The organism is Sphingomonas prati (assembly GCF_014643515.1).
Taxonomy (GTDB): domain Bacteria; phylum Pseudomonadota; class Alphaproteobacteria; order Sphingomonadales; family Sphingomonadaceae; genus Sphingomonas_R; species Sphingomonas_R prati.
The window spans coordinates 1,525,430-1,715,109 of sequence record NZ_BMJP01000001.1 but is presented as its reverse complement, the minus strand read 5'-3'; the positions used below and the strand labels follow the sequence as shown (position 1 = coordinate 1,715,109).

The 189,680-nt window shown below is 67.9% G+C and carries 172 protein-coding genes, 3 tRNA genes, 3 pseudogenes and 1 riboswitch; of the genes and pseudogenes, 97 read left to right on the top strand and 81 right to left on the bottom strand.

From position 1 onward, the window contains the following. From IEX50_RS07875 to IEX50_RS07860, 4 genes are all read right to left on the bottom strand, one after another. Window positions 1–674: glycosyltransferase (locus IEX50_RS07875; RefSeq protein WP_188699436.1), on the bottom strand; the 674-nt coding region annotated here is incomplete at its 3' end. A 137-nt stretch (window positions 675–811) separates the two neighbouring features. Beyond that, window positions 812–1,270: a nucleoside deaminase gene (locus tag IEX50_RS07870; RefSeq protein WP_157174884.1), complete on the bottom strand. Its 459-nt coding sequence runs from the start codon at window positions 1,268–1,270 to the stop codon at window positions 812–814. A gap of 50 nt (window positions 1,271–1,320) precedes the next feature. Continuing rightward, window positions 1,321–1,506 carry a YqaE/Pmp3 family membrane protein gene (locus tag IEX50_RS07865; protein WP_157174885.1) on the bottom strand — a complete coding sequence of 62 codons (186 nt, stop codon included), beginning with the start codon at window positions 1,504–1,506 and terminating at the stop codon, window positions 1,321–1,323. Between the two features lie 28 nt (window positions 1,507–1,534). Next, window positions 1,535–1,837, bottom strand: a complete 303-nt coding sequence (locus tag IEX50_RS07860; protein WP_157174886.1) for a hypothetical protein — start codon at window positions 1,835–1,837, stop codon at window positions 1,535–1,537. A gap of 176 nt (window positions 1,838–2,013) precedes the next feature. On the opposite strand from IEX50_RS07860, the gene rpmB reads away from it, so the two are divergent. After that, the gene (gene rpmB / locus IEX50_RS07855) at window positions 2,014–2,295 is read left to right on the top strand and encodes a 50S ribosomal protein L28 (protein ID WP_157174887.1); all 282 of its coding nucleotides are present in this window, start codon (window positions 2,014–2,016) and stop codon (window positions 2,293–2,295) included. 177 nt (window positions 2,296–2,472) lie between these two features. Here the strand turns inward: rpmB and IEX50_RS07850 are convergent, their stop codons facing one another. Next, the gene (locus tag IEX50_RS07850; protein ID WP_157174888.1) at window positions 2,473–3,441 is read right to left on the bottom strand and encodes an esterase-like activity of phytase family protein; all 969 of its coding nucleotides are present in this window, start codon (window positions 3,439–3,441) and stop codon (window positions 2,473–2,475) included. A gap of 121 nt (window positions 3,442–3,562) precedes the next feature. On the opposite strand from IEX50_RS07850, the gene IEX50_RS07845 reads away from it, so the two are divergent. Continuing rightward, complete coding sequence (locus IEX50_RS07845) at window positions 3,563–4,069, top strand: hypothetical protein (RefSeq protein WP_157174889.1); 507 nt, start codon at window positions 3,563–3,565, stop codon at window positions 4,067–4,069. Between the two features lie 244 nt (window positions 4,070–4,313). Here IEX50_RS07845 and cobT (IEX50_RS07840) read toward each other — a convergent pair whose 3' ends face one another. The 3 genes from cobT (IEX50_RS07840) to IEX50_RS07830 form a co-directional block, all read right to left on the bottom strand. Next, window positions 4,314–6,137, bottom strand: a complete 1,824-nt coding sequence (gene cobT, locus IEX50_RS07840; protein WP_157174890.1) for a cobaltochelatase subunit CobT — start codon at window positions 6,135–6,137, stop codon at window positions 4,314–4,316. 8 nt (window positions 6,138–6,145) lie between these two features. Further along, complete coding sequence (gene cobS, locus IEX50_RS07835; protein ID WP_157174891.1) at window positions 6,146–7,150, bottom strand: cobaltochelatase subunit CobS; 1,005 nt, start codon at window positions 7,148–7,150, stop codon at window positions 6,146–6,148. 120 nt (window positions 7,151–7,270) lie between these two features. Next, window positions 7,271–7,873 carry a J domain-containing protein gene (locus tag IEX50_RS07830; RefSeq protein WP_157174892.1) on the bottom strand — a complete coding sequence of 201 codons (603 nt, stop codon included), beginning with the start codon at window positions 7,871–7,873 and terminating at the stop codon, window positions 7,271–7,273. A 39-nt stretch (window positions 7,874–7,912) separates the two neighbouring features. Here IEX50_RS07830 and IEX50_RS07825 point away from each other — a divergent pair, with 39 nt between their 5' ends. The 3 genes from IEX50_RS07825 to IEX50_RS07815 are packed head-to-tail and all read left to right on the top strand — an operon-like array spanning window position 7,913 to window position 10,339. Then, window positions 7,913–8,200 carry a BolA family protein gene (locus IEX50_RS07825; RefSeq protein ID WP_157174893.1) on the top strand — a complete coding sequence of 96 codons (288 nt, stop codon included), beginning with the start codon at window positions 7,913–7,915 and terminating at the stop codon, window positions 8,198–8,200. A gap of 1 nt (window position 8,201) precedes the next feature. Further along, window positions 8,202–8,924 (top strand): glutathione S-transferase, encoded by a 723-nt coding sequence (locus tag IEX50_RS07820; RefSeq protein WP_157174894.1) that lies wholly within the window; start codon window positions 8,202–8,204, stop codon window positions 8,922–8,924. Between the two features lie 56 nt (window positions 8,925–8,980). Then, window positions 8,981–10,339 (top strand): lipopolysaccharide biosynthesis protein, encoded by a 1,359-nt coding sequence (locus IEX50_RS07815; protein ID WP_157174895.1) that lies wholly within the window; start codon window positions 8,981–8,983, stop codon window positions 10,337–10,339. 55 nt (window positions 10,340–10,394) lie between these two features. Here the strand turns inward: IEX50_RS07815 and IEX50_RS07810 are convergent, their stop codons facing one another. From IEX50_RS07810 to IEX50_RS07800, 3 genes are read right to left on the bottom strand one after another with little or no spacing between them, the layout of a single operon-like run. Further along, window positions 10,395–10,709: a hypothetical protein gene (locus IEX50_RS07810; RefSeq protein WP_157174896.1), complete on the bottom strand. Its 315-nt coding sequence runs from the start codon at window positions 10,707–10,709 to the stop codon at window positions 10,395–10,397. A 3-nt stretch (window positions 10,710–10,712) separates the two neighbouring features. Further along, window positions 10,713–10,928 (bottom strand): hypothetical protein, encoded by a 216-nt coding sequence (locus IEX50_RS07805; RefSeq protein WP_157174897.1) that lies wholly within the window; start codon window positions 10,926–10,928, stop codon window positions 10,713–10,715. 55 nt (window positions 10,929–10,983) lie between these two features. Beyond that, the gene (locus IEX50_RS07800) at window positions 10,984–11,169 is read right to left on the bottom strand and encodes a hypothetical protein (protein WP_157174898.1); all 186 of its coding nucleotides are present in this window, start codon (window positions 11,167–11,169) and stop codon (window positions 10,984–10,986) included. A gap of 201 nt (window positions 11,170–11,370) precedes the next feature. Here IEX50_RS07800 and IEX50_RS07795 point away from each other — a divergent pair, with 201 nt between their 5' ends. From IEX50_RS07795 to IEX50_RS07785, 3 genes are all read left to right on the top strand, one after another. Continuing rightward, on the top strand, window positions 11,371–11,706 hold the full coding sequence (locus IEX50_RS07795; RefSeq protein WP_157174899.1) for a polyhydroxyalkanoic acid system family protein: 336 nt from the start codon (window positions 11,371–11,373) through the stop codon (window positions 11,704–11,706). 169 nt (window positions 11,707–11,875) lie between these two features. Beyond that, window positions 11,876–12,595 carry a winged helix-turn-helix domain-containing protein gene (locus tag IEX50_RS07790; RefSeq protein WP_373285288.1) on the top strand — a complete coding sequence of 240 codons (720 nt, stop codon included), beginning with the start codon at window positions 11,876–11,878 and terminating at the stop codon, window positions 12,593–12,595. Window positions 12,596–12,606: 11 nt separating this feature from the next. After that, window positions 12,607–13,956 (top strand): sensor histidine kinase, encoded by a 1,350-nt coding sequence (locus IEX50_RS07785; protein ID WP_229673742.1) that lies wholly within the window; start codon window positions 12,607–12,609, stop codon window positions 13,954–13,956. Between the two features lie 23 nt (window positions 13,957–13,979). On the opposite strand, the gene IEX50_RS07780 is transcribed toward IEX50_RS07785, so the two are convergent. Further along, window positions 13,980–17,342 (bottom strand): trifunctional glycoside hydrolase family 18/polysaccharide deacetylase/glycosyltransferase family 2 protein, encoded by a 3,363-nt coding sequence (locus tag IEX50_RS07780; RefSeq protein ID WP_157174900.1) that lies wholly within the window; start codon window positions 17,340–17,342, stop codon window positions 13,980–13,982. A 185-nt stretch (window positions 17,343–17,527) separates the two neighbouring features. Between IEX50_RS07780 and IEX50_RS07775 the strand changes: the two genes are divergently transcribed. Continuing rightward, window positions 17,528–18,493, top strand: a complete 966-nt coding sequence (locus tag IEX50_RS07775; RefSeq protein ID WP_229673740.1) for a cation diffusion facilitator family transporter — start codon at window positions 17,528–17,530, stop codon at window positions 18,491–18,493. 121 nt (window positions 18,494–18,614) lie between these two features. Here IEX50_RS07775 and IEX50_RS07770 read toward each other — a convergent pair whose 3' ends face one another. The 4 genes from IEX50_RS07770 to IEX50_RS07755 all read right to left on the bottom strand — a co-directional run bounded on the left by IEX50_RS07770 (window position 18,615) and on the right by IEX50_RS07755 (window position 24,889). Beyond that, window positions 18,615–19,481 carry an SDR family oxidoreductase gene (locus IEX50_RS07770; RefSeq protein WP_157174901.1) on the bottom strand — a complete coding sequence of 289 codons (867 nt, stop codon included), beginning with the start codon at window positions 19,479–19,481 and terminating at the stop codon, window positions 18,615–18,617. 19 nt (window positions 19,482–19,500) lie between these two features. After that, window positions 19,501–21,300, bottom strand: a complete 1,800-nt coding sequence (locus IEX50_RS07765) for a glycoside hydrolase family 15 protein (protein ID WP_157174902.1) — start codon at window positions 21,298–21,300, stop codon at window positions 19,501–19,503. After that, window positions 21,297–22,292, bottom strand: coding sequence for an alpha/beta fold hydrolase (locus IEX50_RS07760; protein WP_157174903.1), 996 nt, complete (start codon window positions 22,290–22,292; stop codon window positions 21,297–21,299). Before IEX50_RS07760 ends, IEX50_RS07765 begins: the two co-directional genes overlap by 4 nt. Window positions 22,293–22,480: 188 nt before the next feature. Next, on the bottom strand, window positions 22,481–24,889 hold the full coding sequence (locus IEX50_RS07755; RefSeq protein WP_157174904.1) for a ligase-associated DNA damage response DEXH box helicase: 2,409 nt from the start codon (window positions 24,887–24,889) through the stop codon (window positions 22,481–22,483). Window positions 24,890–25,052: 163 nt separating this feature from the next. Between IEX50_RS07755 and IEX50_RS07750 the strand changes: the two genes are divergently transcribed. Then, window positions 25,053–28,085, top strand: a complete 3,033-nt coding sequence (locus IEX50_RS07750) for a hypothetical protein (RefSeq protein WP_157174905.1) — start codon at window positions 25,053–25,055, stop codon at window positions 28,083–28,085. A gap of 201 nt (window positions 28,086–28,286) precedes the next feature. On the opposite strand, the gene IEX50_RS07745 is transcribed toward IEX50_RS07750, so the two are convergent. Next, complete coding sequence (locus tag IEX50_RS07745; protein WP_157174906.1) at window positions 28,287–28,508, bottom strand: hypothetical protein; 222 nt, start codon at window positions 28,506–28,508, stop codon at window positions 28,287–28,289. A gap of 111 nt (window positions 28,509–28,619) precedes the next feature. Here IEX50_RS07745 and IEX50_RS07740 point away from each other — a divergent pair, with 111 nt between their 5' ends. Continuing rightward, window positions 28,620–29,618 carry a ligase-associated DNA damage response exonuclease gene (locus tag IEX50_RS07740; RefSeq protein WP_157174907.1) on the top strand — a complete coding sequence of 333 codons (999 nt, stop codon included), beginning with the start codon at window positions 28,620–28,622 and terminating at the stop codon, window positions 29,616–29,618. A gap of 319 nt (window positions 29,619–29,937) precedes the next feature. On the opposite strand, the gene glnA is transcribed toward IEX50_RS07740, so the two are convergent. Together glnA and IEX50_RS07730 are read right to left on the bottom strand one after the other, a co-directional pair. Continuing rightward, window positions 29,938–31,350, bottom strand: a complete 1,413-nt coding sequence (gene glnA / locus IEX50_RS07735) for a type I glutamate--ammonia ligase (RefSeq protein ID WP_076072181.1) — start codon at window positions 31,348–31,350, stop codon at window positions 29,938–29,940. Window positions 31,351–31,483: 133 nt separating this feature from the next. Next, entirely contained in the window at window positions 31,484–31,822 is a 339-nt protein-coding gene (locus IEX50_RS07730) for a P-II family nitrogen regulator (protein WP_157174908.1), read from the bottom strand. A 182-nt stretch (window positions 31,823–32,004) separates the two neighbouring features. Between IEX50_RS07730 and IEX50_RS07725 the strand changes: the two genes are divergently transcribed. The 12 genes and pseudogenes from IEX50_RS07725 (at window position 32,005) to IEX50_RS07670 (ending at window position 46,699) form a co-directional block, all read left to right on the top strand. After that, on the top strand, window positions 32,005–32,709 hold the full coding sequence (locus IEX50_RS07725) for an endonuclease V (RefSeq protein WP_157174909.1): 705 nt from the start codon (window positions 32,005–32,007) through the stop codon (window positions 32,707–32,709). A 60-nt stretch (window positions 32,710–32,769) separates the two neighbouring features. Continuing rightward, a complete protein-coding gene (gene dxs, locus IEX50_RS07720) occupies window positions 32,770–34,707 on the top strand; it encodes a 1-deoxy-D-xylulose-5-phosphate synthase (protein WP_157174910.1) in 1,938 nt (645 codons plus the stop codon). Window positions 34,708–35,327: 620 nt separating this feature from the next. Next, complete coding sequence (locus IEX50_RS17665; RefSeq protein ID WP_157174911.1) at window positions 35,328–36,260, top strand: hypothetical protein; 933 nt, start codon at window positions 35,328–35,330, stop codon at window positions 36,258–36,260. Then, window positions 36,257–36,802: a TIGR02594 family protein gene (locus IEX50_RS07710; protein WP_157174912.1), complete on the top strand. Its 546-nt coding sequence runs from the start codon at window positions 36,257–36,259 to the stop codon at window positions 36,800–36,802. The genes IEX50_RS17665 and IEX50_RS07710 overlap by 4 nt, the downstream gene beginning before the upstream one ends. Window positions 36,803–37,002: 200 nt before the next feature. Next, window positions 37,003–37,767, top strand: coding sequence for a TlyA family RNA methyltransferase (locus IEX50_RS07705; protein ID WP_157174913.1), 765 nt, complete (start codon window positions 37,003–37,005; stop codon window positions 37,765–37,767). A 49-nt stretch (window positions 37,768–37,816) separates the two neighbouring features. Further along, window positions 37,817–39,025 carry an efflux RND transporter periplasmic adaptor subunit gene (locus tag IEX50_RS07700; RefSeq protein WP_157174914.1) on the top strand — a complete coding sequence of 403 codons (1,209 nt, stop codon included), beginning with the start codon at window positions 37,817–37,819 and terminating at the stop codon, window positions 39,023–39,025. Window positions 39,026–39,029: 4 nt separating this feature from the next. After that, complete coding sequence (locus tag IEX50_RS07695; protein ID WP_157174915.1) at window positions 39,030–42,149, top strand: efflux RND transporter permease subunit; 3,120 nt, start codon at window positions 39,030–39,032, stop codon at window positions 42,147–42,149. Window positions 42,150–42,177: 28 nt separating this feature from the next. Continuing rightward, on the top strand, window positions 42,178–42,732 hold the full coding sequence (locus IEX50_RS07690) for a TspO/MBR family protein (RefSeq protein WP_157174916.1): 555 nt from the start codon (window positions 42,178–42,180) through the stop codon (window positions 42,730–42,732). Window positions 42,733–42,753: 21 nt separating this feature from the next. Further along, a pseudogene (locus tag IEX50_RS17435) lies at window positions 42,754–43,011 on the top strand (accessory factor UbiK family protein); the annotation flags it as partial. A gap of 211 nt (window positions 43,012–43,222) precedes the next feature. Then, entirely contained in the window at window positions 43,223–43,732 is a 510-nt protein-coding gene (locus IEX50_RS07680) for a type III secretion system chaperone family protein (protein ID WP_157174918.1), read from the top strand. Next, a complete protein-coding gene (locus IEX50_RS07675; protein WP_268237765.1) occupies window positions 43,729–44,529 on the top strand; it encodes a pyrroline-5-carboxylate reductase family protein in 801 nt (266 codons plus the stop codon). The genes IEX50_RS07680 and IEX50_RS07675 overlap by 4 nt, the downstream gene beginning before the upstream one ends. 421 nt (window positions 44,530–44,950) lie before the next feature. Then, window positions 44,951–46,699 carry a M14 family metallopeptidase gene (locus tag IEX50_RS07670; protein ID WP_157174919.1) on the top strand — a complete coding sequence of 583 codons (1,749 nt, stop codon included), beginning with the start codon at window positions 44,951–44,953 and terminating at the stop codon, window positions 46,697–46,699. Between the two features lie 146 nt (window positions 46,700–46,845). On the opposite strand, the gene IEX50_RS07665 is transcribed toward IEX50_RS07670, so the two are convergent. The 5 genes from IEX50_RS07665 to pyrE are packed head-to-tail and all read right to left on the bottom strand — an operon-like array spanning window position 46,846 to window position 50,515. Beyond that, a complete protein-coding gene (locus tag IEX50_RS07665; protein ID WP_157174920.1) occupies window positions 46,846–47,898 on the bottom strand; it encodes an AI-2E family transporter in 1,053 nt (350 codons plus the stop codon). Then, entirely contained in the window at window positions 47,895–48,755 is an 861-nt protein-coding gene (gene lepB / locus IEX50_RS07660) for a signal peptidase I (protein ID WP_157175802.1), read from the bottom strand. The genes IEX50_RS07665 and lepB overlap by 4 nt, the downstream gene beginning before the upstream one ends. A 17-nt stretch (window positions 48,756–48,772) precedes the next feature. Further along, window positions 48,773–49,192, bottom strand: a complete 420-nt coding sequence (gene acpS / locus IEX50_RS07655; RefSeq protein ID WP_157174921.1) for a holo-ACP synthase — start codon at window positions 49,190–49,192, stop codon at window positions 48,773–48,775. A gap of 10 nt (window positions 49,193–49,202) precedes the next feature. Next, on the bottom strand, window positions 49,203–49,937 hold the full coding sequence (locus IEX50_RS07650; protein WP_157174922.1) for a pyridoxine 5'-phosphate synthase: 735 nt from the start codon (window positions 49,935–49,937) through the stop codon (window positions 49,203–49,205). Next, entirely contained in the window at window positions 49,934–50,515 is a 582-nt protein-coding gene (gene pyrE / locus IEX50_RS07645; RefSeq protein ID WP_157174923.1) for an orotate phosphoribosyltransferase, read from the bottom strand. The genes IEX50_RS07650 and pyrE overlap by 4 nt, the downstream gene beginning before the upstream one ends. A 200-nt stretch (window positions 50,516–50,715) precedes the next feature. On the opposite strand from pyrE, the gene coxB reads away from it, so the two are divergent. The 11 genes from coxB (at window position 50,716) to IEX50_RS07595 (ending at window position 61,057) form a co-directional block, all read left to right on the top strand. Continuing rightward, window positions 50,716–51,972 (top strand): cytochrome c oxidase subunit II, encoded by a 1,257-nt coding sequence (gene coxB, locus IEX50_RS07640; protein WP_229673738.1) that lies wholly within the window; start codon window positions 50,716–50,718, stop codon window positions 51,970–51,972. Next, a complete protein-coding gene (ctaD, locus tag IEX50_RS07635) occupies window positions 51,969–53,615 on the top strand; it encodes a cytochrome c oxidase subunit I (protein ID WP_157174924.1) in 1,647 nt (548 codons plus the stop codon). The genes coxB and ctaD overlap by 4 nt, the downstream gene beginning before the upstream one ends. Window positions 53,616–53,673: 58 nt before the next feature. Then, window positions 53,674–54,621: a heme o synthase gene (locus tag IEX50_RS07630; RefSeq protein WP_184075044.1), complete on the top strand. Its 948-nt coding sequence runs from the start codon at window positions 53,674–53,676 to the stop codon at window positions 54,619–54,621. Then, window positions 54,618–54,752 carry a cytochrome c oxidase system small membrane protein gene (locus tag IEX50_RS17660; protein WP_260160389.1) on the top strand — a complete coding sequence of 45 codons (135 nt, stop codon included), beginning with the start codon at window positions 54,618–54,620 and terminating at the stop codon, window positions 54,750–54,752. The genes IEX50_RS07630 and IEX50_RS17660 overlap by 4 nt, the downstream gene beginning before the upstream one ends. Window positions 54,753–54,769: 17 nt before the next feature. Next, window positions 54,770–55,318, top strand: coding sequence for a cytochrome c oxidase assembly protein (locus IEX50_RS07625; protein WP_157175805.1), 549 nt, complete (start codon window positions 54,770–54,772; stop codon window positions 55,316–55,318). A gap of 32 nt (window positions 55,319–55,350) precedes the next feature. Further along, entirely contained in the window at window positions 55,351–56,172 is an 822-nt protein-coding gene (locus IEX50_RS07620; protein ID WP_157174925.1) for a cytochrome c oxidase subunit 3, read from the top strand. An 87-nt stretch (window positions 56,173–56,259) separates the two neighbouring features. Further along, window positions 56,260–56,655 carry a DUF983 domain-containing protein gene (locus tag IEX50_RS07615; protein WP_157174926.1) on the top strand — a complete coding sequence of 132 codons (396 nt, stop codon included), beginning with the start codon at window positions 56,260–56,262 and terminating at the stop codon, window positions 56,653–56,655. Then, complete coding sequence (locus tag IEX50_RS07610; RefSeq protein WP_229673736.1) at window positions 56,652–57,254, top strand: SURF1 family protein; 603 nt, start codon at window positions 56,652–56,654, stop codon at window positions 57,252–57,254. The genes IEX50_RS07615 and IEX50_RS07610 overlap by 4 nt, the downstream gene beginning before the upstream one ends. Before the next feature lie 295 nt (window positions 57,255–57,549). Then, window positions 57,550–58,950, top strand: a complete 1,401-nt coding sequence (thrC, locus tag IEX50_RS07605; protein ID WP_157174927.1) for a threonine synthase — start codon at window positions 57,550–57,552, stop codon at window positions 58,948–58,950. Continuing rightward, window positions 58,947–60,191, top strand: a complete 1,245-nt coding sequence (locus IEX50_RS07600; RefSeq protein WP_157174928.1) for a M16 family metallopeptidase — start codon at window positions 58,947–58,949, stop codon at window positions 60,189–60,191. Before thrC ends, IEX50_RS07600 begins: the two co-directional genes overlap by 4 nt. After that, entirely contained in the window at window positions 60,188–61,057 is an 870-nt protein-coding gene (locus IEX50_RS07595; protein WP_157174929.1) for a class I SAM-dependent methyltransferase, read from the top strand. The genes IEX50_RS07600 and IEX50_RS07595 overlap by 4 nt, the downstream gene beginning before the upstream one ends. A 157-nt stretch (window positions 61,058–61,214) precedes the next feature. Here IEX50_RS07595 and IEX50_RS07590 read toward each other — a convergent pair whose 3' ends face one another. From IEX50_RS07590 to IEX50_RS07580, 3 genes and pseudogenes are all read right to left on the bottom strand, one after another. After that, window positions 61,215–61,871, bottom strand: coding sequence for a heme exporter protein CcmB (locus IEX50_RS07590; protein WP_506344879.1), 657 nt, complete (start codon window positions 61,869–61,871; stop codon window positions 61,215–61,217). A gap of 150 nt (window positions 61,872–62,021) precedes the next feature. Next, window positions 62,022–62,591 (bottom strand): annotated as a pseudogene (ccmA, locus tag IEX50_RS07585) (heme ABC exporter ATP-binding protein CcmA); the annotation flags it as partial. Further along, complete coding sequence (locus IEX50_RS07580; protein ID WP_157174930.1) at window positions 62,588–62,992, bottom strand: metallopeptidase family protein; 405 nt, start codon at window positions 62,990–62,992, stop codon at window positions 62,588–62,590. The gene IEX50_RS07580 and the pseudogene ccmA, both read right to left, overlap by 4 nt. 54 nt (window positions 62,993–63,046) lie before the next feature. Between IEX50_RS07580 and IEX50_RS07575 the strand changes: the two genes are divergently transcribed. Genes IEX50_RS07575 through IEX50_RS07565 form a run of 3 tightly spaced genes read left to right on the top strand, consistent with a single transcriptional unit; the run spans window position 63,047 to window position 65,661 of the window. Then, a complete protein-coding gene (locus IEX50_RS07575) occupies window positions 63,047–63,337 on the top strand; it encodes a 4a-hydroxytetrahydrobiopterin dehydratase (RefSeq protein WP_157174931.1) in 291 nt (96 codons plus the stop codon). An 18-nt stretch (window positions 63,338–63,355) separates the two neighbouring features. Continuing rightward, window positions 63,356–64,123, top strand: a complete 768-nt coding sequence (locus IEX50_RS07570) for an ATP-binding cassette domain-containing protein (protein WP_157174932.1) — start codon at window positions 63,356–63,358, stop codon at window positions 64,121–64,123. Further along, window positions 64,120–65,661 (top strand): ABC transporter permease/substrate-binding protein, encoded by a 1,542-nt coding sequence (locus IEX50_RS07565; protein WP_157174933.1) that lies wholly within the window; start codon window positions 64,120–64,122, stop codon window positions 65,659–65,661. Before IEX50_RS07570 ends, IEX50_RS07565 begins: the two co-directional genes overlap by 4 nt. Here IEX50_RS07565 and IEX50_RS07560 read toward each other — a convergent pair. From IEX50_RS07560 to IEX50_RS07535, 6 genes are all read right to left on the bottom strand, one after another. Further along, window positions 65,619–65,810, bottom strand: a complete 192-nt coding sequence (locus tag IEX50_RS07560; protein ID WP_157174934.1) for a PspC domain-containing protein — start codon at window positions 65,808–65,810, stop codon at window positions 65,619–65,621. The two genes, IEX50_RS07565 and IEX50_RS07560, sit on opposite strands and share 43 nt — an antisense overlap. 148 nt (window positions 65,811–65,958) lie before the next feature. Next, window positions 65,959–66,096 carry a hypothetical protein gene (locus IEX50_RS07555; protein ID WP_157174935.1) on the bottom strand — a complete coding sequence of 46 codons (138 nt, stop codon included), beginning with the start codon at window positions 66,094–66,096 and terminating at the stop codon, window positions 65,959–65,961. A 282-nt stretch (window positions 66,097–66,378) separates the two neighbouring features. After that, a complete protein-coding gene (locus tag IEX50_RS07550) occupies window positions 66,379–67,176 on the bottom strand; it encodes an SDR family NAD(P)-dependent oxidoreductase (RefSeq protein WP_157174936.1) in 798 nt (265 codons plus the stop codon). Beyond that, the gene (locus IEX50_RS07545; protein WP_157174937.1) at window positions 67,173–67,949 is read right to left on the bottom strand and encodes an SDR family NAD(P)-dependent oxidoreductase; all 777 of its coding nucleotides are present in this window, start codon (window positions 67,947–67,949) and stop codon (window positions 67,173–67,175) included. The genes IEX50_RS07550 and IEX50_RS07545 overlap by 4 nt, the downstream gene beginning before the upstream one ends. Before the next feature lie 32 nt (window positions 67,950–67,981). Next, window positions 67,982–68,998: a phosphotransferase family protein gene (locus IEX50_RS07540; RefSeq protein WP_157174938.1), complete on the bottom strand. Its 1,017-nt coding sequence runs from the start codon at window positions 68,996–68,998 to the stop codon at window positions 67,982–67,984. Between the two features lie 60 nt (window positions 68,999–69,058). Continuing rightward, window positions 69,059–70,303 (bottom strand): acyl-CoA dehydrogenase family protein, encoded by a 1,245-nt coding sequence (locus IEX50_RS07535; protein WP_157174939.1) that lies wholly within the window; start codon window positions 70,301–70,303, stop codon window positions 69,059–69,061. A 218-nt stretch (window positions 70,304–70,521) separates the two neighbouring features. Here IEX50_RS07535 and IEX50_RS07530 point away from each other — a divergent pair, with 218 nt between their 5' ends. Together IEX50_RS07530 and IEX50_RS07525 are read left to right on the top strand one after the other, a co-directional pair. Continuing rightward, on the top strand, window positions 70,522–71,352 hold the full coding sequence (locus IEX50_RS07530; RefSeq protein WP_157174940.1) for a cytochrome b/b6 domain-containing protein: 831 nt from the start codon (window positions 70,522–70,524) through the stop codon (window positions 71,350–71,352). Further along, window positions 71,349–72,107 (top strand): molybdopterin-dependent oxidoreductase, encoded by a 759-nt coding sequence (locus tag IEX50_RS07525; protein WP_157174941.1) that lies wholly within the window; start codon window positions 71,349–71,351, stop codon window positions 72,105–72,107. The genes IEX50_RS07530 and IEX50_RS07525 overlap by 4 nt, the downstream gene beginning before the upstream one ends. Before the next feature lie 262 nt (window positions 72,108–72,369). On the opposite strand, the gene IEX50_RS07520 is transcribed toward IEX50_RS07525, so the two are convergent. The 3 genes from IEX50_RS07520 to IEX50_RS07510 form a co-directional block, all read right to left on the bottom strand. Next, window positions 72,370–73,194 (bottom strand): NTP transferase domain-containing protein, encoded by an 825-nt coding sequence (locus IEX50_RS07520; RefSeq protein WP_229673732.1) that lies wholly within the window; start codon window positions 73,192–73,194, stop codon window positions 72,370–72,372. Next, window positions 73,194–74,285, bottom strand: coding sequence for a D-alanine--D-alanine ligase family protein (locus IEX50_RS07515; protein WP_157174942.1), 1,092 nt, complete (start codon window positions 74,283–74,285; stop codon window positions 73,194–73,196). Before IEX50_RS07515 ends, IEX50_RS07520 begins: the two co-directional genes overlap by 1 nt. A 66-nt stretch (window positions 74,286–74,351) precedes the next feature. After that, window positions 74,352–75,542 (bottom strand): sugar-transfer associated ATP-grasp domain-containing protein, encoded by a 1,191-nt coding sequence (locus IEX50_RS07510; protein WP_229673731.1) that lies wholly within the window; start codon window positions 75,540–75,542, stop codon window positions 74,352–74,354. 56 nt (window positions 75,543–75,598) lie between these two features. Between IEX50_RS07510 and IEX50_RS07505 the strand changes: the two genes are divergently transcribed. Next, the gene (locus IEX50_RS07505; protein ID WP_157174943.1) at window positions 75,599–76,726 is read left to right on the top strand and encodes a glycosyltransferase; all 1,128 of its coding nucleotides are present in this window, start codon (window positions 75,599–75,601) and stop codon (window positions 76,724–76,726) included. A 290-nt stretch (window positions 76,727–77,016) separates the two neighbouring features. Here the strand turns inward: IEX50_RS07505 and IEX50_RS07500 are convergent, their stop codons facing one another. Then, on the bottom strand, window positions 77,017–78,201 hold the full coding sequence (locus tag IEX50_RS07500; RefSeq protein WP_157174944.1) for an acetyl-CoA C-acyltransferase: 1,185 nt from the start codon (window positions 78,199–78,201) through the stop codon (window positions 77,017–77,019). Window positions 78,202–78,283: 82 nt separating this feature from the next. After that, entirely contained in the window at window positions 78,284–80,017 is a 1,734-nt protein-coding gene (locus IEX50_RS07495; protein WP_157174945.1) for a gamma-glutamyltransferase family protein, read from the bottom strand. A 106-nt stretch (window positions 80,018–80,123) separates the two neighbouring features. Between IEX50_RS07495 and IEX50_RS07490 the strand changes: the two genes are divergently transcribed. Beyond that, the gene (locus IEX50_RS07490; RefSeq protein ID WP_157174946.1) at window positions 80,124–80,330 is read left to right on the top strand and encodes a hypothetical protein; all 207 of its coding nucleotides are present in this window, start codon (window positions 80,124–80,126) and stop codon (window positions 80,328–80,330) included. 179 nt (window positions 80,331–80,509) lie between these two features. Then, window positions 80,510–81,193, top strand: coding sequence for a guanylate kinase (gene gmk / locus IEX50_RS07485; protein ID WP_157174947.1), 684 nt, complete (start codon window positions 80,510–80,512; stop codon window positions 81,191–81,193). A 60-nt stretch (window positions 81,194–81,253) separates the two neighbouring features. On the opposite strand, the gene IEX50_RS07480 is transcribed toward gmk, so the two are convergent. From IEX50_RS07480 to IEX50_RS07435, 10 genes are all read right to left on the bottom strand, one after another. Then, entirely contained in the window at window positions 81,254–81,460 is a 207-nt protein-coding gene (locus tag IEX50_RS07480; RefSeq protein WP_157174948.1) for a hypothetical protein, read from the bottom strand. 267 nt (window positions 81,461–81,727) lie between these two features. Next, on the bottom strand, window positions 81,728–82,117 hold the full coding sequence (locus tag IEX50_RS07475) for a hypothetical protein (protein ID WP_188699434.1): 390 nt from the start codon (window positions 82,115–82,117) through the stop codon (window positions 81,728–81,730). Between the two features lie 185 nt (window positions 82,118–82,302). Further along, window positions 82,303–83,007, bottom strand: a complete 705-nt coding sequence (locus tag IEX50_RS07470; protein WP_157174950.1) for an ATP12 family chaperone protein — start codon at window positions 83,005–83,007, stop codon at window positions 82,303–82,305. A gap of 10 nt (window positions 83,008–83,017) precedes the next feature. Beyond that, window positions 83,018–83,251 carry a hypothetical protein gene (locus tag IEX50_RS07465; RefSeq protein WP_157174951.1) on the bottom strand — a complete coding sequence of 78 codons (234 nt, stop codon included), beginning with the start codon at window positions 83,249–83,251 and terminating at the stop codon, window positions 83,018–83,020. Next, window positions 83,248–83,919, bottom strand: a complete 672-nt coding sequence (locus IEX50_RS07460; protein WP_157174952.1) for an HAD-IA family hydrolase — start codon at window positions 83,917–83,919, stop codon at window positions 83,248–83,250. The genes IEX50_RS07465 and IEX50_RS07460 overlap by 4 nt, the downstream gene beginning before the upstream one ends. Further along, window positions 83,916–84,530 carry an FMN-binding negative transcriptional regulator gene (locus IEX50_RS07455; protein WP_157174953.1) on the bottom strand — a complete coding sequence of 205 codons (615 nt, stop codon included), beginning with the start codon at window positions 84,528–84,530 and terminating at the stop codon, window positions 83,916–83,918. The genes IEX50_RS07460 and IEX50_RS07455 overlap by 4 nt, the downstream gene beginning before the upstream one ends. Then, window positions 84,530–85,666, bottom strand: coding sequence for an RluA family pseudouridine synthase (locus tag IEX50_RS07450; protein ID WP_157174954.1), 1,137 nt, complete (start codon window positions 85,664–85,666; stop codon window positions 84,530–84,532). Before IEX50_RS07450 ends, IEX50_RS07455 begins: the two co-directional genes overlap by 1 nt. Further along, window positions 85,663–86,037, bottom strand: coding sequence for a fluoride efflux transporter CrcB (gene crcB, locus IEX50_RS07445; protein ID WP_157174955.1), 375 nt, complete (start codon window positions 86,035–86,037; stop codon window positions 85,663–85,665). The genes IEX50_RS07450 and crcB overlap by 4 nt, the downstream gene beginning before the upstream one ends. A 55-nt stretch (window positions 86,038–86,092) precedes the next feature. Further along, complete coding sequence (locus tag IEX50_RS07440; protein WP_373285287.1) at window positions 86,093–86,524, bottom strand: MAPEG family protein; 432 nt, start codon at window positions 86,522–86,524, stop codon at window positions 86,093–86,095. Window positions 86,525–86,552: 28 nt separating this feature from the next. Further along, window positions 86,553–87,059: a hypothetical protein gene (locus IEX50_RS07435; RefSeq protein WP_157174956.1), complete on the bottom strand. Its 507-nt coding sequence runs from the start codon at window positions 87,057–87,059 to the stop codon at window positions 86,553–86,555. A gap of 83 nt (window positions 87,060–87,142) precedes the next feature. Here IEX50_RS07435 and IEX50_RS07430 point away from each other — a divergent pair, with 83 nt between their 5' ends. From IEX50_RS07430 to IEX50_RS07415, 4 genes are all read left to right on the top strand, one after another. Then, complete coding sequence (locus IEX50_RS07430; RefSeq protein WP_308419286.1) at window positions 87,143–87,388, top strand: hypothetical protein; 246 nt, start codon at window positions 87,143–87,145, stop codon at window positions 87,386–87,388. Beyond that, entirely contained in the window at window positions 87,349–88,311 is a 963-nt protein-coding gene (gene rarD / locus IEX50_RS07425; protein WP_308419288.1) for an EamA family transporter RarD, read from the top strand. The genes IEX50_RS07430 and rarD overlap by 40 nt, the downstream gene beginning before the upstream one ends. Before the next feature lie 91 nt (window positions 88,312–88,402). Then, window positions 88,403–88,479, top strand: a tRNA-Pro gene (locus IEX50_RS07420). Window positions 88,480–88,818: 339 nt separating this feature from the next. Then, window positions 88,819–90,588 (top strand): GGDEF domain-containing protein, encoded by a 1,770-nt coding sequence (locus IEX50_RS07415; RefSeq protein ID WP_188699432.1) that lies wholly within the window; start codon window positions 88,819–88,821, stop codon window positions 90,586–90,588. A 92-nt stretch (window positions 90,589–90,680) separates the two neighbouring features. On the opposite strand, the gene IEX50_RS07410 is transcribed toward IEX50_RS07415, so the two are convergent. Both IEX50_RS07410 and cobU read right to left on the bottom strand, forming a co-directional pair. Continuing rightward, window positions 90,681–92,750, bottom strand: a complete 2,070-nt coding sequence (locus IEX50_RS07410) for an ATP-binding protein (protein WP_229673729.1) — start codon at window positions 92,748–92,750, stop codon at window positions 90,681–90,683. Between the two features lie 83 nt (window positions 92,751–92,833). Further along, the gene (cobU, locus tag IEX50_RS07405; protein WP_157174958.1) at window positions 92,834–93,349 is read right to left on the bottom strand and encodes a bifunctional adenosylcobinamide kinase/adenosylcobinamide-phosphate guanylyltransferase; all 516 of its coding nucleotides are present in this window, start codon (window positions 93,347–93,349) and stop codon (window positions 92,834–92,836) included. A 45-nt stretch (window positions 93,350–93,394) separates the two neighbouring features. Continuing rightward, a riboswitch (cobalamin riboswitch) is annotated at window positions 93,395–93,599 on the top strand. Window positions 93,600–93,732: 133 nt separating this feature from the next. On the opposite strand from cobU, the gene IEX50_RS07400 reads away from it, so the two are divergent. Genes IEX50_RS07400 through IEX50_RS07350 form a run of 11 tightly spaced genes read left to right on the top strand, consistent with a single transcriptional unit; the run spans window position 93,733 to window position 104,501 of the window. Further along, window positions 93,733–95,673, top strand: a complete 1,941-nt coding sequence (locus IEX50_RS07400; RefSeq protein ID WP_157174959.1) for a TonB-dependent receptor plug domain-containing protein — start codon at window positions 93,733–93,735, stop codon at window positions 95,671–95,673. Window positions 95,674–95,675: 2 nt separating this feature from the next. Continuing rightward, entirely contained in the window at window positions 95,676–96,659 is a 984-nt protein-coding gene (locus tag IEX50_RS07395; RefSeq protein WP_157174960.1) for an aminotransferase class I/II-fold pyridoxal phosphate-dependent enzyme, read from the top strand. Then, window positions 96,656–97,267 carry a cob(I)yrinic acid a,c-diamide adenosyltransferase gene (gene cobO / locus IEX50_RS07390; RefSeq protein ID WP_157174961.1) on the top strand — a complete coding sequence of 204 codons (612 nt, stop codon included), beginning with the start codon at window positions 96,656–96,658 and terminating at the stop codon, window positions 97,265–97,267. The genes IEX50_RS07395 and cobO overlap by 4 nt, the downstream gene beginning before the upstream one ends. Continuing rightward, entirely contained in the window at window positions 97,264–98,085 is an 822-nt protein-coding gene (locus IEX50_RS07385) for an ABC transporter substrate-binding protein (RefSeq protein WP_221237490.1), read from the top strand. The genes cobO and IEX50_RS07385 overlap by 4 nt, the downstream gene beginning before the upstream one ends. Beyond that, a complete protein-coding gene (locus tag IEX50_RS07380; protein WP_157174962.1) occupies window positions 98,082–99,044 on the top strand; it encodes a FecCD family ABC transporter permease in 963 nt (320 codons plus the stop codon). The genes IEX50_RS07385 and IEX50_RS07380 overlap by 4 nt, the downstream gene beginning before the upstream one ends. Next, window positions 99,041–99,811, top strand: coding sequence for an ABC transporter ATP-binding protein (locus tag IEX50_RS07375; protein WP_157174963.1), 771 nt, complete (start codon window positions 99,041–99,043; stop codon window positions 99,809–99,811). The genes IEX50_RS07380 and IEX50_RS07375 overlap by 4 nt, the downstream gene beginning before the upstream one ends. Next, on the top strand, window positions 99,808–100,716 hold the full coding sequence (gene cbiB, locus IEX50_RS07370; protein ID WP_229673727.1) for an adenosylcobinamide-phosphate synthase CbiB: 909 nt from the start codon (window positions 99,808–99,810) through the stop codon (window positions 100,714–100,716). Before IEX50_RS07375 ends, cbiB begins: the two co-directional genes overlap by 4 nt. Beyond that, on the top strand, window positions 100,704–102,164 hold the full coding sequence (locus tag IEX50_RS07365; protein ID WP_157174964.1) for a cobyric acid synthase: 1,461 nt from the start codon (window positions 100,704–100,706) through the stop codon (window positions 102,162–102,164). Before cbiB ends, IEX50_RS07365 begins: the two co-directional genes overlap by 13 nt. Further along, window positions 102,161–103,174 (top strand): nicotinate-nucleotide--dimethylbenzimidazole phosphoribosyltransferase, encoded by a 1,014-nt coding sequence (gene cobT / locus IEX50_RS07360; RefSeq protein ID WP_157174965.1) that lies wholly within the window; start codon window positions 102,161–102,163, stop codon window positions 103,172–103,174. The genes IEX50_RS07365 and cobT (IEX50_RS07360) overlap by 4 nt, the downstream gene beginning before the upstream one ends. After that, window positions 103,174–103,956 carry an adenosylcobinamide-GDP ribazoletransferase gene (locus tag IEX50_RS07355; RefSeq protein ID WP_157174966.1) on the top strand — a complete coding sequence of 261 codons (783 nt, stop codon included), beginning with the start codon at window positions 103,174–103,176 and terminating at the stop codon, window positions 103,954–103,956. Before cobT (IEX50_RS07360) ends, IEX50_RS07355 begins: the two co-directional genes overlap by 1 nt. Then, window positions 103,953–104,501: a histidine phosphatase family protein gene (locus IEX50_RS07350; RefSeq protein WP_157174967.1), complete on the top strand. Its 549-nt coding sequence runs from the start codon at window positions 103,953–103,955 to the stop codon at window positions 104,499–104,501. Before IEX50_RS07355 ends, IEX50_RS07350 begins: the two co-directional genes overlap by 4 nt. A 365-nt stretch (window positions 104,502–104,866) precedes the next feature. On the opposite strand, the gene IEX50_RS07345 is transcribed toward IEX50_RS07350, so the two are convergent. Further along, complete coding sequence (locus IEX50_RS07345; RefSeq protein WP_229673725.1) at window positions 104,867–107,455, bottom strand: PAS domain-containing protein; 2,589 nt, start codon at window positions 107,453–107,455, stop codon at window positions 104,867–104,869. A 196-nt stretch (window positions 107,456–107,651) separates the two neighbouring features. On the opposite strand from IEX50_RS07345, the gene IEX50_RS07340 reads away from it, so the two are divergent. Further along, the gene (locus tag IEX50_RS07340) at window positions 107,652–108,653 is read left to right on the top strand and encodes a sensor histidine kinase (protein ID WP_157174968.1); all 1,002 of its coding nucleotides are present in this window, start codon (window positions 107,652–107,654) and stop codon (window positions 108,651–108,653) included. A 26-nt stretch (window positions 108,654–108,679) separates the two neighbouring features. On the opposite strand, the gene IEX50_RS07335 is transcribed toward IEX50_RS07340, so the two are convergent. The 3 genes from IEX50_RS07335 to IEX50_RS07325 all read right to left on the bottom strand — a co-directional run bounded on the left by IEX50_RS07335 (window position 108,680) and on the right by IEX50_RS07325 (window position 110,881). After that, on the bottom strand, window positions 108,680–109,117 hold the full coding sequence (locus tag IEX50_RS07335) for a hypothetical protein (RefSeq protein ID WP_157174969.1): 438 nt from the start codon (window positions 109,115–109,117) through the stop codon (window positions 108,680–108,682). Window positions 109,118–109,205: 88 nt separating this feature from the next. Continuing rightward, window positions 109,206–110,378 carry a zinc-dependent alcohol dehydrogenase gene (locus IEX50_RS07330; protein WP_157174970.1) on the bottom strand — a complete coding sequence of 391 codons (1,173 nt, stop codon included), beginning with the start codon at window positions 110,376–110,378 and terminating at the stop codon, window positions 109,206–109,208. 215 nt (window positions 110,379–110,593) lie between these two features. Continuing rightward, window positions 110,594–110,881, bottom strand: coding sequence for a hypothetical protein (locus tag IEX50_RS07325; protein ID WP_188699430.1), 288 nt, complete (start codon window positions 110,879–110,881; stop codon window positions 110,594–110,596). Here IEX50_RS07325 and IEX50_RS07320 point away from each other — a divergent pair. Further along, window positions 110,871–111,536 (top strand): HAD family hydrolase, encoded by a 666-nt coding sequence (locus tag IEX50_RS07320; RefSeq protein WP_157174971.1) that lies wholly within the window; start codon window positions 110,871–110,873, stop codon window positions 111,534–111,536. The two genes, IEX50_RS07325 and IEX50_RS07320, sit on opposite strands and share 11 nt — an antisense overlap. A gap of 34 nt (window positions 111,537–111,570) precedes the next feature. Then, window positions 111,571–112,191, top strand: coding sequence for a 5'-methylthioadenosine/S-adenosylhomocysteine nucleosidase (locus tag IEX50_RS07315; RefSeq protein WP_157174972.1), 621 nt, complete (start codon window positions 111,571–111,573; stop codon window positions 112,189–112,191). Between the two features lie 71 nt (window positions 112,192–112,262). On the opposite strand, the gene IEX50_RS07310 is transcribed toward IEX50_RS07315, so the two are convergent. Next, on the bottom strand, window positions 112,263–113,882 hold the full coding sequence (locus tag IEX50_RS07310) for an NAD(P)/FAD-dependent oxidoreductase (protein ID WP_157174973.1): 1,620 nt from the start codon (window positions 113,880–113,882) through the stop codon (window positions 112,263–112,265). A 106-nt stretch (window positions 113,883–113,988) separates the two neighbouring features. Between IEX50_RS07310 and IEX50_RS07305 the strand changes: the two genes are divergently transcribed. Further along, window positions 113,989–114,177: a hypothetical protein gene (locus IEX50_RS07305; RefSeq protein WP_157174974.1), complete on the top strand. Its 189-nt coding sequence runs from the start codon at window positions 113,989–113,991 to the stop codon at window positions 114,175–114,177. 35 nt (window positions 114,178–114,212) lie between these two features. Here the strand turns inward: IEX50_RS07305 and IEX50_RS07300 are convergent, their stop codons facing one another. Further along, the gene (locus tag IEX50_RS07300) at window positions 114,213–115,622 is read right to left on the bottom strand and encodes a DUF6880 family protein (protein WP_157174975.1); all 1,410 of its coding nucleotides are present in this window, start codon (window positions 115,620–115,622) and stop codon (window positions 114,213–114,215) included. A 294-nt stretch (window positions 115,623–115,916) separates the two neighbouring features. Here IEX50_RS07300 and IEX50_RS07295 point away from each other — a divergent pair, with 294 nt between their 5' ends. From IEX50_RS07295 to IEX50_RS07265, 7 genes are all read left to right on the top strand, one after another. Beyond that, entirely contained in the window at window positions 115,917–116,588 is a 672-nt protein-coding gene (locus IEX50_RS07295; protein WP_229673723.1) for an extensin-like domain-containing protein, read from the top strand. Window positions 116,589–116,639: 51 nt separating this feature from the next. Next, window positions 116,640–117,503, top strand: a complete 864-nt coding sequence (locus IEX50_RS07290; RefSeq protein WP_157174976.1) for an LOG family protein — start codon at window positions 116,640–116,642, stop codon at window positions 117,501–117,503. A 186-nt stretch (window positions 117,504–117,689) separates the two neighbouring features. Beyond that, entirely contained in the window at window positions 117,690–118,472 is a 783-nt protein-coding gene (locus tag IEX50_RS07285) for an ImuA family protein (RefSeq protein WP_157174977.1), read from the top strand. A 284-nt stretch (window positions 118,473–118,756) separates the two neighbouring features. Continuing rightward, window positions 118,757–118,877 (top strand) — tRNA-Asn (locus tag IEX50_RS07280). 151 nt (window positions 118,878–119,028) lie between these two features. Continuing rightward, a complete protein-coding gene (locus IEX50_RS07275) occupies window positions 119,029–120,696 on the top strand; it encodes a Y-family DNA polymerase (RefSeq protein ID WP_157174978.1) in 1,668 nt (555 codons plus the stop codon). 318 nt (window positions 120,697–121,014) lie between these two features. After that, window positions 121,015–124,743, top strand: a complete 3,729-nt coding sequence (locus IEX50_RS07270; protein WP_229673721.1) for an error-prone DNA polymerase — start codon at window positions 121,015–121,017, stop codon at window positions 124,741–124,743. A 227-nt stretch (window positions 124,744–124,970) separates the two neighbouring features. Next, window positions 124,971–125,645, top strand: coding sequence for an esterase/lipase family protein (locus IEX50_RS07265; protein ID WP_229673718.1), 675 nt, complete (start codon window positions 124,971–124,973; stop codon window positions 125,643–125,645). Window positions 125,646–125,806: 161 nt separating this feature from the next. On the opposite strand, the gene IEX50_RS07260 is transcribed toward IEX50_RS07265, so the two are convergent. Both IEX50_RS07260 and IEX50_RS07255 read right to left on the bottom strand, forming a co-directional pair. Beyond that, window positions 125,807–126,208: an acyl-CoA thioesterase gene (locus tag IEX50_RS07260; protein WP_373285286.1), complete on the bottom strand. Its 402-nt coding sequence runs from the start codon at window positions 126,206–126,208 to the stop codon at window positions 125,807–125,809. After that, entirely contained in the window at window positions 126,205–126,693 is a 489-nt protein-coding gene (locus IEX50_RS07255) for a MarR family winged helix-turn-helix transcriptional regulator (protein WP_157174980.1), read from the bottom strand. The genes IEX50_RS07260 and IEX50_RS07255 overlap by 4 nt, the downstream gene beginning before the upstream one ends. A 90-nt stretch (window positions 126,694–126,783) precedes the next feature. Between IEX50_RS07255 and IEX50_RS07250 the strand changes: the two genes are divergently transcribed. The 5 genes from IEX50_RS07250 (at window position 126,784) to IEX50_RS07230 (ending at window position 131,056) form a co-directional block, all read left to right on the top strand. Further along, window positions 126,784–127,875 (top strand): branched-chain amino acid aminotransferase, encoded by a 1,092-nt coding sequence (locus IEX50_RS07250; protein ID WP_157174981.1) that lies wholly within the window; start codon window positions 126,784–126,786, stop codon window positions 127,873–127,875. 52 nt (window positions 127,876–127,927) lie between these two features. Continuing rightward, window positions 127,928–128,002 (top strand) — tRNA-Gln (locus IEX50_RS07245). 316 nt (window positions 128,003–128,318) lie between these two features. Next, a complete protein-coding gene (locus IEX50_RS07240; RefSeq protein ID WP_157174982.1) occupies window positions 128,319–129,092 on the top strand; it encodes a sugar phosphate isomerase/epimerase family protein in 774 nt (257 codons plus the stop codon). A 66-nt stretch (window positions 129,093–129,158) separates the two neighbouring features. Then, entirely contained in the window at window positions 129,159–130,115 is a 957-nt protein-coding gene (locus tag IEX50_RS07235; RefSeq protein ID WP_157174983.1) for a sugar phosphate isomerase/epimerase family protein, read from the top strand. Between the two features lie 17 nt (window positions 130,116–130,132). After that, the gene (locus tag IEX50_RS07230; protein WP_157174984.1) at window positions 130,133–131,056 is read left to right on the top strand and encodes a sugar phosphate isomerase/epimerase family protein; all 924 of its coding nucleotides are present in this window, start codon (window positions 130,133–130,135) and stop codon (window positions 131,054–131,056) included. A gap of 30 nt (window positions 131,057–131,086) precedes the next feature. Here the strand turns inward: IEX50_RS07230 and IEX50_RS07225 are convergent, their stop codons facing one another. Further along, window positions 131,087–131,893: an MBL fold metallo-hydrolase gene (locus IEX50_RS07225; protein WP_157174985.1), complete on the bottom strand. Its 807-nt coding sequence runs from the start codon at window positions 131,891–131,893 to the stop codon at window positions 131,087–131,089. Beyond that, window positions 131,890–133,308: an MFS transporter gene (locus tag IEX50_RS07220; RefSeq protein ID WP_229673716.1), complete on the bottom strand. Its 1,419-nt coding sequence runs from the start codon at window positions 133,306–133,308 to the stop codon at window positions 131,890–131,892. The genes IEX50_RS07225 and IEX50_RS07220 overlap by 4 nt, the downstream gene beginning before the upstream one ends. 109 nt (window positions 133,309–133,417) lie before the next feature. On the opposite strand from IEX50_RS07220, the gene IEX50_RS07215 reads away from it, so the two are divergent. The 3 genes from IEX50_RS07215 to IEX50_RS07205 are packed head-to-tail and all read left to right on the top strand — an operon-like array spanning window position 133,418 to window position 136,074. After that, window positions 133,418–134,650 carry an MFS transporter gene (locus tag IEX50_RS07215; protein WP_157174986.1) on the top strand — a complete coding sequence of 411 codons (1,233 nt, stop codon included), beginning with the start codon at window positions 133,418–133,420 and terminating at the stop codon, window positions 134,648–134,650. A gap of 22 nt (window positions 134,651–134,672) precedes the next feature. Beyond that, entirely contained in the window at window positions 134,673–135,683 is a 1,011-nt protein-coding gene (locus IEX50_RS07210; RefSeq protein ID WP_157175821.1) for a sugar phosphate isomerase/epimerase family protein, read from the top strand. 13 nt (window positions 135,684–135,696) lie between these two features. After that, window positions 135,697–136,074: a C-glycoside deglycosidase beta subunit domain-containing protein gene (locus IEX50_RS07205; RefSeq protein ID WP_157174987.1), complete on the top strand. Its 378-nt coding sequence runs from the start codon at window positions 135,697–135,699 to the stop codon at window positions 136,072–136,074. A 113-nt stretch (window positions 136,075–136,187) separates the two neighbouring features. On the opposite strand, the gene IEX50_RS07200 is transcribed toward IEX50_RS07205, so the two are convergent. From IEX50_RS07200 to IEX50_RS07175, 7 genes are all read right to left on the bottom strand, one after another. Continuing rightward, window positions 136,188–137,510: an MFS transporter gene (locus IEX50_RS07200; RefSeq protein ID WP_157174988.1), complete on the bottom strand. Its 1,323-nt coding sequence runs from the start codon at window positions 137,508–137,510 to the stop codon at window positions 136,188–136,190. A gap of 5 nt (window positions 137,511–137,515) precedes the next feature. Then, window positions 137,516–137,644, bottom strand: a complete 129-nt coding sequence (locus IEX50_RS17655; RefSeq protein ID WP_260160387.1) for a hypothetical protein — start codon at window positions 137,642–137,644, stop codon at window positions 137,516–137,518. Between the two features lie 68 nt (window positions 137,645–137,712). Further along, on the bottom strand, window positions 137,713–139,410 hold the full coding sequence (locus tag IEX50_RS07195) for a GMC oxidoreductase (protein ID WP_157174989.1): 1,698 nt from the start codon (window positions 139,408–139,410) through the stop codon (window positions 137,713–137,715). Further along, window positions 139,410–140,039, bottom strand: coding sequence for a gluconate 2-dehydrogenase subunit 3 family protein (locus IEX50_RS07190; protein WP_157174990.1), 630 nt, complete (start codon window positions 140,037–140,039; stop codon window positions 139,410–139,412). Before IEX50_RS07190 ends, IEX50_RS07195 begins: the two co-directional genes overlap by 1 nt. 106 nt (window positions 140,040–140,145) lie before the next feature. Then, window positions 140,146–141,204 carry a sugar phosphate isomerase/epimerase family protein gene (locus IEX50_RS07185; protein WP_157174991.1) on the bottom strand — a complete coding sequence of 353 codons (1,059 nt, stop codon included), beginning with the start codon at window positions 141,202–141,204 and terminating at the stop codon, window positions 140,146–140,148. 10 nt (window positions 141,205–141,214) lie between these two features. Beyond that, window positions 141,215–142,330 carry a Gfo/Idh/MocA family protein gene (locus IEX50_RS07180; protein WP_157174992.1) on the bottom strand — a complete coding sequence of 372 codons (1,116 nt, stop codon included), beginning with the start codon at window positions 142,328–142,330 and terminating at the stop codon, window positions 141,215–141,217. A gap of 82 nt (window positions 142,331–142,412) precedes the next feature. Further along, the gene (locus IEX50_RS07175; protein WP_157174993.1) at window positions 142,413–143,081 is read right to left on the bottom strand and encodes a TetR/AcrR family transcriptional regulator; all 669 of its coding nucleotides are present in this window, start codon (window positions 143,079–143,081) and stop codon (window positions 142,413–142,415) included. A gap of 127 nt (window positions 143,082–143,208) precedes the next feature. Here IEX50_RS07175 and IEX50_RS07170 point away from each other — a divergent pair, with 127 nt between their 5' ends. From IEX50_RS07170 to IEX50_RS07120, 11 genes and pseudogenes are all read left to right on the top strand, one after another. Next, on the top strand, window positions 143,209–144,312 hold the full coding sequence (locus IEX50_RS07170) for an LLM class flavin-dependent oxidoreductase (protein ID WP_157174994.1): 1,104 nt from the start codon (window positions 143,209–143,211) through the stop codon (window positions 144,310–144,312). 4 nt (window positions 144,313–144,316) lie between these two features. Then, window positions 144,317–144,883 (top strand): NADPH-dependent FMN reductase, encoded by a 567-nt coding sequence (locus tag IEX50_RS07165; protein ID WP_157174995.1) that lies wholly within the window; start codon window positions 144,317–144,319, stop codon window positions 144,881–144,883. Continuing rightward, on the top strand, window positions 144,880–147,240 hold the full coding sequence (locus IEX50_RS07160; RefSeq protein WP_157174996.1) for a glycoside hydrolase family 3 protein: 2,361 nt from the start codon (window positions 144,880–144,882) through the stop codon (window positions 147,238–147,240). Before IEX50_RS07165 ends, IEX50_RS07160 begins: the two co-directional genes overlap by 4 nt. Further along, complete coding sequence (locus IEX50_RS07155; protein WP_157174997.1) at window positions 147,237–147,686, top strand: nuclear transport factor 2 family protein; 450 nt, start codon at window positions 147,237–147,239, stop codon at window positions 147,684–147,686. Before IEX50_RS07160 ends, IEX50_RS07155 begins: the two co-directional genes overlap by 4 nt. A gap of 122 nt (window positions 147,687–147,808) precedes the next feature. After that, window positions 147,809–150,145 (top strand): TonB-dependent receptor, encoded by a 2,337-nt coding sequence (locus IEX50_RS07150; RefSeq protein WP_157174998.1) that lies wholly within the window; start codon window positions 147,809–147,811, stop codon window positions 150,143–150,145. Window positions 150,146–150,213: 68 nt separating this feature from the next. Continuing rightward, a complete protein-coding gene (locus IEX50_RS07145) occupies window positions 150,214–151,116 on the top strand; it encodes a VOC family protein (protein ID WP_157174999.1) in 903 nt (300 codons plus the stop codon). 4 nt (window positions 151,117–151,120) lie between these two features. Further along, window positions 151,121–152,308 (top strand): alpha/beta hydrolase family protein, encoded by a 1,188-nt coding sequence (locus IEX50_RS07140; RefSeq protein ID WP_157175000.1) that lies wholly within the window; start codon window positions 151,121–151,123, stop codon window positions 152,306–152,308. Continuing rightward, window positions 152,305–153,090 carry a cyclase family protein gene (locus IEX50_RS07135; RefSeq protein WP_157175001.1) on the top strand — a complete coding sequence of 262 codons (786 nt, stop codon included), beginning with the start codon at window positions 152,305–152,307 and terminating at the stop codon, window positions 153,088–153,090. The genes IEX50_RS07140 and IEX50_RS07135 overlap by 4 nt, the downstream gene beginning before the upstream one ends. Further along, the gene (locus IEX50_RS07130) at window positions 153,087–154,040 is read left to right on the top strand and encodes a fumarylacetoacetate hydrolase family protein (RefSeq protein WP_157175002.1); all 954 of its coding nucleotides are present in this window, start codon (window positions 153,087–153,089) and stop codon (window positions 154,038–154,040) included. Before IEX50_RS07135 ends, IEX50_RS07130 begins: the two co-directional genes overlap by 4 nt. A 58-nt stretch (window positions 154,041–154,098) precedes the next feature. Next, window positions 154,099–154,431: pseudogene (locus IEX50_RS07125) on the top strand (FAD-dependent monooxygenase); the annotation flags it as partial. Between the two features lie 338 nt (window positions 154,432–154,769). Beyond that, window positions 154,770–157,742, top strand: a complete 2,973-nt coding sequence (locus IEX50_RS07120; RefSeq protein ID WP_157175003.1) for a TonB-dependent receptor domain-containing protein — start codon at window positions 154,770–154,772, stop codon at window positions 157,740–157,742. A 209-nt stretch (window positions 157,743–157,951) separates the two neighbouring features. Here the strand turns inward: IEX50_RS07120 and IEX50_RS07115 are convergent, their stop codons facing one another. Continuing rightward, window positions 157,952–160,861: a TonB-dependent receptor domain-containing protein gene (locus IEX50_RS07115; protein ID WP_157175004.1), complete on the bottom strand. Its 2,910-nt coding sequence runs from the start codon at window positions 160,859–160,861 to the stop codon at window positions 157,952–157,954. 326 nt (window positions 160,862–161,187) lie between these two features. Between IEX50_RS07115 and IEX50_RS07110 the strand changes: the two genes are divergently transcribed. Next, entirely contained in the window at window positions 161,188–162,471 is a 1,284-nt protein-coding gene (locus tag IEX50_RS07110) for a DEAD/DEAH box helicase (RefSeq protein WP_157175005.1), read from the top strand. Window positions 162,472–162,559: 88 nt separating this feature from the next. Here IEX50_RS07110 and IEX50_RS07105 read toward each other — a convergent pair whose 3' ends face one another. Then, window positions 162,560–164,320, bottom strand: coding sequence for a calcium-binding protein (locus tag IEX50_RS07105; protein WP_184075043.1), 1,761 nt, complete (start codon window positions 164,318–164,320; stop codon window positions 162,560–162,562). 566 nt (window positions 164,321–164,886) lie between these two features. Here IEX50_RS07105 and IEX50_RS07100 point away from each other — a divergent pair. Beyond that, window positions 164,887–165,804, top strand: coding sequence for an EthD domain-containing protein (locus tag IEX50_RS07100; protein ID WP_157175007.1), 918 nt, complete (start codon window positions 164,887–164,889; stop codon window positions 165,802–165,804). A gap of 70 nt (window positions 165,805–165,874) precedes the next feature. On the opposite strand, the gene glf is transcribed toward IEX50_RS07100, so the two are convergent. Further along, window positions 165,875–168,100: a UDP-galactopyranose mutase gene (gene glf / locus IEX50_RS07095; protein WP_157175008.1), complete on the bottom strand. Its 2,226-nt coding sequence runs from the start codon at window positions 168,098–168,100 to the stop codon at window positions 165,875–165,877. 267 nt (window positions 168,101–168,367) lie between these two features. Between glf and IEX50_RS07090 the strand changes: the two genes are divergently transcribed. Next, window positions 168,368–170,539, top strand: a complete 2,172-nt coding sequence (locus IEX50_RS07090; RefSeq protein ID WP_157175009.1) for a family 1 glycosylhydrolase — start codon at window positions 168,368–168,370, stop codon at window positions 170,537–170,539. A 14-nt stretch (window positions 170,540–170,553) separates the two neighbouring features. Here the strand turns inward: IEX50_RS07090 and IEX50_RS07085 are convergent, their stop codons facing one another. Further along, window positions 170,554–170,757 carry a hypothetical protein gene (locus tag IEX50_RS07085; protein WP_157175010.1) on the bottom strand — a complete coding sequence of 68 codons (204 nt, stop codon included), beginning with the start codon at window positions 170,755–170,757 and terminating at the stop codon, window positions 170,554–170,556. Between the two features lie 89 nt (window positions 170,758–170,846). Then, entirely contained in the window at window positions 170,847–171,119 is a 273-nt protein-coding gene (locus tag IEX50_RS07080; RefSeq protein ID WP_157175011.1) for a cupredoxin domain-containing protein, read from the bottom strand. 198 nt (window positions 171,120–171,317) lie between these two features. Between IEX50_RS07080 and IEX50_RS07075 the strand changes: the two genes are divergently transcribed. Then, window positions 171,318–172,016, top strand: coding sequence for a Crp/Fnr family transcriptional regulator (locus IEX50_RS07075; protein ID WP_221237509.1), 699 nt, complete (start codon window positions 171,318–171,320; stop codon window positions 172,014–172,016). A gap of 22 nt (window positions 172,017–172,038) precedes the next feature. Here IEX50_RS07075 and IEX50_RS07070 read toward each other — a convergent pair whose 3' ends face one another. Further along, window positions 172,039–172,677 carry a Crp/Fnr family transcriptional regulator gene (locus IEX50_RS07070; RefSeq protein ID WP_229673712.1) on the bottom strand — a complete coding sequence of 213 codons (639 nt, stop codon included), beginning with the start codon at window positions 172,675–172,677 and terminating at the stop codon, window positions 172,039–172,041. Between the two features lie 439 nt (window positions 172,678–173,116). Continuing rightward, window positions 173,117–173,830 carry an ATP-binding protein gene (locus tag IEX50_RS07065; RefSeq protein ID WP_157175013.1) on the bottom strand — a complete coding sequence of 238 codons (714 nt, stop codon included), beginning with the start codon at window positions 173,828–173,830 and terminating at the stop codon, window positions 173,117–173,119. 245 nt (window positions 173,831–174,075) lie between these two features. Here IEX50_RS07065 and IEX50_RS07060 point away from each other — a divergent pair, with 245 nt between their 5' ends. The 5 genes from IEX50_RS07060 to IEX50_RS07040 all read left to right on the top strand — a co-directional run bounded on the left by IEX50_RS07060 (window position 174,076) and on the right by IEX50_RS07040 (window position 180,555). Beyond that, window positions 174,076–174,930 (top strand): manganese catalase family protein, encoded by an 855-nt coding sequence (locus IEX50_RS07060; protein ID WP_157175014.1) that lies wholly within the window; start codon window positions 174,076–174,078, stop codon window positions 174,928–174,930. A gap of 201 nt (window positions 174,931–175,131) precedes the next feature. After that, a complete protein-coding gene (locus IEX50_RS07055; protein ID WP_157175015.1) occupies window positions 175,132–175,485 on the top strand; it encodes a phosphonate transporter in 354 nt (117 codons plus the stop codon). A 9-nt stretch (window positions 175,486–175,494) separates the two neighbouring features. Further along, window positions 175,495–176,787, top strand: coding sequence for a sensor domain-containing diguanylate cyclase (locus tag IEX50_RS07050; RefSeq protein ID WP_157175016.1), 1,293 nt, complete (start codon window positions 175,495–175,497; stop codon window positions 176,785–176,787). A gap of 142 nt (window positions 176,788–176,929) precedes the next feature. Beyond that, a complete protein-coding gene (locus IEX50_RS07045; RefSeq protein ID WP_373285284.1) occupies window positions 176,930–179,305 on the top strand; it encodes a TonB-dependent receptor plug domain-containing protein in 2,376 nt (791 codons plus the stop codon). Between the two features lie 32 nt (window positions 179,306–179,337). Next, a complete protein-coding gene (locus IEX50_RS07040; protein ID WP_157175823.1) occupies window positions 179,338–180,555 on the top strand; it encodes an aminotransferase class V-fold PLP-dependent enzyme in 1,218 nt (405 codons plus the stop codon). A gap of 1 nt (window position 180,556) precedes the next feature. Here IEX50_RS07040 and IEX50_RS07035 read toward each other — a convergent pair whose 3' ends face one another. Then, a complete protein-coding gene (locus tag IEX50_RS07035; RefSeq protein WP_157175017.1) occupies window positions 180,557–181,165 on the bottom strand; it encodes a DUF922 domain-containing protein in 609 nt (202 codons plus the stop codon). An 80-nt stretch (window positions 181,166–181,245) separates the two neighbouring features. After that, window positions 181,246–181,869, bottom strand: a complete 624-nt coding sequence (locus tag IEX50_RS07030; protein ID WP_157175018.1) for an acetyltransferase — start codon at window positions 181,867–181,869, stop codon at window positions 181,246–181,248. A 90-nt stretch (window positions 181,870–181,959) separates the two neighbouring features. On the opposite strand from IEX50_RS07030, the gene IEX50_RS07025 reads away from it, so the two are divergent. Then, complete coding sequence (locus IEX50_RS07025) at window positions 181,960–183,387, top strand: amino acid permease (protein ID WP_373285283.1); 1,428 nt, start codon at window positions 181,960–181,962, stop codon at window positions 183,385–183,387. Window position 183,388: 1 nt separating this feature from the next. On the opposite strand, the gene IEX50_RS07020 is transcribed toward IEX50_RS07025, so the two are convergent. From IEX50_RS07020 to mmsB, 5 genes are all read right to left on the bottom strand, one after another. Next, window positions 183,389–184,891 carry a S10 family peptidase gene (locus tag IEX50_RS07020; protein WP_157175019.1) on the bottom strand — a complete coding sequence of 501 codons (1,503 nt, stop codon included), beginning with the start codon at window positions 184,889–184,891 and terminating at the stop codon, window positions 183,389–183,391. After that, window positions 184,888–186,951, bottom strand: a complete 2,064-nt coding sequence (locus IEX50_RS07015) for an alpha/beta hydrolase family protein (RefSeq protein WP_157175826.1) — start codon at window positions 186,949–186,951, stop codon at window positions 184,888–184,890. Before IEX50_RS07015 ends, IEX50_RS07020 begins: the two co-directional genes overlap by 4 nt. Window positions 186,952–187,124: 173 nt before the next feature. Continuing rightward, window positions 187,125–187,790, bottom strand: coding sequence for an HPP family protein (locus IEX50_RS07010; protein ID WP_229673711.1), 666 nt, complete (start codon window positions 187,788–187,790; stop codon window positions 187,125–187,127). 465 nt (window positions 187,791–188,255) lie between these two features. Then, window positions 188,256–188,675: a hypothetical protein gene (locus tag IEX50_RS07005; protein WP_157175021.1), complete on the bottom strand. Its 420-nt coding sequence runs from the start codon at window positions 188,673–188,675 to the stop codon at window positions 188,256–188,258. Window positions 188,676–188,731: 56 nt separating this feature from the next. Continuing rightward, the gene (gene mmsB / locus IEX50_RS07000) at window positions 188,732–189,622 is read right to left on the bottom strand and encodes a 3-hydroxyisobutyrate dehydrogenase (RefSeq protein WP_157175022.1); all 891 of its coding nucleotides are present in this window, start codon (window positions 189,620–189,622) and stop codon (window positions 188,732–188,734) included. Window positions 189,623–189,680 lie beyond the last annotated feature (58 nt).

The window sequence follows — 189,680 nt, the reverse complement described above, 5'->3', positions numbered from 1 at the left end:
TCCTGCTGGCAATCAGTCGGCCGGTCGGTTTCCATTGTTATATGGTTGTGCTTGACGCCGCACACCGCTGTGCTGCTGCGCAAACCACATGAAAGCGGGATAATTATCGAGTCAGGATAATATGTATTATACGGTGCTCCACATAATTCGTAGTCCTCCGCATCGTGGAGAATCGCCGCCTTGTAGCGGAAGCCCTCCGCGGCCTCATCGGCGCGCAGCGCGTCCCAGTTGCGGTTGAGCGCCTCCGCCTTGGTCACCGGGCCTGGGCGGTCGCCCGGGACGATGCGGATCCGGCGGCGGGCGTCGGCGGTGGTGCGGACGGCCTCGATCGCGGCATGCGTCGCGGGGTCGTTGGGGTAGGTCGCGACGTAGATCCGGTAGTCCGCATCGCCCCAGCGGGAGAGCGCGGTGGACAGGGTGGAGCCGATGACCGCGGCTTCGTCCCACGCGCCGATCAGGATCGCGAAACGCCCCGGTGCGACAGGCGCGGCAAGCGTCTCCATCGTGACGCGGTCGTGCCGCGTGTAGATCGTCGCCGCCCGCCAGCCAGCTCGATCAATCCAGATCGTGTCGAAGAACAGTTGTTCGAGCCCGAAGGCGAGGAAGCCGAACTGCGCGAAGACGCCCAGTTCATGCCGCGCGCCCGACATCAGCCAGAATGCCGAACCGTCCATCGTTCCCCCCGGAATTACGACGAATGATCCGGAAGGGTGGGAGTTTAGACAAGGGGTAGCCGAACAACCTGCCGGTTTGCACGGCGGGCGTGGCCGATTTGCTGCGCTTTAGATTAGTACGCAGGCAATCGGCGGCTTCATCGCCGCAGCGAGAAGAAATCCCGAAGTTGCACCGCCGCTTCCGCCTCCCCTATACCGTCATGGACTTGGGGGCGGTGGTGACAGGTCGGTTGTGCGAACAGACGAGGCCCGTGCAGGACCGCACCGCCCTTTGGATCGGGGGCGGCGAAATAGAGCCGCGCGATCCGGGCAAGCGCGATGGCACCGGCGCACATGGCGCAGGGTTCAAGCGTGACCCACAGATCGCAATGGTCAAGGCGGCTGGTGCCAAGCGTGGACGCGGCGGCGCGGATTGCCAGGATTTCGGCGTGGGCCGTCGGATCATTGCAGGACCGCATGGCGTTTGCGGAGGTGGCGACCACCTCGGTCGTGCCGGTTCGAACAATGACTGCGCCGACTGGGACTTCGCCTGCGGTTGCGCATGCGGCCGCGAGATCGAGTGCCAAACGCATTGGAGAAGGGAGCGGGAAGGCCATCCAGTGCCGCCTACCGCGATTCGGCGGCAAGCAGCCAGTCGGATGATGAATCAGTGCGCCAGTGCTGTCGAACCGTTGCGATCGGTCAGCACGATATACAGCGCGAAGATGACACCCGGCACGAAGGCCGCGATCGTCAGGACCACTCCGATCCAGAAATCGCGGCCGAGCCCCCGTGACAGGAAAATGCCGAGCGGGGGGAGCAGGATGGCGGCGATGATCCGCGCAATGGTCATGATCCTGCTCCCTCTTCGACTTTAAGGCTTAGTTGGCCTTCTTGACGCTCAGCGTCGGCACTTCGACGGTTTCAGACTCGGTCTTCACCTTCGGCACTTCGACCGTCGTGTTCTTCGTGCCGACATCAATCGACCCGACGTCCGCATCGACGCTGGGCAGGGCCCCGCCATTCACTTCGACCTTGGGCAGCGCGCCGCCCTTGGAGCTGAAGTCGAGGAAACCGGTGGCGACGGCGGCGATCACGGCCAGGACGGCGACGACCAGGATGATGATGATCGTGCGGCCTGCGCCACCGCTGCGGCGCGGTTCGTTCCGGTAATTGTCGCTCATGGTGTTTCCTCCTGTTATATAAATACGGGCTGGAAACGACGCTTGCCTGAATCGGTTGCATGAACGAAACGACATCCGTGCGGAGGCGCGGGCAGGCCATATTGGTTGACGCGCGCCGGTATCCCGGTTATCCGCCGCCACTTTCCGGGCAACCCCGAACACCGTAGGATCAAACCATGTCGCGCATCTGCGAACTGACCGGCAAGGGCCGTCAGGTCGGGCACAATGTGTCCCACGCCAACAACAAGACCAAGCGTACGTTCCTGCCGAACCTGCAGAACGTGACGTTGCTGTCGGATGCACTGGGCGAGAGCGTCAAGCTGCGCGTCTCCACGCACGGCCTCCGCTCCGTCGAGCATGTCGGCGGGCTGGACAACTGGCTGCTGAAGACCGGCGAGGACAAGCTGTCGCTGCGTGCGCGCCGTCTGAAGCGTCAGATCGCCAAGAAGGCGGCCTGATTCGGCTGGCGACCCGCTTCGGCGGGTCGTGGTTTTGCATGAACGACCCCGGAGGCGCGGATTGCGTCTCCGGGGTCGTTCGTATGTGTGGCGTGGTTCGGCGAATCGAACGCTGCTGGGCTGAAGCGTGACCGCATCGCGTTGCGTGGCCTGTCCTAAACCGCCCGCTAAATGGTCCTAGTCCAGCAGGGCGAACTTGAGCAGCAGCGTCTGTTGCAGGGCACCGAAATTGTCGTCCGATGCGATCCAGACGATCGTGCGGCCGCGTTCGCGCGTGACGGCGAGCGCTTCCATATTGTCGATCGCCAGCGGTTGCCGCAGGACGGCTATCGGGCGCGACGTGATCGTGACGCCGGGGCGGATCGCCCGCGGATCGAAAATCGCCAGCATCGCGCCAAACCCGTCGCGCGGCGATAGTCTGCGGTGCAGGACGAGGAGCCGGCCATCGGGCAGGCGACGCAGGTCGGTGGGCCAGTAGCCGGGGGCGGGGGCACGGTAGCCGAACCGGATGACGCGGCTGCGCGGGTTGGTGGGGTCGCCGGAGAACAGCAGCGCCTGTTTCGTGCGGTCCGTGCCGGGGACGACCGCGTTCTCGGACAGGATGACGAAGCGGCCATCGGGGAGCCGCTCCATGCTTTCCGGGCCAGTGACGCCGGGCCAGTCGTCCATCGCCGCGGGAGCGAGCCCGGCCTCGATCCGGGTCAGGCGCGGGGCGAACCGGCGGATGCCGTTGCGGACCTCATACCCCACCCAGACACGCCCGCTGACCGGGTCGACCGCCATCGATTCGGTGTCGCTGAGCGCCTTGCGCGCGCCGGCCCCGGGGATCGGGCGAATCGCGCTGCGGCCGACGATGCCGGCGGGACCGATGCGGAAGCGGAACGCGGTGCCGGCATCGCTGAGCGCCAGGAAGCGCCCGCTGTCGTCGGCGACCATCGTCGACAGGCCACCGAACGCCATGTTGGGCGAACGCAGCACCCAACCCTGCACGAACAGCAGTCCGCCGACGCGTAATGGGCCGGGGCGATCGCGGTTGAGCGGGATCGGCCGGGCGCGGATCGGCCCTGCCGGATCATAGACCGCGCGGTCTTCCGAAGTGTGGGCCAGCAGCGCCAGGAACAGGATCGAAATGGGGCCGTAGCGCATTGGTGCCTTCTGGCGGCTCGGCGCGGGTTTGCAAGCTGAACGCGGGGTAACGATGCCGTTCAGCCATGATGCACGGCGGGTGAGTCATAAAGGCGTCATACTAATTCGAGGAGTCGCAGAGATGTTCGGAAAGATGTTCACCTTGAGCGCCGCGGCCGTCGCGACGCTGGCGGTCGCCCCATCGGCGGCAAGTGCGCAATATTATGCGCCGGGATATTACGCGCCGGCGCCGGTGCAATATTATGATGGCGGGCGTGGCTATGGCCGGCGTGACTTCGACCGCCGCGGCTATCGGGACGGTTACGGTCGGCGTGGCGGGTATCGCGGTGGTTACGGCGGCGGGCGCGGTTACTACGATCAGCGCGGCTATGGTTATGCGCCGCGGTTCGCCGGGCGCGGTTATGCGGGCGGTTATGGCCGCGGCTACGGCCGGGGCTATCGCGGATATCGTTGCGACCGCGGGACCGGCGGGACGATCGTCGGCGCGATTGCGGGCGGCCTGCTGGGCAACGTGATCGGCCAGAACAGCGGCGGCGGCTATTATGGTCGCGGCGACGGGACGACCGGTGCGATCATCGGTGGTGGCCTGGGTGCGCTGGCAGGGCGGTCGATCGATCGGAACTGCTGAGGCTGGCTCGATTGAACGAGGAGGGGTTGGGGCCGCGAGGTTCCGGCCCCTTTCTTTGTCTGCCTCCGGTCCCGTCTGGTTCGGGTTTGCGGAGACCGTTGCGTGGAGTTCTCGACAGGCTCGAACCAAACGGGGTTGAGGGTTTGGGTTCGACTGGTTGTTGGGTTGCTCGTCGAGCGCTGCCTTCTCGGCTTCGCTGGAACGCCCCTCGACTTCGCTCGGGATGAGCGGGTCGAGGGGGGCTTCAGGCGTCGAAGAGGCCCGCGAGCTGTTCGACGAGAGTGCCGCCGAGTTGTTCGGCGTCCATGATGGTGACGGCTTTCTGGTAGTAGCGCGTGACGTCGTGGCCGATGCCGATCGCGACGAGTTCGACGGGCGACTTGGTCTCGATCCAGCCGATGACCTGGCGGAGATGCTTTTCTAGGTAGCTGCCGGAATTGACCGAGAGCGTCGAGTCGTCGACCGGGGCGCCGTCGGAGATTACCATGAGGATGCGGCGATCCTCGTTGCGCGCAGCCAGACGCGCGTGCGCCCACATCAGCGCCTCGCCGTCGATATTCTCCTTCAGCAGGCCTTCGCGCATCATGAGACCGAGCGACTTGCGTGCCCGTCGCCAGGGTTCGTCGGCGCGCTTGTAGACGATGTGGCGCAGGTCGTTGAGGCGGCCGGGCAAAGCGGGACGACCGTCGGCGAGCCATTTCTCGCGGCTCTGCCCGCCCTTCCACGCGCGGGTGGTGAAGCCGAGGATCTCGGTCTTCACGCCGCAGCGTTCGAGCGTGCGTGCCATGATGTCCGCGCTAATTGCCGCGATCGAGATTGGTCGACCGCGCATCGATCCGCTGTTGTCGATCAGCAGCGTGACGACGGTGTCGCGAAAATCGGTCTCGCGCTCGTTCTTGTAGCTGAGCGAGAGGCCGGGGTTGATGACGACGCGCGCGAGCCGGGCGGCATCGAGCAGCCCTTCCTCCTGGTCGAAATCCCAGCTGCGGTTCTGCTGCGCCATCAACCGGCGCTGGAGACGGTTGGCGAGCTTGGTGACGGCGCCCTGGAGATGGACGAGCTGCTGGTCGAGATAGGCGCGCAGGCGGGTCAGTTCCTCCTCGTCGCACAGATCGTCGGCGGCGATCACCTCGTCATAGGCGTGGGTGTAAGCGAGATAGTCGAACTGGCCCGACATGTCCGCGAAGGGGCGGTTGGGGCGGACGGGCATCATGCCCTCGCCTTCCTCGCCCATGTCGCCGTCCATGTCGGCGTCGCTCGATTCGTCGGTCTGCTCGCTTTCGCCTTCCTCGTCGCCGGACTCGGAGGCTTCGGCGCGGGCGTCGACCTGCGAATCGCTGCCGCCCTGATCGTCGCCCTGGTCCTGCTCGTCGCCGGCTTCGGCCTGGTCCTCGCCCTCGTCCTCGCCGCCCTCGTCCGGGTCGACGTCGGGCTGCGTCTGGCCCTCGACCAGGTCGAGATCTTCGAGCAGGCGGGTGGCCATGCGCGCGAACGCGTTCTGGTCGTCGAGGATCAGTTCGAGCGCGTCGAGATCGGCGCCCGCCTTAAGCTCGATCCATTCGCGAACGAGGTTGAGGCCAGGAAGCGTGGCGGGTGGCGGCGCGACGCCGGTCAGCCGTTCGCGGACGATGAGTTGCACCGCAGTGGCGAGCGGAACCTCGTCGCGGGCCTTGGCACGGACGATGGGGTCGGAGCGCATCCGCATTTCGAACGCGGTGTCGAGATTATAGGCGACGCCGGCCATGGCACGCGTGCCGATCGCTTCGACCCGCGCCTGTTCGGCGGCGTCAAAGACCGAGCGGGCGATCGCCTCCGCCGGGGCCTGCGACCCGTGAAGCGCGGTGTCGTGGTGGCGCAGGCGGAGGGCGGCGGCGTCGGCGAACCCGCGTGCCTCGGACACCGCCTGCGCCGGCAGGGTGCGCGCGGGCATGGGCACGCGCGCCTGCTTGCCGAGCAGACCGGGGTTGTCGCCGGTGTAGTTGACCTCCGCCAGCGGGTCATGGCTGAGCGCGCGCGCGGTTCCGCCGAGGACCTGGCGGAAGAGATCGAGCGGTGTCTGTTCGGCCATCTAGACGGTCACGCCTTTCCGACCACGCTTTCGGGCAGGTCCTTGCCGAATACGCGCTGATAATATTCCGCGACCAGCGGACGCTCCGCCTCATCGCACTTGTTGAGGAACGACAGCCGGAACGCGAAGCCGACATCGCCGAAGATCAGCGCGTTCTGCGCCCAGCTGATAACGGTGCGTGGGCTCATGACGGTCGAGATGTCGCCGGCGATGAAGCCCTGGCGCGTCATGTCGGCGACCTTGACCATCTGGGTCACGACCTTCTTACCGTCGGGCTTGTCATATTCGCCGGACTTGGCGAGCACGATCTGCGCCTCGACCGCGGCGGGCAGGTAGTTGAGCGTCACGACGATGTTCCAGCGGTCCATCTGACCCTGGTTGATCTGCTGCGTGCCGTGATACAGCCCGGTAGTGTCGCCGAGGCCGACCGTATTGGACGTGGCGAACAGCCGGAACCACGGGTTCGGGCGGATGACGCGGTTCTGGTCGAGCAGTGTCAGCTTGCCCTCCGTTTCCAGCACGCGCTGGATCACGAACATCACGTCCGGACGGCCGGCGTCATATTCGTCGAACACGATGGCGGTCGGCGTCTGGAGCGCCCAGGGGAGCAGGCCTTCCTTGAATTCGGTGACCTGCTTGCCGTCCTTCAGCACGATCGCATCGCGACCGACGAGGTCGATGCGGCTGATGTGCGCATCGAGGTTGATCCGGATGCAGGGCCAGTTGAGGCGCGCCGCGACCTGTTCGACGTGGGTCGACTTGCCGGTACCGTGATAGCCCTGGACCATGACACGGCGGTTGTGCGCGAAGCCGGCGCAGATCGCGAGCGTGGTGTCCGGATCGAACACATAGGCCGGGTCGAGATCGGGCACGCGTTCGTCGGCGACGGAGAAGGCCGGGACCTCCATGTCGCTGTCGACGCCGAACGCCTCGCGAATCTTCACCATCTTGTCCGGTGCGTCCATGATCGTGTCGGCGCGCGTATCCGGCTGTACGTTCGAAATCTCGGTCATCTTGGGCGGTCCTGGTCGGGCGCGACAGCGGCGCCGGGTCGAGGTGAGGGGTAGAGGGATGGTTCGTGTTGGGCAACGCCCTGAACGTGCCAAAATGTCCGACCCCGGCGAGATAAGCGGTCAGGCGAAGGCGGGGGCGCCCTTCAGGTGGGTGTAGGCGGTGATGACCGCCTGGAGCGCGCGTTCGTGGCTGCGGTCCCCGCCGTTGCGGTCGGGGTGGTACAGCCGGACGAGTTCGGCGTAGCGCGCACGGAGCGTACGGCGGTCGCTGTCGACGTCCAGTTCGAGCGCCTTGAGCGCGCGGCGGTCGGCATCGCTCAAGGGGCGGCCGTCGGCGCGGGCCCGTGGCATGCGGGCGGCGAACTTCGCGCCGATCGCATCGAGCGGATCGACGAAGTCGGCCCATTTCGGCGTGCCGGCCGGCGTCGCGGAGAAGGCGCGGGTTTCGCGTTCCCAGCCGGCGAGTGGGCGCTGCGCCGCCTCGATCTGGTCCGTCGTCATGCCGGCAAAGAAATTATAGCCGCCGTTGAACGCGCGGATATGATCGAGGCAGTACCAGCGCCAGTCGCCGGGACCGTCGAAACCGGGGCGCTTGCCGTCGATGTTGGGCGCGCGGAACTCGCCGTCGCCGAAGCAGCCGTCTGCATCGCACAGCCGGCCGTTGTTCTCGACGCGCCCGTGAAACCGGGGGCTGCGTTTCGGGGCCGGGCCGTCGCTCGCCAATGTCTGCCAACTCCTGCGAAAGGAAGCTATATAGGTGGCATGATGCAGCACACCACCGGGCCGGTAGCGGCCGAAATGACGGAACGGCTGACGGCCGCGCTGAACCCCACCCACCTCGCGGTGATCGACGACAGCGAGGCGCACCGCGGCCACGGCGGCCACGATGCGCGCGGCGAAAGCCATTTCACGGTCGATATCGTCGCGGCCGCGTTCGACGGGCTGAACCGCGTGGCGCGGCAGCGGCTGGTCAATCGCGCGCTGGCGGACTTGCTGCGCGAACGGGTCCATGCGCTGGTGATCAAGGCGCGTGCGCCGGGGGAGCTGTGACATGAGCGTGTACGAGCTGTGGTATTGGCCGGGGATACCGGGACGCGGCGAGTTCGTGCGGCTGGCACTGGAAGCGGGCCGCATCCCGTACCGCGACGTCGTGATGGCTGCGCCGGATGCGGACAGCGGCATGTCGGCGATGCTCGACGATATGGAGCGGGAAGATCCCGCGCCGCCGTTCGCGCCGCCCTATCTGGTGGCGGACGGCATGCGTATCGCGCAGGTCGCCAACATCCTGGCGTTTCTGGGCGATCGGCACGGGCTGGCACCGGCCGATCCGGCCGGGCGATACTGGGCGGCGCAGCTGCAGCTGACGATCGCGGACATGGTGGCGGAGGCGCACGACGTGCACCATCCGGTGTCGGTGGCGTTGCGGTACGAGGACCAGATGCCCGAGGCGGCGCGGCGGGCCGAGGCGTTCCGCGCGGAGCGGATGCCGAAATTCCTCGATTATTTCGAGCGGGTGCTGGCGGTGCGTGGCGACTGGCTGGGCGGGGCGACGTGGAGCTATGCCGACCTGTCGCTGTTCCAGCTGGCCGAGGGGCTGGCGTTCGCGTTTCCGCAGCGGTTCGCCGCGGTGATCGCGGATCGACCGCATGTCGCCGCGTTGCGGGCGCGGGTGGCGGCACTGCCGGAGTTGCAGGCGTATCTGGCGAGCCCGCGGCGGCAGGCGTTTTCGGACGGGATCTTCCGCCATTATCCGGAACTCGACGGGGTGGACTGAACCCGCGTTGATCCGCGCGATTTGCCGCGCGGGGCCGATCGGCTAGGGAGCGGGGAATGACGCCCGACGCCGCGACCGACGCCCCCCGCCCCGAAGGGCCCATTCGCCGCGCGATGCGCAATGCCGCCTGGTTGCTGGGCGGCAAGGGCGTGGGCGGGTTGTTCAGCCTCGTTTATCTGGCGCTGGTCGCGCGGACGCTGGGGGTAGCCGGGTTCGGGCTGTTCGCGATGATCCTGGCGTACGGTCAGGCGCTGGCCAATGTCGTCGGGTTCCAGTCGTGGCAGACGGTGATCCGCTATGGCGCGCATCACCGGGCGGATGCGCGGCCCGAGCTGTTCGGGCAGGTGCTGCTGTTCTCGACGTTGCTGGACTTAGGCGCCGCGTTGGCGGGCGGGGCGATCGCGGTGGCGGGGGCGCTGATCATCGGGCCGGCGATCGGCTGGTCGCACGAGACGCAGGTGCTGGCCGCGTGGTTCGGGCTGTCGCTGATCTTCACGCAGCGCGGCGCGCCGACGGGGGTGCTGCGGCTGTTCGACCGGTTCGATCTGGCGGCCTATGCCGAACTGACGCTGCCGACGACGCGGCTGATCGGGACGCTGGCGGCGTGGGTGCTGGACGGCGGGCTGGCCGGGTATCTGCTCGCCTGGGCGCTGGCCGACCTGATCACGACCGCGTCGATGTGGTGGCAGGCGTGGCGCGAACTGGTCAAGCGCGACATGGTCGGCGGGCGCGGCCGATGGGGGCTGCGCGGGCTGACGACGGGCAATCCGGGGATCTGGCGCTTTTCGATCACGACGAACCTGACCGCGTCGATCGGACTGGTGTGGCAGCAGGTGCCGGTGCTGGCGGTCGGCTGGATCGCCGGGCCGGCCGGGGCGGGCGGGTATCGGATGGCGACGCAGCTCGGCACCGCGCTGACCAAGCCGGTCACGTCGCTGGCGCGGTCGATCTATCCGGAGTTCGCGCGGATGTCTGTGGGGGGCAGCCCGCGCGCGCTGGTGCCGGTGCTGGCGCGGACGGCGTGGATCAGCGCGGCGCTTGGGCTGGCGTCGGTGGTGCTGATCGCGGCGGCGGGACGGCATATCCTGCTGTTCGTCGGCGGGCCGGACTATGTGTTCGCATATCCCGTGCTGGTGGTGCTGACGCTGGCGTCGGCGCTCAACCTAGTGGGGTTCGGGCTGGAGCCGGCGCTGGTCGCGATCGGGCGGCCGGGGGCGGCGTTGGTCGCGCGCGGGTTGGCAACGGTCGTTTATATCGCGCTGTTGGCAGGGATGTTGCGGTGGATGGGGCCGATCGGGGCGGCCTGGGCGACATTCATCGCGACGGGGTTGTCTACGGTGCTGCTGGGGGTGGCATTCTGGCGAGCGGGGGATGAGCGCGCGGAGGCGGTCTTACCTACGGCGTTGCGGAATTGAAGCGGTCAGCCCCACCCCAACCCCTCCCCTGAAGGGGAGGGGCTTAGAAACAGAATTAGGCGCGTTCGACCTTGGTGGCGCCGGCGTCGCTAAAGGCTTGCTGGACGGCTTCGGCTTCGTCCGCGTTCATGTCGACGGTGACGGTCAGTGCGCCGGAGAGGGCGGGGGCGGCGTTCGTTTCGACGTCGGGGTGGCCGCTTTCGACGTCGGCACCGGCGGCTTCGACGCCTGCGCTGTTCGCGTCAGACACTGGAGCGACCATTATCGCGGCGCGGTCGAGGCCATATTCCTGGACGAGATGTTCGACCGCGATGTCGGCGGCGCGGCGGGTGTCGAACGTGCCGACGATGGTGCTGGGGGAGTTGGACATGGATCAGGCCTTTTCGGACGGGGAGGAGCGGTCGTTGTGCGGGGACACGAGCGCGGCATCATCTTCGGCCGCTGCCTTGCCGCCGCCGTCGGAATAAGCGCCACCGTTCGATTCGCCGGCGGGGCCGCGGCCGCGTTGCGCGGGGGCGGTGCCGTCGGGGCGGAGTTTCGGGCTGTCTTGCCCATCGGCCTGCATCGGCTGCGTACCGTCGTCGCCCATCGTCATTCTCCCGTCCGTCAGGGCAGAAAACCCCGACGGAGGCGGGATCGTTCCGTCACTTGCGACGGGCGTCCTGGAATTCCTGGCGCAGCTGGCGGCGGATCTGGCTGCCGGCCATGTGGGCGTCGACCTGATCATAGTTTTCGGATTTCAGCTTGCGCACGACATCGTCGATGTTCGTGCAGCCGCCACTGCGCGCGAGTTCGAACGCGCGTTCGAGCAGGTTGGGCGTGGTCGCCATCGGCATATTCCTGTGCTGAGCCGGCGGGGGCGGCCGCCGACCGATCGGCGACGTCGCGACCCCCCGTCGCTGTTCCCCGATGCCTTACACGGCCGTAACGGATTTACCAATAACACCACATCGTTGCGACGGCACGGGTCGCGGATCGTCCGACGCCGTCCCCGGCTGGCGCGAGCGCGTCGGCGTGCCTAAATGTGGCGCATGGCAAATCCAACGATCATCGACCTTCCCCACAGCCTTGGCCGCGACGAGGCGCGCCGCCGCATCCGATCGCGGATCGGCGAGCTGCCGGGGCACATCCCGGGCGGCGTTGCGACGGTGAAATCGTCGTGGGAGGGTGAGGATCGCATGACGATGCAGGTCGCCGCGATGGGGCAGGAAGTGACCGCGACGCTGGACGTGCAGGACACGCTGGTGCGGGTCAGCCTGATCCTGCCGGGGATGCTGTCGTTCTTCACCGGTGCGATCGCGGCGGGCGTGAAGGCCAAGGGGTCGGACCTGCTGCTGGGCGACGACAGCAAGACCAACCGGACCTGACGCGCGGCCCCGGCCGCTCCATTACCGATCGGTCATGTCGCGGACACGGTCCGCGGCGACCGGGTCCGATAGGGAGGGAGAGCCGCGATCCGCGGTGTCCCTCCCCTTCCAAGGAAACCGGTGACATGTCGCGTCCGCGCACCGTTCGCTTTCCCCACGGCGTTGTCCTATGATCCAGTCCGTTACGATGCGGGGGGATGGCGTGGGGCACAGGATCCTGGTGGTGGAGGACGACGCCACCACCGCTGCGTACATCGCCAAGGGGCTGGTCGAGGAAGGGTTCGTCGTCGATCGCGCGGATAACGGGCGCGACGGTCTGTTCCACGCCACCGACGGGGATTATGCCGCGATCGTGCTCGACCGGATGTTGCCCGGGCTGGACGGCCTAGCGGTGCTGGGCGCCATGCGGGCGAGCGGGATCGCGACGCCGGTGCTGGTCCTGTCGGCGCGCGCCGCGGTCGAGGACCGGGTCGGCGGGCTGGTCGCCGGCGCCGACGACTACCTGACCAAGCCGTTCGCCTTTGCCGAGCTGCTCGCGCGGATCCGGGTGCTGATCCGTCGCGGGGCGGTGGTGCCGACGGTGGAGACGAAGCTGTCCTGCGCGAACCTGGAAATGGACCTGCTGGCGCGCAAGGTGCGGCGCGACGACCAGGTGATCGAGCTGCAGCCGCGCGAGTTCCGGCTGCTGGAATATCTGCTGCGTCACAAGGAAGAGGTGGTGACGCGCACGATGTTGCTGGAAGGCGTGTGGGATTATCATTTTGACCCCGGTACCAACGTGATCGACGTGCATGTCAGCCGGCTTCGCAAGAAGATCGACGAGGGGCATGTGCCGATCCTGCTGCACACGGTGCGCGGCGCGGGTTACCGGCTGGGCGTTTTGGGCTGAGACGGGTTCGCGTGCGGCGCTGGCTCCGGTCGTCGACCTTCGGGTTCGTGGTGCTGGTGTTCCTGCTGCAGCTGGCGTCGGCCGCGGCGATCCTGTTGACCGTGCGGCAGATGACGGCGGGCGAGGCGCTGCGTGTCGCGCGGGTGCATGCGATGCATCTGGCGGCGACGTTGCCGGACCCGCATGACCCCGTGGCGCTGGCCGAAAGCATCACCGCGCGGCTGCGCGCCGATCCCGGGACCGACATGGTCATCCTGCTGACCGACCGGGCCGGGCGGGTGCGCGCGGGCAACCTGGCGGCGGCGCCGGCGGGGCTGCCCAACAACGGGCGTGCGCATGTGCTGGACCTGGAGCGGATCGGCGGGCGGCGCGGGCCGGAGCGGGTGGTGGTCGGCGCGCGCGAGATGCCGGACGGCGGGCGGCTGATCGTCGGCGAGGTGATCGAGGACGACTTCGCCCCGGCCGTGATCGTCGAGGATGCGATGCTGGGCGCGGCGTTGCTGGCGCTGCCGCTGGCCCTGCTGGGCGCGGTGGTGGCGGCGCGCGTAGTGAACGCCCGCGTCGCGCGGATCGCGGGGACGGTGCAGGCGGTGGCGGCGGGCGACCTGACGCAGCGCGTGCCGCTGGCCGGCGCGAACGACGCGTTCGAGACGCTGGCGCGCGGCGTCAATGCGATGCTGCAACGGATCGAGACATTAGTGGGCGAGCTGCGGCTTGTGACGGACGGGCTGGCGCACGACCTGCGATCGCCGTTGACGCGGTTGCGCGCGACGCTGGACCGCGCGACGGCATCGACCGACGATCCGGTCGCATCGGCCGCGCTTGATACGGTCGCGGTGGAGGCGGACGGGCTGCTGCGCATGCTGACGACCGCGCTGGAGATCAGCCGCGCGGAGGCGGGGATCGGCCGCGCGGCGCGGAGCGACACTGATGTCGCCGCGCTGATCGAGGATCTGGCCGAGCTGTACGGGCCGCTGGCGGAGGAACAGGCGCAGAGCCTGGAATGGCGCGCGACGCCGGGGCTGCACCACCGGCTGCACCGCGAACTGGTGGGGCAGGCGCTGGCCAATCTGATCGACAATGCGCTGAAATATGGCCGGGCGGGGGGCGTGGTGACGTTGTCCGCGGTCGCCGCGGCGGAGGGCGGGCTGGAGCTGGCGGTGGCGGATGCCGGGGCGGGGATCGCGCCGGAGGACCGCGCCGCCGCCCTGCGCCGGTTCGGGCGGCTGGACCCGGCGCGGCAGCAGGAGGGGGCGGGGCTGGGCCTGTCGCTGGTCGCGGCGGTCGCCGGGCTGCACGAGGGGACGATGGACCTGGAGGACAACCGGCCGGGGCTGCGCGTGGTGCTGCACCTGCCCTGAGGGCTGGCTCGGGTGGCGGTGGATCAGGTTGCGGGTTGCAGGACGCGGCCGCTGCGTTCCATGCGGCCCCAGCCGACCCAGGGGCCGGTGAGCGCAGCGGCCACCGCGCGCAGCACGACAATATACATCAGCTGCCGGTAGATCAGGCGTTGCCCCACGAGGAGGCCTGCGGGGTAGCGGCTGCGGTTGCCGTCCAGCCGGTAGGCGATCCAGCCGCAGACGACGTCGACGGTCGTGAACGCGACCCAGAACGCCGCCATGCGCAGCACGTCGCTCTGCGTCTGGGCCCAGCCATGCTGGTGGACGTGGAGCATGGTGCCGAGGATGCTGATGACCAGCGCGAGATCGATGATCGGTGACACGACCGAGAAGGCGATCTGGAACAGCCAGGCCTGCGGCAGGCCGATCGTGGCGAGGCCGCGGGGTTTTCCGGTGCGCAGGATCGCGCGGTGTTTCCACAGGCATTGCAGCGTGCCGAACGCCCAGCGGAAGCGCTGGCGGGAGAGCGCCGCGAAGCTTTCGGGTGCCTCCGTCCAGGCGACCGCCTCCGGATCGCAGGCGACGCGCCAGCCGGCACGCTGGACCGCGATGGTCAGGTCCTGGTCCTCTGCCAGCGTATCGACCGGGTAGCCGCCGACCGCGTCGAGCGCGGCGCGCGACCAGGCACCGACCGCGCCGGGCACGACCGTGATCGCATCGAACCCGGCCAGCGCGCGGCGTTCCAGGCTCTGCGCGGTCGTATATTCGATCGCCTGCCAGCGCGTGACCAGGTTGACGCGGTTGCCGACCTGCGCGTTGCCGGCGACCGCGCCGAGCGTCGGATCGACGAACCAGCGTGCCAGCCGTGCGATGGTCAGCGGTTCGAACTGCGTATCGGCGTCGAGCGCGACGACCACGTCGCCGCGCGCCAGGCGGAGTGCGGTGTTGAGCGCCGCCGCCTTGCCGCCGTTGGCGAGCGTCAACAGCCGGACGCGTGGTTCGTCGGCGAACGCGCCGGCGACGACCTGGCTGGTGCCGTCGGTCGATCCGTCGTCGATCACGATCACCTCCAGCGCGACGTCGCGGCTGGCGAGGACGCGGCGGACCGATGCCTCGATCACGCGCGCCTCGTTAAAGGCAGGGATCAGGACGGAGACGAAGCGCGCCGGATCGATCGCGGGCGGCACAATGCCGCGTTCGCGCCGGCGCGCGATGATGGCCAGCACCGCCAGCGTGATCGCGCGGCCGAGGCCCAGCACGATCGCGACGAAGAACAGCCAGCGGATCGCGTAGGCAAGGCCACCGACCAGCAGGAACACCGCGACGTCGACCCGCACCCAGGCCAGATCGCGCCCGGCGACGGTCGGCATGACCTGGCTTGCGCTGAGCCCGGCCAGTTCGGACACGGGTACGAAGCGGTAGCCGCGTGCGCGCAGGGTATCGATGATGCGGGGCAGCGCCGCCACGGTCTGCGCCCGGTCGCCGCCGCCGTCATGGAGCAGGATGACCTGCGCGGACTGTTCCGCGCTGTCGTTGCCGACCTGCGTCACGACCTGGTTGACGATCGCGTCCGCGCCGGGGCGTTGCCAGTCGTTCGGGTCGACGTGCAGCCCGACGTTCAGATAGCCGTCCTGTTGCGCGGCCAGCACGGGATCGAGTTCGTCACGCGTCGTGGGTTCGGCGTCGCCGAAATAGGGCGCGCGGAACAGTCGCGTGGCGTGACCGGTATACGCCTCGATCAGCCGCTGCGTCGCGTTGAGTTCGAGCCGCGTGCCGCGCGCCGATTCGAGCGCGAGGTTGGGGTGGGTGTAGCTGTGGTTGCCGATCTCGCTGCCCGCCGCGATGATATCGTTGAGCAGCGCCGGGTGGGTGACCGCGTTTTCGCCGATGACGAAGAAGGCGCCGGGCACGTGGCGCGCCTCCAGGATCTTCAGGATGGCGGGGGTCCAGGTCGGGTCCGGGCCATCGTCGAACGTCAGCGCGACCAGGCCGGGGCGGTGGCCGGTGCGTTCGACGGTGTAGGGCGTCGGCAGGCGGTGATAGACCTCGTTCCGGATCAGGCCCTGGCCGTCGACGGTCATGGTGCGCCGGCCGGGGGTGGGGACATGATCGATGCGCAGCAGCTCGCCGGTGCCCTCGACATCGACGCTGGTGGAGGCGTGGATGCGGGTCAGATCGGGCAACGTGCCGCTGTGGAAGCCCCGGAACACCGGCCAGATGCCGGGATCCTCCAGCCCAAGCCGCCAGAGTGCGACGCCGGCGACGCCCTGGTCGTGCGCGACGCGCAGCTCGTTCCAGGCGCTGGCCGCGTCGAGCATCCAGACATGGTGCGCCTTGCCGGATTCCTCGTAGTCGAACGTGGCGTTGCCGCTGGCGGCGTCGAAGCGCGGGACGACGCCGCTGTCGTGCGCGGCGAGCCATGTGTCCTCGATCGACAGCGCGGTCGCTTCGCCGCCATGCTCGGTCCAGTCATAGGCATAGCTGCCGATCGCAACGATCGACTTGGCCGCGCCGATCTGGGCCACCGCAGCGCGGGTCGCCTGCGCGAACCAGGGCTGGCCGGCGATCGGGCCGGGGGTGCTGCCGGGCCAATGCTGGTCATAGGCCATGATGAAGAGCCGGTCGGCGACCTTCGCATAGTCGGCGAGCCGCCAGTCCGAATCGGCGACCGGGACGGCCAGCGTGACCAGCCAGCCGCGCGGCGCGAAGCGAGCATGCGCCTGTTTCAGGAAGAGTTTGTAGTCGGGCTGTGCCGACGCGGGGAGTGATTCCAGATCGAACACCACGCCGCGGGCATTGTGCGCGGCGAGCAGCGGTTCGAGCTGGTCGAGGAAGCGCGTGCGGGCGGCGGGATCGTGCAGCAGCTTTGCGGTGCCCGCGCCGTCCCAGCCGGCGTCGGCGACGTTCTGGACCATCGGCAGGATGGCGGGGCGGTGCGCGGCCCCGTCCAGGATGGCGTTCAGGTGCGGATCGTCGGTGGTCGTGAGGTGATGGTCGGGACCGGTGACGGACATCATCGCCGGGACAAGCCAGTCGAGTTCGGCGACATGGGCGGTCAGCGAGGAGCGGCTGGCATCGTCCCACGGCGTGTAGAAGCCGATCACGGCCTGGTGCGCGGGTCGGCCGCCGGCCGCGGCGGCACCGGTGGGGGCGAGCGGCAGCCAGCGACCGAACAGCGCGTGGAGCCGCGTGCTGACCTTGTGGCGGATGTGGCCGACCTGCTGCACCAGCGGGCGCGGGTGCGGGCGTTCGACGCCGAACGCCAGCGGGCGCGGGACGGGCACGTCGATGATCGTGAACGCGAACACGCCGCCCAGCGCGGTCAGCAGCAGGACCGCGAGGACGAGGGACCGCAGCGACCAGCGCCGGCGACGGCCGCTGGGATCGTAGAAGACGGGGGCGTTCATCGCGGAACCTGACGGCCGATGTGGAGGGGGGGTGCCGACGCGCCAGGGAGGAAACGCGTCGGCATGGCCTTACTGCGCCTGTCGGCATGCTGGTGGCATGACGGCCGCATGACGGATCGGTAATGTCGGGGTGGGAACCGGGCGATGTACGCGGTGACGCGCGCGGCCTATGGCAGGCGGATGCGATGGCCGGGGACGATATGACGCAGGATCACAGCGGGCATAGCCACGGTCATGGGCACGGCCATGGACATGGCGGCGGCCATCACGATCATACTGCGGGTGCGGACGTGCGGAGCCTGCGCTGGGCGCTGGCGTTGACGGCCTTTTACCTGCTGGTCGAGGTGGTGGGCGCGTTCTGGTTCAACAGTCTCGCGCTGCTGTCCGACGCGGCGCACATGATGACCGATGTCGCGGCACTGGTGATCGCGCTGGCGGCGATCTCGATCGGGGCGCGGCCGGCCGATGATCGGCGGACGTTCGGGTACAAGCGGTTCGAGATCCTGGCGGCGGCGTTCAACGCGCTGCTGCTGTTCGCGGTGGCGATCTATGTGCTGATCGAGGCGGTGCAGCGGTTCCGCACGCCGCAGCCGATCGAGTCCGGCGGCATGATGGCGGTCGCGGTGCTGGGGCTGATCGTGAACTTCGCGTCGATGCGGCTGCTGTCCGCCGGGCGCGACGGCAATCTGAACATGAAGGGCGCGTATCTGGAGGTGTGGGCCGACGCGATCGGATCGGTCGGCGTGATCGCAGGCGCGGTGGCGATCCGCTTCACCGGCTGGACCTGGATCGACCCGGTGGTGGCAATCGGCATCGGCCTATGGGTCGTGCCGCGGACCTGGACGCTGCTGCGCGATACGATCAACGTGCTGCTTGAAGGCGTGCCGGGGGGGATGAACCTGCCCGATATCCGCGCGGGGATCGGTGGCATCGCTGGCGTGGGCGGCGTGCACGACCTGCATGTCTGGTCGGTGTCGTCCGATGCGGTGAATTGTACGGTGCACGTGGAGCTGACTGGTGGGGCGGATGCCGACGGGGTGCGGCATGCGGTGGCGACGTGGTTGGCCGCGCGGCATGGGATCGGGCACAGCACGATCCAGACAGAGACCGCGGCGCAGGCGTGCGGGCACCGGGATCATTTGCATCCTTGAGGTGAATTCGAGCCCGCGTCCGTTTGATTCGAGCCTGTCGAGAACTCAGCGCTGAGTTCTCGACAGGCTCGAACCAAACGGGTTTGCGGCTTTTTTTAGCTGCCTTTGTCCGAACGAAGGCTCACATGATCGGCATACCGCCCGCCACGGTGATCAGCGCACCCGAGGTGTAGCTCGATTTGTCCGAAGCGAGCATGACGTAGGCGGAGGCGAGTTCGGCGGGCTGGCCGGGGCGGCCGGAGGGGTTTTTCTCGCCGAAGCTGGTGACCGAGTCCGCGTCCATGCCGGCGGGGATGAACGGGGTCCAGATCGGGCCGGGCATCACGGCGTTCACGCGGATGCGGCGTTTAGCCAGGAACTGGGCCAGGCCGACGGTCAGGTTGCTGATCGCGCCCTTGGTCGCCGAATAGGGGAACAGGTTGGGCGTCGGGTCCTTGGAATTGACCGAGGACGTGTTGATGATGCTGGCGCCGGCCGACATCTGCGCAACGGCGAGCTTGGTGAGGTGGAAGGTCGCGTGGACGTTGGTGTCGAACGTCTTCTTCCACTCGTCCAGCGTGACGTCGTCAAAGTTCTCGAAATAGGTCTGGTAGGCGGCGTTGTTGACCAGCACGTCGATGCCGCCGAACTCCGCCACGACACGGTCCATCATGGCGACGGCGTGCGCCTCGTCCGTGATGTCGCCGGGGATCAGGAGCGCGCGGACGCCGGCCGCCTCGATCAGCGCGCCGATCGTTTCCGCATCCCCCTGCTCGTCGGGCAGGTAGGCGATCGCGACGTCGGCCCCTTCGCGTGCGAAGGCGATCGCCACGGCGGCGCCGATGCCGCTGTCGCCGCCGGTGATGAGGGTGCGCTTGCCCTTCAACTGGCCGGAGCCTTCGTAGCTGGTTTCGCCGTGGTCGGGCTTGGGGTCCATCCTGGCGGTCTTGCCGGGGAAGGCCTGCTGCTGCGTCGGGAAGGGCGGGGTCGGATAGTCGGGGATCGCCATGGGGGGCTCCTTGCCGTGATCAGTGTGCTGGGTTCGTGCCGTAGAGACGCATGACCTCGTGGATCAGGGCCATGTGGCTGAGACCCTGAGGGAAATTTCCGAGATGGGCGCCGGTGTCGGGGTCGATCTCCTCGCCGTAGAGGCCGAGGTCGCTGGCGGCGGCGAGGACGGGGGCCAGCTTGCGCGCGGCAGCGGTGGTGTCGCCCGCGGCGGCATGTGCGCCAACCATCCAGAAGCTGGCCGCGACGAACGCACCCTCGCGCCCCGCCAGCCCGTCGTCGAAGCGGTAGCGATCGTGCAGGCCGCCGCGGCCGAGTGCTGCCTCGTGCGCGGCGATGGTGCGGGCGAAGCGATCGGAGGCGGGGTCGAACACCGCCATCAGCGCGAGGCGGAGCGTCGACATGTCGAGATCGGTGCCGCCATATTCCATGACGTAGCTGCCGGCATCCTCGTTCCAGGCGCGGTCGCGGAGCTCGGCGAGCATCGCGTCGGCGCGCGGTTGCCAGTCGGGATCGGGGGCGAAGCCGAGCCGGTCGAAGATCCGCCGCGCGCGATCGACCGCGGCCCAGCACATCGCCTTGCTGTGGAGCAGGTGGCGGGCGTCTCCGCGCAATTCCCAGATGCCCTGATCGGGCACGTCGAACCGGTCGATCGCCGCGCGGGCGCAGCGCCGGACGAAGTCCTCCAGATTGCCGACCAGTTCGCGGCAGAGGCCGTCGGTGCCGTGGTCGATCGTGTAGAGATTGAGCGCGGCGAGATATTCGCCGTAGATCTCGTGCTGCGCCTGGTCATTGGCGCCGTTGCCGGAACGGACCGGGGCGGAGTTGCGCCAGCCGGTAAGCGCGGGGTGGCTGATCTCGTCCGGCACGTCGCCATCGAGCGCGTACATGACGCGGAGCGGCCCGTCGCCGCCGATGCCGTCGCGGTGGTGGATGAAGCGCAGGAACTCGGCCGCCTCGCGCCGATAGCCGAGCACGAGGAAAGCGGAGACGCAGAAGACCGCGTCGCGCGTCCAGACGTAGCGATAGTCCCAGTTGCGGGCATAGCCGACCGCTTCGGGCAGGCTGGTGGTGACCGCGGCGATCAGCCCGCCGGTCGGGGCGTGGGTGAGCAGCTTCATCGTGATCGCGCTGCGCAGGACCAGTTCGCTGTGGTCGCGGTCGTAGCGGCAGGCGGCGGACCAGCCGGTCCAGTAGGCGGCGGTGGCGTCGAGCGCTGCGGTGGCGGTCGCGGGGTTGGCGGGGGCGTCGTGCGCGAGGATCAGGACGAGTGTTTCGCCGGTCTGCAACGTCGCGGTGACGCGCGCGTCGGGGCCGTCCGGGGTGATCGGGTGGGTGGCGGTGGCGACGATCGGGCAGTCGGGCCAGCAGATTGCGGTGCCGTCCGGTTCGGCCGCGACCTGCGTCTCGCCCCAGTCGAAGCGCGGGGCGATGCGGATTGTGACATCCGCCGGGCCGGCGGTGCAGGTGACGATGCGGATCAGCGTGCCGGGCGCGTCGGCGTCGGGGCCGGTGTTGCCGGGATCGGCGATCGCGGTGAGCGGCATGAAATCGGTGACGGTGATTGTCGCGGGGCCGGCGGCGAGGTGCGTGTCGAGGATCGCTGTGCCGGTGCGGTAGGCGCGTCCGGCGGGTTGCCAGTCGCCCTCCACAACGCACGCGCCGCCGGACGGGCCGAGCAGGCCGGCGAACAGTGGCGGGCTGTCGAAATGTGGCCAGCAGAGCCAGTCGATCGCAGCGCCGCGGGTAACGAGTGCGGCGCTGCGCAGGTCGCCGATGACGCCGTGGTCTGCGATCGGGGTGCGACTGAGGTCGGTCAACGGGCGAGTGCGGCGAGGAGGGCGGCCTGGAACGTCGCGGGGTCCTCGACCTGCGGGCTGTGACCGAGTGCGTCGAACTTGACGAGTCTTGCGCCGGGGATGCGCCGGACGGTGGCGTCGGCGAGCGCCGGGATGGCCGGGATCGACGCGCGGATCGCGGCGGGGGCACGGGCGCGGCCGAAGGCGGTGGTGTCGCGCATGCCGATCATGAGAGTGGTGGGGACGCGGAGGCGATCGAGTTCGTAGGCGATCGGCTGCGTCTGGATCATGTCGCTGGTGCGCGCCTGGGCGTTGGCGACGATCGCGCGACCCGGACCGGCGGACATGCCGGCGGACATCGCGACCCACTTGTCGTACTCGGGCCGCCAGGTGCCGTGATAGTAGTTGGCCTGCTGGTAGGCCTTGATGCTGGTCGCACTGCTGCGGGTCTCCTCGGCGATCAGCTGCGTCAGCGTGGCGGGGGGGACGCCCTGCGCGATCCGGTCGGCGAGACCCAGCGGGTTGACGAGGATGAGCCGGTCGACGCGGGTTGGGTGGAGCAGCGCGAACCGGACGGCGAGCATGCCGCCCATCGAATGGCCGACGACGTCGACCTTGCCGAGGCCGCGGTCGGCGAGGAGGGCGTCGGTGAGGTTGCTGAGTGCCGCGAAGCTGTACTGGAAGCCCGCCGGCTTGGATGATTTGCAGAAACCGATCTGGTCCGGCGCGATGACGCGGTAGCCTTTTGCCGCCAGCGCGTCGGCGGTGGCACCCCAGGTGGCGGCGCAGAAGTTCTTGCCGTGGAGGAGGAGCACGGTGTGGCCGTTGGCGGGCGCGGTGGGGGCGATGTCCATATAGGCCATCGTGACGGGCTCGCCCTGCGGCGTAGCGGCGAAGCGCCGGACCGGGTGGGGGTAGGCGAACCGTTCGAGGTTGGGGCCGAGGTCCGGCGTTGCGGGCGCGGCGGCGGGGGCTGCGGCGAGCGCGGCGGTGGCGAGCAGGGTGGAGAGCATCCGGGGGTAACGGGTGAGGGGGGATGTTTCTCCCTTTGGGTTTTGGTGCTGGGCTTGGTGGGACTTTAGCCCTCCCCTCAACCGGGGGGAGGGTTGGGTGGGGGGCTCAGGCTTGGGACGACGTTACCCCCAGCCACGCCCCCCACCCCGGCCCTCCCCCCGGTGGGGGGAGGGAGCAGAAGGTTTGCTCAGTCCAGCCGCATCGCTTCGGCGGCCAGCGCTTCGGCTTCGATCAGGAGGTCGTCTTCGCCGTCCGATTGCAGCACGCGTTCGCGGCCGATGAGGACGAGGACGGGGACCGCTAGGGGCGAGACGCGGTCGAGGTCGACGTGGAGCATGGTGCCGGCGGCGCGGTCGAGGAGGAGGGCGAGGCGGCCGACGTCGGTCATGCGGGCGCGGGCGTCTTCCCAGGCGGCCTCAAGCAGGAGGTGCGACGGTTCGTAGCGGCGCAGCACGTCGTAGATGAGGTCGGTGGAGAAGGTGACCTGCTTGCCGGTCTTGCGCTTGCCGGGGTGCTGGCGTTCGACGAGGCCGCCGATCACCGCGACTTCGCGGAATGCGCGTTTGAGGAGCGCGGACTGTTGCACCCAGTCGACGAATTCGTCCTCCAGAATGTCGGCGGAGAACAGGCTGGCGGGGTCGGTGACCGGCATCGAGCTGAACGTCGCGAGCGCATAGTCGTTCGACACGAAGCCGATCGGCTTCAGGCCCTGCGCCTCCATCCGTTTCGTGATGAGCATGCCGAGCGACTGGTGCGCGTTCCACCCTTCGAAGCTGTAGGCGACCATGTAGTAGCGGCCGTCGCGAGGGAAGGTTTCGACGAGCAGCTGCGACGGATCGGGCAGCTGCGAGCGCGCCTGCTGGATCTGGAGCCAATCGCGGACGTCGTCGGGGAAGCGGTGCCATTCGGCCGGTTCGTGGAGGAAATGGCGGACGCGCGCGGCCAGGTTGGTCGACAGCGGCATCCGCGACCCGCCATATTTGGGGATGCGCGCGGGTTTAGACGTGGCGCGGACGAGGAGGTCCTCGGTGTCGATCTTGTCGACCTCCAGCGACATGCCGGCGAAGAAGAAGGTGTCGCCCTTGGTCAGCGTGGATGCGAACCCCTCCTCGACCTTGCCGAGACTCCGGCCGTTCTTAAAGCGGACGTTGAGCATCGTCGCCTCCACGATGATGCCGGCGTTCAGGCGGTGCTGCGCGATGAAGCGCGGGTGGGTAATATGCCAAAGGCCGTCCGGATGGAGCGTCAGGCGCTTGAACCGGTCGTAGGCCTTGAGCGCGTAACCGCCCGATTCGATGAAGCCGAGCACGCGGTCGAACGTGTCGCGTGTCAGCGCCGCATAGGGCGCGCTGGTGCGCAGTTCGGCGAACAGATCATCGGCGGCGAAGGGTGCGGCGCAGGCGCAGGCGGTGATGTGCTGCGCCAGCACGTCGAGCGCGCCGCGGCGGAAGATGTCGGGGTCTAGCTCGCCGGCCTCGACCGCGTCGAGTGCGGCGCGCGCCTCGAGATATTCGAAGCGGTTGCCGGGGACGACGATGGCCTTCGAAGGTTCGTCGAGCCGGTGGTTGGCGCGGCCGATGCGCTGCGTCAGGCGCGACGAGCCTTTGGGGGCACCCATCTGGATCACCAGATCGACATCGCCCCAGTCGACGCCGAGATCGAGGCTGGCGGTGGCGACGAGGCCGCGCAGCTTGCCGTCGGCCATGGCCTGTTCGACCTTGCGGCGCGCCTCGCGGCTGAGCGAGCCGTGGTGGACGCCGATCGGCAGCTGGTTGTCGTTCTCGTGCCAGAGATCCTGGAAGATGAGTTCGGCGAGGCTGCGCGTGTTGCAGAACACGATGGTGGTGCGGTGCGCCTCGATCGCGGCCATGACCTGTTTGGCGGCATAGCGGCCGGAGTGGCCGGACCACGGGATGCGATCGTGCGGCAGCAGGATGTCGATCGTGGCGGGCGCGCCGGGGGCGCCCTGGACGAGTGCCACGGAGTCGATGTCGCCGTCGGGGGTCAGCCAGCCGCGATAGCCGTCCGGATCGTCGACGGTGGCGGAGAGTGCCACGCGGCGGAGCGTGGGGCTGAGTTTCTGGAGGCGCGCCATGCAGAGCGAGAGGAGGTCGCCGCGCTTGCCGGTGGCGAACGCGTGGACCTCGTCGATCACGATGGTGCGGAGCGTGCCGAACATGGTGGGCGCATCGGGGTAGCTGAGCAGCAGGCTGAGCGATTCGGGCGTGGTCAGCAGCATCTGCGGCGGGCGGGTGCGCTGGCGGAGCTTGCGGTCGGACGGGGTGTCGCCGGTGCGGGTTTCGACGCGGATCGGCAGGCCCATCTCGGCGATCGGATCGAGCAGGTTGCGCTGCACGTCGACGGCCAGCGCCTTCAGCGGGGAAACGTAGAGCGTGTGGAGCGCGTCGATCGGCTCCTCGATCAGCTCGGTCAGGCTGGGTAAAAAGCCGGCGAGCGTCTTGCCCGCGCCGGTGGGGGCGACGAGCAGCGCGGAGCGCCCTTCGCGGGCGGCGGCGAGCATGGCGAGCTGGTGCGGACGCGGGGACCAGCCCTTGTCCGCGAACCAGGTGGCGAGGGGTGCGGGGAGGGTGGTCACATTGTTGAGATAGGGTGGGGCGGGGGGAAATGCTGCATGTCTGTTGTGCCGTCGTGAACACGTCGGATGGTGAAGTGATGCCCGTCGAGCCGGGTTACGGCGTTAGCAATTGCAATCCTTGCTGACATCGTTGATCGCGGTCCGCAATAATTAGGGGATGAACGTGGGTGACACTGTCATGAATAGCTCGGTCGATCTTGCAACGGTTCAGGGCGTGACCGGTGTGACGGGGGCGGTGCGGACGATCGCGAGCGGCGACGTGCGCGACCAGGTGTTGACGCGCGACGGCGCCAGCCTGCTGGTGTCGACGACCGACGGCGTGGTGACGCGTTACGACCTGGCCAGCGGGTCGGAGACGGGCGCGTGGAAAGTTGGCAACAGCCTGGGCGGCATGGCGACCAGCGCGGACGGGCGTTATCTGTACGCGACGGAATTGTTGCCAGTCACCACGGTCGAGACGAGCAGCAGTTTTTATCGGCAGGGTAATGTCGCGGAACTAGACCGGCTGGATTTGCAGACCGGAGAGGTGACACGCTTCGATCTCACGATCGGGGATTATAGCAGTTCGACCGTCTTTCGTGACGTGGCGGTGACCGCAACAGGGCAGCTTCTGTTGTCCACGAGCCTGACCGGAGGATATTCGGGAAGTTCGGCGATTTATCTGTTCGACCCCCAGACCGGCAACCTGTCGAGGCAGAATTCGTCCTATTATTTCGGGGCGCTGGCAGGCACGCCGGACGGCCAAAGTATCGTCATTGCCGAATTGGGCCTTAGCAGTGCTAACCTGAGCCTGTTCACAGCCGGGCGCGGGGTTACGGCAAACCGCGAAATCTATGCCGATAATACATCCGGGCAGAATACCGGGGGCGCGATCGCGATTTCGACGGATGGGAGTTGGGTTGCGCAGAGCGTCAGTCGAGGCGGACCTGACGTCATCGTCCTCAACCGTGCGTTAAAACTGGAGGTCAGCCTGGCGCAGATAGCGCCCCAAGCCCTGGTTGGAGACGGAATCACCGGGCTCGCGTTCAGCAATGATGGCGCTCGGCTCTATGTCCTCAATTCCGATGCCGACCAAGTATTCATGATTTCGACGCGCGACTGGTTGATCGAATCGGTCGTGACGGTCGGCGCCATCGATCTGGCTCTACCAAATTTCAACAGGGCCCTCGGGTACAGCAAGTCGCTTTATGCCGACCAGCTGCTGGTTTCTGCCGATGGGCGCTATCTGACCGTCCAGGGTGACGACGGTGTTCAGGCAATCGACCTGACGCAGACGACGGGTACGCCGGTTCTGACCGCATTGACACTGCCCGACAGGCTGGTGATCGGGGTGGATGGCGGCAACCTCTCCATCACTGCAGGCGCGATCGACACGGGAGCGGCGGTGCAGTCTGTCGTCCTGACGCTGGACAGCGTGCTGGAAACCACTAGCGGCAACGTCACCGAGATCCGGTTCGACGCGGCACGCGATGCGTTCGACGACACTTTCTCCGCGACGAACCTGGCTTTGACGGGGGCGGCCGGCGGAATCTACACCGTCACGTCCGCGACCGTGACCGATACGGCGGGGCACAGCGTCACTTACGGTGCCGCGGCGTTGGATGCTTTGCTGGGAGATCGCAGCTTCGAAGTCGTGGGCCAGATCGATCTGACCACCCGGGGCGATACGTACACCAACACGCGCGACATCACGGTCACCGTTCGCGGGCTGGCGGGCGACGATACGTTGTACGCCGGTCCTGGTACGGTTACGCTCGACGGGGGCCAAGGGGACGACGACCTGTTTCAGGGGAGCGGCGCCACGACTTTCATCGGCGGGGCGGGTGACGATGTGGCGGTCCTGAACGGCAATGCCCGGGATTATTACGTGATTGGCGGTCGCTATGTTGCTTACCCGTCCGGCTACGAACCGCTGACCCTGTTGGCGCGCAACGGATCGGGAACGCAGGTGATCGGCGGCGATATCGAACGCGTCCGATTTGCGGACGGAACATTCCTGTCCGCATCGGGCGACCTGTTGCTTGGCGACCAGTCCCAGCCCGGTTCGGTGATCGGCGATTACACGCTGAATGCCCCGGCCAGCGGGACGGTGATCTTTAACGGCGGTGCGGGCGACAACCGCGTCATCCTGCCGGGCGACGTGTCCGATTACGAACTCGGTCGGCTTCAGCGCGTGACCTATGGCGCGGCCCAGGCGGGCAGTTTCGCGCTGACGCACCATGATGGCAGCGCCAGCTACAGCTTCGACCAGTCGGTCGACACGATCCAGTTCGCCGACGGACGCTACCTCGCGCTTCGCGACTTGCCTGCCTATGTCGCAGGCAGCGCGGCACTGGACCAGGGTGGCAACCAGGACGACCTGCTGTACCAGTCAAAGCCCGCCGGATACGAGGTCTTCGACGGTGCGCGGGGGCAGGACGATCTGTACCTGAACGGCAATGTCTCCGACTACACCGTCCGGACGATCATCGGGCAATCAGACCCGGACGCCATCCGGATCGACGGGATCGAACTTGTCAGCACAAACGGCAGTGGTGCGCTGCTGATCGACGACAGTGTCGAGGCAGTCCATTTCCAGAACGGACAATATCTGTCGTTCCGCGATGTCGCCGCTTATGTCGCTGCGGCACCGAAGACCGATGCGGTGCTGCACGTGATCCGCGAAGGGATCGCAACCGACAACCTGACGGTCGGCGTGGCCGGTACGGCAGCCGCGGACGACACCCTGCTGCTGGACCGGAACGCGCTGGACTACACCCTCTCGCGTGGTTTCGATGGCGAGTTTGTGCTGGCACGCGACGGCGGGCGGATTTCGGTGTCGCAGACCATCGACGCGATCCAGTTCGGCAATGGTCAGTTTCTGTCGTTAGAGGATGTGCCGGCCTATGTCCGGGGCAATGCTACCTTCACGCGCGGGACGAGCCTGGACGATGTGCTGGTCGTATCCCGCAGCGGCAGTCAGTATATGAACGGCGGGGCGGGCGACGACGACCTGTTCCTGAACGGGAACGTCAGGGACTATACGCTGCAGACCACGCGTGTGCAGTCGCCGAACTACGACCAGATGATCGACGGCTACGGCCTGTTCGCGACGAACGGCAGTGGGAATATCTATATCGACCGGTCGGTCGAGACGGTACATTTCCAGAACGGCCAGACCCTGGCGTTCGAGGACCTGCCAGCGTTCTTTGGCTGATAAACAGGGCGTGGGGCGGCACGTGCCGTCCTCGCCCGGCGTTCATAAAGAGCGAAAGCTGTCGGTGGAGGGCGTTGTCGGCCAGAGAGCGACGCTACTCCCCCTGTCCCTCACCGCGATCGCGGCGGCGGACGATGGACCAGAGCATCAGCATGCCGAGGCAGAAGGGGATGATGATCGCGGCGGCAATGGCAAGGTTGCTCATGCGCGGGGGCTCCCGGCGGGCGGGTCGAGCGGGGTGGTGTCGACGGCCTTGTCCTTGTGCGCGATGCGGTCTTCCTCGACATAGAGATCGTGGGTGGCGCGTTCGGTTCGGGCTTTCTGCGCGCTGCTCTGCGCACGGTTGCGTAGCAGCGACCAGAGCATGACGAGCCCAAGCAGTACGGGGCCGAGGATGGTGATCGCGATCCAGAGTTTGCTCATGTGCCGCGGTCCTTCGGTGCTCGGTTGAATAGTGAGACCGGGTAACGCGGCAGCGCGGAAATCGTGCCGGGGCGGCATGGCGGGCGGGCGCGGACGCCCCATATCGAGCGTATGGCACGTCTGGCATCCTGGGTCGAACCGCATCCGACCGGCATCTACATCCCCGTCGCGGACGCGTGGATCGACCCGTCCGAGCCCGTGCCGCGGGCCTGGGTGACGCATGGCCATGCGGATCATGCGCGCGGCGGACATGGCGCAGTGCTGGCGACGCCGGAGACGCTGGCGATCATGGACGTGCGCTACGGGCCGCAGAACGGGCAGGCGATCGGGTATGGCGAGAGCGTGACCGTGAACGGGGTTTCGGTGCGCTACGTGCCGGCCGGGCATGTGCTGGGTTCGGCGCAGATCGTGATGGAGTATCAGGGCGAGCGGGTGGTGGTGTCAGGCGACTACAAGCGCCGGCCGGACCCGACCTGCGCGCGGTTCGAGCCGGTGCCGTGCGACGTGTTCGTGACGGAGGCGACGTTCGGGCTGCCGGTGTTCCGCCATCCCGATACGGGCGCGGAGATCGACAAGCTGCTCCACGCGCTGCACGCCAATCCGGAGCGCTGCGTGCTGGTCGGCGCCTATGCGCTGGGCAAGGCACAGCGCGTGATCCGCGAGGCGCGCGATCGCGGGCACAGCGCGCCGATCTTCATCCACGGGGCGATGCAGAAACTGTGCGACCTGTATGTGGCGCACGGGATCGACCTGGGCGAGCTGGTGCCGGCGGCGGGGTTGAAGGCGGCGGACATGAAGGGTGCGATCGTCGTCGCGCCGCCGGGGGCGATGAACGATCGCTGGTCGCGGCGGCTGCCCGATCCGATCACCGCGATGGCGTCCGGATGGATGCGGGTGCGCGGGCGGGCGCGGCAGAAGAATGTCGAGCTGCCGCTGATTTTGTCGGACCATGCGGATTGGGATGAGCTGACCGAGACCTTGACCGAGATCGCGCCGAGCGAGGTTTGGGTGACGCATGGGCGGGAGGATGCGCTGGTCCACTGGTGCATGACGCGGCAGATCAAGGCGAAGGCGCTGGATCTGGTGGGGTATGAGGACGAGGATGATTGAGTTTCGCGAGTTGTAGCTTTTGATTTGCCGTTCGGTCTGAGCCGGGCGTTGCCCCCACCCCAACCCCTCCCCTGAAGGAGAGGGGCTTAGAAGAGGCTCTGTCGGCTCGCTTCTGCTCCCTCCACCCATCGGGGGGAGGGTCGGGGTGGGGGGCTTGGCTGGGGGCGAGGGCTTTTCCAGTCTAAGCCCCCCACCCAACCCTCCCCGGTGGGGGGGAGGGCTTTTTTGCTTAGCCCCTTAGCTTCCCCCATGCCCGCAAACAAAAACGCCCCCGGCCTTGCGGTCGGGGGCGTACGTCTTCCGGGACGTGATCGGGAATTTAGGCCGAGTAGTACATGTCGAATTCGACCGGGCTGGGGGTCATTTCCCAGCGGGTGACTTCGTGGAACTTCAGTTCGATGTAGCTGTCGATCTGCTCGTCGGTGAAGACGCCGCCCTTGGTGAGGAAGGCGCGGTTCTTGTCGAGCGTTTCGAGGGCTTCGCGGAGCGATGCGCAGACGGTGGGGACCTGGGCCAACTCTGCCGGCGGCAGGTCGTACAGGTTCTTGTCCATCGCTTCGCCCGGGTGAATCTTGTTTTCGATCCCGTCGAGGCCGGCCATCAGCAGGGCTGCGTAGCAGAGATAGGGGTTCGCGGTCGCATCCGGGAAGCGGACCTCGACGCGCTTGGACTTGGCGCCGGTGCCGTAGGGAATGCGGCACGAGGCCGAGCGGTTGCGCGCGGAATAGGCGAGCAGCACGGGGGCCTCGTAACCCGGGACCAGCCGCTTGTAGCTGTTGGTCGACGGGTTGGTGAAGGCGTTCAGTGCCTTGGCATGCTTGATGATGCCGCCGATGAAGTAGAGCGCCAGATCGGACAGGCCGGCATAGCCGTTGCCGGCGAACAGCGGCGTGCCCTTGTCCCAGATCGACAGATGGGTGTGCATGCCCGATCCGTTGTCTTCCTTGATCGGCTTCGGCATGAACGTCGCGGTCTTGCCGTAGGCCTGCGCGACCTGGTGGACGACGTACTTGTAGACCTGCATCCGGTCCGCCGTCTGGGTCAGCGTGCCGTAGGTGAGGCCGAGTTCATGCTGTGCGGCCGCGACCTCGTGATGGTGCTTGTCCATCGGCAGGCCCATTTCGAGCATGGTCGAGACCATTTCGCCGCGGATGTCGACGGCGCTGTCGACCGGAGCGACCGGGAAATAGCCGCCTTTGGCGCGCGGACGGTGCGCCATGTTGCCGCCCTCATACTCACGGCCCGTGTTGGTCGGCAGTTCGATGTCGTCGATCTTGTAGTAGGACGTCGCGTAGCTCGTTTCGAAGCGCACGTCGTCGAACAGGAAGAACTCTGCTTCGGGGCCGATATAGACGGTGTCGCCGATGCCGAGCGAGGCGGTGTAGGCCTCGGCCCGCTTGGCGCAGGAGCGCGGATCGCGTTCGTAGAGCGCGCCGGAGACCGGATCGACGATGTCGCAGATCAGGATGAGCATCGGGGTGGCCGAGAAGGGATCGATGTAGATCGCGTCCAGATCAGGCTTCAGGATCATGTCGGATTCGTTGATCGCCTTCCACCCCTCGATCGAGGAGCCGTCGAACATGAAGCCGTCGTTCAGTTCGTCGTCGGTGACGACGTTCTGGCACATGGTCAGATGCTGCCACTTGCCCTTGGGATCGGTGAAGCGGAGGTCGACCCACTCGATCTCCTGATCCTTGATCATCTTCAGAACGTCGGATGCCGTGTTGGCCATGTTCAAACTTTCCCCACTGCGGCCGGACAGACCCGGCATGTTGTGAAAACCATATCCGAAACCGGAATGTTCAGGCCTGCGCCCTGTGTGTCAAACCCGGACGCAACGGGCAACCCGGCGTTAACCGTGCGCATCAGATCGCGTCCGACCCGCGTTCGCCGGTGCGGATGCGCAGCGCGGTTTCGACGGGCATGACGAAGATCTTGCCGTCGCCGATCCGGCCGGTCTGCGCGGCCTGTGCGATCGCCTCCACCACCCGGTCGGCCATGTGATCGTCGACGACGACCTCAAGCTTCACCTTGGGCAGGAAATCGACGACGTACTCCGCGCCGCGATACAGCTCGGTATGGCCCTTCTGGCGGCCGAAGCCCTTGGCCTCGGTCACGGTGATGCCGGACACGCCGACATCGTGCAGGGCCTCCTTCACCTCGTCGAGCTTGAAGGGTTTGATGATCGCTTCGATCTTCTTCACTGGGCGTCCCTCCCTCAGAACGCGAACGCGCGTCCTTTCACGAACCGTGCCAGCCGAGAAAGGCCCGCATATCGTGGGGTGACGATACCCCAAACGCGGCCGCGCTGCTACAAAAGCGGGCAGCGAAACGCCGCGTGCCGACAAAATAAGCAACCGCGGGCGACCTGCGCGTTGTGTCCCGCATGATCGAACGCCCGCCCGAGTGGCTCAACCCGCCCGACCTGAAGACCGCGACCGGCATCCAGCGCGCGATCGCCGATGCGGTGGAGACGGCAGACCGGATCGGGACCGTGCAGCGGGTTGCGGGCGCTGACACGTCGATGAAGTGGCGCGACAGTCGCGGGCCGATCCATGCGGCGATCGCATGCGACGACGGGACGGTGGGGCAGGCGACGCGGATCCCGCCCTTTCCCTACGTTCCGGGGTATCTGGGGTTTCGTGAATGCCCGGCGCTTGTGGCGGCGTGGGAGACGCTGGCGGTGAAGCCGGACCTCGTGCTGATGGACGGGCAGGGGCGGTCGCATCCGCGGCGGTGCGGGGTGGCGTGCCAGCTGGGCGTGCTGCTCGACGTGGCCGTCATCGGGGTGGCGAAGTCGTTGCTGTGCGGGGTCGTCGCGGGGGTGCTCGGCGACGAGGTCGGGGCGACCGCGCCGCTGGTCGATCGCGGCGAGGTGGTGGCGATGGCGGTACGGCTGCGTGTGCGGGCGGCGCCGGTGTATGTCAGCATCGGGCACCGCGTGACGCTGGAAACCGCGGTCGCATGGGTGTTGCGGCTGTCGGACGGACGGCGTGTTCCGCCGCCGGTGCGCGCCGCGCACGAGGCGGCCAATGCGGTGCGGATCGCGCATGCGGCCGGCGCGGATGGCGGAAACGTGGACATTTTGTGACGGTTTCCCCCGCCCGCATGATGCGTTAGGGTGGCGGGCAGAAGAGGAAATCCGCGTTCCATGCCCGCACTCCCGTCCGACCGCCCGACGACACCGCTGCTCGACCTGGCAGCGACGCCCGAAGATCTGCGCCGGCTGAAGCCAGAACAGCTGCGCCAGCTGGCGGACGAACTGCGCGAGGAGATGATCTCCGCCGTCGGCACCACGGGCGGGCATCTCGGGTCCGGGCTGGGCGTGGTCGAGCTGACCGTCGCGCTGCATTATGTGTTCGACACGCCGACCGACAAGCTGATCTGGGACGTGGGCCACCAGGCCTATCCGCACAAGATCCTGACCGGACGGCGCGACCGGATCCGCACGTTGCGCATGGGGGGCGGGCTGTCCGGCTTCACCAAGCGGAGCGAGAGCGAATATGATCCGTTCGGCGCGGCGCATTCGTCGACGTCGATCTCCGCCGCGCTGGGTTTCGCGGTGGCGAACAAGCTGTCCGATCGGCCGGGGCGCGGGATCGCGGTGATCGGGGACGGCGCGATGTCGGCGGGCATGGCGTATGAGGCGATGAACAATGCGGCGCAGGCGGGCAACCGGCTGGTCGTCATCCTGAACGACAACGACATGTCGATCGCGCCGCCGGTGGGCGCGCTGTCGGCGTATCTGGCCAAGACGATCTCGTCCGGCAGTTTCATGTCGATGCGCGACGTGCTGCGCAAGCTGGCGCGGCGGATGCCGAAGCCGCTGCACAGTGCCGCTAAGAAGGCGGAGGAATATGCCCGCGGGATGGCGACGGGCGGCACGTTGTTCGAGGAACTGGGCTTCTACTATGTCGGCCCGGTGGACGGGCATAATCTGGACCAGCTGCTGCCGGTGCTGGAGAATGTGCGCGATACCGAGACGGGGCCGATCCTGGTCCATGTCGTGACGAAGAAGGGCAAGGGCTATGCCCCGGCCGAGGCGGCGTCGGACAAATATCACGGCGTGCAGACGTTCGACGTGGTGTCCGGCGTGCAGGCCAAGGCACCGCCCGGGCCGCCGGCGTACCAGAATGTGTTCGGCGCGGCGCTGACCAAGGCGGCGGCGACCGACCCGGGGATCTGCGCGATCACCGCGGCGATGCCGTCGGGGACCGGGCTGGACGGGTTTGCGACGGCGCATCCCGAGCGGTTCTTCGATGTCGGGATCGCGGAACAGCATGCAGTGACGTTCGCGGCCGGGCTGGCGGCGCAGGGGATGCGGCCGTTCTGTGCGATCTATTCGACGTTCCTGCAGCGCGCCTATGATCAGGTCGTGCACGACGTGGCGATTCAGAACCTGCCGGTGAGGTTTGCGATCGATCGCGCCGGGCTGGTCGGCGCGGACGGCGCGACGCATGCGGGTAGTTTCGACGTGACGTATCTGGCCACGCTGCCCAATTTCGTGGTGATGGCCGCGGCGGACGAGGCCGAGCTGACCCATATGGTCCACACGATGGCACTGTACGACGACGGTCCGATCGCGGTGCGCTATCCGCGTGGCAACGGGACCGGCGTGGCGATCCCGGGCGTGGCGGAGCGGCTGACCATCGGGCGCGGGCGCGTGGTGCGCGAGGGCAAGAAGGTGGCGATCCTGTCGCTCGGCACGCGGCTGGGCGAGGCGGTGAAGGCCGCGGAACAGCTCGATGCGATGGGGCTGTCGACGACTGTCGCGGACATGCGGTTTGCTAAGCCTTTGGACGAGGATCTGATCCGGCGGTTGTTGTCGACGCACGACGTTGCGGTGACTGTCGAGGAGGGCGCCGTGGGTGGCCTCGGCGCGCATGTGCTGACGCTGGCTTCGGATGAGGGCTTGATCGACGGCGGGCTGAAGCTGCGGACTTTGCGGCTGCCGGATGTGTTCCAGGATCATGACAAGCCGGATCGGCAATATGCCGAGGCTGGTCTGGATGCGGATGCGATTGTGGCGACGGTGACGGCGGCTTTGCAGCGGAATTCTGGCGGGTTGGCGGAGAGTGTTCGGGCTTGAGCCGTTGGTTGGGTGATGGTTCTGGTTTGCTGAGCCTGTTCTACTGATCCCGTTTCACTAACCCCGTCTGGTTCGAGCCTGTCGAGAACTCAGCGCGGAGTTCTCGACAGGCTCGAACCGAACGGGGGTTTGGGGTTTGGGGCTTGGTGAGAGTAGGACCGAGATCCAGGAGTTGTTGTGCGGGTGAAGCAGTAGGCTTCTCGGCTTCGCTCGAAGGGTCCCTCGACTTCGCTCGGGATGGGCGGTTTCTGGTCAGATCCTGAACCAAGAGCCTTCCTGCATGGAGGGAACGCATGGCTGCATCGCCGGCGTTCGTCGTTGCGCGGTTCGGCTTGTGTGCCAAGTCTTCCCACCACCCCGTTCGTGCTGAGTAGAGACCGCGTAGCGCTCTTGCGCGTATCGAGGGGTCGTATAGAAGCATTGGCTCCCGGGCGGGACTGATCCTTCGATACGGGCCTTCGACTCCGCTCAGTCTCTACTCAGGACGAACGGTTGAGGGTGGAGAGCGGTGGTGGGGGTCGTTCTTCGCGCACTAAGCGTCGAACGCCCGAAAACCGCTGTCCTATTTGGATTTGCTGCTGTCAGGCTCGCCATGCGGGCTCTCTTTTGGGGGAGTTCTTATGGATCGGGGTTGGATCAGGGTGGCGGCCGTGGTGGCCGGGGGGCTGGCGTTTGCAGTCGCGGTGTTGGCGGTGGCGGCGTGGGTACGGGCGGAGCGGCGGCGGCGAATTGCGGGGCTGAGTGCGCGGATCGCGGAGGCGGGGGCGTTCGTGCAGGCGCGGGAGCGTTATGCGGATGGCGACGCGGGAGTGGCTCCGGCCTTGCCGTATTTGTTGCTGTGTGCAGCGGGGTTCGGGGTGCTGCTGGTGCCGGGCGGGGCGGTTGCGGGGGCGGCCTTCCTGGGGGGGTATCTGGTGACCGCGCGGATGCTGGTGCGGGCGGTGCAGAATGACGAACTGACCGCTTTGCTGTGGCTCAGGTGCGCGGCGCATCTGGTGCAGGGGGCGGTCGTGGCGCTGGTCGGGGCGCGAGTGTTCTGTCTCGGTGGGACCGGGGATGCGGCCGGCTTGGCGACCGGGCTGGCGTTTGCGGCGGGCTATGCGCCGGACCTGGGACTGGCGGGGATCGGGCGTCGGTTGCGGGTGCGGTTCGCCAAGCCGATCGACGATGCGGCGCTGGCGGGGACGAGCGTGCAGCCGCTGGAGATGATCGACGGGATCGACGGCGAGATCGCGCGACGGCTGGAACAGGGCGGCTGGTACGACGTGCAGAATCTGGCGACCGCGAACCCGGTGCTGGTCCATCTGGCGACGCCCTACGGGCTACATCAGGTGGTCGACTGGGTCGGGCAGGCGCAACTGGCGTTGCGCGTAGGGAGTGCGGCGGCGCGGGCGTTGCGGGCGGTGCATGTCCGGACGCTGTTCGATCTGGAGCGGATCGGGGCGGGGGCGTTGGCGGAGCCTCTAGGGCTGGAGCCGGCGGTGGTCGCGCTGCTGGTCGACGAGCCGCATGTCGTGCGGTTGCGGGCGCTGCGGACGGTACTGGCGGCATGAGTGGGTTCGACGCGAAGGTTTTGCCGGCGGCGTATCGCTGGTTGGGGTCGATCGGGACGTTGCCGCGGATGCTGGCCGAGGGGCTGGCGCTGTACGGCGTGCGCGAGACGGCGGGGGCGGGGAATACTTCGGCGATCCTGGACTGGGCGCGGGAGGCGAAGGTGGCGGGGTACCGCGCCGATGCGACGGCGTGGTGCGGGCTGTATCTGGCGGTGGTGGCGCGGCGGGCGGGCTGGGCGGTGCCAGATGGGCCGTTGTGGGCGCTGAACTGGGGCAAGTTCGGGGTGGCGGCGGACCGGCCGATGCTGGGCGATGTCATGACGTTCGTGCGGCCGGGGGGCGGGCATGTCGGGTTGTATGTCGGGGAGGATGCCGCAGCCTGGCATGTGCTGGGCGGGAATCAGGGTAATGCGGTGGGCTTTGCGCGGATCGCGCGGGGGCGGATGCGGGCTGTGCGGCGGCCGCCTTATCGGTTGGCACCGGCGACTGTGGGGGTGCGGCGGTTGGCGGCGGCGGGGGGTTTGTCGGTAAATGAGGCTTGAGGGGTGCTGTGGCTTAGTTTGAGCGATGACTTCCCTCCTCCGTTCGGTTCGAGCCTGTCGAGAACGGCGCGCGGTGTTCTCGACAAGCTCGAACCGAACGGCGTTTTGGTGAGGGGTTTGGCCAGCGACTCCGGCGCTGCAGCGGGAAGCGGGAAGCGGCAAGGCTTCCCCCCGCGGGCCGCATCCGTCATGGGAGGCGCATGGCCAAGACGCTGCGGGTGGATCGGATGCTGGTGGAGCGGGGGCTCGCCGAGAGTGTGGCGCGGGCGCAGGCGCTGGTGCTGGCGGGGCTGGTGTTTTCGGAGACGCGGCGGATCGACAAGGCGGGGCAGTTGCTGGCGGTCGACGCGCCGCTGAGCGTCAAGGGGCGCGAGCATCCGTGGGTGTCGCGCGGGGGCGTGAAGCTGGCGCATGGGCTGGCGCATTTCGGGTGGGATGTTGCGGACGCGGTGGCGATCGATGTCGGCTCGTCGACCGGGGGCTTTACCGACGTGTTGCTGACCGGGGGCGCGGCGAAGGTCTATGCGGTCGATTCGGGGACGAACCAGCTGGCGTGGAAGCTGCGCCAGGACGCACGCGTCGTGGTGATGGAGAAGACCAGCGCGCGGAGCTTGACCGCGGCGCAGATCGCGGAGCCGATCGACATCGTGGTGTGCGACGCGAGCTTCATCGCGCTGGCCGCCGTGCTGGACCGCGCGATCGAGTTCGTGCGGCCGGGCGGGCGGTTGCTGGCGCTGGTGAAGCCGCAGTTCGAGGCGGCGCGCGACGAGGTGGAGAAGGGTGGCGTGGTGCGCGATCCGGCGGTGCATGCGCGGGTGTGTGCGGCGGCGGCGGACTGGATTCGGGCACGCGGCTGGACGGTCGCGGGCGTCGCGACGAGCCCGATCACCGGGCCGGAGGGGAATGTCGAGTTCCTGCTGGGCGCGGTGAAGGATGGTGGGCGGGATCTTATCGCCGGGGTGTAAGCTACAATCCTTGTCACGACGCATTTGTCGGGGTAGCTCAAGGCCTTCGATGCGCCCGATCCTGCCCGCCCTCCTGATGTTTCTGCTGGCCGCCTGTGGGGGTGACGCCGGCGACGGGGCGCGTGGTGGAAGCCGAGCGGCGCCGCTGGTGACCGTGGCGATGGCGGCGCCGGCGCGGTTCGTCGACCGGATTGATGCAGTCGGCACCGCGCGCGCCAACGAGCAGGTGACCGTGTCCGCGCCCGTGACGGAACGTATCTTGAAGCTGAATTTCGAGGATGGCGGCTATGTGCAGCGCGGCCAGGTGATCGCGACGCTGGCGCGCGGGCAGGAGACGGCACAGCTGGAGGAGGCGCAGGCCCAGGCGCGCGTCGCGGGGCAGCAGCTGAACCGCCTGCAACAGCTGAAGGCGCGCGGGTTCGCGACCAACGCCAGCGTCGATACGCAGGTGGCGGCGGCATCGATCGCGCGCGCGCAGGCGGCGGCGGCCGATGCCGCGATCGGCGACCGCGTGGTGCGCGCGCCGTTTTCGGGGCAGGTGTCGCTGCGCATGATCTCCGCCGGTGCGGTGGTGCAGGCCGGGACCGAGATCGCGACGATCAGCGACCTGTCGCGGATCAAGCTGGATTTCCCGGTGCCGGAGACGCTGCTCGCGTCGATCAAGCCGGGGCAGGCGATCGAGGGGCGCGCGGCGGCCTATCCCGATCGGCCGTTCCGCGGGACGATCTCGACGATCGATTCGGTGGTCGATCCGGCGACGCGGTCGGTGGTCGTGCGCGCGGTGCTGAACAATGGCGACCGGATGCTGAAGCCGGGGATGCTGCTGAGCGTCGCGATCGAGAGCGATCCGCGGACCGCGATCGCGGTGCCCGAGCTGTCCGTCGTGGGCGAGGGCGAGGAGCGCTATGTGTTCGTCATCGATGCGGGCGGGACCGCGCGGCGGACGCCGGTGAAGACGGGCATCCGGCGCGATGGGATGATTGAGATTTTGTCCGGGTTGCGTGCCGGTCAGCGCGTGGTTGGCGAGGGTGTCGTGAAGGTCACGGACGGCATCAAGGTGCGGACGGGGGCGGCGAAGGCGGCTGCGGCGTTTATCCCGAACCGTTCGCTTCGAGTAGCTGTCAAGCCTGTCGAGACGGCGTATCGAGAAGTCGCGACGTCACTGCATTCTCGACTGTGGGTCTCGACAAGCTCGACCCTGCGCTCGAACCGAACGGATGCGGATAGAGGCGACGCTTCCCGTAGAATGAGCGCCTGACCCCATGATGCTGTCCGATGTCTCGGTTCGCAGGCCGATCTTCGCGGCGGTGCTGGCGATCCTGCTGACCGTCGTGGGGGTGGTGGCGTTCTTCGCATTGTCGGTGCGCGAATATCCCGACGTCGATCCACCGATCGTGTCGGTGCAGACGACCTATACCGGGGCGGCGGCCAATGTGGTCGAGAGCCGGGTGACGCAGTTGCTCGAGGAACGGCTCGCCGGGATCGCCGGGATCCAGACGATCACGTCGGTGTCGCGCGACGGGGCGTCGAACATCTCGGTCGAGTTCGCGCCGGGCAGCGACGTCGATTCGGCGGCGAACGACGTGCGCGACCGGGTGGGTGGTGCGGCCGAGGACCTGCCCGACGGGACGCTACCTCCCGAGGTGCGCAAGGTGGATGCCGATGCGCAGCCGGTGATCTGGTTCGCGCTGTCGGCCCCGCCCGGCTGGACGCGGATCCAGTTGTCCGACTGGGCCGACCGCAACCTGGTCGATCGGTTCTCCGCCATCCCCGGCGTCGCGCAGGTGCAGGTCGGCGGCGAGGCGCGGCCGGCGATGCGCGTGTGGCTGGACCCGGCGAAGCTGGGCGCGTTCGCGCTGACCCCGGGCGATGTCGAGACGGCGATGCGGACGCAGAATGTCGAGCTGCCGGCCGGGCGGATCGAGGCGCAGAGCCAGAATGTCACGGTGCGGGTCAATCGGTCGTTTGCGACGCCCGAGCAGTTCGCCCGCCTGATCGTCGCGCGCGGGGCGGGCGGGTATCTCGTCCGGCTGGGCGATGTCGCGCGGGTCGAGCTGGGGCCCGAGAATCCGTATTCGGCGTTCCGATCGAACGGCAAGACCGGCGTGGGGCTCGGCATCGTGCGGCAGTCGGGCGCCAACACGCTGGCGGTGGCGGAAGCGGCCAAGGCGGTTGCGGCCGCCGCGACGCCGGGCCTGCCCGCGGGGATGCGGATCGACGTGGCGTCGGACAGTTCGCTGTTCATCGATCGCGCGATCGAGGGGGTGTACCATACGCTGGCGGAGGCCGCGGTACTGGTGGTGCTGGTGATCTTCCTGTTCCTAGGGTCGTGGCGCGCGACGTTGATCCCCGCGGTGACGGTGCCGATCTGCCTGCTCGGCACGTTCGCGGTGCTGTGGGCGGGCGGCTTTTCGATCAACCTGCTGACGCTGCTGGCGCTGGTGCTGGCGATCGGGCTGGTCGTCGACGATGCGATCGTGGTGCTGGAGAATGTCTACCACCGGATCGAACAGGGCGAGGACCCGCTGGTCGCGTCCTATCTCGGTACGCGGCAGGTCGGGTTCGCGGTGATTTCGACCACTTTGGTGGTGTGCGCGGTGTTCGTGCCGATCATGTTTCTGTCGGGCCAGACGGGGTTGCTGTTCCGCGAGCTGGCGGTGGCGATGGTGGGGGCGGTGGCGTTCTCCGGCTTCCTAGCGCTCAGCCTGGCGCCGATGTTGTGTTCTAAGCTGTTGCGCAATGAGGAGCGCGGGCGGTTCGCGCACTGGATCGATGCGCGGTTCCAGCGGATCGAGCGTGGGTATGACCGGTCGCTGGCGCGGGCGTTCGCCAAGCCGTGGATCGTGCTGGGCGTGACGGCGGGCGTGCTGGTGTTGGCGGGGGTGCTCTACACCACGCTGAACTCCGAACTGGCGCCGGCCGAGGATGTCGGCGTGATCCAGGTGCAGCTGTCGACCGCGGAGGGGACCGGGTTCGCCGAGCTGGACCGCCAGATGAAGCGCGTGGAGCAGAAGATCCTGCCGCTGGTCGGCGAGGGGCCGGTGCGTGGCGCGCTGACCCGCCTGCCCGGCGGCGGCGCGGACGAGGATTTCAATACGGGCCGGATGGTCGTGTTCCTGAAGCCGTGGGAAGAGCGGACCGAGACGACGCAGCAGGTGATCGAGGCGATCAACGCGAAGGTGCGCGAGATGCCCGCGATGCGCGGCAATGCGGCGTCGCCCTCCTCGCTCGGCCGCGGGCGCGGGCAGCCGATCAATTTCGTGATCGCAGGCGCGAGCTATGCCGAATTGGCGCGTGCGCGGGACCGGATCCTGGCGGCGGCGGCGCAGAACCCAGGGCTCGTCAACCTGGACAGCGACTATAAGGAAACCAAGCCGCAGCTGCTGATCGACGTCGATACGGAGCGCGCGGGCGCGCTCGGCGTGTCGGTGGATGCGGTGAGCCAGGCGTTGCAGACGCTGATGGGGTCGCGGCGGGTGTCCACCTTCGTCGATCGCGGCGAGGAATATCGCGTGATCGTGCAGGCGGAGGCGGACGGCCGGTCGGTCGAGCGCGACCTGCAACAGGTCTATGTCCGGTCCGCATCGGGGCAGCTCGTGCCGCTCGCCAACCTGGTCCGCACGCGGCAGGGGGCGGATGCGCGCGAGCTGGGGCGGTACAACAAGGCGCGCGCGATCACGTTGCAGGGGGCGCTGGCGCCAGGCTACACGCTGGGCTCCGCGCTGACGTTCCTGGAGAAGGAAGCGGCCGGATCGCCGGAGATCAGCGCGATCGGGTATCGCGGCGAAAGCCAGGCGTTCCGCGAGACGGGCAATTCGATCCTGCTGGTGTTCGCGCTGACGATCGTGGTCGTGTACCTGCTGCTCGCCGCGCAGTTCGAGAGTTTTGTGCATCCGGCGGTGATCATCACGACGGTGCCGCTGGCGGTGGCGGGCGGGATCATCGGGCTGGCCGCGATGGGCGAGACGCTGAACCTCTACAGCCAGGTCGGGATCGTGATGCTGGTGGGGCTGGCGGCGAAGAACGGCATCCTGATCGTGGAGTTCGCCAACCAGTTGCGCGACGAGGGCGTGGCGTTCGGCGATGCGATCGCACAGGCGGCGGCGCGGCGGCTCCGCCCGATCCTGATGACGTCGATCGCGACCGTGGCGGGGGCCGTGCCGCTGATGCTGGCGAGCGGTGCGGGCGCGGCGGCGCGGCGGTCGATCGGCGTCGTGGTAGTGTGGGGCGTGTCGATCGCGACGCTGGTAACCATTTTCCTCATTCCGTTGTTGTACCTGCTGGTGGCCCGCCGGACCGATTCGCCCCAGGCGGTGTCGCGCCGGCTGGACGCGCAGTTACAGGGTGGACCGTCGGGCGCGGTGGAACATCCCGCGGAATAAAGCGGCGATGGGGAGCAGGGGTACGGGCATGGGTGAGATCGCATCGCGCGGGCAGATCCGCATGGCCGGGCTACGCTGGGGCATCGTGCTGGTGCCGCTGGTCCTGTTGCTGGGGCTGGCATCGGGGCGGCTGTCGGGTTCGGGATACGGCAACGACTGGTTTGCGGCGCTGGCCAAGCCGGGGTTCACGCCGCCGGGCTGGATGTTCGGCGTGGCGTGGAGCCTGCTGTACCTGATGATGGGCGTGGCGCTGGTGATGATCGTGGCGGCGCGCGGGGCGCAGGGGCGCGGGCGGGCGATCGGCTTGTTCGCGGTGCAGCTGGCGCTGAACCTGGCGTGGTCGCCGCTGTTCTTCGCGGCGCACCGGATCTGGCCGGCGTTCGGGCTGATCCTGCTGATCCTGCTGTTCGCCGCGCTGACGGCGCGCGCGTTCTGGGCGATCCGGCCGGCCGCGGGGCTGCTGATGCTGCCATATCTGGCGTGGCTGTGCTTCGCCGCGGCGCTGAATTTCGAGATCGGGCGGATGAACCCGGCGGCGGCGGAGGTTGCACAATTTGACCATAGGCCCCACCTTCACGTCTGAATAATCGGGTTGGGACAGAGCATGCAGACCGAGAACCGCTTCATCGACGACATCGTGAAGATGATGAACGGCGCCGCCGGAACGCTGGCCGGCGTCGGGCGCGAGGCCGAGTCGTCGGCGCGCAGCCGGGCGCGCGAGTGGATCGGCGGGCTCGATTTCGTGTCGCGCGACGAGTTCGAGGCGGTGAAGGCGATGGCGGCCGCCGCACGCGACGAGGCCGATACGCTGCGCGCGCGGATCGCGGCGTTGGAGGCGAAGGCTGACGCCGTTTCGCCGGCCGTGACGCCGAGTGCGGTGGAAGCACCGACGACGGCGTCGCAGTCGCAGGGGCAGTCCTTTGGTGGCTCGCCGACCGCCTACGGGTCCGACGGGACGGTCGCACCGTCCTGAGGCGGCTTATCCACAGTTTATCGGTGACGTCCGGGCGACCACGGGTTGCCCGGGCGCTTTGCTGCGTCCAAGCAGGGTCATCACGGTTGGATTTGGGCGTATGACGCTGGACGACGAGGAAGCCGCCGCGGATCCGAGTGCGCCGATCGACATGCTCGAAGAGTATTTCGAGGCGCATGGCTGGTCGAGCGAGCGGCAGGGCGACGAGGAGATCGTCGCGCATTTCCAGGGCAGCTGGACGTTGTACGAGCTGCGCGCGGTGTGGCGCGAGGAAGACCAGGTGCTGCAGTTCCTCGCATTGCCCGACGTGCGCGTCGCGGCGGACAAGCGCGCCGCGATGTACGAGACGATCGGGCTGATCAACGAACAGCTGTGGATCGGGCATTTCGAACTTTGGGCATCATCGGGCATGCTGCTGTTCCGCCATGCCGCGCTGCTCGATGGCGAGGGCGAGAGCGTGCTGACGCTGGACCAGGCGGAGACGCTGGTCGAGGCGGCAATCGACGAGTGCGAGCGGTTCTACCCGGTGTTCCAGTTCGTGTTGTGGGCGGACAAGACACCGGCCGAGGCGATCGCCGCGGCACTGATCGAGACGCAGGGCGAGGCGTGAGCTTCGGGTCGATCTGGGCGGTCGGCGCGGGCAATATGGGTGGCGCGATGCTGCGCCGCTGGCTGACGACCGGGCTGGACCCGGCGCGGCTGACGGTGATCCGGAAGTCCGGGGCGGCGTTTGCGGAGGGTGTCGCGACCTTGTCCGCGGTGCCGGCTGACGGGGATGCGCCCGAGCTGTTGCTGCTTGGGGTGAAGCCGCAGATGCTGGATCTGGTCGCGGGGCCACTGGCGGCGGCGATGCGGCCGGGGACGGTGCTGGTGTCGATCCTGGCGGGGGTCGAGGATGCAGCTTTGCGGGCGCGCTTTCCGGGCGCGCGGATCGTGCGGGCGATGCCGAACCTGCCGGTCGCGATCGGGCAGGGGGTCGTGGGGCTGCACATGGTCGACGACGAGCCTGAGTTGCGGGCGGCGATCGATGAACTGATGGCGCCGCTCGGGTTGGTGGCGTGGATGGACGATGCGGCGGCGATGGATGTCGTGGCGGCGGTAGCCGGGTCGGGACCGGCGTTTCTTTATCGGTTCGTCGATGCGCTGGCAGCGGCGGGGGTCGCGGCCGGGTTGCCGGTTGAGCAGTCGGCGGAGTTGGCGTTGGCGACGGTCGTGGGGGCGGCGGCTCAGGCTGGCGCGAGCGACGTCGGGCCGGCGGAGATGGCGGAGCGGGTGGCGAGCCCTGGGGGCAGCACGCGCAAGGGGTTGGATGTGCTCGATGGGGATGCCGGGTTGGGGGCGTTGATGACGCGGACCATTGCGGCGGCCGTGGCGCGGAACCGCGAGATGGCGGCGGCTGCTCGCTGATTTTGGGCGGGCGCGTGGGGCGGTGTGGGCTTCTCGGCTGCGCTCGAAGTGTCCCTCGACTTCGCTCGGGATGGTCGGGGGTGGTGGTGCGGTGCTGAGGCATATGACACCTATCCAAACACCGCACTAACCCCGTTCGGTTCGAGCCTGTCGAGAACATCGGCGTTCTCGACAGGCTCGAACCGAACGGGGTTGGGGGTCGGGCTAGCGCGGGGTTGCCGGACAATGGGTGTCGCTTTACGCCCTGTCATTCCCGGACCGTTTGTCATGAGTAGGGGCTGAGCACAGGCGAAGACCCGTATCGAAGGATCGCGTGACCGGTGCTTCGATACGCGCCCTCGATACGCGCCGAGTGGCGCTACTCGGCCTCTACTCAGCACGAACGGTTGGGGTGGAGACCGCCGATGGAGGACCTGACCATATGATCGCCCTGCTGACGATGCTGGCCGCTACGTTTCCGCAGGCGCCGCTGCCGCCGGTGCAGCCCTGGTCGGGGAAGAGCGTCGCACTGGTCGCCAGTGCGGGGGATCCGTGGATCACGCCGTCGGAGGCGAGCGGGTTTGCGACGACGCCGTCCTATGCGGAGACGCGGGCGTGGGTGGATCGGCTGGTGGCGGCGTCGCCGTTGTTGCGGATCGAGCCGTTCGGGCGGTCGCCGGAGGGGCGGGTGTTGTATGCGGTGGTCGCGTCGAAGCCGGGAGCGGGCAAGCCGGTGCTGCTGGTGCAGGCCGGCATTCATGCGGGCGAGATCGACGGGAAGGACGCGGGGCTGATGCTGCTGCGCGACATCGCTTTGCGGGGCAAGGACGGGTTGCTCGATCGGGCGACCCTGGTGTTCGTGCCGATCTTCAACGTCGACGGGCATGAGCGGGCGGGGGACTTTAACCGGCCGAACCAACGGGGGCCGGCGGGTCAGGGCTGGCGCACGACGGCGCAGAACATGAACCTGAACCGCGATTATCTGAAGGCCGATACGCCCGAAATGCAGGCGATGATCGGGCTGATCCGCAAATGGGACCCGGCGCTGTACCTCGACATCCACGTCACCGACGGGATCGATTACCAGTACGACATCACGACCGATTTCAACGGGTTCGGCGGGCGTTATGCGCAGTCGGCGGCGGTCGGGCGCTGGCTGGACCGGACGTACCGGCCGGCGGTGGAGGCGGCGCTGACCGCGGCGGGGCACAAGCCGTATCAGTATATCTCGACCATCGATCCCGATCCGGACAAGGGGATCGAGGATACGGCGAGCACGGGGCGGTTTTCGGACGGTTATGGCGACCTGAGCCATGTGCCGACGGTGCTGGTCGAGACGCATTCGCTGAAGCCGTATCGCCAGCGCGTGCTGGGCAGCTATGTGCTGATCGAGGCTTCGTTGCGGCTGCTGGGTGCGGACGGGGCGGGGGCGCGGGCGGCAATCGCCGCGGACCGGCGAGTGCGGCCGGCTCAGCAGGTGCTGGCGTGGAAGCGGAGCGCGGCACCGGGCGCAACGCGGGCGTTCGACGGAATCTCGCATGACATGGTGCCGTCGGCTGCGGCGGGCGGCGAGGTCATCCGCTGGACCGGTCGGCCGACGCGGGTGCAGATGCCGATCTGGGGCGAGGAGCCGGACGTCACGACGCGGCTGCCGCGCGCCTGGTGGGTGCCGGCGAGCCGACTCGACGTGATCGCGCGGCTCAGGCTGCACGGGGTGGAGATGGAGACGATCGCGGCCCCGCGGACGGTGGCGACGGACCGGGTACGGCTGGTGGACCCTGTGCTGGGCGCCGCGAACGAGGGGCGGGTGCCGTTGAAATCGGCGACCTATGTGCATGCCGTGGCACGCGAGACCTGGCCGGCGGGATCGGTGCGGGTGCCGGCGGACCAGCCGCTGGAGCAACTGGCGGCGGCGTTGCTGGAGCCGGAGAGCCCGGACGGGTTGCTCGCCTGGGGGTTCTTCCCGGAGATCCTGCAGCGGACGGAATATATGGAGGCCTATGTGATCGCGCCGATGGCGGATGCGATGCTGGCGCGGGATCCGAAGTTGCGCGCGGCGTTTGCGGCGAAGGTGAAGGGGGATGCCAAGTTTGCGGGCGATGCGCGGGCACGGCTGGCGTGGTTTTACGAGCGGTCGCCTTATTACGATGCGCGGTATCTGGTGTATCCGGTTGGGCGTGAGGTGCGGTGAGTAGGTTGAGGTTGCTGTAACGGAGGCCCGTTACGAGTGCCTTAGGGTCTCTGGTCATCGTCGCTGTGTTGGATTTGGGATGGTGTTGCACCCACCCCCAACCCCCTCCCTTGAAAGGGAAAGGGCTTTGCTGTTGCGACCGGACTTTACGCTGCTTCCGCCGCGGCTTCTTTCGAGCGTTGCTCCAGCATGACCTTGATCATCGCAACGATCGGGTCGGCGAGGGCCAAGCCGAGGATGCCGAAGAGCGCGCCGAACAGGAGCTGGGCGCCGAGGACGAGGGCGGGGGCGAGGTCGACGGAGCGTTTGGCCACCATCGGCACGATGATGTAGCCGTCGATGACCTGAACGACGCAGTAGACGCCGACCGCCCACAGGCCAGTGTCGACGCCCTGGCTGAACCCGACGAGCACGATCAGCACGCCCGACACGATCGCGCCGATGTTGGGCAGAAAGGCGAGCAGGCCGGTCAGGATGCCGAGCAGCCCGGCCATCGGCACGCCACCGATCGCGAGCAGCGCCCAGGTGCCGACCCCCTCGACCGCCATGCCGATCAGCCGGCCGAACATCAGCATGCGGAGCGTGTGGCCCATCTTGGCGGCGGTCTTGTAGAAGGACTCGCGCCCGTCGAGCGGGAGCATCCAGGCGATGCCGCGTTCGTACAGCTTGGGGTCCGCCGCAAAGAACAGCCCGAGCACGACGATCATCGCGATCGACGAGAGCGCACCGAAGGCGGTGCCGACTGCGGAGGTGAGCTTGCCGATCGAACCCATCAGCTGTTGCCCGACCTGATCCATCTGCGCGCCGCTAGCGGACAGCCCCATCGACTGGCCCCAGGCGAGCACGCGGGCGCTTTGCTGCGTCACGGTGGTGCGGAGCATGTCGAACTGCCCCATGATCGAGGCACCGGCGAAGTAGACGACCCAGGCCATGAAGCCGAGCACCGCCAGGCAGACGATCAGCAGCCGCCACGACCGGCCGATCGGCAGGATGCGGCCGAGCAGGCGGGTGCCGCCGTCGAGCATCTGGCAGATCACGAACGCGCCGATGATGACGAGGATCGTCTGCGACAGGGTCCAGACGAGGAAGATCGCGGAGGCGAGGCCGAGCCAGACCGCGGCGCGGACGATCTCGCGCCCGACGACCGGACCGTTGTTATCGGCCGGGCCGGGCGTCTCGGTCCGCTCCTCGCCGCTCATTTCGTCGAAGCGGCGGCGGCGGCGCTGCGGTCCGGGTGGAGGCTGGTGCCGGCCCGGTCACCGCGCATCGCGGTGAACCAGCTGATTGGGTTGAGCCAGGTCGACGTGCCGTCGAGCGAGAAGGTGATGAATTCCGCGCGGCCGCCGAGATTTTCGTACGGGACCGGGCCGTTCAACCCTTCCTGGTCGGCGGGGACGCGGCTGTCGGCGGACTGATCGCGGTTGTCGCCCATCAGAAAGACGTGGTTCGCCGGGATCGTGATTTCGGCATAGTCATCGACCGGGGGATAGTCGCCAAGGTCGATCGTGTTGAAGGTCGCACCACCGGGGAGCGTTTCGCGGACGAGTGGGAGCGCACAGTAAAGCCGGCCGTCTTCGCCGGTGACGCGGTACTGCATCACCTGCGGCTGGTCGCACGGCACGTTGGCGTCGACCGGGATCTTGGCGGTGCCGATCGAGCGGCGCTGCACGGGGACGCCGTTCAGGATCACGGTGCCGTTGCGGACGGCGAGGCGATCGCCGGGCAGGCCGATGACGCGCTTGATGTAGTCCGACGTCTTCCCCTGCGGCATCACGATGACGATGTCGCCGCGTTCCGGCAGGCGGCCGAACAGCCGGCCCTTGAGGAACGGCAGGACGTGGAAGCTGGGCGAGACGTAGGACCAGCCATACGGATATTTGGTGACGACCAGCCGATCGCCCTTCACCAGCGTCGGCATCATCGATTCACTGGGGATGTAGAACGGCTTGGCGAGCAGGCTGTGAAAGGCGAGGACGGCCAGCACGAGCCAGAAGATGCCCTTGGCCTCGCCCCACCAGTCCGTCGGCCGGGGAGCGGGTTTTGCGGGGGCAGCCATTGCGGCCTTGGTATCGCTCACGGCGTCTGTCTTTCTCGTATCGGGCGGGCGAAGAGGATGACGAAGGCCTGCGCGAAGGGATGGTCGTCGGTCATGGTCAGATGGATATCGACGGCGTGGCCCGGCGGCGTCATCGCGTCAAGCCTGGCTTTCGCGCCGCCCGTCAGCGCCAAGGTCGGCGCGCCAGAGGGCAGATTGACGACCCCGATATCGCGCATGAACACGCCCTGCCTGAACCCGGTTCCGACCGCCTTGGAAAAGGCTTCCTTGGCGGCGAAACGCTTGGCGTAGGTGCCCGCGCGGGTGAAGGGGCGCTTGTCCGCCTTTGCCCGTTCCGTGGGGGTGAAGACCCGGTCGGTAAAGCGATCGCCGAACCGGTCGAGCGAGGCCTGGACCCGGTCGATATTGCAGAGGTCGGAGCCGATGCCGACGATCATCGCGGCATGCTCACCGGGCGGAATCCATCAGCGCGCGCATCTGGCGGACGCTGGCGTCGAGGCCGGTGAACAGCGCCTCGCCGACGAGGAAGTGGCCGATGTTGAGTTCGGCGACCTGCGGGATCGCGGCGATCGGCACGACATTGTCGTAGGTCAGCCCGTGGCCGGCATGGACCTCGATCCCGTTGCGCGCGGCGAGGGCGGCGGCATCAGACAGGCGGCGTAGTTCGGTGGCGCGGTCCGCGTCCGGGAGGTCGGCATAGTGGCCGGTGTGCAGTTCGACGACGGGGGCGCCGAGCCGGATTGCAGCGTCGATCTGCCGCGCCTCGGGCGCGATGAACAGCGAGACGCGGATGCCGGCATCGCGCAGTGCGGCGACGAGCGGCTGGAGCCGGTCATATTGCCCGGCGGCGTCGAGCCCGCCCTCGGTCGTGCGTTCCTCCCGCCGTTCGGGGACAATGCAGGCGGCGTGCGGGCGGTGGCGGAGCGCGATGCCGAGCATCTCGTCGGTCGCGGCCATTTCGAAGTTCAGCGGGACGGTGAGGGTCGCAGCCAGCCGGGCGATGTCGTCGTCGGTGATGTGGCGCCGATCCTCGCGCAGATGCGCAGTGATGCCGTCGGCCCCGGCCAGTTCGGCAAGGAGGCCGGCGCGGACCGGGTCGGGATAGGCGACGCCGCGCGCGTTGCGGATCGTGGCGACGTGATCGATATTGACGCCGAGGCGGAGATGGCCCGGCCTGGTCATGCCGCCCGGCTGCCGGGCTTCGTCGTCGGGATGGCGGCCAGTTCGGGGGGAAGCGCGTCTGCAGCGTAGCTTGGCACGTCGAGGCGGATGAGCGGGTAGTAGGGCACGCCGAGGTCGACGGTGCCGTTCGAGCGGTCGACCAACGAGGCGGCGGCGATGACCTCGCCGCCCTCCGCTTCGATCGCACGGATCGCCTCGCGCGAGCTCAAGCCCGTGGTGACGACGTCCTCGACCAGCAGGATCTTCTGCCCGGGGGGCAGGCGGAAACCGCGGCGCAGTTCAAACGTGCCGGTCGGGCGCTCCACGAACATCGCGTCGAGCCCCAGCGCGCGACCCATCTCGTGACCGATGATGATGCCGCCCATCGCGGGGCTGACGACCGCGCCAAGCTGGATCTTAATCTTGTCGGGGATCGACAGCGCGAGGGCCGCGGCGAGTCGGGCGGCGCGGGTCGGATCCATCAGGACGCGGGCGCATTGCAGGTATCGCGGGCTGTGCAGGCCAGAGGATAGGACAAAATGTCCTTCGAGCAGCGCACCGGCTGCGCGGAATTCGGCCAGGACCTCGTCTTCGTGCACTTGGGGCAACCCCTAAGGTAAATACGATCAGGGCCGATCGTTCCGGCGGCAGATAGGGCGGTGGTCGGCGCGCTGCAACCGCGCCGCATGGTTTTCGGCGGAGCGGGTTGAGGCCGGGACCGGCGGCGGGTATAGGTGAACAATTGGACAGGTGCGCTAAAGGGACGCAAAGGCGTTTCGCCGCCCGAAACGGGGGATGAATGAACGGCTTCAAGACGATGATCGCGACGCTGGCGGTGGTGTTGAGCTCGACCCTCGCGCTCGCGCAAACCGCGGCACCGCCGTCCGCGGTCGCCAACCCGGCCGCCGCGCAGACCGTCGCCCCGACGGGCGCGCCGGCACCGGCCATCGTCAACGATGCCGCGCAGGGAACGCCCACCGTCGCCGCGACGGCGCCGCTGCCGCCGAAGGGCGTGGGTGTCGATCCCGTTGCCCCCGCGATCGGCCAGGCGAGCGCCAACGTGCCGTCGAGCAACGATCCGGCCGCCGCCGCCATTCCGCAGGCGCTGCCGACCCCCGGTATCGGCCTGCCCGACGGGCGCGCCGGCCTGCAGGATCAGGTGACCGAAGTCGGTCAGGACGCGGCGTGGATGCACGACATCGTGCTGATGCCGGTCATCACGATCATCACGCTGTTCGTGCTCGTGCTGCTGATCTGGGTGGTGTTCCGCTATCGCCGTGCGGCCAACCCGACGCCGTCGCGCACGTCGCACAACACGTTGCTCGAGGTCGTCTGGACGCTGGCCCCGGTCGCGATTCTGCTGGTCATCGCGGTGCCGTCGATCCGGCTGCTGGCCAAGCAGTATAGCCCGCCGCCGGCCGACCTGACGGTCAAGGTGATCGGCAACCAGTGGTACTGGACCTATCAATATCCCGACAACGGCGATTTCGAGCTCGTCTCGAACATGCTGAAGGAGCCGGACAAGGTCACCGCGGGCCAGCGTGCGCGCACCCAGGCCGACGGCCCCCGCCTGCTGGCGGTGGACGAGCGGATGGTGGTGCCCGCGGGCGCGGTGGTGAAGCTGATCGTGACGTCGGCCGACGTCATCCACAGCTTCGCGGTTCCGGCGTTCTGGACCAAGATGGACGCGGTGCCCGGCCGGTTGAACGAAACCTGGTTCAAGGTGGATCGCCCCGGCGTCTATTACGGCCAGTGTTCCGAGCTGTGCGGCGCGCGCCATGCGTTCATGCCGATCGCGGTCGAAGTGGTGCCGCGGGCGCAGTTCGCGGCGTGGGTCGCATCGAAGGGCGGGACGATGCCCGGTGCCGGGGGCGCTGCCAATCCGGATGCGACCAGCCCCGCCAGCCCGGCGACCGCCGCAGTGCCGACACCCGCCGCCGACGCCGCCATTGCCGGCCGCGGTGCGGGTGGCAGCGACAAGACGATCGACGCGACCGTGACCGCCCAACCCGTCGCGCAGGGCGCCACCGACAATGAAGGTTCGCAGGCCAAATGACCGACAGCACAGCCAACGCGCTGCATTTCCAGGCGCATGAAGCGCCGGGCCATGCCCATGACGCGGACCACAAGCCGGCGTTCTTCCAACGCTGGTTCATGTCGACGAACCACAAGGACATCGGCACCCTCTATCTGATCTTCGCCATCCTGGCGGGCGTGATCGGTGGGGCGATTTCGGGCCTGATGCGGGCCGAGCTGGCGGCGCCGGGCATCCAGTATCTGGAAGCCTGGTCGGGGCAGGAAGGCGATGCGGCGCTCCAGTTCTGGAACGTGCTGATCACCGCGCACGGCCTGATCATGGTGTTCTTCATGGTGATGCCCGCGATGATCGGCGGGTTCGGCAACTGGTTCATACCGATCATGATCGGCGCGCCGGACATGGCGTTCCCGCGCATGAACAACGTGTCGTTCTGGCTGATCGTGCCGGCGTTCATCCTGCTGCTCGGGTCCGCCTTCGTCGGCGGCGCGGGCACGGGCTGGACGGTCTATCCGCCGCTGTCGACGATCGGATCGTCGGGCGCCGCGGTCGACATGGCGATCCTGTCGCTCCATCTGGCCGGCGCATCGTCGATCCTGGGGGCGATCAACTTCATCACCACGATCTTCAACATGCGCGCGCCGGGCATGACGCTGCACAAGATGCCGCTGTTCGTGTGGTCGGTGCTGGTCACCGCGTTCTTGCTGCTCCTGGCGCTGCCGGTGCTGGCCGCGGCGATCACGATGCTGTTGACCGATCGCAACTTCGGCACCGCGTTCTTCGATGCGAGCGGGGGCGGCAATCCGATCCTGTACCAGCATCTGTTCTGGTTCTTCGGCCACCCCGAAGTGTACATCATGATCCTGCCGGGCTTTGGCATCGTCAGCCAGATCATCGCGACGTTCAGCCGCAAGCCCGTGTTCGGCTATCTCGGCATGGCGTACGCCATGGTGGCGATCGGCGTGGTCGGGTTCATCGTGTGGGCGCACCACATGTTCACGACCGGCTTGGACGTGAACACCAAGATGTACTTCACCGCCGCCACGATGGTGATCGCGGTGCCGACCGGCATCAAGATCTTCTCCTGGATCGCGACGATGTGGGGCGGTTCGCTCAGCTTCAAGACGCCGATGCTGTGGGCGATCGGGTTCATCTTCATGTTCACGGTGGGTGGCGTCACCGGCGTGGTGCTGGCGAACGGCGGCATCGATAACTATATGCACGACACCTATTATGTGGTGGCGCATTTCCATTATGTGCTGTCGCTGGGTGCGGTGTTCGGGCTGTTCGCGGGCTTCTACTACTGGTTTCCCAAGATGTCGGGGAAGATGTACAACGAGGTTCTTGGCCAGCTGCACTTTTGGGTGTTCTTCGTCGGCGTGAACCTGTTGTTCTTCCCGATGCATTTCCTGGGACTGGACGGCATGCCGCGGCGTATCCCGGACTATCCGGACGCGTTTGCCTGGTACAACCATCTCGCCACCATGGGCTACGGCATCATGGCACTCGGCATGCTGTTCTTCTTCGTGAACCTCGTCGTGTCGTTGATCGGTGGAAAGCCGGCCGGGGACAATCCGTGGGGAGAGGGCGCGACGACGCTGGAATGGACACTGTCCAGCCCGCCGCCGTACCACCAGTTCGAAACCCTGCCGAAGATCGACTGACCTTCGGTATCCTGTGCGCCGTCCCGATCACGGGGCTGCGCCGATTTGATCGAGTGACATGGCATCCAGCGCCTATCCTGACCTGACTGCCCCTGCCGACGGCGCGGTCGTGCCTTCACCCGTTGCCGCAATGCCGGCGGAGTGGCGCGATTTCGTCGCGCTGTGCAAACCGCGGGTGCTGACGCTGGTGGTGTTCACCGGGCTGTGCGGGATGCTGGCAGCGCGGGTGCCGATCCATCCGGTGCTGGGGTTCACCGCGATCCTGTGCATCACGCTGGGCGCGGGTGCGGCGGGTGCGCTGAACCAGTGGTATGAGGCCGACCTCGACGCGAAGATGAAGCGGACGCGCAACCGGCCGCTGCCGGCGGGGCGGATGGACCGCCAGTCGGCGCTGCATTTTGGCGTGGGGCTCGCGTCCTTCTCCGTGCTGCTGATGGGGCTGGCGGTGAACCTGCTGGCGGCCGGTATCCTGACCGTGTCGATCTGGTTCTATGTGCTGATCTACACCGTCTGGCTGAAGCGCCGGACGCCGCAGAACATCGTGATCGGTGGTGCGGCGGGCGCGTTTCCCGCGCTGATCGGCTGGGCTGCGGCGACGGGGCGGGTCGATCTGCTGCCCGTGCTGCTGTTCGCGCTGGTGTTCCTGTGGACGCCGCCGCATTTTTGGGCGCTGTCGCTGTATGTGAAGACGGATTACGCTGCCGCGGGTGTGCCGATGCTGCCTGTGGTGGCCGGGCTGACCGTCACGCGGACGCAGGTGCTGCTCTATACCGTGCCGATGTCGATCACGGCCATCGCGCCGTGGCCGCTCGGGCTGACCGGTGCGATCTACGGCGTGGTGGCGTGCTTGTTCACCGCGGTGTTCGCCGCGATGGCGGTGCAGGTCGCAGTCAGCCGCGAGACCGATCAGGCCGCGATGAAGCCGGAGCGGCGGTTGTTCGCCTTCTCGATCCTCTACCTGTTCGTGCTGTTCGGCGCGCTGGTCGTCGATCGGTTCTTCGCATGACGCCCGACCTGACGCCTGCGCAGGAAGCCGAGCTGCGGCGTCGGCAGAAGAGCCGGTCGATCGTGATGGGGCTCTGCCTCGGCGCGCTGGCGGTGCTGTTCTTCGGGATCAGCATGGCGAAGATGCTGTGAATACGGCCGCGGCTCAGATGCTGGCGGGCCGCAACCGGCGGGTGCGCAACCTGATGCTGTTGCTCGTCGCGGCGATGGTGGGGCTCGGGTTCGCCAGCGTGCCGCTGTACCGCATCTTCTGCGAATATACCGGGTTCGACGGCACGACGCAGCGCGCGACGCTGGCGCAGGCACCGGGTGCGGTGGTCGGCAAGATCATCTCCGTGCGGTTCGACGCCAATGTCAGTTCTCGCCTGCCCTGGACGTTCACGCCGGAACAGCAGACCGCGCGAGTCGCGATCGGCGCGCGCGAACTGGCGTTCTTCAACGCGACCAATGCGGCGGATCATCCGGTCACGGGCAGCGCATCGTTCAACGTCACGCCGAGCCAGGTCGGCAAATATTTCACCAAGATCCAGTGTTTCTGCTTCACCAATCAAACGCTGGAGGCCGGCGCCACGATGCGGATGCCGGTGACCTATTATGTCGATCCGAAGATCCTCGACGATCCGGATGCGCGCGAGGTCAGCGAGATCACGCTGAGCTACACATTCTATCCGGTGGATTCGCCCGAGACGGCGGGCTAAGCCCAAGCAACGACAAGAGGGGAAGACCGCAGATGGCCGGTGCCAAGAACCATGATTATCATATCCTTCCGCCGAGCATCTGGCCGTTTTTCGGGTCGATGGCGGCGCTGGTCATGGCGTCGGGCGGGATCATGTGGATGCACAGCGTCGCGCATGGCGGGTTGGTGTTCTTTTTCGGCCTGATCGGGATCCTCTACACCTTCTACAGCTGGTGGTCGGACGTGATCCGCGAGGCGAATGCCGGCGATCATACGCCCGTCGTGTCGCTCCACCTGCGGTACGGGATGATCCTGTTCATCGCGTCGGAGGTGATGTTCTTCGTCGGCTGGTTCTGGGCGTGGTTCGACTTCTCGCTGTTCCCGTCGACGGTCGACGCGGTCGGTGGCGTGTGGCCGCCGAAGGGGATCGAAGTCATCGACCCGTTCCACCTGCCACTGCTCAACACGCTGATCCTGCTGTGTTCGGGGACGACGGTGACCTGGGCGCACCATTCGCTGCTGCAGGGAGACCGTGAGGGGCTGAAGACCGGGCTGTGGTGCACGATCGCGCTGGGCGCGCTGTTCTCGACGATCCAGGCCTATGAGTACATGCATGCGCCGTTCGCCTTCAAGGGACTGAACTACGGCGCTGCGTTCTTCATGGCGACCGGGTTCCACGGGTTCCACGTGCTGGTCGGCACCATCTTCCTCGCCGTCTGCCTGTTCCGGACGTACAAGGGCGACTTCACGCCGAAGCAGCATTTCGGGTTCGAAGCGGCGGCCTGGTACTGGCACTTCGTCGATGTCGTGTGGCTGTTTCTGTTCATCTCGATCTATGTCTGGGGCGGCTGGGGCGCGACGATCCACGCGGGCTGAGGCAACACGCCCGACCGGACCTTATGTCCAGCCACGATCCCTCCGGAACCGCACTGCGTTCCGGGGGGATCATGCTATCTGGGGCAGATGACCGAGCCCGTTCACATCTCGCCCGAATTCATCGCCGCCGGCCTGAAGGGGCTGTGCCCCCGTTGCGGCGCGCCGACGCTGTTCGCGGGGGTCGCGCGGTTCGCGCCGGCGTGCCCGAACTGCGGGCTGGAGTTCGCGAAGTTCAACGTCGATGACGGGCCGGCGGCGTTCCTGACGCTGGGCATCGGGACGATCATCTCGATCGCGGCGATCACGCTGGAACTGACCGTGTCGCCGCCCTTCTGGGTGCATTTCCTGATCTGGACACCGGTGGCGTTGCTGTCCGTCATCGGGTCGCTGCGCGTGGCGAAGGCGATGCTGATCCTGGCGGAGTATCGCAACGATGCGCGCGAGGGGCGGATCCGCGGGGATGCGCCGGAGGACCGGCGGTGACCGTTCCAGTCGGCGCGACGTTGCGGCTGCGCATTCCGGTCATTCCGACGCTGGTCGTGCTGGCGGCGGTGATCGGCATGGCGATGCTGGGCCTGTGGCAGGTGCGGCGGATGCACGAGAAGGAGGCGTTGCTGGCGCAATTTGCCGCGGCACCCGGCAAACCCGTGGTCGCATGGCCCGCGGTACCGGTGCGCGACGGGGCGCTGCTGTACCGGCGGAGCGGCGGGTTCTGCGTGGAACCGATGGGCTGGACCGCACGGGCCGGACGCAGCCGGACAGGCGAGAGCGGCTGGCGGCATATCGTGCAGTGCCGGACGGGCGCCGAGGGGCCGGGGATGGCGGTGGACATGGGATGGTCGCGCGACCCGAAGAACCCGGTCGGCTGGACCGGCGGGCGCGTGACGGGGACGATCGATGCGGACCGCGACCATGTGCTGTTGCTGGTCGTGGATCAGGCGGCGCCGGGTCTGATGCCGAGCTTGCGGCCGAGCCCGGAGGATATTCCGAACAACCATTTCGCCTATGCGGTGCAGTGGTTCGCGTTCGCCGCGATCGCGCTCGTTATTTATGTGATCGCGCTTCGGCGACGGAAGGTCTGACGGTTCTGGCTCGCGCTCAGTTTGAAGCGCGGCAATTTAGAATTGGACTTTGACTGAGGGGGTTCGATCCCGGGATGCCGTCGCCGTCTCGGCTGCGCTCGACGGGTCCCTCGACTGCGCTCCGGATGGACGGTTTATTGGAAATTGTCCGGGTTCGGCGTCACTCGGTCGATGAGGTCAGCAAAATGTCGAACCCATCCGTCGAACGGAATGGGCTTTTTGTTTGGGACCGCGGTTTAACGCTTGTCCCCGCTATGGTTGCCCCCTGCCACGCGCGGGGCTAAGCCGCGCGGTCATGCAATATGTCAGCACGCGCGGGACCGCGCCCATCCTTGGCTTCGAGGCCGTGACCCTGGCGGGGCTTGCCGCCGATGGCGGGTTGTACGTGCCGGAGACGTGGCCGACGTTCGATCACGACCAGATCGCGGCGTTGCGCGGTAAATCCTATGCCGAGACTGCGGCGATCGTGATGGCGCCGTTCGTGGGCGACGCGTTGTCGCGCGAGGACCTGCACGCGCTGTGCGTCGCGGCCTATGGCCGGTTCGAGCATGATGCGGTGACGCCGCTGGTGCAGCTCGATGCGCAGCATTGGCTGCTCGAGCTGTTCCACGGGCCGACGCTGGCGTTCAAGGACGTGGCGTTGCAGCTGCTGGGGCTGCTGTTCGAGCGGTTCCTGTTGGGGCGGGACAGCCACCTGACGGTGATCGGCGCGACGTCGGGCGACACCGGGTCCGCCGCGATCGATGCGCTGGCGGGGCGCGCGAAGGTCGATATCTTCATGCTGCACCCGGAAGGGCGCGTGTCGAAGGTGCAGCGCCGGCAGATGACGACGGTGCTGGCGGACAATGTCCACAACATCGCGATCGACGGCAGTTTCGACGATGCGCAGGCGCTGGTGAAGGCGATGTTCGCCGATCGACCGTTTGCAGAGCGGTTCGAGCTGTCCGCGGTCAATTCGATCAACTGGGCGCGGCTGATGGCGCAGATCGTCTATTATTTCTACGCCGCGGTGCGGCTGGGCGGCCCGGAGCGGCCGGTGGCGTTTTCGGTGCCGACGGGCAATTTCGGCGACGTGTTCGCGGGATATTGCGCCGCGCGGATGGGGTTGCCGATCGCCAAGCTGATCGTCGCGACCAACGTCAACGACATCCTGCACCGCGCGCTGTCGGCCGGGGACTATTCCGCGGGCACGGTGACCGCGACGGCCGCACCGTCGATGGATATTCAGGTGAGTTCCAATTTCGAGCGGCTGCTGTTCGACCTGCACGGGCGCGATGCGGGGGCGCTGTGCGCGGCGATGGGCGGGTTCGACCGTGACAAGCGGATGGCGCTGACCCCGGCGATGCAGGCCGAGGCGGGCAATATCTTCGTCAGCGCGCGGGTCGATGCCGCCGCGATGACCGACGCGATGCAGCATGCGGCGACGCGGATGGGGCAGGTGATCGATCCGCATACCGCGATCGGGCTGGCCGCGGCGCGCGCCATCGGGTTGCCGGCCGACGTGCCGGTGGTGACGCTGGCAACCGCGCATCCCGCCAAGTTCGGCGATGCGGTGGAGCAGGCGATCGGGCGGCGACCCGAGCTGCCTGCGCGGATCGCCGGGCTGTTCGACATGCCGGAGCGCTCCGTTTCGCTGCCCGCGACGCTGGCGGCGGTCGAGGGGCATGTCGCGGCGCATGCGAGGCCGCGCGCATGACGACGGCGCGGGTGCACCGGCTGGCCAATGGCCTCACCATCGCGGTCGAGCCGATGGACGGGGTCGAGACGCTGGCGGTGGGCGTCTATGCCGATGTCGGGTCGCGGTCCGAGGCGGCGGGGCAGGGCGGGCTGGCCCATCTGGTCGAGCATATGGTGTTCAAGGGTGCGGGCGGGCGCGATGCGCGCGCGATCGCCGAGGATATCGAGGATGTCGGCGGGAGTCTGAACGCGTGGACCGCGCGTGACCACACCGTCTATCACGCGCGGCTGTTGAGCGGTGATCTGGCGCTGGGCGTCGACATGATCGCGGATCTGGTGCGTGCGCCGCGGTTCGACCCGGACGAGCTGGAGCGCGAGAAAAAGGTCGTGCTGTCCGAACTGGGCGAGGCGAACGATACGCCCGATGACATCGTGTTCGATCACCTGCAATCGGCCTGCTATCCGGGGCAGGCGATCGGCGTGCCGGTGCTGGGCGACGAGCGCACGCTGGCGACGCTGACCGCGAGCGACCTGCGCCGCTGGACTGAGGTGCAGTACCGGCCGGGCAGTCTGGTGCTGGCGGCGGCGGGCAAGGTGGACGAGGACGCGCTGCTGGCGCTGGCCGAGGCGCGGTTCGGCGACATGGCGGCGGGAACCGCGCCGGCGGCGGTGGGCGCGACGTTCGGTGGGGGCACGCATCACGACCGGCGCAAGTTCGACCAGATCCATCTTGCGGCGGCGTGGGCCGGGGTCGGGCATGAGGACCCGGACGTGCACGCGCTGTCGCTGTTCTCGTCTGCGGCGGGCGGGGGCATGTCGTCGCGGTTGTTCCAGCAGCTGCGCGAGGAGCGGGGGCTGGCGTACAGCATCTATAGCTGGACGCAGACCTATGCCGAGACGGGGTTGTTCGGGCTATATTGCGCGGCGGAGCGCCCGCGCGCGGCGGAGGCGCTGGCCTTGGCGCGCGTCGTGCTGGCGCAGACTGCGGATGATCTGAGCGAGGCGGAACTGGCGCGGGCGAAGGCGCAGGCGAAGGCCGGCTGGCTGATGGGGCTGGAGTCGGTCGCGGCGCGGTGTGACCGGCTGGCGCGCGACCTGCAGGTGCATGGCCGGATCGTGCCGGTGGCCGAGACGGTCGCGGCGATCGATGCGGTGACGGTGGCCCACGCACGCGCGGCGGGTGCAAAGGCGATTGGCGGTGCCGAGGCGCTGGCGACGGTGGGCGGTACGTTGACCGGTTCGGGGAAGGCAGCGGCATGAGCGATCTGACGACCATCATCGCGGAGCCGTGGGACGACTATGCGCTGGTCGATTCGGGGCATGGCCGGAAGCTGGAGCGTTATGGCCGGTTCCGGTTCATCCGGCCCGAACCGCAGGCGATGTGGGCGCCCGCGACGACCGCGTGGGAGGCGGACGGCGACTTCATCGGTGCATCGGACGAGGATGGCGGCGGGCGCTGGCACCTGTCGCGCGATGTGCCGCGCGGGGGCTGGCACATCCGCTGGGACGATCTGCGCTTCACCGCTCAGAACACGCCGTTCCGCCATCTCGGGTTCTTCCCGGACATGGCGCCGGTGTGGTCGTGGATGCGCGAACGGGTGGGCGAGCGGTCCGAGGTGCTGAACCTGTTCGGCTATACCGGGATCGGATCGCTGGCGTTGGCGTCGAAGGGCGTGTCGGTGACGCATGTCGATGCATCGAAGAAGTCGGTCGAGGCGGGGAAGGCGAACGCGTTCCTGTCCGACCTGGGCGATCGGCCGATCCGCTGGATGGTGGACGATGCGGTGAAGTTCGCCGCGCGCGAGGTGCGGCGGGGCAAGCGGTATGACGGCATCCTGCTCGACCCGCCGAAGTTCGGGCGTGGACCGGATGGCGAGGTCTGGCGGCTGGAGGAGCATCTGCCGGGGCTGATCATGCATTGCCGCAATCTGCTCGATGCAGATTCTAAGTTCCTGGTGCTGACGGTCTACGCGATCCGGATGTCGGCGCTGGCGATCGCAGAGCTGCTGCGGCAGGCGACGGCGGATCTGGGCGGGCGTGTGGAGTGCGGTGAGATGGCAGTGCGTGAGGAAGCGCGCGGGTTGTTGCTGCCGACGGCCATTTTTGCGCGGTGGGTGAAGGATTGAGGTTGGTCTGAGGCCTTCTGACTTCGCTCGCGCCCCCTGACCCCGTTTGGTTCGAGCCTGTCGAGAACTTTGCGCAGGGTTCTCGACAGGCTCGAACCAAACGGGGTTGGCGTTGGGGTCTGGGGATCGCTCCGCGGTGCGCTTTTTTGCGGGCCCGTCAGTCCTTCCCCGCCCTAAGCGCGGCACCGCCGGCGAAGGGGGTGATTGCGATCAGGAGCAGGCTGGTCGCGGCGAGGAGCTTGAGTGCGCCGCCTCCGGTGTCGCCGAGCGCGCCGGCGCCGAAGATCAGCAGTGGGATCGCGAGCGGGAGCATGACGAGGCCGGCGAGTGCGCTTGCGCCGCGCAGGCCCGCGGTGAGGGCTGCGGTCAGCAGGCCGAGTGCGGCAAGGCCGGGGGTGCCGAGCAGGAGGCCAGCCTCGATCCGGGTGACGCTGATGGCGTCCAGTTTGAGGAGCGCGGCGGCGGGCAGGACCGCGATCATCAGCGGCGGCGCGAAGCCAAGCCAGTGGGCGAGCAGCTTCGACGCAACGGCAAGTTCGGCGCTGATCCCGCGGACGGCATATTGATCGAGCACGCCTGCGGCGCGGTCGGGTTCGATCAGGCGATCGACGGGGAGCAGGGCCGCGAGCAGCCCCGCCATCCAGAGCGCGCCGCCGCCGGTGCGGGCGAGCAGCGTGCCGTCCGGACCGATGGCGAAGGGGAAGAGGGTGGCGACGAGGAGGAAGAAGAGGATGGGGAGGAGGGCTGCACCGCCTGTGTAGTGTTGGGTAATGTCGCGGAGGAGTAGGGGGGATTTGCTTCCTCTGGTTGAGATCCGCTCGCGATGTTGGGGTGCGGCCAAGCTCCCTCCCCCCACCGGGGGGAGGGTTGGGGTGGGGGGTGTTTCTGGGTGGAACGGTCGGGTCGTTGCGTCCAGTGACGCCCCCCACCCAACCCTCTCCCCGAAGGGGAGAGGGCTTTCTTGCAGCATTAACCGTTGAGCGTCTTGCAGGCCGAGGGGTTGGTGGGAGGCTGCGATTATGATGCCGCCTTTTGCTCTATGCAGTGCCATCGCTTCGGCTAGGGCGGTCAGGCCGTTCGTGTCGAGACCGTTGGCGGGTTCGTCCAGCAACCAGATGCCGGCGCCGCTGGCTAGCGTGCGGGCGAGGACGGCGCGTTTGCGTTGGCCGGTGGAGAGCATGCGGACCGGGACGGTGGCGAGGTGGGGGATCGCCATCGCTGCCATTGCGGGGGCGACTTGGTCGCGGGTGCCGTCGAGCTTCGCCCAGAAGTCGAGGGCGCGCGACAGGGGCAGGCGCGGGTCGAGCGCGTCGCCGTCGGTGGTGGCGAGGGCGAGGCCTCCGGTGTGGGTGACGGTGCCGGAGAGTGGGGTCAGCAGGCCGGCGATGATGCTCAGCAGCGTGGACTTGCCCGCACCGTTCAGGCCGGTGACGAGCAGCGCGTCGCCGGGGGCGAGGGTGAGGTCGATCCCTTCGAACAGCAGCCGGTCGCCGCGCCAGGCGGCGATGCCGTGGAGCCGCAAAGACGTCGTCATCCGGCGGCGGCTTCCAGCGCGTGCATGTCGGCATCTGACAGGCCGAAATGATGGCCGACCTCGTGGACCAGCACATGGGTGACGAGCGCTTCGAGGGTGACGCCGGTCTCGCACCATTCGTCGAGCAGCGGGCGGCGGAAGAGGTGGATCATGTCGGGGAGCGCCGCGGTGTCGGTGACCGATTTTTCGCCGACGGGGCGGCCGGTGTAGAGTCCGGTCAGGTCGAACGGATCTTCGATCTCGAGCGCGTCGAGCACCTCCTCGTCGGCGAATTCCTCGACACGCAGCGCGATGTCGCCGAGGTGCGCGCGGAACGCCTCCGGCAGCGCGGCCAGCGCGCGGCGGGCGATCGCCTCGATGTCGTCGGCGGTCGGGGCGAGGCCGGTGATTGATTTATCCATGGCCGCGACCCTATCGTCGCGGTGACGACGATACCAGCCGGGGAGCCTTGCCGCATGATCGAACCTTTGTCCGAAGCCGAGCGGATCGACGCGCTCGACGGCCTGCCCGACTGGGACCATGACGACGGGCGCGACGCGATCACGCGGCGGTTCGTGTTCGCGGATTTCAGCGAGGCCTTCGGTTTCATGACGCGCGTCGCGTTGCTGGCGGAGAAGGCGGATCATCATCCTGAATGGTCCAACGTGTGGAACCGGGTGGACGTGACGCTGACCACGCATGATGCCGGCGGACTATCGGTCCGCGATGTCGCGATGGCGCAGGCGATCGATGCGGTGGTGGGGTGATGTGCCTTTAGGCAGGGGATGGATGTGACGACGACGACGGCGATCGCGTTTGAAGGGGTGACCAAGCGCTACGGCGACGCGACCGTCGTCGATGCGGTGACGCTCGACATTGCCGAGGGCAGTTTCGTGGCGCTGGTCGGAACCTCGGGGTCGGGCAAGTCGACGTTGCTGAAGATGGTGAACCGGCTGGTGGAGCCGGACGCGGGCGCTGTACGGGTCGCGGGGGCGGCGGTCGCGGGCGGGGATGCGCCGGCGCTGCGGCGGTCGATCGGGTATGTGTTCCAGAATGTTGGGTTGTTCCCGCATCTGTCGGTGGCGGACAATATCGCGATCCGGGCGAGGCTGGGGGAGGGGGTGCCGGATGTCGGGGCGCTTCTGACGCAGGTCGGGTTGGAGCCGGACGTGGCCGGGCGGTCGCCGCGCGCGCTGTCGGGGGGGCAGCAGCAGCGGGTCGGGATCGCGCGGGCGCTCGCCGGGGATGCGAAGATTTTACTGATGGACGAACCGTTCGGAGCGCTCGATCCGGTGACGCGAGAGCGGATCGGGCAGACGGTGCGCGACCTGCACGTCGCGCGCGGGCTGACGACGATCATGGTGACGCACGACATGGGCGAGGCTTTGCTGCTGGCCGACCGTGTGCTGGTGATGGTGGCGGGGCGGATCGTGGCGGATGCGACGCCGGCGGAGATGCTGCGTGCCGAGGATGGGCCTGCCGCTGCGCTGGTGGCGGTGCCGCGCGGGCAGGCGGCGCGGATGCAGGCGCTGGCCGATGGGGGCGCGGCATGATCGCGGCGTTCGGGCAGGTGCCGGGGCTGGCGGCGTCGCATATCCTGTTGGCCGCAGCGGCGCTGGTGTTGGCGCTGGCGATCAGCCTGCCGCTCGGGGTGTTCGCGGCGCGGCGGCCGGTGTTGCGGCAGGCGGCGCTGGGGTTCGCATCGCTGGTGCAGACGGTGCCGGGGCTGGCGTTGCTGGCGTTGTTCTATCCGGTGCTGGTCGGGTTGTCGGCGCTGGTCGGGGGCGGGATTCCGGCGCTGGGGTTCCTGCCGTCGCTGCTCGCACTGACGCTGTATGCGCTGCTGCCGATCCTGCGGAACGTGATCACAGGGCTGGGCGGGATCGACCCGGCGGTGATCGAGGCGGCGGACGGGATCGGCATGACGCCGGCGCAGCGGTTGCGGCTGGTCGAGGCGCCGCTGGCGGCCCCGGTGGCGATGGCGGGGATCCGGACCGCGGCGGTGTGGACGATCGGGGCGGCGACGCTGTCGACGACGGTGGGTTATCCCTCGCTCGGCAATCTGATCTTTGCGGGCTTGCAGACCGAGACGACCGCGCTGGTGCTGGCGGGGTGCGTGGCGAGCGCGGCGCTGGCGCTGGCGGTGGACGGGTTGCTGGCGCTGGTCGAGCGCGGGGTGGCGACCGGGCGGCGCTGGCTGATGGCGGGGCCGGCCTTGCTGTTGCTGGCGGTGGTGGGCGGTGCGGCGGCCTATACCTGGTGGCCGGCGAAGCCCGCGATCGTGATCGGGGCGAAGAATTTTTCGGAGCAGTATATTCTGGCGCGGCTGATCGGCGATCGGCTGCAGCAGGCCGGGTTCGACGTGCGGTACCGCGAGGGGCTGGGCTCCGCGTTGGCGTTGCGCGCGCTGGAGGGCGGCGATGTCGACGTCTATGTCGATTATGCGGGCACGATCTGGACCAATGCGATGCAGCGGACCGACACGCCGGCGGCGCCCGCGATGGCGGCGGGGATCGACGGCTGGCTGCAGGCGCGGCCGGGGCGGGCGCGGGTGATCGGGCCGCTGGGGTTCGAGAATGCCTATGCGCTGGCGATGAAGCCGCGGGCCGGCGTGGCGTCGATCGCTGATCTGGCCAGGGTGGCGCCGGGGTTGCGGCTGGCGGCGGACCTGGAGTTTCTTGATCGGCCGGAATGGCGGACGATCCGCGATGCGTACGGGCTGCGGTTCGCGGATCAGCGCGCGTACAGCCCGACCTTCATGTACCGCGCGCTGTCCGGCGGGCAGGCGGATGTGATCTCTGCCTTTTCCTCCGATGGGCGGATCGCGGCGGACGGGCTGGTGGTACTGGCCGATCCGAAGCGGGCGGTGCCGTCCTACGACGCGCTGCTGCTGGTCGGTGGGGCGCGGGCGGGCGATGCGCGGGTGCGGGCGGCGTTGCAGCCGCTGGTCGGGCGGGTGCCGGTGGCGGCGATGCGGCAGGCGAACTACATGGTCGATCGCGATGCCGACAAGGCGACGCCGGAGGTGGCGGCGCGCTGGCTCGCCGGTCAGTTGGGCCGCACGGGGGCGCAGAAGCCGGCGATCAGGTAGGCGGCGACGCCCCAGCTTCCGGCCCAGGCGAGCGTCAGCAAGACGGCTGCGATCCGGACAAGGAGCGGGTCGAGGCCCGTGCTGTCGGCGATGCCGGCGCAGACGCCCATGATGCGGGCGTGGGACTTGTCGAGGGCGAAGGTCTTCATGGCGGGTCCTTTCGGGGTCAGGCGGTGCGGGTTGTGGCGGTGCCGGGGGCGGGCGCGACGGCCGCCAGGACGCAGGTGGCGGAGAGCAGCAGTGCGGCTGCGGCGGAGAGGGTGCGGATCATCTGGATCGTCCGGTCTGGCGTGCGGGTCAGGCGACAATGACGCTGTGGCGCGTCGGGGCGGCGGTGGTGCCGACCGGGCCGACGGCGGCGATGACGCAGGTGGCGGAGAGGGCTGCTGCGATGGCGGCGGTGGCAATCTTGCGGGCGATGGTGGTGGCGGACATGGCTTGGGTTTCCCTGACTTTGGTGTTGGTCGCTGGCCGGGTGGCTGGCGATGTCAGGGTGTTTGCAATGGGCGTGCCAAGTTAGGTTTTCGCGGGTTTGTCGGGGAATTCTGATGAGCAGCAGGCGCAATGGTTCGATTTCACGCCGAGAGTTGGCATTTTGCGCTGACGGTTAGTGCAAGCGCTGGTGATTTCGCTGTTGTGGCGCTTGTGGTGCTGTTGCCCCCACCCCAACCCCCCCCTGAAGGGGAGGGGGCTTTTCTGTTCGCCGCGTGACCGGCCTCAGATCGCGACCTGGCCGTAATTCTGTTGGGTGAAGGGGTGGCTGCTGGCGAGGCCGCCGTCGACGACGAGGGCGTGGCCGTTGACGTAGGAGGAGGCGTCCGACGCGAGGAAGAGCGCGGCTTGCGCGAGTTCGTCGGGTTCGCCGCCGCGGCGTAAGGGGTTGAGGCGGCCGATGCGGTCGGCCTTGCCGGCGGCGGTGGCCCAGTCGTAGATCATCTGCGTCATGCCGGTCTGGATCAGGCCGGGGCAGATGGCGTTGACGCGGACCTTGCTGCCGACGAGCTGCTGTGCGGCGGTCTGGACCAGGTTGATGACGCCGGCCTTGGATGCGGAATAGGCGACGCCGCCGGCACCCGACCGGAGCCCGGCAACCGATGCGGTGCAGAGGATCGATCCGCAGCCGCGTTTGGCGATGGCGGGGGCCGCGTGCTGGATGGCGAGGAATGGGCCGATCAGGTTGATCCGCAGGATCTCGGCGAAATCCTCCGCGCTTTGGTCGAACAGGCCGGCGAGGCCGCCTGAGATGCCGGCGTTGGCGAACATGATGTCGAGCCCGCCGAAGCGGTCCTCCGCGGCCTGAACGAGGGCGGCGACGTCTTCCGCGCGGCCGGCGTCGCCGACGATGGCGTGCGCGGTGTCGCCGATGGCGCGGGCGGTGTCGTGGACCGTGTCCGACACGTCGGAGATGACGACGTGCGCGCCCTCGGTCGCGAACAGGTGGGCGGTGGCGCGGCCGATGCCGCTGGCGGCACCGGTGACGATCGCGACCTTGCCCGCCAGGCGGCCGCCGGTCACAGGCCGACGCCGATGGTGGAGCCGCCGTCGACGACGATCGTCTGGCCGGTCATGAAGGTGGAGGCGGGGCTGGCGAGGAAGACCGCGGCCCCGGCGATCTCGTGCGGTTCGCCGATGCGCCGCATGGGCGTGGAGCGCGTGACGGCCTTTAACGTGTCCGGATTTTCCCACAGCGCGCGGGCGAAATCTGTGCGGACGAGGCCGGGGGCAATGCAGTTCACCCGCACGCCGGCCGGGCCATATTCGGCGGCCAGGTTGCGCGCGAGCTGGAAGTCGGCGGCCTTCGACACGTTGTAGGCGCCGATGACGGTGGAGGAGGTGAGCCCGCCGATCGACGAGACGATGATGATCGAGCCTTCCTTGCGCGCGACCATGCCGGGGGCGGCCGTCGCGATCAGCCAGTGGTTGGCGAGCACGTTGTTTTCGAAGATCTTGCGGAACTGGTCGTCCTCGATCCCTGCCATCGGGCCGTAATAGGGGTTGGACGCGGCGTTGCAGACCAGCACGTCGATCCGCCCGAACTGCCGCTCGGTTTCGGTGACGAGGTTGCGCAGCGCGTCCTTCGACGACAGCGAGGCGGCGATCGCGATGGCGGTGCCGTCGCCGTGCGCAGCGTTCAGTTCGGCCGCGACGGTGTCGCAGATGTCCTTATTGCGGCTGGAGATGACGACCTTTGCGCCCTGTTCGGCAAGCGCGGTGGCGATCGCCTTGCCGATGCCGCGCGAGGAGCCGGTGACGATGGCGACCTTGTCGGTCAGGTCGAAGAGGGACATGCGGTGCTCCGGATGGGGGTTGTGGTCTCGGGTCATGCGCCGGCCTTTTGCGCGAAGGACCAGGCGGCGTCGGCGAGAGGCACGACGCGGGCGGCGGTTTCGGCGGCTAGCGCGCTGGAGGCGGTGCCGTCGGCGACGCGTTTCTTGATGCCCTGGACGATGCCGGTCAGGCGGAAGAGGTTGTAGGCGAAATACCAGTCGAGGTCGGGCAGGCCGTCGCGGCCGGTGGCGGCGCAGTAGCGTGCGACGGCTTCATCCAGCGTCGGGATGCCGAGGGCGGGGAGGTCTAGCCCGTGGAGGCCCGAGCGCCCTTCTGGTTCGGTGACCCAGTTCATGAGCAGGTAGGAGACGTCGGCGAGAGGATCGCCGAGCGTGGACAGTTCCCAGTCGAGCACGGCGACGACGCGCGGGGCGTCGGGCGCGTAGATGAGGTTGTCGATCCGGTAGTCGCCGTGGACGATCGCGGTGCGGTCCTGGCGCGGGAGCGTGCGCGGGAGCCAGTCGATCAGCCGCTCGACGCTGTCGATCCGGTCGGTTTCGGAGGCGCGGTACTGTTTCGTCCAGCGCGCGACCTGACGTTCGAAATAGTTGCCGGGGCGGCCGTAGTCGCCGAGCCCGACCGCGTCCGGATCGACCGCGTGGAGTGCGGCGAGCGTGTCGATCATCGCATCGTAGGTGGCGCGTCGTTCCGCGGGGGCGAGGTCGGGGAGGCTGCCGTCCCAATAGGTGCGGCCGGCGACGTGGCTCATGACGTAGAAGGTCGCGCCGATGACGCTGTCGTCGGTGCAGAGCGCGTATGGCTTCGCGACGGGGAAGCCGGTGGGCGCGAGGGCGGCGATCAGGCGATGTTCGCGATCGACCGCATGGGCGGAGGGGAGCAGCGGGCCGAAGGGCTTGCGGCGCAGGACATAGTCGCCCGACGCGGCGGCGATGCGGTAGGTGGGGTTGGATTGGCCGCCGGGGAATTTTTCCAGGGTGAAGGGGCCGCGGAAGTTTTCGACGTTGGCTTCGAGCCAGGGGGCGAGGCGGGTGGTGTCGACGTCGGTCATGACGCGGCGCCCCCGTTGGCCTGTTTCGTACCCCCGCGCTGGCGGGGGTACTGAGGATGTTCAGCGAACACGGTATTTGCCGAATTCGGCGCGGGCGATGGCGCGGTTGTGGACTTCGTCGGGGCCGTCGGCGAGGCGGAGTGTGCGGATGCCGGCATAGGCTTTCGCCAGGCCGTAGCCGCTGGTGACGCCCGCGCCGCCGTGCGCCTGGATCGCATCGTCGATGATGCGCAGTGCCATGCGCGGGGCGGCGACCTTGATCATCGCGATCTCGTTCTGCGCGACCTTGTTGCCGACTTTGTCCATCATGTCGGCGGCCTTGAGGCAGAGCAGCCGGCAGAGTTCGATGTCGATCCGCGCCTCGGCGATCCGTTGTTCCCAGACGGACTGTTCGGCGAGCGTCTTGCCGAACGCGGTGCGGGTGAGCAGGCGGCGCGTCATCTTTTCGAGCGCTTCCTCCGCCACGCCGATGGTGCGCATGCAGTGGTGGATGCGACCGGGCCCGAGGCGGCCCTGCGCGATCTCGAACCCGCGACCCCCGCCGAGCAGCATGGCATCCTCGGCATTCACCCGGACGTCGTTGAGCTGGATTTCCATGTGGCCGTGCGGCGCGTCGTCGTAACCGAAGACGGGGAGGTGGCGCAGGATCTCGACCCCGGGCGCATCGAGCGGCATCAGGACCATCGACTGCTGCTGATGCTTCGCCGCGCCGAAATCGGACTTGCCCATGACGATCGCGACCTTGCAGCGTGGGTCGCCCGCGCCTGACGACCACCATTTGCGGCCGTTCAGGACATAGTCGTCGCCGTCGCGGTCGATGCGCGTTTCGATGTTGGTGGCGTCCGACGAGGCGACGTCGGGTTCGGTCATGAGGAAGGCGGAGCGGATCTCGCCGCGCATCAGCGGGACCATCCAGCGCGTCTTCTGCGCCGCGGTGCCGTAGCGGTGGAACACCTCCATATTGCCGGTGTCGGGGGCGGAGCAGTTGAAGACCTCCGACGCCCATTCGAGATGGCCCATCTCCTCGGCGCAGAGCGCATATTCGAGGTTGGTGAGGCCGGGGCCGTCGAACGCGACGCTGTCGTCGACCGGCACGCGGCCGGAAGAGGGTGGCATGAACAGGTTCCAGAGGCCCTGGGCGCGGGCCTTTTCCTTCAGCTCCTCGATGACGGGCAGGACTTTCCAGCGGTCGCCCTCGGCCTGTTGCGCGTGATAGTCGGGGTCGCGCGGGCGGATCTCGCTCTCGATGAAGGCGCGGACGCGGTCGCGCCAATGCGTTTCCCGATCGTTCAGGGTGAAGTCCATCCGCGGCATCCTCTCGGGCTCTCGTTGACGTCAACGTAAGCGGAAGGTGGGGGCGGCGTCTAGGGGTTTGGTTGTTTCAGGTTGGACCAACTGTGATGGGGCGTTTGTGGTGCTGTTGCCCCCACCCCCCAGCCCCTCCCCTGAACGGGAGGGGGAGCAGAAGGCGGAAGTTGTAACTGTTTGGCTCCGTCGCGCGTAGTACGGGGCAGGAGAACGGCATGACGGACGAGCGACCTTTGGTGAAGCGGCATGCGTGGCCGGTGCGGGTGTGGCACTGGTGGAACGCGGTGGTCGTGATCGTCATGCTGATGAGCGGGCTGATGATCTTCAACGCGCATGGGCGGCTGTATTGGGGGCAATATGGCGCCAATACCGACCCGGCGTGGCTGGAGATCGGGTCGACGGCGGACTCCGGATATCTGAAGGTCGGCGCGGTGCAGGTGCCGACGACGGGCGTGCTGGGGTATTGGCAGGACAGCACGGGCGCGGTGCAGCGGCGCGCGTTTCCGGGGTGGGCGACGATCCCGAGCGGGTACAGCCTGTCGGCGGCGCGGCGGTGGCATCTATTCTTTGCCTGGCTGCTGGTCGTACCGGGGGTGCTGTTCTGGTTGTGGAGTTTCGTGCGCGGGCATGTGCGGCAGTTGACGCCGACCCGGAACGAGCTGGCCCCGCGGCATGTGTTGGCGGACATCCGCAACCATGCGCGGCTGCGGTTTCCGGCGGGGCAGGCGGCGCTGAAGTACAACATCCTGCAGAAGCTGAGTTATTTCGGGGTGATCTTCGTGCTGCTGCCGGGACTCGTGCTGACGGGCCTCGCGATGTCGCCGGCGATGGACGCGGCGTGGCCGTGGCTGCTGGACGTGTTCGGCGGGCGGCAGTCGGCGCGGTCGCTGCACTTCATCGCGATGGCGCTGCTGGCGGCGTTTATCGTCGTCCACCTGCTGATGGTCGTGCTGGCCGGGCCGTACAACGAGATTCGATCGATGGTGACGGGATGGTTCCGGCTGCCGCCCGAGCGCGCGGACGCGAAGGCGGAGGAAGTGGCATGAGCATATTGACGCGGCGCGCCGTCGTGGGCGCGGGGCTGGCGGGGGCGGGGTTGCTGCTGCCCGGGTGCGATCGGCTGGACCAGTCGCCGGCGTTTCGCGAGACGTTGCGGCTGGGCGAGCGGGTGTCGATGGGGGCGCAACGGCTTGTGTCGGACCGGACGGCGCTGGCGCGCGAGTTCGACGGTGGGGACATCAGCCCGGTGTTCCGGTCGAACGGGACGCGGGTGCCGGGGGGGACGGACTATGCCGCGCTGATGGCGGACAAGTTCGCGAACTGGCGGTTGCGGGTCGACGGGATGGTGGCGCGGCCGTTGTCGCTGTCGCTGGCGCAGTTGGGCGCGATGCCGGTGCGGAGCCAGACGACGCGGCACGACTGCGTCGAGGGGTGGAGCGCGATCGGGCGCTGGACGGGGACGCCGCTGAAGCTAGTGCTGGATGCGACGGGGGTGCGCAATACGGCGCGTTACCTCGTGTTTCATTGTGCCGATCTATACGGGGCGAGCCCGTATTACGAGTCGATCGACATGATCGATGCGCTGCATCCGCAGACGATCCTGGCCTGGGCGCTGAACGGGCGGATGTTGCCGGTCGAGAATGGTGCGCCGCTGCGGCTGCGGGTGGAGCGGCAGCTGGGGTACAAGCATGCCAAGTATCTGATGCGCATCGAGGCAGTGGCTTCGCTGGCGGGGGTGTATGGCGGCAAGGGTGGGTATTGGGAGGATAGTAATGACTATGAATGGTATGCGGGGATTTAGGGTTCGTTGAGCCCCCTCCTCCTCCGTTTGGTTCGAGCTTGTCGAGAACGTCGCGCGGAGTTCTCGACAGGCTCGAACCAAACGGTGTTGGGGGTGGGGTTCGAGGTTTAGTACGAGTTGGCGTTGGGGTTTGTGGAAAGGTTGGCCGTCTCGGCTTCGCTCGACGGGGTCCCTCGACTTCGCTCGGGATGGGCAATTTTTGGCGTGCGGGTGAATAGGTTGCGCGCGTGCTTCGATACGGGTCTTCGGCTTTGCTCAGCCCCTACTCAGCATGGGCGGTTTCGAGCGCGGGCTGGCTGACTTTGCGGCTCGCGAAGATCGTTTCGGCCACCGCCAGCGTGCGGGGGTTGTCGACGTCGATGGCGACGGCGCCGTCGTCGAGGATGACGGCGCGGATGGGGAAGCCGAAGCGGCGCGAGAAGCGGGCGAAGGCGCCGTCGATGGTGCCGAGGCCGAGGCGGAAGGCGATGAGGTTGTAGAGGCCGAGCGCGCGCAGGATGCGGACCGGGTGCTTGGCGAACTGGCCGCCGGAGCGGAACACTTCCGCCACCGCGAGCGCCGCGGGGCTGCCGATCCAGTAGGCGTTGCAGTTGGAATAGCTGTCGTCGCGGAAGCGGTAGAAGCGGCGCTGGCCGTCGGGGTGAGCGGCGAGCACCGACGCGCGGCGGGTGAAGGCGACCGCGACGGACTTGGCGCCTGCCGTATCGCCCGCCGTGCCGATCTGTTCGACCGCGGCGGGGGTGAGCAGGACGTTGTCGGCGGTGGTAACCAGGATCGGGAATGCCTGACCATCGATGGCGGCAAACAGGCTGTCGACGAGGTTGTGCTTGGCGCGGACCGCGACCAGCCGGCCTTCGTCGATCAGCGCGCGGGCCGCGGGCACCGCATCCAGGAGTGCGGGGTCGTTGATCGACACGATGATCCGCGCGATCGACGGAGTGTCGGCGAGTGCCATCAGGACATGCTCGATCATCGGGCGACCGGCGACGGGCACGAGGCACTTGTCGGCAAGGCCGGCGGCGGCGGCGAGCGGGTCGATGCTGCCCTCGCGCCGGCCGGCCATCACGATCGCGGTGGTACTGCGCATCAGGAGCCGGCGAAGGCGGGGACGCCGCCGGTTGCCGCGATCTGCCATGCGGGGACGGTCTTCTTGAGCGACTTCGGCGGGATCAGGCCGTTGCGTTCGAGGCTTTCGGCGACGATCGTCTCGATCAGTTCGGCGTGGCTCCAGCCGCCGAGGCGCGCGGCCATCGCGATCGTCTTGCGCGACCAGAGGTTGCAGTTGAGGTTGACCTCCATGAACTGGATCGCGCCGGTCGTGGCGTCGATCCGGAACTCGAACCGGCCATAGTCGAACGGCAGGAACTCGGGGATCAGCGCCTGGGTGGCGGCATGGATCTCGGCCAGCCGGGCGTGGTCGTTATAGGGCTGGATCGCGTAGGATTGCGGCTTGCCTGCGAGATCGCGCTTTTCGGCGTAGCTGCGCAGCTGGGCCGGATCCTGCTGCTCGACGATCATGACGGGCAGGATGACGGGCTTGCCGCCGACGGTGATGACCGAGACCTCGATATCGTGGCCGGTGATGAACGGTTCGACGATCGCGTCGTGGCCCTCGGCATGCAGCGTGGCGACGGCATCGCGCACGCCGGCCCAGTCGTGCGCGGAGCGGATGCCCCAGCTGGCGGAGGAGGCGTTGGGCTTGATCACCCAGCGGTCGGCGCGCGGGCAACGCTGCGCATCGATCGGCGCGAGCCGGCGGTAGATCGCCCAGTCGGCCATGGCGAGGCCCCGCGCGCGCGCGACCGTCTTGGTCAGATGCTTGTCGTCGGACAGGCCGCGGATGATCGGCGAACCGCCGAGATAGGGGATGCGCAGCCGGTTGCAGAGCAGCGGAAGCATCATTTCGGAATTGAGGAAGCCGCCGCGGTTGAGCAGCGGGAAGACGAAATCGACGTCCGGCTTGTCGAACAGCACCTCGTAACGGTCTGCCACGACGAGGTTCAGGCCGAGGCCGCACAGCACCTGGCGGATTTCCGCATGATAGGTGGCGTGGGTGCCGTCCTGGCCGTCGGCATGGCCCTCGGACAGCGCGTGCTTGGCGATATAGAGGATGCGGAGGGCTTTCTTCGCCCGATTGGGGATGGTGGACGGGCGGGCATCGATGAGGCGCTGGGTCATCCGGCGGGGTTAACGGCCCCGTGCGACGCTTTTCTGGCAGGCGGGTGACAGTCGTGCGTAAGCCGTTCAGCGGTGGGCGGCGCGGGCCAGATGGTGGGCGAGCAGGGTGCCGTAGCGCCCCTCGCCCAGGCCGTGGCGGGAGGCGCGTTGCGGCATGAGCACGCCGGGCTTGCCGTTGCCCTCGATCAGGATCGGGCCGTCCGCGGCGAACCCGACGTCCCAGCCGATCAGCGCATAGTCGGCGAAGGCGCGGGCGTGCGCGTCGGCCACCAGCGCCCGGGCGGCGGCCCAGTCGGGCAGGCACAGGCCGGGGATCGCGGCGCCGGTGACCGGGTGGAGCGGATAGTCGCCGCCGCCATAGCCCTTGCAGGCGAGGCCCAGCGTGCCGTCGTCGAGGTCGATCGGGCTGAGCAGGCCGCCGGCCTTCATATTGTCGACCATCGCGGCGGGATCGGACGGCACGCGCAGGACCGCGCTGGCGAGTTCGGGGACGCCCTGTCCGTCGAGGATCGTGGTCATGCGTGCGGTGGGGAGGGCGTTGAGCGCGAGCTGGTTCAGCGCGCCGTGGGGAATGATGCGGTGCTGGAGCAGCCAGGCGTGGCGACGCTTGCCGAAGTGGGTGTGGAGCCAGGCGGCGAGGTCGGTCGGGTCGTCGGGTGCGCCGTCGACGAAGGCCACGCCGGCGCCGCCCTCGCCGCGGGCGGGCTTCAGGAGCAGCGGGTGGCCGGCGGGGGAAGCTTGGACGGTGACCTTGCCGTCGACGATCGTGGCGACGACCGCGGGGTGGCGCAGGCCGTGTGCGGCGCAGAGTGCGTAGAAGGCGATCTTGTCGGCCAGCACGCAGCCGGGGGCCCAGGCGAGCGGGTTGATGTGGCGGTTGAGGTCGGCATCCTCGAACCGGCGGATGTAGCCGTCGAGCTGGCCGGCGCGATCGATGCGGAACAGTGCGATGTCGTTGGGGTCGGTGAAGGTCGCGTGGGCGATGGCGGTGGCTTTGGCGGTCCAGTGGGCGTCGAGGCCGTAGCGCTTGCGGACGGCGCGGGCGCGGAGCGGGATCCAGGCGTGGAACGCCGCGCCGGTCAGCAGGTCGAGCGCGGTGCGCAGCGGGCCGCGGGTGCGGGCGCGGTGGGCGTAGTGGGCGGCGAGGAAGTGGCCGGACACCGGTTTCCGCACGCCGGGGAACAGCGGGAACGCCTTCTTCGCGCGGTACCAGAGTTCGGTGGTGGACAGCATCGTGCCCACGCTTTGTCCGCGCATGTTACGCGGTGATGGCAGCGCGTCGGATTGTCATATCGGGGCGGTAACGGGTGGGCATGCGGATCGCGATCTACGTCCATGACATGCGCGCCAGCGGCGTCGTGCGCGCGATGATCGCGCTGGCACGATACCTGGTAGAGGAGGGGCATGACGCGGTGCTGATCGCCGGATCGTCGGCCGGGCATTTCGGAGCGGGCGATGTTGCACCGGCGCGGTTCGTGGCGGCGACGGTGGCGGACCGGACGGCGCGGTCACAACTGCGGCGGGTGCCGGCGGTGCGGCGCGTGGTGCGGGCAGTAGCGCCGGATGTGCTCTTGTCCGGCGGAAATCACGGGCATGTGACGCTGTGGGCGGCGACGCGGGGCTTGCGCATTCCGCGGGTGTTCGTGTTCAGCAACCCGATGGAGCGGGTCGGGCAGCCGATCCGGAACTGCTGGCGGATTGCCAAGAGTGCGATGCTGATCGCGGCGTCGGCGCGTTCGGTGGTGGTCGGGCGCAACCTGGCGGACGACGCGGCTTTCTCGCGCGAGATCGCGGCGGGGCGGGTCGTGCTGATCCGTAACGGGATCGCTCGGGCTGGGGTGGCGGCGTCTCCGGTTCCCGCGGCGATGGTGGATGCGGTGCCGACCGTGCTGGCGGTCGGGCGGCTGACGGAACAGAAGAATTATGAGGGGCTGATCGCGGCGATCGCCGCGGCGAACCGGGTACGGCAGATGCGGCTGGTCGTGCTGGGCGGTGGCAATGCTGCGTATCGCGACGGCTTGGCTGCGCAAGCGGCGGCGCTGGGGGTCGGCGATCGGGTGCTGTTCGCCGGGGTGACGGACGACGTCTATGCGTGGCTGCGCGCGGCGCGGGTGTTCGCGATCGCATCCTGGTGGGAGGGGTCGTCGATCGCGCTACTGGAAGCGGTCGATGCCGGCGTGCCGATCGTCGCCAGCACGACGGCGGGCGACGCGGTGGAGGTGCTGGACGGCGGGCGTTACGGGCTGATCGTCGCACCGGACGACGCGGAGGGGTTCGCGGCGGCGTTGTTGCGGCAGGTGGGGGAAGATCCGGTGCGGCCGGGGGATCGGATTTTGGCGTACGATGCGGTGGCGATGATGCGGGCGTATCGGGACTTGTTAGTTGGGGTGGTTGAGGGTCAGCACTATGAGTTGGGCCTCACACCCAACCGTTTGTCCTGAGTAGGGGCTGAGCCTGTCGAAGACCCGTATCGAAGGAGTTTTCGTGACACATGCTCGATACGAGCCCTCGGTCCGCGCCAAGTGGCGCTACTCGGTCTCTACTCAGCACGAACGGGGGTAGGAGGGGGTGAGGTTGACCCCTCGGCTTCGCTCGGGGGGTGCCTCGACTGCGCTCGACATGGACGGTTTCTGGAGAAGAGGGTCCGAGGCGGTGTGCCTTGCATCGCGTGAGTTGCTAACGAAGCTTCTCGTCTTCGCTCGGGATAAGCGGTGCTCGGGACCGGGTCGGGTCAGACCTCCACCGCGAACGCGGTCGCCTCGCCGCCGCCAATGCACAGCGCTGCAACGCCCTTCTTCAAACCACGGGCGGTGAGGGCGGCGATGAGGGTGGCGATAATGCGTGCGCCCGAGGCGCCGATCGGATGGCCGAGCGCGGTGGCGCCGCCGTTGACGTTGAGGCGGTCCTCAGGGATGCCGAGGTCGCGGGCGGCGATCATGGCGACGACGGCGAATGCCTCGTTTACCTCGAACAGGTCGACGTCGTCCACCAACCAGCCGGCCTTGGCGAGCACCTTGCGGATCGCGTCGACGGGGGCGGTGGTGAACAGTGCCGGGGCATGGGCGTGCGCAGCGTGGGCGACGACGCGGGCGGCGACGGGGAGGCCGAGTTCGGCCGCGACGCTGGCGCGCGTCATGACGAGGGCCGCGGCACCGTCGGAGATTGACGAGGCGTTGGCGGCGGTGATCGTGCCGTCCTTGCTGAATGCGGGTTTCAGCGTGGGGATCTTGTCGGGCCGGGCGTTGCCCGGCTGTTCGTCCTGCGTGATCGTGTCGGTGCCGCGGCGGCCGGTGACCTCGACCGCGACGATCTCGCCCGCGAACGCGCCGTCGGCGATCGCGGCGGTGGCGCGGTCGAGCGAGCGGAGCGCATAGGCATCCTGTTCGGCGCGGGTGAACTGGTAGGACTGCGCGCTGTCTTCGGCGAAATGGCCCATCAGCTTGCCGGGGTCGTAGGCGTCCTCGAGCCCGTCGAGATACATCGAATCCTGGACCGACTGGTGGCCGATCCGCGCGCCGCCGCGCATCTTCTGGAGGAGGTAGGGGGCGTTGGACATGCTCTCCATCCCACCCGCGACGACGATGTCGGCGGAGCCGGCGGCGAGCGTGTCGTGCGCGAGGATCGCGGCCTGCATGCCCGAACCGCACATCTTGTTTACGGTCACCGCCTCGACCGAGTCGGGCAAGCCGGCGCCGAGGGCGGCCTGGCGCGCGGGGGCCTGGCCGAGGCCGGCGGGAAGGACGCAGCCCATCATGATCTGGTCGATGCGGGCGGGATCAACGCCGGCCCGCTCGACCGCGGCGCGCACCGCGGTGGCGCCGAGATCGGTCGCCTTCACCGCCGACAGCGCGCCCTGGAACCCGCCCATCGGGGTGCGGGCATAGCTGACGATCACGACGGGGTCGGTGGCGGGCATGGGGCGATCCTCTGATTGTGTTTTCGCGGATATAGGGGGATCGCGCGGCTCTATTAAGCCCCTCTCCGTCAGGGCAGGGGCATTAGAAGCCCTTCGCCACCCCGTCTCGTCGTGGGTCGGCACCGCCCTCATACCCCTTCCCACGGCGCAGGATGATGTGGACGCCGCTGTTCTCGCGGTCGTCGGGGCGGAGCGTGATGCCGCGGGCCGCCAGGCCGGCGACGGTGGCGGGGGCGAACATCGCGGTGTCGCCGGAGAAACGGTCGCCGCGTGCGACGAGGTTGGGGAGGGCGGCGGCGGCCTGGGCGTCGAGTTTCCAGTCGAGCAGGCCGACGATTGCCTTCAGATTATAGGCCTGGATCGCGGGGCCGCCGGGGGAGCCGGCCGCGGCGACGAAGGCGCGGCTTCGGTCGAGGATGATGGTGGGGGCCATCGATGAGCGCGGGCGCTTGCCGCCGGCGACCGCGTTGGCGGCGGGGGTGCCGTCCGGGCTGAGCGGCGCGAAGCTGAAATCGGTGAGCTGGTTGTTGAGGAAGAAGCCGCCGACCATGCGGCCGGAGCCGAAGATGCTTTCGACCGTGGTGGTCATCGACACGACGTTGCCGGCCGCATCGACGATGACGAAATGGGTGGTGCCGCCCGGTTCGACGGTGGCGTCGACACCGGGCGCGGGGGCGGCGGCGGGCTGGCCGTGGTCGGGCGCGGGGCCGGCGACGGTGCCGATCAGCGCGGCGCGCTTCGCGAGATAGTCGGGGGCGAGCAGGCCGGCGACCGGCAAGCGGACGAAGGCGGGATCGCCGACGAAATAGTCGCGGTCGGCATAGGCAAGGCGGCTGGCCTGCGCGATCTGGAACCAGCCCTGCGGATCGGCGGGGGTGCGGCGGTCGATGTCCGTCGTCGCGACGATGCCAAGCGCCTCCTGCAACCCGATGCCGCCCGATTCGGTGGCGGCGGTACAGACGATGTGGACGCGGTAGGGCCGACAGAGCGCCTCGGTGCGGCGCGGACGGTAGGATTTAAGGTCCGCGAGCGTCATCGCGCCGGGCCGTGCGCCTTCATGCGTCCGGGCGACGATGGCGGCGGCGATCGGGCCGTCGAGCAGTCCGGCGGGTCCCTCCGCGGCGATCCGGCGGAGCGTGGCGGCATAGGCCGGGTTGCGGAGCGTATCGCCGGCGACATAGCGCGTGCCGTCGGGCTTGGTGAAATAGGCGACCGCGTCGGGCGCGGCGGCCTGTGGTGCGCGGCCGTTGATGGCGGCACCCATGCGCGGGGGGACGACGAAGCCGTCGGTTGCGAGCCGGGCGGCGCGGGTGAACAGCGAGGGCCAGGGGCGCTTGCCGTGGTCCGCCTGCGCCATCGCCAGCATCGCGATCGCGCCGGGGACGCCGGTGGAGCGGCCCGACAGCAAAGCGGAGCGGAACGGTTCGGGGCGGCCGTCGGCCTCGCTGAACAAAGCGGGCGTGGCGGCGGCGGGGGCGGTTTCGCGGCCGTCATAGGCTGTCACTTTGCGGGTGGCTGCGTCGTAATAGACCATGAACGCGCCGCCGCCGAGGCCGGAGCTTTGCGGTTCGACGAGGCCGAGCACCGCCTGCACCTCGACCGCGGCGTCGACCGCGCTGCCGCCGGCGCGCAGCACTTCCAGCCCCGCATCGACCGCCATCGGGTTGGCGGCGGCGACCATGGCATGGGGGGCTGGGGTGGTTTTGCCGGTGGTCGCGGCGGCAGGGGTCGCGACCGGGGACTGGGTCGGGGCCGGCAGGTTGACCGTGCAGGCGGACAGCAGGAGTGCGACGGCGGGCAGGGCTTTCAGGATCATGGCGCAACGATAGTGCGAAGCCCGAAAAGGTCCACCGCGTTGCAGCATGCCGGAACCGAACCACGGGTTCGACGCTTTAAAAGCCAGCAATACGGAGAGAATGAGCATGTTCGGGAAGATCATCGGAGCATTGGTTGGGCGCGAAATGGATCGTCGCGACGGCAGCGGCGGCACCAAGGGTGCGTTGCTCGGCATGATCGCGGGTAGCGGCCTGCGTCGCATGGGTCCGCTCGGCATGCTGCTGGGTGGCGGGTACGTCGCGAAGAAGGCGTATGACCGGCGCAAGGCATCGCGCGGGCCGCGCGGCTACTGAGGCTGGCGGACCTTCGGGTTTAGGAAAAGGGGACAGCGGCGCGAGGGCGTTGCGGTCCCCTTTTTTGTGGGATCGACGCGCGATGCCGGCCGCGGTTCGCGTCGAGCGGATCGCGCGTCGTGACCGATCGGGCAATCGCCGATTGACGCGGGGGCCGTGCCCACGCCAAGGATGGGGCCATGCACGATCCGAACGATACGCCCGCCCTGCCGCAGCGGCGCCGTCCGCATGACATCGAGCATCAGCGCCGTGGGCTGCTGTTCGTGCTGTCGTCGCCGTCGGGGGCCGGCAAGTCCACCATCGCACGCATGCTGCTGGAGGCGGACGAATCGATCGCGATGTCGGTATCGGCCACGACCCGGCCGATGCGTCCGGGCGAGGTCGAGGGGCGCGACTATCATTTCGTCGACACCGCCGAATTCAAGCGGATGGTGGCGGACGGCGAATTCTACGAATGGGCGCATGTCTTCGACCACCGCTACGGCACGCCCAAGACGCAGGTCCGCACGATCCTGGACCGCGGGCGCGACGTGCTGTTCGACATCGACTGGCAGGGCGCGCAGCAGTTGTTCCAGCAGGCCGGCGGCGACGTGGTGCGCGTGTTCATCCTGCCGCCGTCGGTGGAAGAACTGAACCGCCGCCTGGCCGCGCGCGGGACCGACAGCGCGGAAGTCGTCGCCAGCCGCATGGCGCGCGCGGCGAGCGAGATCAGCCATTGGGACGGGTACGACTATGTCCTGATCAACGACGACGTCGAACGCTGCTTCGCGCAGGTCCGGCTGATCCTGCGCGCGGAACGGCTGAAGCGCAGTAGGCAGACGGGGCTGATCGGCTTTGCGCGTGGTTTGATGGGCGGGGGGTGACCGGGAAAACCTAAGGCAACGCTGGTCCTGCATGCTGAAACCGGGCTTGGGCTGAACTGGTCAGTAGCTTTGCGCCGACGATTCCTTGCTCTTGATCGTTATTTTACTGCCGCGACGTTGAAATTCATATGTGAAGAAATCGGTTCGTTCCTCTTGGGGTAAGGCGACCGAATAGGACATGCCGACACCCGCCTTGATGCTGGTGATGCCGCCCGCTCCGCTTTCGGTAAAGTTCTTTTTCAAATCTTCAAGGATCAGTTCGATCATGCAGCTGGATTGTTCCAGCTCGCTGCTCCCGCAGTTTTGCGAAAGCGACAATATTTTGGCATTCCGTGATGTGACAGCTGGCGTTGTTGTCAGAGGCTGGGTTGTGTCGTTTGTGCTTTGGTGATCGGAAGCATTCGTGTCTGATCCCGAGCAGCCGGCGAGCGCGAGTATCAGGAGCAGTGTTGGGCCGGCGATCCGGCGTAGTCGGGCGTTGGGCATGAAGGTGACCTTTCAGGATACCAAGCCGGTTCGATCGGAGGACGACGATCAGTATAGCGGATCGTGACGCCGGCCGTAGCGTGCTTCGCCGCAGTGCCAGAGGTCGAGCGCATCCTTGTCCACGACGTAGGTCGCGGAGGCGCCGAACTGGTCTCGGCCATCGAGGATGCTCGATGTTGGCGGCCCCGTGATGATCCTGCCCGCGGGTGGGCCGTCGGGCTGGCTGAGGCTGATGACGACAGCGATCTTGTTCGGATCGATCTTCGCGCTTCGAACGGCATAGGAATAGACGCGGCGCAGCTGCTTGAGGTTGGCGAGACAGGGATCCGCTGCCAGCCGGGCTTCGATGCGGTCCACGACCTGTTCGTCTGGTTTCGCGAGGGGACAGCCGGAGAGGAAGAGGAGCGAGGAGATAATTGGGTAACCGGACCATGCCATGGCGCGAGCGTAATTCATATTGCGACCGTGGCAAATGGTCGTTGAAGCTGATTTGTTTCGGTCGTTGGGTGGTCGCAGGAGGGGCAGTTCGATGTTCGACCGACTTCTAGTGGGAGTGGCGTCGAACTGGGCGGCGGAAGGTTGTTTTGAGACTGCCGGTATGGATTGGTCTCGCTGGTTCAAGCTCAGCGCGGGGAGGACAGGTCCAAGAACCGTGCCGCGGCGACGAAGTCGGCCTTCCGCAGCACGCGGGCTTCGGTGGCGAGGGTGTCTTCGCCCCAGCGTTCGACTTGCCAGAGTTCGTCGAGGTGGGTGAGGTCGAAGGCGGCGTCCGCGTCGAGGTGGCGTTCGGCGACGGCGAGGGCGGCGATGAGCGAGCCGGCGATGGTGGTGAGGGGGGAGAGCGCGGCGAGCGCGTGGGCGTCGTGGGCGGCGACGGCGGTGCGGAGGCGGGCGAGCGTTTCGGGGGGTTGCGCCACGTGGACGATGCCCGTCGTGACGCGGAGTGCGACGTCGTAGCGGGTCCGGGCCCAGGCCAGGAGCGGGTCCCAGGCCTCCGCCTGACGCGCGACCAGAGTGTTCGGCGCGTCGGCGCGGTAGCAGAGCAGGTCGGTTTCGGCGTAGGCGGCGATCTGGTCCACGAACAGTTTGGCGTCCGGCATCACGCGGTCGATCGCGGCGTTCGACAGGCCTGTCATGGGCATGGTGCGCGGGTCGACTTCCTCGCCTTGTGTCGCCCATTCGGCGGCGACGGCATCGGCCAGCGCACGGGTCGGCAGGACGAGCGGCAGGCGCATGGGCGTGCGGACCGGGCGGGTGTCGAGCGTGATGGCGTAGCCCGGCGCGGAGTCCGCGGGGACGACCGCGACGTCGGTCCAGAAGCGTTTCATGGGCGGAGCCTCAGGCGCGCGGCGGGGTCCGCCACTGGCGGATGAAGTAGCGCGGGAGCAGCATCGATTCGGCCATGCCGAGCACGAACAGCGGCAGGCCGACGGCGGTGTTGCCGCCCACATCGAGCAGGTCGCCCCACCAGATCCACATGCCGAACAGCATTAGGACGACGCCCGAGGCACGCACCGCGCTGATGATCGCGAACCGCGTCTGGGCCAGTTTGTCGCGGTCTTCGGGGGTCATGCGGTCTCCGGCATCTGGGCGGCGAGCAGCGGGGCGAGCTGATCGGGATGGGTGGCGATATGGGTGGCACCGGCGGCGATCAACAGGGCGGTGTCGTGATATCCCCACGTCACGCCGATCGTGGTGACGCCGGCGGCGCGGCCCATCGCGATGTCGTAATGCGTGTCGCCGATCATGACGGTGTCGGCGGGGGTGGCACCGGCATCGGCCATCGCCAGTTCGAGCATCGACGGGTGGGGTTTTGACGGGTGGCGGTCCGCGGTCTGGAGCGTGACGAAGCGGTCGGTCAGGCCGTGATGCGCGAGACAGAGCGCGAGGCCGCGGTCGGACTTGCCGGTCGCGACGCCGAGCTGCCAGCCGTCCGCGGTCAGCCGGTCGAGCGCGTCCACGATGCCGGCGTAGAGCGGTTCGTGAACCTCGCCGCGGCCGCGCTGGGCGTGGAACGCGTCCTTGTAGGCCTGCGCGACGCGGTGGTGCGTGACGGGGTCGGCGTGGGGGAGCAGTGCGGCGACCGCCTCGACGATGCTGAGCCCGACGATGCCGAGCACCGCGGCGCGCGGGAGCGGGGGCTGGTTCTCGGCCAGCAACGCCGCGGCCATCGCGGAGACGATGTTGGATTGCGAATCGACCAGCGTGCCGTCGCAGTCGAAGATGGCGAGCCGGGTCATGAGCGGGTGCCTGGGATCGCGGGGCGGGCCGACCGGATCTCCGCCGCCAGCGCACCGTCCGGCATGTGGGCGAGCAGCGCGTCGACCACGCGGGCCGGCTTGTTCTGGCTCAGCTTCGCGGTGCCGCGCCATTCGGTGACGATCAGTTCATAGCCAGCGATCGCGCCGAGCATCGCATCGAAACGGCCGGGCGACATCTTGTGGCGGGTCCAGGCGGGCTTGGGCGCGAGCTGCCGTTCGTGGGCATCGCTGAGCCGGTCGAGGTGCGAGATCAGTCCGTCGCGGTCGAGCGGGGTCGCGAGCCCTTCCGCCTCGACTGCGCGGTAGTTCCAGCTCGGGACCTGATCGGCAACGCCGTACCAGTCGGGGCTGACATAGCCCTGCACGCCGCCGAAGCTGGCGATGACCACTGCGTTCGCGATCAGCGGCGTGGCGCGGTTGCGGTAGGGCATGTGGAACTGCAGCCGGTCAGGGCCGACCGGCAGCACGGGCGCGTGGACGACCGCAGCGCCGTTCGGGCCCGCGACGAAGATGTGCGCGAACGCGACCGTATCGACGAAGGCCCGGATCGCGTCCGCATCGGTCCAGGCGAACGCCGGATCGGGGTGCATCAGCGTTCGGTGCCTCGGCCGCCCCGGTCTCCGCGGTCGCTGTCGCGTTCGCTGCCCCGGCCGCGGCGTTCGCCCTTCCGGTCCTTGCGGCGCGCCTTGGCGATGTTGAGCGCGGCGCGCTTCTTGCCCTCGAGCGTCTCGCTGAACTTCACCTCGTCGAGAGGAAGGTCGGCGCGGAGCGGGTCGAAGCCGAGCATTTCGACGCTTTCGGCGAAATGGGTCGGCAGTTCGGCGGTGATGTCGAGCACGCCGCCGTCGGGCAGGTCGACCTTCAGCCGGCGCGCGTGGAGGTGCATCTTGCGGCTGATCCCGCCGGTTAGGAAGCTGTCCTGCCCGCCATATTTGCCGTCGCCGACGATGGGATGGCCGATCGCCGCCATGTGGACGCGCAACTGGTGCGTGCGGCCGGTGAAGGGTTGTAGCTCGATCCAGCAGGCGCGGTTGCCCGCGCGTTCGATGACGCGGTAGCGGGTGCGGGCGGGGCTGCCCTCCTTCATGTCGACGTGCATCTTTTCGCCGCCGGTGCCGGGCTGTTTCCCGATCGGCAGTTCGATCATGCCGTCATGCACGTCCGGCACGCCGGTCACGAGCGCCCAGTAGACCTTGCGCGCGGTGCGGCTGCTGAATGCCTTGGCAAAATGGCCGGCGGCGTTGGCGGAGCGCGCGACGAGCAGGACGCCCGACGTGTCCTTGTCGAGCCGGTGGACGAGTTTCGGCCGGCCCTCCGCATCGAACATCAGCGCGTCGAGCATGCCGTCGACATGACGGTCGGTCTTGGTGCCGCCCTGTGTCGCGAGGCCGGGCGGCTTGTTGATGACGATGGCGTGCTTGTCGCGGTGCAGGACCAGCGACTGCATCAGCTCGATATCTTCCGGCGGCAGATCGGCGACGATGCGCGCGGGCTTCGCAGGCGCGGTCGCTGCCTCGGCGGGGGGGACGCGGATCGACTGGCCCGCCTCGACCCGGTCGCCGGGGGCGACGCGCTTGCCGTCGACGCGGAGCTGGCCGGTGCGGGCCCAGCGCGAGACGATGTTGAAGCTGGCGTCCGGCAGGTTGCGCTTGAACCAGCGATCGAGCCGGACGCCGTCGTCGTCGGGCTTCACCGTGAAGGTGCGGACGTCGTCGGAGGCGCTCATGCGAGCACCCGTGCGGCCTGGAGCCCGACGAACAGTGCGGCGAGCGCGCCGAGGACCGAGACGAGGACGTAACCGAGCGCGGTGGCGAGTTCACCGCGTTGCAGCATCAGCACCGTTTCGAGGCTGAACGCGGAAAAGGTGGTGAAGCCGCCCATGACGCCGACACCGAGCAGCAGCCGGACGGATTCGCCGGCGACATCGCGCGCCAGCAGGCCGGCGAGGAGCCCCATGAGGGCGCCGCCGATCAGGTTGACCGCGAGCGTACCAAAGGGGAAACCGGGGCCGAACTGCGCGAGGGCGAGGCGACCGACAAGATAGCGGAGGCCCGACCCGATCGCACCGCCGCCCATGACGAGGAGGAGAGAAGGCATGGCGTCCCTTACGCGCTGTGCCGTGCAAACGCCATCCTGCCGGCTGGGTGGTAGGTTAACCAAAGAACAGTGCAGACAGGACGAGCAGGAAGCCGACGAACGAGACGCCGAAGATCGCGGTGCGCAGCTTCGGAATGCCGGCGGCGTAGACCGGCAGGTAGACGACCCGCGCCCAGACGAAGAGGTGCGCGCCAAGTTCGGTCTTCCACCCCAGCCGCCCGGCGGCGACCGCGGCGAGCAGCGCGACGGCGAACAGCGGGAAGGTCTCGAAATAGTTTGCCTGCGCGCGTTGCAGCCGGCCGACGAGCGGGTTGGGCGGCGGCAGCTCCGCATCGCGCGCGCCCATGTTCCATTCGATGCCATATTGCTTCGTGCGGACGTGGGCGGCGGCGAAGATGTGGACCGCGGCCAGCAGGACGGCGACCCCGAGCAGGGTCAGTTCGATCGGCATGATGGTGGCGTCCCGGTTGCGTGATGTGTCGGTCAACGCGTCGCCGGCGGGGTATGGGTCCGGATCAGCTGCCGATGACGAGCTTGCCGGTCGAACCGGACGCGGCGGGGGCGAGCGTCAGCTGCACCGCGGTGCCGTCTGGCTTGCGGCCGGACAGCGCGTTCGGCTGGTCGGTGAGGGTGTAGCCGGCCTTCTGGAACATGTCGTGATAGTAGGTGCGGAGCGTGTCAACGGGCGCGGGGGCGGCGAAGGCGACCGTGACGGTGCCGTTCGATTTCGTCCCGGTGTCCTTGGTGGTGCCGGCGACGTCAAAGCCGGCGACCGTGGTGCCGGGGTAGAGCGCCGTGCCGTCGAGTTTCAGCATGTCGGGGGTCAGCTTGATCGCAGGCATGCGGATGTCGGCGTCGAAACCGGGCAGGTCGATCGCCATCCGGCCGTCCGCCGCCTTGATCGAGACGCGTTCGTCGCCGGCGGTGGTGCCAGTCTGCGCGCCCTTGTCGCACCCGGCGAGCGGGGCGACGAGCAGCGCGGCGACCGCGAGGAAGGGCATGGTGTGGGACGAAGCGGACACGGGCGGTCTCCTGGCGAATGTTCGAGTCGCACGCTATCGCAGGTGTATTATTCAGGCAAGACAGCTTTTGGCTTGAAGCCGTCATGAAACACCCGCATATTGCGGTCATGCTCAACATCGCCTCGCTCGGCATCGGTGCCGTGACATTCGTCCTCGCGCTGTTCGCGTTCATCCCGTTCCTGGGCTGGGCGAACTGGTTCCTGATCCCGATGGGTCTGGTCGGGCTGGTGCTCGGCGTGCTGTCGCGGTCGACCACGGGGCGGAACGTCAACATCGTCGTGCTGCTGATCTGCTTCGTCCGGCTGTCGATGGGCGGCGGCATCTTCTGACCGACGAAACGGGGGCACGAACGGCGCGGATCGGCGCGCTCTGCGGCATCGGCGCCTATGTGTCGTGGGGCCTGCTGCCGCTGTTCCTGAAACTGCTGGTCGGGGTGCCGCCGGTCCAGATCCTGGCGCACCGCGTGTTGTGGTCGGTGCTGCTGCTGGTCGTGATCGTCACCGTCGTGCGCGGCTGGGGCGCGGTGCGGACGGCGTGCCGGTCGCGGCGCACGCTGTTGCTGCTGTGCGCCAGTGCGGTGCTGATCGCGGTGAACTGGCTCGTTTATATCTGGGCGGTGGTGAACGGGCATGTGCTCGAGGCGAGTCTCGGCTATTTCATCAACCCGCTGGTGAACGTCGCGATCGGCGTCGCGGTGCTGGGCGAGCGGTTGCGGCCGGTGCAGATGGTGGCGGTTGCAATCGCGGCGGTCGGCGTGGCGGTGCTGGCGCTGTCGGGCACGGGCGCGCTGTGGATCTCGATCATGCTGGCGCTGAGTTTCGGCACCTATGGGCTGGTGCGCAAGGTGGTGGCGGTCGATGCGCTGGCCGGGCTGACGCTGGAGACCGCATTGCTGGCGCCGATCGCGGCGGGTGTGCTGGCGTGGGCTGCGCTGGGCGGGGACGCGCCGTTCGGGGCGCCGGCATTCGGGCAGTCGGGGCGGATCGACATGCTGCTGATGACGGCGGGTGTGGTCACCGCGCTGCCGCTGCTGATGTTCGCGGCGGCCGCGCGGCGGATGAAATACGCCACGCTCGGGCTGTTCCAGTATATCGCGCCGAGCCTGCAGTTCGCGGAGGCGGTCTGGCTGTTCGGCGAACCGCTGCGCACCGTGCATCTGGTGACGTTCGGGCTGATCTGGGCAGGCTGCGCGCTGTATGCGGTGGACACGCTGCGTGCGGCCGGCGCCGTGCCTGCGACGGCCGCGGAATAAGGCTTGCCCGCGGCGGAGCGGTTCCGTATAGGCGCGCCTTGGCTCCGCCGATCGCGTCCTTCCCGGGACAGTCAGTCGATCGGCACTCCGTCGGGGGGTAGCTCAGCCTGGTAGAGCACTGCCTTCGGGAGGCAGGGGCCGGAGGTTCGAATCCTCTCTCCCCGACCATATTTCGCCTAGATAATCAAAATCATGATGGCGCGCCGGCCGAGGACTCGGACGGCGTTTGTGGGCTGCAACGTCGTATGGTCCGCTGCGGACGGCTGGGCATCGTGGAAGAACCCGTGAAGGTCAGCGATTTTTGTAAAATTCCGCGCGATCGATCGATGTGGCGTGGCGGCAGCAAACCGCGCCTGACAGGCCGGTTTTGAGGGGGTGGAACGCGCCTAACCTGTTCTTATGTCGGGCTAATCGTGACAGTCTGGTGGCACGTGCGGTAAGATTTGGTTCAGGGGTCCTTGCTAGCCTCGTCGGGCAGGGGGTTCTTACCACATGGCCAGTATCACGATGTTGAGACCCAAAGGCGTCGCCGGTCAGGACAGCGAGCCGCTTACCAAGCTGCTCGCCCGCGCGGATTTCGCGTTCCAGCCGATCGTCACGACATCGTCGATGACGGTCCACGGGTTCGAGGCGCTGGCGCGTTTCCCCGAGGGGACGCGGCCGGTCTGCGACCTGCTCGACCAGGCGGACGCGATGGGCAACCTGCGCGCGCTGGACCTGGGGCTGGTCCGGAAAGCGATTTCGAAGTTCGCGCGGTTCGAGGGTGCGGCATCGACGCGGCTGTTCTGCAACGTCGACAACCGCACGCACGGTGGGAGCCCGGCCACCATGGGTGGCATCCGCGACCTGTTCGCCGATTGCGGGCTGGCGGCGAGCAACCTGTGCCTGGAGATTTCGGAGCGGGCGCCGGTACAGGATTCGACCAACCTGCTGCGCACGGTCGAGCTGCTGAACGGCATGGGCGTGCGGATCGCGCTCGACGATTTCGGCGTGGGAATGTCGGGGCTGCACATGCTGCTGACGATCGAACCGGATTATGTGAAGATCGACCGCGCCTTCATCGACCAGATCGACACCAGCGGGCGCAAGCAGGCGATCGTCGCCAAGCTGTGCGGGCTGGCCCACTCGCTCGGGTTCATGACGGTGGCGGAGGGCGTGGAGACCGAAGCCGAATTCCGCATGGCGCGCGATCTGGGGTGCGACCTGGCGCAGGGTTTCGGGATCGCGCGGCCGACGACGCGGATCGAGGATCTTGCCATGACCTATGGCCGCGGCCTGCTCGTGTCACACGGCGCGCGGATGCATGCCCGCGTGGAGGAACTGCTGAATCCCGTGGCGCCGATGTTGCTGGACGCGCCGCTGGTGGACGCGGCCAACCGGTTCAAGGCGGTGCCCGACCTGCGCGTGATCCCGGTGATCGACGCGAAGGGATCGGTGCTGGGTGCGCTGCTGGAAGAGGATATGCGGCGGTATTTGCTGAGCGATTACGGGCCGGCGCTGCTTGCCAACAAGGGGGCGGCGCCGCGGATGGAGAAGCTGGTCCGGCGGTTCCCGGTGGCGGATGCGAACGGGACCGTCGAGACGATCGTCAACAGCTATGTCGCGGCGGACAGCGCGTGCGGGCTGATCCTGTCGGACGAGGGGCGCTATGCCGGGTTCCTGACCAACAACGCGGTGTTGCGCCTGGCGGCGGAGGCGGCGGTGTCGGCCGCGCGGGAGCAGAATCCGCTGACCCAGCTGCCCGGCAACCGCAGCATCGCCCACCATATCGGCGAGACGCTGAAGCGCCGCGGTCCGCAGGCACTCGTCTTCTTCGACTTCGACAATTTCAAGGCGTTCAACGACCATTACGGGTTCGCGGCGGGCGACCGCGCGCTGATGATGTTCGCCGATCTGTTGCGGAAGCTGGAGACGACGGCGGCGTCGTTCGTCGGCCATATCGGCGGGGACGATTTCTTCGCGAGCATCGCCGCGGAGGAGCCCGCCAGTACCGAGATCGTACATGAACTTTGCGCGAAGTTCGCGAGCGACGCGGAGAGCCTGTATTCGGTACGGGACCGGGCGGCCGGTGGGATCCATTCGGTTGACCGGTTCGGGCAGAACCGCTTCTATCCGCTGCTCCGGACGTCGGCGAGCCTGCTGCACCTGCCGGCGGCGCGGGCGCACCTGACGGTCGAGATGGTCAACGACCAGCTCGCGACAGGCAAGCAGATGGCCAAGGCGTCGTCGTCGGGCATCGCGGCGGTCCGGCTGCCGGAAAGCGGCGTGTTGCTATGATGCCGGCCCCGGGTCAGGCTTGCGGTGGTGGGGCCCGCGGTTGAGCGTTGTCGCATCGGCGGCCTCGTCTGACCGACGCGTCCGGGCATGAATTACTGCGACACCATTTCGCGGACGCGGGTGGCGAGCAGGTCGACGGGGAAGGGCTTGGTGATGACGGCCATGCCATGGTCGAGCAGGCCGTCGCCCAGCGCCGCGTTCTCGGCATAGCCGGTGATGAACAGCACCTTCAGATCCGGGCGCGACCGGCGCGCCGCGTCGGCCATCTGACGGCCGTTCATCCCGCCGGGCAGGCCGACGTCGCTGATCAGCAGGTCGATGCGCATGTCGGAATCGAGGATGCGCAGGCCTTCCAGGCTGTCGGCCGCCTCGATCACGGTGTAGCCCAGTTCCTCCAGCACATCGGTGACGAGCAGGCGGACGGTCGGTTCGTCGTCGACGACCAGCACGATCTCGCTCTGTTCGGCGCGGGACAGGAGGCGGATCTCGCGCGGCAGATCCTCGCTGTCCTCGGCATCATGTTGCGGGAGGTGGATGCAGACGGTGGTGCCTTCGCCGACGACGGACTGGATGCGGACCTGACCGCCCGACTGTTTGGCGAAACCGTAGATCATCGACAGGCCGAGCCCGGTGCCCATGCCGATCGGCTTGGTGGTGAAGAATGGTTCGAACACCTTCTCGATGATCTCCGGCGACATGCCGGTGCCGGTGTCGGTGACGCAGAGCGAGAGGTAGCGACCCTCCGGCAGGTCGTGGGCGCGGGCGGCGTCACGGTCCATGTCGGTGTTGGTGGTCGCGATGGTGATGCGGCCGCCGTTCGGCATCGCGTCGCGCGCGTTGATGCAGAGGTTGAGCAGCGCGTTTTCGAGCTGCGACGCATCGACCAGCGCGGGCCACAGGCCGTCTTCGCTTTTCACCTCGAGTTCGACCGACGGACCGACCGTGCGGCGGATCAGTTCGGCCATGCCGGCGACCAGCCGGGTGACGTTGGTGGGTTTGGGATCGAGCGTCTGACGGCGCGAGAAGGCGAGCAGCCGGTGGGTGAGCGCCGCCGCGCGCTTCGCCGCGCCCTGGGCCGCTGCCATGTAGCGTGCGACATCCGCGGTGCGACCCTGCGCCAGCCGCATCTCCATCAGTTCCAGGCTGCCCGAGATGCCGGCGAGCAGGTTGTTGAAGTCGTGCGCGAGGCCGCCGGTCAGCTGACCGACCGCCTCCATCTTCTGCGCCTGGCGGAGCGCCTCCTCGGTCTTGAACAGTTCGGCGGTGCGGTCCGACACGCGCTGTTCCAGTTCGTCGTTGAGCGTGCGCAGCGCGATGATCGCGCGGTCGCGTTCCGCCTCCACCGCGCGGCGTTCGTCGACGTCGATCAGCACGCCGGAGAACAGCGACGCGCTGCCGTCCGGCGCGTGATCGACGCGGCCGTTCGCCTCGATCCAGTAATATTTCCCGTCGCGGCGCTGGACACGGTACTGGTGCGCGTAGGAGCCGCCGCGGGTGATGGCCTCGTCGATCGCGGCGGTCAGCCCGTCGCCGTCGTCGGGGTGGACGCTCTGGATGATCTGTTCGAGCGTCAGCCCTTCGTGGCCGAGCGCGGGGTCGACGCCGAAGCTGCGCGCGAATGGTTCGTCGATCGTGAAGCGGCCGGTGGGCAGGTCCCAGAACCAGGTGCCGATGATCGCGCCCGCGCTGAGCGCCAGCCGAACACGTTCGTCGTTGACGCGGTCGCGTTCCTGCGCGGCCAGCGATTGCGTGGTTTCATAGGCGATGTTCAGGAAGCCGACGACATCGTCGCCGTCGCGCAAGGGGCTGTACGAGCAGGTCCAGTAGGTATCCTCGACATAGCCGTTGCGCGTCATGGCGAGATGGAGGTTGTCGAGCTTCACCGCCTCGCCCGCCATGGCGCGGGTGATGAACGGTTCGATGTCGGACCAGATTTCCGGCCAGACCTGGTCCATCGGCCGGCCCAGCGCGGCCGGGTGGCGCGCGCCGAGGAAGGACGCGTATGCGGGGTTGTAAAGGAAGGTGCGGTCCGGCCCCCACGCGGCGCACATCGCGAAGCCGCTCGACATCATGATGTCGTGCGTCGTCCGGAGCGCCTGCGGCCAGGCGTGCTTCGGACCGAGCGGGGTCCGGCTCCAGTCGAAAGCCTCCAGATATTGCAACGCTGCACCCTCTGATCGAACCGGCGCGGGCCGCCGGGCCGTCCGCGTTACAATATCGCGGGTGTTGGCCGCATCCGTTTTTTTCAGGCGGGGTCGTAAGGCCGCAGCGGCAGGACGAGGCCGGCGGCGACAAAGTAGCTGGCGTCGACCGCGGCGGCGACGGTCTGGTTCAGGCGGCCGGCCTCGTCGCGGAACGCGCGGCCGAGCGGGTGATCGGGGACGAGGCCCAGGCCGACCTCGTTGGTGACGATGACCAGCGGGCGCGGGGTGGCGGCGATGGCGGCGAGCAGGTCGACCGTACGCGCGGCGACGTCGTGCCCGCCGAGCATGAGGTTGGACAGCCAGAGCGTCAGGCAGTCGACCAGGATTGCGCCGTCCGCGACGCCAGTGATCGCCTCCGGCAGGGCGAGCGGGCATTCGACCGTCCGCCAGCGGTCGCTGCGTTCGGCCTGGTGGCGGTCGATGCGGTCGACCATCTCGTCGTCATGCGCCTCCGCCGTCGCCAGGTAGGCGAGCGGGCCGGGATGGCGTTCGGCGGCGGCCAGCGCGAGCCGGCTCTTGCCCGAGCGGGCACCGCCCAGGAACAATGTGGTCGTCATCTTGGTGTTCGCCTCCGGTTCTTGTGTTCGCCTTCGGCCGGCCGTATTGGCGCATTTGCGACAGGTTTCCAGAGATGGAATGAAAAGGGAACCCGGAAGCGAGCGGCAACGCGCGTCATCCGGGGCTGTCCCCGCAACTGTGACCGGCGAGCCTTGCTCCATCTGAGTGCCACTGGATTTTCGAATCCGGGAAGGCCGGGCAAGGCGACGACCCGGGAGCCAGGAGACCTGCCTGTCGCGGTTGTCCTTCGTGCGGACGGGGTGTTCCGGGCGATCGAGGTTTCACCTCGTGTGACGACGGTGTTGGGGTCGTTCGCGACGGACCGCCGGTGATCGGCGGTGCGTGGCGCGTGGCCCCGTAAGTTGTTGCCGGGGGACCTGCCGTGAAGCCTTATTCCTATCTGATCCTGCTGCCGTGCGTTGCGGCGGCTGCACCTGCGTTCGCGTTCGACCAGAGTGCGCAATCGACCGCCGGGCTGACCCAGGCGGCGGAGGCCGGGCGCGACATCGTTGTGACCGCCAACCGCGAGGCGCGGCCGATCGCGACGGTGGGCCAGGCGGTGACGGTGCTCGACAGCGAGACCATCACGCATCGGCAGGCGTCGGTCGTGTCCGACCTGCTGCGCCAGACGCCGGGGGTGGTCGTGACGCGCAACGGCGGGCCGGGCACCACGACGTCGGTGAACATCCGCGGGGCGGACAGCGACCAGACCGTGGCGCTGATCGACGGGATCAAGCTGAACGATCCGTCGTCGCCGGGCGGGGGGTTCAATTTCGGCAACCTGCTGATCGGCAACATCACGCGGATCGAGGTTTTGCGCGGGGCGCAGTCGGTGCTGTGGGGCAGCCAGGCGATCGGCGGCGTGGTCAACCTGATCACGCGTCAGCCGACCGAGACGCTGGCGGTGAACGCGCGGGCGGAGGGCGGCTGGCACGATACGGGTCAGGTGTTCGCCAACATCTCCGGCAAGAGCGGGCCTGTGTCGGCGAGCCTGGGTGGCGGATATTACACGACGGACGGCGTCTCGACCTATGCGCCGGGCACGGAGCGCGACGGGTTCCGGAACTATGCCGCGAACGGGAGTCTCGGGATCGCGCTGGCGCCGAACGTGTCGGTCGATCTGCGCGGGTTCTACATGAACGGGCGGACCGACATCGACGGGTTTCCCGCGCCCGCGTTCAGTTTCGGCGACACGCGCGAATATGGGAAGAGCGAGCAGTGGCTGGGTTATGCCGGGCTGAACGCCGCGCTGTTCGAGGGGAAGCTGCGCAACCGGTTCGGCTATGCGCGGACCCAGACGAACCGGCGTAACTTCGACCCGGACGGGGTGCCGACCGAGACGTTCGCCGCCAAGGGGCGCAACGAGCGGCTAGAATATCAGGGGGTGGCCGACCTGACGTCCGCGGTGTTCGCGACGTTCGGGGCGGAGCGCGAGGTCTCGCGGTTTTCGACGTCGAGCTATGGCGGGCCGGTCGGGCGCGGGCGGGCGCGGATCTTCAGCGTGTACGGGCAGCTGGCGGTGACGCCGATCGCCGGGCTGACCGCAACGGGCGGCGTGCGGCACGACGATCACAACGTGTTCGGTGGGGCGACGACGTTCTCGGGGAGCGGAGTCTATTCGCCCAACGACGGGGCGACGGCGTTCCGGGCGAGCTATTCCGAAGGGTTCAAGGCGCCGACGCTGTACCAGCTGCAGAGCGAGTATGGGAACACGGCGCTGGACCCGGAGCGGTCGCGCGGCTGGGATGCGGGCGTCACGCAGCGCGCGCTAGGCGGCAAGGTGGAGGCGAGTGCCACCTATTTCCGGCGGACGTCGCGCGACCTGATCACGTTCGTTTCTTGCGATTCGCCGCTGACCGGGATTTGTACCGGCCGGGCGGACGGGACGTACGACAATATCGCCAAGACGCGCGCGCAGGGGGTCGAATTTTCGCTGCTGCTGCGGCCGGTCGAGGCGTTTACGGTGAGTGCGAGCTACACCTATCTCGATGCGGTCAACCGGTCGGAGGGGACCAGCAATTTCGGGCGCGACCTGCCGCGGCGGCCGGGCGACAGCGTGACGGTGAATGCGGATTATCGCTGGCCGTTCGGGCTGACGACCGGCGCCACGATCACCGCGATCGGCGACAGTTTCGACAATGCGTCGAACGCGCGCCGACTGGACGGTTATGTCGTGGCCGACGTGCGCGCGTCGTTCCCGGTGGGGGAGCATGTCGAGGTGTATGGTCGGATCGAGAATGCGTTCAACGCGCGGTACCAGACGATCTATCAATATGGGCAGCCGGGGCGCGGGGCGTTCGGCGGGGTCCGGCTGACCTACTGACGATGGTCGACTCTGGGATCGACGCGGGCATCCTCGACACCTTCTGCGGCCATGGCGGCCGGGTGGACGCGGCGCGTGCGGCGTTCGGGGGGGCGGACTGGATCGACCTGTCGACCGGGATCGCGCCGTGGAGCTGGCCGGTGGACGGCCTGTCGCTCGGGCTGGAGCGATTGCCGGAGCCGGGGGCGATCGCGGCGCTGGAGGCGTGTGCCGCGGCGGCGTTCGGGGCGGACCCGGCGGGTGTCGTGGCGGTGCCGGGGACCGATCTGGCGATGCGCGTTCTGGCGCCGTTGCTGGGGGCACGGCGGGCGGCGGTGCTGGCGCCGGGTTATGCCGGGCACCGGGCGGCTTGGCCGGATGCGGTGGCGGTCGCGGATGTCGGCGAGGTCGCGGATCACGACCTGTTCGTATTGGCGAGCCCGGCGAACCCGGATGGGCGGGTGGCCGATCCGGCGGTGCTGCGCGGGCTGGCGGCGCGGATGATGGTGGTGGTAGACGAGGCCTATGCCGATCCGGCGGTGGGGTTGTGCGGGGAGGCTTCGGACGGGCTGATCGTGCTGCGGTCGTTTGGGAAGTTTTACGGCTTGCCGGGGCTGCGGCTGGGGTTCGTGGTGACGGGGCCTGGGCTGGCCGGGCGGTTGCGGGCGATGCTGGGCGACTGGCCGGTGTCGTCGCCGGCGGTGGCGATCGGGACGGCGGCTTATGGGGATGGCGATTGGCGCGCGGCGCAGGCGGGGCGGATCGCTGAGGCGGGCGCGCAACTCGATGCGGTGCTCGACGGCGCGGGCTTGGCGGTCGTGGGGCGGGCGCCGCTGTTCCGGCTGGTTGGGTGCGAGCGCGCGATCGAGCTGTTCGCGGTGTTCGCGCGCCATGCCATTTTGACGCGGCCGTTCGCGGGGCGGCCGGATCGCTTGCGCATCGGCCTGCCGCGCGGCACCGTCGAACAGACCCGCCTTGCCGCCGCTCTAGCCGAGTTCAGAACATGACCGATACGACCGAAGATTTCGCCCACCACAATGCGCGGATGGTGCGGCTGTCCGAGGCACGCGCCAAGATGCAGGCGCGGCGCACGCTGGAGCGCGGGCTGCTGATCGTCCACACGGGGAACGGCAAGGGCAAGTCGTCGTCCGCGTTCGGGATGGCGATCCGCAGCATCGGCTGGGGGCTGAAGGTCGCGATCCTGCAATATGTGAAGGGCAAGTGGGAGACGGGCGAGCGCAACTTCTTCGAGGCGCATCCCGATCTGGCGACGTTCGAGGTGATGGGCGAAGGCTTCACCTGGGACACGCAGGACCGTGCGCTGGATATCGAGGCGGCGCGCGCGGCGTGGGAACGGTCGAAGGCGATGATCCTCGACCCGGAGATCGATTTCGTCATCTTGGACGAGCTGAACATCGTGCTGCGCGACGATACGTTGCCGATCGCGGAGATCGTGGCCTTCCTGCGCGATCGGCCGCTGACCAAGCATATCTGCATCACCGGGCGCGGCGCGAAGCCGGAGCTGCTGGAGATCGCCGACCTGGTGACCGATTTCACCGAGGTGAAGCATCCGTACAAGGCCGGGTTCAAGGCGCAGCGGGGGGTCGAATATTGATCGCTCGCCGGGTCTGCGGGCTTGGGCTGACGGTCGCTTCGCTGTCGCTGGTGTCGGCCGCGCCGGCGCGCGAACCCAGGATCGTGTCGATCAATCCGTGCGTCGATGCGGTGCTGATGCAGGTCGCGGATCGCGGGCAGATTGCCGGGATCAGCCATTATTCGCGGGACCCGCGCGCGACGTCGATCCCGCTGGCACAGGCGAACGCGTTCCGTGCGACGTCGGGGACGGCGGAGGAAGTGGTGGCGCTGGCGCCCGACATGGTCATCACCGGGCCGCATGTCGCGCCCGCGACGATCGCCGCGCTGAAGCGGATGCGGATCGCGCTGGTGCAGTTTCCGGTGCCGGATTCGGTGGCGGAAAGCGTGGCGCAGGTGCGCGAGATCGGGCGGATCACCGGGCATCCGGATCGCGGCGCGGTGCTGGCGGCGCGGATCGCGACGGCGGCCCGGCAGACGGGCGGCGCGCGGGTGCCGGCGCTGATCTGGCAATCGGGCGGGCTGGTGCCGGGGAGGGGGACGTTGTCGGACGAACTGCTCGGCCGCGCCGGGTTCCGCAACATGAGCGCGGTCTACGGGCTGAAGAAATGGGACGTGCTGCCGCTGGAATATCTGGTCGCCGCACCGCCGCGCGTGCTGCTGTCGGTCGGCGCGGCGGAGGTGGGTGAGGACCGGCTGGCGGGGCATCCGGCGATCAAGCGGCTGGCGCAGCGGATCCGCGTTGCGCCCTATCCGGTGCGGCTGATGAACTGCGGCGGGCCGACGATCATCGCGGCGATGGCGCGGTTGCGGCAGGTGCGGCGGGAGATGGGCGCGTGACGCGGCTGAACCTCGCGCTGCTGGTCGGGGTGCTGCTGGCCGTCTGTTTGTCGGTGGCGTCGGGGAAGGTGTGGGTGCCGCTGGACGCCTGGACCGCCGTCGATCCGCGGTCGATCATCATCGTCGAACTGCGTTTGCCGCGGACCGTGATGGCGTTGCTGGTGGGCGCGGCGCTCGGCCTGTCGGGGGCGGTGATGCAGGGGTATCTGCGCAATCCGCTGGCCGATCCGGGGCTGTTCGGCGTGTCGTCGGGCGCCGCGCTGGGCGCGGTGGTGTCGCTGTATTTCGGTTATGCGGCGCAGATCTGGTTGTTGCCGACCTTCGCACTGGTCGGGGCGGCGGGGACGATGGCGCTGCTCGCGCTGATCGCCGGGCGGTCGGGTAGCCTGATCCTGTTCACGCTGGCGGGGATGATCCTGACGAGCATCGCCGGATCGCTGACCGCGCTGGCGATCAGCCTTGCGCCGACGCCGTTCGTGTCGTCGCAGATCGTGACGTGGCTGCTCGGCGCGCTGACCGATCGCAGCTGGGACGATGTGAAAGTCGCGTTGCCGATCATCGTGATCGGGGCCGGGTTGCTGGCGACGACGGCACGGTCGCTGGACGCGCTGACGCTGGGCGAGCAGGCGGCGCGGTCGATGGGGGTCGATCCGGGGCGGCTGCAATGGGTGGTGATCGCGGGGATCGCGCTGACCGTCGGGGCGGCGGTGGCGTCGGCGGGCGTGATCGGGTTCGTCGGGCTGATCGTGCCGCATATGGTGCGGCCGTTCGCGGGCAACCGGCCGTCGGCGGTGCTGCTGCCGTCGGCGCTGGGGGGCGCGCTGCTGCTGACGCTGGCGGACAGCCTGGTGCGGCTGGCGCCGACGGTCAGCGAGCTGCGGCTGGGGATCGCGATGTCGATGCTGGGCGGGCCGTTCTTCCTGTATCTGCTGATCCGCATGCGGCGGCGGCTGGCATGAGCGTGCTGGCGGCCGACCGGATCGGACTGACGCTGGGCGGCAATCGCGTGCTGGACGATGTCAGTTACGCGTTCCGGCGCGGGCGGGTGACGGCGTTGCTCGGGCCGAACGGGGCGGGGAAGAGCACGCTGCTGAGCTGTCTGGCCGCGCTGCGCGTGCCGGACCAGGGCGCGGCGTCGCTCGACGGGGTCGATGTGCAGGCGATCGAGCGGCGTGCGCGGGCGCGGGCGATCGGCTTGTTGCCGCAGGCGGCGGACGTGCATTGGGATATCGACGTGGCGACGTTGGTGGCGCTCGGCCGGTTGCCGCATCGCGGGCGGTGGGGGGCGACCGCGGCGGACGACGCGGCGGTGGCGCGTGCGCTGGCGGCGACCGACATGACCGCGCTTGCGGGCCGGGGTGTCGAGCGGCTGTCGGGCGGCGAGCGCGGGCGGGCGTTGCTGGCGCGCGTGCTGGCGGGTGAGCCGGACTGGCTGCTGGCGGACGAGCCGTTGGCGAGCCTGGACCCCGCGCACCAGATCGACGTGCTCGACCGGTTGCGGAGCGTGGCGGCCGCTGGTGGCGGCGTGGTGCTGGTGCTGCATGACCTGCACCTGGCGGCGCGGATCGCGGACGATGCGGTGCTGATGCGCGGCGGGCGGGTGGTGGCGGCGGGGCCGGCGGACGACGTGCTGACCGCGCCTCTGATCGCCGAGACCTACGGTGTCGCGGTGGAGATCGGCGTCACGCCGGCGGGGCAGCGGTTCATCCTGCCGATCGGGCGGTGAACCATGCGGCACTGCTGCTGGCCGTGCTGATCGTCGAGGCGGCGGTGGGCTATCCGCGGCGCTGGCCGCATCCGGTGATGGCGGTCGGCGCACTGATCGCGGCGGTGGAGCGGCGCTGGAACCGTGGCGGTGCCGTGCGGCAGCGGGTTGGTGGCGTGGCGCTGCTGCTGCTGCTGATCGGGGTGGCGGTGGCGATCGGGGTGGCGATCGAGCGGCTGGGGTATGGCTGGGGCTGGGTGCTGGTGGTGGCCGCCGGGACGACCGGGCTGGCGCAGCGGAGCCTGCACGATCATGTCCGTGCGGTGCTGGTACCGCTGGCGGCGGGCGATCTGCCGGCGGCGCGCGGGGCGGTGGCGATGATCGTCGGGCGCGATACCGATGCACTGGACGAGCACGGTGTTGCGACGGCGGCGATCGAGAGCCTGGCGGAGAGTTTCTGCGACGGGGTGGTGGCGCCGGCCTTCTGGTTGCTGGTCGGCGGATTGCCCGGGCTGTTTGCGGCGAAGGCGATCAATACCGCGGACTCGGTGGTGGGGCACCGGACGCCGCAGTTCGTCTGGTTCGGCTGGGCATCGGCGCGGGCGGACGATGGGGTGAACTGGGTGCCGGCGCGGATTGCGGGGGCGCTGATCTGCCTCGCCGGGCGGGGCGGATGGCGGACGATGCTGCGCGATGCTGCGCAGCATGCGTCGCCCAACGGGGGGTGGCCGGAGGCGGCGATGGCGGGGGCGATCAGGCGCCGGCTAGGCGGGGCGGTGCGCTATGACGGGGTGCCGGCGGCGCGGGCGGTGCTGGGCGACGGGGCTTTGCCGGGGGCGGCGGATCTGGCGCGGGCCTTGAGTGTGTATCGGGTCGCGTGCCTGTTGTTGTGGATCGTGGTGGGAGCCTGTGCATGGGCGCTGTGATGTTGCAGGGGACGGGGTCGGACGTCGGCAAGTCGGTGCTGGTCGCCGGGCTGTGCCGCGCGCTGTCCAATCGCGGGCTGAGTGTGCGGCCGTTCAAGCCGCAGAACATGTCGAACAATGCCGCGGTGACCGCGGACGGCGGCGAGATCGGCCGGGCGCAGGCGTTGCAGGCGATCGCCGCGCGGGTGGCCCCGAGCGTCGACATGAACCCGGTGCTGCTGAAGCCGCAGAGCGACCGGACGTCGCAGCTGGTGGTGGCGGGCAAACCGCGCGGCACGATCGCGGCGGGGGAATTCTGGCGGCGGAAACCGGACCTGCTGGGCGAGGTGCTGGGCGCGTATCACCGGTTGGCGGCGGAGGCCGATATCGTCGTGGTCGAAGGGGCGGGATCGCCGGCGGAGATCAATTTGCGGGCAAGCGACATCGCCAATATGGGCTTTGCGCGTGCGGCGGGCGTGCCGGTGGTGCTGGTCGGCGATATCGATCGCGGCGGGGTGATCGCGGCGCTGGTCGGCACGCAGGCGGTGATCGACCCGGCCGATGCGGCGATGATCCGCGGGTTCATCGTGAACAAGTTTCGCGGCGACCCCACGCTGTTCGACGACGGGGTGCGCGCGATCGTGGAGCGGACCGGCTGGGCGAGTATCGGGGTGGTGCCGTGGCTGGCGGACGCGTCGCGGTTGCCGGCGGAGGATGCGGTGGCATTGGGAAGGGGCGACGGGGTGGGCGACGGGCCGCTGATCGCGGTGCCGATGCTGTCGCGGATCGCGAACTTCGACGATTTCGATGCGCTGGCGCACGAGCCGGGCGTTCGGCTCGCGATGATCCCGCCGGGGCGGCCGATCCCGGGCGATGCCGCGCTGGTGGTGTTGCCGGGGACGAAGGCGACGGTCGCCGATCTGGGGTTCCTGCGCGCGCAGGGCTGGGATGTGGACATCGCGGCGCATGTCCGGCGCGGCGGGCGGGTGCTGGGAATTTGCGGCGGGTATCAGATGCTGGGGCGGACGGTGGCCGATCCGGACGGGATCGAGGGGGTTGCCGCGACGGTGCCGGGGCTGGGGCTGTTGCCGATCGAGACGGTGATCGGCGCGGACAAGCTGGTGCGGCCGGTGACGGGGAGTCTCGTCGGGTCCGGCGCGGGGTTTGCGGGGTATGAGATCCATGCCGGGGTTACAGCCGTCGATGCGGGGGCGCCGGCGCTGTTGCGGTTCGCGGACGGCCGGGCGGACGGGACGAGCGCGCGGGACGGGCAGGTCGCGGGCTGTTATGTCCATGGGCTGTTCGACCGGGCCGAGGCCCGCGCGGCGTTGCTGGCGGAGCTGGGTGCTGCCTCGGACGGGCTGGAGCGGCGCGAGGCGATCGATGCGGCGCTCGACGGGATCGCGGTCGAGCTGGAACGGGTGCTCGACGTGGATGCGATCGTGAGAATAGCGAAGGACGCGCGATGATCGACGATGCGGATGTGTGGGCGCATATCGATGCGCTGGCCAAGCCGAAGCGCAGCCTGGGGCGGCTGGAAGAGATCGCGGTGCGGCTGGCGCGGACGCAGGGGCGGATCGATCCGCGGACGCGGCCGCGGCGGATCGTGCTGTTCGCCGGCGACCATGGCTGCGTCGCGGCGGGGGTTTCGGCCTGGCCGTCGGCGGTGACGGGGATGATGGTCGGCACGATCCTGGCCGGGCGGGCGACGAGCAATGCGCTGGCGGCGGCGCATGGGTGCGATCTTCGGCTGGTCGATGTCGGGGTGATGGGGGCGCGGCCGGAGGATCCGCCGGCGTTCTACCGCGACGCGCGGATCGCGGAGGGGACGGCGAACCTGGCGGACGGCCCGGCGATGGATGCGGCGCAGTTCGCGGCGGCGTGGGAGGTCGGGGCTGACGAGGCGGATCGTGCGGTGGACGACGGGGCCGCGCTGCTGATCGCGGGGGAGATGGGGATCGGCAACACGACGCCGGCCGCGGCGATCACGATGCTGCTGGCCGGGGCGAGCGTGGCGGACGCGGTGGGGCGCGGGGCGGGGGCCGATGATGCGGTGCTGGCGGTGAAGACGCGGGTGGTCGAGGCGGCGGTGGCGCGGGCTTTGCGCGAGGCCGATCCGGTGGCGGCGATCGCGTCGGTGGCGGGGTATGAGATCGTGGCGATGGCGGGGTTCTTCGCGCGCGGGGCGGAGCGGGGGGCGACGCTGTTGCTCGATGGGTATGTCGCGACGGCGGGGGCGCTGATCGCCGAGCGGCTGGCGCCGGGGACGGTGGACGCGATGATCGCGGGGCACCGATCGGCCGAGCCGGGGCATGGGGCGGCGCTGGCGCAGCTGGGGCTCGAACCTCTGCTCGATTGGGGGATGCGGTTGGGCGAGGGAAGCGGGGCGCTGGTGGCGTTGCCGTTGCTCGATGCGGCCGCGGCGATGCTGGGCGATGTCGCGCGGCTGGACGCGATCGGTGCGGAGCGGGCGGATTGATGGACGCGTCCGATCGCGCGCCGGGATGGGCACCGCCGCTGATGGCGGTGCAGTTCCTGACGCGGCTGCCTGTGCCGGTGCTGGCGCGGCTGACGGGCGCGCAGGCGGGTGACGGGCTGACCCGCGCAATGGCGTGGCTGCCGCTGGTCGGGACGTTGATCGGCGGGGTGACGGCGGGGGTGTTTGTGGTGGCGGGACTGGTGTGGCCGCCGGTGGTCGCGGCGGTGCTGGCGTTGATGGTCGAGGCGTTGCTGACCGGCGCGTTCCACGAGGATGCGGTGGCCGATTTCTGCGACGCGTTCGGCGGGATCGCGCGCGGCGACGATGCGCTGCGGATCATGCGCGACAGCCGGATCGGGAGTTATGGCGCGCTGGGGCTGGGGTTGTCGCTGACTCTAAGGGTCGCGGCGATCGTGGCGTTGCCGGCGGGCGTCGCTGTGGCGGCGATCGTGGCGGCGGCGACGGTCGGGCGGTTGTGGGCGGTGTTGCTGGCGTACATCCTGCCGCCGGTTGCGACGGGGACGGGACTTGCGGCGCGGATCGGGCGGGGGATGCCTTTGCGCCGCTTGGCCGGCGCGGTGTTGCTGGCTGTGCCGGGGGTGATGTTGCTGGTTGTGCGCGATCCGGCGGCGCTGGTGTTCGTCGTGGGCGCGGGGGTGGTGTTCCTGTGGTGGATCGCGCGGTTTCTGCGGGGGCGGATCGGCGGGTCGACGGGGGATTGTCTCGGGTTCGCGGCGTATATGGGGCAGCTGGCGGTGTTGCTGGCGGCAGCGATGGCGTGAGCGGGACCGTGCTGCTGGTGCGGCATCCGCCGGTGGCGCGGGCCTGGGTCGGGCGGTGTTACGGGCGGTCCGACATGGGGTGGAGCCGGGCGGGGGCTTTGCTGGCGCGCGGGCTGGTGGAGGATTTGAGTGCTCGGCGGCCGGATGTGGTGGTGCATTCCGGGGCGGTGCGGACGCGGCGGTTGGCGGAGCGGGCTGCTGGTCGGGTGGGGTGTTCGGTGCTGGGCGATGCGCGGTGGCTGGAGCGCGATTTCGGGTCCTGGGAGGGGCGGCGGTGGGATGCGATCTGGCGTGAGACCGGCGATCTGATGGACCGGATCATGACCGATCCGACCGGGTTTCGGCCTGGGGGTGGGGAGACGGGCTTGGATCTGTCTTTGCGTGCGCTGGCGGCTTGGGAGGCTTTGCCGCGGGCTGGGGTGGTGTTGGTGGTGGCGCATGGGGGGCCGATTGCGGCGTTGCGGGCGGCCTGGGCTGGGGCGCCGTTGGAGCGAATGATCGAGTTCGTGCCGGGGCTGGGCGAGGTTTTGGAGGTAGCTCGGTAGCTGCCTGCTGGCGTTGGTTCCGGGGTGCTGCTGGCTTCTCGGCTTCGCTCGAAGGGTCACTCGACTTCGTTCGGGATGGGCGGGTTTTAAGTTTGAGGCTTACCCATGATCCGTTCGGTTCGAGCCTGTCGAGAACGTTACGCAGGGTTATCGACAGGCTCGAACCGAACGGAACACGGGTTGGGTAACCTCCGACCACCGCGCTCGTAGGGTGCTGTTGGCTTCTCGGCTTCGCTCGAAGGGGCCCTCGACTTCGCTCGGGATGGGCGGTCGGGTGTGGGTTTGTGGCGAGCGTTGCGTGGCGTTCTCGACAGGCTCGAACCGAACGGGTTTCGGGGGTGGGTAAATCCGAAGTCGGTTGCGCTTTACCCCGCCGCGTTGCGGAGGACGCGGGAGACCTGTTCGACGCTGTAGGGTTTGTGGAGGAGTTCGAAGCCGTGGGTGCCGTCCTGGACGAGGACGTTGCTGTAGCCCGAGGTCAGCACGACGGGGAGGTGGGGGTAGGTTTCGCGGATCGTGCTGGCCAGGGCGATGCCGTTCATGCCGGGCATGACGACGTCGGAGAACACGATGTCGAAGCGGCCGGCGTCGCTGGCGAGTTCGGCGAGCGCCTCCTGTGCGTCGGACGCCAGGATGGTGACGTAGCCGAGTTCGGCGAGCGACTGGGTCGTGAACTGGCCGACCTCGTGATTGTCCTCGACCACCAGCACGCGCAGGCCCTGGCCGTCGGCGGGGCCTTCCGCGATGTCGGCGGCGGCGGCGGGCTCTTCCTCGTCGACCTCGGGCAGATAGAGCGTGAAGGTGGTGCCGTGGCCGAGCCGGCTTTCGACGCGGATGTCGCCGCCCGACTGCTTCGCGAAGCCGAACACCTGGCTGAGGCCGAGGCCGGTACCCTGACCGACCGCCTTGGTCGTGAAGAACGGTTCGAAGATGCGGTCGAGCTTGTCGGGATCGATGCCCGAACCGGTGTCGCTGATCGCGATCGCGACGAAGCGGCCGGTGATGGCGGGTTCGGCGAGGATCGCCGGGATCTGCGTTGCGGGGCGCACGGTGATCGCCAGCCGGCCGGCGCCGCCCATCGCGTCGCGCGCGTTGACCGACATGTTGACGAGCGCGGTGTCGAGCTGGCTGGGATCGACGTTGGTGAAGCAGGGCATCTCCGGCTGATCGATGTCGATCACGATCCGCGATCCGGTGAGCGTGCCGAGCATGTCGGAGATGATGCGCAGGCTCTGCCCGACGTCGATGACCTCGGGCTTCAGCGCCTGGCGGCGGGCGAAGGCGAGCAGCTGGCCGGTCAGCTTGGCCGCGCGGTCCGCCGTGTCGGAGATCGCGTCGATATAGCGTTCGCGCCGTTCTGCGCTGAGCCCCGGTCGCTTGAGCAGATCGGTGGCGGAGCGGATGACGGTGAGCAGGTTGTTGAAATCATGCGCGACGCCGCCGGTCAGCTGGCCGACCGCCTCCATCTTCTGTGACTGGCGGAGCGCGTCTTCGGCGTTCTGCAGCTCGCTGGTCCGCGCCACGACCTGCTGTTCGAGCGAGGCGGCGAGCGCGGACAGTTCATGTTCGGCGCGGCGGCGTTCGGCCGCGATGCGGGTGCGTTCGGCGACTTCGCGGATGAAGGAGATCTCGTCGTCGCGCCAGCGGCGGTGGCCGCCGTCGTGGAGGAACAGCATCGCGACGAATTCGCCATGTTCGATCAGCGGCATGTTCATCATGGCGCGCGCGCTGATCGCCTCCAGCGCAGGAGCGTGGGCGGCGGTGCGCGGATCGGTGCGTGCGTCGGCGAAGCACACTTCCTCGCCGCATTTCAGGTCGTCGATATAGCTGCCGTAATCGCGGAAGCGCAGCGTGCCGGCGAGCGAGGCGATGCCGGGCGCGGTCCAGTCGCGCGCGACGGCCATGGTTTCGGCGATGGTGTCGACCTCGCCGTAGCCCACGCGGCAGACGCCGAGCGTGCGCCCGATGATGCGTGCGGCGGAGAACAGGATGTCGTCGGGTTCGACGGTGTCGCGGAACACGTCGCCCAATTCGACCAGCGCCGCGCGCATCGCGTCGCTGCGCGTCTTGTCGGTGATGTCGGTCGACACGCCGGCGATGCGGATCGCCTGGCCCGCTGCGTTGTAGAAGGGTTGGCCGCGCGACCCGATCCAGCGCATTTCGCCGTCGGGGCGGACGATGCGGTAGGTGACGTCGTAATCGGTCCCGTTTTCGACGCAGCGCCGCACTTCGTCGATGCTCTTGGCGCGATCGTCCGGATGGATCGCGGCGAGCCGATCTTCGTAGGTGAACGGCTGCTCCACCGGGCGACCGAAGATTTCCTTGCAGGTGGCCGACGCGGTCAGCCGGTTGGTGGCGATCTCCAGGCTCCAGGTGCCGAACCGCGCGGCCTTCAGGGTGAAGGCGAGTTCGCGTTCATGCTGGTCCTGCGCGGTCAGCCGGTCGGTCAGTTCGGCCATCAGCGAGGCGTTGCTCGACTCCAGCCCCTGCAACCGTTCGCGTTCGACCGTGACGTTCAGCTGGCTGGCGAAGAAATAGGCGAGCACGCCTTCGGTGTCGTAGACCGGCGCCAGCAGCAGGCGGTTCCAGAACGGTTCGCCGTCCTTGCGGTGGTTGCGAATGTCGATTTCGATCGGTTCGACGCGCGACACCGCGTCGCGGATCCGCCGGACCGTCGCCGGATCGGTTTCGGGACCCTGGAGGAAGCGGCAGTTGCGGCCGAGGATCTCGTCCCGCTCATAACCGGAGAGTCGGCAGAAGGCGTTGTTGACGAACACCACCGGATTGTCGGGCAACCGCGGGTTGGTGACGATCATCGGCATGCGCGTGGCGCGCACGGCGGCGACGAACGGATCGGTGCCGACGTCCTCCCCCACCAGTTCGGCCGCGATGCGCGCGGCATCGGCCGTCATTTTCGGCACGCCAGTGGCGGCGTGATCGTTCGTGTCGGTCAAGGCCGCCTGCTCGCGAAGAAATAGAGAAAGTTTACCTAGGTTATGATCGCGGCGACCGCAATGGAGCCGAGGTTCGTGGCGGCGAAGCAGAAATAGTCCGGCTGCATGGAAACGCCGGGTTGCGGGCCGCGCGAGGCTTTGCCAAGCCGTTTGCCGGGTCTATGCAAGCATCGTGCGGTGCGTTCTGGGGAGTCCAATGATCAAGGAAATACCCAAGGCGCATGTCTGGTCGCCCGAGCATCTGCGCCTGGCGGTCAACGCGGCCGGTGTCGCGTTATGGGCGTGGAACGTCGACAGCGACGCGTTCACCATGGATAAGCAGGGCTTCGCGCTGTGGGGCATGGAGTGGCGGGCCGACGTCGGGTTCGAGGAACTGTCCGCCAACATCCACCCCGCCGACCGCGACCGGGTGCGCGCCGCGTTCAACGCGACGCGCGCGACGCTGGGCCGGTACGAGACCGATTTCCGGATCATGGTGGGCCAGGAGGTGCGCTGGATCGCGGCGCGCGGCGAGGGTGACGATGTCGGCATCGTCGGGCGGACGATGTTCGGCATCTTCCTGGACGTGACGGGCCGCAAGCAGGCCGAGGAAGGTCATGAACTGCTGGCCGGCGAGATGAGCCACCGGGTCAAGAACCTGCTGACGATCGCCACGGGCCTGACCGCGATCACGTCACGGTCGGCGAGCAACATGGAGGACATGGCGAGCCAGCTGACCGAGCGGCTGTCCGCACTGGGCCGTGCGCACGACCTGGTCCGGCCATTGCCGGAGGGGCAGGGCGATGCCGCGCTGCTGGGCGACCTGCTGTCGGTCGTCCTGAAGCCCTATGACGACATGGGCGCGTTTTCGGGGCGGATCCGCGTGTCGGTGGAGCGGATGGGCGTGGGGCAGGCGGCGGCGATGGGGCTGGCGCTGGTGATCCACGAACTGGCGACCAATTCGATCAAATATGGCGCTCTGTCGGCCCCCGAAGGCACGCTGGACGTGACGAGCGCGTCGGACGGCAACGACGTAGTGGTGACCTGGGTCGAGCGCGGCGGGCCGCCGGTGAAGGCGCCGCCGGCCAAGAGCGGGTTCGGCACCCGGCTGGTCGATCGCAGCGTCGCGGGGCAGCTGGGCGGCAAGATCGACTATGAGTGGGAGGAGGACGGCCTGATCGTCACGTTGCGGATGAGCCGGTCGCATCTAGCAGTGTAGGTGCGACCGGCCCTGGCGCGGCGGGATCAGCCGGAACCGGGCTGTTCCTGCTCGCGCTCGTACGGTGCATCGGTGCCGATCTTGCCGGTGGTCGCGGCCTGCGCCACGCCGTCGGTTTCGAGGACGGTGAAGGATCCGGTCTCGGTCTTCACTTCGCGTGTCTGGCGGTCGGGGGCCGGCACGGGGAGCGGCCGATCACGGTCCGCGACTTCGCTCCCGATCGTGCCGATGACGGTGCCGGGTTCGCTGATGTCCTCGGTCGGTTCGCCGGACTGATCGGTCGACGGGCTGTCGTCGTTGACGTCGGCGGTCTTGGAATGCGGATTGGGATAGGCGGCACCGCCGCTTTCACCCATGACCGAGCGGCCGTGCGGCTCGCCATTGCCGGGGGAGCCGGAGACGCCGTCGGGCTGGCCCTTGGTTTCGGGATTGCCGGGGACGGGGGTGGGGACCGTGTCGCTCATCGTCGTTCCTTCGAATGTGGCAGCAGCCAGAACGGACGATACCGCCCCGCGTCTGGCGCGGAGCGGTATCGTTCGGGTCGGGTCGGGATCAGGGGCGCAGCACGACCTTGATCACGCCGTCCTGCTTGTCGCGGAACTTCTGGTACATTTCCGGCGCATCCTCAAGGCTGGCCGGGTGGGTCACGACGAAGCTCGGGTCGATGTCGCCCGCCTCGATCCGGGCGAGCAGCGGCCGGGTATAGGCCTGGACGTGGGTCTGGCCGGTCTTGATGGTCAGGCCCTTGTTCATCATCGCGCCGATCGGAATCTTGTCGCCCATGCCGACATAGACGCCGGGGATCGAGACGGTGCCGCCCATCCGGCAGCTCATGATCGCTTCGCGCAGCACATGGACACGGTCGGTGGCGAGGAAGGCCGCGGCCTTCACCTTGTCGATCACCGCATCCACCGAGCCATGGCCCGATGCTTCGGCACCGACCGAGTCGATGCAGCTGTCCGGCCCGCGACCCTTGGTTCGGAACTGCAGTTCGTCATAGACGCTCTCGACCTCGGCGAAGTTGATCGTCTCGGCACCGCCGGCCTCGGCCATGGCGAGCCGTTCCGGTACTTCGTCGATCGCGATCACGCGGCCGGCACCGAGCATCAGCGCGGAGCGGATCGCGAACTGGCCAACCGGACCGCAGCCCCAGATCGCGACGGTGTCGCCCTCTTCGATATTCGCATTCTCGGCGGCCATGTAGCCGGTCGGGAAGATGTCCGACAGGAACAGCGCCTGTTCGTCGGTGACGTTGTCCGGCACCTTGATCGGACCGAAATCGGCCATCGGCACGCGGAGATATTCGGCCTGGCCGCCGCAATAGCCGCCGAGCATGTGGCTGAACCCGAACAGGCCGGCGGGCGAATGGCCCATCGCCGCGATCGCGAGGTCCGAATTCGGATTGGTCCGTTCGCACGCGGAAAACAGCCCCTTCTTGCAGAAGAAGCATTCGCCGCAGCTGATCGTGAACGGGACGACGACGCGGTCGCCGATCTTCAGGTTGGTGACTTCAGACCCGAGGGCGACGACTTCGCCCATATTTTCGTGACCGAGGATGTCGCCGGCCTCCATCGTGGGCTGGTAGCCGTCGAGGAGGTGGAGATCGGAGCCGCAGATCGCGCAGGCCGTCACCTTGATGATCGCATCGCGCGGATGCTTGATCTCGGGATCCTTGACAGTATCGACGCGAACGTCGCCTTTTCCGTGCCAGACCAGTGCGCGCATCGAAAATCTCCGTCTGTTTGGTGTCGAACCAGCTCCGCGGCGTCAGTCGCGCGGGGAGCAGGCGTGTCGCTGGACGGTCGGCGACGGGGTGATCCGTGAAGGACAACCTCGGTGGCACCGAACCGATGCGACGATGCCAGGACAACCGCCTGCGTCCGCGGATCGTTCCCGGGCATGATGAAAATGCTGGTAGGTTTCTACTATGTTGATTTGCATCAAGTTGCCTGTGGCGAATATTTCGCGGGCGTTCGATCGATGCCGACAGGATTGTCTGCCGTGCGGCGCATTTCAGCCATTACGACGGACGAATTAACATAGGTTTGAGAGATAGAATATTGTTGGGTTGCTTGATGCAACTCATCGATCCGGCCGCGCATTGTGGCTGGATTGTCATCGCCATACGTCGAATATGTGACAGTCCCCGGGGATATCGGTGGGCGGTCATCCCGTCGCATGCGCGGATCAGCCTTCCGTGAATCCAGGAACCCATCCATGAAGATCAAGGCCATCCTCTTCGACATCGACGGCACGCTGGTCGATACCAACGACATGCATGTGTTGGCGTGGGAGGAGGCGTTCGCCGGGATCGGCAAGTCGTTCGATCGGCAGGTCGTTCACGACCAGATCGGCAAGGGCACCGACATGCTGGTCCCGACGCTGCTGCCCGAACTGGACGAGGCAGGTCAGGAGGCGCTGGGCGAGGCGCACGGCAAGGTGTTCAAGGCGAAGTATCTCGATAGCGCAAAGCCGTTCGCGAAGGCGCACGAGCTGCTGCGTCATGCCGCCGGCCTGGGGCAGAAGGTCGTGCTGGCGTCTTCGGCGTCGGAGGACGAGCTCGACCATTATCTCGACCTGCTGGGCGCGCGCGATCTGGTGAGCGCGACGACGAGCAGCGACGATGTGGAGAACACCAAGCCGGCGCCTGACATCTTTTCGACCGCGCTGGGCAAGCTGGACGGGATCGATGCCGACGCGGTGATCGTGGTGGGCGATACGCCCTACGACGTCGAGGCGGCGGGCAAGTGCGGGATCGTGGCGGTGGCGGTGCGGTCGGGCGGGTTTCCGGACGACGTGCTGGCCAAGGCTGGGGCGATCGCGATCTACGACGATGTCGCTGCATTGCTGGCGGACTATGCCGGGTCGCCGCTCGGGCGCTAAGGGGTCGCGCGACCCCCTTGGTGGAGCGCGGGCGATGATGGTGGACGAGATTGCGGGACGGCGCGTGCTGTTCGCGATGGCGGTTGGACAGGAATATGGGCCAGAACTGCGCCGGCGGATCGCGCCACTGCTGACCGGCGTGGGGCCGGTGGAGGCGGCGCTGTCGACCGCGGCGGCGTTGCAGCGGCTGGAGAGCGAAGGGCGGCGGCCGGACCTGGTGGTGTCGCTGGGGTCGGCGGGATCGCGGCGCTGTCCGCTCGGTACGGTGTGGCAGGTGTCGGGCGTGTCGTGGCGCGACATGGATGCGACCCGGCTGGGCTTTGCGCGTGGGGTGACGCCGTTTGCGGATCATCCTGCGGTCGTGCCGCTACCGACGCCGTTGCCGGGCGTGCCGACCGCGACGCTGTCGACCGGGGCGGACATCGTGTGGGGCGACGGGTTCGACGCGGTGGACGCGGACATGGTGGATATGGAGACGTTCGCGGTGGTGCGGGCCTGTGCGCGGTTCGGTGTGCCGGTGGTCGGGTTGCGCGGGGTTTCGGACGGGCCGGGGGAGCTGGATGGGTTGTCGGGCTGGACGGCGTTGCTGGGGCATCTGGACCGCGAGCTGGCTGTCGCGGTGGATGGGTTGGCTGGGGTCGTGGATCTGGTGTGATCGTTCCCCGGCGGAGGCCGGGGGCTAGGTGAAGCGGTTGCGTCCAGGCCCCGGCCTGCGCCGGGGAACGGTCAGGCGTTGATGCTGAGTGCGACGGCTTCGGCGGTCTTGATGCCGTCGATGGCGGCGGAGAGGATGCCGCCGGCGTAGCCTGCGCCTTCGCCGGCGGGGAACAGGTTTCGGGTGTTGAGGCTGTGATGATCCTGGCCGCGGGTGATGCGGACGGGGGAGGAGGTGCGCGTTTCGACGCCGGTCAGCATCGCGTCCGGGTGGTCGTAGCCCGGGATCTGACGGCCGAAGACGGGCAGCGCTTCGCGCATCGCGGCGACCGCGTAGTCGGGCAGGCACTCCGCGAGGTCGGTCGGGTGGACGCCGGGGCGGTAGGACGGTTCGACGCTGCCGAAGCCGGTCGACGGGCGGGCGGCGAGGAAATCGCCGAGCGTCTGGCCGGGGGCGGCGTAGCTCGACCCACCGGCGACGAAGGCGGCGCGTTCCCAGTGGCGTTGCAGCGCGATGCCGGCGAGCGGCGATCCGGGGAAGTCGCGCGCCGGGTCGATCCCCACCACGATGCCCGAGTTGGCGTTGCGTTCGGCGCGCGAATACTGGCTCATGCCGTTGGTCGCGACATGGCCGGGTTCGGACGTGGCGGCGACGACGGTGCCGCCGGGGCACATGCAGAAGCTGTAGACCGTGCGATCGTTCTTGCAGTGGTGCGACAGGCTGTAGGCGGCGGCGCCGAGGTCCGGGTGGCCGGCGCAGGCGCCGAAGCGCGCGCGGTCGATCCAGCCCTGCGGATGTTCGATCCGGACACCGATCGAGAAGGGCTTCGCCTCGACATGCACACCGCGGTCGTGGAGCATGTGGAACGTGTCGCGCGCGCTGTGCCCGACCGCGAGCACGACGCGGGAGGCGGCGAGGTAGCCGCCGTCGGCCAGGTGCAGCCCGCGGATCGTGCGGGTGCCGTCGGTGGCCTCGTCGATGTCGAGATCGTCGACGCGCGTGCCGAAGCGATATTCGCCGCCGAGCGATTCGATCGTGGCGCGCATATGTTCGACCATCGTGACGAGCCGGAACGTGCCGATATGGGGGTGCGCCTCGGTCAGGATCTCCGGCGGGGCGCCGGCGGTGACGAATTCGGTCAGGACCTTGCGGCCGAGGAAGCGCGGATCCTTGATCTGGCTCCAGAGCTTTCCGTCGGAGAAGGTACCGGCGCCGCCCTCGCCGAACTGGACGTTCGATTCGGGTTCGAGCACGCCGCGCCGCCAGAGGCCCCAGGTGTCCTTGGTCCGTTCGCGCACCACTTTCCCGCGATCGAGGATGATCGGGCGGTAGCCCATCTGCGCGAGGATGAGCCCGGCGAACAGCCCGCAGGGGCCGGCGCCGATCACGACCGGGCGCGGCGTCGTGCCGCCGGCGGGGGCGTGCGCGACGAAGCGGTATCCGGTGTCGGGCGTGCGGCGGACATGCGGGTCGCCGGGGAAGCGTGCGAGGATCGCGTCCTCGTCCGCCACGGTGATGTCGACCGAGTAGACGAGCAGGATCGCGGTGCGGCGGCGCGCATCGTTGGCGCGGCGCGCGATGGCGATGTCGAGGGGAGCGTCGTCGGCGAGCCCGACGCGTGCGCGGACGGCGGCGGCGAGGGCCTCCGGCGGATGGTCGAGCGGGAGCTTGATGTCGGACAGGCGGAGCATGGCGGTGCCTTAGCGGGATGCGGCCCGCGGGTAAAACGGAGGCTGTTGATTGCATGGGGACTTTTCGGGCGTGTCGACCGTTCGGGTGGCAACAAGGGAGCAGACCATGGCCGAACGCGACGAACCCAAGACCGAGGACAACAAGACACCGCGCGCGGTGCGACCCTGGCTCATCGCGTTCGGGCTGATCGCGTTTCTGGCGGCGGGGACGATCCTGTACGTGTTCACGACGCGCTTCGGCCAGACCGCGACGCCGGGCGCGACGCCGGTGGGCGGCAGTCGGCCGAGTTCCTGACGATCTGACGGACCGGGTCGGGTGCTGACCCGGCCCTAGACCGCCGCAGCCTGCCAGAAGCCCGTCTTGCGTTCGTGCGTGCGGTGGAGTGCGGCGACGTAGGTCGCGTGGTCGGGCAGCGCGCCATAGTCGGCGATGCGCGCGTCGGCGGCGGCGCATTCGCGGAGGTGACGGCCGGCGTGGCCGTAGCGTGCGGCGCGCGCGGTACGGAGCGTGAAGTCGATCATCGTGCGGCGAAGCAGGGTGGCGGCGAGCGGGTGCGCGGCGTCGAGCAGGTCGGCGGCGTCGGCGAGCACCTCGTAACGGTCGCCGTCGAGGCTCTTCGGGCGGGCCATCACCATACGCGCGGCGCGGTCGTAGGCCGGCCATGCGACCAGGAAGGCGAGCGCGGCATGCGCGTCGGGGTAGGCCTCGACGAGCGTCAGCGCGCGCTGTTCCGCCTCGAAGTCGTCGAAGTCGGGCAACCGGCGGAGATGGTCCCGCAGGTGGCCGGCGTGGAGGGCGGCGGCGAACCGGTCCCAGCGGAACGCCTGCGCATCGTCGTGGCGGCCGAGTGCCTCGAGGATGGCGAGCCGGACGCTGTCATATTCGGGCGGGACATAGGCGATCCGGCTCGTGTCGGCGGCGTTGATCGCGGCCATCGCTGCCTCCGCGCGGCCGGCCTTGAGCAGGCGGCCGGCGATCGCGGTGGCGACCATCGGCTGCGCGCGGGTGCGGTCGGGTTGCTGCGCGATATAGGCGTCGACGTCGCCGGTGGCGTCGGCGATCCGCTCGCCCACGATGCGTGCGACCGCGGCGCGGCGGGTGGCGACGCGCGCGATGCTGCCGCCGGCCATGTCGGGGTCGTCCGGGTGCGGCGTGGCGACGGCCCAGGCAGCGATGCGGGTGTTGAGGAGGGCGAGGCCGTCCGCGCCGAGCGGGGCGGCGAGGGCGGCGACCAGCGCGTCGTACTGGCCGCGATTGGGGCCGGTGAGCGCGTCGAACGCGCGGTCGGCGAGGGTTGCGGGCGGCACGTCGGCGGCCTGGGCCAGGCGCGCGATGTCGGCGGTGGCGGCGCGGAACAGCTCGATCAGCTTGCCGGCGCTGTCGTCGGTGCGTTCGAACACGCGGTCGGCGAGCTTGAGGAAATCCCACAGCAGGTCGTGCGCGGCGACCGGGTCCGCGGTGGCGAGCGGGCCGGTGATCGCGGCATGCTGCGTCGCGAGGTCGGCGATCAGCGCGCGGAGTTGCCGCCAGTCGAGGTTGGACCGCGCGCGGGCGATGGTGGCCAGCCGCTTGCGGACCTGGGTCGCGATCTCGCCCGGGCCGGTCGCGTCGGCGAGTGCCAGGCGCAGGCGGCGCTTGATCGCGCCGTGGCCGGTCGAGACCTCGATCAGCAGTTCGGCCAGCGCGGGCGCGCCGAGCCGTTCGAGGTTGCGTGCATTGAGGGTGGAGGAGGCGGCCATGCTGGTCTTTACGTGGCGTGGATTGGGGGCGGGTGCAACTTGGGGGTTGGTTGGTGGGAGAGGCGCTATCCGCACCAACCTACGCCGTTTGTCCTGAGTAGGGGCTGAGCGAAGTCGAAGACCCGTATCGAAGGAAGGGGACGAGGGTTGCGCAGGTGCTTCGATACGCCCCCTCGATACGCGCAAAGGGGCGCTACTCGGTCGCTACTCAGCACGGACGGGAAACGGGATGTCGCGATGCGGCGCGGTGCAAGCGGCGGTGCATTGAGGAGTCGGGGGGAAGCGGGCAGGCATATGAAGATGCGCGTATGGCCGATCCTGTCGTTGCTGGTGCTGGCCGGCTGTATCCCCGCGGGGCGTGGGCCGGAGCGGCGGGCGCCGACGCGTCGATCGGCGGTGACTCAGGCAGCGCCCGCGCCTGCGTTGTCGGACGCAGCCCTGCGGCAATGCCAGGCGGACCTGCGGCGGGCGGGAGTGTCGTTCCAGGCTTTGCCGGACCGGAGTTTCGGGGGTGGGTGCGATGCGACCGCGTCGGTGAAGCTGGTCGCGATCGGGACGCCGATCACCAATCTGGGCGCGATGCGGTGTCCGCTTGCGCTGGCGTTCAGCCGCTGGGTTTCACAGGTCGCGCAGGTCGAGGCGGAGCGGATTTTCGGCCAGCCGCTGCGCCGGATCGAGAGTTTCGGGACCTATGCGTGTCGCCCGGTGAACGGGCAGGCGGGACGGCGGCTGTCCGAGCATGCGCATGCCAATGCGGTCGATATCAGCGCGTTCGTGCTGGCGGACGGAACGCGCTTTACCGTCAAGGACGGTTGGGGCGGGGAGGACGAGCGGGTGCGTGCCTATCTGCGGGCGGTGCATGATGCGGGGTGCCGGCGGTTCGGCGTCGTGCTGGGCCCGGACGCGAATGCGTACCACCGTGACCATTTCCATTTCGATATGGCGAGCAGTCGCTATTGCCGCTAAGAAGACCCGCTTTCCCCCGCGGGTGGCCCCGCCGGGCCAGCAGGAACCCGCATGACCGATCGCCACATTCCCAAGCGCGTCTTCTCCCCCGCCCGCGAGGAGGCGGAGACCGCATCCAAGCAGGTGTCGACGCCGCAGACGTCCGATCCGGCGTACCGGCTGGCGTTCGCGGACCCGGACTTTCTGCTGCGCGAGGACCTGCGTTCGGTGCGGTTCCAGCTGGAGCTGCTGAAGCCCGAATTGCTGCTGACCGAGGCGGGGATCGGATCGACCTTCGTGTTCTACGGGTCGGCACGCATCCCGGAACCGTCGAAGGCGGCGGCGCTGGTCGAGGCGGCGGGCGACGGGCCGCGCGCGAAGGTGGCCGCGCGGCTGGCCGAGAAATCGAAATATTATGACGAGGCACGCAAGCTGGCCGCGCTGGCCAGCGGGACCGCGCCGTCGCAGGACGGCAAGCGCCAGTTCGTGGTGTGTTCGGGCGGCGGGCCGTCGATCATGGAGGCCGCCAATCGCGGTGCGGACGATGTCGGCGCCGAGTCGATCGGGCTAAACATCGTGCTGCCGTTCGAGCAGGCGCCGAACCCGTATGTGACCCCGAAATTGTCGTTCCAGTTCCACTATTTCGCGCTGCGCAAGATGCATTTCCTGCTGCGCGCGCGGGCGGTGGCGGTGTTCCCGGGCGGGTTCGGCACGTTCGACGAGACGTTCGAGCTGCTGACGCTGATCCAGACCGGCAAGGTGACGCCGATGCCGATCCTGTTCTACGGCCGCGATTTCTGGACGCGGGTGATCGATTTCGACGCGCTGGTCGAGGAAGGCGTGATCGGCGCGCAGGACCTGGAACTGTTCCGCTTCGTCGAGACGGCGGAAGAAGGCTGGGCCGCGGTGCAGGATTACTGGGCCTCGCGGGGCTGAGTCGACGTCCCCTGCCCTGACGGGCGGGGTGTTCCGGAAACTTTTTTCGAGTGCCGTTTCCCCCTCCTGTGCAGGAGGGGGATTTCCGGTCGTGCGCGGCCTGGAGTCCCGTTCCGGGGCGTTCCGGATGGTTGACCTCGCATGGGAATTGAGGGAACATAAAGGGAACAAACGAGTCGTGTTCCCATGCCTGATATCAACCGAACCACAAGACTGGATGCATTGCGCGAGAGCGTGCGTGCGATCGAACGCGGGGGTGCCGAGCGGCGGCCGGTGCTGCCGTTCGGCGTGGCCGGGATCGACGATCGGCTGGCCGAGGGCGGGATCACGGGGGCTGCGCTGCACGAGGCGGCGGGCGCGGATGCGGGTATGGGCGCGGATGCGGCGGCGACGCTGTTCCTGGCCGGGATCGCGGGGCGGCTGACGGGGCAGGTGCTGTGGGTGGTGAGCCGGCGGGACCTGTTCGCGCCGGGCCTGCAACAGGCGGGGCTGCCGCCCGACCGGGTGATCTATGCCGAGACGGGGCAGGACGCCGACACGCTGGCGGTGATGGAGGAGGGGCTGCGCCACGGGTCGCTGGCCGCGGTGATCGGCGAGGCGAGCCGCGCCGGGCTGACCGCGACGCGGCGGTTGCAGCTGGCGGCGGAGGCGGGCGGCACGACCGCGCTGCTGCTGCGCCGGTGGAAGCGGTCGGGGGCCGACCCGATGGAAGAACCGTCGGCGGCGGTGACCCGTTGGAAACTGGCGCCCGCGCCGTCCGCACCGTTGCCGGTGGCGGGCATCGGTCGGGCACGCTGGCAACTCTCGCTCGTCCGCCAGCGTGGCGGCGATATCTTCGACTGGACCGTGGAGGCCAATGATGCAGCGGGTCGTCTCGCTCTACCTGCCGGAATTCGCGATCGAGCGGGTGCGGCGGATCGACCAGCGGATCGGGCTGGAGACCGGGCCAGTGGACGTGCGGCCGCCTGAGGCTGCTGCGACGCTGCCGCCGGCCGAGGCGCGCGGCGAAGGCTGGCGGCCGGGCGCGCGCTGGGCCCGCAACAGCGGCGACCGGGTGCGCGAGAAGCAGGCGGTGGTCGACGCGATCGCCACGCTGCCCGCGCACCAGCGTCCCCCGATGCGCGAACTCGGCCGCCGCAGCGAAGCCGCGCCGGTCCCGTTCCGCGCCATGCCGCGCGACGAGGCGGGCGGCCTGCGCCAGGGCTGGGTGCCGCCGATGGTGGGGCGCGATGGCGGATTTACGGCGGCGGATGGCGCGGCGGGGCTTCCCGGAGCGTGGGTTCAGACGAGGGCGAACATCGTGCCATCGCCGACGTCCTATGAGCGTTCGACTGTTAATCGAATGGTCGCCGGTTCGAATCCGGCGGCAGCGCGTGGCGCGCGGGCGCAGGCTTCGTCCGCCGGCGTCATGACGGGTCCTGCGGTGTGCGAGAAGACCGGGGAGGGGGGTGGCACCTTCTCCACGCCATCCCGTCGGGGGGAATCCAGTGCCACCGTGCCGGGGGCCGCAAGCAACGTTGTGGCCATGTTCGACGTCCGCGAGGGCTGGCGTGAGGGAGGGATCGCAGAACGTCAGCGTGCCGGGGGAACAGCCACCGCAAACCGGAAGGGCGGCGGCAAGCCCGTTGCGGCGAGGCCCGGTTATGATCGCGAAGGGGCGTTCTGGCAGACCGGGCGCGAGCTGGGGGGCGTGGTGAAGCGGGCGACGCGGGCGGAACCTTCCAAAGCGCGGGATGTGGGGGCGACCGATGGTTCTGCGCCGGTGCCGCTGGTGCTGAGCGTGCGGGATGGGGCGCGCGTGGTGGTGGGGCATGCGTGTCCGGCGGCGCGAGCGCTGGGGATCCGGGTGGGGATGGCGATGACAATGGCGCGGGCGATGGTGCCGGGGCTGGACGTGCGCGATGCCGATCCGGCAGGCGTGGCGGCGGATCTCGACCGGCTGGCGCTGTTCGCGCTCAAGCGTTGGACGCCGGGCGTGGCGGTGTCGGATGCGGACGGGTTGTGGATCGACCTGTCGGGCGTCGCGCATCTGCATGGCGGCGAGGCGCGGTTCTGTCGGCGGGTGCTGCGGTTCTGCGCGCGGCTGGGCTTTACCGCGCGGATCGCGGTGGCGGGGACGGCGGGCGCGGCGCATGCGCTGGCGCGATTCGGGCGGGTCGCGGCACCGATGCTGGAAGGCGGGGCGGAGGCGGAGGCGCTGGCCCCGTTGCCGATCGATGCGCTGCGGATCGACGCCGCGGCGTGCGAGCGGTTGCGGCGGCTGGGCGTGGAGACGGTGGGCGACCTGATCGCGATGCCGCGTGCGCCGCTGAACCGGCGGTTCGGGGGGACGGTGCTGCGCCGGCTGGACCAGGCGCTGGGCCGCATGGCGGAGCCGATCGTGCCGGTGGTGGCGCAGGCGGTGCCGGCCGCGCGGTTGCGGCTGGTGGAGCCGATCGCGACGGCGGACGCGATCGCACAGGTGATCGGCGACCTGCTCGCGCTGCTGGTCGTGGAGCTGGCGGCGCGGGGGCTGGGGGCGCGCCGGCTGGAGCTGCGGTGCGAGCGGGTCGACGGACAGGCGCTGATCGTTCGCGCCGGCACCGCCCGGCCGAACCGCGATGCGGCGCATCTGGCGCGGCTGCTGGTGCCCAAGATCGAGACGATCGACCCCGGTTTCGGCATTGACGCGATGGCGATCCACGCGGTGGCGAGCGAACCGCTGGGCGCGACGGCGATCACGACCATCGGCGAGGATGCTGCGGCGGACCTGGCAATCCTTGTCGACCTGGTGACCGGGCGGGTCGGGACGCACCGGCTGTTCCGCATGGGTGCGGTGGAAAGCGACGTGCCGGAACGCGCGCACGCCCGGGCCGCGCCATTATCCCCGCCCGCGGCCTGGCCCGCCGCGTGGCCGCGCCCCGTTCGGTTGCTCGATCCACCGCAGCGGCTGGACCATGTGACCGCGCTGCTGCCCGACCATGCGCCGCGCCGGTTCAGTTGCCGTGGCCATGTCCACGACGTGGCGCACGGCGACGGCCCGGAACGGATCTACGGGGAATGGTGGCGGCGCGCGGGCGAGGCGGACGCGGTACGCGACTATTTCCAGGTCGAGGACGCGAGCGGCGCCCGCTACTGGATCTTCCGCCGCGGCGACGGCGTGGACGGCCGGACCGGCGACATGAGCTGGCACCTGCACGGCGTGTTCGCGTGAGTGGGGGGAGCCTGTCGATGCCCCGTCTTTCGACGGCGAGGAAGCACGAGCATGTCCGGCCGCGAAGCGTAACGGATGCACGGGACGGCCTTCATTATCGAATTGTCCGATGAAGGCCCTGTCATCCGCCAGTCCGTACTTGATCCAGGAGCCAAGTTTTCGCGCACCGCACTTGCGTTCCTGGATTCCGGATCAAGTCCGGGATGACGTGGGGGGTGGGGGTACGCATGCGTGCCGGCTTCGGGCGGGGCGGGGTGGATTTTTTGGCGTGTCGCGGTTCGGTTTGTGTCCGGCGCGGCCGGGTTCCATGGTGCGACGGTGCCACGTCCGGTGAGCGGTGCCGGGTATCATGAGTTGCAGGTGACGACGCATTTCAGTTTTCTGCGGGGGGCGTCGTCGTGCGAGGAATTGTTCGCGCATGCGCGGATGATCGGGTTGCCGGGGCTGGGGATCGTCGATCGCAATTCGGTGGCGGGGATCGTGCGCGCGATGGTGGCGGCGCGCGATACGGGCATGCGGATGGTGGCGGGATGCCGGCTGGACTTGGTCGGCGGCACGTCTTTGCTGGTCTGGCCGGAGGATCGCGACGGGTGGTCGCGGCTGACGCGGCTGCTGTCGCTGGGCAAGGCGCGCGCCGAACCACGCAAGGGCGAGAAGGGGCAGTGTTTCCTGCACTGGGAGGATGTGGAGGCGCATGCGGCGGGGTTGGTCGCGGCGCTGCTGCCTGACGGTGGTGCAGGTTATGCTGCACGGATTGCTGCAAGTGATGCTGCGACTTTGGGCGTGGTGCAGACTGCCGGCGATGACGGCGCACGGCTGCGCGGCGACGTGCGGATGATGGCAGATGTGTTCGGTGATCGCGCGCATCTGGTCCTGTCGCAGACGCGGCGGCCGGGGGATGCGTTGCGGCTGCACACGCTCGACGCGTTGGCACGCGAGCATGGCCTCACGTCGCTGGCGACGGGTGACGTGCTGTACCACGCACCCGAAAACCGGATGTTGCAGGATGTGGTGACCGCGATCCGCCACGGCCGCACGATCGACGAACTGGGGTTCCTGCGCGAACGCCATGCCGACCGTCATCTCAAGAGCCCGGACGAGATGGCCCGGCGGTTCGGCGATTATCCCCACGCGATCGCCGCTAGCGGGGCGATCGCCGAACGCTGCACCTTTTCGCCGACTGACCTGACCTATCAATATCCTGACGAGATCGTGATGCGCGGGCGCGACCCGCAGGCCGCGTTGCAGAGCCTGGTCGACAGCGCGCTGGACCGCCTGTTTCCGGGCGGGGTGCCGGAGGCGTATCGGGAGTTGGCGGATCATGAGCTGAAACTGGTCGGGAAGCTGAAATATGCGCCCTATTTTCTGACGGTCAATTCGATCGTTGCGTTCGCGCGCAGCCAGGACATCCTGTGCCAGGGGCGGGGATCGGCCGCCAATTCGGTCATCTGCTATGCGCTGGGCATCACCTCGATCGACCCGGTGAAGCATGAACTGCTGTTCGAGCGGTTCATTTCGGGCGAGCGGGCGGAGCCGCCGGACATCGATGTCGATTTCGAACATGAGCGGCGCGAGGAAGTGATCCAGTGGATCTACGAGACCTATGGCCACCGGCACGCGGCGCTGACCGCGGTGGTGAGCCGGTTCCGCGCGCGGGGAGCTGTGCGCGAGGTGGGCAAGGCGCTGGGTTTGCCGGAGGACCTGACCGCGGCACTGGCGGGACAGGTGTGGGGGTGGTCCGCGGAGGGCGTGGGGGAGCGGCATGTCGAGGCGCTCAATCTGGATGCGGGGAATCCGCGGATCGCGTTGACGCTGGAACTGGCGCGGCGGCTGATCGGGACGCCGCGGCACCTGTCGCAGCATCCCGGCGGGTTCGTGCTAACCCGCGACCGGCTGGACGATCTGGTGCCGATCGAGCCGGCGGCGATGGTCGATCGGCGGGTGATCGAGTGGGAGAAGGAGGATATCGAGACGCTGGGGTTCATGAAGGTCGACATCCTGGGGCTGGGGATGCTCGGCTGCATGCGGCGCGCGTTCGATCTGCTGGCGGAGCATCGCGGCAAGCGCATGACGCTGGCGTCGCCGGAGATGCAGGAGGATTGCAAGAAGACGTTCGAGATGATCTCGCGCGCGGACACGCTGGGCACGTTCCAGATCGAAAGCCGCGCGCAGATGAGCATGTTGCCGCGGCTGAAGCCGAAGGTGTTCTACGACATCGTTATCCAGGTCGCGATCGTGCGGCCGGGGCCGATCCAGGGGGACATGGTGCACCCCTATCTGCGCCGGCGGGAGGGCAAGGAGCAGCCGGAATATCCCAAGCCCGAGCTGAAAGCTGTGCTGGAACGCACGTTCGGCGTGCCGCTGTTCCAGGAACAGGCGATGAAGGTGGCGATCGTGGGGGCGGGCTTTTCACCGACGGAGGCGGACGGGCTGCGGCGCGGGATGGCCACGTTCAAGTCGACCGGCGGGGTGGGGCGGTATCAGGACAAGATGATCGAGGGGATGGTGGCGAACGGGTATGAGCGCGACTTTGCGGAGCGGACGTTCAGGCAGATCGAGGGGTTTGGGAGCTACGGCTTTCCGGAGAGTCATGCGGCGTCTTTCGCGAAGATCGCCTATGCGTCGTCGTGGATGAAGTGCCATCATCCGGACGTGTTCTGCTGCGCGCTGCTGAATGCGCAGCCGATGGGGTTCTATGCGCCGGCGCAGATCGTGCGGGATGCGCGTGACCATGGGGTGCGGGTGTTGCCGCCGTGCGTGAATGCGAGCCGGTGGGATACGGTTATGGTGGCTTCTGCTCCTTCTCCTCTGCGGGGAGAGGGGTTTGGCTTGGGACGGGCGCGTTCAGATGCTGCTTCCGGCGACGCCTTTCCCACTCTACGCCTCGACGGTGAACGGCCTTCTCCCTCCCCCCACCGGGGGGAGGGTCGGGGTGGGGGGCTTGGCAGGGGGTGTTCGTCTTCAAACGTTGCGTCCAGTGACGCCCCCCACCCAACCCTCCCCCCGGTGGGGGGAGAGCTTTTGGCTTGCTCCGGGAAAGTGTCTTCCCAGGCCACCTCCCCCTCTCCCAACCCTCTCCCCCAGGGGAGAGGGCTTTTGACCTGCTCGGAGGAACGGGCTTCTCCAGCCAAAACCCTCCACCCCGGCCCTCCTCCCGGTGAAGGGAGGGAGCGTATGTCGCCGCTGCGTTTGGGTTTGCGCCTCGTCGCAGGCCTGTCGAACCAGCATGCGGCGGCGATCGTGGCGGCGCGGGGGGAGGTGCCGTTCGTGTCGATCGAGGATGTGTGGAAGCGGTCGGGTGTGCCGGTGGCGGCGCTGGAGAAGCTGGCGGCGGCGGATGCGTTTGCGGGGCTGGGGCATGACCGGCGGCAGGCGTTATGGCGGGTGCGCGGGCTGGGCGAGGCGCCGCTACCGCTGTTCGCGCATGCCGACGCGCGGGAGGAAGGGCGCGAGCCGACGGTCGTGCTGCGCGCGATGAGCGAGGGGCGCGAGGTGGTGGAGGATTATCGCACGCTGCAACTGTCGCTGCGTGCGCATCCGCTGAGTTTCCTGCGCGAATCGTTCGCGCGGCGGGGGTTGCGGACCTGTGCCGAGCTGGACCGGGTGCGTGACGGGACGCCGGTGGAGGTGGCGGGCATCATCCTGATCCGCCAGAAACCGGGCAGCGCCAAGGGCGTGCTGTTCCTGACGATCGAGGACGAGACCGGGATCGCAAACGGCATCCTGTGGCCGCACAAGTTCGAGGCTCAGCGCCGCACCGTCCTGTCCGCCGCGATGATCGGGATCCGCGGGCGCGTGCAGCGCGAGGGCACGGTGATCCACGTCATCGCCGACCGGATCATGGACTATACCGACGAACTGCGATCGGTGGGCGAGATGGCGTTTCCGCACAAGCCGGGGCCGGGCGACGGCGCGACGCATCCGGGCGCGCCCGACCGCGGCGATGCCGGTTGGGCACCGAAGGGGCGGCGCGACTATCACCGGCCGTTCCGCGACGGGGCGGATCCTGAGGAGGTGATCCGGGTGCAGACTAGGGATTTCCGGTAGGGGGTTTGCCTCTCCCGCTTGGTTCGAGCCTGTCGAGGACTGCGCGAGTCCTCGACAGGCTTGAACCAAGCGGGGGGGGGGGGTAGGGACGCGTGGCCGGTGGGCGCGCGGTTCTCGACAGGCTCGAACCAGACGGGTGGTGTGATGGCGCTTCACTGTCCCGATTGACCCGAAATCTAACGCCCACAACACTTTCGCTGCGCTTCGTGATCGCTTAGGGCGCGGCGATGCGTGCTCCGTCTACCCGTGCCATGATTGCAGAACTCAGTGCGCCCTGGGCGTGGGCGCGGGGGCGGGTGGCTTGGCGCCGACTGGCGCGGGCCTATCCGGGGGACGGGCGGCCGGTCCTGGTGCTGCCGGGGTTTTTGGCGGACGATAGGACGACGGTCACGCTGCGCCGGATGCTGGGGGCGGCGGGCTATGTTCCGCATGGCTGGGGGCAGGGGCGCAATCGCGGGATCAGCCAGGCGCTGCTCGACCGGATGCTCAAGCGGTTGGAGGCGGTGACGCGGGAGCGACCGGCGGCGATCGTTGGGTGGAGCCTAGGCGGGCTGTATGCGCGCGAGATCGCCAAGCGGGTGCCCGAGCGCGTGGAGCGGGTGGTGACGTTGGGGTCGCCGTTTTCCGGTGATATCCGGGCGAACCATGCCTGGCGGATGTACGAGCGGGTGACCGGGCATGCAGTGGACCAGCTGCCGATCGCGGCGGTGCTGGCGGAGAAGCCGCCGGTGCCGACCTTTGCCTTGTGGTCCGCGCGCGACGGGATCGTGGCGCCGGCGGCGTCGCGCGGGCTGGCGGGGGAGGCCGATGCGGCGATCGCGGTGGATTGCCGGCATATCGGCTTTACGTCGGATCCGGCGGCTTTGCGCGCGGTGCTGGAGGTTTTGCGGCGGGCGGTTTGAGGGTTGGGGGACTTTTCTTCAGCGTCGGTTTTGCGGTGCTGTTGGCTTCTCGGCTTCGCTCGAAGGGTCCCCCCACTTCGCTCGGGATGGGCGGGACTAAGGGGGCGTTCTCGACAGGCTCGAACCGAACGGATTTTGGAGTGAGGGCCGGTCTTGCCGCATCACGCCAGAAACGGTGCGATCACCTCGGTCGGCACGCGCAGCGGGCGGCCGGTGGTGCGGTCCAGGATGGCCCAGGTGGTGCGGGCGCGGACGTGGAGGCGGCCGTCGGGGCCGGTGAATTCCATCAGGCGGTCGAACTTCGCGCCGCGCGGCGCGTCGGCGACCCAGGTGGCGGCGGTGACGGTCTCGCCGGCCTTCAGTGCGCGGAGATAGTCGATTTCGTGGCGGACGATCAGCCAGATGTAAGCGTCGTGATGGCCGGGTGCGGCGACCGCATACCAGTGCGCGGTGGCAACGTCCTGGATCCAGCGGACCCAGACCGCATTGTTGACGTGGCCGAGCTCGTCGATGTCGTCGGTCGCGGCGGTGATCGCCTGGGTGAAGCGCGTCGGCATGGTCATTTCCCCGCGCCGAGGCCGGCAATGCGCGGACGGTCCGCGGCCGGGATCAGCGATTCGAGCACCGCCCAGAAACCGGCGACTGCGCCCGGCCCGGCATCGCTGTAGGCACGGCTCAGGCGGGCGCGGAGCAGCGCGAACAGTTCGGCCTCCAGCGCGGCGCCGGCGGGGGTGAGGTGGAGCAGCCTCTGCCGCCGGTCGCTGGTGCCCGTCCGCGTTTCGACGAAGCCGCCGGTGGTAAGATCGGTCAGCACGCGGCCGAGCGACTGTTTCGTGATGCCGAGCAGGCGGAGCAGCGCGCTGACGCTCAGGCCCGGCTGGCGTGCGGTGAAGTAGAGCACGCGCTGGTGCGCGCGGCCGAGCCCGCGGGGGCCGAGCAGATCGTCCATGCCGCGATACAGCTGCGCCTGTGCGAAATGGACGAGTTCGAGGCCGCGCCGGATCTCGGCTTCGCGCAGGAACAGCGGGGAGGCGGGGGCGGCTGGCATGTTGATTCCATCTGGCAGGCAGCCTAACCGGACGCAACCGGCAAGCCTGTTCGTCGGTACCAAACCGACTGGCCGCCCCGAGGAGCCGTGATGACCGAGCCGACTTTCCGCATCGAACCGCATGCCACCCCGGTCGACGCCGGGACCCGCGCGGGGATGCTGGTCGATCCGGGGTTCGGGCGGGTGTTCACCGACCATATGGTGGTGATCAACTACAAGGAAGGCATGGGCTGGCACGATGCGCGGGTGCAGGCGCGCGCGCCGATCCAGATGGATCCGGCGTCGTCCGTGCTGCATTATGCGCAGGAAATCTTCGAGGGGATGAAGGCGTACCGCACGGAGGACGGCGGGGCCGCGCTGTTCCGTGCCGACGCCAATGCCGCGCGGTTCGCGCGGTCGGCCGAGCGGATGGCGATGCCGCCGCTGCCCGAGCCGCTGTTCCTGGAATCGGTGCGGCAGCTGGTGGCCGCGGACCGCGACTGGATCCCGGGGCAGGAGGGCGGCGCGCTGTACCTGCGGCCGTTCATGTTCGCGAGCGAGGTGTTCCTGGGCGTGAAGCCGTCGTCGGAATATCTCTACATGGTGATCGGCTCGGCGGTGGGCGCGTATTTCAAGTCGGGCACGCCGACCGTGTCGTTGTGGGTGTCGGCGGATTATACGCGCGCGGCGCCGGGCGGGACGGGGTCTGCCAAGTGCGGCGGCAATTATGCCGCCAGCCTGCTCGCGCAGTCGGAGGCGATCCGCCACGGGTGCGACCAGGTGGTGTTCCTGGACGCGGTGGAGCGCCGCTGGGTCGAGGAACTGGGGGGCATGAACCTGTTCTTCGTGTTCGACGACGGATCGATGATCACGCCGCCGCTGCGGGGCACGATCCTGCCCGGCATCACGCGCGATTCGATCCTAACGCTGGCGCGCGACATGGGGATCACGGTGCGCGAGGAACGCTATGCGATCGACCAGTGGCGCGCGGATGCGACCAGCGGACGGCTGCGCGAGGCCTTCGCGTGCGGTACCGCCGCGGTGGTGACGCCGATCGGCACGGTGCGCGGTGCGGACGGCGACTTCCGCGTCGGCGACGGCGCGACGCCGGGCGAGCTGACGCTGAAGCTGCGCACCGCACTGGTCGATATCCAGCGCGGGTTGGCCCCCGACCGGCATGGCTGGGTCGAAAAACTGTTGTGAGGCGGGCTGCCTCTTCCCTCCCCGCCGCGCGCGAGTATAAGGCGCGGCACGTTGGGGCGTCGCCAAGTGGTAAGGCAGCGGCTTTTGATGCCGCCATGCGCAGGTTCGAACCCTGCCGCCCCAGCCAAATCATTGGAAAATCCGGCCAGTGATGGCTGCAAGTCGTTGAGAGCGTCGGCTGACCATGGTGACTACCATGTTCAGTGGCATCGGACGCATCGTCTGTTCGATAATGGCACAGTAGACGTGCGGTTGTCGCTGCGGCGCACGAACCGGGCGGCGGCCTTCGTTGATGTTCGATGCTGATTTCGTCGGGATGAGTGGCTGGCAGTTGATTCCTGCGACACGGCGCTGTAGCGAAGGGGGACAAAATAGCGGGACAGCGGATCCGCCAGGCATACGAGTGCGCAGCACCACGGGGCCGTAGAATGGGAAGGGATCCTATGTCTGCGGCTTATACACTATCCTCCTGTATCGAATGGCAGTTTGCCGACGCCGGCGAGCTTGATGCGCGTCTGCGCGCGGCCAAGGCGGCCGGTTTCGAACTGGCTGAATTTCATCTTTGGCGCGACAAGCCGATCGATGCGCTGGCCGCCGCGCTTGCCGAAACGGGCATGCGACTGACCAGCCTGTGCGTCGACCCGCGTCGTTCGATCGTCGATCCGGCGCAGCGCGAGGAGATGATCACCGCGGTGCGCGACACGATCGCTGCGACCGCGGTCCTCGGCAAGCCGAGCCTGATCGTCGCCTCGGGCTTTCGCGTTGATGGCATGAGCGAGGACGAGCATTTCGCCAACGCCGTCACTGCCCTGCGTGCGGCCGCCGACGCGGCCGAGGCGGCGGGCGTCATGCTGCTCCTCGAACCGCTCAATACCCAGCTGTTCGCGACCATGTATCTGGTCAGCACCACGCTCGGCCTCGATCTGGTCGAGGCGGTGGGCAGCCCGAACCTGCGGCTGCTCTACGATGTGTGGCACAGCGCCGTGATGGGCGAGGACATGGTCGAGGTGCTGGCGGGCCGCATCCACCTGGTCGCCCATGTCCAGGTCGCCGACATGCCCGACCGCAACGAGCCCGGCACCGGCAGCCTCGATTGGGGCAAGGTCACGCGCAGCCTGCGTGAACTCGGCTATTCGGGCGCCATCGGCCTGGAGTATTTTCCGACGATGCCGATGGACGAGTCGTTCGCCCAGTCGCAGCGGATGCTCGCCGACTGACACGGGGCTGCCAACCAGCCCTCAACCGCCGTCGACGACAGCGTCCCCCAACGAACGGATTGCGTGATGAATAGCGATCGAATTGCGATCAGCCTCGACCTGATCAACCGCCACAATCAGGAACCGAACCGCAACAGGTTCGAGAGCAAATATTTCTGGGAAGAGCTCTATCCCTTGCTCCGGGCGAGCGGATTTCGTTCGATCGAGATCCCCTATGAGCCGGTCTGGCAGTTTGGCGGGCGCAGCGGCGTGCCGATGAACCGCTACTCGATCCAGACCAAGTATGAGTCGGCTGCCAAGTACCGGGCGATGCTTGCGGAGCGGGGCATCGACACGGTGACGGGCGTGACGTTCGATCCCAACCTGTTCATGCGCAACGCCAATCTAGACTTCTTTTTCGGCGCGTCGGGGCATTTCGCCGGCGAGGCGCTGTCGCACGCCGCCGATCTGGGCGCCGACTATTTCGCGATCAGCCCGTCGCCTTATTACGGGCGCGCGGCGCACTATCATCCCGATCTGGAGGCGAAGCGCGCGAGCTTTACCGAGCGGGCGACCGAACTGCTGCGCGGCCTTGCGGACAAGGCGGCGGCGGCGGGTGTCACCCTCGTGCTGCGCAACGAGTATTGGAGCCTGTTCCGCGGCGAGCAGATCCTGCCGCTGATCGATGCGCTGCCCGACGGTGTGAAGCTGGACGTCGACACGGCGAGCCTGACGATCGCCGGGATCGCTCCGGCTGCGTTCATTTCGGCGCAGCAGGGCCGGATCGGTTGCGTACACCTGACCGACACGGATTTCGTCGATGCGGGCGAAACCTGGAAGAGCCCGAACCCGGAATTTCCCGCGCACCGCGCGACGCAGGTGTTCCGCGATCCGGGCACCGGTTCGGTCGACCTGCCCGCGATCGTCGGGTTGCTCGATCGCCTAGGTTATCAGGGGCCGATCATCTGCAGCGCGCGCCAGACGCGCGATCCCTTCCGGGCCCTGCTGCGCACCCGCGCCTTCCTCAACCAATTGCCGAACTGATCCGGACGGAGCCCCCGATGCCCAACATCCGCTACGCCAACATGTCCCACTGGAAGACGATCCCGTATCGCGCGATCGATAACTTCCGCGATTTCTATTACGAGGACAAGACGAACACCGCCTATTATTCCGACTGGGATACGATCCTGAAATATCAGTCGGCGCTCGGCTTCGACGGGATCGAGATCGCGCCCTGGGATCTGGCCGATATCCTGCCGCTGTTCGGATCGCCCGAGAATTTCTCCGCATTCGCGAAGGATCGCGGGGTCGAGGTGATCGGCATGTTCCACGGGGCGCACGCCTCGCACGCCGCCGATCATTACGACGAGGCGATCCGTTCGGGTCGCGAGGCGGTGGACACGATCGTCAAGTTCGGCGGCAGTTACATGAACACCTGTCCGACGCAGAACTACTGCGGCGCGGGCCCGCTCAGCCGTGAAGAGGTGCAGCAATGCGCCAAGGTGATGAACGAGATCGGCCAATACGCTACCGATCACGGGGTGAAGATCGGGCTGCACAACGAGTTCTTCTGCGCGATCAACCTGCCCAATCACCGCGAGCTGATCGAGTCCACCGATCCGCGGTACGTGCACTATTGCCTCGACACCGCGCAGATCGCGATCCTGGGCGAGGACATCCTGACGTTCTACGAAGACTATCACGACCGGATCAGCACGTTCCACCTGAAGGACACGGCCTCGGCGAACCAGCCCGACAGCGTCCGTTATTCGCGCGACCCCGAGATTACGGATGATGGCACGCGCTGGTTCTGGGAGCCGGGGCTTGGCGAACTCGACCTGCAGGGCCTGTATCGCCTGCTGAAGAAGCATGAGTTCAAGGGCTGGATGTCGATCGAATATGACGGTTCGCCGGACATGCTCGCCTCGATGGCGCTGACGCGCTACCACCTGGATAAGGAACTTCGTCCGATCTACGATTGATCGGGGTTGGGTCGAATGCACTCCGGGCCTTCAGGAAGGTCCGGATTCCATAAGACAGCGGCAATAAATGTCGGCCGAACGGAGGACCACGGCACGCGCGTCCCGCGGGATATGCTGCCCTTCAAACGCTCCATGGAGTTGATCGAACGCATAGCCTCCGACGCGGGTCGCGATCGTCTCCACGGTGCGACGGGAGAGCGGCAGGAGGTTCGGGTAGCTCCACATGAACGACACGCGATCCGCCCGGGGCGTGACCTGGAGGATGTCGCTGACCAGCAGGATGCCGTCGTCTCGCGCAAGATGCAGGACGCTGCCGCCGGAGAAGTGACCACCAAGGCGGACCATTTCGATATCGGGCGCCAGGCGGTGGCTGTCGCCGGTCCAGTATGCGATCCGTGGGCTCTTGCGCGAAACCCAGTGTCGATCGTCCGCATGGAGATGGATGGTGGCATCGAACGCATCGGCCCAATCCTGCATGGTCGTGTAGTAATGCGGATGCGAGAGCGCGATCGTGCGGATGCCGCCCAGTGCCTGGATCAGGGTCCGTGTCGCAGGATCGAGACAGGCGACGCAGTCCCACAGGATATTGCCGTGCGGCGATAGCAGCAGGAACGCGCGCTGCCCGATCGCGAACCGCGGCACGGTGTGGAAGCTGAGCAGCCCCGGCGCATGCTGTCGCCAGCGGTTGCCGTGCGTGGAGTGGAGCGCGGTGGGCGTCGTCCAGCATTGCCCCGTGGGCGGCACGAACTGCCGTTCGTCGCAACAGACCGCACAATGTGGCGGCGGGCCGTCATGCGTATCGAACGACGTGCCGCAGGTGCAACACAGATGGATCATCGCAGGAAGATCCTGTCAGGCAGGCGGGAGAGGAGCAGCGCGACGATCGCCAGCGCCGTCGCCGCGACCAGCACCGCGATCACGAACGCCGTGGGGGTCAGCTCCGGCCGGCCGGCGATGATCGAAAAGTAGAGCGTTCCGATCAATGCAGTGCCGACAGCGCCCCCGATCTGCTGCACCGTCTTGTGCATCGCGCCGGCAACACCGGCATGCCCGCGGTCGACCCGCGCGAGCGTTATGGGACCGAGCGGCCCGGCGAGCGTTCCCATCCCGATCCCCGCCACGAGGAGGAGCGCCCCAATCACGGGGGCCGGCAGGTCGAACCGGACCGCGAGCGCGGTTGCGATGCAGCCGACCGCCATCGCGACCGCCCCCACCAAAGGCACGCGTAGGCCGTAGCGCGGCAGCGCCTTGCGCCCGATCTGGCTGATCCCCGCCATCACGCCGAGGCCGAACGGGACGTGCAGCAGCGCGACGTCGAGCGGCGCGTAGCCGAGGCCGCGCTGCAACGTGATGCTGAAGGTGAGCAGAAACCCCGTCGATGCCACGGTAAAGCAGCCTGTGGCGGCGAGGCCGATGCGGAAACAGGAATCCCGGAACAGGGCGGGTTCGATCAGCGCCGAGCCGAGGCGCGCGCGACGCCGCACCTCATACCGCCAGAATGCCCAGCAGGTGCAGGCGCTGACCGCCAGCACCGCGAAGCCCCAAAGCGGCCAACCGGACTCGCGGCCCTCGATCAGCGGATAGAGCAAGGCGCCCACGGCGACGAACAACAGCAATGATCCGGGCACGTCGATGCGGAGCGGATGCGCCGACCGACCGCGCGGGAGGAGCGCGATCCCGGCAACAAGCGCGAGCAGCCCGACCGGAAGGTTGATGAGAAACACGCTGCGCCAGCCGAGTCCGAAGGGGTTCAACGCGATCAGCAGGCCGCCCAACACCGGCCCCCCGATGGCGGCAAGCCCGCCGATGATCCCGAACGCCGCGAGGCGCCCGATCCGTTCGGTGGGATCATAGAGAAGCTGGACCAGCGCGACGCCCTGCGGCGCCATGATCGCCGCGGCCAGACCCTGTGCCAGCCGCGCGAAGACCAGGGATTGCTGGTCGGCCGCGAGCCCGCAGGCGAGCGAGGCGGCGGTGAATCCGATCACGCCGATCAGGAACATGCGGCGATACCCGAACAGATCGCCTAGCCGCCCGCCGACCACGAGCAGCACGGCAAAGGTCAGGAAATAGCCCGATACGACCCATTGCATGGCCGCGTCGCTGGCACCCAGCCCCCGCTGCATCGCAGGCAACGCGGTGTTGACGATGGTCGAGTCGACGACGTCCATCACGAACGCGACGAGGATGGTGGCGAACGCCAGCGAACGCTGACGCGCGGTCAGTTCGGCAGATACCGGCGTTCGTTCCACGTCGTTGATCCTCGCTTGACAGGCCGGCGTGTCATGACGATACCCCGTATCAGAATGCAAGTTCTAATACAGCCGGATCACCGGCGTATGCATCTGGGAGAGCAAGCGGATGGTCACGGATCCGAACAGCGCCGAAGCGCGTCAGCCCGGCGTCGGACAGGGCATCACCGTCATCACCGCAGGCTTCCTGCCCATATTGGCGATCGTGTCGCTGTTTCCGGCGGTGCCGTCGATCATCGATCATTTTTCCGGCAATCCGTCCGCTGCCTGGCAGGTGCCGGCGATGGTGTCCGCGCCGGGCCTGACGATCGCGGTGATCGCGCTGTTCGCCGGGATGCTGGTCGACCGGTTCGGACGCCGCAAACTGATGCTCGGATCGTTGCTGCTCTACGGTCTGTTCGGCGCGGCGCCGTTCTTTCTGGACGATCTGAACGCGATCTATGCGTCGCGCCTGCTGCTGGGTGTCGCCGAGGCGGCGATCCTGACCACGCTGAACACGCTGATTGGCGATTATTGGGAGGATAGCGGCCGGCGTAAATGGCTGACGCTGCAGGGGCTGGCCGGGCCGTTCCTGGCCAGCGGCGTCATTCTGGCGTCGGGCTATCTGACCGGGCTGCGCTGGAACGGGATCTTCCTGATCTACCTCATCGCGTTTCCGATCTTCTTTGCCGCCGCGCGCTACCTGTACGAACCGGCAAGCGATGCGACCGCGCGCAAGATGCTCGGCATCGGTCAGGGTCCGGCGCGGACGCCGTTTCCGATGGCGTCGGTGGTGATGATCGGGATCGTCACGCTGTTTTCGTCGGCGCTGTATTACGTGTTCATCATCAACGGCGGCATGGCGTTCCGCGAAGTCGGGATCATGTCGTCCCAGGAACTTGGCAAGCTGACCTTCATCCCGAGCCTGTTCGTCATGGTCGGGTCGCTGATCTTCTGGGCGACGGGCCGGCTTGGGCCGGTGACGCAACTGGGTATCTTTCTGGCGATGATCGGCGGCGGGCTGGCCTGGATCGGGCTGGCCAGCGACTGGCGCTGGATGATTGCGGGGCTGGTGATCCAGCAGACCGGCGCCGGCATGGCCGTGCCGACGCTGATCGCGTGGGCGCAGACAAAGCTGCCGTTCGAACATCGCGGCCGCGGCATGGGCCTGTGGACCGCGTGCTTTTTCTTCGGACAGTTTTCCAGCCCGTTCCTGGTTTCGCTGTTCCGCGCCCAGACCGGCGCGATGCAGTCCGCGTTCCTGATCATGGGCGCGACCGGGGTTGCCGGTGCGGTCGCTGCCTTCGTTTTCGCGGCGTCCCGGCGTGGCGGCGGTATCCCCGCCGCAGCGCGGGCCGCCTGATCCCTGCACCGTTCACGAGGATATCGACATGGCGATCAAGCGGGGCGTCAGCCTCTACAGCTACCAGCACGAGACGTTCACGGGCAAGATGACGCTCGAGGACTGCATCCGCACGAGCGTGGCGTTCGGTGCCAGGGGCATTGAGGTCATCGGCGAGCAGACCTTCTGGGGCTGGCCCGAAGTCGGCGTGGCAGACGAGAAGGTGGCCGAGTGGCACAGCCTGATCGCGAAATATAACGCGGTGCCGGTCAGCCACGACTTCATGCTCGACTATAAACGCTACAAGGGTCGCGAGATGCCGTTCGACGAGCAGGTCGCGAGCGTGAAGAAGGACATCGATTTCGGGGCGCGGCTGGGCATGAGCTACGTCCGGGCGCTGGTGTCGATCGCGCCGGAAGTGCTGGTCGCGGCGGCTCCCCATGCGGAGGAGAAGGGCATCAAGATCCTGATCGAGGTGCATGCGCCGCTGCATTTCGACCATCCGTGGATCATCCGGCATGCCGAGGCCTTCGAGAAGGCGGGCAGCGACGCGCTGGGCTTCCTGCCGGACATGGGCATGTTCCTGTTCAAATTTCCGCCGGTGTGGAAGGCGCGCTTCATCCGCAACGGCGTGCCGCAGCACATCGCCGACTATATCGTGAAGGCATATGAGGACCGCGTCCTCAGCGAATATGTGATCCTGAACGTCCGCGAGATGGGCGGCAGCGGGCCCGCGCTGGGCATGGCCGAAACGCTGCGCCACAATGCGGCCTACGAGCCCAAGCGGATGCTCGACTACATGCACCGCATCCACCACGTGCACGGCAAATTCTACCAGATGGACGAGGATCTGGTCGAACCCTGCATCCCGTATGACGAGATCGTCCGGGTGCTGAAGCAGGGGAATTACAACGGCTATATCTGTTCGGAATATGAGGGGAATCGCTGGATCGAGGATGCGCAGGAGGTCGATTCGGTCGAGCAGGTCCGCCGCCAGCAGGCGATGCTGACGCAGCTGATCGACGGCCCGAACCCCACCGCGATGGCCGCCTGAAAGGACTGATCCGATGTTCGACAACAAGATGATCGTGGAAGACAGCCTGAAGGCGACGGCCGACGGGTTCAGCATCGAGGCGCGGCTGCCTTATTATCGCGGGCTGGGCCTGTCGATGATCGAGGATGTCGGCGTGAGCGTCGACGGGGAGCCCGTGCCGCGCGAGGCGGTGACGCTGTCGCTGCGCGGCCGCACCTGGACGCTGGACGAGATGGAAACCGAATATGGCGACCGCTGGAACTTCGGCGAGAAGGCCGTCGTGGGCGTGAAGGTGCCCGGCGGACTTGCCCCGGGGGAGCATCGCATCGGCCTGTCCGAGCGGATGCGCGTGTCATACCTGCCGTTCGTGCCGACGGCGAAGGACGAGAAGGTGCTGACGCTGGCCGAATGAGCGACCGATCCGGCTTCGGCCGGCGGACGTGGAGATATTCGACCGTAGCATCATGGTCCGCCCGCTGTCCGACGCGGAGATCGCCGGACTGACAGCGGGCGGAGCGTGAAGCGTCAGCCCGCCCGGCGGATGTCCGGGTAGCGGGCGATGACCGCCATCTGCGCGACGAGGCAGGTCAGGATCGGCGCATAATAGAGCCAGCGCATGCCGGCGACCACGCCGGCCCCCACCGTGCCCGGGGCATAACCGACGGCGGCCAGCCCGTAGGCGACCAGCGCACCGCCGATCGCCATGCCGATCTTGGTCGACAGGCTGATCCCCGACGACAGCAGGCCTTCATTGCGGGTGCCGGTCAGCGTTTCGTGATGATCGATCGCCTCGGCCGCCATCGCGAAGATCGCGGTCATCGTGATGCTGAGCAGGACCGAACCGGCGAGGTAGAGCGTGAGGAACAGTGAAATCGATCCCTCCGCCAGCGGCAGCAGCGCAAAGAGCGGCAGGGCGGCGCCCAGCGCGATCAGGTTGCCACGCCGCATGCCCCACCGCCGGAAATAGGCCGGGGCCAGCATCGATCCGATCAGCAACGTGCCCGACACCGCCGGTAGCAGGATCGAAATCATCCAGGGCTGCCCAAGGACGTGGATCGCGAAGAACGGCGTGATCGCGAGCAGCGCCCCGAACCGGACGAAGTTGAGCAGTGCGAAGAGGAACACGGTGTACCACGCCCGGTTCGCGACCATCGCCCGAACCTGTGGCCAGAGCCGCTGGCGCGATGGCGGATCGGCGGCGTGAACCTGTTCGGGACAACGCAGCAGGTTGAGCGTCGTCAGCGTGGTGGCGAGGCCGAACAGGACGGCGACGAGCAGGAACCCGCGCCGCTGGTCCCCCCCGCCGAACAGGCCCACGAGCGGCATGGTGGCGGCCGTCGCGACGATGACGGAGATCGCGGTGCCCGCCGCGCGCAGGCTGCCCAGCGACAGCCGTTCGTCGTGCCGGTTGGTCATCATCGGCAGCAGCGCGCCGTAGGGAATGTTCACCACGGAGAAGAGCAGCCCGAGGACGCCGAACGTCACCACCGCCCAAACGAGGCGGATCGCCTCACCCCCCGGCGGGGACCAGAAGGTCGCGACGCAGAGCAGGCCGAACGGGATGGCGCCCAGGCGGAACCAGGGGCGGGCGCGGCCCGTGGCGCTGCGCGTGCGATCGACCATCATGCCGATCAGCGGATCGACCGCGGCATCGGCCAGCCGCGATATCAGCAGCAACGTGCCCACCGCGGCGGCGGGCAGCAGCGCGACATCGGTGTAGAAGAAGAGCAGGAACGCGCCGACCATGTTCCAGGACAGGCCGAACCCGAAATCCCCGAGGCCGTAGGCAAGCTTCGCCGACGCGCGCAGCGGCGGCGAAGCGACAGGGGCATGGCCCACCGCCTGCATACCGGTCAGAGACCAAGCGCGACGCGGGCGGTCGCGCGCGTTTTGGAACCCAGCCCGATCGCACCGGCGGTGCGGTCAGGGAGATGTGGATGGTCCGCGGCGAACGGCCCTTCGAGACGGGCGGTACGGTTCATGCTCTCGGCTCCGGTCGGCGCATCGCACGGGGCGGCACCTGGCGGGATGTGCCCGCTAGCATTCGGCGTCATATCGCCCCTTCCTTCAGCATCGACACGGCGTTGGCGCAGGCGCGCGCGGTCAGCGCCAGGTAGGTGAGCGAAGGATTCTGGCAGGCCGAGGACGACATCTGCGCCCCGTCCGTGACGAAAAGGTTGGGCACATCGTGCGCGCGGCTGAACCGGTCGAGCACGCTGGTCGCCGGATCATGACCCATGCGGGCGCCGCCCATTTCGTGGATCGCAGAGCCGCCGGGGCTCGGCTGGTCCAGCCCCATGATGACGTGGCCGCCGGCCGCGGTCAGCATCGCGGCGGCTTCCGCCTTCGCATCGGCCAGGGCGGCATGTTCCTGCGCGCCATGTTCGAACGTGATGCGGAGTGCGGGCAGGCCGGCCGCGTCCTTGACGACGGGATCGAGCGTGATGCGGTTGCTGGCGCGTGGCATGCTGTCCGCGAAGGCGACGAGGACCATGCGCCACGGGCCGGGATCGTGCAGCGATGCCTTGTAGTCGGCACCGACCCCAGGATCGCGCTTGCCGCGCGTCCAGGCCGCACGGAACGCGCCGCCCTGGTAGGAAAAGCCACGGGTGTGACCCTTGCCGTCCAGTGTTTCCAGGTTGCGGAACCGCGGAATCACCACCCCGGTCGGGCGGTTGCCGAAATAGCTGTGCGCTTCGAACCCCGGCATGATGGCGATGCCGGCAACGGTCTGCGCATGATCCATGATGTGCGTGCCCAGCACGCCGCTGCTGTTGGCCATGCCGTTCGGCATCGCCTCGGTTGCCGAGCGCAGCAGGACGCCGACGCTGTTGAACGCGCCCGCGTTCAGGAACACCATGCGGGCGGTGGCGCGCGTGCGGGTGCCGTTGGCGGTGTTCAGGAACCGGACGCCGGTGGCGCGGCCCGTGGCGGGATCCTGTTCGATCGCCTCCACCACGGCATCGGTGACCAGCGTCAGGTTGCCGGTCTTCCGCGCCGCGGGCAATGTCGTGCTCTGCGTCGAGAAATAGGCGCCGTAGGAACAGCCGCGCGCGCAGATCGAGCGATACTGGCAGGCGGCGCGACCCTGTTCGGGCTTGGCCTCCGTCAGGTTGGCGTTGCGGCCGATCGTCAGCCGCCGGCCCGGCCAACGGCTGTCGATGACGGCGCGGGCGTGTTGCTCGACGGCATTGAGCGCCATCGGGGGCAGGAAGCGGCCGTCGGGGAGTTGCGGCAGCCCTTCGGCCATGCCGGCCACGCCGATATACTCCTCGACCTGGTCGTACCAGGGCGCGATTTCCGCATAGCGGATCGGCCAGTCGGTGCCGTGGCCATCGCGCTTGTTGGCGCCGAAGTCATAGTCCGACCAGCGATAGCATTGCCGGCCCCAGGACAGCGACCGCCCGCCCACATTGTAGCTGCGCCACCAGTTGAATTCGGTGCTGCCTTCCGTCGTGTACGGATTCTCCCGATCGTTGCAGAAGCGGTCCTGGGTGAATTCCGTGAAGTGGCGGTTCTTGCGCTGGACGGCATAGTCGGTTTCGTACAGCGCGGCATCGCCCAGTCCGCGAAATTCGAGGTCCCAGGGCGCGAGTGTCTCGGTCGTGTAGCCCGCGCCATGTTCGACCATCGGACCGCGTTCGACCATCAGCACCTTCAGTCCGGCCTCGGTCAGTTCCTTGGCGGCGTAACCGCCGGTGATGCCCGATCCCACGATGATGACGTCGAATGTCGCGTTCTGTGCCATCAGCTGAACTCCACCGCGGTCCAGTCGCTCGACCAGGCCGGCGTACCGGGTTTGTAGGGAATGTCGGCGTCCAGCCGGCCGGGCACCAGTTCGTAGCGCAGTTCGCGCGAAGCCCCGTCCTGCGACGTGTAGTAGCCCGTGAGGATCAGCGACTTGAGCTTGCGCCAGGGCGACTCCCATGTATCGGGGCCGGCGTCCGCATAGGCCGCCGCATCCATGGCGGCGACGACGGCCAGGCGCTGCGCCGGCGGCGTTTTCAGGAAATCGCGGTGCGCGCCGGCATCCAGTCGTCGTTCGAGCCAAGCGAGATAGTCGAACGATCCGTCGCGCCGGACATTGCGACGCTCCGTGACCGGCAGCGCCGATCCGGCCGCGGGGGCGCGCGTTCCGTCGAGCCCATGTTCCAGCGCGAGCAGGACGAAGAGGTCCGCGCCGACGTCGGCGGCGCCGGGCGTGGCGGTCGCAGGAATGACGATCTGCGCGGTTTCGCGCAGCATCGCGCGCTGCCGGTCGCTGACCGTTTCGGTGGCTTCACTCATCCGCACGGCAGCGACCGGTATTCCGACCACCGCGGCGAACAGTGCCGCGCTGCCCAGCATGTCGCGCCGGGTCCAGCCCGTATCGGCCATGACGCTCTCCATCCTCTCGCACGTCGGTTTGCTGCGACTGTATTAGAACTGTTATTCTGATATAGGGATCATCCGGCTCCGGCAAGCGCAAAGCATGACGCCGATGTCAGCCGTCGATCCCCATGATCCGGGCATTCAGCACACGGTCCGCACCGCCCTTTGCGAAGTCGTCAAAGGCATGATCGGTGACGCGGATGATGTGGCGGTCGATGAACGGCGCGCCCTCGGCGGCGCCGTCCGCGGGATGCTTCAACGCGCATTCCCATTCGAGGACGGCCCAGCCCGCGAAGTCGTGCTGCGCCAGTTTCGAGAAGATGGCGCCGAAGTCCACCTGACCGTCGCCGAGCGACCGGAAGCGGCCGGGGCGGTCGACCCAGTCCTGATAGCCGCCATAGACGCCGGACCGGCCGTCGGGCCGGAACTCCGCGTCCTTCACGTGGAAACAGCGGATCCGATCGTGATAGCGATCGATGAAGGCGAGATAGTCGAGCTGTTGCAGGACGAAATGGCTCGGGTCGTAGAGGATGGTCGCGCGGGCATGGCCGCCGACCGCGTCCAGGAACCGTTCGAACGTCGCGCCATCGTGCAGATCCTCGCCGGGATGCAGTTCGTAGGCGAGATCGACCCCCGCGGCGTCGAACGCGTTCAGGATCGGGGTCCAGCGCCGTGCCAGTTCGGCGAAGGCATCGGCGATCAGGCCGGCCGGGCGCTGCGGCCAGGGATAGACATAGGGCCAGGCCAGCGCGCCGGAAAAGGTCGCATGCGCCGACAATCCGAGTCGCGCGCTGGCGCGGGCGGCAAGCATGAGCTGCTCCACCGCCCAGGCCTGCCGCGCGGCCGGATTGCCGCGGACCTGCGGCGCGGCGAAGGCGTCGAACTGCGCATCATAGGCCGGGTGGACGGCGACGAGCTGCCCCTGCAGATGCGTCGACAGTTCGGTGATCGCCAGCCCGCGTTCGGCCAGCATGCCGGTGACGTCGTCGCAATAGTCCTGACTGTCGGCCGCCGTCGCCAGATCGAACAGTCGGGCGTCCCAGCTGGGGATCTGCACCCCGCGATAGCCGAGCCCGGCCACCCAGTCGGCGATGGTCGAAAGCGAATCATAGGGGGCGGCATCGCCGACGAACTGGGCGAGGAAGATCCCCGGCCCCTTGAGCGTGCGCATCGTCGGTTCCTTAGATTTCGAGGGCGACCCAGCCGGCGTCCGCGCGACTGGCCCGGACGGCGGTGTCGATGAAGGCCATGCCGCGAAGGCCGTCGGCGATGCCCGGAACGAGCGACCCGGGCTCCCCGCGCAGCTGGCGTGCGAAATCCCGGTACAGGTTCGCGAAGGCTTCGAGATATCCCTCGGGATGCCCGCCCGGCGTGCGCGACGCGGCAACCGCATCCGCCGAGAGTCCGCCGTCGCCGGCGCGCAGGATTTCGGTCCGGCCGTCGGCATGATGCAGGGTCAACGCATTCGGCGACTCCTGCCGCCAGTCGAGCGCACCGTCCGTGCCGTAGATCCGCAGGCGGAGCGCGTTCCGTTCGCCCAGCATGATCTGGGACGCGATCAACGTGCCGCGTACGCCCCCGGTGAACCGCAGCAGCACCTGGCAATCGTCGTCGAGCGACCGGCCCGGCACGACGGCGGCCAGATCGGCGAGCAGCCTTTCGACGCGCAGCCCGGACACGAACTCGGCAAGGTGGAGCGCATGGACGCCGATATCGGCGATGCAGCCGCCGTCGCCGGCGCGTGCAGGATCGACGCGCCATTCCGCCTGCTTGCCCCGCGCACCCGTCGCCAGCCACCCTTGCGGATATTCGACCACGATCCGGCGGAGCGTGCCGAGCGCGCCCGCCGCGACCCGGGCCCGCGCCTCCCGCACCAGGGGGTAGCCGGAATAGGTGTAGGTCAGGCCGTATGGGACATCCGCCGCAGCGACGAGTGCCGCCAGTTCGTGCGCCTCCGCCAGCGTGGCGGTGGCCGGTTTGTCGGACAGAACCGCGATGCCGGCCGCCAGCGCCGCGCGCGCGGCCGACAGGTGGTGATGGTTTGGGGAGGCGATCGTGACGAAATCGATGCCGTCGGGCCGCGCGGTTTCCGCCGCGATCATGTCGGCGACGGTGGCATAGGCGCGGACCGGATCAATCCGGTATGCTGCGCCGGCCACCTGCGATCGGCCGGCGTCGCTGCTGAACACGCCGGCGACCAGTTCGATGTCGCGATCCAGTTCGGCGGCGATGCGGTGGATCGGACCGATGAACGCGCCCGGCCCGCCGCCGATCATCCCCATGCGCAGACGCCGCATCCCGCTCTCCCCCGTCGCGGCAGGTAACCCGCCGTCATTATCAGAATAACTATTCTGATTTGAGCGGGTGGCAGGATGCTTGTCAAGTCGCCGTGGCTGGCATCCGCGGCGGCATGGCGAGGTAAGCGGCGAACATGTCGCCCAGATCGACTTTCAACTCGGTCCAGTCGCCCTCCCACGCGGCGTCAATCGACGAGCCGAAGCCCAGATACCGGGCGATCGACGCATAGACGATGCGGTATCCGGCGTCGGCGGCATGTTCCGGATCGGGATGACGGATTTCGTCGCGGTGCGTCAGAATGGCCGCGATGACCGCATTGCTGGCGCGTGCATAGCTGCGCTTGCCGATCGCGGCGACGATCGGGTCGCTGCTGGCGCGCAGCATCAGTGGACGCATGACGTCGGCGAACCGGCGTAGCGCCTCCGCCACCGCTTGTACCATGTGGTGGACCATGTCGGTCAGGTCGCGCGCCTCCGCCTGCACCGCGGCGATCGCGGCGAGCACATCGGCATCGACCCGTTCGAGCACACGGAGCTGCACCACCCGGACCATGTCGTCCTTGCTGTCGAACCGGCAGTAGATCGACCCGATCGAGACCTTTCCGTGCCGCGCGACCTCGTTCAGCGTGAATTCGTCAGAGCCGCGTTCGGTCATCAGCTGTTCGGCGGTGACCAGCATCCGTTCGAAACTTGCCTTGCTGCGCCCCTGCTGCGGCGCTCGCGCCTTCGCGACGATCGTCTCGATATCCATGCGCACCCCATTGACAGTCGCCGCCTGTGCGGAATATCAGAATTACAGTTCTAATTTCATTCTAGTCGACGTGCCGTCCGACGGCAACACGTGCCGGGTCAACCGGCCGATTACAGGGAGAGGTGGGATGCGCTTTTCAGTATTCCTTAATGCACGTTCGATGGCACCCCAGGACGATCGCGGCCTGATCCAGGCGCTGGCGGTCCATGCCGAACGCGCCGCCGCGCTGGGTTTCGACGCGATCTTCATGCCGGATCATCATTTCAACGGCTATATGCCAATTGCCAGCGACAGCTTCATGTTCGCGGCGTATCTGGCGGCCAAGCTGCCGCAGATGCACTTCGGCTTTTCGGTGACGTCCGTGCCGTTGCATCATCCCGTCCGGTTCGTCGAGCGGATCAACATCCTGGACCAGCTGACCGACGGCAAGCTGCTGGTCGGGATCGGATCGGGCACGACGCCGGAGGAGATGATCGGGTTCGGCGTCGATTACCGCGATGCTGGGGCGATCGCGGATCGGAACCTGGCGATCGCCGAACAGCTGTGGGCCAAGGGCCTGGAGGACCCGGCGGTGGAGATCGACAGTGGTCCGCACCAGGGCCGCGTCTTGCAGCGCATCGCGCCGGCCGCCTACACGGCCGGTCACGCCCGCCTGATGCCCGTTGCGTTGAAGGAAGCGAGCGCGCGGCGCGCGGCCACGCATGGCTGGCCCGCGTTCATCCCGGCCTTCACCCCACCGACCATCGGCGGGACCGAGCCGATGCGCCATGTCGCCAAGCATTTTGGCGTGTATCGCGCGATGCTGGACGAGGCGGGTCATTCGCCCGAGGCGATCGCCCGCGCGCTGGACTGGACGACGCACACCTACCAGCTGGTCCATGTCGCCGAAACGGACGAGCAGGCGCGCGAGGAGATGATGGCCATCCTGACCGCCTATCAGGAAGCGATCGAGCGTGAGGCGGCGTTCAACGCGCGTGCGGAGTCGAACGACGCGAACAAGAAGACCGACCGGACGCCCAACGCGCTGACCGAGGACTGGATCGGCACATGGTGCCTGTACGGATCGCCCGAGACGGTCGTCGAGCATCTCAAGCCCTATGCGGAGCTCGGCATCGGCAACATCCTGTGCGGCACGACGACCGGGCCGCTGACCGACGAACGGCTGCGGTTGGGCGACCAGACGCTGCGGCTGCTGTCGGAGCGGGTGATGCCCGCGTTCCGCAAGGTCTGAGCCGGTGGCGCGGCACATCGTGGGGATCGGCGGCACCTTCCGCCCGCAATCGTCGAGCGAACTGCTGGTGCGCGCGGTGCTGTCGGCGTGCGAACGGATGGGGGCGCGGGTGACGATGTTCGACGGGGCCGCGCTGGCGGCGCTGCCCCATTTCAACCCGGAGAGCCAGGACCGGACCGCGGCGCAGGCGGCGTTCGTCGCGGCGTTGCGCGATGCGGACGGCATCGTCATCGGCACGCCGGGCTATCATGGCGGCGTGTCGGGTGTCGTCAAGAACGCGATCGACCTGCTGGAGGACCTGCGCGGCGACGATCGCGTCTATTTCGACGGGATGCCGGTCGGCCTGGTCGTGTCGGCGGCCGGGTGGCAGGCGGGCGGCGTCACGCTGGCGGCGCTGCGCGGCATCGTCCACGCGATGCGGGGGTGGCCGACGCCGGCCGGCATCGCGGTCAATTCGATCGCGCAGAAGCCGTTCGGTGCGGACGGGGCGCTGATCGACGCCGGCATCGCGGCGCAGGTCGACACGCAGGCACGGCAGATCATGGGATTCCGGCTGGAGCAAGCAGCATGACGACCCTGTCCAGCGCCGAGCGGGCCAGCCTGACCGCCGGGGCCGCGATGTGGCGGACGGTCGCGATCCCACATGCCGACATCCCCGCGATGCACATGGGCGACGGGCCGATGGGGATTGCCAGCGGCCGCGTCGACGAGCGCGATGTCGCGCGTCTGTCCCCCTGCGCCACCGCGCTGGGCGCGAGTTTCGATCCGGCGCTGATCCGGCGCGTGGCGGCGCTGGTGGGGGCGGAGGCGATCCGGATGGGCGTCGACCTGGTGCTGGCACCCAACGTCAACCTGGCGCGCAGTCCGCTGGCCGGTCGCGCGTTCGAATATTTCAGCGAGGATCCGCTGCTGGCCGGGGTAGCCGGTGCTGCGTGGGTCGGCGGGCTGCAATCGACCGGCGTTGGCGCGTGCCCGAAGCATCTGGTGTGCAACGACAGCGAGACCGACCGCGATAGGATGAACGCCGTCGTTGACGAACGGACGTTGCGTGAGATCTACCTGTTGCCGTTCGAACTGTGCGCGGCGGCGGGGGCCGGGGCGATGCTGACCGCCTACAACCTCGTCAACGGTGCGTGGTGTGCGGAACAGGGTTATGTCACCACGATCGTCAAACAGGAATGGGGGTTCGACGGGCCGCTGATCAGCGACTGGTTCGGGACGCATTCGACGGCGGGCAGCCTGAACGGCGGGCTGGACCTGGAAATGCCGGGTCCGGCGCGGTTCCTGGGCGGCAAGTCACAGGATGCCGTGGCGGCCGGCGACGTCGCAGACGCGCGGGTGGCGGACGCCGCGGATCGCGTCGCCCGGGCGGCCCGGCGGTGGGGCGGGGTGAAGGTCGCGCCGAGCGAGGACGCCGACGCGCTGCTGATCGAGGCGGCGGCGGCGGGGATGGTGATGCTGCGCAACGACGGCGCGCTGTTGCCGCTCACGCCGGGCGCGCACCGCCGGATCGCGGTGATCGGGCCGAACGCGGCCACGCCGTGCTACCAGGGCGGAACGTTCGCGAAGATCGCGGTGTCACCGCAGGCGATCCGCCCGCTAGAGGCGATCATAACGCGTTACGCGGGCCATGCCGAGATTGTGTACGAACCCGGTGTTGATCCGCAACCGCGGCTGCCCGCGATGCCCGCGACGCCGATCCGCGCCGCCGACGGGGGCGAGACGTCCGGCATGACCATCGATTATTTCGGCGATATCGACCTGTCGCAGCCACCGATCGCAAGCGAGGTGCGCGACACCAACTCGCTGGTGTGGTTCGTCGGCGTACACGAACAGGGCGTGTTCGACCGGCCGGCGGCGGTTCGGGCGAGTGGCTGGTTCCTGCCCGAACAGGACGGCGCGCACCGCTTCTATGTCGGCGCGACCGGGGCAGTCACGATGCGCGTCGATGGCGCGACCGTGCTGGACCGGCCCGAACGGATGCCCGCGTCCGACGTGATGGGATCGCTGAAACGCGGCGATGCGGACAGTGCCGAGGTCATGCTGGCGGCGGGGCGGCGCGTGCGGGTCGAGGTGGACTTCGTTTATGACGCCGCGCGCGTTCACGGCCTGTGGTACGGCGTGCGCGGACCCGACAGCGCCGAGGCGATGCTGGCGCGTGCGGTGACCGCCGCGCGGGAGGCCGACGCCGTCCTGCTGATGATCGGCGAAACGTCCGATTCGAGCGTGGAGAGCAAGGATCGACCCGACACCCGGATCGCGGCCGAACAGGCGGTGCTGGTGGACGCGGTGTGCGCAGCAAACCGCAATGTCGCGATCGTCGCCAACATCGGCCACGCGTTCGATGCGAACGGATGCGGGCAGGCCGCGGCGCTGCTGTCCGCCTGGTATCCGGGCGAGGGATTCGGTCCCGCGCTGGCGGCGGTGCTGGCGGGCGATGCCGAGCCCGGCGGGCGGTTGCCCGTGACGCTGGCGCGCGAGGAGCAGGACTATCCCGCCTTGTCGCTGGCGCCCGACGCAGCCGGTGATCTGAGCTATGACGACGGCGTACTGGTCGGCTATCGCGGATTGGCGGCGCGGGGGGTGACGGCACTTCACGCGTTCGGGGCCGGCGCCGGCTATACCCGGTTCGAGTGGTCCGACGCGCAGGCGGACGGTGGCGATGTTCTGGTCACGGTGCGCAACGTCGGCGAGCGGACGGGCAGCGACGTCGTCCAGCTGTATCGCCACGTGCCGGAATATGCGCTGGTCGGCTTTGCCAAGGTCCCGCTGGCCGCGGGCGAGGCGGCGGTGGTGCGCGTGACGCCGGAGCCGAGGATGTTCCGGATTTGGGGCAAGGACGGCTGGCAGGGTCCGCCGGAGCGGGTCGTCCTGTCCGTGGGTCGCGCCAGCGACGCGACGTTGTTCGAAGTGGAGCTCATGTTATGAGAGCGTTCGTTGCAGCGATCGTGCTGACCGCGTCGATGGCCGGGCAGGCGGCCCCCGTCCGACCACCGAGCGAGACGGCGCGCAACCGGGCGATCATCACCGCCTTCGCGCACCGATTCTACACGGAACGCGACGTGGTGGGTGCGTTCGCGCGCTACGTCGTGCCGGACTATATCCAGCATAATCCAGGGTTGCCCGACGGGCGCGACGCGGCGGTGGCGGCGCTTGCCCCGAAGTTCGGCGCGCCCGGTGCGCGGTTCGACGTGAAGCGGATCATCGTGGACGGCGACATGGCGGTGATCCACCTTCACGGCCGGGCGGATCCGACGAATGCGGGCGGCGCGATCGCCGACATCTACCGCCTGAAGGACGGCAAGATCGTGGAACATTGGGATGTGATCCAGCCGATGCCGACGACGTCGCGCAACGCGCACCCGATGTTCTGACGCGCGGTGTCGCGTTTTTATAACCTACCGCAAGACCCGCTTGACACGACAATTAAATAGAACAATCATTCTAATTCTAAACGAGAGGCGCCAACGCCTCCGCGAGCCAGGAGAGGGATCGAATGACGACGAATCGTAAAGTTGCGCTGTCGGCGCTTGCCGGTACTGCCATGTGGGTGTCGGGCGCGGCATCCGCGCAGATCGCCGATCCGGCGGGCGCGACGCCGCAGACCAGTGCGAACAGCACGACCGCACCCGCGCAAGCCGCCACGACGCCGCAGGCCCAGAACAGCGACCTGCCCGACATCATCGTCACCGCCACGAAGATCGAAACCCGCTTGCAGGACACGCCGATCGCGATCCGCGTCGTGGGCGGGGCCGACCTGACCAAGGCCGGGGTGACGGATGTCGCGGGCCTGCAGCGGCTGGCCCCCGATCTGGGCATCACGCCGGATTCGGTCTTCACCAAGATCGCCATTCGCGGCGTTTCGAGCCAGGACATTTCGGAATCGGCGGATCCGGCACTGACCGTGTCGATCGACGGCGAGTATGTGAACCGACCGGTCGCGCTGAACGCCAGCTTCTTCGATCTGGAGCGGATCGAAGTGCTCCGCGGCCCGCAGGGCACGCTGTTCGGTCGCAACTCGACCGCGGGCGCGCTGAACATCGTCGCGGCCAAACCCGTCCTCGGTGTGACGGAGGGTTCCGGCACGGTCGGGTACGGAAACTATGATGCGATCTACGCCACCGGTGCGATCAACCTGCCCGTCGGTGATACGATCGCAGTTCGTATTGCCGGTTTGCACAACCAGCATGACGGCTATGTCGACAATGGTCCGGCCGGCAAGGGCGACGATGCGAATGTCGATGCAGTACGCGGCAGCGTCCTGTTCGCCCCCGGCGCTCTGCAGGTTTACCTTGCCGGTGAGTATGTCGATGTCGATCAGACGGGGCCTGTCCAATATGGCCTGAGCGTCAACGGTAACACACCCGGCGTTACGGAGTTGTCGTCGTCGGAGGCGTCGCCGGTCACATATCCGGTTCTGAGCCAGCGGCAGGTGCCGAGTGGCGTGGATCTGCCCGCGGGCTTTGATCGCAGTGCGTTCGATCTGCCGCGCCGGGGCAGTTTCAAGAGCCAGCAATATGCCGTTCGCGGTCGGGTCTCCTACGACTTTGGCGGCGCGACGCTAAGTTATATCGGCGGATACCGGCATGTGAACAACCAAGTCGTGCTGCCACAGAACGGGTTCGTTCCGGAAGTTTTCACATTCTACAACGACCGCTACGACACGCGGACCCAGAGCCATGAGGTCCGGTTGAACGGTGGCGAGCAGGGAGCGTTCGTCTGGCAGGTCGGTGGTTTCTATTTCTACGAGAACCAAATCATCGCCCGTGGCCTGTACTTGCCCCAGGCCCGCGCGTTCGCCAATTTCTTCTATCGTCCCTACGTCAAGTCGGAGTCCAAATCGGCGTTCGCGCAGGGCACCTACTGGCTCGTACCTGATGAACTGAGCTTCACGGGCGGTATCCGCTATACCGACGATAAGAAGGACGCCAAGTACATCAACTACGGCTTTTATTCGTCGCCGACGATGGCGCGCCCGCCGGCGGACGGCAGCGGCGCCGGTGCGGTCATTCGTTTCCCGACCTATACCGAGGACAAGATCACCTGGACCGCGGGGGTCGAGTACAAGCCGGCGCAGGACAATCTGCTCTATGCGAAGGTCAGCACCGGCTATAAGAGCGGCGGGTTCGACCTTGTCGGCTCGTTCAGCGCCGAGAACCTGACAGCCTATGAAATCGGATCCAAGAACCGGTTCTTCGACAATATGGTCGAGTTCAACGCGTCCGCCTTCTACTACGACTACAAGGACCAGCAGGTTCAGGTCTATATCGATACCACGGTGGGCGCGCGGACGTTCAACGCGGGCAAGAGCCGGGTCTGGGGGATCGAGACCGATACATCGGTCCGCCTCTCACCGAACGACCGGGTCAGCCTGATCGTCAACTATATCGACGCCAAGCTGCAGGAGTTCAGCGGGATCCCGGCGCCGACGCTGACGAACCCGCCGGCAAACGTGGAGCGGCTAACGCTCGACCTAGCCGGCAACACAGCGCCGCAGGCCCCGAAATGGACGATTGGCCTAAATTATACCAAGACCGTCGAACTGGGCGGCGGATATCAGCTGGTCGCGAACGGCTTCAGCCGGTTCAAGTCGAAATATTATCTGACCGCGTTCAACTATGCCGGCGACGAAGTGAAGGCGTTCACCACGACCGACCTGAGCCTCGAGTTCAAGCTGCCGGGTAACCGGATCAGTTTGCAGGGCTATGTCCGCAACGTCGAGAATAATCGCGTCAAGACCTATGCCGGCTTCACCGGCGGCGGGATCAACATCTACAATTGGAATTTCGGACAGCCGCGCACATTCGGTGCGCAGGGCACGTTCCGCTTCTGATCCAGCCGGCCGGCACCGTGCGACGTGCGCACGGTGCCGGCCCCTGGTGAGCGCATTCGGAGGGCATGATGGCAAGAGTGACGGAAATCCGCTTCGTCGGGTACGGCGTGACGGACCTGGAGGCGGAACGGAGCTTCTACACCGAAAGCTGGGGCCTGCGCGAAGTGGGCGAACAGGACGGCATGTGGCATTTCGCCGCGCAGGGTTCGGACGAGCCCTATGTCGTGCGGCTGCGCCAGTCGGACGACAAGCGGATCGACGTCATCGCGCTGGCCGCGGACAGCCGCGACGATGTCGACGCGCTGCATGACAAGGTCGTTGCCGCGGGATGCAGGATCATCTTCGCCCCGCGCGACCTGGACGCGATGGGCGGCGGCTACGGCTTCCGCTTCTTTTCGCCCGACGGCCTGCCGTTCCAGATTTCGTCCGACGTCGCCCGCGGATCCAAGCGCGAGCTCGTCCGGTGGGACGCGGTGCCGCAGAAGATCAGCCACATCGTCATGCATTCGCCCGATCACAAGGCGATGGTGCAGTTCTTCATTGATGTGCTGGGGTTCAAGCTGAGCGACTGGCTAGGCGATTTCATGGGATTCCTGCGCTGCAACGAGTGGCACCACCGGGTCGCCATCCTGCCCGGGCCGCCTTGCCTGAACCATGTCGCCTACGACATGCTGTCGGTGGACTGCATGATGCGCGGGATCAGCCGGCTTCGGCAGCAGGGGACCGACATCAAATGGGGTCCGGGCCGTCATACCGCCGGCAACAACACCTTCAGCTATTTCGTGACGCCGGCCGGCTTCGCGGTGGAATATACGTCCGAGGTCGAACAGGTCGATTTCGAGACGCACGAACCGAAGGTGCATATTCCCGGTCCGCAGGTGATGGACCAGTGGGGCACGGGTGTCGGCGGGCCGCAAACGATGCCGCATCCCAAGGCGGATGCCGGGCTGTTCAAGCCGGCGGCAGCCTGACGCGATGGCGCTGTTCGAATATTTCCCCAACTATATCTGGAACCTGTCGGTTTCGATCGCGATGGAAAGCGGTGCCCAGCTGGGCGAGATCATCGACATGTGCAAGCCGATCCGCGAGGCCGCGGCGAACGGCGGCGACGCTGGCACGCCGCAGTTCATGGCGCAGTGGGTGGCGATGGCGGACAAGCTGGTCGAGCTGGCGGACGAGGACGCGGCGGCGGGGCGGGACCTGTCCGCATCGAACAAGCTGGAACGGGCAAGCCTGTACCTGATCACGGCAGAGCGGATGCAGGGGCACGGCGCGCCGGGCCGGAAGGCGACCTATGCCGCCGCGCTTCACGCGTTCGAGCGATCGACCGAACTGGGCGGGTTGAACCGCGTGCGGGTGGAGATACCGCTCGCCCACGGCACGATGCCGGCGCTGTATACCCGACCGGCGGGGGCGGGGCCGCATCCGGCGGTGGTGTATTGCAACGGCCTCGATAGCTGCAAGGAGCTGCTCTACTGGTCGCGCCTGCCGGACGCGCTGGCGCAGCGCGGGATCGCGACGCTTTGCGTCGACCAGCCGGGCAGCGGCGAGGCGTTGCGGTTGCAGGACCTGCCGGTCGATCCGCACAGCGAACATTGGGCGTCGCGCGCGGTCGACTGGCTGGAGACGCGAGCGGAGGTCGATCCGGCGCGGATCGGCATGACGGGCATTTCCCTGGGCGGGCATTTCGCACCGCGGGCGGTGGCCTACGAACCGCGTTTCGCCAGCGGGGCGGTGTGGGGTGCCAATCACGACTGGGCGGAGGTGCAGCAGAGGCGGCTGCGGCGCGAAGGGGAAAACCCGGTGCCGCATTACTGGGCGCATGTGATGTGGGCGTTCGGCGCGGACGACATGGACGATTTCCACGCGAAATCCGCCGAGATGCGGTTGGACGGCGTCATGGAGCGGATCCGGGTGCCGTTCCTGGTGACGCACGGCGAGCGCGACCGGCAGATCGCCCTGGATTATGCGCATCGCAGTTTCGACCAGTTGACCGCCAGCCCGCGACGCGAGCTAAAGATCTTCACGGCGCGGGAAGGGGGTGTCGAGCATGTCGGGGCCGACAACATGGCCTATGGCCGCGACTATATCGCGGACTGGTTCGGCGAGACGCTAGGCGGGGACAACCGCCGAGCGGCGGGCCGGCGCGAGCGAGCGGCGTGACGCGCCGCATCCTCGACCTGTCGATCGCGATCGACCCGGACGTCGTCACCGACCCGCCGTTCATGCGGCCGACGATCACGCGCCAGACCCACCGCGAAACCGTGGCCGAAGCCGCGCTGTTCTTCCCCGGCATCACGGCCGAGGCGATGGCGGGCGGGCAGGGGTTCGCCGCGTCGGAGATACTGACGCTCAGCACGCATAACGGCACGCACCTGGACGCGCCGTGGCATTATCATCCGACGATGGACGGCGGCATGCCAGCGCTGACGATCGACGAGGTGCCGCTCGACTGGTGTTTCCAGCCCGGGGTGAAGCTGGATTTCCGTCACCTGCCCGATGGTCACGTCGTGACGGCGGCGGAGGTGGAGGTCGAGCTGGATCGGATCGGCCATGTGCTGGCACCGCTGGAGATCGTGCTGGTCAATACCGGCGCGGGGGCGGCGCTGGGCGCGCCCGACTTCCTGGGGCGCGGGTGCGGCATGGGGTATGCGGCGACGATGTACCTGACGTCGCGCGGCGTGCGCGTGACCGGGACCGACGCCTGGAGCTGGGACGCACCGTTCAGTCATACCGCGGCACGGGTGGCCGAAACCGGCGATTACGGCTTGGTTTGGGAAGGGCACAAGGCGGGGCGCGACATCGGCTACTGCCATATGGAGAAGCTGACCAACCTCGATCGGTTGCCGGCGGACGGGTTTCTGATCAGCTGCTTTCCCACCAAGGTGAAGCGGGGATCCGCGGGCTGGACGCGCGCCGTCGCGATCTTTGAGGATGCCGCATGAGGCTGGCGACACTGGACGACGGAACGCGCGATGGCACCTTGGTTATCGTCTCGCGCGACGCGGCGCGCTGCCTGCCGGCGACTGGCGTGCCGACGATGCAGGCCGCGCTGGACGGCTGGGCGCGGGCGGAGCCGATCTTGCGGGCGTTGTCGGCCGGGCTCGATGCGGGGCAGGGGCAGGTGTTCGATCCGGCGCAGTGCATGGCACCGCTGCCGCGTGCCTGGCAATGGCTGGACGGCTCCGCGTTTCCGACGCACGGCGCGCTTATGCAGCAGGCGTTCGGCCTGCCCCCGATCGCGACCGACCGTCCGTTGATGTACCAGGGTATGTCGCACCGTTTCCTTTCCGCGACCCAGGATGTTCCCTTTCCGTCCGAGGCGGACGGGATCGATTTCGAAGGGGAGTTCGGCGTCGTGACCGACGACGTGCCGATGGGGTGTTCCGCGCAGGACGCGCTGGGGCATGTCCGGCTTGTCGTGCTCATCAACGACTGGTCGCTGCGTTCCATTGCGCCGATCGAGATGAAGACCGGCTTCGGTTGGGTGCAGGCAAAGCCGGCGTGCAGCGTCGCACCGTTTGCGGTGACGCCGGACATGCTGGGCGACGCGTGGGCAGACGGCCGGGTGCGGTTGCCCCTGACGGTCGCCGTGAACGGCGCGTGGTTCGGCAGCCCGGTTGGCGATGCGATGGCGTTCGGGTTTCACGACCTCATCGCGCACGCGGCACGCACGCGCGATCTGCCGGCCGGGACGATCATCGGGTCGGGGACGGTCTCCAATCCGGACCATGCGGTTGTCGGATCGACGTGCCTGTCCGAACGCCGGGCCATCGAGATGATCGCGGACGGCACGCCGGTGATGCCGTTCCTGAGCTTCGGGGACCGCGTGACGATGCAGGCCGGGGACTGGTTCGGGACGCTGAATCAGCATGTCGTCGCCGGGGCCAGCTGACCGGCTGCGGTCGCCGAGAGGGGATAAGGCCCGAACCCAGATCGCGATGATTGGCGCAGGCCCGGCGGGGGTGAGCCGCGGCGCGATCCCGGCGGATGTGCTGCGGACGTATGAACGCGTCTATACGTTCGGCTAGCTTAATATCCTGGCGGACGTACCGCCGGCGGATCATGAGCTGATGTACGCCAACCACGAACTCGGGTTCGCGCTGGCATCGATGCGGTCGCCGAGGCGCAGCCGCTATTATATCCAGTGCGCGGTGGACGAGGATATCGCCGACTGGCCCGATGCGCGGTTCTGGAACAAGTTGTGCGTACGGCTGGGGCCCGAGACCGCGGCGAAGGTGGTGCGCGGGCCTTCGTTCGAGAAGACGATCACCCCGCTCCGGTCAAAATTCATTTCGTGATCCTGAACTGAGACACGGCGCGTGGCAGGCGCTCCGGTTTGGGTGTTCGCTCGCGCATGGCGCGGATGCAACGACCCGTCGGGTAGTCCGCTCGGCCGGCGGTGGTTAACCCGGCTTTGTGTCTTTTTGTGTCATTTTGGCTACAAAGCCAAGCGAAAGCACCGCTCTCCCACACATCATCTTTACAGTGTTTCAAGCGGGTTGCATGTCGCGAACATAATCTTTCGAGTTACCCATTTTGGGTAGTTCGACCGAATACCAGGGGCGCCCGACCGGATCGCACAATGCGGCCGCGCGGGCTCTTCTCAAAGGGGGATCCCGACATGACGACTGCATCTTCGCTTTCGCGCGCCCGCCTGCTTGCCGGTGCTGCCTTGTTCGCCGCGGTCGCCATGCCCGCCCAAGCTCAGGATGTCGGCCCTGCAGCCACCGCCCCGGCCCCGGCCCCGGCGGCGCAGGACACGCAGGGCGACGCCGACACGATCGTCGTGACGGGATCGATCCTGCGCGGCGGCGACACGGGCGTTTCGCCGGTGACGACGCTGACGTCGGCGAACCTGGACGCGCGCGGCATCAACACGGTGCAGGACGCGATCCAGCAGCTGTCGTCGAACAACGGCGCGGCGCTCACCAACTCGTTCACCGCCAACGGCGCGTTCGCGGCCGGCGCGTCCGCCGTGTCGCTGCGCGGCCTGTCGACCAGTTCGACACTGGTGCTGTTCGACGGCCTGCGTGCCGCTTACTATCCGCTGGCCGATGACGGATCGCGCAACTTCGTCGATCTGAACACCATTCCAGACGACATCGTCGACCGGATCGAGGTGCTGCGCGACGGCGCGTCGGCAAGCTACGGCGCGGACGCCATCGCAGGCGTCGTCAACGTGATCACCAAGCGCAAGTTCGAGGGCGTTTCGGGCCGCGCGGAAGCCGGTATTGCGGAGCGCGGGTTCGGTGCGAACCAGCGCGTGACGCTGACCGCCGGCACCGGCGACCTGGATGAGAAGGGCTACAACGCCTATGTTAGCGGCTTCTATTTCCGCAGCAGCGCCGTCCGCAACGACGACCTGCCGGCACCGTTCAACTCGGACGATCGCCGTGGCATCGGTGGCCCCAACAACATCATCAACGGTCAGAATGCGGCCGGCGCGCTCGGGCCGTTCAGCCTAGGCAGCACGCTGTATGTCCGCCCCGGCACGACCGGCCGCTACCAAATCCTGAACGCGGGCGCCGGTTGCGCCGCCGGTCCTGCGGTGACGCCGAACGCCGCCGAACTGGCCGCCAACGCGACGCTGCCGGTCAGCAACGTCTGCCAGGAGGATTTCACCAACCAGTACGGCGTGGTGTCGCCCAAGATCGAGCGTTTCGGCGGATCCGCGCGCTTCACCGCGAAGGTCGGCGACAATGCCGAGGCGTATCTGGCAGTCAATTTCCAGCAGACCAGTTCGTCCTACACCGGTGATCCGGCTGTCATCCGCGGCAATGCCCCGGCCGGCATCCTGTATCCGCAGTTTTCGACCTCGTCGGGTGCGGCGAACTTCGCGGCCGGGTCGGGCATCCTGACGCTGCCGGTCTATGTCTGCGCCGGGCGCGTGAACTGCACCGCGGCCAACGGGACGCTCAACCCGAACAACCCGTTCGCTGCGAACGGCCAGACGGCGCAGCTGGTGGGGCGCAGCCCGACCGGTGTGACGCGCAACGAGACCCGCAGCCGCGTGTACCGCGGCGCGATGGGGATCACCGGTACCGCGTTCGGCGACTGGGACTACAAGGTCGATGCGACCGCGATGCACACCGACCTGGCACGCCGCCAGAACGGTTATGTCTACATTCAGCATCTGCTCGACGTGATCGCCGACGGGACGTACAACTTCGTCAACCCGTCGCTGAATTCGGCAGCGGTCAACGACTATCTGACCCCGGAGAACGTCTCCAACGCGTCGTCCGATTTGTACCAGGCGCAGGCAACCGTTTCCAAGACGCTGTTCGACCTGCCCGGCGGTCCGCTCCAGCTCGGTGTCGGTGGCTCGATCTTCTACGAAGCGATCGATGCACCGAGCGCGAACCCGGACACCAACGGCCCGACGCAGCGTTATTTCTCGCTGAACGCGTTCGGCACCGAAGGAAACCGGACCGTGAGTTCGGCCTTCTTCGAAATCAACGCGCCGGTGATCGACCAGATCGAACTGAGCGCATCGGGGCGCTACGACAGCTACTCGACCGGCCAGAGCAACTTCTCGCCCAAGGCGGGCATCCTGTTGAAGCCGATCCGTCAGGTGACCCTGCGCGGCACCTATTCGCGCGGTTTCCGCATCCCGAGCTTCGCCGAGGCGAACGCCCTGCCGACCACGGGTTACGTGACGCAGCAGATCTCGGGCATTCCGAACGCGTTCCTTGCTCAGTACGGCGCGAATTGCAGCCAGCAGAACCAGGCGGGTTGCCCGACCTATCTGACGACCTACTCGATCGGCAACACGACGCTGGCGTCGCCGGACCTGAAGCCGGAGAAGTCGCGCAGCTTCACGGGCGGTATCGTCTTCCAGCCGATCAGCCAGATCTCGCTGACGGTCGACTACTTCAACATCAAGAAGACCGGCGCGATCACGTCGGCGTCGACCGCCCCGGCGATCGCGGCCTATTATGCCGGCACAACCATTCCGGACGGGTTCAACGTCATCGCCGACGCGGCCGACGTCAACAACCCGAACGCGCGTCCGCGCATCGGCTTCGTCCAGTCGCAGCTGATCAATTCGGACACGCTGAATTCGGAAGGCATCGATTTCGGCGCGACCGGCCGGTTCGACCTCGGTCCGGTACGCTGGACGACCAATCTGGCCGCGAGCTGGCTGCTGAACCTGAGTACGACGTTCCCGGACGGCACCAAGGAGAAGTATGTCGGCACGCTCGGCAACTTCAACCTGACCGCCGGCAGCGGCACGTTCGAGTGGAAGGGCAACTGGACCAACACGTTCGAGTTCGACAAGGTCGCGATCAGCGGCACGCTGAACTACACCGACGGTTACGATCTGTCGGCGATGGATCAGGGCGATGCGTACAAGGATTGCGGCCAGTCGCCGGGCTACACCGGGTGCCACGTCAAGAGCTATGTCACGTTCGACCTGAACGCGGCCGTCAACGTGACGGACAAGGTGCAGGTCTATTTCAACGCGCTGAACCTGTTCGATCGCCTGCCGGCGATCGATCCGGTCACCTACGGCGCCTATCTGTACAACGCCGTGCAGGCCGGCAACGGCATCTACGGTCGCAGCTTCCGCGCCGGCGCGAAGTTCGGCTTCTAGTCCCAGGCCACAGGCAAAAAGGGCCGCCTCCCCGATCGGGGAGGCGGCCCTTTTTGTGTCTGGGGGTGGGGCGTCGGGCGCGGTGCCGCGTCTTTGCACGGCTCGCAGACCAGAGGAGCCAGCGTCCCGGCGGAGGGCTGCCGCCCTCCGCATCTGTCCCATCCTGTGCAGTCAAATCGAGTGGACCGGCAGCGCTGCCGGTCGCGCGGTTACATCCTGTAGGAGACGCGCAGGTAGCCGAACTGGCCGGGCACGTCGTAGGTCGTCGGATCGTAGTTCGGGCCGGTGCAGGTGGTGCAGGCCGGCGGATCCTGGTTGAAGACGTTGCGGACGCCGACCGTGAAGTCGTATTTTCGGTCGAGGAAGGCAGGCGACAGGGTCAGCTGGACGTCGCCGTAGAAGGTATTCTTCAGCCAGGCACCGGTGTTTTCGGTGACGTGGTTGATGTAGCGGCCGGTGAACGACGCCTCAATATCGGCGATGCTCCAGCTGACCACGCCGGTGCCCTTATATTTGGGGTAGGACTGGTCGGGCGATCCGCGGGTGGTGCCGCGGTAGCTGATCGCGCTGAACCCGGTCGAGGTCGGCGTCGTCTCGGTATACTTCATCAGGTGGTTGCCGTTGAGCGACAGGCCGAAGATGCCGGCCGCGGTCTGCGGCGAGCGATAGCTGAGCGTGAGATCGATGCCGCGCGTACGGATCTGCCCGATATTCTGGAGCAGGCCGACGATGCTGGAAATGCGCCCGCTGCTGCTGCGGATGACGTTCGAGCAGCTGAGCGCGTCGCCGGCTTCGCTGCAGCGCGCGAGCGTCACCTGCGGGTTGGTCGAGGCGATCGCGCCGGACACCTTGATGTCGTAATAGTTGGCCTCCAGCGCGAACTGGCTGGCGAAGCCGCTGTCGCGCAGGAAGGCGGGGCTGAGTACGCCGCCGAACAACCGGGTCTTCGAGGTTTCGGGGGCGAGGTCGCGGTTGCCGCCGGTCGTCACGCCAAGCTGCCCAGTCGGTTCCTGGTAGCTGCCGTTGGTCGGTACGCCGTTGGCCGCGCAGTTGGCGCGCACCGTGTCGGACGCCTGGTAGCGCGAGCCCGGGATGTTGCTGCACGGATCGGGGATGCCGATGTCAGACCGCGACTGCGCACCGAACAACTCGCCGATGCTGGGGGCGCGGAACCCCTCCGCAAACGAAGCGCGGAACAGCAGGTCGGAGATCGGCTTCCATAGCCCGGTGGCGGTGTAGGTCGTGTTGCTGCCGCTGGTCGAATAGTTGACGTGGCGGACCGCGCCCGATGCCTCCAGCGAGTTGAAGAACGGCACGTCCTTCAGGAGCGGGATGCGGATTTCGCCGTAGAATTCGTCCGAGTTGAACGAACCGCTGGCCGCCTGCGCCGGAATATCCGCGCCGAAGCCCGCCTGGATCAGCGGATCGGGCGTGAACGACCCCTTCTGGTAGCGATGTTCGTAGCCGACCGCGATGCCGACCGCGCCGGCGGGCAGGTCGAACAGCTCACCGGTCAGATTGGCGGTGTAGTCGCGCAGTTCCTGGCTGCTGCGCGCGCGTTCGGTGAAGCCGACGAAGGCAAGCATCGCCGGGGTGATCGAGCCCGCGCCGCCGAAGATGTTGAACGGCACGCATTCGCCGGTGCAAAGCGCCACCGGGCCGAGCGCCTGGGCGAGGCGTTGCGTGTTGATGTTGCCTGTGAACACCTGCTTGGCGTCGTTGAAGCCCTGCACCGCGTTCACGTCCCAATAGAAAGTCCGTTCCCCGAGCTGGAACTTGCCGTCGAGCGTGGCGGTGACTGACATCGTGTCGACGCGCTGATTGTAGGTGCGCTGCCCCGCCTCGACCAGGCGGCGGCCGACGAGAGCATAGTTCGCCGGCGGCTGGCCCGCGCCGCCCGCCGACAGCGTGACGCCGAACGGGTTGAACGGGTTGGTCGCGTCGATCGAGATGCGGTCGGTCAGCGTGCCGGTACCGGCGTCGGGTCCGACGTTCAGCGGCAGGAAGGCGGCCTGGTTCTGCGAATTGCGGTGGTTGTAGATCGCCCGGACGCGCAGGTTGATGTCGGAGCCCAGCTCCTGCTTGAAGTTGACGAACGCGCCGTAGCGTTCGGACGGCGTCAGGAAGTAGTTGAACGGCGCGAAGTTGAAGCGGTCCGCGGTTGTGAACGCGCGGAAATCGCCGCCCGCGAGCGTCGGATCATATACGCCGCGTGTGGTGAGGCCGTTCTGGCGCACGGTGAGCGTGCCGCCCTGCGGACGCACCGCATTGCCCTGGTTGAACACGATGCGGCCGCCAAGTGCCGCGCCAGAGCAGCCGCCGCGCGGGTCTTCGCACGTCGTCTGGCCGGGGTTGGGAAATTGCGAGATGGCGCGGTCGCTGGTGCGGACGCTGCCTTCCTTCACATAGCTGCCGCCGAAGACGAGCGAGGTGGTCGGCCCCTTCACGCCGTAGCTGATGTCGCCATTGTAGGAATCGCCGTCGCCCGCGCGGAACGTGCCGAACTGGCCGGACATGCGCAGGCCTTGCTGGCTGTTCTTGGTGATGATGTTGACGACGCCGGCGATGGCGTCCGATCCGTAGAGCGGCGACTGGCCGGATTGCAGGACCTCGATCCGCTCGATCGAGCTGTTGGGGATGGTGTTCAGATCGACGGTGCCGGGGATGCCGCTGGCCGACGCGCCGTTGACGTAGCGCAGGCCGTCGACCAGCACGAGTGTGCGTTTGGAAAGCAGATAGCGCAGGTCGATTTCGGACGAGCCGGCGCCGACGCCGCCGCCGTCTTGCGGGTTGCCGATGTTGCCGGAATTATTGACCTTCGTGTTGAGGCCGCCGGCCGCGCTGGGCAGGCGCTGGAGAATGTCCGCGACGGAGGTGAGGCCGGTCTGAGCCAGCGCCGCGCTGTCGAGCGTGACGACGGGGGAGCGCTGTTCCAGCGGGTTCTGCCGGATGCGGGAGCCGGTGACGATAATATCGTCGGGCGTGTCCGCGGCCTCGTTGGTCGATGCGCTGGCGGACGCGGCCGGGCCGACATCGACGGCCTGCGCATGGGCGGCACCCGCGAGCAGCATGGCGGGAAGGCATATGCCCGAGCGAAGGAAGGTTCGGTTCAGCGTCATCGTCAGGCCCCCTGATTGATCCGAGCCGCAAGGTTCGGGAAAACAGGGTGCACCGCAATAGTCCGCCATCATTCGGCAATAGTTTGGCAACGAAGTTTCAATGAGTGTTACAATGCTGCAACATGTTGAAATGGGTGAGGCCAGCTCAGTAGGGCGCAGCGTTTCGGTGTTGGCGTCGGGGCGAGGGGCTTGCGGGGATCGAGACCGTCTGACTGCGAGACCGTCATGGTTTTGACGTTGACGCAGTGCAGCATAAAACTTTACAGGCCGCGCTGCTAATATGCCAAGCTGATCCGGCGCAGCCTTAGCGCTGGAGGCATCGCGTGATGACGACCATGACTTTTGCAGATCTCGAACTGGCGCCATCCCTGCTACAGGCGCTGGCGGAGGAGGGCTATGTAAGCCCGACGCCGATCCAGGCGCAGTCGATCCCGATGCTGTTGCAGGGCCGTGACATGCTCGGCATGGCGCAGACGGGCACGGGCAAGACCGCGGCGTTCGCGCTGCCGCTGCTGCACCGGCTTGCCGCCAACCCACGCTCGGCACCGCGTGGCGGGGCGCGCATCCTGGTCCTGGCGCCGACGCGCGAACTGGTGTTGCAGATCGCCGCCGGCTTCGAGAGTTTCGGTCGCCACGCGTCGCTGAGCGTCACGACGATCTTCGGTGGGGTGAGCCAGTTCCATCAGGTGAAGGCCCTCGAGGCCGGCGTCGACATCATCGTGGCGGCGCCCGGGCGGCTGCTCGACCTCGTCGATCAGGGGCTGTGCGACCTGTCCGCGCTCGAGGCGCTGGTGCTGGACGAGGCGGACCAGATGCTCGACATGGGCTTTGCCAAGCCGATCGAGCGGATCGTCGCGACGCTGCCGAGCGATCGCCATACGCTGCTGTTTTCAGCGACGATGCCGAAGTCCATCGCGACGCTGGCGCAGAGCCTGCTGCGTGATCCGGCGAAGGTCGAGATCGCGCCGCCGTCGACGACCGTCGAGCGGATCGAGCAGTCGGTGATGTTCCTCGATGCGGCGGACAAGAAGACCGCGCTGCTGGCGCTGCTGCGGACGCCGGAGATGGGCCAGGCGGTCGTGTTCACGTTGCAGAAGAACATCGCGAACGAAGTGTGCGCGTTCATCAGCGAAGGGGGGATCACCGCCGAGGCGCTGCACGGCAACAAGTCGCAGGGGCAGCGGGAACGCGCGCTGGATGCGTTCCGCGCGGGCACCGTGCAGGTGCTGGTAGCGACCGATATCGCGGCGCGCGGGATCGACGTCGACACGGTGACGCATGTGTTCAACCACGACCTGCCGAGCCTGCCGGAAAGCTATGTCCACCGGATCGGCCGCACCGGTCGTGCGGGGCGCAGCGGTTATGCGGTCACGCTGTGCGATGCCGAGCAGCGCGCCTGGCTGCATGATGTGGAGCGCGAGATCGGGCTCGCGCTGACGGTGCGCGACGATCATCCGTGGCATTGCGAGGTTGCGCGTCATTCGACGAAGCGGGCGCCCGTGCTGGGCGGCGGGCCGGTCAAGCAGGTCAAGCCGCAGAAGGACCGTGAGCGCAAGATCTGGACCGAGGCAGAGAAGCTGGCCGCGCGAATGGCGGCACGAGCCGCCTGAACGGATTGCCGAACGGCGGCAGCTTGCAAAATGTCAGGTAAAGGATCGGGCTGAGGTGGTCGGGACCACCTCAGCCCGATCCTGTTTGTTACCAGGTGCCCACGACGTCCGGGGTCATCACGGGCATGTCGGCGACCCACATGGCGGCATGCGCCGTCTCGTCGGCACCAAAGGCCGCGACCGACGGCGTACCGAACAGGACGTCCGATGCGGTGACGGCGTTCTCACCGGTCACCTCGACGCGCAGATCGATCGATCCGTTGCCACCCAGATCGAAGTCGACAAACGTGTTGCCGCCGCCCGACGTGATCTGGAAGCTGTCGGCGGCGTTCGTGTAGAGCCCCTGGGCGTCGATCTTGTCGACGTTCGTTTCGAAGTCGGTGATGACATCCGAAGCGGCGACGGTCGAGTCACCGGCCAGGATGAACCGGAACATGTCCGCGCCGCCGCCGCCGGTCAGCGTATCGCTGCCGAGGCCGCCCTGCAGTACGTCGTTGCCGAGGTTGCCGAACAGCTGGTCGTCGCCGCGGCCGCCATAGACGAGATCGTCGCCTTGGCCGCCGTAGAGCGTGTCGTTGCCGACATTGCCGTACAGCACGTCGTTGTCCTGGTTGCCGTAAAGGATGTCGTCGCCGTCATCGCCCTGCAGCGTGTCCGCACCGATGTTGCCGTACAGGACATCGTCGCCGAGGTTGCCGAACAGTGTGTCGTTGCCGTCACCGCCGGTCAGCGAGTCATTGCCCTGACCGCCGTAAAGCGTGTCGTTGCCGGCATCGCCCGAAAGCGTGTCGTCGCCCTGATTGCCGAACAGCGTGTCGTCACCGAGGTTGCCGAACAGCGTGTCGTTGCCCAGACCCGCGGTCAGCAGGTCGTTGCCCTGGCCGCCGTAGAGCGTATCGGCCCCGTCGCCGCCGTTCAGGATGTCGTCACCCTGGTTGCCGAACAGGGTGTCGTCACCCAGGCCGCCGATCAGGGTGTCGACACCCATGCCGCCGGTCAGCAGGTCGTTCCCCTCGCCGCCGGTGAGCAGGTCGTTCCCGTTGCTGCCGGTGATCGTGTCGTTTCCGCCGCGACCGTCGAAGGTAATGCCGGTCTGGCCGTCATCGGCGTAGGACAGCACGCTGAAGACGTTCGCGTTGTCGTCGCCCGCGATCGACGACCGGCTGCCACCGTCGGCCGCCGCAACGACGTTCTCGACGCCCGAAAGCGCGAAGAAAGAGTTGGCCGAATAGGCAGTACCTGCGGCCAGATCGACCTGGAATCCGTTGTCGAGGCCGAGCGTATCGACGCCGTCGCCGCCCGAGATCGCCCCGGTCGTCTTGGTGGCGGCGATGCCCGATGCGAAGATGTAGTCGTCGCCCGAACCGCTGTTGACGGTCCGGTTTCCGGACAGATAGATTTCCGTGTTGTCGCTGCCGACGACGTCGAGCTGCAGCTGGGCGCCTTCGCTGCCCGTGAACAGTTCGACATAGCTGCCCGCGCGGACAATGATCTGCTCGATGCCGTTGAGCGCGTAGCGCTGCGTTCCGACGAACACGCCGAGCGCTTCGCCGTCATCGGTATCGACCGCGCCGATCGTGGTCGGTGCAATACCGCTCAGGTCGAGGAGGTCGTTACCCTCGCCGCCGATGATGCTGCCGGTGCCGAGATCGTCACCGCTGTCATCCACGATGCTGAAGCGGAACACGTCGTCGCCTTCGCCGCCGTCGAGGATGTCAGCGCCAAGGCTGCCGTTGAAGAAATCGTTGCCGGCGTAGCCGTTGATCGTGTCCGAACCGTCGGTGCCGTTCAGGACGTCGTCGTCATCGGTCCCGTCGATGACGTCGTTCGTATATGCAGAATTCGCCATGATACCTCTCCCGCCACCGCATCTGCGGCCAGCTTACCGCGTCGTTTAGACGAAAGTCTCAAAACGCAAAGGTTAAGTCTTTGCAAAAAAGCGACACACTTTTTTTCGTTTGGCGGGTCGTAGGGTTTCAACAAAGATCTTGCCGCTAGGGAATAGAAGGTTCGCGACGTCGGATGCGCGACGGGTAGTGCCGACGGACTAGAGGGCCAGGTATAAGATACTTTGCGGAATTGGCGGCGATCGCGCCTCCCGTCGATGGTCACCGTAGGGCGACATGCCATAGATCGATCGCGGGAGCCGAACCCCGATCGTTACGCCCAAGCTTTCCCGATCGGGTCGACCCGGTGGTCGAAAGCGTCGCGGCGTGATGCGTGGGGCATACAAACCGGGTGAGGCGCGTTGATCGACCCGTGAGCGCGGCAGGAACATCGCGCGCCCATGTCGTGCTCATTTCAGAGCCGCTGCGATGGTCACCTGCGGACGTCGCCGACGCACTCGAACACTGCAGTCTCGCGCATTTCCTGGCGGACCCGGACCGGTCCGCCGCCTGACCAAGGAGCATCATCATGCCCAGAGTTTCGATCACGAACGATTATGCGGAGCGCGACGCGAGCATTGCAATCAACAGCTATACGACCGTGCTGCGCAGACCGCGCGTGCCGCATGAGGTGTTCGCGACCTATTGGCGCGATGTCCATGGCCCGCTGTGTTCGCGGATCCCGGGGCTTGGCTGGTACGTCCAGACCCATCTGACTCGCGAACAGGACGCGCATCTGTGGCCGGCGATCGGCGGCATCACGCCATTCGACGATTACGAACTGGATGGCGGAGTCGAGATCGGCTTCGCATCCGCAGCGAATCAGGAGGTCTTTAACGCGGCGAGCCACATCCTGTTCGCCGACGAGCAGAACATGTTCGCGGCGACCGTTGCCTATGCGCTGCCCAACGGGTCGCGGACGCTGGTCGACCGGATGGCTGATCCGATCCCGAACGGCCACGACGGGTTCGACCGGATGCACGTCCATTTCGGCGCGGCGGGGCGCGATGCGGCGGCGTTCGGCGCGTACATGGCGGAGTTCGCCGGGACGCTGGCCGCGGACCCTGCGGTGCTGAAGCTGCGGCTGCACGTACCGGACCTGTACGACAATGCCGACCCTGCGCCGCCCGCGCCGAACGTCAACCATCTGGTGCCGGACGAACGCGCGCTGATCGCGGTGATCGAGTTCGCGTTCGAGACGCCGCTGACGCGTCGCGCGTTCTTCGAGTCCGAGGCGTTCCTGGCGATGCAGGCCGGGCAGGCGGCGCACATCGCGCATGCCTCCGCCTTCGCAGTGAGTGGCATTTACACATATGTGCGCGACGGTCAGCTGACCACCGCGGGATTGCGTGGCAGCCGTCAGGCGCAGTTGATCGAGCAGCTGGGTGCGAACAATCAGCTCGCGGACGATGTTCGGCAGCTGATCTACACGGGCTCGCTCGCGTAAAACGAACGGCCGCGGGGGTGGCCAGGAGAAATCATGGCCACCCCCGTTGTTTGACTATGACCGTCTGGGCTTAAGCCGCGGCGGCGGGGTTCATCGCCATTGCCCGGCGTTCGGAGGCGGCATCGAGCCGGCGGTAGGTGGCCAGTGCCTGGCCCACGACCTGATCCATATTATAGTATCGGTAAGTCGCGAGGCGGCCGACGAAGCTGACGTTGCGTTCTGCGAGCGCCAGCGCTTCGTAACGCTTGAACAGCGCCTGGTTCTCATCGCGCGGGATCGGGTAGTAGGGATCGCCCGTCGCGCTGGGATATTCGGTGGTCAGGCTGGTACGTAACGCGGTCTGGCCGGTCAGGTGCTTATATTCGGTGACGCGCGTGTAGGGCACGTCCTCGTCCGGATAATTCACGACAGCGACCGGTTGATGCCATTCGGTGTCCTCCGTTCGATGCTCGAAGCGCAGCGACCGATAGGGCAGCGCGCCGTAGCGATGACTGAAATATTCGTCGATCGGACCGGTGAAAACCAGATGATCGTGCGGATATACGTCGCGCACCGCGGTGTAGTCGACGTCCAGCAGCACGTCGATATTGGGGTGATCGAGCATCCGTTCGAACATGGCGGTGTAACCGGCGGCGGGCATCGCCTGGAACCGATCGGTGAAGTATCGATCGTCCGTGTCGCTCCGGGTCGGCACGCGTGCGGTGACCGACTTGTCGAGTTCCGATGGGTCCATGCCCCATTGCTTGCGCGTGTAGCCGCGGAAGAAGGTTTCGTAGAGTTCGCGACCAACCTTCGATACGACGACGTCGGCAGAGGTGCGGATCGGATCGACCGGCTCGGCGCGCGAGGCGAGGAACGCATCGACATCGGCGTCCGTGTGTAGATCGAGATCGTACAGCATGTTGAGCGTCGTGCGGTTGATCGGCATCGGGACCTGCTGCGCCCCAACCTGGGCCAGCACGCGGTGCTCGTAGGGTCGCCAATCCGTGAACTGCGACAGATAGTCGACGATCTCGGTCGAGTTGGTGTGAAAGATGTGCGGGCCATATTGGTGAATCAGGATGCCGGCCGCATCGAGATGATCGAACGCGTTACCGGCAATGTGGGGACGGCGGTCGACCACCAGCACGCGCTTGCCGCCGTCGTTGGCCAGCCGCTCGGCCATGACCGCGCCGGCGAAACCGGCCCCGACGACCATGACGTCGTAGCGTTCATGCGCCGCGGGCCAGCTGGTCGGTGAAACAACCGCCTCATGCTTGTCGCGCAGCACGATTGCCTTATCGATGAGCGCATCCATCGCGAGCGCGGTGCCGTTCCACGATCCGGTGGCGAGTTGCGCATCGGCGGCGTCACGCCAGCCGGTGCCCTGTTGCCGCAACGTCATCGCGCGATCGCAGGCCGCGACGAACGCATCCGCGGTGTCGGCGATCCCGACGGCATCGAGCGTGCCATATTGCCGCACGACGTCGGTGATCGGCGTCGACACGACCGGGCAGCCCGCAGCGAGATACTCGGGGGTCTTGGTCGGGCTGATGAAGCGCGTCGCCTCGTTCATCGCGAACGGCATCAGCGCGACGTCCCAGCCGGCCAGATAGTCGGGCAGCTCGGCATAAGACTTGCTGCCGAGATAATGGATGTTCGCGCGGCGCGGCAGATCGGCCTCGTCGATCTTCACCACCGGGCCGACGACGACGAAGGACCAATTCGGCTGCGCATCGGCGATTGCGGCGAGCAGGCCGACGTCCATCCGTTCGTCGATGACGCCGACGAAGCCGAGGCGCGGGCCAGGGATGTCGGCCTGATCGGCAGGCTGCGTCGTGCTCGCGCGCGCCTTGCCGAAGTGGGCGGCATCGATGCTGGACGGAAAGGCATGGACGTTGGAGTGGCGGTCGCGCTTGCTCGCGTACAGGCTGGCACCGCCGGCGAAGACGACGTCGGCACGCTCGATCAGCGTCTGTTCACGCGCGAGCAGGTCGGCCGGTGCGTCCCGGAAGGCGGAGAGTTCGTCCATGCAGTCATAGACGATGCAGTCGGCGGGCACATGGTCCGAGAAGGACAGCATCATCGGTGTGTAGTACCACCGAACGAGTGGGCCGGGGGTGTCGGCGACGACCGCGTCGAGCAGGGTCGCGAGTACGGTGTCTTCACGCCCGCGATCCGCCTCGCTCAGCATCGGAGTGAACACCTCGACCCCGCCCTCGGCCGCGTGGCGGCGCAGCGTCGCAGCATCGGCACCGACCTGATATTCCGGTTCTTCCCAGAACAGCACGCGCCGCGTGGCGGCAAAGCGGGTCATCAGATGTTGCGGTCGCTGAAACACAAATGCCCAGCGAAGATGACTGAAGCAAATCAAGGTCGATTGATCGGTTTCCGGCCGAAGGTTCGACGATCTGCGACCATCCGAGGAAACTGTGCCGAGCATGCTAATCCCTTTTTGATTATAGATAGAATGAACGGCACCTAATAGTGTTAGTTCCAGTAAATCGAACAATAACAATCTAGATCAAGATTACAGCCGGAACGACGACAGGCATGAGCTGTTTGATCTGGAAGGAGACCACCGATGAAACCACTGAACTTTTGGGGCGGGGTGGAATGTACGGTGAACCGGGTCGGCGATGATTATCTCGACCAGATGCGGCGCAGCGGGCACCAGGATCGTCTCGACGACATTGATCTGTTCGCCGATCTGGGGCTGACGGCGTTGCGTTTCCCGGTTCTGTGGGAGCGGGTCCGCCCGGCCGACAGGACCGAACCCGACTGGAGCTGGAGTGACGCGCGGCTGGACCGGCTGAGCGCGCGCGGTGTCCGCCCGATTGTCGGGCTGGTCCATCATGGCAGCGGACCGGCGCATACGAGCCTGCTCGACGACGGCTTTGCCGCGGGGCTGGGAAACTTTGCGGCCGAGGTTGCCGAGCGTTATCCGTGGGTGGTCGACTGGACGCCGGTCAACGAGCCCCTGACGACGGCGCGCTTTTCGGGGCTTTACGGCCATTGGTATCCGCACCACCGCGACGAACGGTCATTCTGGCGGGCGCTGCTGACGCAGGTCGATGGGACGCGGGCGGCGATGAAAGCCGTGCGCCGCATCAACCGCCGGGCGCGCTTGATCCAGACCGACGATCTTGGCCGGACTTATGCCACGGTCCGGATGGCGCAACAGGCGGCGTTCGACAATCTGCGTCGCTGGGCGGGCTGGGACCTGCTGTTCGGACGCGTGACGCCGCACCATCCGCTGTGGGCGCGGCTCGACCGGATGGGGCTGGGCGACCGGCTGCGGGCGATCGCGGACGATCCGTGCCCGCCGGACGTGGTGGGGGTGAACCATTATCTGACCAGCGACCGGTTCCTGGATCACCGGGTCGAGCGTTACCCGGTCCATACGCATGGCAGCAACGACCAGATCGCCTATGCCGATACCGAAGCGGTGCGCGCGCTCGATCCGCCGCCGGCCGGACTGGCGGGCGTCTTGCGTGAGGCGTGGCAGCGTTACGGCACACCCATCGCGTTGACCGAAGTTCATAATGGTTGCACGCGCGAGGAACAGCTGCGCTGGGTGGCGGAGGCGTGGGACACCGCCAGCGCGCTACGCGAAGAGGGTATCGCGATCGAAGCGGTGACGGCATGGGCGCTGCTCGGCAGTCACGACTGGAACAAGTTGCTGACCGCGCCGGGCCTGTACGAGCCGGGCGTATTCGACGTGGGAAAAGGAGCGCCGCGGTCGACGGCGCTTGCGACGTTGTGGCGCGGACTGCCGACCGGTGCGGCGCGTCACCCGGTGGTGGCTGCGCCTGGCTGGTGGCGCCGGCCAGACCGGCTGACCCATGTGCCGCTGAGCCGCCCCGCGCCGGCGACGCGCACGCCGGAGGAGCAGGACGGGACCGGGCCGCTGCTGATCTGCGGCGCGAGCGGCACGCTGGGGCAGGCGTTCGCGCAGGCCTGCGTCGCGCGGGGGATCGACCATGTCGTGACGCGCCGTGACGCGCTGGACCTGGAACGGCCGGACCGGATCGCGGCCGCGTTGGACGCGTACCGCCCCTGGGGCGTCGTCAACGCGACCGGCTGGGTGAGGGTCGACGAGGCGGAGACCGAGGAGGCGGCGTGCCGGCGGATCAACACCGAAGCGGCGATCACGCTTGGCCGTGCCTGTGCGGGCCGCGGGATCCCGTGCCTGTCCTTTTCGAGCGATCTGGTGTTCGATGGCAGCGCGACGCGGCCCTATGTCGAGTCCGATGCGCCGCGGCCACTGAACGCCTATGGCAGCAGCAAGGCGGCGATGGAGCAGGTGTGTTCCGTGCTGCCCGGCGGGATGGTGGTGCGGACCGCGGCGTTCTTTGCACCATTCGATACGCAGAATTTCGTCTGGGCAGCGCTTGATGCGCTGGCGGCGAACCGGCCGTTCGCAGCGGCCGGCGACCAGATCGTAACGCCGAGTTCCGTGCCCGCGCTGGTCGATGCGGCGCTCGACCTGTTCATCGACGGCGCGGAGGGGATCTGGCATCTGGCCGGCGAGACGGCGGTCAGCTGGGCGGCGTTTGCCAGGCATGTCGCGGCAGCCGCGGGCTATGATCCGGACCTCGTGCAGACGGTTCCGGGCGCCACGCTCGGGCTGAAGGCGGTTCGTCCCGCCTATGCCGCGCTTGGAAGCGAGCGGACGATTTCCCTAGGCGGGCTTGGGGAAACCATTGGTGCGTTGGTGGAGCGGCACCGGCGCAGGACTGCGCGAGCAGCGTAGCGCGGATCGTCGGGCTAGAAGGTTCCGGGCCGTGCGGCGGTCCGCAGCCAGGCCTTGCTGCCTTCGGCGTCGATCGCGGCCTGATGGAACGCCTGCGACACTTCGAGGGCCTGTTGCGGCGCGAGCGAGAAGGAGGTTCCGCCGGCAAGCGACACGACGATCAGCGAACCGTCGGTATCGATCCGCAAATTGCCCCAATCCAGGATGTGCGTCTGCATTTGCGACCCCTCCGGATATGTTCTGCGGGCGCGGACTTCGCACCGAAGAATGCTGATACCCGACGGGGGGCGATCCACATTATACGATGTTAAGCCTGTGTGCGGGCTGGATTTTTATCGACTTGCAGGCTCGCGTGGATCGCCTTCAGCGGCGCGGCGGACCGCGCGCATTCCGCCTCGTCCAACCCGATTTCCAGGTTGGCACCGTGCAGCACGTCGCAGGCGGTGAGCGCGATCTCGATCGCCTCGTCCAGTGGCAGGACGGCGCGTTCGACCAGCGCGTGGATCAGGCTTTCGACGAGCAGCAAGGCGGACTGTCCGAGATTCGCATCGGGAGAAGGAAGGGTATTGGTGCCGGTCATCTGAGCGTCTTTTCGTTCAGGGCGGAGGAATATCCGTCAAGCGGTCCGGCATGTCAGCGACGTGACGGTGCCGAACTCACGGCCCTCAATACAGGAAACTTATCATCCGAGCTTAAAATATGATAATATTGTAAGGCAATATCGCTCAAGTACATCTCTGACTACAAGGGGCCGGTGTCGAACCATTTCATCCAAAAATTGAAGGGTTTCGGTCCGCTTGCCGACGAGGATATCGTTGCGCTGGAAAATGTCACGAAGTCGGCACGGAAGGTTGCCGCACGGACCGACCTGATCCGCGAAGGGGACCGGCCGGGTCCGCTGTTCGTCGTGCTCGACGGCTGGGCGCAGCGTTACAAGATACTGCCCAACGGGACGCGGCAGATCGTCGCGTTCCTACTGCCGGGCGATGCGTGCGATCTGCATGTCGGCACGCTGGCGGAAATGGATCACAGCATACAGACAGTGAAGGCGGCGCGGATCGCGACGATCGCCAACGGCGTGCTGGACGACCTGATGGACCGCCACCGGAACATCCGGCGCGCGATGTACCGTGCGCAGCTGACCGACGAGGGGACGCTGCGCGCGTGGATCGTCAGCATGGGGCGGCGCACCAGCATCGAGCGCGTCGCGCATCTGATGTGCGAACTCTATTTAAGGGCGAGCCGGATCGGGCTGATCGACGGTGAGGGGTTCGAGCTGCCGCTGTCGCAGATCATGCTGGCCGACGCGTTGGGCATGACCCCCGTCCACATCAACCGCGTGCTGAAGGATCTGCGGTCGCGCGCGGCGATGGAGATCCGCCGCGGGACAATGGTGATCCAGGATCCCGTGATGCTGGCGCAGATCGCAGGCTTCGACGAGAATTACCTGCACCGCCGCCTGCGCCAGATCGCCTGACGCCGAGCGGCGCGGCGTCGATTTATGCGGCAGCGCGAAGCCTGCGGTGCAGGTAGTTGCCCTGGAACCCCGCGATCCGGACAAGCTTGTCGATGTCGTTGACGATCAGCCGCCCGCGCCCGATCGTCAGGACATTGTCGAGCCGCAGTTGGCGGAACACACGGTTGACGTGGACCGGGGTGAGGCCGAGCGCGTCGGCCAGCACAAGCTGCGACACCGGCATCTCGCAGCTGCCGTCCTGCCGCGTGAGGCCGATATTGTGTGCGCGGACGTAGAGTTCGCACATGAGGTGCGCGACGCGTTCGTGGCTGTTGCGGCGCCCGAGACTGGATATCCAGGAACGCAGCACGCCTTCGTCAACGAGTTGCGACCACCAGAAGGCGCGTTGCAGGTTCTGCGTGCTTTCGCACAACCGGGTGACCTGGGCGCGGGGGATCGCGGCGACCAGCCCCGGCGTAATGGCGCTGATACTGTGATCCATTTCAGCGAGCAGCGTGACGTGAAAATTGCAGAAGTCGCCGGGCATCAGGAAGGCGAGGACCTGCCGCCCGCCTTCCGGCATGACCGTGTAGCGCATCGCCCAACCTTCGAGCATCAGGAAGACGGTTTCCGGCCGATCTCCCTCCTGCGCCAGTTCCTGACGCGCGGAGATTTTCCGCACATTTCCGCAAGCGCCCTTGAGTATCTCAAGTTCTTCGCTGGACAAGGCGCCGTATCCAGAAAGTTTTCGGATGAACGCACTGGCATCAACATCGGTCATGTCGCCGTCTTACGAAAAAATTCTCCCATCTTCAAGGCATTAATGTCAATTCGCGCTCAAATTTCTACTGAACCCTATTGCAGTTATGCAATATTATTTTTCCGATGTAAGGCAAAGATTATCAAAACGTTATCATGAATTGCACGAACATGTCATAATGACGTTACGTCATTATCCAAATATTGACCCGCAATACTTTTTTTGAAGCTTTTACCGAGCAGGGGGCAGCCGGACCGGGAGGCTGTTCAAGGCCGGGAACCGCGCCAATGCTTCGCTCTGGAAATTTCAGGCATTATTACATGATGTTCCGTGAAATCGTGGCAGGGCGCCATCGACCGATTCATTGCGCACCCGCGATTTGCGGTACCGAAATGACGATCGTCGATCCGCCCGGCCCGGTGTCGCACTGCATCGCGGCGTTCAGCAGGGCGCAGAGCCGCGCCATGAGGCCCGTGCCCTGGCCGCGGCTTTGCGCGTGGTCGGCGGGCATGCCGCAGCCGTCGTCGGCGACGGACAGCAGGATGTCCGGTCCGCGCTGACGAAGCGACACGTCGATCGTACCGGATGCCGCGTTCGGGAAAGCGTATTTCAGCGCGTTGATCACCAGTTCGCTGGCGATGAGCGTGAGCGCGCGGCGCTGGTCATGTGGCAGGGCGACTGGTTCCACCAGCAATCGGACGTGGATGGAGCGCGCCTCGCCGAACAATGCCACGAGCCGCTCGACGATCGCGACGAGCAGCGGCGCGCAGGGGACGCGAAGGCCGGAGCCGTCGACCGTGCCAAGCTCCGCATAGGCGCGCGACAGGGCGCGGGCGCGGCCGACATGATCGTCGGCGACCGGCCCGAACCGCTTTCCCGTGCCGAGGCTGGCCAGCGACGAGGACATCTGCGTCAGGTTGTTCGCGCGGTGCAACGCGTCCGCGGCCCAGAGCGCCCGGTCGGTTCGCGACGTGCCGTCGGGAGCGGATGGCACACGATCGGGAACGGCGCTGAACAGCCCGAGCAAACGCTCTTCGGTTCGCGTGGGTCGCGTGTCGGATTTCAAGTGCGTCATGCCCCCGAGTCCCATCGAGCAACTCCTTGCTGTCGATCTCGACTAACATGACGGCAACCACGCAATCTTGTCCGGGGTTAATATAACCGATGGACTCGCATATAAAGGCGCCAAATTTAGCCCAGGTAACAAACCCGGATCATATGTCTTCATTGGGCTCGACTTTTACGACGCACTATTATCCTGCATCAAGAATATCATGATCCCGCCGGGTTAGGAATCGGTTGTCTGGCAAGGAGACCGATATGTACTACCATGACAGCCGCCTCCAATATCCCGTTACCGTCGAAAAGCCGGATCCGGCGTTCGCAACGATGCTGCAGCAGGCGATCGGTGGCGTCGAAGGCGAAATCCGCGTTTGTATGCAGTATTTTTTCCAGGCGTGGGGCAACCGCGCGCCGACCCCGAAGTATCGCGACATGCTGCTGCACACCGCGACCGAGGAAATCGGCCATATCGAGATGCTCGCGACCGCGGTGGCGATGAACCTGAGCAAGGCACCGACGTCGCTGCAGGAAGACGGTGCCGCAGACAGCATCGTCGGTGCCGTGATGGGCGGGACCAACGGTCGCCACGCGATCGAGGGCATGATCCACAAGAACCTGCTCTCGGCCGGAATGGCGGCGATGCCGATGGATTCGGACGGCGTGCCGTTCAACATGAGCCACATCTATGCCAGCGGGAACATCGCTGCGGACATGCATTGCAACGTCGCGGCCGAAGCCACCGGTCGCGTGCTGGCGGTGCGGTTGTTCAACGCGACCGAGGATGCCGGCATGAAGAAGATGCTGCATTACATGATCGCGCGCGACACGATGCATCAGCAGCAGTGGCTGGCGGTGCTGGAGGAACTGGGCGGTGCGGCCGGTACGCTGCCGATCCCGAATTCCTTCCCGCAAAGCGAGGAAGACCAGCAGAACAACTACAATTTCTACGTGACCAGCGCCGACGGCGTGGCATCGGAGGGCCGCTGGACCGGCGGTCCGTCGATCGACGGCAAGGGCGAGTTCACCGTGTTCCGCAACGAACCGCTGGGTGACACGCCGAACCTGGGTCCGGCGCGGCCCGACAGCGGCGCGCAGACGCAGCAGATCGGTTGAGCCTTTGGGGGTCGATCGTCGGGAACGACGGTCGGCCTCCGGACCGGCGCGGTCGGTTTGATCCGGGCGGCGATGGTGCGGTGACGGCCGCCCGTCGCCGCCCGTGCGTGCGACCGGGCCGGCATCCGGCGGACCGCGCGACGGGCGCAGGCGGGTGATCGACGCATGTCGGAGTGTGGTAATTTGGGGGGACTGGCGTCCATGAGTTTTGAAACAATCAACGTGCGCGACCTGGACGGGATGGAGCCGTCGGAGTGCGATGCGTTGCCGTTCGGCGTCGTCGGTTTCAAGGCGGACACCGTCGTGGAGACGTACAATGCCACCGAGGCGCGGCAGTCGGGGCTGGACCCCGCGACGGTCATCGGGGTACCGTTCTTCGACATCATCGCACAGTGCATGAACAATTTCATGGTGGCGCAACGGTTCGAGGACGAGCCGGAGCTCGACGATATCGTGCCCTACGTCCTGACGTTGCGGATGCGGCCGACCAAGGTGCGACTTCGCCTGCTCGCCACGCCCGAAATCGCACGGCGCTACCTGTTGATCGAACGCTAGGCGCCCGGCATGGCCGATGGGTCGAGCGAGGAGCAGCTTCTGGAGTTTCTCTACGCTTGTCCCGTCGGGTTGATCGAGTGCGATACCAGCGGCGCGATCGCGGTGATGAACCCGCACGCGATGCAGCACCTGATGCCGCTCGCCGGATCGCGCGATGTCTGCAACCTGTTTTCCGCGCTGGAACAACATGCACCCGAACTGCGCAGCATGGTCGCGTCTTTCACCGCGCGAACCGGCCGGATCTGCGACGGGCACCGCATCTTCGTGGAACTGGGCCCCGGGCGGGGGGACAAGGTCCCGAAGGTGCTGGCGTGCTCGCTGGTGCGGATCGGCCCGGATCGGCTGATCGCCACGCTGACCGACGTCAGCCAGCAGGTGTTCCAGGAACGGCGCCTGCGTGAGGTGGACACATGGTTTTCGACGTTGCTGGACGGCGTCAACGGCTATGCCCCGCTGACGATCGCATTCGATGGTGCCATCGCTTCGGCGACGCCGTGTTTCACCCGGCTGACGGGGTATGATCATATCGATGTTACGGGCCATAACCTTGCCGATATCCTGACGACCGATGCCCCGAGCGGCGAACTACGGCTCGACGAACAGCTGGTGATCGCGGCGCGGGACGGCTGGCATCTGCAGGAAGGGTGGCAGAAGCGGGCGGATGGCGATCTCTACTGGTGCCAGCGGCTGGTGGTGGTGTCCGAAGGCGGCGGGGCACCGGGCGGTCGATTCTCCGTCGTGCTGCGCGATGTACCGCAGCGCGATGCCGCCGCGACGGACCTGCACCGGTTGCTGAGTTGCGACCACCTGACCGGCGCGTCCAACCGACGGCATTTCGGCCAGACGATGGCGCGCGAGCATGTCCATTGGCGCGAATTGCGCCAGCCGCTGTCGCTGGTCGTGCTCGACCTGGATCATTTCAAGGCCGTCAACGACAGCTATGGGCATCCGATCGGCGATACGCTGCTGTGCCGGATCACCGAGGTCTGCACGGCGCTGATGCCGCCGGGCGGCATCTTCGCGCGGTTGGGTGGGGAGGAGTTCGGCGTCCTCCTGCCGCGATACGACCATGCCCAAGCGGTGGAGCTGGCGGAGAGACTGCGATGCGCGATCGCGGCCCTTGTGGTCGGGACGCCGCATGGCATGTTGCAGGTCACCGCGAGTTTCGGGTGCGCCACGATGGACGAGACGGGGTCGGTCGACGGGCTCGTCGCGCTGGCGGACGAACGGCTTTATGCGGCCAAGAGCGGCGGGCGGAACCGGGTGTGCATGTCCTCGCACGCGGTCGCGCCGGCCGGATAGCGTCCGGGCGGCCGCCGGACCGTGATTTCGGTCCGCCGCATTCGCGCGATCCGCCACGGCATCGTCACAAGATTGCAAACCGGACCGCCTAGCCGCGGCCCGACTGAGCCGTCTGGCCCGGTCGGGACCGGGGGACTGTTCGTTGCGTATCATTCTGTGTGGACTTGCTGCCCTTGCCACCGCGTCGCCGTTGGCCGCGCAGATCTTGTCCGCGACCGACGCTGGCCCGCCCGCGGGCGGGGATGCCGATGCGATCGTGGTGACGGGTACGCGCGACCGATCACGCACGCAGTATGATACGCTGGCGCCGGTCGACGTGCTGTCGCAACAGGCGATCCAGTCGAGCGTGTCGGGCGACGTGTCGGACATCCTGGCGCAGCTGCTGCCGTCGTTCAACGTCCAGCGTCTGCCGGCGGCGGACGGGCAGGCGTTCGTGCGGCCGGCCAGCCTGCGCGGGCTGTCGGCGGACCAGACGCTCGTGCTGGTGAACGGCAAGCGGTATCACCGTTCCGCGCTGCTCGGCACGCGCGGGGCGCAGGCGCCGGATCTGGCCAGCATCGCACCGCTGGCAATCGGGCGGATCGAGGTGCTGCGCGACGGTGCCTCCGCACAATATGGGTCGGACGCGATCGCCGGCGTCGTCAACCTGGTCCTGGACGAGCGGCCGGGGATGCAGGCGTTCGGGCAATATTCGCAATATTATCGCGGCGACGGGGCCGAGTATCAGACCGGCGTGCGCGGCGGCATCGCGCTTGGCGATCGCGGCGTGATCGTGCTGACCGGGCAGTTCGACAAGGGGGATGCCACGTCGCGGTCCCGCCAGCGGCCGGACGCGATCGCGTTCCAGGCGGCAAACCCGCAACTGGCGGTACCGAACCCTGTCCAGCGCTGGGGCCAGCCCGATGTCGAGCGGGTGCAGGGGGCGCTGAACGCGCATTACGACCTGACCGATGCGATCACGCTCTACACGTTCGGGACGGTGCAGCAGGGCGAGGGGCAGACCGATTTCAACTGGCGCAACCCGGCGGGCACGGCCAGCGTGTTCAGCAATGTCGCGGTGTTCCCGGGGTTCAATTTCGCGCAGGTCTTTCCGACCGGGTTCACGCCGCGGCTGGGTACGAACTTCAGCGACGTGCAGACCATGACGGGCGTGCGCGGGGCGGCAAGCGACCGGTTCAGCTACGACCTGAGCGGGTCGTTCGGACAGAGCCGGATCAGCTATAATCTGGACGAGACGGTCAATGCGTCGCTGGGGCCGAACAGCCCGACGAGCTTCTACCTAGGCCGCTTGCAGCAGCGCGAGTTCAATTTGAACGCTGACTTCGTCTACCGTTTGCCGGTGGGTGTGGGCGAGCCGGTCAACGTCGCGTTCGGAGCGGAGCGGCGGCGCGAGACGTACCGCGTGTCGGCGGGCGACCCGGCCTCCTATGCGATCGGGCCGGGCGCGGCGTTCGGGCTGGCGCCGAATGCGAACGGGTTTCCGGGCTATGGTCCGGAGCGGGCGGGCGTGTTCGGGCAGACCAGTTATGCAGGCTATGCCGACCTGGAATGGAAGCCGGTCGAGGCGGTGACGCTGGGTGCTGCCGGGCGGTACGAGGATTTCTCCGCGTTCGGCGATACGTTCACCTACAAGCTGGCGGCGCGGGTCGAGCCGGTGGAGGGGATCGCGGCGCGTGCGACTTATTCCACCGGGTTCCGCGCGCCGACGCCGGCGCAGCTCAATACGGTGTCGACGACGCAAGGGCTCGATACCGTGACGTTGCAGGTTTTCAATGCGGGCCGGCTGTCGCCGAACAGCGAGCTGGCGGTGGCGCTGGGTGCGAAGCCGCTGGAGCCTGAGACGTCGAAGACGGTGACCGCCGGGCTGACGTTCCAGTCCAAGTTCGGGCTGAGCGGGAGCGTGGACCTGTACCAGATCGACGTCGATGACCGGTTCAGCGAGTCCCGCTCGTTCGCGGTGCCGGCGAGCTTCGCCAACCCGAACCGGTTCACGACGGTCAGTTACTTCACCAACGATTTCGACACACGGACGCGCGGGATCGACGCGGTGCTGAGCTATGCGCGGCAGGTGGGGCCGGGGCGTGCGAACGTGAGCCTGGCCTACAACTACAACCAGACGAAGGTGACGAGCGGGGCGAGTGCGGCGATCGGCAACGAGGCGCAGCGGCGGATCTTCGAAACGCGGTTGCCCAAGCGTAACGGGACCGCGACGATCGGGTACGACATCGGGCGGTTCGGGGCGCAGGTGCGCGGGCGTTATTATGGGCCGTGGACGGACTCGACGGGCAATGCGACGGGCGAGATCTTCCAGGACTTCGGGTCGATCGCGTTGTTCGATGCGTCGGTCAGCTACCGTGTGAACGACCATTTCACGCTGCGCGGGGGCGCGGAGAATGTGTTCAACACCTATCCGGACGAGGCGGTGTTCCAGGCATCGCGCGGGCTCGTCTATTCGCGCAACGCGCCCTACGATACCGATGGCGGGCAATATTATGTGCGGATGGACGTGAAGTTTTGAGCAGGGTCGGCAGGCGCGCGGTGATCGCGGGGATGGGGGCGCTGCCGTTGACGGCGGCGTTGCCTTCGGTCGGTGCGCGCGACGCCGCGTTCTGGCGGGGCATCGCGGCAGAATATGATGCGCCGCGCGACGTGATCCAGCTGGAGAACGGCAACTGGGGGATGATGGCCCGGCCGGTCGCGGCGGAATATGCGCGGCAGGTGACGCGCGTGAACCGCGAGACGAGCTTCTACGCGCGGCGCGGCATGGGGACGGACCTGGTCGCGGCGCGGGACGCGCTGGCGGGGGCGCTGGGTGTGCCGGGCGCGGAGATCGCGATCACGCGCAACGCGACCGAGGCGCTGGAGGCGCTGATCCTGGGGTATAACCGGCTGAAGCCGGGGGACGGCGTGCTCTACGCCGACCTGGATTATGACAGCATGCAGGCGGCGATGGAGTCGCTGCGGGTGCGGCGCGGGGCGAACGTGCGGCGGATCGCGTTGCCCGAGCCGGCGACGAAGGATGCGCTGATCGAGGCGTATCGCGCGGCGTTCGATGCCGATCCGCGGATCAAGCTGTTGCTGCTGACCCATCTCAGCCACAGGACCGGGCTGGTGCTGCCTGTGCGGGAGATTGCGGCGCTGGCGCGGGCGCGCGGGATCGATACAATCGTGGATGCGGCGCACAGCTGGTACCAGCTCGACTTCGCGCTGCCCGATCTGGCGTGCGATTTCGTGGCGGTGAACGGCCATAAATGGCTGGGCGCGCCGCTGGGCGTGGCGGCGCTGTATATCCGGGCGGGGGCGCTCGACCGGATCGACCGGCATCCGTTGAACGAAGCGGACGGGCGCGACGATACGCAGGCGCGGGTTCATACCGGGACGGTCGATTTCGCGGCCCAGCTGACTGTCCCGGCGGCGCTGGCGTTTCAGGCGCGGATCGGGCGGGCGCGGCGGGCAGAGCGGCTGCGTGCGCTGCGCGACCGGTGGGTGGGGCAGGTGCGCGGGGTGCCGGGGATCGACGTGCTGACGCCGGACGATCCGGCGCTGCACGGTGGGATCACGTCGTTCCGGCTGAACGGGATCGGCGATGTGGCGGGCAATGTCGCGGTCGCCAAGACGTTGCTCGACCGGCACGGCATCTTCACCGTCCACCGCACCGGCGTCGCGAAGGGGGCGTGCGTGCGGGTGTCGCCAGCGCTGTTCAACGACGAGGCGCAGATGGACCGGCTGGTCGCCGCGCTCCGATCGATGGCGCGCGGCGCGGTCTAGGTCACATCTCCAGCCGACTGGCGCGGCGCATGTCGGTGGTCCAGCGGGCGTTTCGCGCATAGCCGAACGGGTGGATCACGTTCGCGCCGTGGCCTGTCTCGGCATCATATGCCGCATTCTGGATGCCGATCGCGGTCACGGCGGCGCGTGCCGCGACGTTGGCGGTGTTGCAGTCGGCGGCGTTGATCGCCGCGGCGATCTCGACGCGCCGCGCCCAGCCAAAACCGACATGGCCATATTCGTGAGCGAGCAACGTCCGGATATAGAGGTCGAACTCCGCGCGCAGTTCAGGGGAGACGGCCGTCGTCAGGCGCGGGATCATGATGGTCGCGGCGAACTGGATGTCGTCGGGCATGATGTGGCAGACGCCCTGTTCGCTGACCCACTGCCACGCGTAACGGTAAGCGCTGAGGCCGTCGACGCGTGCCCCGTCATTGGGATCGGTCGGGCGCGCAGCGTCAATCGATCGGCGGATGGCGGCTGGATCGCGGCCGGTGACGTCGTAAAATGTCAGCGTGACGTTCGGAATGGCGGCAAATTGTCCGGTCGGCGCGTCCGACGGCGGCGCGGCTGCGGCTGCTAAAGCGGCGAAGATAGCGAGTGCCGACATAACTGAACGATAGGCGCGACTTCGTTACCAAAAGGTAACCGACGATGGGCCGCAACATCGCCGCGGTCGTGCCGAAATTTCTAGCGCGGGCGGGACGGGATGCCCACGACGGTGACGCCCGGCGGGACGTCGTGGGTCACGACGGCGCCGGCGCCGACGATCGCGTCCGCCCCGATGCGGAGACCGGGCAGCACAGCCGCGTTCAGCCCGACGAACACGCCCGCGCCGGCCTGAACGGAGCCGGCAAGGCGCGCGCCGGGAGCGATGTGGGCGAAATCGCCGAGCCGGCAGTCGTGATCGACGCTGGCGGCGTGGTTGACGATGACGCCGCGGCCCAGGACGGCGCGCGGGCCGACGATGGCGCCGGCAAGGATGGCCGATCCGGGGGCGATGGTGGCGCTGGGCGAGAGGATCGCAGCGGGATGCGCGACGGTGGCGAGCGACGCGCCCGCCTCTTGGAGCGACAGCGTCAAGGTGCGGCGGAGCGCGTTCGATCCGCAGGCGACGATGAACTGGTGGCCGCTCGCGACGTCTGCCGCTAGGACCGCGTCGAGGCGACCGAGCCAGCGGCAGTCGAGCAGCGACATGGGCGGACCGTCCGTGACGGTGACGTAGCCGGCGAGCGGTAGCCCGGCGAGGATCGCGGCTTCGTAGACGACGGCGGCATGCTGCCCGGTCGATGCCGACACGATGATGACCGCCATCCGCACTTTACTCCGCCCGCCCGTCCGGGCTTATGTCGCGGATCGAACGGGACGGAAAGTCCGGGGTCGCGTGCCGTCAGGCGCGGGCGGATGATATGGGGGATCGAGTTGGCGAACTGGAACAGGCGGAAGCTGGTCGTCGATCGGGCGGACATGGCGCCCGAACATCGGCTGAGCCGGACGCTGGGCTGGCCGCATCTGGTGGCGCTGGGCGTCGGGGCGATCGTGGGCACGGGCATCCTGACGCTGATCGGCGTGGGGGCGGCGAAGGCCGGGCCGTCCGTGATCCTGTCGTTCGTCATCGCCGGCGCGATCTGCGCGTGCGCGGCGCTGGCCTATGCCGAGATGGCGACGATGATCCCGGCATCGGGCAGCGCGTACACCTACACCTATGTCGTGATCGGCGAACTGGTCGCGTGGATCATCGGGTGGAGCCTGATCCTGGAATATAGCCTGGTGGTCAGCGCGGTGGCGGTCGGGTGGTCAGGTTATGCCGCGCCGTTGCTGCAGGCGTGGGCCGGCGTGCCGATGGCGATCATGCAGGGGCCGGAACTGGGCGGGATCGTGAACCTGCCGGCGATCGCGATCATCGCGGTGGTGGCGGGCCTGCTGACGCTGGGCACCAAGGAAAGCGCGAACCTGAATGCGTTGTTGGTGGTGGTGAAGATCGTCGCGCTGGCAGTGTTCGTAGCGGTGGCGCTGCCCTATTTCCAGCGGTCGAACCTGGAGCCGTTCATGCCGTTCGGCTTTGCGCGCACGACCGGGCCGGACGGGGTGGAGCGCGGGGTGATGGCGGCAGCCGCGATCATCTTCTTCGCCTTCTACGGATTCGACGCGATCGCGACGGCGGCGGAGGAGACCAAGAACCCGGGTCGCGACCTGCCGATCGGGATCGTCGGGTCGATGATCCTGTGCATCCTGATCTACATGGGCGTGGCGGCCGCCGCGGTCGGCGCGCTGTCCTACACGCGGTTTTCGGACAGTCCGGAGCCGCTGGCGCTGATCCTGCGACTGCTGGGGCAACCGGGGGCGGCGAACTACCTGGCGGCGTCGGCTGTGGTGGCGTTGCCGACGGTGATCCTGGCGTTCTTCTACGGCCAGTCGCGGATCTTCTTCACGATGGCGCGCGACGGGTTGCTGCCGGGTGCGCTGGCGACGGTGTCGAAGCGCGGCACGCCGGTGCGGATCACGCTGTTCACCGCGGTGATCGTGGGGACGATCGCCGGGTTGTTCCCGCTGGCGGAGATCGCGGCGCTGGCCAATGCCGGGACGCTGGCGGCGTTCGTCGCGGTGTCGGTCTGCATGCTGATCATGCGGGTCCGGGCGCCCGATGCAGTGCGGACGTTCCGGACGCCGCTGCCCTGGCTGGTCGGCGGGTTCGCGATCCTGGGGTGCCTGTACCTGTTCGCCAGCCTGCCGGCGCGGACGCAGGGCTATTTCCTGCTGTGGAACGTGATCGGTCTGCTGATCTACTTCGCGTTCGCCGGCCGGCGGAGGGTGTCGGCCGGCGAGGCTTGAGTCAGGGGCGGTAGAGGCTGGCGGCGTCGGACTTGAACTGCGCGCCGCTGTCGTTGCGGCTGTAGAACATGTGGCCGCCGGGATAGACGCGCAGCTGGACGCGTTCCGCGACGCCGAACGCCGGCATCTGATCGACGATCAGGCGGGAGGCGAAGAACGGGCAGGACAGGTCGTCCCAGCCATGGACGATCAGCACGCGCATCTTTGGATCGTTGGCGATCGCTTTCCGCAGGTCGGTGACCGGCGCGTCGGCGGGTTTGCCGCGGTCCCACGCCGCGTTCACGCTGTAGGACAGCGCGTTGTAACGCGCGTCGGTCTTCCAGCCGACCTCGCGCGTCACGAAATCGACCATCGCGCTGGTGGTGGGGGCGATCAGCGCGTCGAGGATCGGGTCGTTGGACTTCTGCTGCGGCGACCAGGGGAAGGGATCGAACGCGGTGACGTTGGAATCGTACACGCTCCCGATCGTGCCGTCGCCGCGGTGGATTTCACGCAGATAAGTGCGGTTGTCGACGCGGCCGCCGAGCCGTTTGACGAGCGCGGGATCGAGCCCGGTCAGTTCGGTGACGCGCGTGACGAGGCGCCCGGTGGCATCGGGATCGGATCTCCCGCGGAGCAGGTCTCGCGCGAAATCGCCGCGTGTATAGGCCTCGACCTCAGCCATCGCGTTGGGGGTCAGCTGTCCGCGGCGTTCCAGGTTCGCGGCGGCCATCGACGGCAGGTCGATCATCCAGGGGAGTGGTGAGAGCGCGGTGGCGTCGTCGCCGGACGCGGGGTCGAGATAGGGCGAGACCATGATGAGGCCGTTGACGCCGACGCCGATCTGCGACTGGAGTTCGTAGGCGATCCGCGGCGCGCGGTAGCCGCCATAGCTTTCGCCCATGAGATATTTGGGGGAGCGCAGCCGGCCTTCCTTGACCAGCCAGTCGTAGACGATCTTGGACAAATACCGGACGTCCGGGTCGTTGGCATAGAACGCCTTCTTCGTCTGGGCTTCGTCGACAAGGCTGCGGCTGAACCCGGTGCCGATCGGGTCGATGAAGACGAGGTCGGTCAGGTCGAGCCAACTGTTCGGATTGTCGCGCGCGATGGGCGAGTCCGAGGGGGCATCGCCCTGCGCACCGAACTGGACGCGCTTTGGCCCGACCGCGCCGAGGTTCAGGTAGACCGAGGCCGCGCCGGGGCCGCCGTTGAACGCAAAGGTAACCGGGCGGGCGGGGTCGCGGCCGGGGACGGTGTAGGCGGTGTAGACGACCTGGCCGATCTCCTTGCCCTTGTCGTCGCGCACCGCGAGCGTGCCGACCGTCGCGCGGTAGGTGATCATGCGCCCGCCGATCCGCGCCGTTTCGGTGACCGTCTTGTCGGCCGGGAGCGGGGGCAGGCTGCTGCCGTCGTCGGCCTTCTTCTCGACGGTGGTGGTGGTCTTGTCGGGCCTGTCCTGCGCGTGGGCGACGACGCCGGTGGCGAGCAGGAGGGCGGCCGTCAGGAGGCGGGGGAGGGTCATTGCGGGCTTTCTGCTGCTGGGCTGGCGGGCTTGGCCGGGGCAGGGACGGGGGCACCGGGGCCGGTGCGGTAGCGGTCGAACCAGGCGAGGATTGCGGACGCCTTGGCGGCGGACTGCGACGGGCGGGCGGTGAAGCCGCCGTGGCTGGCGCCGGGGACCTTGACGAGTGCGGTCGGCACGCCGCGGATCTGGAGCGCGGCATAATATTGCTCCGCCTCCGACACCGGCGTGCGGTAGTCGTCGCTGCCGACCACGACCAGCGTCGGTGTCTTCACATTGCCGACGATGCTGAGCGGCGAGCGCTTCCAGTAGCTCATCGGATCCTCCCACGGCAGTTTCGAGAACCAGTAGCGCGAGGTGAACAGCGTGTTGTCCATCGTCAGCGCCTCGCTGACCCAGTTGATCACGGGCTTCTGCGTCGCGGCGGCCTTGAACCGGTCGGTCTTGCCGACGATCCAGGCGGTCAGCACGCCGCCGCCCGACCCGCCGGTGACGAACAGGTTCTGCGGGTCCGCGGTGCCGTCTGCGATCGCGGCGTCGACCGCGGCGATCAGGTCGTCATAGTCGGCGGACGGGTAATTCTTGTCGATCAGGTTGGCGAATTCCGCGCCGTAGGAGGTCGAGCCGCGCGGGTTGGTCCAGAGCACGGCATAGCCGGCCGCGGCGTAGAGCTGCACATCGGTGGCGAAGCTCGGCCCGTAGGCGCTGTTGGGGCCGCCGTGGATTTCGAGGATCAGCGGCAGGCGGCGGCCCGGCACATGGCCGGCGGGCGTCGCGATCCAGGCGTCGATCGGGCGACCGTCGGGCGCGGTGACCGCGATCTTGCGGACCGGGGCGAGCGCCTTGGTGCCGGTCAGCACGGCGTTAAGCTGCGTCAGGCGGCGGGGCTTGCCGCCGCTGTAGATCCAGACGTCGGCGGGGGCGCCCGCGTCGCCCCCGGTGTAGGCGATCGTTCCGCCGCGCGAGACGGAGAATTCGCCGCCGGTATAGGGCCGGTCGAGCCCGCCGCCCGCGACATTGTCGACCAGCGGCGTCATCCGCCCGTCGAGTGCGATCCGCGCGATCCGGCGGCGACCGTGGTCGTCATAGTCGGCGTAGAGGCCGCGGCTGTCCGCCGCCCAGACGGCATCCTCGATCCCGCGATCGAGCGAGGCGGTGAGCGACCGTGGGCCGCCCGCGTTGCGATCGCCGACGTAGAGCTGCGTGTTCTCGTAGCTGCGGCGCTTGTCGTCGAAGCCCAGCCAGGCGATGCGCGCGCCGTCGGGCGAGACGCGCGGCTGGCCGTCCGGACCGTCGCGGGTGGTGAGCGTCCGCATCGTGGCGGTCGCGACGTCGACGGCGATGACGTCGGAGTTCATGACCTGGCGATCCGCCTCCGGCCCGCGGATCGCGGCGAACACGATCTCGCGGCCGTCGGGCGTCCAGGACAGCGGGCCGCCATCGTCGAACGCGCCGAACGTCAGCTGCCGCACCGCGCCGCCGTCCGCCGCCACGACGAACAGGTGGTCGCGGCCGGGCTTCACGTAACCGGGGCCGTCGTTGCGGTAGTTGACGCGGTCGATGACCGTCAACGGCTCGGCCCACTTGGCGCCTTCCGGCTTGGGCGGGGCCTTGCCGAGCTTCGTCGCCTCGCCCGCGACCGTGGCGATATAGGCGAGGCGCGTGCCGTCCGGCGACCAGGCGAGCGCCTGCGGACTGCCGGGGAAGCTCGTTACGCGCGCGCTGGCGCCGGTGGCGATCCAGCGGACGAACAGCTGCGATCCGTCGCCGTCGGGCGCGATATAGGCGACGCGGGTGCCGTCCGGCGACCAGCGCGGGCTGGAGCCCTGTGCGGCGAGCGGCGACTGGCGGCCGCTGGCGACGTCGATCAGCCAGAGCGAGGACTGCATCCGGTCAGTCATGATGTCGCCGGTGCGGCGGACATAGACGATGCTGCGGACGTCGGGGCTAATCTGCGGATCAGCGGCGATCGACAGGCCGAACAGGTCCGCGCCGGTGAAGCTGCGCGTCGGGGCGTCGGGCGGCGGGGCGGTTGGCTGCTGCTGCGCGTTTGCGGGCATGGCGGCTGGTGTGGTTGCAAGGAGCAGGAGCACGAGAGGCAGGCGCAACGGGGCAGCTCCGTCGATTATTACGATGCTGCATCATGCCCGATCGTCACGGAGGCGCAATGGACGATCGCGGCGGGTCGCGTGGGTTCGGCGCGCGGTTGTCCATGTTGGTCGCAGGGGACGGGCTAGCGGGGTTTGGTCGTGCGGGCGACGGCGTGGCGCTCGGCGTGGGTGAGGAGCGCGTCGAGGTCTGCGCGGTCGATGTCGAACCCCTCGTGCATGTCGTCAAGCGCCGCGTCGATATCGGCGGCGTGCAAGGCGGGGGCGGACGGCGTGCCCGCGGGGCGGTGCGGGTAGCGATGCATGGTCGCGCGGTGAAACAGCACCCCGATCAGGACGAGAGCCAGCGAGTTCAGACCGACCGGAAACAGCGCGAAGCCGAAGCCGGCGGTGTGGACCGCGGGGCCGCCAATCACGGCTGTGAGTGCGGCGGCCCCGCCGGGCGGGTGCAGGCACCGGAACAGCGACATCGCCAGGATCGCGCCGCCCACCGCGATGCCGGCGGCGAGCGCCATGTCCGGGATCATCCGGAACGCCGCGACACCGATCAGCGTCGACAGGATGTTGCCGCCGATCACGGGCCAGGGTTGCGCCAGCGGACTCGCCGGCACCGCGAACACCAGAACGGCCGATGCGCCGAGTGGTGCCACGATGATCGGCAGGTCCGCGACCGACAGCGGTACGGTCGCGCAGAGCACGATGGTCAGCGTGATGCCAAGCGCCGCACCAAGGCAGGCGATTAAGCGGCCGGACAGGGTCGCGCCGGGCAGGATGGGATTGAAGAACTGCACAGCGAGACTGCTCCTGTCGGTTGATCGCGGGAGGCCGTACCGCGTGGCGCGCCGCCTGAACATGGGGCAGCAGGATCGATCCGCTATGTGCGCGATACCCGTCCCGTTACGGCGTTGGAAAGCCAGTGATTTCGACCGACGGAAGCCTGATGTACCGGTGCTTCTCCGCATATTGAGTAAGACCGGGAGTTGTCATAGTCTCGTCATCTAACCGTAAAAACGGGAGCTGAGGATGTTGGATAAGACCGATCGTCGGGCCGGGTCGGGGACATGCCCGTTCTGCGAGAATATGGGCATGATCTGCTCGCCAGGATCGCACGACACGATGTACATGCAGGGGTGCCAATGCGGTTGCCCGGTGAAGAGTGAGCCGTTCACGGCGATGATGTTGTCCGGTGTCGTTTTGGGGACGATCTCCGCCGTCGGGTTGCTCGCACTGATTCACTGACCGGGGGGCTTCCGGCCTCAGCGCAAGTGGCGCAGCGTGTGCAGGTCGGCATGGGCATAGTCGACGGTACGGCGCGCGAACCGGACGACAAGGTTGACGAGCGGCGCGGTGCCGATGCCGCCGACCAGATCGGTGACGATGCCCGCGGTGCCGCGCGCGATGCGGGTGGCGTGGTCGTCCTCGACCGTTTCGACGACGTCGCCGAGCAGCGGCGCGCGTTCCGATAGCAAAGGACGATGCTGGAGCCGCGCGGCGACCTGCGCACGGATCGCATCGTGGTTGCGCGCGATCGTCGTCTCGCCGTCGCCGGGATCGACCTGGACCGCGATGTCGTCGAAGATCATTAGGACCGACTCGCCGTCCGCCACTGCGTCCACCGCCAGCCGCAGCGCGGTTTCGAAGCTGCGGGCGGTGACGGCGCGGATGACGTGTATCATGACGCCGGGATAGCGCGGACCGGCCGGGTGTGACCAGCCCGCGCGAACCGCTTGGCTTAGCGGCCGGCCTTGCCGTCGAGGAAGCGGATCATCGCCGAAAAGTCCCGCCCGCCGTCGCCCGCGTTTGCGAGCGCCTGATACAGCGCGCCGGCGGTGGCACCCATCGGCACGCTGGCGTCGGCGCCCTGCGCGGCCTCGATCGCCAGTTTCAGGTCCTTGAGCATCAGCGCGCTGGCAAAGCCGCCTTCGTAGCCGCGGTCGGCGGGGGTTTCGGGGCCGACGCCGGGGACCGGGCAGTAGCTCGTCATCGACCAGCTCTGCCCCGAAGCCTGCGATGAGATGGCGTAGAAGGTGGCGAGGTCGAGCCCGAGCTTTTCGGCGAGCAGGAACGCCTCGCACGTCGCGACCATCGTCGCACCGAGCAGCATGTTGTTGCAGATCTTGGCGGCCTGCCCCGCGCCAACGGCCCCGGCGTGGATCACCGCCTTGCCCATCGCGGCCAGGATTGGTTCGGCTGCGGCGAATGCGTCCGCCGCGCCGCCAACCATGAAGGTCAGCGTGCCGGCGTTGGCCGCGGCGATTCCGCCCGAAACGGGAGCGTCGACCATAAGGTAGCCGCGGTCCGTGGCGGCGGAGGCGACCGCGATCGCCGATGCGCCGTCGATTGTGGAGCAGTCGATCAGTAGCGCGCCGTCCGGGGCCGCTCCGAATACGTCGGCCTCGTAGACCGCTCGGACATGGCGACCGGCGGGGAGCATGGTAACGACGATCTTGGCCTGCGCCACCGCTTCGCGCGCCGACGCGGCGGGGGTGCAGCCTGCGTCCTGCGCCCGCGCGACCGCGTCGGCGGACAGGTCGAACGCGTGGACGGCGTGGCCCGCCTTTGCGAGGTTGGCAGCCATGCCGCCGCCCATATTGCCAAGGCCGATGAAGCCGATCGTCGCCATGTCGCTCTCCTATTTATCGTTACCGCCGATGTCGGCCCGCGCGGGAGGCATGGCAAGG

Coding starts and splice junctions, on each gene's coding strand:
- IEX50_RS07870 (WP_157174884.1), bottom strand. CDS start 1,270: ATGGCCTTCCCGCTCCCTTCTCCAATGCGTTTGGCACTCGATCTCGCG.
- IEX50_RS07865 (WP_157174885.1), bottom strand. CDS start 1,506: ATGACCATTGCGCGGATCATCGCCGCCATCCTGCTCCCCCCGCTCGGC.
- IEX50_RS07860 (WP_157174886.1), bottom strand. CDS start 1,837: ATGAGCGACAATTACCGGAACGAACCGCGCCGCAGCGGTGGCGCAGGC.
- rpmB (WP_157174887.1), top strand. CDS start 2,014: ATGTCGCGCATCTGCGAACTGACCGGCAAGGGCCGTCAGGTCGGGCAC.
- IEX50_RS07850 (WP_157174888.1), bottom strand. CDS start 3,441: ATGCGCTACGGCCCCATTTCGATCCTGTTCCTGGCGCTGCTGGCCCAC.
- IEX50_RS07845 (WP_157174889.1), top strand. CDS start 3,563: ATGTTCGGAAAGATGTTCACCTTGAGCGCCGCGGCCGTCGCGACGCTG.
- cobT (WP_157174890.1), bottom strand. CDS start 6,137: ATGGCCGAACAGACACCGCTCGATCTCTTCCGCCAGGTCCTCGGCGGA.
- cobS (WP_157174891.1), bottom strand. CDS start 7,150: ATGACCGAGATTTCGAACGTACAGCCGGATACGCGCGCCGACACGATC.
- IEX50_RS07825 (WP_157174893.1), top strand. CDS start 7,913: ATGATGCAGCACACCACCGGGCCGGTAGCGGCCGAAATGACGGAACGG.
- IEX50_RS07820 (WP_157174894.1), top strand. CDS start 8,202: ATGAGCGTGTACGAGCTGTGGTATTGGCCGGGGATACCGGGACGCGGC.
- IEX50_RS07815 (WP_157174895.1), top strand. CDS start 8,981: ATGACGCCCGACGCCGCGACCGACGCCCCCCGCCCCGAAGGGCCCATT.
- IEX50_RS07810 (WP_157174896.1), bottom strand. CDS start 10,709: ATGTCCAACTCCCCCAGCACCATCGTCGGCACGTTCGACACCCGCCGC.
- IEX50_RS07805 (WP_157174897.1), bottom strand. CDS start 10,928: ATGGGCGACGACGGTACGCAGCCGATGCAGGCCGATGGGCAAGACAGC.
- IEX50_RS07800 (WP_157174898.1), bottom strand. CDS start 11,169: ATGGCGACCACGCCCAACCTGCTCGAACGCGCGTTCGAACTCGCGCGC.
- IEX50_RS07795 (WP_157174899.1), top strand. CDS start 11,371: ATGGCAAATCCAACGATCATCGACCTTCCCCACAGCCTTGGCCGCGAC.
- IEX50_RS07790 (WP_373285288.1), top strand. CDS start 11,876: ATGATCCAGTCCGTTACGATGCGGGGGGATGGCGTGGGGCACAGGATC.
- IEX50_RS07780 (WP_157174900.1), bottom strand. CDS start 17,342: ATGAACGCCCCCGTCTTCTACGATCCCAGCGGCCGTCGCCGGCGCTGG.
- IEX50_RS07775 (WP_229673740.1), top strand. CDS start 17,528: ATGGCCGGGGACGATATGACGCAGGATCACAGCGGGCATAGCCACGGT.
- IEX50_RS07770 (WP_157174901.1), bottom strand. CDS start 19,481: ATGGCGATCCCCGACTATCCGACCCCGCCCTTCCCGACGCAGCAGCAG.
- IEX50_RS07760 (WP_157174903.1), bottom strand. CDS start 22,292: ATGCTCTCCACCCTGCTCGCCACCGCCGCGCTCGCCGCAGCCCCCGCC.
- IEX50_RS07745 (WP_157174906.1), bottom strand. CDS start 28,508: ATGAGCAAACTCTGGATCGCGATCACCATCCTCGGCCCCGTACTGCTT.
- IEX50_RS07740 (WP_157174907.1), top strand. CDS start 28,620: ATGGCACGTCTGGCATCCTGGGTCGAACCGCATCCGACCGGCATCTAC.
- glnA (WP_076072181.1), bottom strand. CDS start 31,350: ATGGCCAACACGGCATCCGACGTTCTGAAGATGATCAAGGATCAGGAG.
- IEX50_RS07725 (WP_157174909.1), top strand. CDS start 32,005: ATGATCGAACGCCCGCCCGAGTGGCTCAACCCGCCCGACCTGAAGACC.
- dxs (WP_157174910.1), top strand. CDS start 32,770: ATGCCCGCACTCCCGTCCGACCGCCCGACGACACCGCTGCTCGACCTG.
- IEX50_RS17665 (WP_157174911.1), top strand. CDS start 35,328: ATGGATCGGGGTTGGATCAGGGTGGCGGCCGTGGTGGCCGGGGGGCTG.
- IEX50_RS07710 (WP_157174912.1), top strand. CDS start 36,257: ATGAGTGGGTTCGACGCGAAGGTTTTGCCGGCGGCGTATCGCTGGTTG.
- IEX50_RS07705 (WP_157174913.1), top strand. CDS start 37,003: ATGGCCAAGACGCTGCGGGTGGATCGGATGCTGGTGGAGCGGGGGCTC.
- IEX50_RS07700 (WP_157174914.1), top strand. CDS start 37,817: ATGCGCCCGATCCTGCCCGCCCTCCTGATGTTTCTGCTGGCCGCCTGT.
- IEX50_RS07695 (WP_157174915.1), top strand. CDS start 39,030: ATGATGCTGTCCGATGTCTCGGTTCGCAGGCCGATCTTCGCGGCGGTG.
- IEX50_RS07690 (WP_157174916.1), top strand. CDS start 42,178: ATGGGTGAGATCGCATCGCGCGGGCAGATCCGCATGGCCGGGCTACGC.
- IEX50_RS07680 (WP_157174918.1), top strand. CDS start 43,223: ATGACGCTGGACGACGAGGAAGCCGCCGCGGATCCGAGTGCGCCGATC.
- IEX50_RS07670 (WP_157174919.1), top strand. CDS start 44,951: ATGATCGCCCTGCTGACGATGCTGGCCGCTACGTTTCCGCAGGCGCCG.
- IEX50_RS07665 (WP_157174920.1), bottom strand. CDS start 47,898: ATGAGCGGCGAGGAGCGGACCGAGACGCCCGGCCCGGCCGATAACAAC.
- lepB (WP_157175802.1), bottom strand. CDS start 48,755: ATGGCTGCCCCCGCAAAACCCGCTCCCCGGCCGACGGACTGGTGGGGC.
- acpS (WP_157174921.1), bottom strand. CDS start 49,192: ATGATCGTCGGCATCGGCTCCGACCTCTGCAATATCGACCGGGTCCAG.
- IEX50_RS07650 (WP_157174922.1), bottom strand. CDS start 49,937: ATGACCAGGCCGGGCCATCTCCGCCTCGGCGTCAATATCGATCACGTC.
- coxB (WP_229673738.1), top strand. CDS start 50,716: ATGAACGGCTTCAAGACGATGATCGCGACGCTGGCGGTGGTGTTGAGC.
- ctaD (WP_157174924.1), top strand. CDS start 51,969: ATGACCGACAGCACAGCCAACGCGCTGCATTTCCAGGCGCATGAAGCG.
- IEX50_RS07630 (WP_184075044.1), top strand. CDS start 53,674: ATGGCATCCAGCGCCTATCCTGACCTGACTGCCCCTGCCGACGGCGCG.
- IEX50_RS17660 (WP_260160389.1), top strand. CDS start 54,618: ATGACGCCCGACCTGACGCCTGCGCAGGAAGCCGAGCTGCGGCGTCGG.
- IEX50_RS07625 (WP_157175805.1), top strand. CDS start 54,770: ATGCTGGCGGGCCGCAACCGGCGGGTGCGCAACCTGATGCTGTTGCTC.
- IEX50_RS07620 (WP_157174925.1), top strand. CDS start 55,351: ATGGCCGGTGCCAAGAACCATGATTATCATATCCTTCCGCCGAGCATC.
- IEX50_RS07615 (WP_157174926.1), top strand. CDS start 56,260: ATGACCGAGCCCGTTCACATCTCGCCCGAATTCATCGCCGCCGGCCTG.
- thrC (WP_157174927.1), top strand. CDS start 57,550: ATGCAATATGTCAGCACGCGCGGGACCGCGCCCATCCTTGGCTTCGAG.
- IEX50_RS07600 (WP_157174928.1), top strand. CDS start 58,947: ATGACGACGGCGCGGGTGCACCGGCTGGCCAATGGCCTCACCATCGCG.
- IEX50_RS07595 (WP_157174929.1), top strand. CDS start 60,188: ATGAGCGATCTGACGACCATCATCGCGGAGCCGTGGGACGACTATGCG.
- IEX50_RS07580 (WP_157174930.1), bottom strand. CDS start 62,992: ATGGATAAATCAATCACCGGCCTCGCCCCGACCGCCGACGACATCGAG.
- IEX50_RS07575 (WP_157174931.1), top strand. CDS start 63,047: ATGATCGAACCTTTGTCCGAAGCCGAGCGGATCGACGCGCTCGACGGC.
- IEX50_RS07570 (WP_157174932.1), top strand. CDS start 63,356: ATGGATGTGACGACGACGACGGCGATCGCGTTTGAAGGGGTGACCAAG.
- IEX50_RS07565 (WP_157174933.1), top strand. CDS start 64,120: ATGATCGCGGCGTTCGGGCAGGTGCCGGGGCTGGCGGCGTCGCATATC.
- IEX50_RS07560 (WP_157174934.1), bottom strand. CDS start 65,810: ATGAAGACCTTCGCCCTCGACAAGTCCCACGCCCGCATCATGGGCGTC.
- IEX50_RS07555 (WP_157174935.1), bottom strand. CDS start 66,096: ATGTCCGCCACCACCATCGCCCGCAAGATTGCCACCGCCGCCATCGCA.
- IEX50_RS07545 (WP_157174937.1), bottom strand. CDS start 67,949: ATGTCCCTCTTCGACCTGACCGACAAGGTCGCCATCGTCACCGGCTCC.
- IEX50_RS07540 (WP_157174938.1), bottom strand. CDS start 68,998: ATGACCGACGTCGACACCACCCGCCTCGCCCCCTGGCTCGAAGCCAAC.
- IEX50_RS07535 (WP_157174939.1), bottom strand. CDS start 70,303: ATGGACTTCACCCTGAACGATCGGGAAACGCATTGGCGCGACCGCGTC.
- IEX50_RS07530 (WP_157174940.1), top strand. CDS start 70,522: ATGACGGACGAGCGACCTTTGGTGAAGCGGCATGCGTGGCCGGTGCGG.
- IEX50_RS07525 (WP_157174941.1), top strand. CDS start 71,349: ATGAGCATATTGACGCGGCGCGCCGTCGTGGGCGCGGGGCTGGCGGGG.
- IEX50_RS07520 (WP_229673732.1), bottom strand. CDS start 73,194: ATGCGCAGTACCACCGCGATCGTGATGGCCGGCCGGCGCGAGGGCAGC.
- IEX50_RS07515 (WP_157174942.1), bottom strand. CDS start 74,285: ATGACCCAGCGCCTCATCGATGCCCGCCCGTCCACCATCCCCAATCGG.
- IEX50_RS07510 (WP_229673731.1), bottom strand. CDS start 75,542: ATGCGCGGACAAAGCGTGGGCACGATGCTGTCCACCACCGAACTCTGG.
- IEX50_RS07505 (WP_157174943.1), top strand. CDS start 75,599: ATGCGGATCGCGATCTACGTCCATGACATGCGCGCCAGCGGCGTCGTG.
- IEX50_RS07500 (WP_157174944.1), bottom strand. CDS start 78,201: ATGCCCGCCACCGACCCCGTCGTGATCGTCAGCTATGCCCGCACCCCG.
- IEX50_RS07495 (WP_157174945.1), bottom strand. CDS start 80,017: ATGATCCTGAAAGCCCTGCCCGCCGTCGCACTCCTGCTGTCCGCCTGC.
- IEX50_RS07490 (WP_157174946.1), top strand. CDS start 80,124: ATGTTCGGGAAGATCATCGGAGCATTGGTTGGGCGCGAAATGGATCGT.
- gmk (WP_157174947.1), top strand. CDS start 80,510: ATGCACGATCCGAACGATACGCCCGCCCTGCCGCAGCGGCGCCGTCCG.
- IEX50_RS07480 (WP_157174948.1), bottom strand. CDS start 81,460: ATGATCGAACTGATCCTTGAAGATTTGAAAAAGAACTTTACCGAAAGC.
- IEX50_RS07475 (WP_188699434.1), bottom strand. CDS start 82,117: ATGGCATGGTCCGGTTACCCAATTATCTCCTCGCTCCTCTTCCTCTCC.
- IEX50_RS07470 (WP_157174950.1), bottom strand. CDS start 83,007: ATGAAACGCTTCTGGACCGACGTCGCGGTCGTCCCCGCGGACTCCGCG.
- IEX50_RS07465 (WP_157174951.1), bottom strand. CDS start 83,251: ATGACCCCCGAAGACCGCGACAAACTGGCCCAGACGCGGTTCGCGATC.
- IEX50_RS07460 (WP_157174952.1), bottom strand. CDS start 83,919: ATGACCCGGCTCGCCATCTTCGACTGCGACGGCACGCTGGTCGATTCG.
- IEX50_RS07455 (WP_157174953.1), bottom strand. CDS start 84,530: ATGCACCCCGATCCGGCGTTCGCCTGGACCGATGCGGACGCGATCCGG.
- IEX50_RS07450 (WP_157174954.1), bottom strand. CDS start 85,666: ATGAGCGCCTCCGACGACGTCCGCACCTTCACGGTGAAGCCCGACGAC.
- crcB (WP_157174955.1), bottom strand. CDS start 86,037: ATGCCTTCTCTCCTCCTCGTCATGGGCGGCGGTGCGATCGGGTCGGGC.
- IEX50_RS07430 (WP_308419286.1), top strand. CDS start 87,143: ATGAAACACCCGCATATTGCGGTCATGCTCAACATCGCCTCGCTCGGC.
- IEX50_RS07415 (WP_188699432.1), top strand. CDS start 88,819: ATGTTGAGACCCAAAGGCGTCGCCGGTCAGGACAGCGAGCCGCTTACC.
- cobU (WP_157174958.1), bottom strand. CDS start 93,349: ATGACGACCACATTGTTCCTGGGCGGTGCCCGCTCGGGCAAGAGCCGG.
- IEX50_RS07395 (WP_157174960.1), top strand. CDS start 95,676: ATGGTCGACTCTGGGATCGACGCGGGCATCCTCGACACCTTCTGCGGC.
- cobO (WP_157174961.1), top strand. CDS start 96,656: ATGACCGATACGACCGAAGATTTCGCCCACCACAATGCGCGGATGGTG.
- IEX50_RS07375 (WP_157174963.1), top strand. CDS start 99,041: ATGAGCGTGCTGGCGGCCGACCGGATCGGACTGACGCTGGGCGGCAAT.
- IEX50_RS07365 (WP_157174964.1), top strand. CDS start 100,704: ATGGGCGCTGTGATGTTGCAGGGGACGGGGTCGGACGTCGGCAAGTCG.
- cobT (WP_157174965.1), top strand. CDS start 102,161: ATGATCGACGATGCGGATGTGTGGGCGCATATCGATGCGCTGGCCAAG.
- IEX50_RS07355 (WP_157174966.1), top strand. CDS start 103,174: ATGGACGCGTCCGATCGCGCGCCGGGATGGGCACCGCCGCTGATGGCG.
- IEX50_RS07340 (WP_157174968.1), top strand. CDS start 107,652: ATGATCAAGGAAATACCCAAGGCGCATGTCTGGTCGCCCGAGCATCTG.
- IEX50_RS07335 (WP_157174969.1), bottom strand. CDS start 109,117: ATGAGCGACACGGTCCCCACCCCCGTCCCCGGCAATCCCGAAACCAAG.
- IEX50_RS07330 (WP_157174970.1), bottom strand. CDS start 110,378: ATGCGCGCACTGGTCTGGCACGGAAAAGGCGACGTTCGCGTCGATACT.
- IEX50_RS07320 (WP_157174971.1), top strand. CDS start 110,871: ATGAAGATCAAGGCCATCCTCTTCGACATCGACGGCACGCTGGTCGAT.
- IEX50_RS07315 (WP_157174972.1), top strand. CDS start 111,571: ATGATGGTGGACGAGATTGCGGGACGGCGCGTGCTGTTCGCGATGGCG.
- IEX50_RS07310 (WP_157174973.1), bottom strand. CDS start 113,882: ATGCTCCGCCTGTCCGACATCAAGCTCCCGCTCGACCATCCGCCGGAG.
- IEX50_RS07305 (WP_157174974.1), top strand. CDS start 113,989: ATGGCCGAACGCGACGAACCCAAGACCGAGGACAACAAGACACCGCGC.
- IEX50_RS07300 (WP_157174975.1), bottom strand. CDS start 115,622: ATGGCCGCCTCCTCCACCCTCAATGCACGCAACCTCGAACGGCTCGGC.
- IEX50_RS07295 (WP_229673723.1), top strand. CDS start 115,917: ATGAAGATGCGCGTATGGCCGATCCTGTCGTTGCTGGTGCTGGCCGGC.
- IEX50_RS07290 (WP_157174976.1), top strand. CDS start 116,640: ATGACCGATCGCCACATTCCCAAGCGCGTCTTCTCCCCCGCCCGCGAG.
- IEX50_RS07285 (WP_157174977.1), top strand. CDS start 117,690: ATGCCTGATATCAACCGAACCACAAGACTGGATGCATTGCGCGAGAGC.
- IEX50_RS07275 (WP_157174978.1), top strand. CDS start 119,029: ATGTTCGACGTCCGCGAGGGCTGGCGTGAGGGAGGGATCGCAGAACGT.
- IEX50_RS07265 (WP_229673718.1), top strand. CDS start 124,971: ATGCGTGCTCCGTCTACCCGTGCCATGATTGCAGAACTCAGTGCGCCC.
- IEX50_RS07260 (WP_373285286.1), bottom strand. CDS start 126,208: ATGACCATGCCGACGCGCTTCACCCAGGCGATCACCGCCGCGACCGAC.
- IEX50_RS07255 (WP_157174980.1), bottom strand. CDS start 126,693: ATGCCAGCCGCCCCCGCCTCCCCGCTGTTCCTGCGCGAAGCCGAGATC.
- IEX50_RS07250 (WP_157174981.1), top strand. CDS start 126,784: ATGACCGAGCCGACTTTCCGCATCGAACCGCATGCCACCCCGGTCGAC.
- IEX50_RS07240 (WP_157174982.1), top strand. CDS start 128,319: ATGTCTGCGGCTTATACACTATCCTCCTGTATCGAATGGCAGTTTGCC.
- IEX50_RS07235 (WP_157174983.1), top strand. CDS start 129,159: ATGAATAGCGATCGAATTGCGATCAGCCTCGACCTGATCAACCGCCAC.
- IEX50_RS07230 (WP_157174984.1), top strand. CDS start 130,133: ATGCCCAACATCCGCTACGCCAACATGTCCCACTGGAAGACGATCCCG.
- IEX50_RS07225 (WP_157174985.1), bottom strand. CDS start 131,893: ATGATCCATCTGTGTTGCACCTGCGGCACGTCGTTCGATACGCATGAC.
- IEX50_RS07215 (WP_157174986.1), top strand. CDS start 133,418: ATGGTCACGGATCCGAACAGCGCCGAAGCGCGTCAGCCCGGCGTCGGA.
- IEX50_RS07205 (WP_157174987.1), top strand. CDS start 135,697: ATGTTCGACAACAAGATGATCGTGGAAGACAGCCTGAAGGCGACGGCC.
- IEX50_RS07200 (WP_157174988.1), bottom strand. CDS start 137,510: ATGCAGGCGGTGGGCCATGCCCCTGTCGCTTCGCCGCCGCTGCGCGCG.
- IEX50_RS17655 (WP_260160387.1), bottom strand. CDS start 137,644: ATGAACCGTACCGCCCGTCTCGAAGGGCCGTTCGCCGCGGACCATCCA.
- IEX50_RS07195 (WP_157174989.1), bottom strand. CDS start 139,410: ATGGCACAGAACGCGACATTCGACGTCATCATCGTGGGATCGGGCATC.
- IEX50_RS07190 (WP_157174990.1), bottom strand. CDS start 140,039: ATGGCCGATACGGGCTGGACCCGGCGCGACATGCTGGGCAGCGCGGCA.
- IEX50_RS07185 (WP_157174991.1), bottom strand. CDS start 141,204: ATGCGCACGCTCAAGGGGCCGGGGATCTTCCTCGCCCAGTTCGTCGGC.
- IEX50_RS07180 (WP_157174992.1), bottom strand. CDS start 142,330: ATGCGGCGTCTGCGCATGGGGATGATCGGCGGCGGGCCGGGCGCGTTC.
- IEX50_RS07175 (WP_157174993.1), bottom strand. CDS start 143,081: ATGGATATCGAGACGATCGTCGCGAAGGCGCGAGCGCCGCAGCAGGGG.
- IEX50_RS07170 (WP_157174994.1), top strand. CDS start 143,209: ATGCGCTTTTCAGTATTCCTTAATGCACGTTCGATGGCACCCCAGGAC.
- IEX50_RS07160 (WP_157174996.1), top strand. CDS start 144,880: ATGACGACCCTGTCCAGCGCCGAGCGGGCCAGCCTGACCGCCGGGGCC.
- IEX50_RS07155 (WP_157174997.1), top strand. CDS start 147,237: ATGAGAGCGTTCGTTGCAGCGATCGTGCTGACCGCGTCGATGGCCGGG.
- IEX50_RS07150 (WP_157174998.1), top strand. CDS start 147,809: ATGACGACGAATCGTAAAGTTGCGCTGTCGGCGCTTGCCGGTACTGCC.
- IEX50_RS07145 (WP_157174999.1), top strand. CDS start 150,214: ATGGCAAGAGTGACGGAAATCCGCTTCGTCGGGTACGGCGTGACGGAC.
- IEX50_RS07140 (WP_157175000.1), top strand. CDS start 151,121: ATGGCGCTGTTCGAATATTTCCCCAACTATATCTGGAACCTGTCGGTT.
- IEX50_RS07130 (WP_157175002.1), top strand. CDS start 153,087: ATGAGGCTGGCGACACTGGACGACGGAACGCGCGATGGCACCTTGGTT.
- IEX50_RS07120 (WP_157175003.1), top strand. CDS start 154,770: ATGACGACTGCATCTTCGCTTTCGCGCGCCCGCCTGCTTGCCGGTGCT.
- IEX50_RS07115 (WP_157175004.1), bottom strand. CDS start 160,861: ATGACGCTGAACCGAACCTTCCTTCGCTCGGGCATATGCCTTCCCGCC.
- IEX50_RS07110 (WP_157175005.1), top strand. CDS start 161,188: ATGACGACCATGACTTTTGCAGATCTCGAACTGGCGCCATCCCTGCTA.
- IEX50_RS07105 (WP_184075043.1), bottom strand. CDS start 164,320: ATGGCGAATTCTGCATATACGAACGACGTCATCGACGGGACCGATGAC.
- IEX50_RS07100 (WP_157175007.1), top strand. CDS start 164,887: ATGCCCAGAGTTTCGATCACGAACGATTATGCGGAGCGCGACGCGAGC.
- glf (WP_157175008.1), bottom strand. CDS start 168,100: ATGACCCGCTTTGCCGCCACGCGGCGCGTGCTGTTCTGGGAAGAACCG.
- IEX50_RS07090 (WP_157175009.1), top strand. CDS start 168,368: ATGAAACCACTGAACTTTTGGGGCGGGGTGGAATGTACGGTGAACCGG.
- IEX50_RS07085 (WP_157175010.1), bottom strand. CDS start 170,757: ATGCAGACGCACATCCTGGATTGGGGCAATTTGCGGATCGATACCGAC.
- IEX50_RS07080 (WP_157175011.1), bottom strand. CDS start 171,119: ATGACCGGCACCAATACCCTTCCTTCTCCCGATGCGAATCTCGGACAG.
- IEX50_RS07065 (WP_157175013.1), bottom strand. CDS start 173,830: ATGACGCACTTGAAATCCGACACGCGACCCACGCGAACCGAAGAGCGT.
- IEX50_RS07060 (WP_157175014.1), top strand. CDS start 174,076: ATGTACTACCATGACAGCCGCCTCCAATATCCCGTTACCGTCGAAAAG.
- IEX50_RS07055 (WP_157175015.1), top strand. CDS start 175,132: ATGAGTTTTGAAACAATCAACGTGCGCGACCTGGACGGGATGGAGCCG.
- IEX50_RS07050 (WP_157175016.1), top strand. CDS start 175,495: ATGGCCGATGGGTCGAGCGAGGAGCAGCTTCTGGAGTTTCTCTACGCT.
- IEX50_RS07040 (WP_157175823.1), top strand. CDS start 179,338: ATGGGGGCGCTGCCGTTGACGGCGGCGTTGCCTTCGGTCGGTGCGCGC.
- IEX50_RS07035 (WP_157175017.1), bottom strand. CDS start 181,165: ATGTCGGCACTCGCTATCTTCGCCGCTTTAGCAGCCGCAGCCGCGCCG.
- IEX50_RS07030 (WP_157175018.1), bottom strand. CDS start 181,869: ATGGCGGTCATCATCGTGTCGGCATCGACCGGGCAGCATGCCGCCGTC.
- IEX50_RS07025 (WP_373285283.1), top strand. CDS start 181,960: ATGATATGGGGGATCGAGTTGGCGAACTGGAACAGGCGGAAGCTGGTC.
- IEX50_RS07020 (WP_157175019.1), bottom strand. CDS start 184,891: ATGACCCTCCCCCGCCTCCTGACGGCCGCCCTCCTGCTCGCCACCGGC.
- IEX50_RS07015 (WP_157175826.1), bottom strand. CDS start 186,951: ATGCCCGCAAACGCGCAGCAGCAGCCAACCGCCCCGCCGCCCGACGCC.
- IEX50_RS07005 (WP_157175021.1), bottom strand. CDS start 188,675: ATGATACACGTCATCCGCGCCGTCACCGCCCGCAGCTTCGAAACCGCG.
- mmsB (WP_157175022.1), bottom strand. CDS start 189,622: ATGGCGACGATCGGCTTCATCGGCCTTGGCAATATGGGCGGCGGCATG.